The organism is Candidatus Methylomirabilota bacterium, from assembly GCA_003104975.1.
Taxonomy (GTDB): domain Bacteria; phylum Methylomirabilota; class Methylomirabilia; order Methylomirabilales; family Methylomirabilaceae; genus Methylomirabilis.
The window spans coordinates 1-230,686 of the sequence record PQAM01000004.1 but is presented as its reverse complement, the minus strand read 5'-3'; the positions used below and the strand labels follow the sequence as shown (position 1 = coordinate 230,686).

Sequence of the window (230,686 nt, the reverse complement as noted above, 5' to 3'; positions counted from 1 at the left end):
GGTGGGCTCGGAGGTCTCGGAGAAGGGGGGGAAGAGCGACGGGATGGTCGTGGTCTGGCCGTACGTGCCCCGATAGATGTCGCCCTGCACGGTGAGGCTGTCAGCGGCCGAGAGGTCCCAGTCGGTGCGGAAGCCGCCCCTATAGGCCTCCCAATCGTCGGCGCCGTCCCGACCGGCCGGGGTGATGAACCGGTCACGCCTGAAATACTTCGCGTAAGCCCGGTAGAAGCCCCCTTCCGCAAACTGACCGCCGTAGCGGAGGCTCCCGAATCCCCGCTCTTCTGTGCCGCCGCCGCCTTCGACGTATCCACCCTGTGTCACGCTGGCCTTCTTGGTGATGATATTGATCACGCCGTTGACCGCATTGGCGCCCCACAGGGTCCCGCCCGGACCGCGGATGACCTCGATGCGGTCGATATCTTCGAGCAGGGTATCCTGCACGTCCCAGAAGACCCCGGCGAAGAGGGGGGTGTAGACACTCCGGCCGTCGATGAGGACCAGCAGCTTGTTCGAGAAGCGGCCGTTGAACCCGCGGATCGAGATGGCCCACTTGTTGGCGTCGAGTTGCGCCACGTCAACCCCGGGCGCCATGCGCAACGCCTCGGGGATGCTCCGCACGCCTGCGCGGCGGATCTCTTCGCCCGTGATCACGTAGGTCGCCGCCGGCGTATTGAAGAGGATCTCCTCCCGCCTGGAGACGGTGGTCACCTTGATCTTCATCAGTTGCTCGAGGGTGAGCTCGGTGAGGTCCGGCGGCAGGGGTGACTGGGCCTGGGCGGGGATTGCCGCCCACCCGACGATGAGCAGCAACGGCAACAGCGCGGCCCGGATGCGCGTCTTCATGGTCCCTCCGTCCTGCACGAAGGTTTGAATGCGGAGCCGAATATGGCTGATAATAGGACAAACAGCGCAGGCCTTCAAGTGTAAACGGCGGGAGGCGGAAGGCGGGAGGCGGAAGGCGGGAGGCGGAAGGCGTGAGGCGGGAGGCGGGAGGCGGAAGCGCGGGGTAGGGGCGCGGTTTACCGCGCCCTAGTCGATCAGTCGATTCTGGAGCGCATATCGGGTCAGTTCAGCGTTGGTCTTCATCGACATCTTCTCGAGAATCCTGCCCCGATAGGTACTGACGGTCTTGACACTGAGCGAGAGTTCGGAGCCGATCTCCGTGAGTGTTTTCCCGGCTGCGATCCTGCACAGCACCTGATGCTCGCGGTCGGACAGCGCTTCATGCGGCGGCCTTTCGGTATCGGATGCCAGGTGAACGGCCAGTTTCTCGGCCAGACCCGGGCTCACGTACCGTCCTCCGCTCACGACCTTTCGGATCGCCTGGACCAGCTCCTCTCTGGCGCTGTCTTTGGTCATATAGGCCGAGGCCCCCTTTTTGAAGGCCCGAACCGCAAACTGATCCTCCGGATACATGCTCAATACCAGAACAGGCAGGCGCGGGTGTTCCTGTTTTATCTCCTGCAGGGCCTCCAGCCCACTCGTTCCCGGCATGGAGATGTCGACGATGACCGCATCGCACCGCCGGTTGCGAACCATTGAGAGCAGCTCCTGGCCGTTGCCGGCCTCGCCGACGACCGCCATATCGTGTTCCTCACTGAGGATGCGAACCAACCCGTGACGAACCACCGCGTGATCGTCCGCGATGACGACGCGTATCACGCCCCTCCCTCCGTCATGGCGTCAGCCGTGTATACGGGCAGTTCCACGCTACCGTCGACACGGCTGCGTGAGTGGGATGGTGACCCTGACGGCGGTGCCGCCTCCGGGACGACCGGTAATAGCGACCTCTCCCCCGAGGAGCAGTGCGCGTTCGCGCATGCCCAGCAGTCCAAGCGAGCGCCTGTCGGCAATCTCCGGTTCCGTAATACCCCGGCCGTTATCGACGACCGCCAGAACGAGACGGTCCTGGTCCAGGCCCAGGCTGATGTCGGCGACGGTTGCGTGGGCATGCCGGATGATATTGGTGAGGGTTTCCTGAAGGATCCGAAAGAGCGTCGTTGAGACCTCCGGATCCGGCTCGAACTCGGCCAGATCGGCGCTTACCCGGCACCCTATTCCGGTCCGGGTCTGAAACTCCCGGGCCTGCCATTCAACGGCGGCCACCAACCCCAGGTGATCCAGGATGCTTGGCCGCAACTCCGTCGAGATCCGCTGCGTCGATCGGATCGCCGTGTCGACAAGCCGCCCCATCACCTGCATCCGCTCCAACAGGGCTGCCTGGTCGGCAGAGAGCTTCGCGGCCATCCAGGACAGGTCGATCTTCAATGCGGTTAACATCTGTCCCAGTTCATCGTGAATCTGACGGGAGATTCGGGTCCGCTCTTCCTCTCGTACCGATTCCAGATACGCTGCAAGCGCGCGAAGCTGCTCCCGCGAGTCGCGAAGCTGCTCCTCTGCCTGGATGCGTTGGGTGACGTCGCGTCCGGCCGACACGAAATGCGTGATCTGACCTGCGTGGTCTTTGAGGGGGGTAATGGTCTTATCGTCGTAATACAGCGACCCATCCTTCTTCCGATTGATGAATACGGCGCGGAAGGGTTTGCCGGCAAGGATCGTCGCCCACAGCAGTTCATAGAACGATTGATCGTGCAGGCCCGATTTCACCTTTCTCGGCGTGTAGCCTTTGACCTCCTGCAGGGTATAGCCGGTGCAGGCTTCAAAGGCGGGATTGACGTACTCGATGGCGCCCTCGCGGTCGGTGATGACCACACTATCCGCCGCCTGGGTAATGACAGTCGGAAGCTCCAGTAGGGCCGTTCCTTCGCGTGCGACGACGTCGGCCTGCAACACACCGTCAACGGTCGCCCGATCAGCGGCGTGCGCTTCAGGCCGTTCCTGGCGCGTGTTATGCGCCGTATCCTGGTCTCGCTGGACTGTCATAGCCTTGTCGGTTTTGCTTGTGGAGACGACGTCGTCTCGCCGGTCATCGCAGCCGATTGAGGTCGCAACTCAGACGTGCCTTCTGCAACCGACTCCCGTACGGCCATTAGTGTAGGCACGAATCCGACGATTGTCAATTGCGATTGCGGCCTCTCGAATCGTCGATCGCCATACAGGTGTCGCGGTATTGGCGGTAGGAGCAGTTGGTGAGCATCAGCGCCACGGGAGCTGGTGTGGGGCTGGACCGGGCAATAACGACAGGAAAAAACTGCACACTTCAGAAACAGGAACGGCTGGGGCGGACCTGCGAACCCCAGCCGTTCTCTGCTTGCTGCGAGACGTCAACGACGCTTAATCGTGCTCGAATTCCTCCTCGTCCTCCAACTCAATCTTATGCACCTGCAACTCGCCATTCCGCAAGAGTGCATCGAACTCCACCCTGGCCCCTTCGGTCAGCAGGAAGGGGCCCTCCTTGACCTGAGTCTCCGGTGTGATGGTCATGGAAAAGGTCGTACCAGAGACGACGAGAGCGAACTGAACGGAGACGGCCGGAGACCCAGGGGCCAAGGGAAGTGCCAGGGTACCCCCAGGGATGCTTGTAATGAACGCATCGATTTCGACTTCGAGGAAGTCCTCCAGCTTGAGCTCATCCAGCAGGAGTTTTCCGTCGGGGTTGATCGAGCCCTTGACCTCTACCGCATCGCCATTGCTCAGCGTCGCGGAAAGGAGGCCTTCGTCGATCTCCACCAGGGTGGCCGAGGTGAGGATCACCGGAAACGCGATCGACGGGCTGCCGAAGGTGACCTGAAACTCTACCGGGTCCGCGTCCACTGCGAGGGGCACGCTAATGCCCCCATCGGGCAGGCCGGCCGCTACCCCCTTGATCTCGCCGTCATTGTCATGCCCTCCATGTGCTGCGACCCAGTCGGGGAGTGCGAATCCGCCCAGCCCCAGCACGACCAGCATCAATACCGTCTTCAACATCTGTTTCGACCTCATCTGCTTACCTCCTTCGTGCGCTGATTCGTCATTTCGTTTACCCGTTCCATTCACTCTGAGCCTGTCGAAGGGTGACGTATTGCAATGGGTTCCGTTCATGGTTCGACAGGCTCACCACGAACGGATGATCAAGGTATTTGTGGGACACTATCTGGAAAACCGGCCGGCGGAGCGCAGAAACTACCGGGCTTCTCCGCCGGCCGGGTGACCCGGGAGCCGGCGATCTTACCGGCTCCCGGGAACGACTGACTGCGAGGTGCCGGCTACTGCCTGATCAGCGTTGCCGTCGCCACGGTGCCGTTCGACGAGATGGCCCTGACCGTCAGAGGTCCGGCGGGCAGCGCCACGCCCAGCCGGTCGATCAGCCATTTACCGTCGGCACGTGGGATGATCGTGTCGGTGCGGACCACGGTGGCGCCGCTGAGGACCTGAAGCCTGATCGTCTGGCCCAGGAACGGGAGGATTTGGCCTTCTACGCGGTACCGTGTATTCGAAATATACAGGGCCCTGTTGATGCTGAGCGTCTCCGCCACCGTCGGGTTGACCGTGACCGTTACTGTGGCGGTGTTGGACAGCGCCCCAGCGGTATCCCGCGCCTGGTAGGTGAAGCTGTAGCTCCCCTCCGCAATCGAGGTAAAGCTCACCGTATTGCCCGAGACCGTCGCGGTCGCGAGGCCGGCAGGCGTCACCGCCGACAGATTGGCCACGGCGAGGGGATTCCCATCCGGGTCGGTGTCGTTGGCCAGGACGGAGAGCGTCGCCGCGATGTTCGCCGTCGCCGCAAAGCTATCGTTGACGGCCACGGGCGGATTGTTGGCCGGCGCGGTCACCGTCACTGTGACCGTGGCGGTGTTGGACAGCGCCCCAAAGGTATCCTGCGCCTGGTAGGTGAAGCTGTAGCTCCCGGCCGCCGTCGCGGTAAAGCTGACGGCAGTGCCTACGACCGTCGCGGTCGCCCCTGCAGGCGTCACCGCCGACAGATTGGCCACGGCGAGGGGATTCCCATCCGGGTCGGTGTCGTTGGCCAGGACGGGGAGCGTCGCCGCGATGTTCGCCGTCGCCGCAAAGCTATCGTTGACGGCCACGGGCGGATTGTTTGGCGCAGTGGCGCCCGTGCTTACCTGGAGCTGGTTCATGCCGCGGGCAGACGACAACACCGTCACCTTTTCCGGAGGCGCGGCCACCAGAGTGGCCAGGAGCTGGCCGCTCGCGGGATCGATGACGCCGAGACCATCCACGGTCAAGGTTTGCGCGACGACCTGATCGCTGGAGCTCGCCCTGACCGACAGGCTCTGGTTCGTCACATCATAGAGCGCCTCGGTGATGAAGACCTGGTCCCCAAGCGCCACCGGGGTGAAGGTCGGCGGCTGGAGGTCCATGCTCACCTGGAAGCAGATCTCTGCCGGGAGGGTCGGAGGTAGACTTTGGGCGAAGTAGTGACTGCCGCTGCGACTCATCGAATTGGCGACGCCGCCCACCGGCGCGCTGAAGGGCGGTCCGGAGTTGCCGTTCACATCCAGGGTGGGGGTGCAGGTCGTGTCAAAGTACGCGAGTGTCGGGAAGGACGGGGCCCCGGGCGGAGTTCCGGGCAACCGCCCCGGGAGGGTCGAGCTGCCGGTGGCGTAGACATCCACCTTGTTGCCGGTGGCGGCGGAGCGGGCGTAACTTGCCCGGTCTACAACGGCGCGACCGGCAATCGTCCCCTGGAAGATCCGGCCCATCAGGGCAAAGTCGGTGGTCTCGATGAAATCGGCCCCCGAGCCGCTAAGGTTCGAGCCGACCGGACCTTCGATCCGGTAGATATTGTGATTTTTCAACACCCCGCCCGTTGCCAGATCACAGGGCGCGCTGGAGGGACATGCAACGAAGTCAGGCAACGTGCTGCCGGTGACCGGCCCGAGGCGGCCGGGATCGGCGATGTAGAGCAAGCCTGGAGGAACCGGGCCTGTGACGGCGGCCAGTTCAGCGCCGCCCGGGGTGAGCGAGGGCAGGAGGAACGGACCCAGGCGTCCGGTCATGGCCTCCGTGAAGCTGCCCGGCGCGAGGCCCACGTCATCGGTGAAAAAGATCCGGTCACCCGCGGCCCCGACGATCAGCTCCTGGCCGTAGGGATGGATGAACCGGTAGGTCCCGTTCACGGGCACCGGGTCGAGCCTGACCCGGATGCGCGAGAAGGCTATCTGGCCTCCCGGCTCGACCGCTCCGGCAAAGGCCGCTTCCAGCGCCAGGACCAGAATGGCTCGTAACCCAGGATTACCAGGGGGTGCGATGATCGCATCGGCCGCGAACCAGAAGTGCTCGTCGGCGAAGTTGGCCGGGAACGCCTCAGGCGGGGCAGGAACGTCGGCGGGGAGCAGCAGGCACCAGCCGCCGGCCACCTCGTCCGCGTTCTTCGGGTCGCAGAACTCCAGCGTGAGGCCGGTCGTGTCCTGGTACCACGCCGGGTAGCTGCCCACCGACGGAGCGCTGTTTATGGGGCCGACCCGTTCAAGGACGGCGTGCGCCGATGGAACAGCGCCGGCGAATACGAACAAGACCGCCAGCGCCACGAACGTACTGAAACGATGTCTTTTCATCCTTATCATGATCATTTCTACTCCTTTTATTTACCTGGCTACTCTCGCATCATGTCTTCCCCCTTCGCGCTGCATTATCAATCTTCACCTCCTCTCCTGACGCGTCCCGGGGGGTCGTCAACCCTCTGGAGACAAGGTAACCCCTTACGGCGGCAGCGTATGTCGGCACCGGTCCGATTCTTGTGACAGATTTTGCCCTTGTCCGCTGTCGGTGGTTGTCTTACAGGCAGGAGGCAACCATGCGGCGTCTGCGAAACCTCTTGCCTTCAGTGCGGTCCTCTGATATAAGGCAAAGGCATTGCGCATTGATATCGGTAAGGTCTTTCGGCGCCCTCACGAGGTCTTTGTCGATGCCACGCTACCTCGCAGCTACGTTGTCAGTGCTCTTCGTCTTTGCCTCCCCTTTTCTCATGCCGGCGGCCCCTGCCCTGAGCCAAGCCGAAGGGTCGGCCCAGGAGTCAGGGTCCCGTGGCCTCCTCGATACCATCGATACGCTCAAATCGGCTGTCCGGATCGAGGCGAACGAGATCGAGCGCCGCGAGCGCGACAAGCTGACCATTGCAAGGGGTGACGTCCGCATCCTGATGGAGAATCGCATCCTCAATGCCGATGAGGTTGAGGCCGATGAGGCCCAACAGGTCATCCGGGCGAGGGGGAGGGTGCAACTCATCGATGGGAAAAGCCGTCTGGACGGCGATCGTCTCGAATACCACTATCGCACCAATACGGGTGTCATGTATCAGGCCAGGGGCGCGATCCCGCCCGCCACCACCTTTCAAGGGATCGAGGTCCACAAGGAGGGTGACCGCCGGTATCGGCTGGTTGACGGCAGTTTCACGACCTGCCGTATCTGTCAACCCGAGCCGGGCGGCGTCGATTGGGAGATCCACGCCAAAGAGGCGTTGCTCGAAGTGGATGAGTACCTGGAGGCGAAGTCGGCATCGTTCTGGGTTCGCGGTATCCCCTCTCTGTACGCCCCGTATATCCTGTACCCCGTAGGGCCGCGTCGCACCGGTTTCCTGATTCCCAGCATCGGCACCGGCGGTCGGTCAGGGTTTACGTTTAAGCAGCCGTTCTTCTGGGCCATCGATGAGTCCCAGGATCTCACCCTGACCGGCGCCTACAGGAGCAAGCGGGGCCCTGAAGGCCAGGCCAGCTATCGGTACGTGTTAGGGCCGGAAGCCAGCGGGTTTGTGGACGGTCGGATCATGAAGGATCGGGAGAGTGAAAGGCGAAATGAGGTGCGGGCGACCCTGACCGCCCGGCACGATCAGCAACTCGACCCACGGCTCAGCCTGAAGGCCGATATCAACTACGTCAGCGACCGGGTATTCCGCCGGGCATTTGCCGACTCCCCCCCGGAGACGAGGACGGCGAGCTTTACTGACGCGCGCGTCTTTCTCACCCAGATGTGGCAGCAGTACGGTCTTGAGCTTCGGTTGGACGACAGCCGTACCCTGAATCCTGATACCCGGGACAGTCGCCTGAGCCGCGCCCCTGAGGTTAACTTCTTTGCCTCTCCGCAGCGACTCTTCGGCTCGCCCATCCTGCTGGAGGGACGAGCCTCCGGGACCTATCTACAGCGGAAAGAGACGCCGGACAGCGGCCGGACCGATCTGTTTCCACGATTGTTGCTGCCGTGGCGGCTGGCGACCTTTGCCGCCATGACGCCGTCGATCGGCTTTCGCGAGACCGCCTACACGAAGCACCGCGGTGGAGGGGGCGGGACCAGCCGGGAGCTGTTTGAGGCTCGAAACGAGCTGACGGCCCGATTCTTCCGTAATTTCGATGTGGCGGGGGCGCGGGTCAATCGGCTGGTTCATCTGCTCGAGCCGCGACTCAGCTATTGGTACGTGACCGCCGGGAATCAGCGAAAGATCCCGCAGTTCGACAGCGTCGACTACATCAGCCCGCAGAACCGGATCACCTACTCCCTGACCAACCGCCTGCTGACCAAGTTCAAGGAGGCCGACGGCGCCATCCGCACCCACGAACTGGTCTCCTTTTCGATCGGTCAGAGCGTCAACCTCAATCCCCAGACGCGAACCTTCTCCGACCTCTTTTTGAATGCGCTGACACCGGAACGGATCGATCAGGCGGTCCGCGAGGCCAGCCGAGAGCCGGCCGGCCGTACGGGTTTCTCGCGGGTGCGTGAGCGGCGGTTCTCCAACCTGGTGGCCGACCTCCGCGCCTCTCCCTTGCAGCATCTGGGCTTCTATGGGGTGACCGCAATCAATACGGAGCGCAATCGGATTGATGCAATCGAGGCCGGCGTTCGACTCACCTACCCGGAGTATGGACGGTTGGAGTTGGCCCACTCCTTTATCCGCGGCGGCGATACGGCCGATCAGGAGGAGGGACCGTTTCGCGATCGAAAGACCTCGGGCATCATCGGCCGGTTGTTGCTCACGCCGATCAAGAACGTCGCCATCAACTACTACGGGCGCTACGATCCCCGCCGGGGTACCAGTCTGGAGAATAATGTGGTTCTCACCTACGCCACCTGCTGTTGGATGGCGGGCATTCATTTTGTTAATCGTCGCAATCGCGCGTTTGAGTCGGGGGTCGGCGGCTCGGAGGACAGCGTGGAATTCTTCTTCGATCTGCTGACCGGTGGCGCCCCGCCGCCTCCGGAGCGGGGCGCCAGGTATCTTCGGCGCTGAAGACAGTTGACCGGGACGGGTGGGACAGGTAGAATGACCGGCATGAGAGAGGGCATACTTGGTATCAGCAAAGGATAGTGTATCCAGGTTTCTTGACACGTTCCGTTCGCCCTGAGCCCTTCGACATGCCAACCGTTCGTCCTGAGCCTGTCGAAGGAGACGGTTGGCATGCTCAGGACAGGCTTGTCGAAGGGTGCATAAACTGGGCTTCGACGGGCTCAGCCCGAACGGGATTAAGGGTTAAGCGATTTCCGATACACTGCACTGGTGCGACCAGCCCTTTCGAGGAGGAATGATGTACTACCCGGTATTTCGGCCACGCCGCCTGCGTCAGAATGAGACCCTTCGCCGGCTGGTACGGGAAACCCACCTGCATCTTGACGACCTGATCCAGCCGCTTTTCGTCGTTCACGGTCGCGGCGTCCGCCAGGAGATCGGCCCCATGCCGGGCTGCTATCAACTGTCGGTGGATGAGCTGGCCAAAGAGGCAAAAGAGACGGCGGCGATGGGAATCCCCGGGATCATCCTGTTCGGGATTCCGGCCGCGAAGGATGCCGTCGGCTCGGAGGCCTACGCAGAGGATGGGATCGTTCAACAGGCCGTACGGGCAATCAAGGACACCGTCTCGGATCTGCTGGTGATCACCGATGTCTGTCTCTGTGAATATACCAGCCATGGTCACTGCGGGGTGGTCGAACGGGGCCAGGTCAAAAACGATCCCACCCTGGAACTGCTGGCCAGGGCGGCGCTCTCCCATGCTGAGGCGGGGGCCGACATCGTGGCGCCGTCGGACATGATGGATGGCCGGGTATCGGCCATCCGCGAGACGCTGGATGAAGAGGGTTTCGAGGATACGCCGATCATGGCCTATTCGGCCAAGTATGCGAGTGCCTTCTATGGGCCGTTTCGTGATGCGGCCGCCTCGGCGCCGCAATTTGGTGATCGCCGCACCTATCAGATGGATCCGGCGAACAGCGATGAGGCGCTGCGAGAGGTCGGACTCGACCTGGAGGAGGGGGCGGACATTGTGATGGTCAAGCCGGCCTTGCCGTATCTGGATATCCTCTGGCGGGTTAAGGAGGAGTTCGGCGGGCCGGTTGCGGCCTATCATGTCAGCGGCGAGTACGCCATGTTGAAGGCGGCCGGGCGACTGGGGTGGATCGACGAAGAGCGGGTGTTGCTGGAGACGCTGACGTCGATCAAGCGGGCCGGCGCCGACCTGATCCTGACCTATGCCGCCAAGGAGGCTGCGCGCTTGTTGGAGAGCAAGGCGTGATCGGCCCATCGATCGCTCGCATGCAGACCGGCCCACGTTCGAGGGCGTACTTTGAAGAGGCGGCGCGCCTGCTGCCTGGAGGGGTCAACAGCCCTGTTCGGGCGTTCCGAGCGGTAGGCGGGAACCCGGTGGTGGTCGAGCGGGCCCAGGGTTGTCGCCTGTATGACGTTGATGGCTCCAGCTATATCGACTACGTCGGCTCCTGGGGGCCGATGATTGTCGGCCATGCCCACCCTGCCGTCGTCAAGGCGATCCAGGAAGCGGCAGCCCAGGGCGTGAGCTACGGCGCGCCGACAGTCTGGGAGACCACGCTGGCCCGCATGGTGGTCGAGGCGATCCCCTCCATCGAGCTGGTTCGGTTTGTGAACTCCGGAACCGAGGCGACGATGAGCGCCATCCGACTGGCCCGCGGGGCGACAAAACGCAACCGGATCGTCAAGTTCGAGGGGTGCTACCACGGCCACGCCGACAGTCTGCTGGTCAAGGCCGGATCGGGCGCCATGACCTTCGGTGTGCCGGACAGCCTCGGCGTTCCGTCGGACCTTGCCCATCTGACGATGACGCTGCCGTATAATGATGTTGACGCCGTCCGGTCGGCGTTCGAGTCGGCGGGCCGAGAGATTGCCTGCGTCATTGTTGAGCCTGTCGTCGGCAATATGGGGGTTGTCCCGCCGCGGCCGGGATTTCTGACAGCGTTACGGGAGATCACCGCTGCGTCCGGCTCGCTGCTGATCTTTGACGAGGTGATGACCGGATTCCGGTTGGGCAAAGGGGGCGCCCAGGCGCGCTACGGCATACAGCCGGATTTGACCTGTCTCGGCAAGATTATCGGTGGCGGTCTGCCGGTGGGTGCCTACGGCGGTCCGCGCAGCATCATGGAGCAGGTCGCGCCGCTGGGGGCCGTATATCAGGCCGGGACCCTGTCCGGTAACCCCCTGGCAATGCGGGCCGGTATCGAGACCCTTCGCCTGCTCGACGAGCCCGGATTCTACGAGCGGCTTGAGGCAAGAGGCAACCAACTGGAGTCGGGACTGCAAGAGCTGGCAGCACAAGGGGGGATCGCGCTTCAGTGTCAACGGGTGGGTTCGATGTGTACCCCCTTCTTTGTCGACCGGCCTGTCGTCGATTATGCGACGGCCAAGGGTGCGGATACCGATCGATATGCCGCGTTCTTTTGGGCCATGCTTGAGCGGGGGGTCTATCTGCCGCCGTCGCAATTTGAGGCGGCCTTTCTGTCCGATGCGCATGCCGTCACCGATGTCGAGACGACCCTGCTGGCGGCACGGGATGCCTTGGCTGCACTTCGGGGTCGTTAACGTCTGATCACCAGAGTTATTCGTTCTTCACTCACATTAAAGGAGGGCTGTTGAGTTGCGTACTGATGTCCTGTTCCAATTCCGTTACCACTGGCTATTAGCGGTTCTGCTGTTGCTCGTTGTAGGGGTCTCGCCCGCCTTCAGCGCGGGGAACGAGGGTGCGGTGTCCAGCGCTCGGGCGACCTGGGAGGAGAAATGTGTCGCATGCCACGGTGCAAGCGGTAAAGGTGATGGCTGGCGGACAAAGCCGATGTTTTGGATGAAGACGCCGAACTTCACCGATGCGGCCTATATGCAGAAACGATCCGATGATGCCCTGTTGCAGGTACTGAAGGCGGGTGGCCCGACGGGCATGCCCGCGTATGGACTGAAGATGTCCGACCCGGAGCTGAAGGAGCTGGTGGCCTTCGTTAAAGGTTTTTACAGCGCGCCAGAGCCGGCCAAGCCGGCAGCCAAGGCGCCGGCAGCCCCGACCAAGTCCGCAGGTAAAGCGTCAGCAGAGCCGACCAAGCCCGCAGGTGCGGCCCGCAAATAGACGCTACCCCCGGGGGTGTACTTGCGTCGACGCAAAAAGCTCCAGGGTGGCGAGGGGTTGCGGCGTAAAAGATACAATAGTGTCCTGAGTCAGAAGTTCGATGAAGAAGTCGACGCCCCATGTGTCGTCATTCCCGCGAAAGCGGGAATCCAGAGCTCCGGTCATTTCCTGGATTCCGGCTCGCGCCCGCGATGCGGGCTTGGCCGGAATGACGTCCGCAAGTATGCAACGAATTTCAGAAACAGGGCAATAGCGCTGCGCATCAACGCTTTTCCCCTTGACAGGCTATAGGGCGTGTGCTAGTATGCGCGAAATTTCACGAAGTTAGTTGGGACATCCCGGAAGGCCCTGCAGCAACCAGTCGGCACACTCTACATAATGCCCTGCGCGGGGCAATTTTTTTTGTCGCCGGGATAGAATCAGAGACCCGGCGATCCCCTCTGTGAGGCCAGGCGGTAAGGCCTGCCTCGTCCACGTCGGACGCGCACATCGAAGGTAGAAGGTAGGTGGTGAGATGGCGGCGGATTATGCGGCGGTAGGCGTCTTTCTGGTGGTCGGACTGCTGTTTGTTGTGGTCAATGTCGATATCGTCTCCCGACTGCTGCGCCCGGTTAACCCCGAGCCGGAAAAGTTCACGACGTACGAGTGCGGCGAAGACCCCGTCGGGGCCTCGTGGATCCGCGTTCACGTCCGATACTATCTGTATGCCTTGGTCTATGTCGTCTTCGCCGTAGAGACGATCTATCTCCTGCCGTGGGCGGTCGTCTTCCGCAAGTTGGGCATGTTTGCCTTTGTGGAGATGATGCTCTTCATTGTCATCCTGCTGATCGGGTTCGCCTATGCCTGGCGTAAGGGCGCCCTGGAGTGGGTCTGATGACGCCGGACGAGCTGCTTGAAGCGATCAGGTCACAGTTCGGCGACGCGGTCAAGGCGTCGGAGGTCAAGGGTGTCGAGGCCCGGATGGATCTCCAGCGGGACAAAAGCTATGCGATCCTTGTCGCGCTCCTGGGGATGGGGTTCGATTACCTCAACTGCCTCAGCGCCGTCGATAGGATTGCGAGCGGCGAGTTTGAGGTGGTCTACAACATCTCCACTCTGTCGATGCCCACGAAGGTCCTGGTGCGGGTACGGATTCCGCGCGAGGACCCGATGATCAGAAGCGTCGCGGCGCTGTGGCGGACGGCCGACTGGCACGAGCGGGAGGCCTTCGATATGATGGGCATCCGCTTTGAGGGTCATCCCGACCTGCGACGGATCTTGCTGTCTGAGGATTGGGTCGGGTATCCGTTGCGCAAGGATTATCAGGACGAACGGCTGGTTCCGTACGAGCCGGTGTAGGGACGGTATCTGTTGAGGCAGGTCGAGATGGAATCGCATGAGATAGAGATCGCTGAACGCACCCGTGAGACGATGGAGGAGATGTACGTCAACATGGGGCCTCAGCATCCCAGCACCCACGGGGTGCTCCGTCTCCTGCTGAAGCTGGACGGCGAGATCGTCACCGAGGTCGTCCCGTACATCGGCTACCTGCACCGATGCCATGAAAAGATCGGCGAGAACCGGATCTTTACCCAGATTATTCCGTATACCGATCGACTGGACTATCTTGCCTCGATGTACAACAACTGGGGCTTCGTCTTGACAGTGGAGCGGCTGCTCGGGGTCGCGGTGCCGGAGCGGGCCGAATATATGCGGGTGATCCTGGGAGAGCTGCAGCGCATCGCCAGTCACCTGATCTGGTTGGGGACTTTCGGTCTCGATCTGGGCAACTTTACCATCTTCTTGTACTGCTTCCGGGAACGCGAAATGATCCTCGACCTGTTTGAATCGGTCTGCGGTCAGCGGCTGAACTACGCCTTCTACCGGGTCGGAGGGATGCCGATGGACCTGCCCGATTCCTTCGTCAGTAACTGTAAGGCGTTCCTGGAATGGTTCAAGCCGCGCCTGCCGGAGTACGATGCCCTGATGAGCGACAACATTATCTTTCAAAAGCGGGTGCAGGGTCTCGGGATCCTCGACCCCAAAACGGCTATCAACTATGCCATCAGCGGGCCGGTGCTCCGCGGCTCCGGGATCAAGTGGGATCTGCGCCGGAACGATCCGTACTCCATTTATGATCGCTTCGAATTCGAGATTCCGGTAGGGACCTCCGGCGACGTCTGGGACCGCTATATGGTCAGACGGATCGAGATGGACGAGAGTATGAAGATCATCGAACAGGCCCTCCAAGGGCTGCCGTCCGGCGAGGTCATGGCCAAGATGCCGAAAAAGCTGAAGCCGCCGGTCGGAGACATCTACAGCAGGGTTGAGACCCCCAGGGGCGAGCTGGGGTTCTATATCGTGTCAGACGGCTCGGAGAAGCCGTACCGGTACAAGGTCCGCTCTCCGACCTTTGTCAACCTGAGCGTCCTGCCGGAGATCGGCAGGGGCTATCTTGTCGCCGATCTCGTGGCCATCCTGGGAAGCATCGATATTGTGCTCGGCGAGGTGGACCGCTGAAAAACAGTGTTCAGTGTTCAGTGTTCAGTTTTCAGTTACAAGTTTTCACTACGAACCACTTAACACTGAACACTGAAAACTTGAAACTTGTATGAGCATGGAAGATTGATGGAACCTGTCTACGATATCTTGAGTGAGTGGGGGCTGCCCCTGGTCGTCTCCCAGTTGATCGTCTTGCTGGCGGTGGCCACGGCGGTGCTCATCTTTACCGCCGTCTCCGTCATGTTCATGGTCTGGTGGGAACGGAAGATCAGCGCCCATATCCAGGTCCGTTTCGGGCCGATGCGGGTCGGCGGCTGGCACGGTTGGGCCCAGAGCATCGCCGACGGAATCAAGCTCCTCCTGAAGGAGGATATCATCCCGGCAGGGGCCGACCGGGTGGTGTTCGCCCTGGCGCCGATGGTCGTCTTTGCGGCCTCACTCGCCGCATTTGTCATTATCCCGTTCGGTCCTGGTCTCATCGCGAGCGACCTGAACATCGGCGTCCTGTTCTACATCTCGATCTCGTCTCTAACCGTGGTGGGAATCATCATGGCCGGCTGGAGCTCCAATAATAAGTATTCGGTCCTGGGCGCCGTCCGTTCGGCGGCGCAGGCGGTCAGCTACGAGGTCCCCCTTGTGGTCTCGGTGATCGGGGTGATCATGACGGTCGGCTCGATGAGCATGACCCGGATTGTGGAGGCGCAGGAGGGGATGTGGTTTGTCGTCCCGCAACTGCTCGGCTTTCTGATCTATCTGACGGCGGCGATCGCCGAATGCAACCGGACGCCGTTCGACATCCCGGAGGCCGAGTCGGAGCTGGTGGCCGGCTTTCACGTCGAGTACAGCGGGATGCGATTTGCCATCTTCTTCCTGGCAGAGTACGCCAATATGTTTGTGGTCTCAGCCATCGCCACTACGCTGTTTCTGGGCGGATGGCACGGGCCGCTGTTACCGGGGTGGGTCTGGTTCCTGCTCAAGACTTATTTCATCATCTTTCTGATGATGTGGCTGCGTTGGACGCTGGCCAGGCTGCGGGTCGATCAACTGATGAATCTTGGATGGAAGTTCCTGTTGCCGCTGGCCTTTCTGAATATGGGGGTCACCGGATTGATTCTGGTGCTGAAAGGTCCGTAGGGTGGGGTTGCGCCGGTGACTGTGATACAAGGCATCTTCTTCTTGGTGGCGGCCTTTACGGTGGGCGCATCGCTTCTGGTGGTCTCGGCCAGAAACCTGGTGCATTGCGCCATCGCGTTGGTCTTTGCTTTCTTCGGCGTCGCCGCGCTGTTTATCCTGCTCGATGCCGAGTTCCTGGCGGCCGCGCAGGTGCTGCTGTACGTCGGCGGGATCACGATCCTCATGCTCTTCGCGATTATGTTAACCAGTCGAATCTCGGCTAAAGGGCTCAAGATCATGAATGAGCAGGTCGGGATTGCGGCGCTGGTCGTCCTGGCGATCTTCGGTCTGATGGCCTTCGCCAGCCTGAAGGGTTTTCCCGCGGCGGTCGCGCCCGCGGTGATGGCGGATAATACCGCCTCACTCGGGACGCTCCTGCTGACCACCTATGTGCTCCCGTTTGAGGTGGTCTCGCTTCTGCTGCTGGCAGCCATGGTGGGTGCGATTATCCTCGCTCGGCGCGAACGTGGAAAGGATTGACGCATGGTACCGCTGTCGTACTACCTGATTCTTAGCGCGATCCTGTTTGCCATCGGGATGTTCGGGGCCCTGACCCGCCGCAACGCCGTCGGCGTTCTGATGGCGCTCGAGTTGATGTTTAATGCGGTCAATCTGAATTTTGTCGCATTTTCCCGGTATCTCCCCCAGCCGCTGTTGCAGGGACAGGTCTTTGCCATCTTTGTCATCACCGTGGCGGCGGCCGAGGCGGCGGTGGGGCTTGCGATTGTTCTGGGCTTGTATCGGAACTTCCAGACCATCAACGTCGACGAAATCAACCTGATGAAATGGTAGGCATAGCGTTCATGTTCGTAACCCCCAACCCCCAACCCCCAACCCCCGGATTCGTATGAAACTGGTTGCGCTTGTGCCGTTGTTCCCGCTGATCGGGGTGCTGATCAACGGGCTGTTCGGATCCAAGATTAAGGATCGGGCCCACCTGATCGCCGTTCCGGCCGCAGGCCTGTCGTGTGTCGTCGCATTCATCCTCTTTTTCAGAGCGCTGGGCGGCGAGACACTCGATTGGGATGTCTATCCGTGGCTGGCGGTCGGGGACCTGAAGGTACCGGTCGGATTCCTGGTCGACCCGCTGTCGACCGTGATGATGCTGGTGGTCACCTTCGTCGGGTTCCTTATCCACGTCTATTCGATCGGCTACATGCACGGCGACCGTGGCTACGCCCGCTTCTTCACCTACCTCAACCTGTTTATGTTCTCCATGCTGATGCTGGTGCTGGCGAACAACTACCTGCTGATGTTTCTGGGGTGGGAGGGGGTCGGGCTCTGCTCGTATCTGCTGATCGGTTTCTGGTATGAGAAAACATCAGCCGGTGACGCCGGCAAGAAGGCGTTTGTCGTCAACCGGGTCGGCGATGCCGGATTTATCCTCGGACTCTTCCTTATCTGGACCACCTTCGGGTCGCTCAAGTACAGCGAGGTGTTTGCGGCCGTCGATCCCGCGCTGGGCGCCGGGATCTATACTACCATCACGCTGCTCCTGTTCGTCGGGGCAACCGGTAAGTCGGCCCAGCTTCCGCTCTACGTCTGGCTTCCTGATGCCATGGAGGGTCCCACTCCCGTCTCGGCCCTGATCCATGCGGCTACGATGGTGACCGCGGGGGTCTATATGGTGGCCCGGTCGAACGCCCTGTTCAACCTGGCCCCGTTCAGCCTCGAGGTGGTAGCCTGGGTCGGCGCGCTGACCGCGGTCTTCGCGGCCACTATCGCGCTGGTTCAGAACGATATCAAGAAGGTGGTGGCCTACTCCACCATCTCTCAGCTCGGCTACATGTTCCTCGGCGCCGGTGCGGCCGCCTACCCATCGGCCGTGTTTCACCTCGCCACCCACGCCTTCTTTAAGGCGCTCCTGTTCCTCGGTGCCGGATCGGTCATTCATTCGCTGCACGGCGAGCAGGATATCAGGAAGATGGGCGGCCTCTGGAAGGCGATGCCGATTACGACCTGGACCTTTCTGCTGGCGTCGTTGGCCAACGCCGGTATCTTCCCCCTGGCGGGCTTCTGGTCCAAGGACGAGATCCTGTTTAACGCCTTCGTGCGTGGGCTGACCATCCCCTATCTGCTGGGACTGATCGGTGCGTTTATGACGGCCTTTTATATGTTCAGGCTCTTCTTCCAGGTCTTCACCGGGCATTTTCGCGGTGATCACCACACGGCCCATCACCTGCACGAATCGCCGCCGAACATGGCCTATCCCTTGTTGGTGCTCGGCGTGCTGTCGGTGGTCGCCGGGGTGGTATTCGGGTTCCCGCCGGATCACGGGCTCTACCACAAATTCGTTGCGCCTATCTTTGAGGCTGCTCACGGATCAGAAGCGGTCGCCGGGCACGTTGTCGGTGAGGCTGTAGAGCATGCGGCGGAAGGGGGCGCCGGACATGCAGCGGCTGCTGCGGCGGCCGGGCATGCGGCGGGCGCGTCAGAGCTTGTGATGGCCGTGGTGTCGCTGGCCGTGGCGGCGGCCGGGATCGGTCTCGCCTATCTGTTCTACGTCAAACGGCCTGATATACCGGCGGCGCTGGCCGAGAGACTGCGGGGTCTCTACAACCTGCTCCTGAATAAGTATTGGGTGGACGAGCTGTATGAGGCCATCTTTATCGATTTCGGCAAGGCCTTCTGCCGTTTCCTGTGGGGGGTCGACGCGCGGGTTGTCGACGGCGCCGTCAACGGCAGCAGTTGGCTGACGATGCGGCTGAGCGTGGTCTCGTCCTGGAACGACATCAAGATTGTTGACGGTCTGGTTAACGCTATTGCGAACGTCATCCAAGGCGGAAGTTTCACCCTTCGGCGACTGCAGACCGGGGCGATTCAAAACTATATTCTAGCCATGACGGTCGGTATCCTTGGCATGGTAGTGTTCTATCTCTTTCTCTAAGAGGCGCTAGTGTCCTCAGTCAAAAGGTCGATGAAGAAGTCGGCGCTCTCTGTGTCGTCATTCCCGCGCAAGCGGGAATCCAGAACCCCCGGTATTTCCTGGATTCCGGCTCGCGCCCGCGATGCGGCCCCCGACCTGATCGGGGGCGGAATGACGTCCGCAAATACGCAACGAATTTCAGAAACGGGACACTAGTAAGAACCGAGACAGGAGGTTTGCGGTTTCCATGAATGCACTTCAGTTTCCGATCTTGTCCCTGTTGACGTACCTGCCCCTCGCCGGGATCGTCGTGATCGCGCTGCTCCCGAAGGAGTCGAAGGGCGCCATCCGCATGACCGCCCTGGCCTTCACGGTCGCCGACCTCTTGATATCGCTCTGGATTCCTGCCTACTTTGATTCGGCGACGGCCGACATGCAGTTCGTCGAGAAGGTCTCCTGGGTTCCCTCCATTGGTGTGACCTATTTCTTCGGCCTCGATGGGATCACCCTGTGGCTGGTCATGCTGACTACCTTCCTCTCCGTGATCACGGTCGTTTGTTCATGGGAATCGGTGAGCATGAGGTTGAAGGAGTATTATGCCTTTATGCTGATGCTGGAGACCGGCATGCTCGGCGTCTTCTTCTCTCTCGACTTCTTCCTCTTCTATATCTTCTGGGAGGTGATGCTGGTGCCGATGTACTTTCTCATCGGCATCTGGGGAAGCGATCGCCGTCTCTACTCGGCCATCAAGTTTTTCCTATATACGTTGTTTGGCGGCGTCATTATGTTGTTGGGGATCTTGGCCGTGTACTTCTACCATGGCGCCGAGACGGGGACCTACACCTTCAATATCTTCGAGTTGATGAAGGTGTCCTATCCCTCAACACCCGTCGTGACACTGTTGGGCCTGCCGCTGTCGTTTCAGGATCTGGTCTGGCTGGCCTTCTTCCTGGGCTTCGCTATCAAGGTGCCCCTGTTTCCCTTCCATACGTGGCTGCCTGACGCCCACACTGACGCCCCCACCGCCGGCAGCGTGATTCTGGCCGGTGTCCTGCTGAAGATGGGGACGTACGGCTTCATCCGGTTCAATCTGCCGATGCTGCCGGAGGCGACCCAGCACTTTGTCCCGATGATCATGTTCCTGTCGATCACCGCCATCATCTACGGGGCGCTGGTCTGCATGGTCCAGGTCGACATGAAGCGGTTGATCGCCTACAGTTCTGTCAGCCACATGGGATTCGTGATGTTGGGCATGTTCGCGCTGAATTTTCAGGGGGTTCAAGGCAGTATCATCCAGATGATCAATCACGGCCTGTCGACCGGCGCGCTCTTCCTGATCGTCGGCCTGATCTACGACCGCCGACATACCAGGCAGATTTCGGAGTTCGGCGGGCTGTCGAAGCAGATGCCGGTCTACTCTACCATGTTCGCGATCGTGATGTTCTCTTCCATGGGTCTCCCCGGATTGAATGGTTTCATTGGAGAGTTTTTAATTCTGGTCGGCGCCTTCAAGGCCAATTATGTCTGGGCCGTCTTTGCCGTGACCGGGATCATCCTTGGCGCTGCCTACATGCTCTGGCTGTTTCAGCGGACCATGTTCGGGGCCTTGGAGAACCCGAAGAATATGGCGCTAGCCGACCTGAGTGCCAGGGAGATCAGCACCCTTGTGCCGATTATCATTATGTGTTTCTGGATCGGCCTGTACCCGTCCCCCTTCCTGAGCCGGACAGAGGCATCCGTCAACTACGTCCTGGCGCGGGTCCATAAACAAGACGCCGTCGCTGAACCGTACCTGAGTCAGTCGACCGAACCCGCTACGGGCCAGGTCGAGGTCGCCGCCGACTCTGATCATGAGGGGCCTGTCCTTCCGATCAAGCGAGCTGTGGCCGGCCACATTGAAGGAACCCGATGACGCCAGTATTCAACATCGCCGATCTGTCGACGACCTCGCCGGAGGTGATCCTGAGCCTCGTGACCATGGTGATCCTGACGCTCGATTTTATCGCCCCTCCGGGCGGACGCGACTGGCTGGGGTATCTCAGCATCCTGGGCGTCGTCGCCACCTTCGCGACCCTCATGGGCCAATGGGGGGCCATGGAATCGGCCTTCAACGGCCAGTATATCAGCGATCCGTTCGCGTTCTTTTTTAAGATCGTGTTTCTGATCTCAGCCGCGTTGATCCTGATGATGTCGATCGGATACCTGAAGAGCGAGCGGATCGACAAGGGCGAGTTCTATCCGCTCATCCTCTTCGCCACACTGGGCATGATGTTGATGGTCAGCGCGGTGGACCTGTTGATCCTCTACATCGGCCTGGAGATGATGTCGATTTGCATTTACATCCTGGCCGGGTTTTTGAAGCGGGAACAGCGCAGCAGCGAGGCCGCCCTGAAATACCTGCTGATGGGGGGATTTTCGTCCGGGATCATGCTGTACGGCATCGTGATGCTGTACGGGCTGACCGGCACTATCGGCCTGCGAGAGATCGCCTCGATGATCTCGGCGGATACGATCTCGAACCCGGCGCTCATTCTGGGTATGGTGATGCTGGTGGCCGGCTTTGGATTCAAGATTGCCGCCGTTCCCTTCCACATGTATATCCCGGACGTGTACGAAGGCGCCCCGACCCCTGTGGCTGCGCTGCTGTCGGCCGCATCGGAGGTGGCCGGTCTCGCCATCCTCTTGCGGGTCTTTCTGGTCGCCATCCCGGATCTTCAGGAGCGCTGGACGCTGCTCTTTTACCTGTTGTCGCTCTTGACGATGACGGTGGGTAATGTGGTGGCGATCGCACAGAGCAATATCAAGCGGATGCTCGCCTACAGTTCCATCGCTCACATTGGTTACCTGTTGATCGGATTGGTGGCAGGGCGAGAGCTTGGGATCTCGGCCGTTCTGCTCTATACCTTGATCTACGCGCTGATGACGCTGGGCGCCTTTGCTATGGTGATCCTACTCTGTGTGGGGGAGGTGAAGGGGGAGCGTATCGACGATTTTACCGGTCTGGCGCAGCGCAGCCCCCTGGCGGCCGCCGTCATGTTGATCTTTCTCCTCTCCTTGGCGGGCGTCCCTCCGACGGCCGGCTTTGTCGGGAAGTTCTACCTGTTCGGCGCCGCCATCGAACGAGGCTATGTGTGGCTGGCGATCATCGCGGTCATCAACTCGGCCATCTCGCTCTTCTACTACATGAAGGTGACGGTGGCGATGTATATGCGCGATCTTCCGCCCCAAGGGTTGACCTTGAGCTCTTCCATGCCTCTGCGGCTGGCGCTGTTGGTCACACTGGTCGCGACCCTCGCGATCGGGATCTATCCGGGTCCCTTCCTGGAGTTGGCCAGGGCGTCGGTCGTAGGCCTATGGTAAGAGAGAGTGGCTGAGTGTTGAGTGTTAAGTGGCGAGGCGCAAAAAGTCAGCGCTACAACCAGCCGTCACCCCGGCGAAAGCCGGGGTCCAGAAGCTTCTAAACACTGGATTCCGGCTTCCGCCGGAATGACGATAGGGTTGTTGGAGTATGACGAGTACTTACGCAAGTAGACACTGGCCACTCAACACTAAACACTTAACACTGATACGGGCGAACCTTGACAGTGCGGAAGGGGGAGGACTAGAGTAAGATTGAACGCGGTAAAAGCAAATCCCCCCATTTCCCCTTTGATAAAGGGGGGTGAGGGAGGATGTTATCGGCAGGATCATGAAGGACAATCAGGTTCGACTGTGGCGGCAGCTCGCGGGACTGAGCTCACTCGGAATTACGTTTGCCGCCTCGATCGCCATCGGGGCCGCGATCGGCATCGCCCTGGATCGCTGGCTGGGTACGTCGCCGTGGCTGATGATTCTGTTCTTTATCTTCGGGGTTGCGGCGGGTTTTCTCAATCTTATGAAGGATCTCAAACATTGGGGAGGCTGATTTTTTTGCGGCCTGTATGTGATTTCCCGCACAAAAACGGGGAGGCGTGATGGAGCATCATCCGACAGTTTTCCAGATTCCGAATTTTCTCGGGGCAATCGGGATTCCCGGGGCCTGGATACCGGAACATATCGCTATGGCATGGCTGGTGATGGCCATCCTGATCGTCGTGTCGCATCTGGCGACGCGGCAGCTCCAGGCGGTACCGGGGCCGGTCCAGAACTTCATGGAGGTGGTGATCGAGACCTTTGTGGATCTGCTGACGCAGATGATCGGACACGACGGCAAACGCTACCTCCCCCTGATCGGCACGGCCGGCCTGTTCATTCTTGTCGGCAATCTCCTGGGCATGGTTCCCGGCCTCAAGCCCCCGACGGCGAATCTCAACACGACAGCCGCCCTCGCCATCACCATCTTCCTCTCATATAACTACTTCGGCATACGGGAACAGGGGATCGTGGCCTATTTGCGGCATTTCTGCGGACCGATCATATGGTTGGCGCCCATCATGTTTCCTATCGAGTTGATCGGTCACCTCGCCAGACCGATCTCGCTGTCGATCCGGTTGTTCGGCAACATCTTCGGGGAAGAGAGCGTCATCATTATCCTGCTGTCGTTGATCTGGTTGGGGATTCCGTACGTCATCTATCTGGGTATCATGATGCCCCTGAGCCTCTTTACCAGTTTTGTTCAGGCCTTTATCTTCGTTATGCTGTCCATGGTCTATATCGCCGGAGCCGTTCACGTCGAACACGAGGAGCACCACTAACCCCATCTAAATTCTGAAAGGAGTTGTGCCGATGAGTCGTATGCAAGGAGCGCTCGCGCTGCTGTTGGTCACGGTCATGTTAATATTTGGGTCCCAGATCGCTCTCGCCGTTGAAGGGGCCGCGCCTGAGTCATCCAGTGCGTCGGGCGCGTCGAATTTCTTTATCGTCTCGGTCCTCACGGGTGGATTTGCCATGGCGATTGCCTCCGGTGCGGCCGCCATCGGCCAGAGCCGGGCCATCGTCAGCGCACTGGAGGCGATGGGACGACAGCCGGCAGCCGCTCCGAAGATTCAGGTTGCGATGATCATCGGTCTCGCATTGATCGAGTCGCTGGCGATTTATGTGTTGCTTGTTGCGCTGATCATTTTCTTTGCGAATCCTTTCATCAAGTACGTGGTGCCGGGTGCATAGCCGACAGTGAGGTTGAGGGCGACAACCGATCGCCCAGGAGAAGGACACGGTGCTGCTGTCATATCTACCGATTATTATCCTGATCCTGTTGGCGACCGGTTTTGCCCTCGGCACGCTCTTTGTTTCGCATATGCTCGGGCCTCGGCGGCCCACTCCAGCGAAGGCTATTCCGTACGAGTGCGGGATTGATCCGGTTGGCTCCGCCCGGCAGCGATTTTCGGTGAAGTTTTACCTGGTCGCGATGTTGTTCATTGTCTTCGACATCGAGATCGTGTTCCTCTACCCGTGGGCGGTCACCCTGAATAGCCTCAAACTATTCGGGTTAGTGGAAATGGTTCTTTTTCTCGGTATCCTCCTGATCGGACTGGTGTATGTCTGGAAGAAGGGGGGCCTGGAATGGGTGACGTAAAGGGGACCGAGGAGAATCTCACCGTATCAAAACTGCGAGAACGATTCCCAGATGCAGCCTTCTCGACCAGAAGCTTTTGCAATGAAACGACCCTCCTTGTCGGGTCCGGCGACCTTATTCGTTTCTGCCGGTACCTAAGAGAGGATCCCGGTCTTCTCTACGATTTCCTTTCTGATCTCACCGCTGTCGATCGGTTCGGAGACCATCCACGTTTCGAGGTCGTCTACCATCTCTATTCTCTCCAATACAAATCGCGGATCCGGCTCAAGATACGGGTCGATGAGGGTGAGGCTGTACCCAGCGTCACGGCCGTCTGGGGCACCGCCAATTGGCATGAACGTGAAGTCTTCGATATGTTCGGCATATGCTTTGACACCCACCCCGACCTCCGGCGGATCCTTATGCCGGAGGGGTGGGAGGGATTCCCGCTCCGAAAGGATTATCCGGTGCAGGCCTCTCCACGGTGGTGGGAAGAGGGGACGGCGGGTGGCTGAACAGCGCACCATGACCATCAACATGGGGCCCCAACACCCCAGCACCCACGGTGTGCTGCGTCTGGTCCTGGAGCTGGACGGGGAGATCGTTATCCGATGCACGCCGCATATCGGCTATCTGCATACGGGCATGGAGAAGATCGCGGAGAGCAAACGGTACCAGCAGGTCATCCCCGTTACCGACCGGATGGACTATCTGGCCCCCCTCAGCAATAACCTGGCCTATGTCCTGGCCGTCGAAAAGCTGCTCGGTATCGAGGTTCCACCGCGAGCGCAGGTCATCCGCGTCATGCTGACGGAGTTGACCAGGATCGGCAGCCACCTGGTCTGGCTGGGAACCCATGCCATCGATATCGGGGCGATGAGCATGTTCCTCTACACCTTTCGGGAGCGCGAGGCGATCCTCGACATGTACGAACAGGTGTCAGGGGCCAGGATGATGTCCAGTTACTTTCGGATCGGCGGCCTGTTTGCCGATCTGCCCGAGGGGTTCGAGCGGACTGTTCAGTCGTTTATCACCAGTTTTCCCAACCGTCTGGCTGAGTATGAAGACCTGCTGACGAATAACCCGATCTGGATCGAGCGGACCAGAGGGGTGGGTGTGATCAAGCCGAACGAGGCTGTCGATCTCGGCCTGAGCGGCCCAAGTCTGCGGGCCTGTGGGGTCGCGTGGGATATCCGCAAGTCGAACCCTTATTCGGGGTATGAGCAATTTCACTTCGAGATGTCCCGAGGCAGTCATGGCGATGTCTACGACCGATACCTGTGTCGTCTCTTTGAGATGCGACAGAGCGTGGCGATCGTTCGCCAAGCGCTGGAAAATCTCCCTGACGGGCCGGTCGTCGTCGCCGATCCAAAGCTGATCCCGCCGCCCAAGCCGAGGGTCAAGCAAAGCATGGAGGCGCTCATTCACCATTTTCTGCTCTGGTCGCAGGGGTTTACGGTGCCGACAGGCGAGGTGTATCAGAGCGTTGAGTCGCCGAGGGGAGAGTATGGCGTCTATCTGGTCAGCGACGGCAGCAACCAACCGTACCGCGTCCATTTTCGCGCGCCCTCCTTCGTGAACCTGCAGTCGTTGCCGCGGATGGTGGAGGGGCGATTGGTGGCCGATCTGGTGGCGATCATCGGCAGCATCGACATTGTACTCGGCGAGGTCGATCGATAGAAAAGCAGGGTATAGGGTAAAGGGTATAGGGTTTAGACAGACAAAGGAAAATTCGCGGGGCGTTAGTTTTCTTCTATACCCTACACCCTATCCCCTAAACCCTGTACCTGGCTTTTGAGATGAGATGACGGAAGAGGCCATTCAAGCGATCTTGTCGCGATATCCTGATCGGCGTTCCGCGCTGATACCGCTTATGCACCTGTATCAGGAAGAGGCAGGGTATTTGACGGAGGACGCCATGCGTGCGCTGGCCGCCCGTCTTGACGTCCCCACGATCCAGGTCGCAGAGGTCGCCACTTTCTACGATATGTTCCGCCTGAAGCCTGGTGGGTGGCGCGAGATCTGGGTCTGTCACAACCTCAGTTGTGCGCTCTTGGGGGCCGAGCAGGTGATCCGGCGTCTTGAAGAGGTACTGGGGGTCAGCGCGGGCGAGACGACGGCCGATGGTCTGTTCACGCTCAAGCGGGTGGAGTGTCTTGGGGCGTGCGGGCACGCCCCCGTCATCCAGGTCGGGCCGGACTATTTCGGTTCGGTTTCGCCCAGCGATGTGGATGGATTGGTGGAGCAGTTGAAGCAGCAATCAGCCGACAGAGATCCGTAGGGGCAGGATTTATCCTGCCCAAGGAGGGCGCAGCAAGCAGCGCCCCTACATATCTATGATTGAGAAGATCCTCACAAAGCGGTTTGAGATCCCGGGGTATCGCGGGACCCTCGCGGAATACGAGGCGACCGGCGGCTACCAGGCCATTGCGAAGGCGCTCAAGGAGCATACGCCTGCCAACCTGATTGACGCGGTGAAACGCTCGGGGATCAGGGGGCGGGGAGGCGCGGGCTTCCCCACCGGTGTCAAATGGGGCTTTATTCCTAAGGATTCGGACCTTCCCAAGTATCTTGTCTGTAACGCCGACGAGAGCGAGCCGGGGACATTCAAGGATCGCGAGTTGATCATGCGGGACCCGCATCAACTCCTCGAAGGGATCATGCTGGCCGGTTATGCCATCGGGTGTCGGAACGCCTATATCTACATCAGGGGCGAGTTTGTCGCGGGCGCCCGCATTCTCGAACGGGCGATCGGCGAGGCGACCGCCCGTGGCTTGCTTGGGACAGACATCCTGGGAAGCGGCTTCAGCCTCGACATTCACGCGCACCGTGGGGCCGGCGCCTATATCTGCGGGGAAGAAACCGCCCTATTGGAATCGTTGGAGGGCAAAAGAGGGCTGCCGCGGCTGAAGCCACCGTTTCCCGCAACATCGGGGCTCTATCGCAAACCCACCGTCGTCAACAATGTGGAAACCCTCAGCAATATCCCGCATATCGTCATGCGAGGGGCCGAGTGGTTTGCGAGCATCGGCACCACCAAGAGCACAGGGACCCGGATCTTCGGTGTCAGCGGCCACGTTCGCCGGCCCGGCATCTACGAGTGCCCGATCGACGTGCCCATGCGGGAGCTGATCTTTGAGCATGCGGGCGGGCTGCGCGAGGGGCGTCGCCTGAAGGCGGTGATCCCGGGCGGCTCCTCGGTGCCGGTGCTGACCGAGCGGCACCTGGATACCCGGATGGACTTCGAATCGTTGGCCATGGCCGGCTCGATGGCCGGCTCGGGCGGCGTCATTGTGATGGACGAGACCACCTGCATGGTCCGGGTAGGGGAGATCGTGACTCGATTCTATCACCATGAATCGTGCGGACAGTGCACCCAATGCCGGGAGGGGACGGCGTGGCTTCACAAGACGCTGAGACGGATTGAAGAAGGCCGCGGGCGGCAGGCCGATCTCGATCTGCTCCTGGATATCTGCGATAACATGAAGGGGAAGACCATCTGCCCCTTAAGCGATGCCGCCGCCATGCCGATTGAAAGCTATCTGAAGTACTTTCGCGATGAATTCGAGCGGCACGTTGTCGAGCAACGCTGTCCGTTTGGAGCCCAGGTCGGGGCCTGGGCCAGGCCTGAGCACCAAACGTAGACAAGCGACAGGAGCACACAATGCCAGAGGGCGCCTTCTTCGTTATCATGGTGACGAAGATCGTTGTAGTCTTCGGCCTGATGTTGCTGAGCGTCAGCTACCTGACCTGGCTGGAACGGAAGGTCATCGGCGACATCCAGGTCCGGCTCGGTCCGATGCGGGTCGGTCCCCACGGGCTGCTGCAGCCGATTGCCGACGCGATCAAGCTCCTGTTCAAGGAGGAGATCGTCCCTCAGGCGGCCGACCGGACGCTCTACCTCCTCGCCCCTGCGATCGCCTTGATCCCCGCCCTCATCTCCTTTGCCGTCATCCCCTTTGGAGACCAGGTCCGGCTTTTCGGACAGACCATCGACCTGGTCATCACCGACGTCAATATCGGACTGCTGTACGTCTTTGGTGTGGCCTCGCTGGGCGTCTATGGGATCGTCCTGGGCGGGTGGGCATCGAACAACAAGTATGCGCTGTTAGGGGGGTTGCGTTCCTCGGCCCAGATGATCAGCTATGAACTCTCATTGGGTCTGTCGGTGATCGGGGTGGTGATGCTGTCGCAGTCGCTGAGCCTGGTAGAGATTGTGGGCGCCCAGGCCAGGACCTGGTTTATCCTCCTGCAGCCGATCGGATTCCTCATCTTCCTGATCTGTGCGGTCGCCGAGACCAACCGCGCGCCCTTCGACCTGCCGGAGGCCGAGACGGAGCTGGTCGCCGGCTTCCATGTCGAGTACGGTTCGATGAAGTTCGCCATGTACTTTATGGCGGAGTACGCCAACATGATTACGGTATCGGCCATGACGACAACGTTGTTCCTGGGCGGGTGGAGGGGGCCGTGGCTGCCGCCGGTGGTCTGGTTTCTCATCAAGCTCTATCTTGTAATCTTCCTCTTTATCTGGCTGCGAGGGACGCTGCCGCGCTTCCGATACGACCAACTGATGCGATTCGGATGGAAGGTGCTGCTGCCGGTCGCGCTGGCCAATGTCATAGTGACGGCCATCTTCGTGGCGTTGAGGTAGGGATGGAATGGGTGATGTTCGTTCCGCTGGCGGTCATAGCGCTTGTGACCGCAGTGATGGTCATCGTCCTGCGCAGTCCGGTCTACTGCGCCCTCTCGCTGGTCGGGACCTTCTTTGCGCTGTCGGGGCTCTACCTGTTGCTGCAGGCCCAGTTTATCGCCGTCGTCCAGGTGATCGTCTACGCCGGCGCGATCATGGTCCTGTTCCTGTTCGTGGTCATGTTGCTGGATCTGGGCCATGAACTGCCTGCCTGGTTGCAGCGGGATCGCCCCAGGCTTCTGTTTGGCGCTGGTGCGGCGCTGCTGTTATTGCTTGAACTGGCGATCCCTGTCGGCTCCTGGACCGTTCGTGCGCCCCAGGGCCCCCGAGCGTCCGAACCTGTCGGCGCCATCGGAACGACGCAAGTCGTCGGGCGCCTTTTATTCACCGATTTTCTGATCCCATTTGAGATTATGTCGGTCATCCTCCTCATTGCCATTATTGGCGCCATGGTCCTGGCCAGGAAGTAGCAAAGACAGGGTATAGGGTTTAGGGTATAGGGTTTGTAGGGGCGCTGCTTGCTGCGCCCCGTGCGAGGTGTGAAGTGCAATGACAGCGACTGTGCCGTTGAGCGCATACCTGATCCTGAGCGCCGCGCTGTTTGTCATCGGGGTGGCGGGGGTCCTGATCCGCCGTAATGCGCTGGTGATCTTCATGGCGATCGAGCTGATGCTGAATGCGGTCAATCTGACCTTTGTAGCATTCTCACGGTTCTTGCACTCGATGGATGGGCAGATCATTGTGTTGTTTGTGATGGCGGTGGCGGCGGCTGAGGTGGCTGTGGGATTGGCCATCATTATTGCGCTGTACAGAAACAAAGAGTCGGTGAATGTGGATGAGATTAATCTCCTTAAAGGCTAGTGCTTAATTGCGAAAGTTAGCGCACATACGCCGTCATACCCGCGAAAGCGGGTATCCAGTACAATCAATGGATTCCCGCTTAAGGACTGCGGGAATGACGTCAGGGATATTAATGCAATTAAGCGCTACACCCCACACCCCCTACCCTGACCTATGATTTGGCTGATTCCGGTTATCCCGCTGGTGGGGAGCCTCATCGTTGGCCTGGCAGGTCGTCGGATGTCGAGAGGCCTGATAGCGGCACTCGCCTGCGGGGCTGCGGCACTCTCGCTGATCCTCTCGGTACTCTCGCTTGCCGATCTCCTATCACTGCCGAGGGAGGCGCGTGTACTCCACGCCTCCCTCGGCTCCTGGATCGCCTCCGGCGACCTTTCGGTCTCCTTCGCGTTCCTGTTCGATCCTCTCTCTGCCGTCATGGCGTTGGTGGTGAGCGGCGTCGGCCTGCTGATCCACATCTACTCCATCGGTTATATGAAGGAGCATCGCGACTACCACCGCTTCTTTGCGCTGCTCAACCTCTTCCTGGCCGAGATGCTGATCCTCGTCCTGGCCGACAACTACCTCCTGCTCTTTGTGGGATGGGAGGGGGTCGGCCTCTGTTCGTACCTGTTGATCGGTTTCTGGTTTGAGCGGCCGGCGGCGGCGGCTGCCGGAACTAAGGCCTTCCTGGTCAACCGGATCGGCGACGCCGCCATGGTGGTCGGACTGATCTGGATGATCCTGTTGTTCGGATCGCTGGACTTTCGGATCGTCTCGGCCGATGCACCGAGCGTGCTGGCGTATGGTTCTATGACCGCGTCGCTGCTCACCCTTCTGCTCTTTATCGGGGCCACCGGCAAGTCGGCGCAACTGCCGTTGTATGTCTGGCTCCCCGATGCGATGGAGGGCCCGACCCCCGTCTCGGCGCTGATTCATGCGGCCACCATGGTGACGGCGGGCGTCTACCTGGTTGCGCGTTCCGCGCCGCTGTTTCAACTGGCCCCGGTCAGCCTCGAAATTGTGGCCTGGGTCGGTGGTCTCACGGCCCTGTATGCCGCCAGCATCGCCCTGGTGCAGACCGACATCAAGCGGGTGATCGCCTACTCGACCATCTCGCAGCTTGGCTATATGTTTTTGGGTCTGGGGGTTGGGGCATACGCCGCCGGGATCTTCCACCTGATGACCCACGCCTTTTTCAAGGCGCTCCTCTTTCTGTCGGCCGGTTCGGTGATTCATGCGCTGGCCGGCGAGCAGGATATTCGGAACATGGGCGCTCTTCGGCAGTCGCTTCGCGTTACGGCCGGGAGTTTTCTGGTCGGCGCGTTGGCGAATGCCGGGGTTGTCCCCTTCGCCGGCTTCTGGAGCAAGGATGAGATCCTTGCTGCCGTCTACACCTCGGGGCATATGCCGCTCTGGATCATCGGTGTGCTGACCGCCGCGGGTACCGGGCTCTACATGTTTCGTCTCTACTTTCTCGCCTTCGAGGGAAAGCCGAGACTTGACGTCCATACGATGAGCCACGTACATGAGGCGCCGTGGAGTATGCGCCTGCCGCTTCTGTTGTTGGCGTTCGGATCGGCCACCGTCGGCTTTGTCGGCGTCCCGTCGGGATCGGGTCTCTTTCAGCGATTTCTGAGTTCGGTCTTTCCCGCATCGGGGCATGAGGGCGCCGCCGACCTGGGTTCCGAGGTCGTGCTTGCGGTTGCGGCCCTTGTGATGGCTGTGGGCGGGATTGTCGTCGCCTATCGGTACTGCCTTCTGGATCCCAATAGGGCCGAACGACTGGCCCAGCGCCACCCGGCCCTCTACCGCATCCTCTTGCATAAATATTGGGTTGATGAGTTCTACGATGCGACCGTGATCAGGCCGACCGTCGGCTCTGCCCGGATGCTGTCGGAGGCGCTCGATGCGCGTGCCATCGACGGGTCGGTCAACGGTATTGCGGTGCTTACAGCTTGGGCCGGGAGCCTGTTGAGGCGACTACAGACCGGCGAGGTTCCGGCCTATGTCCTCTCAATCCTGGTGGGCGCCGTGGTCCTCCTGGGGTACCTGGCGTTTTCCGGATAGGATGCAACGGACACTATGCACCAGATAGATTGGCCGATCCTCTCAATACTGATTATCGTTCCGCTCTGTGGCGTCCTGGTGCTTGCATGTGTGGACGGGGCTCGTGAGCCGCTGATCAAGCGGCTTACACTGGCCGTCGCCGGACTCACCCTCCTGTTCTCGTTGATAGTGTATGCGCGCTTTGATCCGACCGAGGCCGGGATGCAATTCGTTGAGCGGGCGCCATGGATCGACGCGATCGGCAGCAGCTATCTGCTCGGCGTAGATGGGATCAGCCTGCCGATGCTGCTGCTGACGACGTTGCTTACGCCTATCGCGATCCTGGCCTCCTTCTCCGGGATCACGAACCGGATAAAGGCATACATGATCTGCATGCTGCTGCTTGAAGCCGGCATGATCGGTGTCTTTGTCGCCCTGGATCTGGTCCTGTTTTATGTCTTCTGGGAGGGGATGCTGATCCCGATGTATTTCCTGATCGGCGTATGGGGCGGGCGGCGGCGGGTCTATGCCACAGTGAAGTTTGTCCTCTATACGATGGCAGGAAGTGTCCTGATGCTGCTGGCGATGATCGCGGTAGCCTTTCAGTATCGCAGCAGTACAGGCTGGTTGACGTTTGATCTGCTGGAGTTGATCGGCGGGTCGATCCCCTATGACACCCAACTGTGGCTCTTTGCCGCCTTTGCGCTGGCCTTTGCCATCAAGGTGCCGATGTTTCCGTTTCATACATGGCTGCCGGATGCCCACGTGGAGGCGCCGACGGCTGGGAGCGTCCTGTTGGCCGGAGTCCTGTTGAAGATGGGGACGTACGGATTCCTTCGGTTCGCGCTCCCGCTCTTTCCGGAGGCTGCCGCTGCCTTTACCCCGCTGATCTCCGTGCTGGCCGTTATCGGCATCCTGTACGGTGCGCTGGTCTCCATGGTGCAGGATGATCTCAAGCGACTGGTCGCCTACAGCTCGGTCAGCCACCTGGGGTTCGTCATGCTCGGGATCTTTGCCATGAACCTGCAGGCCGTGGAGGGCTCTATCCTGCAAATGGTCAATCATGGCCTCTCGACCGGCGCCCTCTTCCTGCTGGTCGGGATGATCTATGAGCGACGCCACACCAGGATGATCGAGGAGTTCGGCGGGCTCTCGCGACCGCTCCCGCGCTTTGCGCTCTGTTTCCTGGTGGTGGTCATGTCGTCCATCGGTCTGCCTGGCCTGAACGGGTTTGTCGGGGAGTTCCTGATCCTGGCCGGAACGTTCCGCGTCCACAAGGGGTTGGCGGTGCTGGCCGCCATCGGCATCGTCCTGGCGGCGATCTATATGCTCTGGATGTGGCAACGGGTGATGTGGGGGCAAAGCCGTCGTGCCGACAACCTGACGCTTCGCGATATGAGCCGCCGTGAGATGGCGATGTTGGTCCCGATTATCCTGCTCATCGTATGGATCGGCCTGAATCCGAATCCCCTCCTCAGACGGATGGATGCGTCGGTGGGACAGCTCCTGGACGGAATGCGGAACGCGACGTCCGAGGCGCGGAGTGCGCGGCATGAAGTGCGAACGATAGGGTGTAGGGTAAGAGACGAGGGTATGGGGTATAGGGTATGGGGTAAGACCCCAACCCCCAACCCCCAAACCCCGCTTTTCACGTGCGAGATGTGAATTGACAGAGCTGGTGCTGCCTCAGATTGACTGGACTGTGTTTGCGCCGCTTATACCGGTGGCCGTTGGCGGTTTCGCGACGCTGATGATCGATCTCTTCCCTTCGTCGGGTCGGAAGCAGGTTGCTGCCATCCTGAGCGTGATTGCGCTGGCGGTATCCATTGTGCTGTCGATCCGTTCATGGGGGACGATTGGGTACGGGGTTCACGACGCGGTTGTCTTGGATCGGTTTACCCTCTTCTTTTACCTTGTGCTCGGCCTGATCGGGATCCTCACCATCCTGCTGTCAATGGGTCATCTTGGCACAGCTACCGCCGATCAGGGCGAGTATTACAGTCTGATCCTTTTCTCGGTCTTGGGGATGATGCTGATGGCCGCCGGGGGGGACCTGATCGTCATGTTTCTCGGGCTGGAAACCTTCTCGCTGGCCCTGTATATCCTCGCCGGGTTCTGGAAGACCGAACTGCGCTCGAACGAGTCGGCGCTCAAGTATCTGCTGCTGGGGGCCTTTGCCGGCGGCTTTTTCCTCTACGGCATCGCCCTGATCTATGGGGCGACCGGCACGACCGTCCTTCGACAGATCATGGCCTTTCTGGCTGATGGGGATCCTCCGTCGCCTCTGTTCTGGATCGGGGGAGGCCTGCTGCTGATTGGATTCGGCTTCAAGATCGCCTCCGTCCCGTTTCATATGTGGGTTCCTGACGTCTATGAGGGGGCGCCCACCTCGGTCACGGCCTTTATGATCGCGGGGACTAAGGCGGCGGCTTTTGCCGCCTTCCTGCGGGTATTCCTGCTGGCGCTCCCTGCTCTTCACGTTCGTTGGTCGGTCGTGATCTGGGTCCTGGCGGTCCTGACTATGACCATCGGCAATCTGGTAGCCCTGGCTCAAAGCAACATCAAGCGGATGCTCGCCTATAGCTCTATTGCGCACGCCGGATATCTGTTGGTGGCGTTGGTCGCCGGCGGATCATCGGGGGTCGCCGGTATCCTCTTCTACCTGGTTGTCTATGCCCTGATGAACCTGGGCGTCTTCGCCGTCATCATCGCGGTGCAACACCACAAGCGAGAGCGACTGTTGCTGAGCGACTATGCGGGTCTCGGATGGCAGCGGCCGTTCCTGGCGGCCTGCATGGCGGTCTTCATGTTCTCGTTGTCCGGGATCCCCCCCACGGCCGGTTTCATGGGCAAGCTGTATATTTTCAGCGCCGCCCTTGAAGGCCACTACCCCGGCCTGGCCGTGATCGGTGTACTGAACAGCGTCGTATCGGTTTACTACTATCTTCGCGTCGTCGTCATTATGTACATGAGTGAGACAGCATCCCCGTCACCGCTCGTCGCGGCGCCTGCCGCGGCCGTCCTGGCCGTACTGGTGTCCGTCCTGGGAACCCTTCACCTTGGTCTGTTCCCGGCGAGCCTGCTCGATCTGGCGCGGCAGTCGGTCTCCGCAATTGTAGGATGAGAGGAACTCTGGCCATGAAAGCGATCAAGATTCCCGAGAAGACGGTCACCCGGCTTTCGATCTACCTGCGCTGTGTGGAGGAGTTGGAGAATGAGGGAACGACGAGCATCTCGTCCAAGCAACTGGCCGATCGTTTCGGTTTGAACTCCGCCCAGGTACGGAAAGACCTGGCCTACTTCGGCCAGTTCGGCATCAGGGGTCTGGGATACTACGTCACCCCGCTGCGGCATAGCCTGGAGGAGATTCTCGGGCTGAAGCGGGGCTGGGAGGTGGCGCTGGTCGGATTAGGGAATCTGGGTTCGGCCTTGATCGCCTACAAGGGGTTTCAGGAGAAGGGCTTCAAAATCTCCGTCGTATTCGATCGTGACCCGGCCAAGGTCGGTCGCCAGATTGATGGCATCCCGGTCATGGATACCGGGTCGATCGCCTCGGTTGTCCGCAAGCGGAAGATCAAGATCGGGATCCTGGCCGTTCCGGCAGCCGGCGCTCAGGCGGTCCTCGATGCGTTGGTCAAGGGCGGGGTGACGGCGGTCCTCAATTTTGCCCCCGCCCAACTGGCCGCCCCCGATTCGGTTAAGGTCCAGAACGTCGACCTGTCGGCCCTCCTGAAGACGCTCAGTTATCACATCGCCCGCGCCGAGCAGCCGCGCCCCCGCACGCCTTGATACCCGACGCCTTCTGCTTGCAGCCAAGCGAGGACCGGTTATGGCGGGTGTACTCTGCATGACTACGAAGTCCTTGGATTTTTACATTGAATCAAGTAAGGTTAGAGTAACTCGCGAGAGGGGGGGCGTGATGAAGGTCACCCGCTACACTTACCTCCTTACTGTGAATGACAGAAAGCGGCATGAACACGTCACTGAACATGGGGCCGTGAAGCGGTTCGCGGTGCAGTATGAGACCTTCATCGACGGAAACTGGTACCCGGTCATTCGCTACGATACCGCCCATGGCTTTCCTCATATGGATAGGATTCGCCCCGATGGCACCCTAGAGAAGATTCCCCTACTCACCAAGGACCTAGGGGAGGCGTTGACATGTGCTGATCAGGACATCGACGAGAACTGGGCACGGTACAAAGAGGCGTATCTGAAAAGGAAGAGATGATGACGGAGCAAGAACTGTTCACGAAAAACCTGAAGCTGTCGACGGAGTTCGACCTCTACCTCGTTGAGCATCCCGACATGGCCGAGCAGATCCCGGAAAACGCCTTAGTCGTCCTCCTGCCAGAGGAGGACCAAGAACTATGCGCCAGGAACCTTGCGTTGGCGAACGCTCGCCGGGAGCCGGGGCAGTCAGTGGTGTACGTCAAGATCGAGAAGGTTGCCCCGCCCCGCTCACGACTGGTAAAGCCACGGGTAGAGGTGGCGGCTTAAGGCGTTCCGTTTGATGGAGATCCCGTAGGGTTCCACGAGCATTCTGCCCGACAGTCAGATTGAATCATCGGATTTACACACGATGCTACCGATTACACGGCGGCCGCTTCGGAATTTCCTTGAAGTCTTGCACTTCCCGCCGCGATACGGGAAACGTATAGGGCTGCTCGCGTGCCTTGAGGTAGGGTTGAGGGGATTCCAAATCGTCCTGCGGGACGTCCTGGCAAAAGACCGTGACGCTGATCTCTCCTTCTGGTAGATCCACGATCCGGTTGGCATTCAGGATTCGGCCACAGATATGCTTGTCCGGAAGATTTTCCAGCACATGCTTGTCCCGATCACGTGCGCGAAAGATAATCCCATTCGGCTGCTCGTCATAGCTCAACGTATTGAGACTGCATTGTGGCAAGATGCGGACACTTCCCTCCTGGGTGTCATACCAGAGCGGTCGTGCCGTCTTGTTCCAGTAGATGAGGTGCTGGGTCGCGCTTCCCACGGAATCCGGCGCCTCCAGAGTTCCGGAATACACATAGCGAGAGGCGCAACCTGACAGGATCAAAACCACCAGCAGCAACCCGCGCAGAGCAGATCTCATCCTCTGAATCCTCCGCAACCAAATTGGCGTAATCAACCCAAAAGACTTACGAGATCATCCCCAAGTCCTGGGTGGAACCAATAGCCGATATGGGCCGACAACCATGCCTTCCCGACATCCACGACCTTGTCATGAATAATCCAACCGCAGTCGTCACCGTCCGTCTTGAACCGCTCGGCGATGACATAGCCTTCATAGGGTTTTCCATAGAATGAACCACTCACGACAGGGTCGGTGCGATCCCAATAGTTGATCCAGCGGAGAAACTTGGTGCTGCCTCGCCCAAGTGGTTTCACTTGGTCGCGCTTGAACATCCGGAGACCGATCGGGGAGCCAAGGGTAATCAGGCCGAGTGCCGGCCACGACTTTCTATTGTCCCGCTCAAAGAGCCCTGGCGTACCAATCAACTGATTCACTGCATCAAAGGCATAGATCGTTCCCAAACTGTGGGCGACCAGATAGAGCGGGTTCCCTTCTTCATGGATTTCGAGGAGCCGATCCACAAGGCCCTGACGAATCTTCTGGGCCGTTGTGTCGCCTTTCAGGGCAATCAGAACATCCAAAACAGTATCCGCGGTGAGGTCCACGACCTTCTCTGCGATGATGTTCGTAAGAAACAGCTTCAGTAGTTGCCGAAGTTGCCGTTGAGCCTCATCATTAATGTTTTCGTACCGGTACATCTCGGTTTCGAAACGGAGCGGCGCGTTATTAAGACGGTTCTTGATCAGCTCTTTGACGAGTTGATGCTGGTTCTGGTCGGCGTCCGTTCCTGATTGGACCCCGTGAATCACGAGGACGCGCTTCGGTTTAGTCGGATCGATGGCCACGTTACTCTTCCTCCACGAGTCAGTTGATCATTCACCCGAGCATGGACCACGTTCAGCTCCATCGAACGGGGTTCTTAGCTGCTGCAAACAGCCTGGCGTCAAGAGGTGTACGATCGATTGTTACCTTCCCTTCTGATTGAGGAGAGTATCGATAGCTTTTTGAAACTCCTCCTCGGTCATCGCCCCCTTCGATCGTCCGAAGAGACTGCCGTCTTTATTGATCAGGAAGGTGGTCGGCGTTCCTTCGATCTGATAGCGCCTGCCGATCTCGCCGGTGGTATCGCGTCCTACAGAATAAGGGATCTTGTACGTCTCGATAAACCTCCGTGCGTCGGCCTCGTTATCCCAGAATACGTTAACGCCCAGCATCACAAGCCCCTTGCCCTTATACTGCTGGTAGATCTTTGCCAGAACGGGAGCCTCCCGTTGACAGTGGGGTCACTTCGAGTGAAAGAAGTTGATGAGTACCGGCTTGCCGCGAAAATCCTTCAGCGCGACCGACTTGCCGTCCAGCAGCGGCATCGTAAAGTCCGGGACAGGGGCCGCGTGAACGGCCTGGGCCACCAGCAGTATACTGATCATAAGTGTTGTGAACATTATTTTTCGCACGGGATTGTTCATATCTGGTTCCTCCAAACGTAGGGGCGCAGTTTACTGCGCCCTCTTTGGGCGTCGCATGCCACGCCCCTACAGTTGTGATTGATGGCTGCTCTTTAATCCAAACCGTACTCTTGCCAGCGCCGGTCCACGAGGGTCTTGGTCTCGCGATCCATCACCTGTTCCTCCGGCCAGTCGCGCGCGAACCCCTCCCCCTTCCACTTCCGCGTACCGTCGATCCCCATCTTGGAGCCGTATTTTGGCAGCCGGCTGGCATGATCCAGCGTTTCAACCGGACCCATGACAAATTCGATGTCGCGCTCCGGATCGATGTGATTCAGGACCTTCCAGACTACCTCGGCCGGATCGCGGACGTTCACCTCCTTATCCACGACCACGATCACCTTCGAGAACATCGCCTGGCCCATGCCCCAGATCGCGTGCATGATCTTGCGCGCGTGGCCCGGGTAGGTCTTGTCGATGCTGACGATGACCAAGTTGTGGAAGACCCCGGCGAACGGCATGTGAAAGTCCACGATCTCCGGCAACTGTTTTCGCAGGAGGGGGAGCGACATCCGTTCCACAGCCGTCCCCATGTGGCAATCCTCCATGGGCGGTCGGCCGACGATGGTGGTCTGGTAGATCGGGTTGCGACGGTGAGTGACGGCCGTCAGGTGAAAGACAGGGTAATAGTCGGGGAGGGAGTAAAAGCCGGTGTGGTCGCCGAACGGCCCCTCCAGGCGCAGCTCATCCGGCTCGACATACCCCTCCAGCACGATCTCGGCGTTGGCCGGGACCTCCAGGTCGACGCTCTCGCACGGCGTCATCTCGACCGCCCGCTTCCGCAGGAAGCCGGCGATCAGCATCTCGTCGACCCCGTCGGGCGCCGGAATGACCGCCGAGAGGGTCGTTGCCGGATCGGGTCCGATGGCCACGGCGACCTCGGTGCGGCGTCCCGATCGCCGGTTTTTCTCGTAGTGTCTGGCCCCGCCGTGGTGGATGTGCCAGTGCATGCCCGCGGTCCGTTCGTCGTAGATCTGCATCCGATACATGCCGCAGTTGCGCGTGCCGGTCTCCGGATCTTTTGTAAAGACCAGGGGGAACGTGATGAACCGGCCGCCATCCAGCGGCCAGCACTTGATGACCGGCAACAGGTCGAACGAGGGCTCTTTCGTGATGCGCACCTCCTTGCACGGGCCGTCCTTTACCCGCTTCGGGAGATAGCTCGCCATTTCCGTAAGCTTCGGCAGCATTTTGAGCTTTTCGAGCCACCCCTCCGGGCTCTTGATCTCGAAGATCCCCCCAAGTTCTTCTGCCAACTCGTCTAGTGACCCACGCTGCAACGCCAGGCAGAGGTGCGCCTCTGACCCAAAGGCGTTGATCAGGAGCGGCATAGAGGAACCCTTGACCCGCTCGAACAGCAGGGCAGGGCCGAGCCGCTTGCTGACCCGATCGGTGATCTCGGTGACCTCGAGAATCGGATCGACCTCGGTCTTGATCCGCTTCAGCAGCCCCCGCTGCTCCAGCGCCGCTATATAAGCCCGCAGATCGTCGTATGCCATATAACGACAGTGATGAGTGAGTAGTGGTTAGTACTTGGTTGCAAAAATACCCGTAACGTCATTCCCGCAGTCCTTAAGCGGGAATCCATTGATTTTACTGGATACCCGCTTTCGCGGGTATGACGGATTTCATACGCTAACTTTCCTAATTAAGTACTAGTGATTGATGTAGGGGCAGGGCTTGCCCGGCCCAAAGAGGGCGCAGCAAACAGCGCCCCTACGCGGCTGGTCGCTGCCTTATTGATCGCTGTCACTATAACGGAGGCAGGTGAGGTCGGCAAGCAAAAATGGGGTAGGCGGCAAGCCGCTCCGGTTTCCCCTCACGCCTTCTCCGTACCCTTTCTTCTTGACACCCACCATGACGGGATTACAATTCGCTGAGGTTGAAGTTGCTGATATTTTGAGAGACGGATTTCACCTCTCGGTTGGCAACGAGAGCTATTTAGACCATGTTGAGTATGGATCCCCTTTGCTTAGAGCCTCATACGAGGTTACGTTCGGAGGTTGTGTGCCATGACACACGTCGATCCTGAGCTGTTATCACGCATCACTATTGAACCTGGGAAATGTGGGGGACGACCGTGTATTCGAGGGAAGCGCCTGCGCGTGAGCGACGTATTGGAACTCTTGGGAGCAGGAGCCACTATTGAGGAGATCCTGGAAGATTACTCGTTTCTTGAACGGGAGGATGTCCTTGCCGCGTTGCAGTACGCCGCGCACCAGACCGACCACCTTATTCTTCATGTTGCATGAAGTTCCTCATCGATAACCAACTCCCCATTGCGTTAAGTCGCTTTTTGCAGACACAGGGGCTCGAATCCCGACATGTAATGGAGTTGGGACTCGATGAGGCCAGCGACCTGGAAATATGGCGGTATGCAGATGCAGAAGATTATGTGATCGTCAGCAAAGACGAGGATTTCCTGCACTTGGTTAATCTGGGCGCCGGCGGGCCATCAGTAGTCTGGGTGCGTCTGGGCAACTGTCGGAAGGGTCCACTGCTCGATGCCTTTGCCCGAGTCCTACCCGAAATCCTCAGTGCCTTGCAGGGCGGACAAAAGGTGGTAGAGATCCGCTAAGCATCCCGAACCCGTCTTATTTCGCCGTGAGGTGCAGGGCCTGGCGGATGCCCTCTGCGAGCCACTGGCGGATTAAGGTCTGGTAGGGAATCGATTGGATCGTCGCAATCTTTTTCAGCGCCTGGATCTGCGCCGGATCAAGCTTGATCGAGATATTCCGGAGTCGGCGCCCCCTTGCGACCTTGTAGGATCTACCGGCGCAACTCCTCGTCCAGGGCGAATTCAATCGGCGCTTCCTCGAGTTCGCTGAGGACGCCTCGACGGTCATAGTATCTGCGGGGGTTTCTTTCACCGTTCCGACAGCCTTTCCCATCTCTTTACCCTCTCCGATGTTGTTGGTAGTACCGCCGCTCGGCGATACCCATATCCCATCCGGTGATGACCAGGATGATACCCCCGGGTCTCTTTTCAAAGACGATCACAAGGAGTCTCCCGTGTCGCTGATACCTCGAGCTGTCACGTTTTATACCGCTGCGTCGATTACGTCATTCGGATTGATTCCGATCGTGGAGGGATCGAGGGTTGCCGCGATCGACCGGCGGTCCCCTGCCAGATCAAGCGGGTGCGGGCGCCCGTAGCGGGCGCCGGTCGTATCGGCGACCAGTAATAGTCCCGGCTGCGACGGCTGTTGCGGGTTCGGTCGGCTGACGACGCCGATCTCGCCGGAGGAAAGTCGCACGCAGGTCCCCACCGGGTAGATACTGAGGCTATGGGCAAGGGTCTGCACGAGCGAGAGCTCAAGACGCCGTTCGAGTCCCAGGCCGTGGAGGTGACGCAGCGCCTGGACAGCCGGCATACCCTTGTGGTAGACGCGATCGCTGGTCATGGCATCATAGATGTCCGCGACGCTGCTGATCAGGCCGAACCGGCTCACCTGGGCCCTCTTCCGGCCAAAGGGGTATCCGCTTCCGTCCAGTCGCTCGTGATGCTCCAGGGCCGGGTGAACGGCCTGCTCGGAAAAACCACTCGACTGGGACAACAGCTCTACCCCTCGCAAGACATGTTGCTTGATAATCTCGAACTCATGAGGCTCCAGGCGGGCCGGTTTATTCAGGATGTCGATGGGAACGAGCATCTTCCCGAGATCGTGCAGCAACATCCCCAATCCCAACTGAAACAGGGTGTCGCGAGACATCCCGACAGATCGGCCCATCGTCAACCCGAGGACAGCCACATTGACGGAGTGGAAGAAGGTATATTCATCAAAGCTCTTGAGGCGGGAGAGGCTGCTGAGTGCATGGGGATTGCGCAGTAGGCTGTCCACCATCTTGTTCACCACATTGCTGGTGGCCGTCAGATCAACCATCCGACCCATTCGGGCGTCCTGCATGGCCTGTTGAATCGTCCGCTTGGCTTCCGCATAGACCTGTTTGGCGTACGGCAACTCCTCTTCAAAGCTGGATGGAGTAACGTCTCCGGATGGCCTCTGGGCGATATCCATCGGATCAATGGCGTCGACTGGACAGGGGAGATCTGGCCCTTTTTCTGTATCGATTTCCACATAGCGGATCCCAGCCTTCCGTAACGCCCGGATCTGATCATCATTGCTGATCTGCATGTGGTGGCGCCAGAAAGGGGTGTTGAACCAGGATTTATCGAGACCGGTCACGTACATCCCGACTCTGAGTTGATCGATCGAAATCCGTCGCTGCATTGGGTATATCTCCCGTCGGCGGATTACCGGGCGCCGATGTGAATTCCTCAAGATCACAATCTCGATCCGGCGCTTGGTTTCCCACATCATCGAGTCACGCCGAATGCGAACCCAGCTTAACATCATGAGGTATTCCGCTCAAGTGAATGAACCTCAGGATACTGTCTACGATCTGTCGTCTCCTTTCGTCACGGCTGGGAAGCTTCTTGGGAGTTCCTTCCGGAACCTGTCGAAGCCCTCTTGCGACCGCTCACGCATTTCTTCCTTGACACCTCCCGGCGCTTTCCGATACAAACCAACGGTTACGCATGAAGGCACAGTTTGTGGAGAGCGCGATGAAGCTGATGATCAGCGTACGGGACGAGCACGAGGCGGCAGCCGCCTTGGCCGGTGGGGCGGATATCATTGATGTCAAGAACCCGGCCGAGGGATCGCTGGGGGCGGCGCGGCCGGAGACGATCACGGCAATCGTTCGAGCGGTCCGGGGCGCAACCCCTGTCAGCGCAGCGATCGGCGATGTTCCGAATCTGCCGGGAACTGTCGCCCTCGCCGGTCTGGGGGCGGCTACCTGCGGGGTCCGATACGTCAAGGTGGGACTGTTGGGCGCTCGGACAGGGGCGGAGGCCGCCTGCCTGCTTGGTGCCGTCAGCGGCGCGTTGCGGATGATGAACAGTACCGTGGGTCTGGTGGCCTGTGCGTACGCCGATGCCGCCCGCGTGGGCTCGCTTGATCCGTTTGAGCTGCCTGATGCTGCTGTCCCCTTTGTTGAGGGATGCCTCATCGATACCGCCATCAAAGACGGGCGTTCGCTCTTTCAGTGTCTTTCAGAAGACGCCATCGCCCGGTTCGTTCAGGCATGCCACGATCGAGGTCTCTTCTGCGGTCTGGCGGGCTCCCTACAGTTGGCGGATCTTCCCAGGGCGCTGGCGCTCGGCGCCGATATTGTCGGTGTGCGAGGTGCAGCATGTGCAGGGGGGGAGCGGCGTGGGGCGTTGTCTGCCGAACAGGTGAAGCTCCTGCGTTCGGTGCTCAGCTATCAGCCATTAGCGGTCAGCTAAGAGCTGTAAGCTGACGGCTGACAGCTTATTGCCGCATAACCACGCAGGTCCCGACTGTTCTCCTGCATTCCAGCCACTCTTTCACACGAGCGGGATGCGTCCCGTTGATGATCCAGCAGCACGCGATCCCGTTCAGCCATCCGCCAAACTCACGATCCACACCGCCGTAACGCTGGAGCTGTACACGCGTAATGCTCGGCAGCAGGGGCGCCGATAGGTTCGCCTTCGGATCCTGCGCGAAGAGTCCGTCTACAGACTTCAAGAGCAGTAGGGTATCGGCCTTTACGAGGCCGGCGATGTAGGCGGCGATCGAATCCGAGGTCACACCCCACGACGGCGTAAAGGGATCCCAACGTAAGAGGGATCGGGAGGGGAGGTAGACCGGAAGGCGACCGTCTCGGACAACCCTCGTGATCTGATGCAGACTGGAGACGGGCGTGGCCAGAGAGGCGAGATCGCACAGTTGAAGACCGTACTGATCCATCGCCAGGATGGCCATCCGATGCGCGGTGCGTTCGGTAAGCCGTGATCGGCGATACTCGGTCCGCACCAGATCGGCAAAGACGCCGCCGCCCGGAACGACCAATACGTTAGCGGAGCCTCTCCACTGCTCAATGGAATCGAGCAGCTTTCCGATCCCTCGCCACCGGCCGAGACTGCCGCCCACCTTGATGACAGTGTCGATTTTCATGAATCACCTATCGGCGCTCGGCTCTGTATGTGCAAGATCGGATCGCTATCGTAGGGGCAGGGCTTGCCCTGCCCATCCTGGGCGCAGCAAGCAGCGCCCCTACATTGCTATCGGGACAATTCGCGTCCCAACAGGTAGGCGGCTGCCGTGCAAGGACTCAATGACACCGCCCCGCTGTCGATGAGTGCCGGGGCGTCACACACTGTAAGGCCCAGTCGTCTTGCGCAGGTCTCCCCCAGGAAGGCGCCGATCCCCACCGGTACGACAGGGAAATGGAGACCGTTCTCGATCCTGGAGAGGACCTGAAACATCCCCTCCGTAATCTGTTGGATCTGCTGTTCGGCGATATAGGCGGCCATAGTGTGAAGCTCGCTCGCTGTGAGGTGCTTGCTGTCTTCGCAGACTACTCTGGCCAGCCGACGCAGCGCCCCCTCGCTCGTTTTCTCGCCCCCGTCTGGCGCTGCGCAGGTATAGTCGTCCGAGGTGAGCTGTCCCAACGCCAGATACACATCGGCAGAGATGGCGAAGTATTCGGCCGATATTCGACAGATCACACCTCGCACAGGGATGCCGGATGCGATGGCAGCGACCGGCGTGCGGAGTGCGCCGGTGTAGATCAGCTCTCCGTGCGCCAACCGCTCGATGTCCCGCTTGCCCCGTGCGATCGGCCTGCCGCCCATGATCGGAATCAGATCGGTCGTGGTGCTGCCGATATCCATCATCAGGCAGTCCGGTTGCCGGGTTGCCAGGACCATCGCCTCGGCGATCCAATTGGTCGGCGCGAGTGTGAGCAGCTCGACCTCCCCCGTGTCTAAACACATAAGCCGACCATCAAGATCGATCGCGTACAGCGGGATGTCGGGGACCGCCGCTCTCACCGCGTTGATGATGAACGCGACCCCTTCGGCCCTGTCGGCGAACGCATCACAGAGCTCTCCGGTCATCGTCACCACCATGGCATCCGTAGGTCCCAGCTCGGCATAGATCGTTTGCAGGAGTGAGTGGAGGCTATTGCTGTTATGCCACAGCTCGAAATGGCGGCGAACCGCGCGCCCGCTTTCCGCACGCCCGTCGGCACACAGCAGGCGGGCGGCCTTCACGTTCGCGCCGCCGATGTCCCATCCAATTATGCGAATCACCGTACGCCCTCTGAGACTGTTATCGTACCGTCCCGCGTGGTAAAGTGCGCCGACCCGATGATGTCGATGTCGGCAGGGTCCGGGAGCTTGCCTGCCGCTGCGTCGAGCATCAGGGCAGCCAAATTCTGTCGAAGGACCTTTCGAAGCCCGACGTACGAGGTTGTGAGGCGAGGATTCACCTCGATAACCACGGCGTCGTCATCAGTCAGGACCAGATCGATTCCCACATACCCTTTGAGGCCGGGGATCGCCTGGACGACCTCCGCCGCCCGATGAAACGCCAGGGTACGGAGCGGGTGCTCAAACGGGACGCACCCCCCGTAATACGTCAGTCGGCTTCGCCCTCTAATCTCCTGGTGGTTCAAGGTGAGCGGGACAGACCGGCTCCCGTCGGTCAAAAGGGAGACGCTGGCATGAACGCCGTCGATGTAGTGTTGCAACAGGAGGTCCTTACCCGGTGTCGTCTGCCTGGCGGTCGCGGCCGTCCGCTCCAATTCCGATGGTCTTTGCGCAATGAATACACCGTCACACCCGACCCCGTCTATCGGTTTTGCGACCACAGGATAGCTAAGCCGCCGATCTATAGACAGCGGGTCATCAACAGGGCGAAGATGAATCGTCTCGGGGGTGGAGATACCGTGCTCCTCCAGCCATCGATGGGTGAGCATCTTGTTGCCGGCAACCTTGACGCCGGCAGTGCCGGATCCTACGACCAACTTGCCGCAACGTTCGACTATTGCCGTGATCGCCTCGAGTCGGCCGTCTGTCTCCGGGGCGATCAGAAACGTGGCATCCGCCTCTACGACCATCTGTCGGAAGGTGTGATGGTAGCCGTCCCTGCTGTCAACGATCTGAAGACCGGGGTGAGGGCGCAGTTGCGGCAGATACCGCCGATCGACCTGCACGACCAGCCGATGCTCTTGAAGGTCAAGCAGATCGGCCAGCAGCGCCTGGAGCATCATGCGCCCCTCTGCCAGCAGCGTCGCCGGGACCGGGCCTTCACCCAACCCGCCGGCCGTGATACACTCATGCACGAATATCTTCATCGCTTAGAATGTCTCCCGTGTCATTGCGAGGCGCAGCCGAAGCAATCTCACAGTCGTTCGGGATAACTACGGTGAGATTGCCGTGCTCCCGTTGGTCGCTCGCAATGACGAGCCAGTGACGGGACGATCTCGCAACAGACTTTTAGCCCATGCGTAGGCCGCCGGCGCATGGGGTATTGTGGAGAAGCGACGATCGCTGCTGTGCAGATCATACCGGTCATCGATATCATGCGAGGGGTTGCGGTTCATGCGCGCAGAGGGGAGCGGTGGGCATACGAACCGATCCAGAGCGTTCTGTTGCAAGGGGCCGATCCCGTTATCCTCCTGCGGGCGTACTGTGAAACGCTTAAGAGCGCATCGGTCTATGTTGCCGATCTGGATGCGATCATGGGCGGCGGCGATAATCTGGCCCTGATCAAGAAGATGGCCGCTGCCGAGCCGCAGCTTCAGTTGCTGGTCGATGCCGGCATTCACGATATCCAGCAGGCGAGGCGGCTGTTGGATGCCGGCGTAAAGAAGGTCATTATCGCCTCTGAGTCACTGGCGGGTTGTGATGCAGCATCCGGGCTTCTCGCCGCGCTGGGTCCGGAGCGCGCGCTTTTCAGCCTCGATCTGAAAGCACAAGCCGTGGTTTGGCAAAGACCGTCCACCGAGTCGAACGACCCGGTCGCAGCAGCCTTACGCCTGCTGTCACTCGGATGTCGTGAGGCGATTCTCCTCGAGATGGACCGGATCGGTACGGGCGGCGGCCCCAATACAGCGTTACTCGGCAGGGTCACGGCGGCCGCCCCCGATATGCGATTCATTGTAGGCGGCGGCGTCGCATCGGTCGCGGACCTGACAGGCCTGCAGCGCGCCGGCGCGTCGGGGGCGCTGCTTGCCACTACGCTCCACAGCGGGGCGATCACGCGGACGGCCTTGGATCGCCTGGAGGCAGAGACCTAGAAGGCCTCTTCGTAGGAGGCTTCCTGCCCAAACGATTCCTGTACGCCGACCCTGATAGTGACGACCCCCTCGCCCCCGTATTGACGCTTGATCTCTTCCCGCAATAGTCCGCAGATATACCTGGCTAACAGCTCTGCGCTGGTGTTATGGATCGGCAGCAAGAGGACGTCTTCAATCGGAAAGCGGTACTGCTTCTTACCGTAGACCGCATCGACAATCATGTCGCCGCTTTCGATCCGCAGGCCCGCATTCTCGGTCGGCAGCATGACCTTGTGGTTGAGCTGCTCGCAGATCGCTTTCATAAGCGGCTTGACGGCGAGGAAATCGAGGACATAATCGTTCGGCTGAAGCGACCCTTCCAGTTCCACCCAGGCCCTGTAGTTATGCCCGTGCAGGCCCTCGCATTTGCCGTTGCCGAAAAGCACAAAATGGGCCGAGCTGAACTTCAGATTCTCGTGATCAATCCTAATGCGAAACGCAGCCATGATACCTCCTCACTAGCGCCCCCAAAGAGCGTAGGTGGAAGCTATCGCACCGATGTGTCGGCTGTCAAGACCGATTTGCTATCTGTTTCGAAACAACCGCTAGACAGATAATGGGGCAAGTGATAAAATCCCGTCCGCGCGAAATAGGGATGCGTGAACGTGATGACCATCGCCGTAAAAAGAAAGCCGATGCCGGCACTGCTCGGTGCGAGAGAGCGGCGAGATTGTTCTGAACCGACCTGGATCCTGGAATTCTGCGGCCAACAACATGGCCTTCATGAGCAAGCACGCCCGGCCGAATGACATCCGGAGGCACATCGAGCCCCAGAAAGTTCCACAGGAAGGATTCTGCAGCTATTGCTGAGGGATAACCGATGGTGAGAATCGCGATCAACGGTTTTGGACGAATCGGCCGGCTGGCGTTTCGCGCCGCGTGGGAACAGAAGCGGGCGCTTGATGTCGTGGCGATCAACGATCCGGCCGGGGCCCGCACCGACGCCCTGTTGCTGGAATTCGACTCAAACTACGGACCCTTCCCGGCAAAGGTCGAGAGTGACGAGGGCAGCATGCGGGTCGACGGGAAGCGGATTACGGTCTTCCGCGAGCGGGATTGGACCAAGCTGAACTGGTCGGATGCGGGGGTCGACATCGTCCTGGAGTGCAGCGGTCGGGGAACGAATCGTCCGGAGGCCGAAAAGCACCTCGCGGCAGGGGCAAAACGGGTGCTCATCTCTGCCCCGGGGAAGGGCGAGGATCTGACCGTCGTATTGGGGGTCAACGAAGAACGGTACGATCCGGGACAACACCGGATCATCTCGAACGGATCATGCACGACCAACTGCCTTGCGCCGGTTGCGAAGGTCCTCCTTGACGCCTTCGGGATCGAATGGGGATTCATGAGTACGGTCCACAGCTATACTAATTCGCAAGCCATCCATGATCGCGGGGCGGAGGATGTGCGGGAGTCGCGGGCCGCCGCCCTCAATATCATTCCGACCGATACCGGCGCTGCCAGAGCCTTGGTGAAGGTGATCCCGGAACTTGCCGGCCGCTTTAACGGCATGGCCTACCGGGTGCCGACACCCACGGTTTCCGTCGTCGATCTCGTCGCGGAGCTCGGTCGTGATGTGACCCCCGAGACGGTCAATGCCGCGTTCAGGGCCGCGACCACGGGACGTCTCCGGGGAATTCTGGAGGTGTGCGACCGGCCGCTGGTCTCCATGGACTTCAAGGGCAATCCGCACTCGTCCATTGTGGACGCCCTGATGACCCTGGTCCTGAAGGATCGGATCGTAAAGGTGGTGGCCTGGTACGACAATGAGTGGGGGTATTCGTGCCGGATGGCCGATCTGGCTGCGTATGTGGCCGATCAGGATCTCAAACGCGATCAGCAGCGGCTCTGGGGTGTTGCGAAGGGCGAACAGCCGGCATAGTAAGCGTGGAAGATTGAGGGGAGTGAGGAGAAGAGGGTAGGTAAATGGGGGGATCAGTGGAAAACATTCAGGAATCGCTCGACCAGTTGTGTATCAATACCATCCGTACGCTGGCTATGGATGGGGTTCAGAAGGCCAATTCCGGCCATCCGGGACTCCCGATGGGGGCAGCCGCCATGGCGTACACCCTTTGGACACGTGCGCTCAGGCACAATCCGGTCCATCCCTCCTGGCCCAACAGGGATCGGTTCATCCTGTCGCCCGGCCACGGCTGTATGCTGCTGTATTGCCTCCTGCATCTGACCGGTTATGATCTTACCCTGGATGAACTGAAGCAATTTCGGCAATGGGGAAGCCGCACACCGGGACATTCGGAACATGGCATGACGCCTGGCGTAGAGACGACGACGGGACCCCTTGGTCAGGGTTTCGGAAACGGTGTCGGGATGGCGATGGCCGAGCGATTTTTGGCCCATCACTTTAATCGACCGGGCTATCCGATTGTCGATCACTACACCTATGCCGTCGTGAGCGACGGCGACCTCATGGAGGGGGTGACCTCCGAGGCGGCCTCGCTGGCCGGGCATCTTGGACTGGGCAAACTGATCTACCTGTACGACGACAACCGGATCACAATCGACGGCAGCACCGACCTGGCCTTTACGGAGAACGTCGGACAGCGCTTCGAGGCCTACGGGTGGCATGTCCAACGGGTAGACGGCAACGACGTCAAGATGATCGAGGCTGCGCTGAGCACGGCCCAGGCCGAACATGATCGGCCATCGCTCATTATGGCCAGGACCCATATCGCTTACGGCAGCCCGAACAAGCAGGATACGGCGGAGGCGCATGGGTCGCCGTTGGGAGATGAGGAGATACGGCTGACCAAGGAGGCGTTGGGCTGGCCGCTCGAACCTGCATTTCATATCCCCGACGAGGCCTTGGCCCATTTTCGAGAGGCCCTGCAGCGGGGCCGGATCTGGGAGGCCGAGTGGCAGGCCGCATTCGATGCCTATGCGGCGGTATATCCTGAGCTGGCGGACGAGTGGAACCGGGTCATGAGTGGTGGGCTCCCGGAGGGTTGGGTTGAAAAGATTCCGACCTTCACCCCCGCCGGAGGGGGCCTGGCCACCCGTGAGGCCTCGGGCAAGGTGCTGAATGCGATTGCCTCAACCGTCCCGACCCTTATCGGGGGTTCAGCCGATCTGACCCCATCGAACAACACGTACCTGAAGGGCGACGGCGATTTCCAGAAATCGAACGCTGGAGGCCGAAATATTCATTTTGGGGTGCGAGAGCATGCGATGGGGTCGATCCTGAACGGGATGGCGTTGCATCAGGGGGTCATCCCGTATGCGGGGACCTTTTTGATCTTTTCCGATTATATGCGACCCGCCATTCGAGTGGCTGCGCTGTCGCACATCCACGTGATTTATGTATTTACCCATGACAGCATCGGCCTGGGGGAGGATGGTCCCACCCATCAGCCGATCGAGCACCTGTCTTCGCTCCGGGCCATGCCGAACCTCACCGTCATCCGTCCAGCCGATGCGACTGAAACGGCGGTCGCCTGGCGCGCCGCTCTCGAACATCGTGGCGGGCCCGTAGTGCTGGCGCTGACCAGACAGAAGCTTCCGACCCTTGACCGCACAAAATATCCGTCCGCCGACCTCCTTCTGAAGGGAGCGTATATCCTGGCTGATGCCGATCAGGGTCATCCGCGAATTATCCTTATTGCGACCGGGTCGGAGGTGCACCTGGCCCTGGAGGCGTGGGGACGGCTGGCCGACGAGGGGATTTCGGCTCGCGTCGTCAGCATGCCGAGTTGGGAGCTGTTTGATCGGCAATCTGAGGCATATCGGAACGAGGTGCTCCCCCCGGCGGTGACCGCTCGACTGGCCATCGAGACCGGCTCCCCGCATGGTTGGCACCGGTATGTCGGTCTGCACGGAGGTGTGGTCGGCATGACACGATTCGGCGCGTCAGCCCCCTATCAGGTCCTCATGAAGCAATTCGGCTTTACGGCTGAGCATGTCGTATCCCGAGCCATGGAGCTTCTGGCCTGAATCTCGAACTGAAAACTCGGGACTGCACCCTATCCTTCAACCGGGGTGATCCTTCGATCCTCTACACCAAGAGTAGACACCCACCCGGCAATGGGAGAGTGCGATGGCGGATCCACGGTGATCGGATTGACGTCAGGTGTCCGAATCCACTTGCCCGGCGGAAGACCATATCCTACATTCAAACAAGGGGTGGGAGGTCATCAGTTCAGCAAAAAGGAGGAGGCCATGTCACAAGAGAAGAAATATCCGGTGATTCCGGATGAGGATGTGGTCAAACGCCTGGCGCAGGAGCTGCCGGGATGGTACCTCGAGGGGCGATGGATTCGAAGAAAGTATAATACCGACGGCTGGCCGACGACCCTGATGCTGGTCAATACGATCGGCTATCTGGCCGAGGCCGCCTGGCATCACCCGGACCTGGAGGTCACGTGGGGGAAGGTCTGGGTGAAGCTCCGAACCCATGCCGCCGGGGGGATCACCGACAAGGACTTTGCCCTAGCCAAGCAGATCGAGCAGTCGGTTCTGTGGCGGCCGGGAGAAAGTTCCCCCCTTGACGGGACGCCTAACAAATGGGTCCGCGGCGGCAGTCAGGAAAAGAGCAGCGCTTAGAAGTAATACGAGACCCCCAGCAGACCCATCACCGAATTGACGCCGACGTTGGGGCTTTTGCGGCCGGCGTTCGAGATGTGGTGCAGACCCACTTGTGCCAGAATAGACAGGTTATCGGTCAAGAAGTAATTGATGCCCGGTCCCCCCAGGATGGTGAAGTTAAATTGGCTGTTGAGGTCCCGTGGGACATTCAGATCCACGTCGACGATGCCGACGCCGACCTCGAAGAACGGCACCCACCGGGTGCCCGTTACGAAATTATAACGGAAGAGAAGGTTTGCGCCCCCCCCGACCTCTGTTTCCGGGTTTGTTACGAAGAGTAAGGTCGGCTCAAAGATCACCTCCAGGCTCCCGCGGACCGGGAATGGGCCGTGGACATCGGTGACTGTGTAGCCGATCTGGAAGAACACCGGAACAAATTGAACATCGGGTGCTCTATTGGCAAAGATCTTGACGGTGTCGGCGCCGCCGGTCTTGACCCCGAGGTGCCATGTTCCAGCCTGGAACCCTTCTTCGGGGCGGATGGCGGATCGTGACCGCCCTTCACCTGATGCTGGGGGGCCGTCCTGGCCGGCAAAGGCGAGGGTCCGGATAGCGATCAGTTCAGTCTCTCGCCCGAGCTCAACGGCCTCTCGAGCGGTTTCAGCCCACGCGAGGGTAGGTGACAGGATTGCGAATACGGTCAGCCAGACATACATCGGTACACGCCTCAGTCCGTGGATCATAAGAGGTCTCCTCTTGGGTGTGGGTCTCTTGGGTTTTATCTCATGCATTCCGTTGATGTCCTGTTGGACGCCGCGAATCGTCTTTTTTCCGATAGGTTAATCGCACTCGATAATCGATCACACGAGTGCATGGTGTCGGTTCCGTCCGCCTCGCCCGTGTGCCTTCCCAACCGATGCAGACCAGCAGGCCGGCCTTCTCCTGCTGCCGGCTGCCGATCATCGACTCGACGACCTCCAGGATCTCGAATCCGCCATCCCGACAGTCGGGATTGGAACAGGGGAGCAAGGGGTCGAATGCTCCAGCCGCCGCTCGGATGGAATGTGAAAAAATTCCGTCTTCGGCAAGCGTTCCCTCTCCCGGTCGACGGTACGCCTTCCACTCGACGGTGACCGTGTCGACGGTCGGAAACCGCTTCCCGAGGTCATTGATTCGGGCCACGACCGTCAGTTGGCACCGGTTCTCACTCGGCGCGGTTTCTGTGGTCCAGGCGCCGGTAGAAATTCTTGATTGATCGGTATTCCCCTTCGACACATCGGGCAGTCCTTCGGGGTATATGTCGGGAATTCCCGATCGACCAGCGTGAAAAATGGGAACTTGAAGTTCACCTTTCGGATGCGCCGCCACAGCGTCCCGATCCCGACCACCGTACCGCCAAGCGATTTGACCAATTTAATCAGCCCCTTGACCGTCTCGCCGGTGGTCACGATGTCTTCGACGATCAGTACCCTGGGACCGCCGACAAAATACTGTCGGAACTCTCTCGGCAATACGACCTGGGTGCTGCCCGAGTCGGTCCGTTGCTTGTTGGCATAGATAAAGCGAGGTCGCAGCGGATGGGCGCGCGCGACGCAATGGCCCAGCAGGGCGGCTCCATAGCCGGTGGTCAGGACCAGATCGATCGGTTCGTCCGCAAAATGTTTTGCGATGACGTCTCCCAGCCCTTCCGTAAAGGCCGGTTCGGTCGTGGCCAATGCCTTCTCCACATACTCGTGGGCATGACGCCCTGAGGGTAACACGAAGTGATCGTTGGTCAGATACGCTCCGGTCCGGAGGATGATACCCCGGTTGATCCGTTCCAAGATCTCCGCGTCCATGACTACCCCTCACGCATGATCGCCGCTCGGCCCTCAGCAATAGGTTGTGTGCTGACGGCTCACTGCTGCAAGATCACGCCGCCGTGACCTTGCTGAAATTTGCGATCCCGCAAAACAGATCGGCAACCTCCTTCAGGATGGCCAGACGGTTGTCCTGTAGGTCTCGATCGTCCGCCATCACCAGGACCTCTTCAAAGAACATATCCACAATGGGACGAATCGCAGCGATGAGTTGCAGGGCCCGCACGTAGTCGCCGGCCTGTATCAGGTGCGCCGTCTCAGCCCGCAGCGTAGTCGCCTCACCATGCAGCGCCCGCTCTGCACTGCTTACGAACCGCTGCGGATCGACCGGCTTCGAGAAGCCCTTGGGCAGGATTCGGATCACCCGTTTGAAGGTGACGGCCAGTTCGGCAAAATCGGACTCCCGCCTGAAGGCGGCCAGGGCCTCGGCGCGTTTGCCGGCGTCGGCGACCCGCTCGGCATCAACAGAAAGGGCGGCCTCGACGAGATCACCGGGGACCCCCCGTTCCATCAGGACCGCCTGCAGTCTGGCCGACAGAAACTCCATGACCTCCCGGGCAACCCGTTCACGGGGTAGCGCCAATCGGTCGCCGAACAGTTCCAGGCTCTTACCGATCGGCTGCGAGAGCGGTAGATCGACGCCTGCATTGAGCAGGATCTGCACGATCCCCTGCCCGTGCCGGCGGAGGGCGTACGGATCCTCTGAGCCGCTCGGTATCAGACCGATCCCGAAACAGCCGCAGATGGTATCGAGCCGGTCCGCCAGCCCCACCAGTGCGCCCACCAGACTCTCCGGCAGCCTGTCGCCGGAAAAGCGAGGCAGGTAGTGCTCTTCGATCGCCTGAGCGACGATGGCAGACTCTCCGGAGAGCTGCGCGTATTCGCGTCCCATGACCCCTTGCAGGGTAGGAAACTCCTTGACCATCGTGGTGACGAGGTCGGCCTTGCAGAGCTGTGCCGCCCGACAGGCATCCCGGACCAGGTGCGGGGCGACCTGTTCGGCCAGGTGGGCGGTAAGCTGCGTAAGCCGCTCGACCTTATCGGACATCGTGCCGAGTCGCTCCTGAAACGTGATCCCTTTCAGGTGAGGAATCCGCTGGTGGAGTTGGAGCCTGCGATCCTCTTCGAAAAAGAAGGCGGCGTCCTTCAGCCGCGCCCGTAGGACCCGCTCATTGCCGGCGCGGATCAGGTCCATATCCTTCGCCTTCATGTTGGAGATCGCCACGAAATAGGGGAGGAGCGTGCCGGCCTCATCGGTCACCGGAAAATACCGTTGGTATTTTCGCATAGGGGTCATGATCACGTCGCGCGGCAGGCTGAGATACTCCCGCTCAAAACGCCCGCAGACGACGGTCGGATACTCGACCAGACCGGCTACCGTCTCCACCAGGTCGTCGTCGAAGACCGGTTTACCGCCGACCGTGGCGGCGGCATCGACCGCCAGCCGCATGACCAATTCCCGACGGTGGTGCTGGTTCACCACGACATACCGTTCCTCCAGTTTCTCGATATAATCCTGGAAGCTTCGAACGCGCACCTGGCCGCGGCTCAGGAACCGGTGACCGAACGTCTTATTGCCGCTTGTGATTCCGTCAATGTCGAAGGGGATCACCCGACCGCCGTGCAGCGCCACGAGCCACCGGATGGGACGGACAAACCGGAACGTACCCTGTCCCCATCGCATCGACTTGGGAAAGGAGAGGGACGTGATCAGGCGGGGGAGGGCAACCGGCAGCAACTCCTCCAGACGCATGCCCCGCTCCACAATCGTCGCAACGACATACTCGCCCCGGTCGAGGGTCTTCACGTAGAGGTTTTCGACCGGGACCCCCTGCGCCCTGGCGAAGCCGAGTGCCGCCTTGGTCGGACGGCCCTCCGGATCGAATGCCGCCGCCCTGGCCGGTCCGACGACCTCGCGCACCAGGTCACCCTGGTTCTGCTCCAGCCGCTCAACATATAAGACCAGGCGACGCGGCGTCCCGAACGTACGCACGTCCTTAAACGCGATACGCTGTTCTTCGAACAGACGACGCGCCTGCGCCTCCAGATCCTTCAGGGCCGGCATCAGGTAGCCGGAGGGGATCTCTTCGATGCCGATTTCAAACAACAGTTCTTGGGTCATGATAGATGCGTGCGTGCGATGCTGTTATGACGGCCATGCCTTGAGAAGCGGGTAACCCGCCTCTTCACGCTGCTTCACATAGGCCTCGGCGCAGCGGCGGGCGAGGTTACGGACGCGACCGATAAAGCCGGTTCGCTCGGTGACACCGATGGCCCCCCTGGCGTCCAACAGGTTGAACGTATGGGAGGACTTGAGACAGTAATCGTAGGCCGGCAGGATCAACCCCTTGTCGATCAGGCGGAGTCCCTCCTGCTCGTACTTGTCAAACAGTTCACACTGGAGCGCCACATCGGCCTCCTCGAAATTGTGGACCGACCATTCAACCTCGCCCTTGTGATGGATGTCACCGTAGGTGACGCCCTTGACCCACGTCAAATCGTAGACGTTGTCGACCCCCTGCAGGAACATGGCAATCCGTTCGATTCCGTAGGTCAGTTCCGCAGAGATCGGTTTCAGGTCGATACCCCCGGCTTGTTGGAAGTAGGTGAACTGCGTAATCTCCAGGCCGTCCAACCACACCTCCCAGCCCAGACCCCAGGCGCCGAGGGTCGGCGACTCCCAGTCATCCTCCACGAAACGGATGTCGTGTTTGAGCGGATCGATGCCCAGACTCCGGAGGCTCTCCAGGTAGATCTCCTGAACGTCGTCCGGAGACGGCTTCAGAATGACCTGGTATTGGTAGTAATGCTGGAGGCGATTCGGGTTTTCCCCGTATCGTCCGTCTGCCGGACGCCGGGTCGACTCGACATAGGCGACATTCCAGGGCTCAGGGCCCAGGACACGCAGGAAGGTCGCCGGATTCATCGTCCCTGCGCCCACCTCCACGTCATACGGCTGCTGAATGACGCAACCATGCTCTGCGTAGAATCGTTGCAGCGCGAGAATCAACTCCTGGAACGTCATGGCGTGTCCTGTCGAACTCTTCACGATCATGCGTGTACGTTTGAGAAAGTGAAAGGGAGAAGTGTATCACCTACAATACGGCGGATTCCTTGAAAAGCCCAACCCCGCTGAACAGTAGCAACATCGCCTCCCACCTGTCAAGGAAAAACCTAGGAAACATGGGCGTTTCCACCCGGATGCGACAGGCGATAGGCCGCGGACAGTGTTGACGGGTCCGCGAGAAAAGTGATCTCAACCTTGCCCCTCGCAGGTGTCGCCGGACCGGCGGTCGTAGCAGAGGGCGCCGCGCACGTAGGCCTGTTCGACGATGCGGTCATCTCCACGAAAGATCATGCGCGAAAGCAGCGTGTCAGGCGCGATGTTCAGTCCGGTTTCCGACGCCAAGGGGCTGAGTCTCTGCGGGTTCACGACGATGAAGTCCGCCTCTTTGCCATGCGCAAGGCTGCCGATCTTGTCGTCGAGTCCTAAGGCCCGGGCGCCTCCGAGCGTCGCCATGTACAAGACAGTTGAAGGGAAGATCTCTCCGCCGCCGGAGCCAGGGAAAAACCTGCGGGCGGTGTGCGTATATATCGTCGTACGCATGATTTCAAATGGTGCAAGGGTCGGCCCACCCCCTGCATCCGATCCTAAACCGATATGCAGCCCCATATCCAGCAGTTCGCGCAACGGCATGAGTCCGCTCTTGAGGAAGAGGTTTGAGGTAGGGCAGTGGGCCAAACGGCTCTGCGTCTGTGCAAGCAGGCGCCGCTCATCCCGGCCGACATAGATGGCGTGGGCCAGTAGAGTTTTCGGTCCCAGGAGGCCGGATCGGAGGTAGACATCGGTGTAGCTGTACGCCTCTGGGAACAGTTCCCTCACCCACTGTACCTCTGCAGGACTTTCGGCTAAATGGGTCTGAATGTACGCGCCGTACCGACCTGCGAGGTCGCTCACACCCTTCATGAGCGCCCGACTGCACATTGGCGCAAATCTTGGGGTGAAGGCATAGAGTAATCGTCCATCGGCCGCGCCGTGCCACCTTCGGCACAACTCCTCGCCGGCCTGAAGCGACTCCGAGGTATTTTCCAGGAGGTAGTCCGGGGCGTTCCGGTCCATCATCACCTTTCCGATGATCGCTCTGATGCCTGTCTGCTCCGCCCACCGAAAGGCCATGTCGACACCGGCCTTTTGGATTGAGCAATAGACGGCGGCGGTTGTCACGCCATGGGCGAGGAGCGAACGGAAGAAGATAGGGCACAGGATGTCGGCTGTCTCAGCGGTGAACCGGCTTTCGCAAGGAAAGATATAGGCGTTCAGCCACTCCAACAGGTCTTTACCGTACAGCGCGACGGCGGCATATTGCGGCAGATGGGTGTGGGTATCGATGAAGCCGGGCAGGATCAGGCGTCCTGAGCGGTCAACCAACACGGCGTGCGGGTAGTGATCTTGCAGTGCACGATATTCGCCAACCCCGAGGATACAGCCGCCCCCGTCTACGACGAGTCCTCCGTCGGTATGGACCGCGTACCGATCTTCCGCCATCGGATTGACGATGCACCCGCGGAACAGTCTTATCGGCTGCATCTGTACGCTCGTGTCAACCTTAACCGGCCGAAGGTCATGCTGATGACGGAGACAGGATGCTCCGGCACTTTCTATTGCGTGTGGGTTGACGCAAGATTGTGCCACAGATACGGTAAGGCGCCGTATCTGTAATGGGGAGCGACCAGCGACAGAGGAACATCGTCTCGGCACGGAGTACAGGTCGTTCCCGCGCCAAGAGCGCAATGAAGTGCTCGTGTACGACGTGGGTAGCCGGACGACTCCGGCCGTCCCTCAGGCCGCCTTCTTCTGCTTGCCGTTCCTGAAGAATATCAGGCCGCCGACAAGAACGGTCAGGCCAAACACGATACCGACCACCTGGAGCCCGACCTTGGACAAAAATGAAGAACCGGCCGCCTGTGTCTGAAGGCCGACCGTAAAGGGCATAGTGAACGTCGGATCAACAGCCTGAATTTCCGCTTGTGTCGGATCGCCGCCACTGCCGTGGCTGTGTTTGACCAGGTCCCACTCTCCCGGGTCAGAGGCGGTATGGGGCTTATGGGCAATTCCCGGCCCGACACCTTCCAGCTTCATAATGGCCTTATAATGACCGGATGTCGGAATATCGGCAACAACTCTGACCGATCCATCCCGGTACACCGCCGGCGGCAGCGAGATGATAGCGTGGGAATGGTCGCCGTGACCCTCGCCGTGAGTTTTACCCGGCTCTTCGTTGGCTTCTACGATCTGGACGGAGATCGGCAACTCCCGCATCTCCTCATTGAGCAGGTCAAAGGTAATCGCCATCTTACCCGTCTTCGGAACCGCTTCGCAATACGACTGGAATTCCCGCTTCAGTCCCTCGGACCCGACTTCCTGCAGCATGCCGAGCGCCGCTTCGCCGTACTGTTGCTGGTAGGCCGAAAAGTGCACCGTGTAGTGGCCCTTCTTTTGGACACACGCGTCCATTTTGTCCATGCCGCCCATCCCCTCACCGCCGTGGGCGCGAGCCTGAGACGTCCAGGCCACGAGCAAAAGCATCGCACAACATACCGACATCAGGTGTTTCACCATGCAACCCCTCCTTCAGCAATTACACAGATTGCTACTGCCAACAATTTCATTATGTGTATTCTACACCAAACCGCGTACTATTTTCTACTGTTCAGTTTAATGGGATTCCAATCGATCCTGGGGGCGTTGGGTGTCACGTTCCTGAAGGCGCTGTTCGAGCTCGGCGATCCGCTGCGCCTGGTGCCGTATCCGTATGCGTAGCCGGAGAGTCCCTGGGAGGTTCAGGATGAGTGCCATGATCGCGCCGAGGGCGGTTGAGATCAGGATTACGACCACCAACGAGCTCTGAAACTGCCACCAGCCGAATGTGACGATCGCCTCGCCGGAGTTTTGAATGGAAAAGATGGCGACGATCATCGCGAGCAAGAGGAAACCGATGAGAGAGAACTGATTCATGCGCCGCCCTCTGTATGATGTACGGCCGGCAGCTCTTCGATCTTGATTCGGGCGATCCGCCGGCCCTCCATATCGACGATCGTCAGTTTCTTGCCCTGATAGGTGATGTTGTCGCCGCCCTTCGGCACCCGCTGAAGTTGAGTCAGCATGAAGCCCGCCAGCGTCTCATACTCCGGTGATTCGGGGAACGGTAGTTCATGCTCGTCGCGCAGGTCTTTGATGCTGAGCGAGGCGTCGACGATGAGCGAGCCGTCCTTCAGCCGTTCCACAGACCTTTCGGCCGGTTCGTATTCATCATGAATCTCGCCCACGATCTCCTCGATCAGGTCTTCGATCGTCACCAATCCATCCACACCGCCATGCTCATCGACCACGATCGCCATCGACGTATGCCGCCGCTGAAGCTCCTTCAGAAGCTGACTGACCTGCATCGTTTCCGGAACAAAGAAGGCAGGGTGGATCATCGTCTGGAGCGGGGCCTGTCGATGCTCCAACTGCAGGCGCAGCAGGTCCTTGTAGTAGAGGACGCCGCAGATATCGTCGAGACTCTTGCGGTAGACCGGATACCGGGAGTAGCCGGTGTCGACGATGTGTTGCAGCGCCTCTTCCAGTGGGGTATCCAGTTCGATGGCATCGATCTGGGGGCGAGGGATCATGACCTCCTTGACCGAGGTTTCCGTAAATTCGAAGACGCTGTGGATCAACTCCTGCTCGGTCTGGTCGAAGATCCCCTTTTCCTTTCCCTCCTGAACCATCAGTTTGATCTCCTCCTCGCTGACAAACCCAGTCGTTCCCTGGGGGGCAGCGCGGAAGATCGACAGGATGAGTCGGCTGGATGCGGTGAGCGGACGGCCGATCAATGAGAACCAGCGGGCCAGGGTCTCATGGGGTCCGGCGAGCGCAAGGGCCACCTGTTCGGCATAACGCAGGCCGAGCGATTTAGGGACCAGTTCGCCGAAGACGATGGTGAGATAGGTGATGACGACAACGACGATCCCGAGCGCGACCAGCTCACCCGCCACCCCCAGGCCGTCGCCTGGCAGGCGATCGAGCAGGGGCCGAATGACGCGCACCGCCAGCGCCCCGCCGATAGCGGACGCGAGCGTGCTGACGAAATTGATCCCGATCTGGATCGTGGCCAGGAACCGATCCGGGTCATCCTTCAGCCGCTGAACCGCCGATGCCCGGCCGTCCCCCGCCTCTACAAGTTCCTGCACCCGGCTGCGACGCAGCGAGATCACCGCAACCTCAGAGCCGGCAAAGAACCCGTTAATCAGGATCAACACGAAGATGAACAGTGTCTCGAGTACGAGCGTGCCGCCGCCTAAGCCTTCTATCATACAACTCCTTTTTTAGCTGTTCGCGTTCACGGTAAACTGACCACTAAAAACTGACTACTGCCTTTACGGCCACAGGCCGGGATCGGCCGCCAGTCGTTCCTCAATCGGATGAAGGCGCTGTCGAAACCCTTCTGTCGATAATCCGAACCGGTCGCAGAGACGAAGGATGGCCGAGACCAGATCGCACTCCTCCGTAGACTCGGTTCGGACGACCCGCTCAACCAGCGGCGCCACATCGTGTATGAGGAGTTCGTGCATCAGGACGACAGATTCCGGTTGATCGATAGTGTAGCCCAGCCGGTCGGTGAGGTCGAGCACCTCCTGGACCTCCCGCAGGCTATCCGGGTCGGGATGTGTGCGGAGTCGATCCAGCCGTATCGTGAATGTCCTGGAGAGCAGATCCTGAACGCCCTGCTGCTGCGGCAGGTTCAGCCGCCTGGCATCGTCGGCCAGCAGCAGCAGACTGCGAAAGAGGCCGGCCCCGCCGTCGGAGAGCCATTGCTGTAGCGCCTCCTCCAGGTTGCGGGTTAGAGTGAACTCAGCCGGGGCCCTCAGCGCCTGGGGCGGAGCGAGTCCTGCATCGAAAAAGGCGCGGAGTAACCCTCGAGAGTGGGCCGCCAGCTCATCATAGCGTTTGCGGAGTGCCTCCCACTCGCGATAGAGCGTCATGAGGATCTCTTGACACTCGTCCGAGGAAAGCGCCTGCAACGTAATCGGCGTCGCCTGCGTGTCGCTCGACAACGACCCCCCATCGGTCTGACCCGCACATATCTCCTGCCATCGGTAAAGATCGTCCGGTCCCCTCCATGGAAACAGATAGCCGTCTATTCCATCGGCATCCGACCACTTCAGGACAAATCCGAACTCCTTCCGCTCGAGGGTAAGGGACGAAGAGACCGCGACGCCGCCGGCAACTGCCATCCCATTGATGGAGGGAAGGCGCTCAAGGACCAACCGATGTAGATCGAAGGTGTATATGCGGTAGGGGGCGGGCAGGTGTGCGGCCAGCGACCGGATGGCGTAGATCGCCGCCGGACGGGTCAGATCGACCCGCGTCGGGCGAACCCGGCTCTCCCAGATACGCCGGCCGTCGCGTTCGGCGGGGACGTTGCTCCTGGCGGCCTGCAGTCGGGCCAGGAACCGCGCCTCTATGTGCGCCGTCCGAAAGGCAGAGGCGAGGTCGAGGGCCCGCGCCGCGTGTTTGAGGTTTTGTGCGGCCTCGATATCGGAGATATCGCTGAAGAACCAGCCGTCACTGGACTGCATCAGCAGGGCATGCCGCTGCATCTCCAGCAGTTGCAGCGCCGTTGCTCTCTCCTGCTGTGAGAGCGGCCGTCGGGCATGTGTGCCGAAGAACGCCCCAATCGAAGCGTCGCTGCGATCAAGGAGTATGGTGATGTAATCGTTCCTTGCGGCCCAGACATCAATGAAGAATCGATCGGCCTGTTCCGCGAAGAGCCGGTGCAGATCGCCCCGAAGGCCATCGATGGCCTCTCGAAATGGGGCTCTCCAGCGCTGACGCCAGCCCGGTTGGCCGCCGGTGCTGCATCCGCAGTCCTCCTTCCACCGCCCCAGGCCATGGGCGCAGCTCCAGGCGCTCCCCTCCCGAATAACCACCTCATGTGTGGGGGGCGTATGTGCAAGGTAGGCCCCAAAGTTGGTGAGTGAAAATTCCTTCGACGTCGTGGCCTGCGCCACCACAACGGCCATCGCGCGCTCCCCGAATCTGGTGTGATGACCGTACGACTCGCCGTCGGTACAGAGGATATGCAAGCGTGATGGCGAGTTGCGGGCGACCTCGGTCAGCCGACCGGCCAGCCGACCGGGCTCCTGCAGCAGGTCCTCGAAGGCGATCGCGCGGGAGAGGCCCGCATCATAGAAGAACAGATCGATGGCGCCCTTGTGCGGGAGGCGACACCTGTACGGGTGCGAGGGATCGATCCAGTTCGAGCCCAGTTCGCGCCATCGCTCGCCCTCGAGGGGACGGACGCGGGTCGCCTGCCACGGCGCCAGGACGGCGTAACGGATCCCATACTCATGGAGCAACATGAGCGTCGATAGATCCACGCCCGTTTCCGGCAGCCACATCCCCTCCGGCGCCCGGCCGAAGCGGGCCTTGAACTCGGCAATCCCCCACGTGATCAGTGTCACGCGGTCTGTTGAGTGGGCCAGCGGCAAAATCGCATGGACGTAGGGATGGGCCAGCGCATTGCCGTGGCCGCCGCGCCGGACGACGCTGTCGCGATCGCCCTCGACAATGCGGCGAACGGTGCCGGGGGCTTTGCGATCAAGCCAGCGGAACAGCGTCGGTCCGATATCGAAGCTCATGCCGGCGTAGTTATTGATCAAACTTACGATCCGTCCTTCGCGGTCCAGACGTCGAGCCCATCCATTCGGGCAATAACACTCCGCCGTAATCCGCTCGTTCCAATCGTGGGCCGGGGCGGCGGACGGTTGCCGCTCAACCTCGTCGGTCCAGGGGTTTTCGCGCGGCGGCTGGTAGAAATGCCCGTGAACGATCACCGATGCGGTAGCTGGTGTGCTCATTGCGGCTCGCCGGCGGCGCCGGATCGCCGGGTAGATTGGATCAGGTTCCGAAGAATTCGGCTGCGATTCGCTCCGCGCAGAAGGGACGACAGGTCCTCGTACAACGTAGGGTCGTCGATCAGCGCACCGAGCGTTCCCTCTCCTTGAGCCAGCCGGTCGGAGACCGACCTCAAATTCCTGGAGGTGTGCTCGAGATCGGCCATGATCGATTCGGCACGCGGATCCGCAAAGAGGATGTGCGCCAACCCCTTTTGATGCTGAAATTGTTTCATCAGGTTCGCCAACTGCTCAAGGGCGGTTGTCGCCTCCGACAGCTCTTTCAGGATGTTGCCTGCGCGCTTTTCATAGACCAGCGCGTGGAGCAATCCGCTTCCCCCTTCGATCTCTCCCATAATCCGGTTAAAGGCGGCAATGCCATCGGCCAGATCCCGCCGTGCGTCGGCGCCCGCGCCGCCGCCCACAAGCCGGCTCAGGGCATCCGAGATCCGTACGACGTTGCTGACGATCTGGTCGCCTTTCTGGAGCAGCTTGGCATAGTCCGGTGGATCGACGCTGGTTACCGTCGACCATGGGGGGAGAACCGGCTCATCGGGACTGCCTACCGTCAACTCGAGCACCTTGTCGCCCACCAGACCGATGGTCCCGATGCTTGCGATCGAATCCTCCCGAATCCGGTCCTGAAGCCTGGCATCCAGGCTTATGGTGACCCGGATCTTCTTGCTGGCGAGGTCCTGACTGAAGGTGATATCGTCCACCGAGCCGATGGAGGTGCCGGCTAGACGGACCGGCGCACCGACATTGAGTCCCTCGATGTTGCTGAAGAAGGCGTGCAGCATGTAACGACGGCCGAAGATTGTGCTCTGACTTCCGATCGTCAGGACAAAGACCATGAACAGACCCAGGAGTCCCAGGACAAAGACGCCTACCCGCAACCGAATCCACTGCTCACCGTCCGTCATCTCTTTTTTCCTTGTATTCTCGGCAAACTTTCGGTGGGACCATGGAGGGGCGCTGCTTGCTGCGCCCTATTCGGGCAGGGCAAGCCCTGCCCCTACAACGATTCTCGAATGCATCAGCCGATACCGTCATGCCATCGTGCCGTTGATGAACTGGCGCACCAGTGGCAGATCGATACGTTGGATCTCCTGTGGCGTTCCGACAGCGACGATCTTGCCCTTGTCCAGCAGGCCGATCCGATCAGAGATTTTAAATGCGCTCCGCATATCGTGTGTGACCACCACCGATGTCACCCCAAGCTTGTGGTCCAGGTCCACAATCAGCTCGTTGATCTTTTCCGTGTTGGTAGGGTCCAGGCCGGTCGTCGGCTCGTCATACAGGATAATCTTTGGCGTCAGCGCGATCGCTCGGGCCAAGGCGACCCGCTTTCGCATTCCGCCAGACAGGTCGGCGGGCGCCCTCTCCCCGGTCCCCTCGAGTCCGACAAGGTGGAGCGTCGCCGCGATCCGTTCCCGGATCTCCCGTTCCGACATAGCGGTATGTTCCCGGAGGGGATAGGCGATGTTCTCAGCGACCGAAAGAGAATCAAAGAGTGCCGAACTCTGAAAGACCATTCCGATCTTCTTTCGGATCGTGATGAGTTGGTCCTCCCCCATCGGCACAATATCCTCCCCCTCAATCAGAATCTGACCCGCCTCCGGCTTGAGCAGGCCGACGATCAGCTTCAAGGTGACGCTTTTGCCGATTCCGCTTCCGCCGATAATGGTCACCGTCTCGCCGGACCGGATGGTGAAATCCATTCCGGCCAGAATCGGGATATGGTTGAACGACTTGTAGACCTGGCGGAACTGGATGGCCGGACTGCTCATCTTACCAGCCCTCCAGCCACCAGAAGAACTTCGTCAGAAAGAAATCCGAGATGATGACCGCGATAGCCGAGGTGACCACCGTCGCGGTTGTCGCCCTGCCCAGACCTTCTGTCCCGCCCACCGTCTCCAGCCCTTTGTAGCAGCCCACGATGGCGATGATGAAGCCGAAGACCACGGTCTTGCCAAGGCCGCTGAGGATATCGGCCGGCGTCAGGTTGCGTGTCACGGTATTGTAGTAGAGCTGATAATCGATCTGAAACTCATATCGAGAGATGACCATGCCCCCGAGAATGCCCAGGATATCCGCCATCACCGTCAGCAGCGGCAGGACCAGCATCGTGCTCAGTACCCGGGGCACTACCAGCTTTTTGACCGGATTCGCGCCCATGGCCCGCATGGCATCAATCTGCTCCGTAACCCGCATCGACCCGAGCTCGGCGGTGATCCCTGAGCCGACTCGCCCTCCGACCAACAGGGCCGTCAGCACCGGCCCCAACTCGCGGACCATCGACAGTGAGACGATAATCCCGACATACCCCTTCGCCCCGAATCGGCTCAGACCGTATGCGGTTTGCAGCGCCAGGACAAGGCCGGTAAAGACCGCGGCGACGCCGGCGATTGAGATAGATTGCACGCCGATATGATCGGCTTGCCGGACGAGTTCACGGAATGTAAACGGAGGCCTGAAGGCGCACGAGACGGTGTCATAGGTTAGCTGCGAGAGCCCTCCCAACAATTCGAGTAATCGAATCGATCGGCCCCCGACTGCGACAGCTACATTCCGCACTGTATGTCCCTACTACCGGTCTTTACCTTGACCTGGAGTCCTTTTGGGTCAACTCCCAGCCCCGGACAAACCGCTCAAACTCCGGCAGCCGGTCCTGAAAGGCCTCCGGCGAGGCGACGTACACAAGGTCATACGCACACCGGTCATCCCTGGCGACGTAACTGCTGACCATGACGTCGGTCTCGTGCAGTTGACCCCAGAGCACCGTATGAACCGCATTCGTACCGTTGAGCGTGATCATCTGCTGGGATACCACCCGTTTTAGGCTGATCCCGAAGAAGAGATGCCTGGCCAGTACGTGAAGCGGTGTCACCTGCCGCTCTTCACAACTGACAAACAGAGCAGCCACCTGTCCGTCCGGTTCGGCCTGGAAGGCCAGATCGGTCCCTTCCACCTCAAGCTGTCGCCAACCGTCGCGCAGTAACGGGATTCTGAACCCGCGCGCCTTATCGACCAGGAAGCCATCTACGATGTGGTGAGACGCGCAGGCCGTGAGCGCGAACAAGATCAGTACGAAGGCGCCATCAAAGCGCCGGGCGTATGGGAAGATGTGCCCCCTCCAGACGTATATGTTCTTCGGTGAGGCATAATCGCGGACAACCACACAGACAACTACACATAAAGCATACTGGATAAGGGGTTGAAGCGTCAAGCCACCGGCATACGCGGCGATATTCGGATGACGGATAAACGAACGACTCGGGAAGGAATCTGTGTGGGCAAGGGGGCTCGGGGAGCGTCCGGAAGAGAGGTCTACACGTGCGGGGTGAGGGACCATTCGTGGGATGGGTCCTGGCGGAGACCATGGTGTCTCCGCCAGGACCATTGCAGGCTTTCGCTCTTAAGGTACCGGTTATTCTTTCGGTTGTAACTCTACCCGCCGATTCTTCGCGCGACCCTCAGCCTCATCATTCGATGCAATCGGCTGTTCTTCCCCGAACCCCACGGCAGTGAGATTGGCTGCATTCACACCGCGCGAGATCAGATGGTTTCTGACGGACTCGGCCCGCCGCTGCGACAGCTTCTTATTGTATGGTGCCGTACCGACACTGTCCGTATGGCCGGCAATTGTGACCTGCACGTCCGGGTGCTTAGTGAGAATCTCGGCCACGCCGTCCAGAATCGTAAGCGATTGCGGGGTCAGCACCGCCGAATTAAACTCAAAGTTGACGCCCTTCAGAACAATGGGTTCCCGTTTCGGACAGCCAAGTTGATTTACCTGTACACTGGCTGGGGTACCGGGGCACTGATCTTTATAGTCCGGCACACCATCCCCGTCGCTGTCCAATGGACACCCGGTCGCATCGACCTTCATGCCGGCAGGGGTATTCGGACATTTATCCAAGTAGTCCGGCACACCATCCCCGTCGCTGTCCAATGGACACCCGGTCGCATCGACCTTCACGCCTGCCGGGGTGTTCGGGCACCGATCTTTGTAGTCCGGCACACCATCTTTGTCGCTGTCCAGCGGGCAGCCATCGGCGTCAACCTTTACACCGACCTGGGTATTCGGACACTTGTCGATGCTGTCCGGGACGCCGTCTCCATCCGAATCAGGGGCCGCCTTGGGGGTCAACGCTGCGCACAGCAGTCCGGCCGCCACCGCACCGGCAGCCGCCCCATATCCGGCCTCCTTTCCCCCCTCGGCGCCCGCCCCAATTCCGGCGCCGACGGCGGCGCCGGCGACCGAGCATATGGCCGCATTATACCATGGTCGGCCGGTGGCGCAGCCCGTCACAAACAGCACCGCAATAATCAGCACCGCCTGTAATTGCTTCATACGCTCTCCTCTCATCGCGTGCAAGCCGTTCACCGCAATGGCTGCGATCTCGATCATCCTAAGACGATCGACGCACCGAAATAGTCAACGTCTTGTATATCGGGACAGGGTCGTTGTCAATATAAAAGTTCGCCGATACCCCCAAGCATATCGGTCGCCGTCGCCAACCGACTCCGGCCCGCCGGCTGCTTGACTTTACGGAGAAAGATGCGATATAAACTAGACGGCTCATCACCGTTTCAAGGGCGTATGAATCGAAAGAGCTGAACATCTTTCGCGAAAGTACAGTCGTGTCGCGTTCGGTCGCCTGCGGCTATTCTTGCCCGCCTGGGCGGGAAGGGAATGCGCCTCGCTATGATGGTCACCACCCTCAACGCCGGCTGTGGCAGGGCGGGTGTCGCCGGTATGGGTCCTCCTTGGTTTCCCGCAAGCGTTGTTCAGGAGAGTGTGCCGTCTTGTACCGTTCACTTCACATCGGAGCGGGTGTGACCGATGCGAATCCGTAAGGCCGTCATTCCGGCTGCCGGTTTGGGGACACGGTTTCTGCCCGCGACGAAGGCGCAGCCAAAAGAGATGCTCCCGATCGTCGATAAGCCGACGATCCAGTACGTCGTGGAGGAAGCCGCCGCATCGGGGATCGAGGACATCATCATTGTGACCGGCCGGGGAAAGGATGCGATCGAAAACCACTTTGATCGATCGCTGGAGCTGCAAATTGCACTCGGGCGGCAGGGTAAGGAAGAGCAGTTGCGGGAGATCGAACGGATCTCCGAGTTGGCGTCGTTTTGCTACCTCCGCCAGGAGGAGCCCCTCGGCTTGGGGCATGCGATCCTGGTGGCAAAAGACTTTGTAGAAAATGAGCCCTTTGCGGTCTTGCTTGGCGACGACATTATCGATGCCGAGGTCCCCTGTCTGGCGCAGATGATCTCCGTATTTGAGCGGTATCGGGCCTCGATCATTGCTGTGCAGCAGGTCAGCAGGGAGGAAACCAGCAGCTACGGAATCATCGACCCCAAGATGACTGAGGATTCAATCTACGAGATCCTGGATCTGGTGGAGAAGCCATCCCCGGCCGCGGCTCCGTCCGACCTGGCCATTATCGGACGCTATATTCTGACACCCGAAATTTTTGATGCGCTCGAACAGACCCTCCCTGACGCAGGCGGGGAGGTTCAGCTTACGAACGGCTTGCGGGTATTGCTGGGTGCGCAAACCATGTATGGATTCGCATTTTCCGGGCGCCGGTATGATGCCGGGAGTAAGCTGGGATTTTTAAAGGCGACCGTGCAGTTTGCGCTCAAACGTCCGGACCTGGCGCCGGGATTGCGGGAATACCTGAGAACGCTCAGCCTGGATGAAACGCATGCCGATTCGGGACAGGGCAACAACTGATGCTGAGTCTGTCGAAAGCGGAGGAGAACTGCTGACCGTGACGGATAAGAAGACAATAGAACCTGCAGAGCAGACGTCGATACCTGACAGCGAACAGACCGAGACGAAAACCGACGCGCAGACGCGGAAGGTGCCTGACACGATCCCGCTCCTGCCGGTGCGGGACGTGGTGATCTATCCCTTCATGATCTTGCCTCTTTTTATAGGTCGGGAGAAATCGGTTCGGGCGGTGGACGAATCGCTTTCGAGGGATCGTCTGATCTTGCTGGTGGCGCAACGGGATGCCGAGAAGGAGGATCCCGAGGCCGATGAGATCCATGCGGTCGGCACCGTCGCCATGATCATGCGGATGCTCAAGATGCCGGACGGGCGGGTCAAGGTGCTGGTTCAAGGGCTCTCCCGCGCGCGGGTGGTCGGGATCGAGCGTCGTGAACCCTACTTTGAGGCGAGGATCGCCGAGGTCCCTGAACCCGATCTGGCGACGTCGGCCGTCGAGGTAGAGGCCCTGACCCGTTCGGTCAAGGAATTGGTGAGCAAAGGCGTGGCCTTGGGGAAGCAGATCTCATCGGATGTGGTGGTGATCATCAACAATCTTGAACACCCGGGCCGCCTGGCCGATCTGGTGGCCAGCCACCTGGATCTCAAGATGGAGCAGGCCCAAGAGGTCCTGGAGCTGTTCGACCCAACCCAGCGCCTGAAGCGGGTCAGCGAGCTGCTGAGCAAGGAACTCGAGGTGCTCGAGGTGCAGCATCGAATCCAGAGCCAGGCTCGGGAAGAGATGGACAAGACCCATCGGGAGTATTACCTGCGAGAGCAGTTAAAGGCTATTCAGAAAGAGCTGGGTGAGACCGACGACCGAGGCCAGGAACTACAGGAGTTGGAGCAGAGGATCCGTAAGGCGAAGATGCCCCATGGGGTAGAGTCCGAGGCAAAAACGCAACTCGGTCGGCTCGGCCGCATGCACCCCGACGCGGCGGAGGCGTCCGTAATCCGGACCTATCTGGACTGGCTGATCGAGCTGCCGTGGAGCCGGTCGACCAAGGACAAGCTGTCGATCAAGCAGGCATCGAAAATCCTCAATGAGGATCACTACGACCTGGAGAAGGTGAAGGAACGGATCCTCGAGTACCTGGCTGTCCGCAAGCTGAAAAAGCGGATGAAGGGGCCGATCCTCTGCTTTGTCGGCCCGCCCGGGGTGGGGAAGACCTCGCTCGGTCGTTCTATTGCCCGCGCCCTGGGGCGGAAGTTCATCCGGATCTCGTTGGGCGGCGTTCGCGATGAGGCGGAGATCCGCGGCCACCGGCGGACCTATATCGGGGCGCTTCCCGGTCGCGTCATCCAGGGGATTAAACAGGCCGGGTCCAACAATCCCGTCTTTATGATCGATGAGGTAGATAAGGTGGGTGCCGATTTTCGCGGCGATCCCTCCTCGGCACTGCTGGAGGTGCTGGACCCCGAACAGAACTACAGCTTCAGCGATCACTACCTGGGTGTCCCCTTCGATCTCTCCAACGTCATGTTCATCTGCACGGCCAACCTGGCCGACCCGATCATCTCGGCGCTGCGCGATCGGCTGGAAATCATCGACATCTCCGGGTACACCGAGGAGGAAAAGCTCTATATCGCGAAGCGCTATCTGATTCCGAGACAGTACCGGGAGCACGGGATCGACGGCACGCACCTGTTGATGAGCGATGAGGCGATCCTGAAGATCATCAACGAATACACCCGGGAGGCCGGACTGCGGAACCTGGAACGGGAGGTCGCCACCGTCTGCCGGAAGGTGGCCCGCCTTGTGGCGGAAGGCCACAAGGGGCAGATCAAGGCGACCGCATCGGCCCTGCAACGGTTTCTGGGCGCGCCCAAGTTTCTGGCCGATCCGGAGCAGGAGGCGGATGAGGTCGGTGTGGCCACCGGTCTTGCGTGGACGCAGACGGGCGGAGACATCATCTACATCGAGTGCAGCATCCTGCGCGGGAAAGGGACCCTCGTCCTGACGGGGCATCTGGGGGAGGTGATGAAGGAATCGGCCCAGGCGGCGCTCAGCTATGCGCGGTCGCGGTCCGCCGATCTGGGGATCAAGGATGATCTCTTCACCAAATACGATATCCATATCCACGTACCGGCCGGCGCCATCCCGAAGGACGGCCCCTCGGCCGGCATCACGATGGCCGTTGCGCTGTTGTCCGCCCTGACTAAGATCCCTGTGAGGCGGGACGTCGCGATGACCGGAGAGGTGACCCTTCGCGGTAAGGTCCTGCCGGTCGGGGGAATCAAGGAAAAAGCGCTGGCGGCGCGTAGAATGGGGATCCATACGGTGGTCATTCCGGCGAGGAACGATAAGGATGTGAAAGAGCTCGCGGCCAATGTGAAGCGGGGGATGGAGTTCGTGTTTGTGGACCATATGGACCAGGTGCTCGACATCGCCCTGACCAAACGGACACGGGCCAAGCGTCGCCTCGATGTCGCCCTCAGCGCCAGACGCGGGACAACTCCTGTGGCCGGGCTCAGGACAGGCCCGTCGACCGGACTTCGGGCCTCTCCGCCAAGGCGGTCGAACGCCGGGTCCCCCGCAGGGGAGACGCAGTCCGGTGTCTGAGACCCGAACTGTCCGCATCGTTCCCTTGGGAGGACTGGGGGAGATCGGGTTGAATATGATGGTCGTCGAGGCCGCGGACGATCTGCTGGTGATCGACGCCGGGTTGATGTTTCCGGACGAGGAGATGTTCGGCATCGACCACGTGATTCCGAACATGAGTTATCTGCTGGCCCGTCGGGAGCAGATCCGGGCCGTGCTGCTGACGCACGGCCATGAGGATCACACCGGCGCGCTCCCCTATCTGCTGCGGGAGATCAAGGCGCCGGTCTACGGTACGCGCCTTTCACTCGGGCTGGCGGCGGAAAAACTGAAGGAGGCGAATCTGCCGGCTGATGCCGACCTCAAGGCGGTTCGGCCACGCGACCGTATTCGGTTCGGTTGCTTCGAGGTTGAATTCCTTCAGATGTGCCACAGTATTCCCGACGGTGTCGCGCTGGCGATTGGGACGCCCGCCGGGATGATTGTGCACACCGGCGATTTTAAGTTCGATCAGAGCCCGGTTGACGGGCAACTGACCGATTACCGGCGACTGGGCGAGCTCGGGGACAGCGGTGTCCGCGCCCTGCTCTCAGACAGTACGAATGCGGGCCGGGATGGGTTCACGCCGTCGGAACAGGTGGTGGGGCGGGCCTTCGACGCCATCTTTCGAGAGGCGCAGGGGCGCATCATCGTCGCTTGCTTTGCCTCTAACATTCATCGAGTCCAACAGATCTTCGATACGGCAGCCGCCATGGGGAAGCAGGTGGCGGTGTGCGGCAAGAGCATGGTGGCGAATACCCGGATCGCTGCGGAGTTGGGGCGTCTCCGCATTCCAGAGGATGTGCTGGTGAGTCTGGATGAACTGGAGCGTCTGCCGGTCAGCCGGCAGGTCATCGTGACCACCGGGAGCCAGGGTGAACCGCTCTCCGCCATTGCCAGAATGGCCGTTGCGGAGCACAAACAGGTGCAGATCTCGCCCGGTGACACCGTGATCTTTTCGGCGCGCGTCATTCCCGGCAACGAGAAGTCGATCGCTCGGACGATTAACGGCCTGTACCGGCAGGGTGCCCGCGTCATTACCGAGGAGACGGCGGAGGTTCATGTGTCCGGGCATGCCAGTCGGGAAGAGCTGAAGCTGATGTTGAACCTGACCCGTCCCACCTGCTTTGTGCCGATTCATGGGGAGTACCGTCACCTGCGCCTGCACGCGCAGTTGGCACGGGAGGTCGGGGTATCGGAGGCTGGAACCCTCGTGATCGAGGACGGCGACATTCTGGAGTTCGATGATATCCATGCCCGGATTGTCGGCAGGGCGCCGGTCGGTCGGATCTTCGTCGATGGAAGGGGGATGGGCGACGTCGGCGACGCCGTTATTCGCGACCGGCAGCGGCTGGCGCAGGAGGGGGTTGTCGTCATCGTCCTTGCGGTCGATCATCAGGGTCATAAGTTGGTCACGGGACCGCAGATTATCTGTAGCGGGCTCGTCCATGCCCAGGATTCGAAGGCACTCACGGATGGTATCCAAACCCTGGTCTGTTCCGTCCTGGAGAGCACCCCTGACGCGGACCGGGCCGATCTGCGTCTGATGGAGCAGCGGATCAAGACGGCGATCAAGAAGCAGTTGCAGAAGGAGTTCGACCGGCGGCCGATGATTCTACCGATGATCATGGAGGTATAATGGATGGAGGCTGGTGATGGCGACTGACAGCATGCCGGAGTCGGTATCGATCCGACGGGAGTCGAACAGGGGCGATCGATCGCCGGAGACCCCCGTCCTTACACATCCGAAGTCCCATGAGGTATTGGGTATCCTTGGGATTGCCCTCGCCCTCTACCTGTTGGCGAGTCTGCTGTCGTACGATGCCCTCGACCCCTCGTTCTTCAGTTCCGGCGGCGGACCCGAGCATCAGGTGCGCAATTATGGGGGACGATGGGGGGCGGAACTTGCCGGCGATCTTCTGGAGTTGTTGGGCGTCGGCGCGCTGGCCTTACCCGTCTTTTGTGCCCTGCTCAGTTGGCGTTTTCTCAGCGCCAGGACCGCTCCAGGTACCGCGTGGAAGCTGGTCGGGTGCGCGTTACTCCTGGCAAGTCTCGCGTTGGTGGCCAAACTGTTCGTCGAGACCGGGTTGCTTGACGGCCGGACGTGGGAGCGTCCCGGCGGTTTTGTCGGCGAAGAGCTGCATCGGATCTTCAGCCCGCTGGTGGGCCGCGCGGGTCTGCCGTTATTGGGGTTGACGACCCTCCTGCTCGGCGTCGTGTGCCTGAGCAGCCGGCCGCTTGCGAGCCTCTCTGCGAGGTGCCGAACCGTCGTCGAGCGGGTGGCGGCTCGCGTCAAGGAACGGCGGGCGTCGCGGGCGCACCAGCCGGGCCGAATCCGGCCGCCCTACACCCCTCCCACCGAGGACGGGCCCGCGGTTGAAGCCAGACCGACGTCCGTTGTGGTCGTCGAACCTGTTGCGGTCTCGACGGTTCGCGAACCGATTCCGCGACAACTTGAGCCCACAACCACCGGCGACCTGCCTCCTCAAGGGTCCTTTCCGTTTGTGACTCCGGAAGCAGGCTTTCAGCCCCCCCCGTTGTCGTTGCTCGATCTGCCGACGACGGCGGAAAGCGAGCTTTCCGACGAAGAGCGGGGGGCCAATGCCGCGATCCTCGAACGCAAGCTGCTGGACTTCGGGGTCGAGGGACGGGTCACACAGGCCCAGCCTGGACCCGTCATTACCCGATATGAGATCGAACCCGGTCCCGGGATCAAGATCAACCGGATCGTTGCGCTGGCCGACGATCTGGCGTTGGCCCTACGCGCATTAAGTGTGCGGGTTGTGGCGCCGATTCCCGGGAAGGCGGTGGTCGGCGTGGAGATCCCGAATCGCCGCCGCGTCGTCGTGCACCTGCGCGAGGTGCTGGCATCCAGGGGCTTCGAGGGATCTGCGGCGCATCTTCCCCTCGCATTGGGAAAGGATATCGCCGGCGATCCCTATGTGGTCGATCTGGGGCAGATGCCGCATCTGCTTATCGCCGGGGCGACCGGTTCCGGCAAGAGTGTCTGTCTCAATGCGCTGATCGTGAGCCTCCTGTACAAGGCGACGGCCGACAGTATCCGTTTACTGCTGATCGATCCGAAACGGGTCGAACTCTCCATCTATGAGGGGATCCCGCATCTGGCCGAACGGGTCGTCTGCGATCCGAAAGAGGCGGCAAAGCGGCTTCAACGCCTGGTGATCCACATGGAGGGGCGCTATAAGCTGTTTGCTAGGCTGGGGGCCAGAAATATCGTCAGCTACAATCGGCTGGTTCGAATCGCCAGACGGGAAGGGGGCGGCGAGGTCTTTCAACCGCTTCCCTATCTGGTGGTGGTGATCGACGAACTGGCCGATCTGATGCTGACCGCGGCCGCCGATGTCGAGCGGGCCATTGCCAGACTGGCCCAGATGGCTCGCGCGGTCGGTATTCATCTGATTGTGGCGACGCAGCGCCCATCGGTCGATGTGATTACGGGGATCATCAAGGCCAATTTTCCGGCTCGGCTTGCATTCCAGGTCTCGTCGAAGGTCGATTCACGGACGATTCTCGATATGAACGGCGCCGAGCAGTTGTTGGGCGACGGCGATATGCTGTTTATCCCGCCAGGGAGTTCGAAACCGCACCGGATTCACGGATCGTTCGTCTCGGACATCGAGATCAAGCGTGTCGTCGATTTTCTGAAGGCGCAGGGGAAGGCCGAGGAGTTTCCGTGGTTGCTGACGCCGGCCGAGGAGGAGCCGGAGTCGTCAGGGGACGAAGACGATGAACTGTACCGGCAGGCGGTCGATCTGGTCGTGACGACCCGCCAGGCCTCGATTTCGCTGATTCAGCGGCGGCTGAGGATCGGCTTTAACCGGGCGGCACGATTGATCGAGCGGATGGAGCACGAACGGATTGTCGGTCGGATTGAAGGGGGCGGACCGCGGGAGGTTCTCATTGAGCCGCGTAATGCGGGTTCGTAATTCGATTCTGATCGTGGTGGGGACGGTGGCGTTGATCGGTTCACCCGTTTTTGCCCTTGACCCAACCCCCAACCCCCAACCCCCAACCCCCGGTGTCGTGTCCGCCCTCACGGCGGAAGAGTTGGCCGACAAGGTCCAGGTAACCTATCAGGGCTTTTCGGATCTCCGGAGCGCCTTCTTCCAACGCGCCACCAACCGGTTGAGCGGGATGACGCAGGAGGCCTCGGGTCGGCTCTTCCTGAAGTGGCCCGGGAGGATGCGTTGGGAGTATGAGAAGCCGGAATCGCGGCTGTTCCTGATCGATGGGAAGACCCTGTGGAGCTACAGCCCGTCCGAACGGCAGGCGATCGCGCAGGATGTGAGCGGCGTGCTGACGACGAGCCCGATCGGGATCTTATTCGGGATGAGCAGCCTTCGACGAGACTTTCAGGTCCGGCCGATCGTCCATGCCGGGACAAAGGAGAGCCCTGAGTCGCTCCTGGAGCTGACCCCTAAGAGGAAAGGCCTTGCGTTCAAACGGGTGATCCTGGGGGTGGACCGGGGCAGCTTTCTCATCCAACGGCTGACGGTCTTTGATCTGTACGACAATACCACGACGGTCGAGCTGTCCAGGCAGCAGGTCAACACCAATCTGAAAGACGATCTGTTTCGTTTCTCGCCACCGCCGGGGACGGAGGTGATCACCCCTCTCAAACCTACCGTACCGTAAGCCAAAAGGAGATCGTACGTGTCTAATGAGGCATCCTTCGATATCAGTTCGACAGTAGATCTGCAGGAGGTCGATAATGCGGTGCAGCAGGTCACGAAAGAGATTCAGCAGCGGTTCGATTTCAAGGGAAGTGCCAGTCGTGTGACACGGGACGAACAAGGCATCCTGCTGTACGCCGATGATGCCTACAAGCTCAAGGCCGTGGTAGAGCTGCTGGAATCCAAACTGGTGCGGCGAAAGGTGTCTCTGAGGGCGCTCACCTACAACACCCCGGAGCCCGCCGCGAAGGGGACCGTTCGGCAGCGGGTCACCCTGCAACAGGGGATCCCTGCCGAGAAGGCCAAAGAGATCACCAAGGTCGTCAGAGGGCTCGGAGTGAAGGTGACCACACAGATCCAGGGTGATCAGATACGGGTCTCGGCCAAGAGTAAAGACGATCTGCAGGCGGTGATTCAGACGCTACGAGGGCGCGATTTCGGCATCGACCTGCAGTTCGGCAACTATCGGTAACGGGGACAGTGTGTGACGGTCATGGACGCCAACGGCGCGACAAACCTGAAGGAACCGCATGTCTGAGTCTCGTCAAGATAAGCGCGCGACAGTATTCATTGTTACCGACGGCGCCGATTTGACCCTCCGGCTTCGTGAGCTGCTCACGCGTCAAGGATTCTCCGTCCTGCAGGCCGCATCCGAACAGGAGGCGCTGGCTGTCCTCAGTAACGGCGGCTCGCACCTGGTGATGGTGGATGCCGGCTCGTACGTTGCACTGCAGCAGCGGACCGATCGTCTGGCAGCCGTGCATCGATTGACCGGGATCATCGGCGCCTCCCTCGACCTCGGCGAGGTCTATCAGGCCTTCGCCGCGGAGGTCGGCCACCTCATCCATTACGATCGGATGGTCCTCGCGCTGCGGAACGATGCGGGCCCCGGGTTACGGGTGCTCCGGCTGATGGCCGATCGGCCTGCCACCGGGTGGCCTGACGGGGAGTGCGCCCTTGGGGAGGGGACCGGCATCGGATGGGTGATGTCGCAACGACGTCCTCATGTCGAGGCGGACCTGGCGGAATCGAAGCAGTTCACCGAGGATGAGGCGCTGTTCGAGTCGGGTATTCGATCCTGCATCCGCCTCCCCCTCATGGTGAAGGGGGAGTCGATCGGGGCTCTCTGTCTGGATAGTACGACGCCTCGCTGTTATGGGGAGCGGGAGATCGATCTGCTGCTGCCGCTGGCTGAGCAATTGGCGATTGCCATCGAAACCGGTCGCCTGTTTCAAGAGGTGCATCGGTTGGCGATCACGGACGAGTTGACGGATCTCTTCAATCATCGCCACTTCTATCGCCAGCTCGACCAGGAGTTGAGGCGCACCCGGCGCTACGGGCACCCGCTTTCACTGATCATGCTGGACATCGATTTTTTCAAGCAGTATAACGACCTCAAGGGTCACCTGGCCGGTGATGAGGCGTTGCGCCTGATTGCTGCCCGGTTGAAAAACAGCACACGAGGCACCGACATTGTTGCGCGATACGGGGGGGATGAGTTCGGCATTATTCTGCCGGAAACCGATCCGCGGCAGGCGTGGGCACAGGCGGAACGGATCCGCATCGTGATGGAGCGCGAGTCGCTGGGGGGAGAGGAAGCGGCCGATGGTCCCAGACTGACCGTCAGCCTTGGCGTCGCCTGTCTGGGACCGGATATGCACAAGACCGAGGATCTGGTCCGGGCTGCGGACCAGGCGCTGTATTGTGCCAAGGCCGCCGGGGGCAATCAAACCTCCGTGTCCGAATCGTGTGGTGGGTTCCACCCATCCGCAGGCCCACGACCGGGCTGTTGATGACGGTGGGATCGTGAGGTCGGACGGCGGTCGCTTGATCGATCGGCTCAGGGGGATCACGTCGTGAAGCGACAGGCGCAGGCCGAGATCCTCACGGTCGGGACGGAGCTGCTGCTGGGCCACACCATCGATACCAACTCAGCCTACATCGGTCAAGCGCTTGCGGCAGCGGGGATCGAGGTCCGCTGGAAGAGCACCGTCGGCGATCACGAGGCGCGGATCAGGGAGGCGCTGCGTACGGCGCTCACGCGGGCCGAGATCGTCATTGTAACGGGTGGGCTTGGTCCCACCGAGGACGATCTGACCTGTCGGGCTATCGCCGCCGAGTTGGGGCGACCGTTGAGCCTTGATCAGGCAATCCTGGATTCGATCCGTCGCCGGTTCGCGGAGCGCGGCCTTGTCATGTCCAGGAACAACGAGCGGCAGGCCATGATCCCGGAGGGCGCCGTCGTCTTGCCGAATGCGCGCGGGACGGCCCCCGGTTTTGCCATTCGCCTGGCGGATGGCAGGCTGGTGGCGGCGGTGCCGGGGGTGCCTTCAGAGATGCGGCCGATGCTCACGGAACACGTCATCCCGCGCCTGCGCGAGGCGTTCGGCGTACGGTCAAGAATTCATACCCGTATCCTGAAGGCGTGCGGCATTACGGAATCGGCCCTCGACGAGGCGATCAGCGATCTGATCCATCTCTCGGACAATCCGACCATCGGGGTGCTGGCCTACCCGGACGAGATTCATGTCCGGCTGACCGTCGCGGTTGAATCAGAGCCGGAGGGCGACCGGCTGCTCGATGATCTTGAAAATAGGATTCGGGAGCGGCTGGGGGAACGCATCTTTGGCCGGGATGACGAGCGGCTCGAGGAGGTCGTGGGGCGGCTGCTCCTCGACGCGCGGGCGACGATTGCCGTCGCCGAGTCGTGCACCGGGGGACTGGTCTGCCATCGGCTGACCAATCTCCCGGGAAGCTCCGCCTATTTTTTCCGCGGCGAGGTGGTCTACAGCAACGAGGCCAAGGAGCGCCTCTTGGGTGTACCGCATGAACTGATTGCCGAGCAGGGTGCCGTCAGCCGGCCCGTCGCCATCGCGATGGCGGTCGGGATACGGCACACCGCCGGTGCGGAACTGGCGTTGGGTATCACCGGTATTGCGGGACCGGGAGGGGCGACACCGACGAAACCGGTGGGTCTCACCTTCATTGCGCTGGCCTCGGATGAGGGCGTGGCCTGCCACGAGCACCGATTCCTGGCGGATCGGGAGACCAATAAGCTGCTTGCCTCCCAGAGGGCCCTCGACATGATCCGCCGACACCTGCTGTCACATCGATATGCCGGACAGAGCTGACCCCCAGTCCATCCCAACCATCCGCGCCTTTATCGCCGCCAACCTCGATCCGGGCCTCAAGGCGGCGCTGGCCGGTGTACAGGATCGGCTGAAGGCCACCAGGGCCGATGTCGGATGGGTGCGGCCGGAGAACCTGCACCTGACGCTCAAGTTTCTGGGGCAGGTCGAGGAGGATCGCTTCGGCGCCATCGGAGAGGCGGTTGCTGCGGCGGCCGCCGGGTGCGGTCCGGTTCATCTGGTCTTTCAGGGGCTTGGCGCCTTTCCGAGTCCTCGGTCGGCCCGGGTCGTCTGGATCGGGCTGTCCCACGGCGCGGAGACGCTGGCAGCGCTTCAGGCACGAATCGAGGCGGGGCTTGAGCCGCTCGGATATGCGCGGGAGGCGCGGCTGTTCACCGCGCATCTGACGCTGGGCCGGGTGCGGGGTCCCGGACATCGGGAGCAGTTGGCGCGCGCGCTCACCGAGGCGACCGCCGAGCCGCTGGGCGAGATGGTGCTTCACCGGATCGAGCTGATGAAAAGCGACCTGAGCCCGAGCGGCGCCCGCTACACCATCCTGCACAGCTTTCCGCTCGACTGACATTCCTGGCAGCGGTACAGCCCTGCGCAAAAGTGCTTTCCAGCTCTCATCCTGATGAAGTATAATTCGTTCTTTCTGCGTATTCTCGATGAGGTCTCAACTGATGAGAAATAAGAGGGGGAGGCGGCGATGGCGTTGGAGCCGATAACCATCCAGATCATCGATCGGATCAGGCCGATGATCCGCGATCTTGTGACCCGCTACCGGAGAAGTCTGCGCGGCTGCCGTTACGCCGATATTCGCGTGCAGATCGATGAGGGCCAATCGGCGGCGGCAGAGAACGGGGGGAGCAAACACAGCATTAGAGACTATGGCTTTGCGATCGGCATCCGCGCCCTGTCGGGCGACGGGATGGTGGCGCCGGGCTATTTCGGACAATCGCTCGGTGCGGCCGACCTGGATCGACTGGCGCAGGTCGTCAGGGAGGGGCTCCGCCACGCGCATCATCGGGCCATGGCCAATGCCGAGCGCAAGGCGGCGGCCCGGACCGAGTTTGGGCCCATCGCCGACACGTTGAGCAGCACCATCCTCGCCCCCATCGAGATCCATCAGGATACCGTCCCCGCTCAGTTCGAGATCGACCCGCGGACCGTCCCGCTGGAGGAACTCGTCGACCTGACGACCGAGATCTCCAGGGGCAGTCTCGCGCTCGACCCTCACGTCAAGTATACGTTCGTCTCTGCCTTCACCCTGCTGACCCGGGAGCTGTTCTGCAGCTCTGAGGGGGCCGACATCGATCAGACCTTCGCCATGACGCAGGGGACCTGCTTCATTGTCGCCCACGGCAAATCAGGGACCCAGGAGCTGTACGACTACATGGGCCACCAGCGCGGCTGGGAGACCTTAACCAGAGGCGTGCACGAGGAGGCCATTCGGTTCCCGGAGTTTCGGACATTCTGCGCAGGCCTCACGCAGGACGCCGTCAACCTGTGTAATGCCCGGCCGCTCAAGGCGACCGATCGCGAGGTCGTCGTCGTCACCGACCCGCACTACAACACCCTGACGGCCCACGAGATTGTCGGCCACCCGACCGAGCTGGATCGCGCGCTCAAACTGGAGACCTCCTATGCCGGCCGAAGCTGGCTGTTGCAGAATCTGCACGAGCACCAACTGGGTAAGCCGATTGCCTCGCCCCTCGTCTCGGCCTTCTCCGATCCCTCTCTCCCCGGGTACGGCCACTACAAGTACGATCACGAGGGGACGCCGGCCAGACGCGTGACACACATCGATCGCGGTATCTTTACAGGCTTCATGAATAGCCGGCAGACCGCCGCCGTGCTGGGTGTGCCGCCGAACGGGTCATACAAGGCGACCGACGCCTCGCTCGTTCCGTTAATCCGGATGTCGAATACGGTGTTCGGCCCCGGTGAACAGGACCCGCAGCAGATCATCCGAGAGATCCCCCACGGTTACTATCTGGTCGGGCACCGGACCCCCTCGATCGCCGAATCGCGTGAGAATTTTCGGATTACCGCCATGAAGGTCTACGAGATCAAGAACGGCCAGATCGGCGAGCTGTTCTGTAACGGCGGGATCATGGCCGATACCAAGGACTACCTGATGAAGGTCGATGCGGTCGGGAACGATTTCCGTCTCTATCCGATCCCGAATTGCGGCAAGGGCCAGCCGATGCAGACCAAGCGGCTCGGCAACGGCGGCCCCACCATCCGCAGCCGCGCCCGTCTGACAGGATCGTGAAAGGGTTTAGGGTGGAGGGTCTAAAGACAGGGTTTGGGGTTTTGGGTCTAGGTGCACACCCTAAACCCTATACCCCATACCCTATTTTTGCTGGAGGCTTACGATGATTTCAACCGCTGAACTTACAAAGGCCGTCGAACAGGCTCTGGGATATCTGGGGTCGGCCGATCAGGTGACCGAGGTCGAGGTGTTTGCGGCGAGTAACGGCAATCTCTTGACCCGGCTGAACTATACCTCGCACATCCCCTGTAACGGCGTCGAAGAGCCGAAGTCGAGCGAATCGTACGGTCTGGGTATCACGGCGGTGTTCAAGACAGAGGCCGGCGTCACGGTCGGGTTCGGGAGCGAACCGAGCGATCTGAGCCTCGACGGGGTCAAGAGGGCCCTCGAAAAGGCCCGGCGCGGCGCCGTTGCCGACCCCGAGTTCTCGTCGCTACCGAGACCGACGGGCGAGCGGCGGAGGCTCCGCCGCTACCACGATCCGAAACTGATGAAGATTCGGGACGAGGAGTTGGTCGAGGTTGGTTGGCGGGTGTTGCAGGGAAGCCTCAAGACCTTTCTCAACTCCCCACGGCTGCTGGAGCTGGCAGGCACGAGGGATCGAATCAAAGAGCTGGGTCTCATCGTGGGCGGCGACGTCACCATCCAGCAGGAGCGGATCGCCATCGCCTCGACCGCTATGCCGGAGGTCCAGACCGACGAATCGACGCTGATCATGGCCTTTATCACCGCCATGGTTGAGGCCAAGGCCTCCAAGGGGAGCGGCTGCTCTGCCGGGACCCACCTGGATCAGTTCACCGATGACGCCGGCGTCGAGGCCGCACAGAATGCCTTGGCGGCAATGGGCGGAGAGCGGATCAAGGGCGGGCGATATACGGTCATCTTCGGGCGTCAGCCGGTCGCCGACCTCCTGAACAATCTGATCCTGCCGTCGGTGAGCCTCAGTAACTTCTACAGCGACAGCTCGCCCTTCATGGGCCGGCTTGGCAAGCGCGTGGCATCGAGTCGATTGACCCTGTACGACCACGGCGCGCAGCGCGGCCTGATGGGGAGCAAGGGAATTACCTGCGAGGGACTGCCGACCGGGAAGACTTGGCTGATCCAGCGCGGCAAACTGGTCGGACTGCTCGCAAGTCATTATGAACAGCAGCGTATCCTCAAAGATCCCAGAGGGGCAGAGAAGCTGGGGGGAGACCCGAACGAACAGGGCCGCGCAATCGTCCCGCGGAACGGATTCCGGTTCTGGGCCGGCGGCGGCCGGCAGTTCGGTGTCCAACCCGGCATCGCGTCGACCAATGCCGTCGTGCAGGGCGGAGACCAGGGCCTTGAGGAACTGGTCGCCGGCGTCCAAGACGGCCTGCTGATCGGTCGGATCTGGTACACCTATCCGATCAACGGGCTGCGGGCGGGGGACTTCACCTGTACGGTTGTCGGCGACTCCTACATCATTAAGGACGGACGGATCGTCGCACCGCTCAAACCGAATACGGTACGCATCAACGACAATATCCGCTCGATGCTCTCCAATATCGTCGCGGTCGGCAAAGAGGTCAAGGGTACCCTGGTCTGGGCGGCCGACGAGGTGATCTATACGCCGGAGATCGTGGTGCAGAATGTTGCCGTCGACGAGATCGCCTCATTTATGGAACAGTTGTGAGCGACGCGCGCAGGAATAGTCTATCATCCTATCGCCTATGATATACGGGTGGTTCAAACGGTTCGGTTCCGTGGTGCGGCCCCTGCTCATGCTTGCGGGGTTGCTCGGGATCGTCTGGCTCTGCCAGAGGATCGGGTGGCCGGCCATTCGGCAGAATATTGCCGTCATCGGACAATGGTTCTTTCTGTTGGTCGTCCTCTACCTCTTTGCGCAGATGGCCTTTATGTCGGGGTGGTGGGTCCTGATCGGTTCCAGGGCGAGGCAGATCGGATACTGGCGGATGTTCGGCGTCTACCTGGTGGGCGATTCGGTCAACTATTTCGTGCCGCCCGCCAACCTGGCCGGAGAGCCGGTCAAGGCGCACCTGTTGAGCCGCTCGGTGGGATTCAGCCGCTCGGTGACCTCGATCATGGTCCACAAGCATGCCGAGATCGTGGCGCAGGTGCTGTTTCTGAGTTTCAGCCTGGGCGTTGCCGTCACCCAGTTCGCGCTCCCTGCGGCTCTGCAGGTTGCCGCGCTGATATTGGCCGCTGGTATGGGGGTGGCTGTCGTGGCGGCCTTCTGGGCGCTGAAGCGCGGGGCCTTTGGGGCGTTGATCCGCGGGCTGGTCAAGATCGGGTTGAAACCGGAGCAGATCAACCCGGAATGGCGCGCCACGGCATCGCTGGATCGATGGCTCGCGCTCTTCTACAAGACCCGTATGCCGGTCTTCTACTGGGCGACCTTTCTCTGTCTGCTCGGATGGTGCGGCGGGCTGCTGGAGACCTATATTGTGCTGCAGTGGCTGTCGGCGAAGCCGAGCCTGGCGATGGCGGTATCTGTTGAGAGCCTGGCGATGGTCCTGAATACCCTGATCTTTTTCATCCCTGGTCGGGTCGGGAGCGCGGAAACGGTGCGAGTCGCTGTCTTTTCGGTTCTCGGTTTGCCCGCTGCGGAGGGCGCCGTCTACAGTATTATTCGCCGGGGGAGAGAGGTCACCTGGGCGATCCCCGGTCTGCTCATCCTGCTGGCGATGAAGATGGGAATCGGTGGGGCGCCTCGTGAGGTCGCAGGCTGATGGGCATGAACGGCCGCGCACAGGCGATTCTGTTCGATTTCGGAGGTACGCTGGACGCCGACGGGATCCCCTGGAAAGATCGATTCCGTCGGCTCTGCCTCGCTGAACAGGTGGTACTGGATCAGGATCGGTACGATCGAGCCTTTTATGCGGCCGATGACGCGCTGGTGGCGCAGAGGCTTGCCGGTTGCTCGTTTCAGGAGAGCATCGTGCTGTTGGCGACCGGCGTATTGAAGGCGTTGAATATTGGCGATTCCGATCTGGCATCGCGTCTGGCCAACCGGTTTTGGCAGGACTCGGTGAATAAGATCCGTTCGAACATGGAGACCTTGCGCGGGCTGTCGGCGCGATACCGGCTCGGGATCGTCTCGAACTTTTACGGGAATCTTGAACAGGTCTGTCTCGAAACGGGGCTTGCGCCATTGATGAGCGTTATGGTTGACTCGGCCTGCGTCGGGTTTATCAAGCCGGATCCCCGTATCTTTCAGGCCGCGCTCACACCGTTACGACTCGGCCCACAAGAGGCGATCTTTGTCGGGGATTCGTTACCGCGAGACATGAAGGGCGCCAAGGCGCTCGGAATGCCCCATATCTGGCTGGCCTCGGATCGGTCAGGCGCCCTTGCGCCCTGTTGCCCGGATGATCCCGTGATCAAGTCCTTAGCGGATCTTCGGGAGGTGTTGCAGTGAGGCCATACCGCATGGGCTCGCGGCTGACCCATACGCATGAACGTCCCTTCGATTCTGTCATTGCGAGCGACCGACGGGAGCGTGGCAATCTCGCCGCCTTTGAGGGTGCGAACAACGATGAGATTGCTTCGGTCGCTGCGCTCCCTCGCAATGACGCGGGCAGGAGGCTATCGGGAGAAGGCCTCACGGGAGGTATTATTGCAGCCGGGGAGGGATCGCGATTAAAACGGGACGGCCTCACGATGCCGAAGCCGATGGTGCCCGTTGCCGGTCTCCCGCTGATCGAGCGGGTGGTGGACAACTTCGCGAACGCAGGCATCACGCGGCTACGGATCATTTTCAACGAGGATGATCGAGCGTGCGCCGCCTTCATCCGGGATCGGTTCCCGGAGCTCGACATAGACTGCATCATAAAAACGACCCGTTCATCGTATGAAAGCTTCTGGGAGGTGGGCACGCGATCCGGCCCGGGTGCGATCCTCATGTCCACCGTCGACTGGATCTGTCCGGAACCGGCATTTCGCCGGTTCGTTGAACAGGCCAGGGGCTGCCGTCAGGCCGCCGCGGTCCTGGCTGTGACGCCGTTCGTCGCCGACGAGAAGCCGCTGTGGGTGACTCTCGATCCATCCGGGCTGGTTACGGCCATCGGCGGCATCTCGGGTAATGCTGTAACGGCCGGACTCTACCTGATATCCGATTCGCTCTTTACTGATGCTCCACATCCGGACACACTGGGCCGGCTGCGGGACTTTCTGATATGGCTGGTCACCAGCGGGCAACCGGTCTATGGGGTGGTGATCGATCAGGTGATCGATGTCGATCGGGCCGAGGATCTTCAGTTGGCTGAAACCCTATTAGGGACAGGGGATAGGGGTTAGGGTATAGGGGTTAGGGGATGGGGACTAAGCAAAACTACCCGCGTATCCCTAACCCCTAACTCCTAACCCCCAACCCCTGGTTTACACGCGGAGGCAATAGCGGATGATGCCGTACCTGTTGGGGATATTTCGCGAACGCCAACACTCGCCGGGCCGGGAATTCGACGATACTGAGATCCTGCGGCTGGTCGCCAAACATGTTGAGGCGGCCGGTTACCAGGTACACCTCACAACACCGGAGGATCTGGGAGGAGGGGTCGACGATCCTATTCCCTCCCTCGTGTTTTTGATGTGTGAGCGAATGGCAGCCCTCGAGCGGCTTGAACCGTTGGAGAGAGCAGGTGTTCCGCATGTCAATGCTCTGCGGGGTGTGTTGAATACCTACCGGGATCGCATGATCCCGCTACTGGCCGCCTCAGGGATTCCGATTCCAAAGAGTCGGATCATTTCGAGCGATCCGTCCGGCCTCGGTGACCTTTCACTATCGCTCGAAGGGGCCGTTTTTCCGATCTGGATCAAGCGGGCGGATGTCCATAATACCCAATCCGGAGATGTTGAGATGATACCGTCTCCGGAGCAGTTCCAGATAGCCCTGGCCGCGCTTCACGACAGGGGGATCTCCCGTGTGGTGGCGCAGCAGCACATCCCCGGGGATCTGATCAAGTTCTACGGGATCGGTATGCCGCATGCGGGCGATGACAAGGACACGTGGTTCAGATGGTTCTATCACCGGGATCAGGAGCTGGCACGCTATCCCTTTTCGGAAGAGGCGCTGCGGGCCCTGACGCAGCAGGCGGCCGCCGCCATCGGCCTCGAGGTCTACGGGGGGGATGCCATCATCACGCCTACCGGCGGGATATTCCTCATCGATATTAACGCCTGGCCGTCGTTTGCACTGTTCCGCGAGGAGGCCGCCGCCCGGATCGCGGCATGGCTGCTGTATCGCGTGAGAAAGGGGACCGTCCAATGAAGCGTACTATTCCCGGCAAGCGGTCGAGGGCCATCGTCAAACGCGAGGCGCGTTACATGGCGCCGGGCCTGCAGTCGATCGCACTCTATTCCGGGTTGGCAATGGCGAGGGGGGAAGGGTGCACCCTGATTGATGAGGACGGTAATCGATATCTCGATTTCATGGCCGGAATCGGCGTCGGGAGCATCGGGCATGCGCACCCGCACTACGTTGAGGCGCTGAAGGCCCAGGTCGAACGACTGACGTTCGGCAGCTTTACCACCGAGAACCGCGCGCGGTTTCTCGCGCTGCTGGCTTCGATCACGCCGCGAGGGCTCAAGCGGATCCAGATGTTTTCCGGCGGCGCAGAGGCGGTTGAGGCCGCATTCCGACTGGCCAAGTCGGTCACGAAGCGATTTGAGTTTATCGGGTTTTGGGGCGGATTCCACGGCAAGACCGGCGGGGTCCTTGGACTGTTGGGGGATGACTTTAAGAAGCAGTTGGGGCCCTTTATGCCAGGTCTCTATAGCGCGCCATACGCCAACTGTTATCGCTGTCCCCTGAGGCTTCAGTATCCCGGTTGCGGGATCGCCTGCGCCGATTTCTTGCGGGATGTCATCCGATATCAGACCCAGGGTGAGATCGCCGCGATTATTGTGGAGCCGATCCAGGGGACCGCTGGGAACGTCATTCCGCCTCAAGGATTCTTGAGCGCTGTGCAGGCGGTCGCCAAAGAGCACGACGCCCTGCTGATCGCCGACGAGATGCTCACCGGATTCGGCCGTACCGGGTCGATGTGGGGGTGCGATCACGAGCCGATTGTGCCGGATGTCATGACGGTCGGCAAAGGAATAGGCGGGGGATTCCCGGTCAGCGGGGTGATCTCGACACAGGAACTGATGGCGCACGCACCCTTCAGCAACCCAAGCGGCAGCTCCTCCAGCTATGGAGGCAATCCGCTCGCCGCCACGGCCGGGCTGGCGACGCTTGAGGTGATTCTGAAGGATCAACTTGTGGCGAACGCCAGGCGCGTCGGCGTCGTCATGCTGAAGCAGTTGGAGGCGCTGAAGGAGAAATACCCCTTCATCGGCGACGTACGGGGGAGAGGGCTATTGTTGGGGATCGAGCTGGTCAAGGATCGGGAGACGAAGGAGCCGCTTGCGAAACATCACGCGCAGCGACTGTTTCAGGCCTGCCTCAAACGGGGACTCCTCGCCATGTGCTATTCCTACAATATTCGAATCAACCCGCCGCTCCTGATCACGGAGGCGCAGGCCCTGGACGGCCTGGCCATCCTCGATGAAGCCTTCGCCGAACTGCAAAAGACAGGGTGGAAAAAATAGGGTGTAGGGTATGGGGTATAGGGTTTTGGCAAACGCGGGACTTTCCCTTCAACCCTAGCCCCTAAACCCCAAACCCTGCTTTTAAATCATGTTGAAGGGTGCCATTGTCGGCCTGGGGAATGTGGCGGTGAACGGGCATCTGCCCGGATGGGCAGGGTGTGAGCGCGCCCGGATCGTGGCGGCCGTCGATGCCCTGCCGTCGAGGCTTGCGCAGGAGCAACGGCGACTGCCGGGAGCCCGCTTTTATCCGGATGTATCGGCGATGCTGGCCGGCGAGTCCCTCGATTTCCTGGATGTCTGTACGCCTCCAGGAACCCATGCCTCTCTCAGTCGGCTTGCGCTCCAGCACGGACTGCATGTGTTGTGTGAGAAGCCGCTCGTCCTCTCGCTCGATGAGTTGCAACTGGTGAGGCGCGCGCAGGCGGACAGCGGTCGCGTCCTGTACACCGTTCATAACTGGCGCTATGCGCCGATCATCGTCAAGGCATCCGATCTGATCCGGCAAGGGCGGATCGGAGCTGTGCGACGCGTGCGCTGGCAGGTGCGCCGCCGCGAACCGTCGGTGGTGGTCGCGCCTGTCGAGGGCGCTGCCGGAATGACGATGTCCGACAACTGGCGGCTCGATCCCGCGATGGCCGGCGGCGGTATCCTGCTGGATCACGGCTGGCATGCCCTGTACATCATCCTGCGCTGGCTGGCTCAGAAGCCGCGAACGGTCGCTGCCGTGCTGGAAAAGCGGGCGCATCCGGAATGGCCCGTTGAGGATACGGCGACTGTCCGGGTGGACTGCCGTGAGGCCACGGCGGAGATCTTTCTGACATGGGCCTCATCGTCACGGGACAACCGCGCCGTCATCGAGGGGACCCGCGGGACGATCGCCGTTGATGACGACATCCTGCGCCTGACGGGCGCCGGAGACGAGCAACACTGGACCTTTGAGTCCCCCCTTTCACAGGGTTCTCATCATCCGGATTGGTTCAGTCGCGTCCGGGACGATTTTCTCAGCGAGATCTCGGGCGAGGCGCCGCAGGGTACCAATCTGGCCGAGGCGTCGCTCTGCGCACAACTGCTGTCCCTTGCCAAGGCATCGCACGGCCAAGGAGGGGAGGCGTTAGCCGTGTAGGGGCAGGGCAAGCCCTGCCCATAGGGGCGCAGCATGCTGCGCCCCTACAGTGCGGTCTGAACTATATGGTCAGCAACGCAGTTACCATCATCATCGTCATCTCAAAGGGTTCGGGCGAGGTCGGTCCGGATACCGTTGTGCTGGGTGTCCCGTTGCTTCGACGGATTGTCATGGCGGCCTCTCGCGCCGGGTACGGGGATATCCTGGTTGCGGATGACGGGTCAGTCGGCTACGAAAGGCTGCTGGAGGGCACGAAGGCGGTATCGGCGCCTGCGGCCAGGCTCACCGATCATCCGTGCGCCGGTCGCATCCTGATACTCGCCTCACACGTCCTGCCGCACCCCGTGTTGCTGACGCGTCTGGCCGAGATGCCGCTGTGCGCTGAGACGATGGCGATCCCTGCAAGCGGGATCGCGGCCGTTGAGACGGCCGATCCTGCACTCCTCCTGTCGACGATCGGACGCGCCAACGATGAGCTGGACCTGTTTTCAGCGCTTGAGCAGGTCTACCGAAGGACGGATGTCTCGACGGATGATACGCGTTGGGTTCGAATCACAAACCGGGCGGATCTCGACAGCGCAGAGCGATGGTTATTGCACGGTCTGATTAAGGATACCGAGGGCTTCATGTCGAGGCATGTCGAGCGAAAGATCTCACTGGCGGTTACCCGGCGCCTCGTCCGTACGGACATGACCCCGAATCAGATGACGGGGGTGAGCGTCGGGATCGGCGTGCTGGGGGCCCTGTTCTTCCTCTCGTCCACGCCCGCGTCCCAATTGACCGGCGCGCTTTTGTTTCTGCTGCATTCGATCCTGGACGGTTGCGATGGAGAGATCGCCAGGCTCAAGTATCTGGAGTCGCGCCTTGGTGGTGTGCTGGATTTCTGGGGGGACAACGTCGTACATTCTGCCGTATTTGCGTGTATCGGCCTGGGATGGCAGGGGGCAACCGGGACCCTCTTCCCACTGGCCCTGACGGTGTCTGCGGTGATCGGTACCCTCCTGTCGGCCGGCTTCGTCTACGGGCAGACGATGTGGAACAAGAAATCCGAGGGGCCGCTGTTCACCTCGGTGACCCCTTCAGAGGCCCCATCCCGCCTCTCCATTCTGGCCGATTCCCTTGCCAGGCGGGATTTTATCTATCTTGTGGTCATCCTGTCGGCCTTTGGAAAGGCCCAATGGTTTCTCACGGCGGCGGCAATCGGCTCGCCGCTCTTTTTTTTCATGTTGCTGTGGAGTTCACACAGGGAAAGGGTCACGGTATGAGCGAAAAAAGTTCTTTCTACCCGGAACTGATCAGACCGATCCAACCGTCCGCCGGGAAGCTGGGGGTGCTGATTCCCGGGTTGGGGGCGGTCGCGACAACGCTGATCGCCGGAGTCCACCTGATCAACAAGGGAATTGCCCAACCGCACGGCTCCTTGACACAGATGCAGCGGATGCGCCTGGGCAAACGGACCAACCCGCGGTTTGCGCTGATCAAAGAGGTCGTCCCCCTCGCAGATCTGAACGATCTGGTGTTCGGGGGCTGGGATATCTTTCCCGAGAACGCCTATCAGACCGCATGCCATGCCGGGGTGCTGCCGAAGGAGATGCTGGATCAGGCCAAAGACCAGTTGGAGGCGGTCAGGCCGTGGCCGGCGGTCTTTGATCAGGCCTACGTGCGACGGCTCTCGGGGACGAACCTGAAGTCCGGCTTAACCAAGAAGCACCTGGCGGACATGCTGATCGAGGATATCGAGGCGTTCCGTCAAAGGGAGGGGATCCGGCGGGCCGTGATGATCTGGTGCGGGTCGACCGAGGTCTTCATGCAACCGGCTCCGGTCCACGAGACTATCGAGGCGTTTGAGGCGGGCCTGAAGGCGAACGCGCCGGAGATCTCATCGAGTATGATCTATGCCTATGCCGCCATCTCGGCCGGGGTACCCTTTGCGAACGGCTCACCCAATCTGGCGGTCGATGTGCCGGCGCTGGTCGAGTATGCCGGCCGGCGCCGCGTCCCGATTGCCGGAAAGGATTTCAAGACCGGCCAGACCTTCCTGAAAACCGTTGTCGCGCCCGGGCTGAAGGCGAAGATGTTGGGACTGACCGGCTGGTTTTCCACCAACATCCTGGGCAACCGGGACGGCGAGGTGCTGGACGATCGGGGATCGTTCAGGACCAAGGAGGTCAGCAAGGGCTCGGTGCTGGAGGCGATTCTGCAACCGGAGCTCTATCCCGAGCTGTACGGCCAGGTGTTCCACAAGATCCGGATCGAGTATTACCCGCCGCGCGGCGATGCCAAGGAGGGATGGGACAACATCGATATCTTCGGTTGGCTCGGCCAGCCGATGCAGATTAAGATCAACTTTCTCTGTCGGGACTCCATCCTGGCGGCGCCGGTCGCCCTCGACCTGACCCTGTTTCTCGACCTGGCCCAACGGGCCGGATTGTCGGGTATTCAGGAGTGGCTCTCGTTCTACTTCAAGTCTCCGATGGCCCGGGCCGACCTGAAGCCGGAGCACGACCTGTTTATCCAGCATCTGAAGCTGACCAACACCCTGCGTATCTTGGTCGGGGAGGAGGTGCTCGACCACTCGGGACTCGATTACTACGAATCCGGCGATGCCTATCGAGCCGGCATGGGCGGGGCGTGAGCCTGTCCCGCGCCGTGTCGAAGGGGCGGTGCGGCTACATCGACCCCTTCTTGGTCGCCGGTCCCAACCCCTCCGACTCACGCTTGAGCCGCATCTTTTTGGCGAGGGCCTCATACGACTGGTTCCGGATGACCTTATCGAACTGGATGCGGTAATTGCCGACGATACTGACCTCATCGATGACGACATCGTAGGGGATCCAGGCATTCCCGCGGCGCAGGAGGGCAAAGTCGACAAAGGTCGGCTCATTTCGTTTGGAGAGGAACTTGGTCTTGACGACGGCGTCCTGCGAATCGATCTGCTCCGAGAGGTAGGTCACCTGCTGGTCGCCCAGGTGATCGACGACCAGGGTGGTATAGGACTCAACGAACAGGTCGCCGAACAGCTCCACGAACTCCTTGCGTTCCTGGGCTGATCGCTTGGCCCAATGATTGGCCAGGGAGCGGCGCGCCATCTCGTGCAGATCGAACCAGCGTACGATCCGTTCTTTGACCATCGACTTGCGTGTTCCTTCCTGTGCTTTATCCTGTAAGGCGGGGTCCTTGACAAGCGCGGTAAGCTGATCCAGTTCGGTCTTCACCTGATCGGTCATATCACCTGCCAAGGCAAACACCGGAAAGACCGACAGCATCAGCGCGATGGTTCCGCTACACACACCGATCCGCACAATCGACCAGATGGCGCCTGTCATATCACTTCTCCTTTTGTTGAGTACGGTTGCCCGTTTTCTGTTCTATGTTTCCGGTTCGATATACCCTCGATCGGTCTCAACCTGGAACCCGGAACTCGGCGCGGCCTTTGACGGCTGTTTGGCCACAACGGTCAGCAGGGCCGGCAACACGGTAATCGAGACGAGCAGGATGGCCCCGACGCCCAGCGTGACCAGCAGACCGATGCTGGATGCGCCGCGGTGGTGGGCGATCAGGAGGCTGCCGAAGCCGATCATGGTTGTCAATGACGAGAGCACCACCCCCTTGCCGATGCTCTTCGGCAGTATAGCAGCCTCTCCCTCCTCCCGGAAGCGGTGGATGATCAGCAGGCCGTTCTCTACCCCAGGCGCCACGATCAGGGGAATGATAATCAGGTTGGCCAGATTGAACTTCAACTGAAAGAGCTCCATCAGCCCTGCGGTCCAGACGGCGCCGATCAGCAGCGGAACCTTGGCCAGTAGAAAGTAGCGCAGATCGCGCAGGCTCAGCAAGAACAGCACAGCCACACCGATCAGCGCGTAGATCCCGACCTGTTGGTAGCCCTGCTTCATCGCCGAGATGACCTCGTACCCTTTCACGGGGTCACCGACGGCGTCGGGATCCACCGACCGCAGGTCGCGTACGAACGCGCCTTGAGAGGCGAACTCCCACGGGTCGCCCCGCGGATAGACCCGGAGCAGATACGAGCCGTCCCGCCCCACAAACTGCCGTTTCAGATCGTAGGGGACTTCATCGAGCCCGACCGGACCGGAGGTCACCGCCTTCTGGAGGAGCGTCAGCTTATCGAAGAAATCGTCGAACAGTTTGTCCTGAAATATGGCGAGTCTTCGGCCGACCTCCGTGTAGCCGCGTTGTTGAAGCCGCCGCTCAAACTGATCGATCAGCCTTCGAACCCGCGTCATCTCTTTCAAGGGCGGCTTCTCCTTTCCGGTCCATCGCTCCGCATCCTCCTCCGTCAGCATTTTCGCCTTGATCCGGTGCAGCGTTGTCAGCAACTCGTCGAGATCGATCGGCGCCGGCTGGGGGAGTGTCGAGAGGTTCACCCCGGCCAGCACCGGTCCGAGCCCATGAGCCAACTGCAGCTTGCGCTCTTGATCCTCCGGGATCAGCATGGCGAGACTCTCAACCTTGCCCACCGAGGGCAGCGCTTCCAGGGCCTTTGTCTTGGCCCTGACCTCTTCGAGACTCTCAGCCAGGATCACCCCATAGATGGTCGAGCGTTCGGACTGTCGGATGATCTTGAGCTCCCAATTGACCGATTCGGTCCCTTCCGCCTGAAGGCGGAGGACGTTGCCGTCGAATTCGATACGGCTCATCGCATAGAGGCCTGCCAGTGTGCCGATGGCCGACAGTACCAGGACGGTGCGGGGATGGCGATACAGAAATTCCATGAAATCCGGCGGTTTCGGCAGATGGGGCAACGGGAAATGCACCTCACCGATCTTCACTTCAATCGCGGGACCGTCGAGCGGAACCGCGGTACGTCTCGCCGAACCGACCGGGACCGGTCGCTTGTCCCACAAGATGAGCAATGGCGGGAGGACAACGAAGGTCGAAACCAGCGTCAGGAGGAGCCCACAACCCGTGATCAGGCCAAGTTCCTGCAATATACTGACCCCCGTCAACACAAGGGTGAACAGGCCGACGGAGGTGGTCAGTGCGGCGTGCAGGATCCCGGGACCGGCCCCTTCAAAGGCCCGTTCCAACGCCTCACGGATGGGGTGGCCCGTCCCCCGTTCCTCTTCGTATCGCGCAACGAGATGGATCCCGTAATCTATCCCGATCCCGATCAGCATCGGCGCCAGGACCATCGACATCATGTTCAGATGGCCTACCGTCACCGCAGCAAATCCGAAGGCCCAGCAGACCCCCATGACCAGTGCAATCAGCCCCACGGCCGGTCTGAAGACGCTGCGAAATACCAGTACCACCAGCAGGCCCACCCCGCCGAATGAAATGGCGGTCATCAGGCCGGAATCCCGCTGCGCGGCGGTGACCTCGTCGTATTCAAGGGCCGGACCCCCCGTGACCCCGGCTTTGACCCCCGGGAATCGGGCTTGCAGCAGCCGAATCTCTTGACGGATCGCTTGAATCGGTCGTTCAAACTTGAGCAGGCTCCCGGGATCCGCCTTGACGGTCGCCAGAATGAACAGAAACTGTTTGTTGTCCGACCACAGGTAGCCTTCTCGCTCGTCGTCTCCGTTCGCCTCGACCATAAACTGCTCCCATGGCGAGGTATAGCTCCGTGGGGCGCTTGCCCAGGCTTCGAGCTGTGTCAGCAGCGCGATCAGCGGCTGAAGTTCGACGGGCCGCCTGACCTCCCCCTCTTCCTCTTCGCCCAGGAAGCCGGTGAACAGGTGGCCGACCAGCGCCGCACTGATCTCTCGATGAATCAGTTGGAAGAGATGGGTCAAACCGGGCCTGGCCGATAACTCCTCCAGTAATGAGACATGCTCCTGAAGCTTATCACGCAGATCGCTGATCTGCTCCGGGGTCAGGTACATCAGAAAATGATCTTCCAGCGATGTGAGGTCAAAGCGATAGATGACCTCCTCGATATCCGGCAGGGCCTCGAGCCGACCCGCGAGGACAGTAGCGTACCGCTTGGCCTGGTCCTGATCTGCGGCCTCTATGACGATGACCGCCCGGTCCGGGTCGCCGAATGCCTGGTTATAACGCTCCTGGACCTGGCCGACCCTGCCGCTTATAGGGGAGAGCGCCTGGTGCGTGGAGGTAAAACGCAAGCGTGCAATCGCCACCCAGACGGAGAGTAATGACAGCAGTCCCGCGATCACCAGGGTTGTCCTGGGGTAGGCGAGGACCGTATGGGACAGCAGCTTCCGAAGACTCATTCGTTGGGCCTCACGTCCAACGGGATACCCTATCGAAGGGCATTGTCGGGATCATCCGGCGATCGAAGAGGTCGAAGGCCGCTTCTCCAAGCGATTCGATCGACTCTCGGGCGCGCTCCACCTGCGCCAGAAACTGATCCAGCTCGAGCGCGGACCGATCTGACCCGTACCCCTTAACCTTTTCAATCCCTTCCTTCAGGAGCAAAAGAGAACCTCTGAGATTGTTATTCTCCAAGTGATGGAACCCGACCGCGATCTGGATGAGTCCTTGCAAGAGAGGACGCACCCGTTCGTGTTGCGTGAGCCACACCGCTTCGAGAACCTCGTGCACCTCGAAGAATAGTCCCTCATTAAAAAGATGTGCAGCCTTTTCTAGTGCTTCCTCCACCGAGGCGGCCGAGTGACGCCTCGGTTGTGACACTCGCTGTAACACCCGGCAATAGGCGTCAATCCTATCAGCTACAGCCGATAGCTCCGCGCGTAACTGCTCTACAAGAGCCGGCTGTCTCCGCCCGCTCACCATATCCTCGAACGAGCGGAGGAGATACGGGGATCCGGCCAGACTCTCCATTTGGAGCGCCTCCCTCAATAGCTCGCTCAGTTGGTCGCGAAGTTCGACGCTGCGGATCGGCGGCGGAATCGTTCGCATAACCCATCCGACGGACTGTTTGGACTAGCTTTCAACACCTAAGCCGTTTAAGGCATCGTGCGACCGCCGCTTGGCCATCTCCTCTTCGCGCAAGGTGCGCCGGAGCACCTTGCCTACGAGCGTTTTCGGCAACTCCTGCCTGAACTCAACCAGGGTGGGGACCTTGTGCTTTGCCATTCGCTCCTTGCAAAAGTCGATGATCTTCTGTTCGGTGGCGTGCGCGCCCTCTTTGAGGACGATATAGACCTTTACCGTTTCGCCACGGTACGAGTCCGGCAGGCCGACCGCTACCGCCTCTTTCACCCCCGGATGCTCATACAGCGGCTCTTCAACCTCCCGGGGGTAGACGTTAAAGCCGCCTGCAATGATCATCTCTTTTTTGCGGTCGACGATGGTAAAGTAGCCCTGCTCGTCCATATAGCCGATGTCGCCGGTGTACAGCCATCCGTTCCGCAGTACCATGGCGGTCTCGCCGGGCTGATTCCAGTAGCCCGCCATCACCTGCGGACCCTTGACCGCCACCTCGCCGATCTCGCGCGGCGGCAGTGTGCGATCGCCGGTCTCCAGATCGACGATCCTCGCGTCGGTGTCCGGGAGCGGTAAGCCGATCGTACCGACCTTCCTGGCGCCGTACAGGGGGTTCGCATGTGTAACCGGCGAGGCCTCGGTCAGACCGTACCCTTCCACTAGGCGGGCGCCGGTCAATGCCTCGAATTTACTGGCCACCTCAAGGGGCAATGGCGCAGCCCCGCTCAAGCAGGCCCTGACCGAATGAAGATCGTATTTGCCGATTTCGGGATAGTTATTGATGGCGACATACATCGTCGGGACGCCGGGAAAAAAGGTGGGCCGGTACTTGGTGATCGTCTTCAGGACGTCCTGGACCTTGAATTGCGGCAACAGTACCATCGTGTGGCCCAGCGAGATACAGAGATTCATCACGACAGTCATTCCATAGACGTGGAAGAACGGAATCGCCCCAAGGAAGACCTCCGCCTTGCCCGGTTGTCCTTCGACCGACTCCGGGTCGGGCTTCACCATCCACGCCGCAGCCTGTATCGTGTTGGCGACCAGATTCTTGTGCGTCAGCACGGCACCCTTGGCCAGGCCCGTCGTCCCCCCGGTATATTGCAGCAGCGCCGGATCGTCAGTGCCGACCGTGACGGCGGGGGGCGTCGCCGGCGTAGAGGTCAGCATCTCTGAAAACCATTCCGTTCCGGGTCTGGGCTCCACCGCCGGTCGGTGTCCCTGCGACTTTTCCTTAAAGAGGGTGAACAGCAGGCGGAGCATCGGTGGGAAATACTCCTTGATATTCGCAACGATGATCCGCTTCAGGCTGGTCCTTGGGGCGACCTCGCGGACAAGCGGGTAGAGTTTCGACAAGACCACGATGGTCTCGGCGCCGGAATCATTCAGTTGGTGCTCCAGCTCCCGCGTTGAGTAGAGCGGACTGGTCGAGACCGTGAGGCCCCCCGCCCGCAACGTCCCGTAGTAGGCGATGACCATCTGGGGGCAGTTCGGAAGAAAAAGCGAAACCCTATCGCCCTTAGCCAACCCGCGTTTTATGAGGGCGGCGGCAAATCGTGTCACCGCCTCGTCCAGGTCGCGATAGGTCAGTCTGGTGCCATAGAAGATGATCGCTGTTCGATCGGGATAGCTCTGGGCGGAACGTGACAGGAGAGTATGGAGTGGAATATCCGGATATTCAAGGCGCTTCGGAACCCACGGATCATAGTAGGCGAACCATGGCCGCTCCAGGTCTTGGTTCGAGGCAGCCTCTATATGCGCCATTTCACCCTTCTCTGACCTCCCACCACCTTGTTATTCAATGGCGGTCTGCACGTGCGCAGGTTACGAAACTATTCACGCCCCATGTGGATCACCGGAACCTTCAGGAAACGGCCGGCAGGTTCTGGGGCGATGTGATTCTCCCAACGGACTCGGATGGCAACGGACCTAAGGTCGGCGCGCGCTGTAACCGCTTCTATGCTTAAGATAGCGTAAGGCGAGGCGGCTCCGCAACCAGAAAACCCGCTGTTTCTGGGCGTGGAATCACAAAATCAATAGGAGAAGTGCGGCGATCAGAACAGTAATCATCGCTCCAATTAAGAGAACAAAAGGCCACCAGGTCCGGTTCGGATCGCTGGGCGTCGGACCAGAGGTCATGACTGTCCGTTTAGTGCGACCATTGAAGCCGGCCGACAATGACGGTTCACCGCCAGCCTGTAGGAACTGAATGCGACTGACCGCGTTCTGCCAGTACGTGACGCAAGATGTCGGGTCTGTCGGTGATCATTCCGTCGACTTCCAGGTCGACAAAGTGACGCATTCGGGCCGGCTCATTCACCACCCACACCACAAGCTGAACCCCGGCGGCGCGGCAGGCGTCGATCTCCGTGTGTGTGATCAGACTGTACTCCATCGCCATGGCGTCTGCTCGGCAGATCTTCGCGACAGCCGATATCGACACCGGTCGCCCTACGAGCAGGGCGGCAGTCCGAAGAGACGGCTCCAGCTCCTTCAGCCTGAGCAGTGCGTAGTGATCGAACGACGCGACGGCGACCTGGGGAATGACCTGGTATTTACGTAGGATCGCCACTACCCGCTCCTCGATACCCTCGAAGAAGTCCGACCCGGCCTTGATTTCAAGGGCAAGCGGGAGCGTCCCGGCGAAGCGCTCGAGGACCTCGGTAAGCGTCGGGATCCGCTGGCCGGCGAAGCGTTCATCGAACCAACGGCCCGCATCCAGTCGCTTGAGTTCCTCCAGGCTGCAGGCATGGACCGGACCGTGACCGTCGGTTGTCCGATCCAGCGTCGGATCGTGAATGATGACCAACTCGCCGTCCAGACTGACGTGCAGGTCCAACTCGATGGCGTCGGCACCCAGTTCGACCGCCATTTCGAAGGCGGCCATCGTATTCTCCGGCGCAAGCGCCGAGGCTCCTCGATGTGCGACGTTCAGTGTCATACGCTCCTCCGGCGACGTCATGTTTTGGCTGGCTACCGGTCCGCGACTTGATTAGTGCCTCACCGCACAAGTCATCGATACAACAAAAAGTCGTCACCACGGCGAAAGCCGGGGTCCAGGAGCTTATGGTACTGGATTCCGGCTTCCGCCGGAATGACGATAAGGTTGCTGGAATATGATAAGTACTCAGCCATTAGATGCTAGTGTAGTGTCCCAGACATACCTTTACAATCCGTTCGTGGTGAGCCCTTCGACAACGCAGCCGTGCGTCCTGAGCGTGTCGAAGGAGACGGCTGCGTTGCTCAGGACAGGCTTGTCGAACCCATGAACGGAACCTATTGCAATACTGCACCCTTCGACAGGCTCAGGGTGAACGGGATATGTAAGGAAGCGTTGGATACACTACACTAGATCACCAGAACCAGCTTACCGAACAATCGCCGATCCTCCATCGCGCGTTGCGCTGCGGCGGCCTCCTCAAGCGGAAAGACCCGATCCACGATCGGCGTGAGCGCTCCTCGTGCGATCTCCCGGATGATCGACAACAGATCCGCCTTTGGGCCCATGAAGCCACCCATGATTGACAACTGCCGCATGAAGAGATACCGAATGTCGGTCCGGGCCAGGTGGCCTGCTGTCGCGCCGCAGGTGACCAAGCGGCCTCCGGTGGCCAGAATCGGGATGAGCGTTTCAAATATCGCGCCCCCCACATGCTCGAAGATCACATCCGCCCCGCGTTTATCCGTAAGGCGCCGCACCTCGGCGGCCAGATCACGGCCCGCATAATTGATCCCCTCATCGGCGCCAATCGCTTTCGCCTTGTCAAGCTTCTCATCGCTGCCGGCGGCGGCGATGACCCGAGCGCCCAACAGCTTAGCGATCTGGATCGCGGCGGTACCTACCCCGCTTCCCGCCCCCATCACCAGTACGTCATCACCCCTTCTCACACGCGCGAGATTGACCAGCATATTCCAGGCGGTGAGAAACGTCAGCGGAAACGCCGCTGCGGCCTCGAAGCCTATTCCCTCCGGCATCGGCAGGACGTTGACCTCGGGAACCTTCACGTACTCTGCGTAGCCGCCGTCGATCCGATAGCCGCCTACGATCTCATACGAGCGGCAGGCGTTATCGCGACCGGAGAGACAGTGCGCGCACTGGCCGCAGCTCACGCCCGGTGAGACGATGACCCGTTGGCCGGATATGATGCGGGTGACGATGCTGCCGGCCGCCGCCACCTCACCGGCGATGTCCGAACCGGAGATGTGGGGCAGGGGGATCTGTATCCCCAGCATCCCTTTGCGACACCACAGATCCAGGTGATTCAGGGCGCATGCCTTGACCGTGACGAGGACCTCGTGTGGCGCGATGACGGGATCAGGGACCTCTTCGTACCCCAATACCTCGGGTCCACCATGCTCGTGAAATCGTACCGCCTTCATGCTGTACCCCCGTATTCCATGTTGTCAGCATTCAGTCGTCAGCAATCGGCGCGAAAAATAGGTATTCAGGTTGAAGACTGAAGCCTGGAGCATCCTCAACATCTTCAGTCTATCGTCCTTCAGCCTCTATCGCCTTGAGCTGATCGCTGAACCCTGACCCCGTTCACTCTTTTCAGTCGATACGGTAGTGGCAGCCGCGACTCTGGCGACATTCCATGGCTGCCAACAGAATAACCAGTGCCGTCTGAATGCCGTTTCGAAGGCCCACCATGGCGTCGCTGACCTCGGCCTTCTCGTAAAATCTCAGGATCTCCAGACTCAGCTCCCGCAGGATTTCATGGGCTCGATTCAGCCGTTTGGCGCTGCGTACGAGACCGACATAATTCCACATGGTCTGTTGGATGCTGAGCCAATCCTGGGCGATCAGTGCGGGATCCACCGGTTCCCGTTCATACCGCCAGAGGGCGATCTGGGGAAAATAATAGGCATCGCCCCGGGCGATGCCGGCGGCGGCCTGATCGCCCGCGCGGGTTCCCCACACCAGACATTCCAGTAGGGACGTACTGGCCAGACGATTGGCGCCGTGCAGCCCGGAGCAGGCCACCTCACCGACGGCGCGCAGGCGATGTACGTTTGAGCGTCCCCAGTCGTCGACCGCAATGCCGCCGCAACTGTAGTGCGCAGCCGGGACAACCGGGATAGGCTCTCTGGTCATGTCGATCCCGTATCTCAGGCAGTGCGTAGAGATCCCGGGGAACCGCTCGCGAACCTGATCGGCCGGTTTGTGAGAGATGTCGAGATAGGCGCACGGTTCGCCTGATTCCAACATCATCTGATGAATTCCTCGGGCAACAACGTCACGCGGGGCCAGCGATCCGTCGGGGTGATAATCGGTCATGAACTCGCGACCCTTGCCGTCCACGAGGCGCGCGCCTTCCCCTCGCATCGCCTCGGAGATGAGGAACCGGCCGCTGGGATGAAAGAGGGTGGTGGGGTGAAACTGAACATACTGCATGTTGATACACCGGGCGCCGGCGCGGTAGGCCATGGCGATTCCGTCGCCGCGGGCACCGGCGGGATTGCTCGTGTGCAGAAAGACGCGGCCCAGTCCGCCGGTTGCCAGAATCGTTTCTTTCGCGAGAATCGGGAAGATCTCGCCGCTCGTCTGATCCAGTACGTACGCCCCGATGCACGTTGGGGCCTTGTAGACGTCCAGCGGTTCGGTCGAATGGTGAGAAATCGTCAGCAGATCGACAGCGGTAGCCGCGCAGAGCAGCTTCACCCGTGGATAGGCAGCGATCCGTTCGATGAACGCACGCTGGATGGCCGACCCCGTCTGGTCCTTATGATGCAGAATACGGCGAAGCGAATGTGCCGCCTCGGCCGTCAGATCCCATCGGGTCGAACGATCCGCCGATTCATCGAACGGAACTCCCAACTCATCGATCAGGATCTGCTTCACCAGCCGTGGGCCCTCACGACTGACCAGTAATGCCGCCTCGGGCGAGCTGAGACCCGCGCCGGCGGCGAGAATATCGGCCACCAACTTTTGGGGAGAGTCGTCCGCCCCTTGGTAGATAATGCCGCCTTGGGCCCAGTAGGTGCTGCTTTCCTCCGGGTGGGGTGAACGGGTGAGCAGCGTCACCTCAACGTCCCGTTTGGCAGCCGCAAGCGCTGCAGCGTACCCTGCCAGGCCGCTACCGATAATAAGGATGTCGGTGTTCATACGGGGTAGATCTTGAAGCTCATATCAACGGCTGCGGCGGTATGGGTCAAGGCGCCGATAGAGATCCAGTCGACGCCGGCCTCGGCGAATGCCCGAACCGTATCGAGGGTCATGCCGCCCGACGCCTCGACAATGATCTTTCTGCCATGTTCGTGAGCCCGCACGCAGGCGACCGCCTGTCGAACCGTCTCCGGGTTCATATTATCGAGCAGCACCGCGTCAAGCTCATATCGAAGCGCCTCTTGCAACTCGTCGAGCGTGGTGACCTCCACCTCGAACCGGTGCGCGCGACTCTCATGTCGTCTGGCCGTTTCAATTGCGGCGCCGATCCCGCCCGCCAACCTGATGTGGTTATCCTTGATCAGGATGGCGTCGTCAAGTCCAAAGCGATGATTAACCCCGCCGCCCATGGTGACCGCATATTTCTCAAAGACCCGCAGCCCTGGCGTGGTTTTTCGTGTATCGAGAATTTTGGCCTGTGTTCCCGCAATAGTCTCGACGAACCGTCTGGTTATCGTGGCGATTCCGCACAGGCGCTGGAGCAGATTGGTCGCGACCCGTTCGCCGGTAAGCAAGGCCCTGGCATGACCACGGACGGACGCGACCTGGTCGCCTTCACCGAGCCGATCGCCGTCATGGCGCCGGCTCTCGACCCTGACATCTTCATCCAAGAGGGTCAGGGTCTCGATGACCAGATCGATGCCGGCCAGGACAAGGGGCGCCTTGGCCATGAAATGACCGATTGCCTGTTGATCGGGCGGCACAATGGCGAGGGTTGTCACATCGCCCCGACCGATGTCCTCTTCAAGAAATCTTCTGAGGGCCTCTTGACGGCTGAACCGAACGAGGGAGAGGGGCATGGGGGTACGGGGAGGAACGTCCTAACTCATATCCAGCATACGCTGGATCGGACGCAGGGCGCGAAGCCGCAGCTCTTCATTAAGTTGAATTTCCGGCGCACGGTGTTTCATACACAGGTACAGTTTGTCCAAACTGTTGAGTCGCATGTGGGGGCATTGGTTGCAGGCGCAATCCCCATCCGGAGGCGCGGGAATGAAGACCTTGTTCGGGCAGGCCTGCTCCATCTGATGAATGATGCCGGGTTCGGTGGCGATGATGAATTCGGTATCCGCGCTCTGCTTGACGTAATTCAGGATCCCGCTCGTTGAACCAATATAATCGGCATGTTGCAGCACGCCGGCTTCGCATTCGGGATGCGCCAGCACCTTTGCATGAGGGTGATGCAGCATAAGCTGTATCAGCTTCTTTTCAGAGAACATCTCGTGAACCACGCAGGTGCCGGGCCATAACGTCAGATCCCGTCCGGTCTTCTTGATGAGGTAGCGACCCAGGTTCTGATCTGGCGCAAAAAGAATCGGCTGCTCCTTCGGGATCTGGTTGATGATCTTTTCGGCATTGCTGGAGGTGCAGATGATATCGCTCATCGCCTTGACCTGGGCGCTGCAATTGATGTAGCTGATGACGATGTGGTCCGGGTATTTCTGCTTGAAACGTCCGAAGAGATCTGGCGGGCAGCCTTCCGCCAACGAACACCCCGCCTGTAAGTCTGGGAGGAGGACCTGCTTCGAGGGGTTCAGAATCTTTGCCGTCTCCGCCATAAAGTGGACGCCGGCGAAGACGATGACCTCGGCGTCGGTCTTGGCGGCCTGCTGGGACAGTTGCAGACTGTCGCCGATCACGTCGGCGACGTCCTGAATTTCAGAGTCTTGGTAGTAATGCGCCAAGACGACCGCACGTAGATCTTTCTTGAGCTGCTTGATCTCGGCTTCGAGATCAAGCAGGGCGCTCACCTCAGTTACGTCCACAAGGCCACCGACGTTCATCGCTCAGCTCTCAGAATTCACCTGTCCGCGCAAAAACAAAGTATAGCATAGCTGGAGACCGATGCGGTGGTGAAGTTCCGAGTTTCCGGCCGTACTAATTATGGGAACCGATCAGCTCCTGGTGATCGAAGCGAATCCCCTTTTTCGCAAATAATTGTGGAGTTCGGGCGGTCACGTGACGGACAGCAAATCCGCATTTCTTGCAGCGCTTGTAAATGAAGCTCCAACCTTCTTCGTGCTGTTCCGCGCCAACCTGTTCCATTTTTGAGTAACAGCACGGGCCCGGTACGAGGGGTGAGATGATCCGCTTCGGATAATTGTTCGTCGGTCTTTTTTGATCAGTATACTCGATTATCGTGGCCATGTTTGTACCCCTGTCACATCTGTTGTCGTCCATGATCTGTCCTCGCATCATCTGCGGGATGTCCCGCAACGTGTAGAATAAGACGTCGTCATCAACCTATTCGTTTAAACCGGACGTGAGTGAAACCCCGCGATTGACCGACATCCGGACACATCTTGTCAGTTCCTCATCGACACAGATCTTCTCGATATCCGTGGGAGAGCGCCCATCACAAGCACGAAACGAAATGCGGTCTCAAGAACATACTCGTATGCGCAGACATAATTTCTTTAATGAAACCGATAAGTTACCTTACAATAACTGTATCTGAACTACACCGCGTGAGTCAAGCAGAATGAAAGGCTGGTTCAGCAGCGCGAGGGCTCAGTAGTCGGCTGGATCTGGTGGAAAGCAACAGACAATTGAGAAGGTGGGGTAGGAGAGGAGAACCCTCCGGGGGGTAGCGGAGGGCTCTCCTCTTTAGCCCCTTGGACGCGATGTGGCTTTAAAACATGGCCGCCAGCTAAACGATCCTCTCGGGTTGCATCCCTTCGCCAAACGATCGTAGTGGTCGGCGCCAACGGCCATATTGCGTATGGCCGTAATATCAAGCAATAGACGTGCCAGACGATGATCCGATAGCCACACCCCCTTGCCGCAGGAAGGGGTAGGCGAAAACTCATTAATTTCTCAACGATAAATCAGGGTTTGATGAGATGCTGTAACTGGACGTCCTCAACGCATGCTCGACGATACTGTACCTGATTGAATACAGTACAGAATCGAATGAGATACATGAAACATGACGGATCGGGTCAAGAGCGCTCTTTTTCGGTGAGACTCGGATCTGCTTTAATCTGAAGCAGGCGAACCAGTTTAGCGAGGTAGGTGCGCTGCAGTCCAAGACGCTCGGCCGCTTTGGTCTGATTGCCTTGCGAGCGCTTGAGCGCGTCCTGAATCACCCACCGCTTGAACTCCTTGACCGTTTCGTGAAATCCCTTGTCTTTGAACGATTCGCGGTGCGGGCCCGCAGTGATTTGGAGTGGCAGGTCGTCCCGGCCGATCTGGTCGGCAACGCTCAATACCATAGCTCGCTCGATGACATTTTCCAGTTCACGTACATTGCCCGGCCAATGGTATGCGATCAAATCATTCATGGCGTCCGGGGTCGGTTGCTTGAGGGGCTTTTTCAACTCGCCGGCGTATTTTTTCAAAAAGTGATGTATAAGTGCGGGAATATCCTCTTTCCGTTCTCTGAGCGGCGGTAACTTCAAACTGACGACATTCAGTCGATAGTAGAGATCTTCACGAAACCGACCCTCCCGTACGGCCCGTTCAAGGTCGCTGTTCGTGGCGGCAATTACGCGAATATCGGCTTTAATCGCCCGAGTTCCCCCCACACGCTCAAATCCGTGGTCTTGTAAGACGCGGAGGAGCTTTGTCTGAATACCGGTCGGAACCTCACCGATTTCGTCGAGGAATATCGTCCCCTGATCCGCAACCTCAAACTTCCCCCTCTTGAGTTGGTGGGCGCCGGTAAAGGCCCCTCGTTCATGGCCGAAGAGCTCGCTTTCCAACAACTGCTCCGGGATGGCTACGCAATTGACGACAGTGAAGGGATAGTGCGCCCGCGGACTCCACTGGTGAATGCTTCTGGCCAGGACCTCTTTGCCGGTTCCGCTTTCGCCCAGGAGCAGAATAGTTGAATTGCTGCCGGCCGCGCGGCGGGCGAGCTGCAGCAGATGTTTCATAGCGGGATTTTCGGCGACGACCTGGACGAGACGACCCTCCATTTCCGTCTGCAAGGCACGGCTCTGCGCCCGCAAAGACTCCCGCTCGAGGGCCTTCCCTAAAACGATTCTCAGATGTTGTGAGTCGACGGGCTTGGTGATGAAGTCATAGGCGCCCTCCTTCATCGCCTCGACAGCCGTTTCAACGGTTGCGTGCGCAGTCACGACTATGACGGTCGTCTCGAGCCCTTCGCGCTTTACGGTCCTCAGGACGTCGATGCCTGACATCTTCGGCATCTGGAGGTCAAGCAGGACAACCCCAGGTCTCTCCCGGCGAATCTGTTCGAGGGCCTCAGGGCCGTTGGAGGCGGTAATGGCCTGCACGTTTATCATTCGCAACCGACCTTGGAGAATCTTTCTGGCCGACGGATCATCATCGACGATCAATACTTTGGTTCGATATGGTTCCATCCCTCCTCCGATAGATGGCATGTTGTCGACCTGACCGCAATGGTGTTCTGGTGATTCCTGCCGTCTCCTGCCGATATAGGCGGCTACGAATCCAAGAAGCGCCGAATGATCGCCATCAATTCCCGCGGCCTGAAGGGCTTTGAGATATAGGCATTGCAACCCGCCTCAAGGGCCAGTCGATCATCGCCGCTCAGGGCAAACGAGGTGATGGCGATCACCGGGATCTGGGCCAATGCAGGATCGGTCCTGATCCTGCGGGTGATCTCAAGTCCGGAGAGTTTAGGTAACTGAATATCCATCAGAATAAGATCGGGGCGCCGACGAGCCAGCAGATCGAGTGCCGCCTCCCCATTGTGAGCCTCCACGATCTCGTAACAATTCTTCGCCAGAAGGTCCCTGATGATCTTTCGATTATATTGGTTGTCCTCGACATGTAGGATCAGCTTCCCGTTCACAGGCCACCATCCCATCGGGTCCGAAGCGGGATTCTGACATGGAAGGTCGAGCCCTTTCCGAGCTGACTCTTCGCCCAGATAGACCCCTCATGCATCTCGACCAATCGCTTGGCGATGCTGAGTCCTAGACCGCTTCCGCCGTATTCCCTGGTGATCGAACTATCGACCTGGCGAAATTCGCTGAAAATATTGTTCAACTCTTCAGCGGGTATGCCGATTCCCGTATCGGCCACCGCAATTTCGACGAACTCATCCCGAGGGAAAGTGTTGAGTGTTGAGTGTTGAGTGTCTTGGACAGAGGGTGGGGGATCAGTACTTGACACTTCACGCTTCCCACTTGCCACGCGTCTCGCCGTCACCGTCACGCAGCCGCCCCCAGGGGTAAACTTAATGGCATTTCCGACCAGATTCATCAGGACCTGGGTCATGCGTTTGCTGTCGCCCCACACCACGGGTAGATCCGACTCAACCTGACCGGTCAACTCCAGTTGCTTTTCTGCCGCAAGCGACCGTGTTGCTGAGATCACCGAATCGATTAATGATTGAACGGAATATTCACCCAGATTCAGCCGCATTTGTCCAGCTTCAATTTTCGAAAGATCCAACACATCGTTAATGAGCCTGAGCAGATGCCGGCCGTTGATGTGGATGTCTTGGATCGATTCGCGCAACTCGTCCGGGACCTCGCCGTACACCCCATCGATGATCAGTTCGGTAAAGCCCAGGATCGCGTTCAAGGGGGTCCGCAACTCATGGCTCATATTGGCCAGAAACTCCGATTTGTGACGACTCGCCCGCGCAAGTTCACGGTTGGTCTCTTCCAGTTGGAAGGTCCGCTCGCGGATCCGATCCTCCAGATTCCGGTTCAGATCTCGAAGCTCCATGGCCACCCGTGCCCGTTCATCCAAGGTCCGTTTCAATGCCTTGGCCATCTCATTGTAACTCGTTGCCAATGTACCGAGCTCATCCCGAGAATCGACAGGGATCTCCTGTTCAATCTGCCCCTCGGCCATCCGTGTCGTCGATTCCGTCAGGCGGGTGATCGGCTGTGTGATCTTCCTGGATAGGACGTATGCGGCGAGCGCGCCGGCGGCCAGAAAGATCACGGAAAGAGCCGCCCAGAGTTTAATCAGGTACGCTGAGTGCGCGTCAATGTTGCGCATCGACAGGCCGACCTTTGCGATTCCAATGACGCGCGTCCGATTCTCACTCGAATCTCGAGTCGAATCGGGTATCCCAAAGTACTGTTCCTCAACCAGGCGGACTTCGGTGGAGAGGATCGGTGCGTAAAACTCCAAGAATGACCCCGCTTCGACCTCCGTCACGATTCTGCTGACAGGTTGGCGGTCGGCGAGTATCCGTGCGCGGATCTCGGGGCTCAAGGTTTCGACGGCCGCTGCGAAACCGGGTTGCGCGAGCGCCTTGCCGCCGCCGATCAGACGCGTCCCAACATCGCGATAGATAAAGACGTAGGCAACGTCCTCGTCGCCGGTCACCCCGCGCAACGCGGCATTGAGAAGCCGTTCATCCTCACTGAATACGCCCAGTTCTCCACTGGCGGCCAGATTGCCGGCAAGTGTCTTGCCTCGTTTTACAAACTCACTGTGCAACAATCTGTTGTGCTGGTACAGCGACATCCCCCCGAACAGGACGCAGAGCGCCAGGATCATCGGAATAATCGACAGAAGGACCTTCGTTCGAAATCTGGCCGGCTGTCTGATGATCATTCGCGTACCCGTATACCCTCGCCCGGTTCCGCCTACACTATCGGATAACCACGTCGGCTCGGTCAATGATCTCCTTTGGAAGGTGCACGCCGAGCTTGCCGGCGCTCTTCAAATTCACCGTCAGTCGCACCTTCCGCGCTGTGGTAAATGGGATCTCTTCGGTGCGTCTACCGGACAGAATGCTGCTCGCCAGCTCCGCGGCCTGACTTCCGATATCCCACCCGCTTTCAAAGGACACGCCGAGGAGCGCGCCCATGCGAGCCTGGTTTTCGGAGAGCCCCAACACAGGGATCTTGTGTCTGAACGAAAACAGCAACATATACTGAACCGATTCCGGCGCCAGAACGGTCAGATCCGGTAAGATCCACAGGGCATCGATCTCATCCTGCAGCGCATCGAGGACGGCGAACGACTCCTTCGGCGAGGTGATGGTCTTTGTGACGAGCTTGAGGCCTTGATCTTTGGCGATTCGCTCGGCCTGTCTTACCAACCAACCGGTTTTGGAAGGATCGTAGATTACACCGACCCTCTTAACCTGGGGTGAGACCTTTTTCAGCAGGGCGAGCTGTTGGTCTATCGGAACATTCATGCTGGCGCCGGTAATGTTGCGCGCCTCATGTCCGATCACAGTCGTTGGGTTCAACACCATGGCGAAGACAACCGGGATGTCTGGTATTTCTTCTGCCACAACCTGCAAGGCCCAGACCCCGACCGCAAGGATGAGGTCCGGTTTGGCGCCGGACTTCAGTCGCGCCAGAAACTTCTTGCCCTTCTGAAAGTCTCCCTCCATGTCATATTCGATGATGGCGGACCCCGGCGATGCGCTCTTGAACCCTTCCAGCGCCTCATTGTAGACATCGACATCGGCGCTCTTCAGCGCAACAATCCTTGCCGCCTCTGCCGGTGTCGACGAGTGAATCATCGCTCCAACGACGGCACAAGCCGCAACGATAAGGGAAACCGCACGACCCGTCAGGAGTGACATTTGGAAGACCCTGAGACCCTAGAAAAGATACTCGACCCCTATCGTAGGTATGATATTCGCACGGAGGCCGCTATTTTTGTCCAGTGGAATTTGGACGTTCGCTCGGACGATCCAGGCGTTGAGGGGATTCCATTTGACCCCGAGCGAGAGATCGTGAATATGCTCCCCGGTTTTGTCGACAGCCGGTTTCACGCGACCGATGACGTCGGCATCGACAGAAAGCCGTGGCAGGAGGCGCGCATCGAATCCGAGGGCATATCTGATGGTGTTCCGCTCGAGTTCCTCGGTGTCGATTTCATAGCCGACGTTGACGTGAGGGGTGAACCATCGCCCGAAGGTCTTGGATGCGATCAACAGACCGGCCAGGTTGGTGCTCCCGGTTCCAAGCAGTCGTCCCTCATCCCCTGTGGGGAGCTTCACCTCGAACAGAAAGGCCAGATCCGGAGTGATGACGCCGGCGTTACGCAGAAAATTATATTTTGTTCGAAGGATGATATCCCCGATGCCGGTTTCGTCCCCGCCTTTGCGGCGTTTACAGGAGGTCGGATCGACTGGTGAGCGACATTGGGAATTGGGCCCAAACCGGTGGATGGCGAGATCGCCGATCCTGGTCCCTCCGGGATTGCCGAACTGATCAAAGATCGTTGCGGAGGCTTTGGCATTGAGTCGGACATGGGTGATGGGGACGACGATCCCCGCATCCCACACCGAGGTGATCCCGTACGTTGCGATAAAGGCGATAATGTCCTGGTGCAGGTCGACCTTGAGCCTGGCACGGATAATATCGCTTTCGAAACTGAACGGGCCGCTGGTATCCCGGATCCCGTTTCCGTTGACATCATCCCGCACAAACGCCAGTTCCAACTCATGGAGACCTTTGCCCTCCAGTTTGGTAAAGTTCACCCGAGTATAGGTGAGGGTGATGTCGAGCTTGTGTGCGCCGAGGGTTGTGGCCCGCTCTGTCAGCAAGGGACCGAGGCTCTCGGTCGTTCGGATCGGAACCCCGCGCTCCAGATCGAAGGTAAAACCGGTAACCGACGAACTGAAGGAGGGGAGTCCTATTGCGGAGGTCAACTGGGTATTGAGCTGATCAAGTCCCTGCAGTGAAGAGGCCTGAAAACGCGACTCCTGCGTGAAAAACGGCAGCGGACTCGGCTCAAGCAGGATCCCATTGGGTCCATACAGATTCCTGATGGTATTTTTAAGGTCCGAAGCCTCGGCAACAGACGCGAAGGTTCCAATCCAGAGGATCAACAAGATGGTCGTGATGGCTCGGAGACAGACGGTCATCCACCATCTCCTCGAGTAACTATTCAATCAGGTCGCATCCTGGTTTTGGCCGTACGGTCATAATCATCAGGGTACTGGAACACGGACGGATCCTGAAAAGGATTGAATCGGCGCACGTTCTCGCCGGACGCCTCTCAATTCCCTCCGGCAGATCCCGGCACGGCGACTTTTGCGGCCGTCCCTGTATACGTTATTTTGGTGGCCGTGAACGTCACGGCGGGGAACACGACAAACTTCCTCGGATCGGTGTACTCATAACTCTCTGTGACCATCTCGACATTGAGGATCGCATTCGCGTTTATCTGAAGCGCTTGCTTAATAAGGCGGTGCATAGCCTCTCGCTCGGCCAACTGGCGCTCAGTGTCATTCGAAGCCGGTATGCGCGAGGTTCCTGTAATGGGACCCAGTATCTGCTCGGTTGCTCTGCCGACGACCGCGTCGGCAGTGGCGATCGCCACTCGATTCTGAAAGTACTGGATCTCCTTATCCAGGGCGATTCTCCTCCACTTGAGCCTGTAGGTGTAAAGAAAGGGCCAAGCCAAACCGAATAAGGCTATCACCACAAAGATGACGGCGGTGACCGCAGCCATGTTCACCTCCTCTGGTTCCTGCTCTTGACCGATCCGCAACGGTCCGGTCGTCAACAAAGAACTCCGTCCTCCTCACAGATCCTGACCTACACGTCAACGAAAATGTCCGACGTACAGAATTGGCTGCCTCTTCACTGTTCCGAACCCGCGTCATCGGATGACCCTCGTACGATAATTCTAGACACTCGCGACCGCCGTTGCAGCGCTGTTGTCGGCGCACCGCTGAGGGGGGGCCGTCAGTGGTTTGCGCCCTTTATACAACGACAAGGTCCCGTACAACGTCGCGAATCTGGCGAATTCCGATACCTCTTCAAACCCAGCGTTATGGAAAAGCGTCGGCAGTCGCCCATGTATATTGTCGGTGGTCCGGGCGAAACTATCGCCGAGGCGCACAGAGAACGCCAGCATACGCATCAACGGGTTGTGCGGTCGCCCCCAATCGGCAACGTGCAGTTCCCCCCCGGGGCGCAGGACACGATGGATCTCATTCAGCGTTCGAACCTTTTCGGATCGCGTCAGATGGTGCAACATCAGGCTCGAGAAGACCCGATCGAACGCCCCGTCGACGAAAGGGATGTCGAAGCAGAACGCCTGGACCAGCGAGATCTGCTCGGCATATCGGTAGGCCTTCGACCTCGCAATATCCAATACGTTCATATCACCATCAAGACCGAGCGCCAACAGAGATTGTGACCTGCGCCTTGCCAGCAGGAGCAGCGTTCCCGTACCGCATCCGACATCCAGGATCCGAGCGGCCCCTTTGATGTCGGCTTCATCCAGGAGGCGACCCTTGAAGTGCATTTCGCGTGTCGTCAGGCGGACCAGAGGATCATACAGCGGGGTGAGGATATCCCAGCCCAACGCCGGAACATATCGCGCCTTCTTATACCCCATTGGTTGACTGACCTCCTGACCGGTAAACGGTTCGGTTGCGCATGGCGTTGTGGCCTACGCCCGCAACGTGATGATGGGGCCATGACGACTTCACGCACCGGTCACGTGCAATATCAATGCGGAATGCTGGGGTTGTCAAGCGCTTTCTCCATCGGTTACTGTTCGCCAAACGACTATATCACGTAATATCGACGAAGCGACGATGTTCCACTTAGAATTGCGGATTTGATTGTAAAGAGGTGGGATTTCGTGTATTGTAAATAACGTGTGTCGCCGACATAATAGCAAGGGTGCGAGGACCAAAAGTTCTTGGGAGGAAGCAGGTTCCGATGACAAGTAGAATTCGTAGCATTACAGCCAAAATTTCGTCTCAGAATACGGGGCAGTTAAAGGACGCCTTGGCGGAGGTGTCGACACTGTCCAACCTCTCTTCGGAAGACAAGCGGGAGTTGGCGGCTGCCGTCTCCACCAGCTTTTATCGTGACCATGCCGGTGATGAGGAGCTGGCTCAACTCATCGATCAAAGCGAATCGGTCCTGGCCTCCCTGGGCCCGGAGATAGCCGAATGGATGATCGAGCAACTTGTTGAGGCTGATGCGGAATCGGCGGAGCATTTCGCCGGTGCCCTGGGACAGATCGGTGCGCCGGTCGTCGATCTGCTGCGTTCCTGGTTCGATATCAGCCGGAACGATGACTACGCCCAGATCAACCTCCTGTTGGCGGCGGGACGTTTCACCGATCCGGCCATCGCCAGGATCCTGCCGGAGGCCTTACGGTGTGCGGAATCTGCCAACAAACAGGTCAAGTCCGCCGCCTTTTACTGCATTGGCCGAATCTTCAAACGTATTCCCCCCGAGGCGATGGGCGATACGGATCGAACGACACTCTTCGACACGTTGTTCGCCGGCCTCTCGGATCCCTCGCCTCTGGTCCGCCGGCACGCGGTGCGCGCCATCGGTAAAGGGGTACGTAACTCCTATTTCGGTCCGGAGCAGGTGGAGAAGAGTCACAACGCCTTCCGAGCCATCCTCGGTATGGATCACTTCGATTGGGATAATGCCTTCATTGTCCGCAGCGAGGCCGAATATCAGCTTCACTTCTGCCAGCACGGTCAGGGTGAAAGCGAGACGCCGTCGAGGGGTAGGTATCACCAGGATTTTTCGATACTCGAAAAGCGGGAGCTGTGTCCCAACACCTTCTACTTCAAGGTGAATGCGCCGCTTTTGGCCAGAAAGATACAGGCCGGTCAGTTTATCATCATGCGGCCCAACTATGACAGCGAGCGCATCCCCCTCTCCATCGCCGGGTGGGACAGGGAGAAGGGGTATATCGAGATCGTCATCATGGCTGCGGGCCGGACCTCCACCGAGGCGACGCAGAAAAACGTCGGCGACCGCTTCCAGGATGTCGTGGGACCGCTGGGCCAACGTTCGCATGTCGCCAAATACGAGGGCGCCTGTGTGGTGCTGGGCGGCGGCTACGGGACCGGCGCCGTCATTCCGACGGCGCGGGATTTGCGGGCGCTCGGCAATAAGGTCTATGGCGTAGTGGGCGCCCGCACCAAGGACCTGTTGATTCTGGTAGACGAACTGAAGGCGGTGTGCGACGACGTGTTCGTGACGACCAATGACGGATCGATCGGCATTCAAGGTTTCGTCACCCACGCGCTGGACGCGATCATGGCGCGGGAAAAGGTCTCCATGGTGTTGGCGGTCGGGCCCGTACCGATGATGATGGCCGTCGCCAAGATGACCGAGGGGAAGGGGATCGAGGCGTGGGTGTCGCTGAACGCCATCATGGTGGACGGCACCGGTATGTGTGGCGCCTGCCGGGTGTCGGTGGGCGGCAAGACCCGATTCGCCTGCTACCACGGACCCGATTTCAACGCGCACCAGGTGAACTTTGACGAGCTGATGAAGCGCCAGCGAATGTTTGTCGAGCAGGAAAAGGTCGCCTTCGAGGCGATGCAGCGATAAGGGAGAGGCGTCGAGATGGCAGAGGCAAGCAAGGGACTCAGTTCAAAGGAGCGGATGAAAAAGCCGCGCAACCACATGCCGCTACATGAGGCAGGGCTGCGCATTCTTTCCTGGGAAGAGGTGCCCATCGGCTACTCGATGGAGCAGGCCCAGGACGAGGCGATACGGTGCATTCAGTGCAAGAAGCCGGAGTGCGTGCCCGCGTGTCCTGTGGGTATCAATATCCCCGCCTTCATCAAGCTGGTCGAGGAGGGGGACGTTGCCGGCGCCGCCAAGAAGATCCGTGAAACCAACTTTCTGCCGGCCGCTTGCGGCCGTGTCTGTCCGCAGGATAAGCAGTGCGAGGCGGTGTGCGTGGTAGGCAAGAAAAACGACCCGGTCGGCATCGGCAATCTGGAGCGGTTTGTGGCCGACTACGAGCGCGAACACAAGCTGGACCGGATTCCGGAGATGCCGCCCTCTACCGGTAAGCGGGTCGCCGTCATCGGCTCCGGTCCGGCAGGGATGACCGCCGCATACGAGCTTTGCTCCCGCGGCCATGCGGTCACGGTGTTCGAGGCCTTCCACCGGGGCGGGGGTGTCATGGTCTACGGCATCCCGCGGTTCCGCCTGCCATTAGAGGTCATCGACGAGGATCTCAAGCTACTCGAAGATATGGGGGTCGAGTTTGTCTACAATATGGTCATCGGCAAGATCCTCACCATCGACGATCTGCTGGAGAAGGAAGGGTTTGATGCGGTCTTCATCGGGACCGGCGCGGGCCTGCCGAAGATGCTGGGCATTCCCGGCGAGAACCTGAACGGCATCTATTCCGCCAACGAGTATCTCACCAGGATCTACCTGATGCATGCCAATGAGTTTCCGCAGTATCCGACACCCCTCTACCAGGGGAAGAAGATGGCGGTCATCGGTGCAGGCAACACCGCCATGGACGTGCTCCGAACCGGCAAACGGCTTGGGGCAGATGTGACCTGCTATTATCGTCGCTCTCGCGAGGAGGCCCCGGCCCGGACCGAGGAGCTGGAGCACGCCGAACAGGAGTTTGTCGACTTCAAGTGGCTCTCGAATCCCGTGGAGTTCATCGGTGACGAGCGCCACTTCGTTCGGGGCATCAGGTGCGAGGTGATGAAGCTGTCCGAACCGGATGAGTCCGGCAGAAGAAAGCCGCTCCCCACCGGCGAGTATTTCGTCGATGAGGTGGACACGGTGGTCTTTTCGCTGGGGTGCGACGTCAACCCCATCATCCCCGGCGTGACGCCCGATCTTCGCACCAATAAATGGGGTGTTGTGATGGTGGACCCCACCACATATCACACCAGTAAAAAGGGAGTGTTCGCCGGCGGCGACGTCATCACGGGCGGCTCGACGGTCATCCTGGCCATGGGGCAGGCGAAACACGCGGCCAGGCACGTCCATGAATACCTGGTGGGCCAGTTCAACTACGAGCTGAACATCCCGACCGATCCCAATGCCCCCGGCATACAGTGGGAAGGGCGGTTTGCCATGGCGAAGCGGTAGGTCCGGCTCGGAGGCGCGTCAGGCATACCCCCGATACGGCTCCACACGTAGCCTGATTCCGAGGGGCCGGTATCTCAGAACGTGCGTGATGATCACCTCTTGATCCGCTCGTTCCACCCTGGTCTCCATCAGCTCGAACTCCGTGGCGTTCCCAAGGCCAAGCGCATTGAGTCGCTCCGCCTCCATGCGGCAGACATCCCCTGGCGTGGGCCGACTCGCGGGATAGCCGTCCGTGTGGTGGGCGATCAACGCCTGCCAGTGCTCGTCTCCCGCGCGCTCCACCGCGTCCCGTATCGATTCACGCGTATAAGCCATCTTTGACCCCCCTTCACGTCAATTGTGCAATGGTATTGTAGCACCATCGGCTCGGAAGTTCTCCATCGTCAGTGATCAGTAAGTCTCCCGTGTCGGTCATTGCGAGGGAGCGTAGCGACCGAAGCAATCTCACCGTTCTTCGCCTCTGTCGCTACGGGATTGCTTCGGCTCCGCCTCGCAACGACACTACGTGTCGGATTGCCGCGCTCCCGAGTCGCTCGCAATGACAGAGCAGAAGGGCTTTCGAGCCCATGGGTGCGTCAAAGCCTATGATTACCGGCCTATATCGTTAGTTATTCATGGGCGACCTGTGATGTGCTATCACAGTTCGCAGACAAACTCCCGTAGTGTATCGAGAACGGTCGAACAGAAGTACAACCGGAGCACGCCAACAGAAGGGGAGGAGCCATGTGGAAACCTTCGATGTTGCATATGATCCCGTTGACCCTGGTTCTGGCCGCTATCACTTTTTCAGGGCCGGCTCACGCGCAGGCGCAGATGCCCGAGGAACCGATGCCGGGCATGGTCGGACCGCTGCCGGGCGTTAGCACAGGCCCACCGGATATGGCAGGGGAGTCGGCTCGGAACTACCGCGAGCGGGCCCGTTACCCCCAGGACTCCTACCCGCTCCCGGTCGGTTATCCGGACCCCGTCCGGTCCGATGCGATCCCGTGGCCCCGCAAGATACCAACTTTGGATCCCAACGCCCCAGTCATCACCGAATGGGGGGCCCAAGTCAGCTTCCAGTACCCGGCGCCGGTGGACCTCTTTCTCTCGTTGACGCCGGGCAAGGACGCCACACCTAGATCAGAAGTCGCCCGAGCTCGGTCGATCAAAGGCGAGATCGTGAACCAGACCGGGGAGGTGATTGGGATAATTGACTACCACGACGATGGTGTGACGCCCGACGAGCGCGCCGGCGACGGTGTCTACGCCGCCCGCTTCATCGTGCCGGAGGCACAGGTGCCGGACCTGGCCGACTCATTCAATGTCCGGATCGAGGTGGCGATGGCCGATGGAACGGTGGAGCGGTTCGGCAGCCACTTCACGTACAGCAACCCGCACGCGCGCGTGACCGGCCGTTACCGCGATGCGGTTCAGCAAGGAAGCCTGGTCATCTCGGCCGAGATCGAGGTGTGGCGGAAAGGACGGTTCCATCTGGCCGGAACCGTGGCGTCGAAGAAGGGCGAGCCGATCGGCTACGCCCAGACCGCGGCCGAACTCGAGCCAGGGCGGCACTGGCTCAACCTGCAGTTCTACGGGCTGATGTTCCACGACCGGAAGGTGGCAGGGCCTTATAAGCTGGCATCGGTGGTCCTCAGGACGACCACCCCGGTGCGCGACGCCATCGTCGGGCCAGATATCGGCGTGCCGGTATTAGACGCCCATGTCACGCATCCTTACCGGCTGGAGGAGATGACGACGGAGCCGTTCAACGAACCGGACCTGCTGGATGCCGCGCGGCGCCTGGAAGAGCCGGCGTCCGGGGCGGAGAGCCCGCCGCAGCCCTGATGGTCGGTCGTCGCGCGGTCCGGCCAGACTCAGCCGAAGTCACTGCGTCGAGTGCTCTGGCCTTTCGAAGCCAGCTCAGGCGCTGGCGGATGATCTGTTCTCCGATTTGGTGCAGTACGGGTAACCTCCCTCCTGGGTGCGTGAACGAGCTGGACTCCTGCCAAGGAGGGAGGTTACCTATGTCTGATAACTCTGCTCCCTCACGCTTTCGCCGCTTCTCAGGTGATCCCATCCTGACAATGTAGCGCTGTACGCTCACTGTGTCAGATAACCGCTTCAAGGAGGTCCCTTGTCATTCAGCTTGCGTTATCCCCGCATTCGGACTACGCTTTTTTAGAGTGGTTCTGAATGGAGGAGCGGTCATGACGTTAAACGATCGTGCTCGCCTGTTGATCTCATGTCCAGACCGTTCAGGCATCGTGGCGGCCGTCTCGCAGTGCCTGTTTGAACAGGGCGCCAATATTGTGCACTCGGATCAGCATACCACCGACCCGGAGGGAGGCGTCTTCTTCATGCGGATCGAGTTCGACCTCCCAGAACTGGACGGCCATCGCGCTGAGCTGGAAAGGGCCGTTGAGCCGGTCGCCAGCCGGTTCCGGATGGATTGGAGGCTGGAGCATGCCGCTCGCGTTAAGCCGATGGCCATCTTTGTGTCGAAGGAGGAACATTGCCTGTTGGAGCTACTTTGGCGGTGGAGGGCCGGCGATATGGCTGCAGACATCGCCATGGTGGTGAGCAATCACACCGACCTGCGCGGACTTGTCGAGGGCTACGGCATTCCTTTTCACCATATTGCGGTGACCCGTGAGCGCCAAAAGCAGGCCGAGGCCGCACAGATTCAACTGGTCGAAAGTAAGGTTGACCTGATCGTCATGGCCCGGTATATGCGGATCCTCTCGCCGACCTTCATTAGCCGGTTTCCCAACCGGATCATCAACATCCACCACAGCTTTTTACCGGCCTTTGTCGGGGCGGATCCCTATACGCAGGCCCATGCCCGCGGGGTCAAATTGATCGGCGCCACGGCGCATTACGCCACCGAGGCGTTGGATGCCGGGCCGATCATCGAGCAGGACGTGGAGCGGGTGGATCATCGTCACAGCGTGGAGGACCTCAAGCGGATCGGCCGACACGTGGAGCGGATGGTCCTGACGCGGGCCGTCACCTGGCACCTGGAGGATAAGGTGCTGGTGTACGGCAATAAGACCGTCGTATTTTCCTAGCGAGGCAACAGAATGCATGAACCACTTCTAACAGCGGTCGGCAAGGAATTATCCGTTCGCTCGGCGAAAGCGGCGGCGACAGGGGAAGGCGTCCTCGATGAGAGCACGTTTAATACCATCGAGGTGGATCGACTCTTTGACGCGGTCAATCACGCCAGCACCATTACCGGGCAGGCGACACTCTACCGCTCGCTGGCCCACCCGTTGAATTCGATCGAGACTATCAGGGCCAAGCAGGAGGCGCTTAAAGAGCTGGACTCCAACGCCGATCTGAGGGCACGCGTCGAAGCACTGGTGGAGCATGCGGCGAACCATGAAGCGGAATTTTATCGGCTCATGTTCGGGAACTTCGTCGGTACCTTCGGCGACCCTAAAGGTAAGATGGATACAGGTGGCTATGGGCATAAGACGTACCGGCAAGGGACGGAACTGATGCTCGGTCTCGTCAAGGGCGCTCACAGCCTGCCGACCCCGGAAAGCTCCTATCTGCGCGCCCGATTGGACACACTCAAGGCGTTTGGTTCCACACGATCGCATGCCTTGATGAAAGGTCCTGCCTACCTGACGGAGCGGGCCATTAAAACCAGGGCTGAAAAGTGGCTGCTGACCCCAGCCATCAAATTCCGACCAACCCTCTTCAAGCCACGATTGATCGTCCTGCTCGTGATAGCATTAGGCCTTTTCCTACATTATGCCCCTACTGCTCTCGGGATATCTCCAGCAGCGATGCCGGCCGTCCTAGTGTTCCTGCTCCCCTCGTTCATGCTGTATGGACCGATTGTTGGCGGTTTTGACCGGGACAGTATCATCTACCCCTTGCGAGATGGCTATCGAGACTCCCACGACGTACAGCAGGCGCTAGAGGCGTTGGGGCAGATCGATGAACTGCTATCCTTCAGCCGGTATGCCAACGCCTTTGGAAGCCCAATGGTACTACCAGAGCTGCTTGATTCGGATCGACACAGGCTGACTTTAAAGACCGTCAGGAATCCGATCCTGGGGAAGGGCAATACCGATTACGTGCCCAACGATATCAACCTGAACGACGTAAGGTTGACGTTTGTGACCGGCCCGAACGGCGGCGGTAAGACCGCATTCTGCAAGACGCTCGCCCAGATACAACTCCTGACGCAGATTGGGTGCTATGTGCCGGCTGAATCTGCGCAGCTCTCGGTGGCCGATCGGATCTTCTATCAGGCGCCAGAAAGCAATACACTGGCCGACCGGGAGGGGCGCTTCGGGACCGAGTTGCAGCGCACGAAGGCCATCTTTTTCGCCTCGTCACCCAAGAGCCTGGTCATTCTGGATGAGCTGGCGGAAGGCACGACCTATCAGGAGAAATTGGAAATCTCCCATACCATCCTCGGTGGATTTTATCAGGTCGGCAACAACACGATCCTGGTGACCCACAATTACGAGCTGGCGGACCAGTTTCGACAACGAGACGTCGGTCTGTATCGTCAGGCCGAGTTCGTCCATGGCGCCCCCACCCATCGACTGGTCGAGGGGATCTCTCGGATCAGCCACGCCCACAAGGTCGCGGAGCGCATCGGCTTTGCGAAAGAACATATCGAGAAGCACCTGGTCGAGCGCGGCTACGGCAGCGACCCCACTACCACGCCCGAAAAGGACGGCTCAATCGCGGATTGAGCACCCGGCGAGCGACCTTCCCCTCCATCCGCGTCCTGCGAAATGTCATTGACAAGTTCAAGAAATGGCAGGAGAATTCCGCCCAACATAAGGAATTCCGGGTTGATACTATCCGGAACAGTAGAATTGTAGCTAAACGCTTCTGAAACCGGCCTGCCGGGCTCGCAGGCGAACCCATAGACGTTGGCCTTGTGAGGGAGTCCTTGGCAAAACGAAGGAACAACGCGCCATTGCGCACATCCTCGGCACGCTGGAAGTCAAGATCGAGCTGAACCGGCGGATGAGCGAGACACTCGAGGCGATGGCGCGGGCGCTGTTCAAGTCGTGGTTCGTTGATTTCGACCTCGTCCGCGCCAAATGTAGGGGCGAGGTTACCTCGCCCCTACCGGCATTACGCCGGCCGTCGTTGGGGCGCGTGGTAGCCTATTTCAAATATCAATCGGCGAAACAGCTCAACGCTTTGAGCGGTATCCCCGGTACCCGTATTTGGCAGCGCAACTACTACGAACACGTGATCCGCGACGAAGAATCCCTTCATCGTATTCGGCAATATATTCTCGATAACCCGATGCGATGGGTGTTCGATCGCGAGAATCCCGGAGCCGTCACGCCCGAACCGGAGAACGTATGGATGGCATGACCGAATCTGAGGTCGAATCGGCCGCCCTCGCGTGGCTGGAGGCGATTGGCTGGCGGGTCGCGCACGGGCCGGACATATCGCCCAGCGAGACCCTCACCCTGCCCCTCTCCCAAAGGGAGAGGGAAAGCTATTCTCAGGTCATGCTGGCTCAACGGCTGCGCGATGCGCTGGCGCGGCTCAACCCGGAGTTGCCTACTGAGGCGCTTGAGGACGCCTTTCGCAAGGTCGCGCGGCTCGAAGGACCGACGCTCGAAGCGCGCAATCGCGCGCTTCACCGGCTGCTCGTCGATGGCGTGACCGTCGAGTACCGGCGGCCGGATGGGTCGATTGCCGGCGCGCAGGCGCGGCTGATCGATTTCGATGATCCGGATGGTAACGACTGGCTTGCGGTGAACCAGTTCACGATTAGCGAGAACCGGCATACCCGCCGGCCTGACATCGTGCTCTTTGTTAACGGACTCCCACTGGCCATCGTCGAGCTGAAGAATCCCGCCGACGAGGAGGCGACGATCTGGACGGCCTACCAGCAACTCCAGACCTATAAGTCGGAACTTCCCACCCTTTTTGCGTTCAACGAACTCCTGATCATCTCCGACGGCGTCGAAGGCCGGGTGGGGACGATCACGGCTGGACGGGAATGGTTTGCGCCCTGGCGAACGATCTCGGGCGAGGATTTGATTTGACAGAACTGCCGGTTATAGCTAAATTAGCAACATAGGAGACCCCCGTGCGGTTCTGCTTCGTGCCCACCCACCCTGGTTGTGGCAATCCTTATGCGTGTGTTACCGAGGCGATGACGAGATGCTGAACAGTATGACCGGGTTTGGGCAAGGGGAATGTGTCATTGCGTCCAAACGCGTCGTCTGCGAACTGCAGTCGGTCAATCATCGTTATCTGGAGGCCCGCACCCGGCTTCCGAAGCGACTTGGCGCCCTGGAGTTGCAGATTCTCAAGAGCCTCCAGGGGCGGTTTGCGCGAGGGCGGTTTGACGTCACGGTGCTTGAGGAGGCGACGGACGAGCAGCCCTGCGCTTTGCGCCTCAATCGCCCGCTGGCCCATGCCTACCTGGATGCCGTCAAGACGCTTCAGTCGGAGCTCGGTCTTGCGGGATCGGTGACGTTGGAACTGTTGCTGTCCCGATCCGACCTGTTTGAGACGGATGGGGAGGAGCCTGGGACGGCCGCCAGCGACTGGCCGACGGTGGCGACCGCGCTGGAGGGCGCGATGAACGCCCTTGCCGAGATGCGTCGGAAGGAGGGGGAGGCGCTCGAGGCCGCCCTGCTCGGTCACCTGGATCTGGTTGAAGCGACCGTGGGACCAATTGCGGCCCGCGCGCCGGAGGTGGTGCAGGGCTACAAGGCACGTCTGGAGCTTCGGCTCCAGCGCCTGCTGGATGGGAAACCGCTCGATCCGGGTCGACTTGAACAGGAGGTCGCCATCCTGGCCGAGCGTTCGGATATTGCGGAAGAGACGACGCGGGTCGCGAGCCATCTCCAGCAATGTCGGGAGCTCATTCGGCAACCGGGTCCACATGGCCGTCGGATGGAGTTTCTTTTGCAGGAAATGCAGCGGGAGGTCAATACCATCGGCGCCAAGGCGAACGATATCCAAATCTCGCATGATGTCGTTACCCTTAAAGGGATTCTGGAACAGCTTCGCGAGCAGGTCCAGAATGTGGAGTAGAAAGGGACACGCGCAGTGGTTGCACAACTGCTGAACGTCGGGTTCGGCAACATGGTAGCGATGGCGCGGGTCATTGCCATCGTTGATCCCGGCTCTGCCCCCATGAAGCGGCTGAAGGACGAGGCCAAGCAGGCCGGTAAGCTGGTCGACGCCACCAACGGCAGGCGGACCCGATCTATCATCGTCACCGACAGCGACCATGTCGTCCTGTCGGCCATCCAGACCGAAACGATTGCCCAGCGTTTCGGGGCCGATGCGCTGGCCGACCTGCCTGTGCGTGTCCGTACGCAGACGGGTCGGCAGGCGAGGGGTACGCAAGCGGAATGAATCGGCAGCGGGTGATGGTGGTCGTATCGGCCCCCTCGGGGGCGGGGAAGACCTCTCTGTGTCGTGAGGCGGCACGGCGGGTGTCCCGTCTGGTTCACTCCGTCTCGTATACGACCCGCGCGCCGCGGCCCGATGAGCAGGATGGGCGCGACTACCACTTTGTGGACGAACCGACCTTCCGCAGAATGATCGAGGCGGGCGAATTTGCGGAGTGGGCGTGCGTCCATAACCACCTGTATGGGACCAGTCGTTCGCTGTTGGAGAAGCAGTTCGCGGAAGGCCTTGACGTCATCCTGGACATCGATACGCAGGGGGCGGCGAAGCTCAGACAGGACTATCCGACGGGTGTGTTCGTGTTTGTCGTTCCCCCGGCCATGGATCTGCTGGAGACGAGGCTCCGACAACGTCGGACCGACTCGGAGGATGAGATCAGGCGGCGCCTGGCCATGGCCCGAGAGGAGCTGCATCACTACCGTGACTACAAGTATATTGTGGTGAACGATATTTTCGAACAGGCCGTCAAGCAGCTCTGCTGCATCATTACTGCCGAACGATCCCGACGAGACCGGGTGCATCTCGCCTTTTTGGATGCGGGAATCGACTGAGGCGGAGAGGAATTCAGACATGCCGCTCTTTCCATTGGAACAACTCCTGACACATGTAGACAGTAAATATCGTCTGGTGATCATCGCCGCTAAGCGCGCGAAGCAGTTGATGCGCGGCGGTGAGTACCTGATCGCGCCGAAGAGCATGAAGCCCACCTATATCGCCATGGAGGAGATCGGCGCTGGGAAGCTGGCTTACGAGATGAAGGCCGCAGAGGGAGCGGCGGCCGTGGAACTGGTCGGCCCGGAGGCTGGGGCGACCTGGTTCCGAAGTCTGTCGGTCGGGGATACCCTCGGCGAGGAGGAGCTCGTCGAAAAGGAAGAGGAGGAGAAGGAGGGGATCGAGTTGGAGGAGACCCCGGTGGAGTTGCTTGCAGAATCGGGCGACGAGATCGAAAAACTGGAGGTCACGGATCTCGATGCCCTGGAAGAGCCCGGGGACGATGTAGAGGATGAAGCCTGACGGTGACCGGTATCGTACTGGCGGGCGGTAAGTCCTCGCGGATGGGTGTCAACAAAGCCTTCATCGAATTCGGTGGCAAGCGACTGATCGAGGCGACCGTCGAGTGTCTCAGGTCGCTCTTCCCTGAGGTGCTGGTCATTGCCAATGACCCGCTGCGCTACGCCTATCTCGGTGTCAAGGTCGTCCCCGACCTGATTCCCGACTCCGGCTCGCTCGGCGGGATCTATACGGGGCTTGCGACCGCGAGCCATCCCGCCTGCTTTATTGTTGCCTGTGACATGCCGTTCCTGAATATCGACCTGATCAAGCTCCTGGTTCGCGAGGCCGAAGGATGGGATGTCGTGGTGCCGCGCGTGAAGGGCGAACTGCAGCCGCTGCACGCCGTCTACGCGAAGTCGTGTCTCCCGCTTATCAAAGAGTCCATCGACGCATCGGTACTGAAGATCGCCCGATTCTTTCCGAAGGCCAAAGTCAAGATCATCGACGAGCCTGCCCTGAGGGCGGTCGATCCCGATCTTCTCGGGTTTGTCAACGTCAACACCCCTCTTGAGCTTGAGCAGGCCGAGGCGGCCAGACGGCACCCGCACGGCGTTGCGCGGTTAACGGATCACTGATACCTGAAGGCGTAGCGTGATCCTCACCGCTCGTCTCCTGCTGCCGATCTCAAGCCCTCCCATTGTGGATGGCGGCCTCCTGATCCGTGATGGTGCGATCCGTGCGATAGGCCTGGCGTCCGCCCTCATCAGGGATTATCCGACGGAACCTCACGATGACCTGGGGAATGCGGTCCTCCTCCCCGGACTGGTCAATGCCCACACCCACCTGGAACTGACCGGGTTGCACGGCTGCCTGCCTTTCGGTCAATCGTTCACCGAGTGGGCGGTTGCCCTCCTCGGTCTTCGCGCCGAGTTGGATGATGCGTTCTTCACCGCATCGGCTGATCAGGGGACAACGGCCCTGCTGCAAACGGGTGTTACCTGCGTTGCCGATATTACGGCGTCCGGTCGCAGCGTCGCCCCCCTGAAGGCTGCCGGACTTCGTGGGATTGTGTATCAGGAGGTCCTGGGTCCCGATCCTGACCAGGCCACAGAGCGGCTCGATGCCGCCGAGAAGGCGATGCGGTCGCTTGAGCTCCGAGCGCGCGGTACGCAGTTATCGGTCGGCCTGTCGCCTCATGCCCCATACAGCCTCTCAGAGCCGCTTCTGCGGCGTTGTGCCGAACTGCTGCGGCAACAACACCTTCCGGCAACCATTCACGTAGCGGAATCGCCCGAGGAGGTGACCTACATCGGATTGGGGCTCGGACCGATCGCCACCACGCTGCTGCCCGCTGCAGGGCGGCATTCCCCGTCTCATCGAGTCTGCGGTGAAAGCCCGCTCGCGCTCCTCGACCGGGCCGGTCTGCTGTCGGACCGACTGCTGGCGGTGCACGGGGTTCATATGGGCATGTCCGATCTTCGGTTGCTGAAACAGCGGGACGTGGCGCTGGCTGTCTGCCCTCGGAGCAATGCCTACCTTATGGTCGGAACCGCACCGCTGCCGCGATGTCTTGGGGCATTATTGCGGGTCGGCCTGGGGACCGATTCACTGGCCAGCAACGAGACGCTGAGCCTTTGGGATGAGATGCGATTCGCGCACCGCTTGTATGGCGAGGCGGTCACGGCGCAGCAGCTTATCACCATGGCCACGTCAGGGGGGGCTGCCGCACTCGGGATGGCTGACGTCATTGGGTCGCTCGATCCAGGCAAGCGCGCGGACCTCACCGCCGTGGCCGTCGAACGCCTCGATGATGCCGACCCCTACGGCTCACTTCTGGATCAGGCATCGGATGATCTGGTCATGTTGAGTATGGTGGAGGGTAAGGTCTTGTACCAACGCGAAGGGGTCAGGCGGTGAAACCGTCAGTAGGTAAGGTGGCGTATATCAACTGTGAGCCGGTCTATTACGGCATTGAGCAGGGCGCTATTCCGGCCGCGTGTCGGATCGTTGACAGGACGCCCGCCGAGTTAAACCGCATGCTTCAGAGGGGAGACCTCGATCTGTCGGTCATCTCGGCCATCGAGTATGCGCACCATTCCAAGCAGTATCTGCTGCTTCCCGATCTGGCGATCGGCTCGGATGGTCCGGCTGAAAGCGTGCTGTTTCTGAGTCGGGTTGAGCTGTCTTGTCTGGATGGACGAGCGGTTTACCTGACGAGAGATTCCCTCACATCGGTCTACCTGGTGAAGCTGCTGCTGGCAAAGGTATTCGGGGTGAGACCGCACTTTCTGCCTGTCGAGGCGCAGACGATCGATTCGCTTCCGGGGGATGCTGCCGGGGTGTTGTTGATCGGTGATCCGGCGCTTCGGGCAAGAGACCAACTCCCCTTTACCCTTGATCTGGGCCAGGGGTGGAAGGAATTGACCGGTCTGCCGTTTGTCTTTGCCGTCTGGGCGGTTCGTCGAGACTTTTATTGCGATCATCGAGAGGAGACTCATCAGCTCCATCGCGCCCTGCTCAGCTCCAAGCGCTACAGCCTCGCCCGGCTTGACGAGATCTGCGCGACGGCCTCTGATCGGGTTGGACTCGATCGGGATACCTGCGCCACCTATCTGAAGGAGCGTCTCTCGTTCGACTTGACGCCCCGGCATCTCGAGGGGCTCCATCGTTTCTTTACGCTGTTGAAAGCGGAGGACGAACTCCCCTCAATGCCTGCGTTAGAGTTTATCGACACCGAGTAGGGGCGAATTGTTATTCGTTCCTACTGCTTGGATCCCTTGCTTTCGGTCTTTGTACTGCCGCTGTCAGTCGAGGCGGCTCGTTTCTCCGCCTCCATGGCCTTCTTCCGTTCGGGGTTGGCGTAATCGGTCACATACCAACCTGAGCCCTTAAAGAGCAGACCCGGGGCGGAGAGAAGCTTGTGAACCTTACCCTCGCATAGCACGCACTTTTTAATAGGTTTGTCTGAGATCTTTTGAATGGCCTCGAATCTGTGATGACACCGCTCACACTCGTACTCGTAAATCGGCACAGACGCCACCTCCTTTTCGACCGGCCTCGCCGGGAGGGGATCAACAACTGCGCGCTCCCGCTCTCGTGCGTATGTCGGCCTGAAGCCGCCTCGGCTCAGTTGCGTGTGTTAACATAAGCCGAAGAGTTCGTAATGTCAAGGTGGCTGACCCGTTCGTGCTGAGCCGAAAAGGCCGGTCTCGGTTCGCCGGCAGGCAGACGCGAGGATTTTTCTTGACAGTCACAGGGCTGAACAGGTAAGAAGGCTGCACGATATGATGACCATACACCCCGATCGCTCCACGTCAGGCTCCGTACCTTGCCGCCTTACGTTAGTACATCCGCCGGCCGGGCGCTGTGCCGGGCGAAACGTGCAGCCTGATCGGCTTGATGAGGCGAGGCGCGTGTGGACTCAGGCCGACCAGTCCGGACCGCTTCCTGTCGAACATCGAGACTAATCCCGTGTTGCCGACATTGCTCGATCAGCGTTCGCCGGTAAAGAAGACCGTATTAATCGCCGCGGTCGTGGTGGCCGTGGTTGGGGCGGCATTGGCGTATGTCCTCTCCGAAGAGTGGTTCGACCTGGGTGCCCTCTGGGAGTCGATTGAATCCTTCATCAGCGAACGGGAGTTGGCGCAGTACATCAAGCAGGCCGGACCATGGGCGCCTCTCGTATTCATTGGACTTCAAGCGCTGCAGATCGTTGTCGCGCCGATCCCCGGTGAGGTCACGGGTATTATCGGTGGATACCTCTTCGGGACCTTTCCCGGCCTCCTCTATTCTACGATCGGTCTGACCATCGGCTCCTGCGCTGCCTTCGGTCTGGGCCGCTGGCTGGGACACCATTTCGCCCGCCGGTTCGTCACGCCGGACACCTATGAGATGTTTTTCTTTCTTACCCGAACCCATGGCAAGTTCATCACCTTCCTCCTCTTCCTGATCCCAGGTTTTCCGAAGGATTTCCTCTGCTATATCCTTGGCGCCAGCCCGCTGTCGTTTGGTGCGTTCTTCCTGCTCAGCACTGTGGGCCGCATCCCCGGCACCTGGTTCCTATCGATGCAGGGACGGCAGGTGAGAACTGCGCACTACGGCAGCTTCTTCACCCTCGTATTCGTCATATCAGGCGCACTGCTGTTGCTGTACCTGTATCGTGAGCCGCTCTTCAGATGGATCAAGCTCGATCATTATCGGCGGCAGCGGCGCAAGCGGGATACGGCAAGGAACCCGGGGGTCGGATGAGTCTCTGCAAGGTGGCTTCTGGAGGTTCCGCAGGGCCTTCGCGATGAGCGTAACGCTGCGGTTGATCATTGCTCTCCTTTTGCCTTTGCAGTGGATCGGCATCCGGCTTGCCGGTATTCATCTGCCGCCTCAATGGGAGGCGATCGGCGCCGGGTTGTCGATCTTCGGGGCGGCATTTCTCCTGTCCTGGGCGGCCGAGGTTGCACAGGTCGATATCCCGCAGGCATTGGCGCTGGCCTTTCTGGCGCTGGTCGCCGTCCTTCCGGAATACGCGGTGGACATCTATTTCGCCTGGTCCGCCGGCAAGGATCCTGCGTACATCGCCTATGCCGCCGCCAACATGACCGGCGCGAACCGCCTGCTCATTGGCCTGGGATGGGCCTCGGTCGTCGCAACGTTCTGGCTGAAGAGCCGGCATCGGCAGGTCATCCTTGATCGGTCCCGCTCCATTGAACTCCTGCACCTCGCGCTCGCTACGATCTACAGCTTTATGATCCCGCTCAAGGGCACCCTTTCGACGCTCGACACGGTCGTACTGCTGGCGATCTTTGTGTCGTATATGACTGCGGCCTCGAAGGCGGCCATGGTCGAGCCGGAACTGGATGGGGGGGTCGGAGCGCTCTTGATGCGGTTGCGGCCGAACTCGCGTCGATCGGCGACGATCGCCATGTTCATTTATGCCGGGGTCGGCATCTTTCTGGCGGCCGAGCCCTTTGCCGAGGGATTGCTGGCCACCGGCCGGGCCTTTGCGATCGAGGAGTTCCTCTTGGTTCAGTGGCTGGCGCCGCTGGCCTCCGAATCGCCGGAGTTCATCGTGGCGATCGTCTTCGCCTTTCGCGGCAACCCCGGGGCCAGCATGGGTACCCTTGTCTCTTCCAAGGTCAACCAGTGGACCCTCCTGATCGGTATGCTTCCGCTGGCCTACGACCTTTCGGCCGGTCATCTTGAGGCGATGCACCTGGATGCCAGGCAGATAGAAGAAATATTCCTGACGGCGGCTCAATCCCTCTTTGCGGTCGCTGTGCTGGCCAACCTGTCGTTTTCTCTGATTGAGGCGGGTCTCATGTTTATCCTCTTTGCCTCTCAACTATTCTTTACGGATCCGGTCTCCCGCCACCTTTATGCCATTGCGTACATTATACTTGCGGTGATCTGGCTCATCGCCAGTCGCTCCAGTCGGCAAGGCCTGGCCGCCATGGTGACCGCCGGATGGACGAGGAAAGAATTGGCGTCTTCTCATCAGAAGTAAGATGGGGTTCTTCGACCGGAGCGGGCGTTTGGTGGAGAGTCGCATCGCGCCCGGGATCCCACATCAAACCTGTTGACAGTCCGGAGGCGGCATGGTTAGGCTTAGCGTGAACGGGTACGGCGCCGGTACCGTACATCAGCCGCGGCGTCATCGGCGCTATCCGAAAGGCATCCGGCAGAAAGGGGCTCAATGAACGAAGAGAAGCGGCTCGCCCTTTTCATCGACTTCGAGAATATCGCGATCGGGATCAAAGAGGCGAAGCATAAGCAGTTCGAGATCGGCCTCGTGCTCGAGCGCCTGGTGGAGAAGGGAAAGATTATGGTAAAGCGGGCCTATGCCGATTGGGGACGCTATGCCGAGCATAAACGGGCCCTTCACGAAGCGGCTATTGAGTTGATCGACATCCCGCAGAAACGGATCAGCGGCAAGAACAGCGCCGATATCCGGTTGGCGGTGGATGCGATGGACATGGCCTACTCCAAGGAGCATCTCGACACCTTCGTCATCGTTTCCGGTGACAGCGATTTTTCGCCGCTGGTGTCCAAGTTGCGGGAGAACAATAAGGAGGTCATCGGCCTCGGCGTTAAGAATTCGGTATCGGAGCTGTTGGTCGACAACTGCGACGAATTCATCTACTACGAAGACCTGATTCGCCACCCCAAGAAGCCGCCCGTCCTCTCCGGTCTGCCTGAAAAGAAGATGGAGGTATTTGAGTTGCTGGGCGACTCAATCCAGGCCCTCCTGCGCGAGAACAAGGAGGTGCTCTGGGGCTCGATGGTCAAACAGACGATGATCCGCAAGCGCCCCTCCTTTAATGAAGGATATTACGGCTACAGCACCTTTTCCAAACTGCTGGAGGATGCCGCAAAGCACAATATTATCGAATTGAAACGGGACCCGAAGAGCGGGACGTACATCATCACCAGTTTTGCGGAGGCCGCCTAGTATTGTTCCGGTATGCAGAGGGAGCATGTCTTACAAGGCGCTGATGTACACGGTTCAGGACTCAGTGGCCACCATTACCCTGAATCGCCCAGATTGTTACAATGCCTTGAACGGGCAGATGGTGGAGGAGTTGCTGGAGGCGGTTCTTACCTGCCATGAGGACCGCATGATTCGCGCAGTCGTGCTGACGGGTGCCGGCCGCGCCTTCTGCGCCGGCGGGGATGTCAGGGAGCTGGTGGACCGTGGGAGTACCCTTACGCCGCATCTCAAACGGCTGTTGGTAGCGCTCCACAGCGCGATTTCCTGCATCTGTCGGATGTCAAAGCCGGTTATTGCCGGGGTAGGCGGAGTAGCCGCGGGTGCGGGAATGGGCTTGGTCATGGCCTGCGATCTGGCGGTGGCGGTCGCATCCGCCCGGTTCACCATGGCCTATACAAAGATCGGACTCCCTCCAGATGCCGGCTCCAGTTATTTTCTCCCCAGACTTGTGGGATTACGTCGGGCGATGGAGTTAACTCTGACCAACCGGGTGCTGACGGCTGATGAGGCGAGAGAATGGGGGCTGGTGAATCGAGTGGTGCCGGACGCTGAACTTGCCGCTGCCGTACACACCTTAGCGCATGAGCTGGCCGACGGACCGACGCTCGCGTTCGGGCGAGCCAGACGGCTTTTGCGTATGAGCGATCACGCGAGCCTGGAAACCCAAATGGAGAATGAGGCCAAGCTCATTGCGCTGAGCAGTCCAACCGCCGAGTGTCGAGAAGGCATCCAGGCCTTCGTCGAAAAGCGTAGGCCGACATTCAATCTGCTCCCACCGCGTTGACAACCGGTCGTATATGGGGTAGGGTCACAATAAAGCAGTGTTCAGCATTCGGCGATCAGCAAAGCCCAGAAAGACCGTTGCGTCTTTGCTGAAAACTGACCGGTGATAGCCGGCACCGTGAGTCCAAAAGGACGCCACACAGTACGAAGGGGACGCCATGCGGCAGTACCCCGATCGTCCGATCCTCGCGGTCGGAGCGGTGGTCGTAAGGGACGGAAAGGTACTGCTGGTCCTGCGAGGTACGGAGCCCGGACGCGGCCTCTGGAGTCTGCCCGGCGGCGTGGTGCATCGCGGCGAGACGCTTCGGGCGGCGGTGGTTCGGGAACTCCGCGAGGAGTGCGGGATTGAGGTCGCCGTCTCGGAGAGTGCCGAGGTCGTCGAGCGGATGATTCCGGATGCTGAGGGTCGCCTGCAGTATCACTACGTTATCCTCGACTACCGTGCGAGATGGTTGCGAGGTGAACTCGCCGCCTCGGAAGAGGTGGAAGACGCGCGCTGGGTCGATCCCGGCGACCTGGATCGGTACCATCTGACCCGTGGGACGGCGGAGGTGATCCGGCGCCTGCTGGCTCGGCCGAGCGGCGACGTTCAGGACCTCGGTGGGTGAAGAAGGGGTTGTCCGGTATGGAGCTCACCGTCAACGGGAAAACGCGTACAGTAACAGACGGCGCCACAATCACCACACTTCTGGAGGAGCTACAGATCAATCCGCTCAGGGTGGCGGTCCAACTCAACCAGCGGATTATCAGGCGTGAGTTGTATGAACACACTCCATTGTCTACAGGAGACACGCTGGACATCATTACGTTTATGGCCGGCGGGTCCCTGTAAGGGGCCATGGCGCGTTGGAGTAGAGTGTGATGGACATGAATGAGACCCTGAAATTTGGCGGCCGAGAATTTCGGTCGCGATTGATTGTTGGGACAGGCAAGTTTCCGGACTATCGAACGATGCGGCAGGCGCACGAGGCTTCCGGCGCCGAGATCGTCACGGTGGCGGTCAGAAGGGTAAACCTGGACCGGGCTCAGGAGTCGCTCCTGGACTACATCGATACCACGCGATTCGCGCTGTTGCCCAACACGGCGGGCTGTTACACGGCGGATGAGGCGATCAAGACCGCGATGCTGGCGCGCGAGGTCGGTCTGTCGGATATGGTCAAGCTGGAGGTGATTGGCGATCAGCGAACCCTGTTCCCAGACAATGAGGAGCTGTTGAAGGCCACGAAGGTGTTGGTCAAGGAGGGTTTCGTGGTCTTACCCTACACCAACGACGACCCCATCATGGCGAAGAAACTGGAGGATGCGGGGGCCGCCGTCGTGATGCCCCTTGCCGCGCCGATCGGATCCGGCCTTGGGATACGCAATCCGCACAATATCAAGATTATTCTCGAAGTGGCGCGGGTACCGATCATTGTTGATGCCGGTGTCGGGACGGCCTCGGATGCCGCAATCGCCATGGAGTTGGGATGCGATGGCGTCCTCATGAATACGGCGATTGCATGTGCCAAGGATCCGGTGGCCATGGCGACCGCGATGCGGCAGGCCATAATCGCCGGGCGGCTGGCCTACCTGGCCGGACGGATTCCGAAGAAGCTTCATGCCAGCGCCTCAAGTCCGCTTGAGGGTATGATCGAGTAACACCAGTTCCTAGTTTCAAGTATTCAGTGTTAAGTTGCAAGGCGTCTTTCCGCCGGCTTCAGATAGGTGTGCAGTCGTGGACCCTCGGACATTCGCTTCAACCCAACCCCCAACCCCCAACCCCCAACACCCTTCCTCATGGGGTCTGTACGTCATCACTGACCGATTTCAGACGAGGGGTCGGTCCCTTGAGGCGGTGGTGGATACAGTGCTTGCCGGCGGGGCCAAGGCGGTCCAGCTTCGCGAGAAGGATCTTTCGGCGCGGGATCTCTACAAATTAGCGGAGCGTCTCCTCCCCATTGTTCACGGGCAAGGCGCCTGCCTTCTCATCAATGATCGGGTCGATCTGGCGTTGGCCCTGCCGATCGACGGCGTCCATCTCTCCAGAACAAGCCTGCCGCCCGATGCGGCGCGCGTCCTGCTGGGGCCGACGCGTCTGATCGGCGTCTCCTGCCATGCGCCTGAAGAGGCGATCGAGGCCGAGAAGGGGGGGGCCGACTTCATTGTATTCGGGCCGCTGTTTCCGACGCCGTCCAAGGCACCGTACGGAGCGCCCGTCGGCCCCGCGCGGCTGAGGGAGGTGAGGGCGCAGGCCCGATTGCCGATCTTTGGTATCGGGGGAATCACGGCTTCGAATGCCGCATCCGTCATGGCGGCAGGCGCCGACGGCGTCGCCGCCATCTCTGCTATCATATCGGCGGATGAGCCGGCCGATGCCGTATCGACGTTGCTTCACGTTGTTCGTGCTGCCCGGATAGGTACAGCAGAGCGCTAGGGTCCGTTAATGTGGATCGTGATTGACGGCTACAATGTGATTCGTCGTTCGCCTCGGCTTGCGCTTCTCGATCGTCGGGATCTGGAAGAGGGTCGGAATGCGCTCCTGACGTCATTGATTGCCTACCGACGGCTCAAGGGTCACCGAATTACCGTCGTGTTCGATGGCTGGGAACGGGGCGGGATGCGCGAGCAGATTACCGCGACCGGCGGACTGCAGGTCATCTTTACGCGCCGCGGCGAGCAGGCCGATCAGGCTATTTTACGTGTTGTCGGCAAGGCCCCGTCAGGGGCGGTCGTGGTGACCTCGGATCGGGCTTTAGCAGATGCGGCGGTGCGGAGCGGCGCGCTGACGCTCTCTGCCGAAGAGTTTCACGAGCGTGTGGATCACGCGCTGCGAGCGCGGGATGGGGGGGAATTCGAAAAAGAGGACGATGATGACCCAGACACCGACTACCCTGGAACACGAAGGCCGAAGGGCCCCGCTCGACGCCCGTCAAGGCAGGCCAAGCGCCGAATCACGACCCTCAAGCGCTTGTGAGGAGGAGTGTCGGTTGTAGATACGAAGAGGAGAGGTTTCTCCTCTCCTCTTCGTTGTATTCGCAATGCCTGAGGGAATAACCGATCGATCAGGCCGTCGACAAATCCTACCTGACGGCGTCCTTCAATGCCTTTCCCGCCCTGAATCGCGGGGTCTTCGCCGCCTTAATCTTGATGACGTCACCGGTTTGAGGATTCCGTCCGTTGCGAGCCGCTCGCCTGGCCACCGAGAACGTCCCGAAGCCAACCAGGGTGACCTTCTTCCCTTTCTTTAGAGAGTCCCGGATCCCTGATGTCACACAGGCCAGGGCGCATTCCGCCGCCTTCTTGGTAATGCATGCATCCTTGGCAATCTTGTCCACGAGCTCCGCCTTGGTCATGCCCCCTCCTTTCATGATAGGCCCACTAAGAATAACAATAAGTCGATCACCCTCCGCCCCTACCGATCCATCTTGGAAGCTCTTATCAAACTCTCCTATGATCTGTCAAGGGAAAAAAGGCCACAGTAGCTTAACATAGCTCAGACTAATCCAGGCGCATGTTCTCCAACTCCCACGTTGGTGAACCACTGGTCGAACTCGAACTTCGCGGGGAGAATCCGGATTTCTGCTTGTCGCACACTGCGGGGCTGGGCTATAGTCTGGCTCATGAGACGGCCACAGGACAAAAGAATCCTCTGCTCCAATCGGCGGGCGAGGTATGAGTATGAGATCGAAGAGGTCATGGAGGCCGGGATCGTGCTGACCGGAACCGAGGTGAAGTCGCTGCGGGAAGGAAAGGCCGACCTGAAAGACAGCTATGCCGCCATCGCGAAGGGGGAGGCGTATCTATGGGGCTGTCATATCAGTCCGTATGCCGCCGGCAATCGCTTCAATCCCGACCCAAATCGGACACGGAAACTCCTGTTGCATCATGAGGAGATCATGAAACTGATGGGAAAGGTACAGGAAAAGGGCCTGACCCTGATCCCCCTGAGCATCTATGTGGTTGGACGACACATCAAGATAGAACTCGCGCTGGCGCGCGGGAAAAAGCTGTACGACAAACGGGAAACCCTGAAGCAGCGCGCGATGACGAAAGAGATGGCCCAACTCACCCGTGGCCGCGCGGATCGGGGGTAGCCGTTGACTTTTTCAGGCGGATGACCTACAGTATGAGTGGTCTTGCACCTCTAAGCCCAACCAGGTGTGGCACTGGCTTTATTGCGGGGGCGCTCCGGTTTCGACGGGGACAAGGGGGTGAGGGCTGCGTGCCGAGGACCCATCGCCTCGTGAAAAGGTGGGAAGACAAGTAACTGCCAACCACGAATTGGCACTGGCCGCCTAAGGGTGGCCACGTCCACCCCGCTGCGCCCGACGGGCGGGATCTGGGCGCCGACTAGACGGGCTGGCTTGCCTCTTATGCTCTGGGGAGGCGGGCAAGATCACATGAGCTAGCCGTTCCTGGACCCCGCCTGTGGGAGCTGGGAGGGGCGAATATCAATACGCAGGCTACGCACGTAGATGCACTTTCCGACATGTTCTCGGACGCGGGTTCAATTCCCGCCGCCTCCACCATCATTCTATGCGTGAACCGCCCTTCGGGCCCTAGTTCGAAGGGCGGTTCTTTTTTGGACGGTGTTTCGGCTTGACACGCAGACTCCATAGGCTATACTGAGGGCCGGTCGCTTCCGCGAAGGATGCGGCGGGTCATGCCGTAGCCGGGCGAATAGCTCAGCGGGAGAGCACCTGCCTTACAAGCAGGGGGTCGGAGGTTCGACACCTCCTTCGCCCACCAGCAGTTTCAGCTTCGTTGAAATTGAGTGACGAGTAATCAGTGGCTAGTGATTGGTCAAAAAGGTACTTTGGCTCTTCACCCGTTACTATTCACTCGTAGTCACTATTTACTAGTCACTGCTTTTCCGGGGTCGTAGTTCAGTCGGTTAGAACGCCGGCCTGTCACGCCGGAGGTCGCGGGTTCGAGTCCCGTCGGCCCCGCCACTCACCGCGTCACGCCAAAACCGAAGGCGGCCCCGACCGCCATCGCCTCAAGGAACAGGCTTGCTGCCCAACCGACCCTGGCACGATATCGCTCGCCGCACCAGGCTGCCGTAAACCCGGCGATAATGTGGCCGAAATGCGAGAGGACGTGAGTTACCGGATGAGCGTTCATATAAGGGTAAAGGGTCGGTATCATCAATACCATACCGCCGAGAGGTCCAAGGATTGCGGGGAGGAGCCATTGCGGCTGTTCAGAATAGGGATTCCGCCGTGGATAGGCTGCGGCCAGTGCCAAGGCCGATACGGCGCCGCCGAGAATCAGCACTGCATGAGTCAGATGGTGGCTTCTGACGTCGATGGGCTCGGCATCTACCGCCAACGACCGAGCGGCAAGGACAAACGCGAGCGCACCGCTCGCCGCGGCGACGACCTGCAGGGTGCCTCGTCGGGTCACGCGGCCGATACTTCTCGACGGGCTGGTCGGCGGGCGAGTCGGATCGCTTCTATGGCGCACAGGATCAGACCGACGACCAGGATGATCCCGCCCAGCGATGCCCACCAGCCTATGTCCGTTCCCGGTGCCGGCTGTACCGCATAGCGACGCGGCACGCCCTGCGCGCCCGCAAGATACCATCCCAGCACCAGCCATGCGCCCCCGCCGAATATCCCGAGACCGACCAGCGTTCGAACTGCCGGCGATGAGACCGCGCCGCTGCGCTCCTCCAGGCAATGAAAGATCCAGCCCAGCACGAAGAGGAACGCGCCCTCCAGCAGGTAGGTATGGAAGTGAGCGACGACCCACAGTGTGTTATGGAAGAAGATATTGAAGGCAACGGTCGCGTCCAGAAGCGCGCCGACCCCTCCCACCATCCATCCGATCATGCCCACGTAGAGGAACATCGAGCCCAGCGTCCATCGGAACCCGGAGCGGTAGACGAGAAGCGCGCCGCCAAATATCGTGACGACTGCAGGCGGAAACGCCGCGAGGTACGAGGCGGCCTGCCCGATGTACTGAACGGGGCGCGGTTGAGCGAAGTCCATGTACAGGTGATGGAAATACGCAATGGCCACGAACGCCAGAGTAGCCCACCACGCGACCGCCAGCACCGCTGACGTATGCCAGTGTCGGTGGTGTGTGTATCGAGGCAAGGCGACGTACACGGCTGCCAACGGCATGTAGATTGTCAGGTTGGCCAACGTGTGGCCAAAGATATACGTCAGATTTTTTACCCAGAGCGGATCGAGTGCCAAGGTCGGGTCCAGCCAGCGTACGAAAAGCGCCACCCCGACCAGCATTCCGGCGGACCCCGCAAGGAGCCCGTCCACGGCCGCGACGATGACCGCAAAGGCCTGTGGGGGCGGGGGTGTCCGGCCGCTCTCGGCAAACTTGGAGGGCGACCACACCAGGTCCCAGGCCAACGCGCCACGAAGACCCCCATACCGTGTCAGCGCGCCTCCCAGCATCTGCAGACACCAAAGCGTCCAACCCAACACGACGCATGCGATCCCGGCCAGAAAGACGCCTGTCGCCCATGACGGCCAAAAGGTACCGACGAACGGCAACGGATAGAGGAAGGTCCAGGCTGCCGCGAAGCCACCAACCATGACACTGACGGCAACGAGCACGGCGCCGATCAGGATCAGCGCACACGCGATGATCGCGGTCGTCGGGCTCAATGACGCGTCCTGTGTAAACAGGTACCAGAGCAGTCCCATTCCGCACAGCGCCATCCCGACCATCATGGCGGCGCCGTGAAGGGTCATGAGCTTGTAGAACAGACCGGCATCGAACTGGTGGAACCCTCCCTGCGCCATGCGCATCCCCAATCCGACGACAATCATTACCCCCACAAGCGTCAGGCCGGAGCCGATATAGAGCCACATGACGCGCTTCGCGATCCGATCGGCTGCCGAATCGCGATGGGCCGGATGAGTGAGCTGCCCGGTTGTATCGGCCATCACCGCACCTCGAAGCTGCCGCGCATGATATGGTGGGCAATGCCGCAGTATTCCATGCAGAGCACCACATACTGCCCGGGTTTCTTGAAGACGACCGGAAGCGGGTTGGTATAGCCGGGCATCGCCTGGACCTGCGCAATGATCCGCCCGTCCGGATCATAGATGCCGATGCCGTGATTGACATCGGTAGCCGTCACATCGAGGACAATCGGGGTATCGAAGGGGAGTACCGGCGGCATCACGAAGGCAAACTGCAGGGCGGTCACCGGGTGATGCTGCGCCTCTGCCGCCTGTGAACGGTGTCGGTAGGGGAAGGCGGGCAGGGACAGCACAAACGCGACAATCGCGACTGCTCCCAATCCACGAAACCAGACGGTACGCAATCGGTATCCCGGCTTCTGGACGGCCGACTGTTCGACGGCCGGCCCACGTGCAGTGAGCGCCACAGCCACCAGCGCGCTCATTGCCACTACCGCCAGTATGAGGAAGACGACGAATATTGTCAGTTCTGGGGTCATACGCATATGTCAGTATGCTCCGTCGATCTGTGTCTTAAAAGATGCTGCGTTTCTTAAAAGATGCTGAACGTCTTATAACATGTCATGGGTTTCGGAGGATGTCAACGGGTTTTGTGGACCGTCTCAGAGTTCCTGCAATACCGGTACAGAAAAAGGGTTGCGGGCTTCAGGCGTTGCCTGGTAGCCCGAGTCTCGGGCTTTGAAAGGGTGATTGCGACGTTGCGATTTTGGTTGATAATTGTTAGGATGACGATCTGTTATTCGTAAGATAAGACCAACGCTCTCATGGCCATCGAAGCCGTCGGTCGGAACACGACCGACGGCCACGGGAAGAGGATGAGTGGTCATCGATGAAAATCCTTCTTGCTGCTTCTGAAGCGGCGCCGTTCGCCCACACCGGCGGGCTGGGTGATGTGGCCGGCGCTCTTCCCAAGGCGCTCGGTCGACTTGGCCACGATGTCCGCCTGATCATGCCGCTCTACAAGGCCGTGGATGCGCGGCTGCACCGGATGCGGGCCGTTGCAGACCGACTCAACGTTCCGACGGCCACCGGCCCGCAAGCAGTTGATGTACTTGAGGGAAATCTCTCCACCGGCGTACCGGTCTATTTTGTTCGCCATGATCCGTCCTTTCACCGCGCCGGTCTGTATCAGAGCCCATCTGCAGAGGATTACCCCGACAATGCGGAACGCTTCGCGCTGTTTTGCCGAGCCGTCCTGGAGGTATGCCGACGGGTCGATTTCCAGCCGGATGTCCTGCACGCCCACGACTGGCAGACGGCGCTGCTGCCTGTCTACCTGAAGACCATCCTCCGCGGCGATCCCTTTTTTCAACAGACGGCGACCGTTTTCACTATCCATAACCTGGGCTATCAGGGCTACTTTTCTCCCGAGGTACTGCCGAGGCTTATGCTGCCTCGCGAGCTGTTTACGCCGGCGGGGCTGGAGTTTTACGGGAAGGGCAATCTGCTGAAAGGCGGGCTGCTCTTTGCAGATCTGCTGACCACCGTCAGTCGCCGCTACAGCCAGGAGATTCAAACGCCGGAGCAGGGGTTCGGTCTGAACGGCGTCCTCAGGGAACGGCAGGGCGATCTATTCGGTGTCTTAAATGGGATCGATCCCGAGGAGTGGAACCCGACCGTCGATTCTCATACTGCTGCGCACTACACGGCGGATGATCTTTCCGGCAAGGCCAAGTGTAAGGCGGATCTGCAGCGGCGGCTCAAGCTTTCGGTCAGGGCGACCGTGCCGCTCCTGGCCGTCATCTCCAGGCTGGCCGGGCAGAAGGGACTCGACCTGCTATGCGATATCCTGGAGACGTTGATGGCGCTGAACGTACAGCTTGTCCTGTTAGGGAGCGGCGAGAAAGGGCTCGATGCGACCTTTCGTGAGGCGGCGGCGAAATATCCGTCCAAGCTGGCGGTTCGGATCGGCTTCGATCTTCCCCTGTCGCATCAGATCGAGGCGGGCGCCGACCTGTTCCTGATGCCCTCGCGGTACGAACCGTGCGGCCTGAATCAGATGTACAGCCTGGCCTACGGAACTATCCCGGTCGTCCGTGCGACGGGCGGACTGGACGACACCGTTGTTCGGTTTGATCCGGTGACGCGGCAGGGAAACGGATTCAAGTTCGAGGAGGCAACGGCCGCCGCCTTTCTCCAGACAATCTGGCAGGCACTCGCGTTGTATCGCGAGAGGGCGCTGTGGCCTGTCGCCATGACCAATGCCATGACGGCGGATTTCACCTGGGATCGCTCCGCTAGAGAGTATGAGCAGCTCTACCGGCAGGCGATCGAGAAGAAGGATGGACAGTAGGCGTATTCTGTTGTAGTGTGTGGCTGTTGGAAATGGCGCGAACGTAACCTAACAGAAAAGGGAGAGCTGCATGCACGTGTGGAAGCGATTGGGAATTGGATTACTGACGATCACGATGCTGATGGGAGGGGGGATCGCATCAGCCCAAAAGGAGCAGCCGAAGGAGGCGGATCCCTTCCAGAAGCTGGGACTTTCAGCCGATCAACGGACCAAGCTTGATGCGGCGAAGAACGAGCGAATGGCGGCCCTGAGCGCGACACAGCAGAAGGTCATGGGGATCCGGCAGAGACTGATGACCCTCATGACCGACAAGAAGGCCCCGGATCGGGAGATCGACAAGGTCGCCGATGAATGGGCCGCAGCCGACAGAGAGGCGCTCAAGACGGAAACAAAGTTCTACAAGACGATACGGCAGGTCCTCACCCAGGAGCAGTTGACAATGCTCAGCAAAGGGAATAACAGTAAGTAAGTAATCGGATGTCTGTCCCTTAGCGCGTACGGTTGTGTGATCGGCTGAGTCAGGGTCATTGCGTCATCTCCTTCGGTCCGGGAACGGGAGGCCGGGGAGTCGGCGCCTTGCGATAGGGTTCATGGAGATATTGCGTGGCGGTATCCTTGGCAATGCTGTCGGTCTTGATGGCCAACGCCATCCGATAGCTCCGTTGCGCCTCTGCCCGCTTTCCTAACAGGTCCTGAATCATGCCGGTTCGAGTCCAGGCCCACGCCGTCACCCAGGCGTACCGATCGGTTGGCTGCTCGACCGCCTGCCTGAAGAAGCCCAGGGCTGTCGGATAGTCGCCCCGATCCATGTAGATCTTCCCCATAAGCTGCAGATAGCGCGGTCGCATCTCGGATGTAAAATGGTCGCGACCCGAATCGAGGTTGGCGCGGATGCGATGGCCGATCTGCAGTGCCTCCGGGAACCGTCCCAACTCTGAATAGACCAGAGCGGCCACGAAGTAGAGTTCCGGGTTGCCTGGGAATCGTCGAAGCAATTCATCGGCCAGCGGCCGGGCCTTCTCAAACTCCCTTTCGATACCGGTGTAGGTCTGCAAGAGGGCGAGCTTGGCCAGCATCCTGGTCGTGGCGCCGCGCTCGCTTGCGGTCGTCAGCTCTTGCAGGCCTCGCTCGCGATCACCTGGCGGCAGCGCCAGGTGCATGAACGGCCGATAGTACCATGCGACCCTGGCGAGGATGTAGTCATATAGCCCCAGGCCATAGTAGGCATCGTACCTAGTCGGTTGACGCGCAAGGCAGCGATCGAGATACCATTTAGTCTGTCTGATCGCCTCGTAGGCGGCAAAATAGTTGCCCAGGGCGCTGTCAATCATGGCCTTTGAGCCCCAGGCCATTCCGAGGAGGAGCAGGAGGTCTGGCTCTTCCGGGGTCTGCTTCACACGTACCTCAGCCTTGGCAATAAGCGCCCGCATTGCGGCAAGGAATCCGTCCATCTCCTGGCGGGTCGGTTCCCGATCCTGCAGACGTGCGAGCGCCACGAAGGACCGATAGAACGGCGCCAGCAGCCCCGTCTCATCGACGTCGCCAAGACGGGCAAATGACTGCTCGGCCAGGTCGTAGTCGAGGTTCAGGAGGTGATCGGTTCCGGCTATTGCCAGTTCCAGGGATCTCGTATCGGTCCAGAGGTTGGCCCAACTCAGTTCGGGCGCCAACAACATCAGGAATCCGAGGGTCACGCTGCGGCAGGCGTGCCACCCGTCGGTCCTCAAGCGTATCCGATGTCCCATTCTTTATGTCCCCCTCATCCAACCCTTACCCCACCGTACCCCGCCTTGTCAATGCCCGGACTTCATGCTATCGTGACGCCATGCAGCTTACGATCCTCGGGTCCGGAACCGCCATCCCAAGTCTTACGCGTGGATCGCCCGGTCTCCTGATTGAGGTGGCCGGATCGTCGCTGTTATGCGACGGCGGTGCGGGCACGCGTCCCAGACCCCTCCGGGCGGGAATTGTGGCCACAGAACTGGACCGGGTTTTCTACACCCACCTGCATCCTGATCATACCGGTGATCTGGTTCCGCTCCTGTTTGCCCTGAGAAACCCGCTATGGCGGCGAGGTGATCCTTGCGGAGGATCTGATGCGCCTGGATGTGTAAGTCGGTAAGGCGTGATGCGCAAGGGCGAAGGGGTGAAAGGCGAGAAGCGGGAGGCCGACCGATAGCTGACGGTTGTTCAGAGAGACGCAAGAGTATGCAGAAGACGCCGGAAGTGATCGTGGCCCTGGATGTCGACAACCTGATGTTGGCCGCGTCGCTGGTTGAGCGACTCTACCCCACAGTGACGCTGTTTAAGGTCGGGTTACAGCTCTTTACCGCCGAGGGTCCCCGGGCAGTCGAGGTCGTGCACAAGCAAGGCGGTCGGGTGTTCCTGGACCTTAAACTCCACGATATTCCGAATACCGTGGCGGGGGCGGTTCGCGAGGCTGTACGGCTTGGGGTGGAGATGTGCACGCTCCACGCCTCAGGCGGGCGGTTGATGCTGCAGGCGGCGTCACAGGCTGTCGCGGCTGCCGGTTCATCCATGCGGCTACTGGCTGTCACGGTGCTGACCAGCCTGGACTCGCGGGCGCTTGAAGAGGTTGTCGGCAGCCGACTCGATGTGACGGCACAGGTTGTTCGTCTGGCCTCGCTGGCACGCGAGGCCGGGATCGATGGCGTCGTGGCATCGCCTCAGGAACTCGGCGTGCTGCGGACTGCCTTGGGATCATCGGTGTACCTTGTTATTCCGGGTATCCGACCGGCCTGGGCGTCGACCGATGACCAGCGTCGGATTATGACCCCGCACGAGGCGGCCGCCGCAGGTGCGGACTACCTGGTGATCGGCCGGCCGATTACGGGAGCAGTTGACCCCGCGCAGGCCACCCGCAGGATCCTGGATGAGCTTCAGGCATCGGCATAACGATGACGCCGGATCTGTTTGATCACATATCTGCTCCGCCCCAGAAGGTCCCCGGGCCGCTTGCCGACCGGATGCGTCCCAAGACGCTTCAGGAGTTTGTCGGGCAGGAGCACCTGCTCGGGGAAGGGAAACTTCTCCAGATGGCGATGGCGGCGGGGGAGCTGCCGTCGCTGATCCTGTGGGGACCGCCCGGTTCGGGTAAGACGACCCTTGCCTTCCTGTTGGCGGATCGGTACAAGGCCACCTTCGTACCGTTTTCGGCCGTTACCTCCGGGATCAAGGAGATCAAGGAGGTGATCGCCCGCGCTCAGCAGGAGCGCGCCTATGGCCGGCGGACGCTCCTGTTCATCGATGAGATTCACCGTTTCAATAAGGCCCAGCAGGACGCCTTCCTGCCGCATGTCGAGGGGGGCACGATCGTGCTGATCGGGGCGACCACCGAGAACCCCTCGTTCGAGGTCATTGCGCCGCTGCTGTCCCGGGCGAAGGTTGTCACATTGCGCCCGCTATCGGAGGAGGCGTTGCTGCTCATCCTTCGACGCGCGCTCAGCGATCCGGAGCGGGGGCTTGGCCGTCTGCGGATTGAGGCCGATGACGAGGCGCTGCGCCTCATCGCCGGCCTCGGGTCGGGAGACGCGCGCGTCTCGCTGAATACCCTGGAGCTGGCGGCGCAGATGGTGCAGGCACAGCCCGAAGGAAGCCGGCGGTTGACCGTAGAGATCGTTCGGGAGGCATCAGGCAGGCGGACGCTGCTGTACGACAAGGCCGGGGAGGAGCATTACAACCTGATCTCGGCCCTGCACAAGAGCCTGCGAGGCAGCGATCCGGATGCCTCTTTGTACTGGCTGGCCCGTATGCTGGCATCGGGTGAAGACCCGCTCTATATCGCCAGGCGACTGGTTCGGTTCGCGTCGGAAGATGTCGGCAATGCGGAACCGCAGGCACTACAGGTGGCGCTGGCGGCCAAGGAGGCGTACCATTTCCTCGGCTCGCCGGAGGGGGATCTGGCGTTGGCTCAGGCCGCCGTGTTTCTGGCGACCGCGCCCAAATCGAATGCCGTCTACCGGGCATTCGGCGAGGCGCGGCGGGATGTCGAGGAGGCGCCGCTCGAAGGGGTGCCGCTGCACCTGCGGAATGCCCCCACGACCCTCATGAAAGAGATGGGATATGGGGCAGGGTGCCAGTACCCGCACGATCTGCCCGAGGCCTTTGCCGATCAGGACTACCTGCCTGAACGGTTGAAGGGGCGCGTCTACTATCACCCGACCGACCGCGGGTTGGAAGCCGAGGTCGGAAGAAGGCTGGCCGAGTGGCGTCGCCGAAAGGCAGGGATACCGCCGGCCAGAAAGTCCCGCTCACCCACGCCCTCTCCGCACCCAGAGGGTACCCGGGGCGAGGGGGAATAAATAGACTCCTCTCCCCTGGCGGGGGAGAGGATGAAGGTGAGGGGGCGTGTAGGGGGAGCGGACTTTCATGACCATGTGCACGGTACCGACGCATGGGGTATTAGAAGAAAGGAGTGAATGAGATGCGAAAGGCTGCGATCGTGATGGCGTTCACTGTAGCTTCGGCATTGAGTCTCGGAACTCCAACCGCTTGGGCCTTTACCTGCCCGGTCCTGTACGAGCAGTGCCGGCAGGCGATCAAGCAATCCAAGGCGGATGATACGGTGAAGCAACAGGTCAGCCAGATGTGTGAAGAAGGCATCAAGCTTCACAATGATGGGAAGCACAAAGAGTCGGTAGATAAACTGAACGAAGCGCTCAGACGGCTGGGGAAGAGGTAGGGGGGCGCGAATGGCGGGTATTCACACGGTGGGGGTTGTCGGGGCCGGGATCATGGGGTCCGGCATTGCGCAGGTCGTTGCTCAAAGCGGCTATACCGTCGTCGTCAGAGAGGCGGAGCAGCGCCTGCTGGATAAGGGGAGGCAGACGATCGATCGCGGGCTGCAACGAGCGGTCGATAAGGGACGGGTGACCGTTGAGGAAAAGACGGGGGTGCTCGGACGGATCCGGTGGACCCTGGCCCTGGAGGATCTGAAGGCGGCCGATCTGGTCATCGAGGCGATCACCGAGGACCTCCCGCGCAAGCAGGAGCTGTTCCGCGCCATGGATAGCTTATGCCCGCCCAGTGCGATCTTTGTCAGCAACACCTCCTCCATCAGCATCATCTCGCTGGCCTCGGTGACGGCGCGGGCCGACCGGTTCGCCGGCCTGCATTTCTTTAATCCCGTTCCGCTGATGAAGCTGGTGGAGGTAGTCCGAAGTATCCGCACCAGCGAGGAGACCTTTCAGGCCGTCTCCGATTTCGCCGTATCGCTTGGAAAGGAGCCGGTCGCAGCCAAAGACCATTGCGGCTTCATCGTGAACCGCCTGTTAGTGCCGTACCTGCTGGATGCGATTCGGGCGTTAGAGGCGGGTGTCGCCTCCACGGTCGATATCGACAAGGCGATGCGGCTGGGCTGCAACCACCCGATGGGCCCCCTGGAACTGGCGGATTTTGTTGGCCTCGATACGACCTGCGCTATCGCGAATATTATGTTCGAGGAGTATCGGGAAGCGCGGTATGCGCCACCCCCACTGCTGAAGAAGATGGTAATGGCCGGCTACCATGGGCGAAAGTCGGACCGGGGTTTCTACGACTACTCCGGCCCGACGCCGCAGCCGACCGACCTGGGACTGTGATGTGGCTCCGGAAGGCTGGTGCCTGCACGTCTTGACAAACGGGCTGTGCGGTGCTACAAAGATCGAGCCTTTTGATGACCGGCTTATCCCCATGCGAGTTTTGGGCAGGTAGCTCAGTCGGTAGAGCACAGGACTGAAAATCCTGGTGTCGACGGTTCGATTCCGCCCCTGCCCACCATCTATCTTACGCATCAGCAAATCGCCATCCACTATATTCTGTTAGTCTCGATCATGTCCGACAACTATGTTCGCTCCTTCACTCCACGAGGCGGACATTTCGTGCGCCGCCAACAGGACTATGAAAATCGCTTGACACTCCCCAGATGCGGCGATAGGCTTTCGACACTGCGAAGATCCGTGTGGCTTGTCGAATGCGCGGGAGGCACGCTGAGAGCGCCCGTATCGCGCTCATCAGCATGAGGAGGAGAACAATGAGACCATATCGGGAATGTTGGCTCCAACAGGAACACGGTTGGGTCTCGGCTGCGCGATGGACGGTACACCACCGAATCGTTGCTTCTCTGCTCTTTTTGCTGACGCTGCTCCTCGTGCCGGAGGCCTGGGGCGCAGTCCGCTACGTCGCCATGTCCGGCAAGAACAATCCCACCTGCACGCAGGCGGTGCCGTGCCGCACGATCCAGTACGCGGTCGACATCGCCGGCCCCGGCGATACGATCAGTATCGGCAAGGGCAAGTTCCTAGAATCCTTCGGCGTGATCATCGACAAGGACCTGACTATTAACGGAGCGGGCATCTTTTCTACCCGCGTGTTCGGCGGCTGGCCCGGCTACAGCGTCTTCCACATCCAACAAGGGGCCACCGTCACCATCACCCGGTTGGATGTGATGTTTGGACACGCGGACAACGGCGGTGGGATCTCGAACCGTGGCCACCTGGCTATGGAGTATGTTCGGCTCTGGAGCAACAGCGCCAAGATCAATGGCGGAGGCATCTACAACGACGCCGACAGCATGCTCTCGATATCGAAGAGCGAGATCGCGCACAACTCCGCCGGCCGTGCCGGGGGCGGCCTCTACAACCTGGGGATCGTCTCGCTCAACGAGGTCAGGATCGTGAAGAACGACGCGAATATCGCGGGTGGCGGTATCCAGAATGGTGACCTGCTGATCGACGTAGGGGGCGCCTCCAACGCGACCATAGAGCGCTCGGAGATCTCCTACAACGAGCCCTTCGGTATTGACAATGCCGGCTGGATGTCGCTGATCAACACGACAGTGAGCTCGAACGCTGCCGTGGGGATCAATGATGAGGGGGGTCATACGGTTTTGACCCATGTCACGGTTGCCGAGAACGGCAAGGGTCCGACCGACGTCCCATCCGGCTTGCGCTCGGGCTTGGGCGGGACTTACACTTCTGCCGGCGAATTCGCTCTCTTCAACACGATCGTCGCGAACAACGCCACAAAGCAGTGCAACTTGGGTGCAGCTTCCCTCTCCGCCACCGGCAGCCTGATCAGCGACGGCACCTGCGGGTCGTTCTGGTCCGATACCCTGACTGGCGGTACCCTGGTTGGCGTCGATCCCAAGCTCGGGCCGCTCAAGCCGAATGGGGGGTCCACACACACCCACGCGCTTAAGTCCGGCAGCCCCGCCATCGATGCCGGCTTTCCTGGCGCATGCGCGTCAGTCGACCAGCGCGGTGTGTTGCGCTCGATCGACGGCAATGGTGATGGCCAGGTGAACTGCGATATCGGCGCCTTCGAGTACGTACCCCTAAAGCGGGGCTTGCCGACCGATCTCAACCAGTAGGGACATCGAAGCTCTGCCCGCTGCGTGACGCGCCCAGGCGAATTCCTTACTGCCAACTCACGGCTGATCGGTCTCCAATCCGAGTCATACTACCCGGAGGAGTCTAGGTAACTGGGAAAGAATGCTGGGTGAGTCTGGGACGGGCTATGAGGAACTGCCCGCAAGGGATGCAATATTTCTACCGCGGGCTGGCCGATTCAGAAGAGGGCGCCAAAGAACGCGAATTATCCGTAGGGGCGCAATTTATTGCGCCCAAGGCGGGCGTGATGAATCACGCCCCTACACACGGCATCAAACGCGGCTTTGTTTATAGGTCCGAACGTGTTGAGCGATACCGTTTGAGTGCTGGTGGCGGTCCTGGTAGTAGTTCGATGCCCGCCTTCCGGCTCGCTTTGGCGAGTCCGGTGTCCAGCGTGGCCAGCGGCGCGCCGTGACGGATTGCGACGTCCAGGTACGCGGTATCGTATGCGGACAGACCATATTGTCGCGCCAGCGGCAGAATATTACTGACGCTTCTGGCTACCGGTAGCGAGTCCTCATGGATCGTCAAGCCCTCCAGCAACTCAACGAAGCGCCTGATTTCCGATGGGCTGATCCGCTTGCGCCGCTCCGCCACGATCACTGCGTTCGTAATTTCCAGCGGCCACACTGCCGGGACCAGCATCCGCTGTCCTTCAAGCGCAACCAGCACCGCGTCCGCGTACTCGCTCGCCTCATCCGGAAAGCACCAGGCGAGCGCCACGGACGCATCGACGACGATCATCGTCAAAACCGCCTCCCTTCCTCCACCATCTCGCGCACACTCATCGTGTCAGGCTTGACCCGCTTGCGCAGCGCGCGCATCCCGTCGACGATCTCCTGATGTGTCGGCTTCTTCCCTGTTCGTCCAACAGGTACCAGCATTGCCGCCGGAACGCCATGCCGTGTAATGGTGATGGTCTCCCCCTTGCTGACCCGGTCCAACAACTCCGCCAGGTGTGTCTTGGCCTCGAATGCGCCTACGGTGCCCATAGTGTCCTCCGATCAGACTGGTTTAAACTGGTATAATTGTAGCCTGAACAGGCTGCCCGGTCAACCGGGTCAGCCGATAACTCACGATACCGCTTGACGCGCTCCGGCGAATCTCTTACTGTTAGCTCGCGGCTGATCGTTCCGTGGTGGCGCTGCCTAGCCTTTTGACGTATTTGGAGGCCAGTGCAGCAAAGGCGAAAGAGGACAGAGGAAATGCAGCAACATCAAGAGGACGCGGCGAGCTACCGTGGTGCGGGCGTTGACGTTGAGCGGGAAGAGCAGGTACTGTCCCGGGTCATCGAGACGGTGAGCCAGACGTTCGCCTTTGTGCGGGACGTCGGCAAGCCGGTCCTGCCCGTCGGCTTTTTTGCCAATGTTATCGATATCGGTCACGGAATGGGCCTGGCGCTCTCGACCGACGGGGTGGGTACAAAGCTGATGATCGCGCAGATGATGGACAAGTACGACACGGTCGGGATCGACTGCATGGCCATGAATGTGAACGATGTCCTCTGTGTGGGGGCGCGACCGATCGCCTTTCTGGATTATATCGCGGTGCAGCACGCGAACCCCGATCTGATTAACCCCCTGATGTTGGGACTCAAGGAAGGGGCGCGCCAGGCAGGGGTCGCGATCTGCGGCGGTGAGATTGCCCAGGTCCGGGAGATGCTCGCATCCGAGCGGGATGGGTGGGGCTGCGATCTGGTCGGGATGTGTGTCGGGCATGTCCCGCTCGACAAGGTGATCGTTGGAAAGTCGGTGGCGCCCGGCGATGTCATCATCGGCATTCGAAGCAGCGGGATCCACAGTAACGGTCTGACGCTGGCCCGGCAGGTCCTGTTTGCGCAGAACAGGTATACGGTAGACACGAAGTTCGAGGAGCTTGGGCGAACGCTCGGCGAGGAGTTGCTGGAGCCGACCATCATCTATGTGCCGGAGGTGGTTGAGGCGCTCGCGCGGTCGCTCAACATCAAAGGGCTGGCCCACATCACCAGCGATGGGTTGCTGAACCTTTTACGGCTGGACACCGCTTCTCATCCGGTCGGATATGAAATCGACCGGTTTCCGCCGATCCCGCCGATCTTCTCTCTGATCCAGCACGCGGGGGGTATCCCCGATCACGAGATGTTCCAGGTCTTCAACATGGGGGTCGGGTTCTGTGTTGTAATCGCTGAAGCTGATGCGGCGTCGTTTATGGACATCGTCAAGCAACACGGCCGAGAAGCCTTGCAGATCGGGCGCGTAGTGAGCGATCCGGAACATAAGGTTGTCATCCGACCCCGCGGTCTGGTTGGTCAGGGCAATCAATTCTTTCACGTGTAGCCGACGATTCCGAAGCCGTCATTGCCCAGAACGTCTCCTGGGTCATTGCGAGGCGCAGCCGAAGCAATCTCACAGTCGTTCGGGGCAACTACGGTGAGATTGCCGCGCTCCCGTTGGTCGCTCGCAATGACGAGCCAGTGACGGGACGGTCTCTCAACGAACTTTCATGCTCATGGGCGCACCAGCAGCGCATGCGGTATTCCCGCGAAAGTGGGAATCCGGAAGGTCCTGGATCCGGGTCGAGCCCGGAATGACAAGCACTGTGAAAGGACTTATGGGGTACCACAGCGAGCTGCCCTTGTCCCATGACTGGATCCCAGTACCACCGTGAGCGTTCTCGATTTGAAAGCGCAAACGGGTCGTGTTAGGATTGAGTTATCCTTGATAGCGAAAGGGATGGCTCAATGGGACGGGGATTCGGGTCGACAGCTCCGACCGTAGCCCTCATCGCGGCTATCTGCCTGTTGTGGGTCTATCCGTTTTGTTTGTTCCACCAGGCCGGCACCGTCGCGTATCGTTATGTCGCCTCGTCTGAATTCGATCATGGTTCATCCCCTCCGGCCCTGTGCGATGCTCACGTACTCCATGCGGTCGTCACCGGCCAAGAGGTGGGCGCCGATACGAAGGCCGGTCTCAGTCTCCAGAGTTTCCCCCCATCCACAACCCCTCGCGAACAGTTCTGGGTCGTCCGGCACTATGAACTGAGCGGCGCCTTACCGTCCGGCCTCTCATCCGTCTCACTCGCCTCTTCCGTCAGGTTGCACAGCCTGTACGCGGTCTATCAGATCTAATTGCTCTACACGTCTCGTGTAGTATCCCCAACGCTTCTTGACATCATGTCCGAAGCCGTCATTCCCGCGAAGCTTGTCCCCGCAGGCTCTAAGCGGGGAGCGGGAATCCAGGGCGTTCTGGATTCCGGAGCCTGCCCCGGATCCGATCCGGGGCAGGCTCCGGAATGACAAAGTGATCGATAGTGATATCGTCGAGTATGCATAACGTTGTTGATGGGCAATCTATGATGCAAGTAGGGCGACGTGTTGGTATCGCGTTGCTGGCATTCGTCGTTGTGGCGGGCGGATGCGGCAAGCAAGAGACCGCACCTGCGCCGCACGAGACGGGTAAGGCAGAACAGCGCGATGGCCGGGACGAACATCCGCATGGCCAGGCGCCACCTGACGGAGAACACAGGGAGACGGTTGGCGCCGGCGAGGCGTCGGTCGGCGTTCGACTCACCACGGAAGAACGTGAGAACATCGGTCTCAGGACGGAGGTGGCACAGCTCCGGCCGATTGAGGATGTTCGCAAGCTGAATGGGATTGTCAGGCCGCATCCCGACAGAGTGGCGCAGGTGACCAGCCGCGTGCCGGGTATCGTGCTCAGTGTCCATGCGCCGCTCGGCGCCTGGGTCAGGCGGGGCGATGATCTGCTGGATGTGAAAAGCGTCGAGCTGGAACGGTTGGAGTTGAGCCTGATTCAGGCAGAGAATCGGCTGGCGCTAACGAAGATGGATCTGGAGCGAACGCGAGCGCTCGTGGAACGGGAGATCGTGGCCAGAAAGGAGTTGCTGAAGATCGAACACCAGCACCGGGAGATCCTGAACGAGATCGAGAGCCTGACGCGCCAACTGAACTTTCTCGGTCTCCCTCAGCAGGCCATCGCGCGGATTCGTGGGGAGCAGATGATGGCGACGCTGCATCTGCCCGCCCCCATCAGCGGGACGATCGTCGAGCGTAGTGTCGTGATCGGCCAGGCGATTGAGCCTAACATCGCATTGATGAGAATTATTGATGCCTCCATCATGCTGGTCGAAGGGGAGGCCTTTGAAGACATGTTACCTATGTTGCAGCTCGGACAGAAGGTCCGAGTAACGATCGCCGCGTACCCCGATGAGGTCTTTGAGGGGAAAATCAGCTTTATTAGTCCGACGGTCAATCCGACGAAGCGGACTATTCCGGTATGGGCAGAGGTCGTCAATCGGCGGGGGTTGCTGAAACAGGATCTTTTTGCGCAAGTCTACGTGATCGTGGGAGGGCAGCGCGAGAGTCTCACGATTCCAGTTGAGACCCTTATCAGCGCCGAAGGATCAGAGTTTGCCTTTGTCGAACGGGGCGGCGTCTATCTCCGCGCAGACCTCGAACTGGGCAGCCGGAATGACCGCTTCGCTGAGGTCAAGCGAGGTCTCGTCGCCGGCGATCGGGTTGTCACGGACGGCAGCCGTCAACTCTATGCGAAATGGCTCGCCACCCAAGGCAGCGGACCGACGTTGGGCGGACACACACATTGAAATAGGGGATAGGTGTTGGGGGTTGGGTGTTGGGGAACAAGGTCTGGGGTTTTCCTTTGAATCCTACCCCCTATCCCCCAACCCCTAACCCCTGCTTGGAGTGATGATGTTTGCCTGGATTATTGAACGGTCATTGACCAATCGTATCCTCGTAGTGGTCGCCTTCGTGGTGGTGCTGATTGTCGGCCTGTTCACGCTACGCCGGATCACGCTCGACGTCTTCCCCGAGTTCGCTCCACCACAGGTCGTCATTCAGACCGAGGCCCCCAGCCTGCCACCCCAGGATGTGGAGTTGCTCATTACCTTTCCGATCGAGTCCGCTATTAATGGAACTCCGGGGGTGGAGGTGATCCGATCGAAATCGACCGCCGGCTTGTCGAGTGTCATTGTCGTCTTTGAGTGGGGAACGAACATCTACTCGGCGCGACAACTCGTCAATGAACGGCTCCAGGCGGTCAAGGATCGTCTCCCACCGGGAACCAAGAGCCCCATGATGCTCCCGATCACATCTGCGGTGGGCTGGCTGGTCAAATATGCGCTCACGAGCGATAGCGTCTCCCTGATGGACCTTCGAACGATCTCGGACTGGGTGATCCGTAATCGCCTGCTGGCGATTCCTGGGGTAGCGTCAGTGGTCTCCATCGGCGGGGAGGTCAAGCAGTATCAGGTGCTGCTGTCTTCAGACAAGCTGTTTCAATACGGTCTGACCACCAAGGAGATCCTTGATGCCGTCAGACAGGCGAACGTCAGTGTCCCTGGAGGCTTTCTGGTAACGCCGGGCCAGGAGTTCGTCATCACCGGCGCCGGTCGCATCTCGTCGCTTGACGAGCTTCGACAGACTAAGGTGGCAGAGCGGGGCGGGACGCCGATCCGATTGGATCAGGTGGCGACGGTCCGCTTCGGTCCGGAGTTCAAGCGCGGAGACGCCACATGGGAGGGTAAGCCTGCCGTGATCGGTACGGTCTCGAAGCTCTTCGGGGCCGATACCTTGACGGTTACGTACCAGGTGGAGCAGGCGCTGGAGGAGATTCGCAAGACACTGCCGCCGGGGGTCGAACTGAATACGCAGGTCTTCCGTCAGGCGAGCTTCATCGAGTCCTCGATTGCCAACCTGCGCCAGGCGATCCTGGAGGGGGTGGTGGTCGTCAGTATCGTCGTCATCTTGTTCCTCTTTAATGTCCGGGCATCGCTGATCACCTTGACGGCGCTTCCGACCTCGTTGATCTCCGGTGTACTGGTGCTCAAGGCGTTCGGAATCGGCATCAATGCCATGACCCTGGGAGGACTGGCTATTGCCATCGGTGAGGTCGTGGACGATGCGATTGTGGACGTCGAGAATATCGTCCGCCGGCTCAGGCTTAACCAGGAGAAGGTCTATCCCGATCCCCCCTTGAGGGTGATCTATGAGGCGTCGGTAGAGATCCGGCACGCCGTAGTCCATGCCACCTGGATCGTCCTGATCGTTTTTATGCCGATCTTTCTTTTGGGCGGGGTAGAAGGGCGAATCTTCACCCCGCTTGGGCTTGCCTACGTCTCTGCGATCCTCGCCTCGCTCGTAGTGGCAGTTACGTTGGTTCCGGCTTTGGCCGCCATGCTTCTGATCCGTCGCGGGGAGGCCCAACCGGAACAGGAGAGTCTGACCGTCCGGGCCATGAAGCGAGTCTATGAAGCGCTCCTGCGCCCGGCGCTCCACCGACCCTGGAAGGTGATAACTGTCTGTATGCTTCTGATCTCGGCCAGCCTGGCCGTTATCCCGTTCCTCGGCCGCTCCTTTCTCCCCGAGTTTCGTGAAGGGAATTTCATCCTGCAGGTGACGATGTTGCCGGGGATTTCCCTTGCGGAGTCGATGCGCGTGGGGGAGCGCATCGTCCGCATGCTGAAACAGCACCCCGAGGTTGTCTCCGTTTCTCAGCGGGCCGGCCGGGCGGAACTGGACGAGGAGGCGCTGCCGCCGAACGTGAGTGAATTCGATATGGCGATTCGATACAGCACGCGCGATCCGGAGCTGCTGCTCCATGCCATCCGCGAGCATCTCGAAAAGATTCCCGGTGTGGCCACCGTACTGGGCCAGTTCATCGCTCACCGGTTGGACGAGGTCCTCTCGGGTATCCGGGCCCAGATCGCCATCAAGATCTATGGCCCCGACCTGGTTGTCCTGCGAGAAAAGGGGCGGCAGGTCGAGCAGATCATGCGGGAGATCGATGGGGTCACGGACCTGCTCCTCGAACCCCTCATCAATGTTCCGGGGGTACGGATTACAGTCGATCGGGACGAGGCCTCCCGTCTCGGTCTGGACGTCGGCGCTATTCTGGAGATGACCGAAGTGGCCTTCGGTGGGAGATCGGTGTCCCGAGTTGTGGAAGGGCAGCGGGGTTTTGATCTCTTCGTCTGGTTTGACGAGACCTCCCGCAAGGACCGCGCCTCTATGCGCAACCTTTTGATCGATGCGCCGGAGGGACGAAAGGTTCCGCTCCGACTGGTGGCCGACCTCGAGATCGTGAACAGCCCCTTCATGATCAATCGGGAGCGGTTGCAGCGGCGGATTGTGGTTCAGGCGAATGTTGCGGACCGGGATCTGATCAGCGTGATTCATGAGGCCCAGCGTAGGCTCGCCGGAGAGGTTCAGCTTCCTGCCGGCTACTTCATCGAGTACGGCGGGCAGTTTGAAAGTGAACGGGAGGCGGCGAGGGTCCTGATGGTGTATGGCGGGCTTGCGGTGACCGGGATTTTTCTCATGCTGCACAAAGCGTTCGGCTCGTCCCGCGCTGCTCTCCTCGTCATGGTCAATCTCCCCTTGGCCCTGATCGGCGGTGTGGCGGCCATCTTGCTTACGGGGATGGTCACAAGCGTTCCGTCGTTGATAGGGTTCATCAGTGTTTTTGGGATTACCGCCCGCAATGGGATCATCCTGGTCAGCCACTATCGGCACCTTCGATCTGAGGGTGTTGCGAAGGAGGAAGCGATTATCCAGGGGTCGAAGGATCGGCTGGCGCCGATCCTGATGACGGCTGCCTCGACCGCGTTGGGCCTGCTCCCTCTGCTGTTCGGTGAGGCGACCGGAAAAGAGCTGGAGCGGCCGTTGGCTCAGGTCATTCTGGGAGGTCTCTTCACCTCCACCCTCTTGAACATGATCGTCGTGCCGACCCTGTTCATGCGGTTCGGCTGGGAGCGGGAGGAGACCTTCCGACAACAGTTGGCCCTGGAGCGCGGCGACCTGTTCCGACCGGCGGCCGTCGAATCGGATAAGCGATGAACAGATCAGCGCTATGGCCGGTCCTGCTGACAGCCGCCCCGCTGCTTCTTACGGCCGCCACGGCGTGGGGCCATGCCTTCCCCGATCACTCGGAGCCGCGGGTAGGGTGGGCGCTTCAGGCGTCGCCCCCGCGTGTGAGGTTGTGGTTCGACGGAAGGCTGGAACCCGCCTTCAGTCACATCAAAGTGGTCGATATAAACAACCGGCAGGTCGATAACGGGGACGGGGGCGTGAATCCTGCCGACCACACCGTCTTGGAGGCATCTCTTCCGTCCCTGCCCGCTGGGCGATACGGGATCGTGTGGAGCGTTGTCGATCACGACGGCCACCGCACCAAAGGCGATCTTTCGTTCAGCATCGGGCCTGGCTCTTACGAGCGACCACGAGCCACCAGCACGCCCGCCACGCTTCCGCAACTCTTTGTCCGCTGGATAAACTTCATTGGGCTCTCGATGCTGATCGGCGTGCTGGCCTTTCATCTGCTCATCATTCGGTCGGTTACGCTCCCGCGTCAGGAATTCGAGACGGTTGAGCAACCGTTCCGGCGCCTGGGGCTGAGTGCTATTATGCTGGTGGCGTTGGCGAGTGTCGGCGAACTCGTTTTAAGGACGCAGATGATGAGCGAGAGAGGGTTGGCCGAGATTCATGCTAGCCTCCCGGTGGTGCTCAGGCAGACCCATTTCGGTGCGGTATGGCTGGTCCGGATGGGCCTTATTGGGCTCCTGACCCTCGTGTGGGGACTCAGGCGGACGACTGCGCCGCAGAGCGAGCGAGCCATCATGTTCTCCCTTGTCGCAGCCGCGTTCATCGCCCTGACGACGACCCTGTTCGGGCATGCCGCACACTGGGGAGACCTGTCGATGCCGGTCCTTATCGACTGGATCCACCTGGTTGCGGTCTCCATCTGGACCGGCGGACTCTTTACGTTGGGATTTCTGTTCCAGCGTTTCGTCGCGCCTTCCGGGGCGGAGGAGGTGGCGCACGGCCTCGCGGCAGTAGGCCGTCCTTTCTCGAGGATGGCCGCCTACTGCGTGTTTACACTGTTCGTGGCGGGGCTCTTCAACGCTTGGCTGCAGGTGGCGTCGCTGCCGCCGCTCGTCACTACCCCTTATGGATTGACGCTCGTTGCGAAGATCTGCTTGATGGGGCTCATATTGGTCCTGGCGGCCGTAAACAGGTATTATTTCCTACCGCTTATGCGAGACCCTGGCGGCGTGGGGAGCCATCCACTGGCGAACATGATAGATCGTCTTGGTGGGGCCTGGCTTGTCGGAACGGGACGCGACCGAGCCGCCGCGGGCCGACGGCGCCTGCGCCAGTTCATGCGGTTGGAGTGGATCCTGGTGATCGCCGTCCTGGCCCTGGCGGCGCTTCTGACGCATCTGCCGCCGGCCCGCCACCTCCTTGCCCGGCAGCATCTTGAGCAGCACATTCCGCATTAGCCCGACCGATTCAAGAGACCAAAGGCGCTTTTGACGAAGACCGACAACATGTGATAAATTGAGTGAGTCCGACCAATCAGCAATCAGGCGTTGTGGTCTCTGCGAGACAGTCATCAGCTATCAGCGGATGTCAAAGGAGGGACGGAATGAGAATCGGCGGCAGGACTGCTCGGCGATCCCTTGCGCTGACCGTGATCGGTGGGGCAGTGGTGCTGTGGGGCTGCTCGGGTATACATCTCAGACCGGAATCTTACGATTGGGTTGTCGGTGAGCGGACGGCGCCCGCTGCGGTGAAGGCGGCCAGGGCGGCTATCGCTGAGGCTGAGGCGGTCGGCGCGACGCACCAAGCTGCGGCCCAGTACCCCATGGCGAAAGCGAGGGAGTACATCTTCCTGGCTGAGGATGAGTTATCGGATCGCGACTTTGCGGCGGCCGAGACGGCGGCCGGGATCGCGCTGGCGGCTGCCCAGGAAGCGAAGGCGATGGCGCAGCGCGGAAAATAGGCTGAGGGCCGGCAGCGATACACTGACACTGCCTCAAGGGGAGGGGGCTCGACCATGAACGGGAGTCGAAAGGGGGGCCGGGCAATCCGGTTGACGCTGCTGACGGTGTCCGTGGCTGTGATCATGGCGGGGTGTGCGACCACACAGTCGTACCAACCGGAGATCGACAGTATGAAGAGGGCGCTTGCCGAGGCAAAGGCGGCGGGCGCCGAGACGCGCGCGCCTCGGGAATACGCGGCGGCCGAGGCGTGTCTGGATTGGATGACTCACGAGGCGACGGAATTTCGTCCATTTGCGGATCCTGACGCCCGCATACACGGCAGGTGCCAGGCCGCCTTGACGGCGCTGGGGGATCGAATGGCTGCCCCGCCGGTGACGCCGCAGCCCAAGATCGCCCAGGCGGAAGGAGCAGCGGAGGCGATCTCGCCTCCGGTGACGCCGCAGCCGGAAACCGTTCAAGCGGCGGAAGAAAAGGCATCGCCTTTGCAGGATATCTTTTTCGACTACGACAAATCGTCGATTCGGGCGGACATGAAAAAGAGCCTCACTGAGAACGTTCGATGGTTAAAGGCCAATCCGTTGGCCTCGATTATTATCGAGGGCCACTGTGACGAACGCGGAACCGTAGAGTACAACCAGGCGCTTGGGCAGCGACGAGCGACGTCGGTCAAGAACCATCTGGTCGCCGCCGGGATCGACGTCAAACGGATCAAGATCGTCAGTTATGGGAAGGAGCGGCCCTTTGTGGAAGGCCACGACGAGTCGGCCTGGCAACAGAATCGGAGGGCCCATTTCGTCCTGCAGTAATCTATCCCTCTTCCAGACAACCGCTCCGCCTGCCGTCATTCGATCGGGTCACCACCAGTCTGCGATAGGTTGCCGATGCACGAACAGATGATCTATGCGACGTATGACGAGATGCAGGCGGAGCTTCTCCGCCTGCATCTGGAGTGCCATGGCGTTCCGTGCCGGCTCCGATCTATGCGGGTCGGCGGCTTTCATGGGATTACCTTCGGTCCGCTTGCGGAAATCTGGCTGATGACCTCGACTCCGTACGCCGTCAAAGGGAGGCGGCTGATCGAGCAGGCGACCATGCGCGGATCGCTCTCCCTCCTGCCTGGGGGCGTCGAACAATCGAAATGACGGTCGACGCTGGAAAGCTCAGGAGTCTGCCTGAACTGGCGGCCATTGTCACACGACGGCGAGCACTGGGGGAGCGGGTGGTCTTCACCAACGGCTGTTTTGATCTGCTCCACCGGGGACACACCCGTCTGTTGCAGCAGGCGAGGGCGCTGGGCGACCTGTTGATCGTTGGGCTGAACAGTGACGCGTCGGTTCGTCTGCTCAAGGGCCCGTCCAGGCCGGTGCTCTTGCAGGATGAGCGGGCTGAACTGCTCTCGGCCCTGTTCTCGGTCGACTACGTGGTGATCTTTGAAGAGGCCGACCCCGGCCGTATCATCGCCGCACTACAGCCCGATGTCCTGGTCAAGGGCGCCGACTGGACCATGGATAAGGTTGTCGGCCGAGAGACAGTGGAGCGAGGCGGCGGGCAGATCGTGACGATCCCGTTGGTAGAGGGCTGTTCGACAAGCCGTATCGTGCGTCGTATCATAGAGACGGCGCTTCCGCACCGGGCTGAGAGCTGACCGTATGGCCATACGATCGTTAGAGTCGTCGGAAGATCTGCTGATCCCTGAGATCGCTGAGATTGCGGATCGACTGGACAGCGGGGACGAGACGCTGTCGGTCACCGGTCTATTTGGGGCCTCAAAGGCGTTGATCCTTTCCCGGCTCGCCCGACGGGTGCGACGTCCGCTCGTCATCGTGGTCTCGTCATCTGCCGAGGCCGAGGTGTTGGCGAAGGATTTGCAGCTCTTCTGCCGCAGCTCGGTAGGCTTCTTGCCTGAACGTGATGAGGACCCGGAGACCAGGTATCAGCGGATCGCCTGCCTCGCGGGTCTTGCGACCAAGGCGCTGGATCTTACGGTGGTCTCTCTTCGCGCCGCACGCGAACGCCTGTCGTCCCCGTCGGACCTTCTGGGAACTGCCGTCACACTGTGCGTCGGACGTCTTATCGCACGGGAAGAACTGATTACCGCCTTCGAGGCGGGCGGGTACCGGCGAGTGCATCAGGTAACGGAGCGCGGTGAATACAGCCTGCGTGGGAACCTGCTCGATCTGTTCCCTCTGACACCCGATCTGAGTCGTGGCGAGGCATCGGACCTGCCCGTGCGCGCCGAATTCTTCGGTGACGAACTGCTTGAGCTCCGTGCATTCGATCCGGACACTCAGCGGTCGGTCCGCTCCGTCGAACAGGTGCCCGTCCTACCCGTAAGAGAAGCGCCATCGACCGGTGGCATGGGTCTGCAGGTCGTGGAGGCGACGGCCGATCTTCTGCAGTATGTGTCGCCTGATGCGCTATGGGTCCTGGTCGATCCGACCGGGCTTCGATCTGCAGCGGACGATGCCGCGTCGCCCACCTCCCTCCTCGACTGGCGCGACGTGGAGCAGAGGCTCGCCGTGAGACCGCGGATCTTTGTGGAAGAGCTGTTCCCGGCTCATCGGCTTGGAGAAGAGACGGTTGTGAGCGTTCAAGTGCGGACGATCTCGGCCTATCACGGACGCATGACAGAGGTCGTGCGGGACCTCAAGGAATGGCGTCGGCAGGGTCGACGAATTCATCTGGTGTGTCGGAGCGAGGCCCAGGGTCGGCGCCTGGCCGACGTCCTGAACGAACACGACGTCGCGGCCTCTGTGGGTGACGGAATGGCGTTGTCTGGCGAGATCATCATTCTGTCTCGCGGGCTCAGCGGCGGCTTCCACCTGGATGAGGCGTTGCTGACCTATGTGACCGAGGCCGAGATCTTCGGGACCCGCCACATCCCGCCCCGCCGCTCGCGACCCAAGGAGGTCTCCCCCCTTGCCTCCTACCAGGAGTTGACGTACGGCGATTTCGTTGTTCACGAGGATCACGGGATCGGCGTCTACAAAGGACTGCGGCAGCTTGCGGTGGGCGGGACCGAGGGGGACTACCTGCTCATCGTCTATGCCGATCACGCCAAGCTCTATGTGCCGACCGGCAAACTGCATCTGATCCATCGGTATGCGGGCGCCGACGGCAATCCACCCCCCCTCGACCGATTGGGGGGCACCTCGTGGGCCAAGGCGAAGGAGCGGGTGAAGGCGTCCGTCCGCGAGATGGCTCAGGAGTTGCTCGCGCTGTATGCGGCCAGACAGGTGATCAAGGGGCATGCGCTGTCGCCCGATACGCCGTGGCAACGGGAGTTCGAGGCCGGATTTCCATATGAGGAGACGCCTGATCAGCTCCAGGCGATCGCCGATGTCAAGGCCGATATGGAACGGGACCGGCCGATGGACCGCCTGATCTGCGGCGACGTGGGCTACGGGAAGACCGAGGTCGCGATGCGGGCCGCCTTTAAGACGGTCATCGCCGGGAAGCAGGTGGCGGTCCTGGTGCCGACCACGGTCCTCGCCCTCCAACATACGCAGACCTTTACCGAGCGGTTCGGCGGCTTCCCGGTCAAGGTCGAGATGTTATCGCGTTTCCGCAGCCGCAAGGAGCAGCGCGACATCCTGCGTGGCGTGGGCGAGGGAACCGTCGATATCGTGATCGGCACCCATCGTCTGCTGCAAAAAGATGTTCACTTTCGAGACTTGGGGCTGTTGGTGGTGGATGAAGAGCATCGCTTCGGCGTCGCGGCCAAGGAGCGCATGAAGCAACTGCGACGGCAGGTCGATGTCTTGACACTGACCGCCACCCCGATTCCGCGAACCCTCCACATGTCGATGCTGAGGGTTCGGGATATCAGTACCATCGAGACCCCGCCGGAGAACCGCCTGTCGATCAAGACGACGGTCGCCAGGTTCGACCCGGTTCTCATCAAAGAGGCGATCGAACACGAGCTGGACAGAGGGGGACAGGTCTTCTTTGTCCATAACCGCGTCGAAACTATCCAGCGCGTTGCGCGTCTGATTACGCGGTTGGTCCCAGAGGCGAAGCTTGCCGTGGCCCACGGCGAATTGCCGGAAGAGCGTCTGGAACGGATCATGTGCGACTTTTACGACGGCAAGTGCAATGTCCTGCTGTGCACCACGATTATTGAATCCGGCCTGGATGTGAGTACCGCCAACACCATCATCATCGATCGGGCCGATGCCATGGGGCTGGCGCAGCTCTATCAGCTTCGTGGACGGGTCGGTCGGGACAAACATCGTGCGTACGCCTATCTCCTGGTCCCGAAGGAGGCGGCGCTGTCCGAGGTGGCCAAGAAGCGGCTCCAGGTCATTGCGGAGCTGACCGAACTGGGCGCCGGATTCAAGGTAGCGGCGAGGGACCTGGAAATCAGGGGCGCGGGCAATCTGCTTGGACCGGAGCAGCATGGTCAGATCGCCGCCGTGGGCATCGATCTGTACTGCCGACTGATCGAATCGGCGGTCAAAGAGTTAAAGGGTGAAGCGGCGGTCGAACCGGTCGAACCCTCCATCAGGCTGGAGGCGGACGGCTACCTACCGGAGACCTATGTAGAGGATCCCAATGTTCGATTCCGGCTCTACAAACGGGTGGCGGCGCTCTCGGCGCCTCAGGAGATCTCGACCTTTCGGGAGGAGTTGGTCGATCGCTTTGGCGAGCCTCCCCGTGAGACCGAACGGCTGTTGACCGCTATGACGCTCAGGATCGCGGCTCGGACACTCCATATCCGAGAGGTTGACGCCGCGGGGAAGACGATTCGCATCGTATTTGACGAGGCGCCGCCCCTGGCTTCGGACAAGGTCGCCGCATTGCTGCGCGAAGAGCGCGGTCGGCTGCGCTACATCCCGAAATCCCCCCACCCCCCCTTTACCAAAGGAGGGCACGGGGGGATTTGCGGTGCGGGGTACGACACGCTGGAATACGCGGCAGACGACAACGATAAGGTTGCGACGGCGCAGATGCTGTTGTCGCGGCTTGAGGGGTGCCGATGAACAGCGTCAGGCGTCAGGCGTCAGGCGTCAGGCGTCAGGATGTGTTCGGGGCATTCCTACACCCTACACCCTACACCCTACACCCTACCTTTGTGATTGTTGTCGTCTTTCTGCTCAGTATCTTCGCAGCGTCGGGCGCCGAAGCGGTGATCCTTGATCGCGTCGTTGCCGTGGTGAACGATGACGTCATTACGTTGACCGAGGTGCAGGAGGAAGGACTTCAGGCGATCCGAAAAATCGTCGAGAATACGTTGGGGATGGAGCGGGAGCGACAGCTCCGCAGCACCGAACAACAGATTCTGGATGAGTTGATTCTCAGACGGCTGCAACTGCAGGAGGCCAAGAAGGAGAACATTGAGGTTACCCCAGCAGAGACTCAGACCGCTATTGAGGAGCTGAAGAAGCGTAACGGTTTGAGCGGCGACGAGGATCTCAGGGCCGCGCTGTCGAGAGAACTCCTGAGTGAAGAGCAGTTTCGGAGGGGAATTACTGAACAGGTGCTGCTGACGAAGCTGGTGTCCCGGCGGGTACGGTCCAAGGTTGTGGTGCTTGACGAGGAGGTCCAGCAATATTACGAGCAGCGGCAGGATCAATTCACGGAAATCCCACAATTCAAGATTCGCCATCTCCTTGTGACTGTCTCGCCTCAGGCGACACCTGCCGATCAATCGCGGGCCAGGAAACGGATCGAGGAGGCGCAGGCGCGTCTGAAGATGGGGACCGATTTTTCCACGGTTGCCAAACAATACTCGGAAGGTCCGCTGGCATCCTCGAGTGGCGAGGTCTGGACCATGAAGCGTGGAGAGCTTGCGCCGGAGCTGGAAGAGGCTGCGTTCGCCCTGCCGGTCGGCCAGCCCAGCGACATCATTACGACCTCGGCCGGTTTTCACCTTATTGTCGTCGAAGAACGCGTTCCCGGCCGAACCCTGTCATTCGACCAGGTGAAGGAGCGTCTGCGCGCCATTCTATTCGACCAGAAGACCGAGGCGAAATTCAAGGAGTGGATCGAAGGCCTGAGGACGAAGGCCAACGTCGAGGTAAAATTGTAGGGATGGGGCTTGCTCTATCCGAGGCGGGCGCAGCAAGCAGCGCCCCTACGTTCCATCCTTGGCGACCTTTCTGAGCCGTTGCTTGAGTAGAAGTCGCTTTGCCGTACTCAGATGGTCGATAAACAAGATGCCGTCCAGGTGATCGATCTCGTGCTGGAGGATCCGCGCCAGCAGGTCGGCCCCTTCCAGGACGAGTTCCCGTTCCTTCCGATCGTAACCCTTCACGATCACCTGTTTGAATCGTGAGACCGGCTCATTCAGGTCCGGGATACAGAGACACCCTTCTTCATCCACAATCTGTCCTTCGCCGGAGACCAGCACCGGATTGATCAGGACTGTGGGCCGATGGGACGTACGGTCGTCCGACGGATCCAGGACAATAACCCGCTGAAGTATGCCGACTTGCGGGGCAGCCAACCCCATTCCTGGAGCCGCATACATGGTCTCCACCATGTTATCGATGAAGCGCTGCAGTTCGCCATCGATCGACGTGATGGGCAACGACTTCTTTCGAATAACGGGGGAAGGATAAAGCAGGATCGGCAGCGTCGCCATATGTTTTTCCTTATGTCAAGCCGAGTGCAAGATCGGCATCGGCGTTTAACGCAAGCGAGGCGTGCTCGCCGTGCAAGAGGCGACGGTAACCGGCGGCCGCAATCATGGCGGCGTTGTCGGTGCAGAGAGACGGCCTGGGATAGTAGACCTCAATACCCTCCGCCGCCGCACACGCTAAGAGCTTCGATCGGAGCCTGCCGTTACAAGCCACCCCTCCGGCCAGGACAAGACGGCGAGACCCTGACGCCAGCGCCGCTGCCAGGCTGACGCGAGCCAGCACATCGACGACTGCCTCCTGAAATCCCGCGCAGATGTCCGCCACCAGACTAGGGTCTAGGGTCAAGGGTTTAGGGTTTAGGGAACGACTTTCTGAACCCTGAACCCTATACCCTATACCCTTCACGTAATTGACGACGGCGGTCTTAAGGCCGCTGAAACTGAAATCGTAGACGCCTTGCGAAGGAGCCGGCCTCGGGAATCGTATCGCATCAGGATCGCCCTTTCCGGCCCACTCTTCGATTCGCGGTCCGCCCGGGTAGCCGAGGCCGAGCAGCTTCGCCACCTTATCGAACGCCTCTCCGGCCGCATCGTCCCTGGTTCGACCGAGCAGCCGATACTCACCGGGGGCTGAGGCCAGATAGAGGTGGGTGTGGCCACCCGATGCGATGAGGCCGGTGAAGGGGAACGAGAGGCCCTCGTGATCCAACAGGGCGGCGTAGAGATGCCCTTCCAGGTGGTTGACGGCGACCAGCGGAAGACGACGGGCGAAGGCCAGCGCCTTTCCGAAACAGAGACCGACCAGCAGGGACCCGATCAGCCCCGGTCCGGCTGTCGCTGCCATCCCATCAAGATCGTCAAGACCGATCCGTGCCCTGGTCAGCGCCTCCTGGACGACCGGCCAGACAGCCTCTATGTGGCGACGAGAGGCCAACTCAGGGACGACCCCGCCGTAGGGGGCGTGGAGAAGATCCTGAGAGGCGACGACCGAAGAACGGATGCGCCGGCCGTCTTCAAGGACGGCGGCTGCCGTCTCGTCGCACGATGTTTCAATGCCAAGCGTCAGATGTGCCATTACCGTACGGATTCCGGTATCCGACTCCCTACACCCGCCATCTTACCCGGCGCTCCCCTTTACGAACCCCTTCTCAATGATCTGAGTGGCCTTGAGAATCTCCATTGCCCGCTTCAACTGGATGTCGGTGGCGGGATCGGGCCCCTCGCGCTTGCCGATCTGAAGCGTCACGTCCCCCTCCTCTTCCGAGATCTTCTTCTCCTCCCGCCGCTCGGGCCGCTCTCTGCTCATTTCACCCTCTTTGTCCTTATCGCCAGGCCCGCTTGGCGCCTTTGCCAGGGTGGGTCGCGGGACCTCTACAATAATGTCAGGGACGAGTCCGGTGCCATGGATTGATCGCCCATTCGGCGTAAAGTACTTTGCCGTGGTCAAACGCAGACCTGATCCATCGCTCAGCGGAACCACCGTTTGCACCGACCCCTTTCCAAAGGTCTTGGTTCCGAGGATGACTGCCCTCTTCCAGTCCTGAAGTGCGCCTGCAACGATCTCGGAGGCGCTGGCTGAGCCTCCATTTACCAACACGACGATGGGGATCTTGGGAATCTGAGCCTCACGTTCGGCCGAGAAACGGAGATCCTGATTCTTGAGCCGACCCTGGGTGTAGACGATGAGTTGCCCATGATCCAAAAACAGATCGGCCACCTGGACGGCCTGATTCAGGAGGCCGCCGGGGTTGTTGCGGAGATCCAGCACCATTGCAGACATGTTGTTCTGCCCTAACTGCTCGATCGCCTTCAGGAGGTCCTTGCCGGTCCGCTCCTGGAATGCGCTGATCCGGACATAGGCTATTCCATCGCCAAGGTCTTTGGTCTTGACACTTTTGACCTCGATAATCTCCCGAACCAGCGTCAGCTCGAACGGCCCCGGGGAATCCTCACGGAGAATGACCAGGGCGACGCTTGTGCCCTTTGGCCCTCGGAGCTTTTTGACCGCCTCCATGAGGGTCATATCTTTGGTTGGATTTCCGTCGATCTTTACGATCCGGTCGCCGGGGTGAATCCCGGCCCGATCGGCCGGCGTCCCTTCAATGGGCGCCACCACCGTCAGCATTCGATCCTTGACGGTGATTTCGATCCCCAGGCCTCCGAATGAGCCATGAGTTTCAACCTGCATCTCTTTGAAGATATCGGGAGCCATGAATGCGCTGTGGGGGTCGAGCGACTCCAGCATTCCTTTGATGCCGCTGTAGATCAGATCGCGGGGTTTCGTCTCATCGACGTAATTCGCCTGGATCAACGACAGAACCTCAGCGAAGACCTTGAGCCGTTCATAGCTGTCCTCGACCGCCGTGACCTCATGGTGGCCGCCGCCACCGATGACCAAGAGCACCAGGGTCAATACGATGACCACATACTTTCGTCCTCTCTGAAACCGACCTCTAAATCTCATTGATTCCTCCTCAAAGACTGGGTAGAGGGTATAGGGGATAGGGGATAGGGTGTAAGAACTCCTGCTGACGTCACACCTTTAACCCTGGACCCTCTATCACATGGGGGCAAGCCATGCGACGGGATCCTGAGGCCCGCCCCGATACCGAACTTCGAAATAGAGTTGTGATCCGTTCGCCGATCCCGTGTGACCCACCACTGCGATGCGCTGTCCCTTCGTCACCCGATCGCCGACCTTGACGAGGATCTCCGCAGCGTGCGCATAGACAGTATAATACCCATCGCTGTGGTCGATGACGATCATGCGGCCATATCCCCTGAACCAATCGGCGTATACGACAACGCCGTCGAAGACCGACACGATCCGTTGTCCCTCCGGCGCCGTGATCTCGATACCGCGGTTGAAGGTGACCGTCCTGTATCGTGCGTGCTCCTGACGGCCGAACGTCGAGGCAAGCGCGCCGGACGTCGGCCAGGGCAGACGACCCTTAAGCGATGCAAACGGCCCATTCGACTCGTCAGGCGGCCCGGGTGTCTGCGACGGCACGCGAAGCGGTGTCCGCCCGACCTGCGGCCGCTTCTGTCGCTGCAAGCGGGCGATGAGACGCTGAAGCTCGCCGGCTGCCGATTCCAGTTCCCGCACCGCTGCCAGATGACCTTGCTTCTCTTCTTGTACCTTGACCAACAATACGCGTCTGGCCTGCTGCTCACGCAGGATCTCTTGCCGTTTTTTCGCGACGGCCTGTTGACCCATCGTCAGCTCAGTCCGCGAACGTTCCAGTTCGGCTTGCTGACGCCCCAGCGTGTCGAGGGTCGCCGTATAGTTCGCCGCCATACGCTGGTCCTGATTCGCGATGGTTGCGAGGTATCGGATACGGCGTTCGGCACCCGATATATCCTCTGAGGATAGGAGGGCCTGAATATACCCGTGCTGTCCCTGCTTATAGATGGCGCGAACCCGTTTCCGGAACAGGTCCTGAATATAGTCGAGGTGAGCCCTCGTCAATCTGATGTCGCGCTCCGTCGTTTGTAGCCGTTCCGTACTCGCCTTCAGCTTCGTCTGGAGCGCCTTCAGCTCCCTTCCTTTCTGCTGAAGCTCCCGATCGATTCGGTCCAACTCATCGGACAGTGTCCGCTCTTTCCGCGCGACCTGCTGCGCGCGCTTACGCTCATGGTCCAGCTCTTTTTGCACCCGGCTCAGTTCTTCGCGCTTCTCCCGGAGGCGTGACGAGGGCTTGGACTTCGTGCCGGCCGCCAGACTACACGGAGGACCGACAAGCAGTGCGGCAACAACAGCGATCACCCGCAGGATACGAGGCGAACGAGCCATGGCTCTGTTCCAGTCGCTGCCCACTACATCTTCAGGAAGCGGCTGACGGCCATTGAGCTGCCGAGCGCGCCGGTCAGCGCACCACCACCGACCAACCCGATCATCATCGACGACTCCAAAAATCCCGGACCCGCCGCTCGCAAGAAGAGCGGAGAGGCGATATGAAAGGTCGGCGTGACGTATCGGTAGGCCGCAAACAGGATACCCAGCGCAAGTCCGGCGCCGAGGCCGCCCTGAAGCATCCCCTCCACCAGGAAGGGGGCGCGAACGAACGCCTTGGTGGCGCCGACAAGGCGCATGATCTCGATCTCCTGCGCGCGCGCGTAGACGGCAAGTCGAATGGTATTCGATACGATCATTGCCGACCCGAGCGTCAGCACCGCACCGATAATGGTGCCGAGCAGCTTGATGAGTTGCGCAGCCTGTGACATACGCTCGACCCACTCCTGCCCGTACTGAATCTCCTCCACGCCCTCGAGGCGGCCCAGATATGCGCTCAATCCTTTGAGGGCCTCCGGGCTTTGATACCCCTCATGAATCTTCAGTTGGAAGGACGCAGGCAGCGGATTATCCCCCAGACCCTCGAGGAGACTTTCCTGCCCTTTCAGCTCTCGACGGAAGTTTACGAGCGCCTCTTCCTTCGTCGTAAACGTAAAGGCCTTCACGGCCGCCTCGTTCTCGATCCTTCGCTTCAATATGTCCATCTGCAGAGGCGTAATCTGGTCGTCGAGAAAAACAGAGACCTGAAATTGTTCCTGCCACTGTGCAACCAGTGCGTTGACATGCTGGATCAACAGGACAAAAATGCCGATGATAACAAACGATACCGCGATGCTGGTGATCGACGCCAAGCCGCCCCACCCGGCCCGAACCAGGTTCGTGAGGGCATACGTCAACAGATATTTCAGCTTCTCACTCATCCGTTCGACATCCTATCCCAGACCATTACGTTGAATCGGATCCGTCGGCCGATTGACCTGCGGCCATTCCCCAACAATCCTGCCTTGTGTGAGGAACACCGTTCGGCAGCCCGCCTCCTCTGCCAGCGCGAGATTGTGGGTGGCTACCAGAACCGTCGTCCCCTGCGCATTGATCTCAAAGAGGAGTCGCAGGACGTCCGCAGTCAACTCGGCGTCCAGATTCCCCGTCGGCTCGTCGGCCAGAAGAATCAGCGGGTCGTTCATCAGTGCTCTGGCCATGGCCACCCGCTGCTGCTCGCCACTCGACAGCCTGTATGGCATCATCTGGGCCTTGTGAGACAGCCCCACCAGCTTCAGCAGTTGCGCAACCTTACTCCGGGCGTGCAGCGTTGTCATACCGACCACCTTGGCAACCAGGGTAAGGTTCTCCTCGACAGTTCGATCGCGAAGGAGTTTGAAATCCTGAAAGACGACCCCCAGGGTCCGCCTCAGTTCCGGAATACCCCTCGGTTTCATGCGGACAATATTGCGGCCGTTGACGAGGATCTGGCCGGAGGTGGGAGGCTCGTCGCAAAAGATCAAGCGGAGTAGCGTGCTTTTTCCGGCGCCATTCGGACCGGCCAGGAAGACCATCTCCCCTTTGTGAATATGCAGATCGATGTCGACCAGGGCCTCCAGATCTTTTCCAAACGTTTTGTACACATGGAACATCTGGATCATGGCGAAACGGCCCCAGACAACCTCCTTGCGTCTTCTGCCCCGCCGGCCCGCCGCCGAACCATACACGCGGGGCGCTTCTCACATCTCCTCGCGGATTCACGTTAACTCGTTTTTGTGGCAAATGCAATCACAAATCTCGGTCCTTTGACGGTCATTGCGAGCGACCACCGGGAGCGCGGCAATCTCAGCGTTTTTGAAGCCGTGAAGAACGGTGAGATTGCTTCGGTCGTTATGCTCCCTCGCAATGACCGATACGGGAGACTGTCGGAACAATACCGCGGGGGACTTTCACATCGACACGTTCAGCCGGTGGGTGATCCTGCAGCTCGCTGCTGTTTCGCAAGATCGCGGAGGGTCTGGAGATTTCGCCGATCCGCCGTGAGGAAATCGCCCTCCTTCGGGGTTTCGATAATCATCGGGATTCCGTGTAGACGGGGATCGGTGATCAGGGAACGGAATGCCTCGAGGCCGATCGCACCCTCTCCAATGTGTTCGTGGCGGTCCACACGGCACCCCAACCCCTTCTTCGAGTCGTTCACGTGAATGACCTTGAGCGATGAGAGACCGACGATCCGGTCGAACAGATTCAACGTATCGTGGTATTGGTGCGGCGTCCGGATATCATAACCGGCTGCAAACAGATGACAGGTATCCAGACAGACACCGGTCCGCTCCGGCAGACCGATCTGGTCGAGCAGTGCGGCGATCTGCTCGAAACGATACCCCAAGGTCGTGCCTTGACCGGCGGTAGTCTCGAGTACTACCCGTACCCGATAGCCCTCCGTCCGATTCAGCAGTTCCCGAACACTATCTACTGCCTGCCGTATGCCTGCCGCTTCGCCGGCCCCGATGTGGGCCCCCGGGTGAATGACCAGGTATGGGATGTCCAGCGCTTCAGCGCGCTCCAACTCTTCCAGGCAGGCCGTAATCGACTTCTGATGTAACGCAGAATCGGTGGAGGCCAGATTGATCAGGTATGCCGCGTGGGCGACGGCCGGCGCAATGGCAGCGGTCTGAAGGTTCGTACGAAATCGGTCGATTTCTTCAGGAGGTAAGGATCTCGCCCGCCACTGGTTACTGTTTTTTGTAAAGAGCTGGATCGTCCGACAGCCGACCTGCCGGCCTCTCAGGGGCGCCAGATCGACCCCTCCCGCGATCGACATATGCGCGCCGAGGATCAGGTCGTCGGGCTGGATACGCGGTCGCTGCTGTGGTGTCATCTATTCGGAGAGTCTGACTGCGGCGACGCGATGAGACCGCAGCGAGCAGGGTCAATGGAGGCGGAACCGTTCAGCCAGGAGTCTCCGGAAGCGGGGCTGATAGATCAGATCGAAGGCCAGCTCCTTCCCGGGAAAGAGGCGAAGCGCCAACTCCCTTGTTGCGACGACCATCTGCGAGGCCTCCTCCAACGACAGTGTCGTCTGGCTGATCGTACTCATAGTAAGGTTGATTACCAGCCGAAGCTGTCGCAGCTTTCTCTCCTCTTCCTTAAGCTCTTCCGGGGTCGGCATGACTGCTCCTGCATCGTTATCCTCCTGTTATCATAGCAAAGGGCGCGACCGATTCCAAGGATCGTGACGAACAGTACATTATCACCCACCTGCCGCCGCAGTTTGGGGTTGACGGCGTCATTGCGGCCGTCTTACCATGCGGCTGCTGACCGAACAAGCATACGGAAACGAAAGGAGGACGGATCGATGGAGATTCGGATCGAGCATCACCCTTCCCCGGACCGACTTGCCGCGCTTACGGTGCAGAGTTGGCCGACCTGGAGCAAAGAGGTCTCGATCTTCCCCTGGAGCTACGACAGCACCGAGACCTGCTACTTCCTGGAAGGGGATGTCATTGTGACACCAGATGGCGGAGAGCCGGTGCGGGTCGGCAAAGGCGATCTGGTCGCGTTCCCGGCTGGGATGACCTGCACCTGGGACATCCGCCGCCCCGTCCACAAGCATTATCGATTCGACTGAACCCGCCCGCGAGAGGGGACCGGCATGGCGCGCATCCTGGCGGTCGGTACTGCCACGCTCGACTACATCTTCACGCTTGCGCACTATCCTGATGAGGATGCCGAACTTCGCGCGAAGGGATTGCGCGTCAGCCCTGGCGGCAATGCCGCCAACACCCTGGTTGTCCTGAGTCAATTGGGTCATACGTGCGCTTTTGGGGGGGTGTTGGCGGATGGCCCGGAGGCCGCTCTAATTCTTGAGCGCCTGGTGCGCCATCGCATCAACCTGACCGCCTGCCGCTCTGTTCGAGGCCGACCGCCGATCTCCTGTGTTCTGCTGAGTGTCGAAGGCGGCTCGCGGACCATCGTGCACTATCGAGACCTGCCGGAGTATAGCGATGATGACTTCCGTCGGATTGATCGCGCGCCGTTTGACTGGGTCCATTTTGAGGCCCGCGACGGGCCGGAAACGGTTCGTATGGTCCGCAAAACCCGCGAGAACAGTCCGAACCTCCCGTGCTCGGTCGAGGTGGAGAAGCCGCGTCCCGGGATCGACGCGGTCTTCTCGGACGCAAACGTACTGATCTTTTCGCGCGCGTATGCCGCCCATTGCGGGTTCGATACACCCCATCCCTTCCTGCTGGCAATGCGGGAGCAGGCGCCGCAGGCTGACCTGGTCCTGCCATGGGGCAAGGAGGGCGCCTATGGTCTTGATCGGCGAGGAGCGATTCACCACGGTCCTGCGTCTCCTCCGATCGAGGTCAAAGATACGCTGGGCGCGGGGGATACCTTCAACGCGGGGCTGATCGATGCCTGTCTCAAAGGCCTTGGTATGGATGACGTGCTCTTACGCGCCTGCCGTCTGGCCGGCAACAAATGCGGCCAGATTGGTCTGGAGGGGTTGGTGGAAAAGGGGCGTCAGACGTCAGGCGGGACGCTGTGTTGACGGGCCGTCCGCGGGTGCTGGTCGCCTGGAGCAGCGGGAAGGACTCGGCCTGGGCACTTCAGGTCTTACGGCAGGCGGGTGAGGTGGCGGTCGTCGGCCTGCTCACCACCTTTAATGAGGCGTTCGACCGCGTGGCCATGCACGCCGTCCGGCGCGAGCTGGTCGAGGCGCAGGCGAGGGCTGCGGGCCTGCCGCTCATCGATGTATCGCTCCCATGGCCCTGCTCGAATACGGCCTACGAGGAGGCGATGGGCCGGGCTTTGGCCGAGGTCCGTGCAAGCCTTAACATTACGCATGTCGCCTTCGGCGACCTGTTCCTCGAGGATGTCCGGCAATATCGTGAGAGTCGGATGCAGGGTACCGGGATCACACCACTGTTTCCGCTGTGGGGGATACCGACGACTGCGCTCGCCCGCACCATGATTGCGTCAGGCCTCAAGGCCAGAATCACGTGCGTCGATCCGAACAAGCTGTCCCCCTCGTATGCGGGATGCCTGTTCGACGGCAATCTGTTGGATGAATTGTCCGACGGAGTCGATCCCTGCGGCGAACGGGGGGAGTTTCACACCTTTGCCTGCGCGGGGCCGATGTTTGCCCATCCGATCCCGGTGAGTATTGGGGAGGTTGTCACCCGCGACGGCTTCGTCTTCGCCGACCTGTTGCCAGGAACCGACGGCGACGGGACGAGCGGACGATAGTCCGCTCACTGCGTGTCTGACCGTATGGTCCGTTCTGAGGACTTGACATTGACCTGTCCCATCGCGGTACGGTAAAAGGTAAGGCATGGAGCTGTGTCGGTATCTGTTCGGACGATTTAGGGAAGCCGGGGTGCGGCATGTCTTCGGGCTGCCGGGTGATTTTTTCCTGCCGTTCTTCCGAGCCCTGGAAGAGGAGCCGGGGATCGAGCCGGTGATCCTTACCCATGAACCGTCCGTGGGGTACGCGGCGGACGCCTATGCGCGTGTCCAGGGGCTGGGCGTGGCGGCAGTCACCTGGGGCGCCGGCGCCCTCAATATGGTGAACGCTACCGCGCAGGCCTACGCCGAACGATCGCCGGTCCTTGTGCTGTCCGGCGCGCCTGAGATCGCCCATCGCGATCCCGATGCCCTCCTGCATCATCGGGTCAAGACCTTTGACAGCCAGCTTCGGGTCTACCGCGAGGTGACGGGTGCAACGGCGGCCCTCGATGACCCGGCTCATGCCATCGCCGAAGTGGATCGCGTGATCGACAGTGTGCTTCGGACCAAGCGTCCCGGCTATATCGAGATCCCGCGGGACATGATACGGGCGGACGTGCCCGTGCCTGTCAGACGTGAGCCGGAAGTCCGACCAAGAGATGAACGCGCCGCCAATGAGGCGCTGGCCGAGGTGATCGCTCGCCTGCGCGTCGCGGAGTTGCCGGCCATCTATGCGGGCGCTGAGATCCGTCGCTTTCGGCTCCACGACAAACTGGTGGCGCTCGCCGAAAAGTATGGACTGCCGGTGGCCACCTCCCTGGACGGCAAGGCGGTCTTTCCGGAGCGGCATCCTCTCTTTGCGGGGAACTACCTTGGCGAAATCGGGTCGCCCCGGGCCCGCAAGGTGCTGGAGACGGCCGACTGCGTTCTGATGCTTGGCGCCTTGATGACCGATGTGAATACCGGCATGTATACGGCCCGCTTTGATCGGCGTAAGGTCATCTCGGCCGTCCATGAGGGCGTGACCGTGAGCTACCACCGGTTCTCGGATGTCAGCCTGGAGGAGTTGATGGACGCGCTCCTTGCCCTGCCGGAGCCGCCGAAGCGTATGGAGTCGATTCCGCCGCCCATGACGCCTCAGCCCGCCACGTCTGAAACGCTCACGCCGGATGCTATTATTGCCGTACTCAATCGGGTCGCGGCCGGCCGACCGGTCCTGTACGCCGCCGATGTGGGCGATGCGCTCTTTGCCAGCGTGGAGTTGGAGACGGATATGTTTCTGGGACCGGGCTACTATTCCAGCATGGGCTTCGCAGTACCGGCGGCCATCGGTGCGGGATTGGCCGAACCGGGGCGGCGGCCCGTTGCCTTGGTGGGCGATGGCGCGTTCCTGATGACCGGCCTGGACCTGGTGACATGCGTGCGCCTGGGGCTGCACGCCGTTGTGATCCTCTTTAATAATCGGAGTCATGGGATGCTGGCCGCGATGGATGGACCGGCCCGATCCTACGAGTTGCCGGCTCCCGATTACGTGCAACTGGCCGAGAGTTTGGGGGCCCGCGCCTTCCGTGTCCGCACGTCGGAGGAACTCGATCGGGCTCTGACGGAGGCGTTCGAGGATGTTGGGGCTACCATCCTGATCGAGACGATTATCCCGACCGGGACCTACTCGGCCCCGATGCAGCGCCTGGGCGTCGTCGTTCATCGCTCGAGGGGCAGATAAGTGGTGGTTGAATACGGGCAGGATATCGACAAGAACCGCCTCAACGTAAAGGAGAAGCGATGCTGGTAAAACGGTACATGCAGACCAAGCTGGTGACCGTCGGCTCCGATGAACGGGCCAATGCGGCGCTGTACATGATGAAGAAAAAGGGGATTCGACATCTTCTGGTCACCGACAACAGCAAGCTGCTGGGGATCGTCACCGATCGGGACTTTCGTCTGGCGCGTCCGTCCCCTGCCACGAGTCTGTCTATCTACGAGGTTCACTACCTGCTTGAAAAATTGAAGGTAAAGGAGATCATGACCAAGAAGGTGGTGACGGTGACGCCGGAGACGCCCATCGCCGACGCGGCGCGACTGCTCCTCAACAGGAGGATCGGGGCGCTCCCGGTTGTGAAAGAGTCGAAATTAGTCGGTATTATCACCGAAACCGATATTATCCGGGCCCTGATAGACCTCGAGGAAGCTCGGGACTCGTGATCAGAGTACGACAGTTCCACATTTAATCGGCTTGTGGGACGCGTTACGCGGAGCTATATTGTGAATAGGAGCGTAGTTACGCGAAGTGTGGGGGGGTAGAGGACGTTATGCCGGCCACGATGACCCTTGCAGAGGTCTTGACCCAACTGACCAAAGAAGGGGAACTGTACGACAGGCTCCCCAACCAGCGGGTGCGGTGTTATGCCTGCGGTCACCGATGCCTGATCCCGGAGGGACGGCAAGGCGTCTGTCGGGTCCGGTACAACAAGGGGGGTGTCCTGCAGGTTCCCAGCGGCTACGTCGGGGCGTTGCAGATCGACCCGGTCGAGAAGAAGCCGTTCTTCCATGCCCTTCCGGGATCGCTGGCCCTGAGCTTCGGAATGCTCGGATGCGACTTTCATTGCGGTTACTGCCAGAATTGGATCACGTCGCAGGCGTTGCGCGATCCGGAGGCGGTGAGTCCTCCCGAGCTGGTGACGGCTGACGGCCTGGTCGGCATGGCCGAGCGGTACTGTGCGCCGATCGTTGCGAGTACCTACAATGAGCCTTTGATCACCAGCGAGTGGGCCGTCGAGATCTTCCGCGCAGCCAAAGCGCGCGGCCTGAAAACCGCCTACATCAGCAACGGTAACGGCACGCCCGAGGTGCTCGATTATCTGAAGCCCTGGGTGGACCTGTACAAGGTGGATCTGAAGGGGTTCAACGAGGCCAACTACCGAAAGCTGGGTGGGGTGCTGGAAAACGTCCTGGACACGATTAAGCTGCTTGTGGAAAAGCGGTTCTGGGTCGAGATCGTGACGCTCGTTGTGCCGGGATTCAACGATTCCGATAAGGAGCTGACTCAGATCGCCGAGTTTCTGGCGTCCGTCTCCGTCGATGTGCCCTGGCATGTTACGGCCTTTCACCAGGATTACAAGATGTTGGACCACGCCAACACCACAGCCGTCACCCTGTTTCGTGCGGCTGGGGTCGGAAAAAAGGCCGGTCTGCGTTATGTCTATGCCGGCAACCTGCCTGGTCGCGTCGGTCATCACGAAAACACCTACTGTCCCGCCTGTTGCGCCTTGCTGGTCCGGCGGCACGGCTACACTATTCTTAAGAACGCCCTCCAGGAGGGCGCCTGCCCGACCTGTCGGACCCCCATCCCCGGCGTCTGGAATTAGCCCAAAAACCTGTTAAGCATCTTGCTGTAAGGGGACACTCATGGTACATTTACACGTATCGTAGGAGGTAACACTAATGGGCAAAGTGCCGGATATCATTCCGATCACTGACCTGCGGCAGGACGCGGCGAGTGTGCTCAAGCGAGTAAAGGGCGCGAAGGAGCCGGTCATCATTACTCAACGCGGTCGGGCGGCTGCGGTGATGATGAGCACAGACGCCTACGAGAAGGCGGAGCGCGACCGGCAGCTCCTTCTCCTCCTTGCACGCGGGGACAAGGAGATCGCCTCCGGGAAGGGGTACGATCTGGACAGCGTAATGGCGGAGGCCGATCGGCTATTGGCAGAAGATTGACCGGTGAAAATCCTCTTCACCCCATCCGCCCTGGCTCAGTTCCTTTCTGCTCTCGCCGATATCCGCCGCGACAAACCTGAGGCCGCATTACGGTTCCGACGACGCGTGGAGACCGCCTTGAAAAGACTGGTCCAATTCCCGGAATCAGGCCGGGTAATTCCCGAGTTCCCCGAACTTCCTCAACGTGAAGTAGTGGTTGCGCCGTACCGCTTTTTCTATCGCGTCAAGGGAAAGGCTGTCTGGATCGTTGGCGTCTGGCATGGCGCACAACTTCCGACTGTTCCCGAGAATGTGGAAGGCGTCTAACCGATGACACAGAACAAGAAAACCAGAAATATGCGCCTGGTCATTCGTACGCTGAAGGCCGGGTGGCATGATAAGGATGAGGTGATGCTTCACGCGGCGTTCCAGTTATTGGTGGACTTCATGGAGCAAGAGCAGCCCGACAAGTACATCGACTGGAGCCACGACGACAATCATCGACGGGCGTGGAAGGAGATACGTGCCCTCTATCGATGGTGGACGACGACACGCCCAAGCCGACGCAGTCCGCTGGATGACAAGAAGATTGCCGTCCCACCGCTGCGGTTTGAGAAGATCGCCGGGACGACGCTCAGCGAGTTGGTGACGCCGGATAAGAAGAAGTATGCAGCCTATTATCGGGCGCTCAAACAGCATGCGCGATTAGAACAGAAGTGGCGCGAGGAGGATCAGCGCAATCTCCACCGCCTTGTCGAAATTCGAGAGTTCTTGTGGACCTGAACGAAGGTGTAGCTGGCTGGTGTTGCAAGTCAGAAGTACGGCGTAGAAGTAGATAGTCCATTGTCCTGGATTCCGGCTCGCGCCCGCTATACAGGCTTGGCCGGAATGACGTCGTAATGTATGTAACGAGTTTCAGAAACAGGTCACTAGTGTAGTGTCCCAGACATACCCCTACAATCCGTTCGTGGTGAGCCCTTCGATAACGCAGCCGTGCGTCCTGAGCGTGTCGAAGGAGACGGCTGCGTTGCTCAGGACAGGCTTGTCGAACCCATGAACGGAACCTATTGCAATACTGCACCCTTCGACAGGCTCAGGGTGAACGGGATATGTAAAGAAGCGCTGGATACACTACACTAGGCGAAAACCACAGTAACTGACCCACCAGTTCATCCCCGCAATATCCTTCTCTGGTTTTGAAACCCTACAATCGCTTTGCAAGGGGCGTGGAGTAACGTACAATTATTCCATTGACCGATCCCATTCTCTTTCATCCGAACGCGGAGGCGTAAGATTTTCACGAAGTTCGCCCGGATTCGACCATACCTACAGCGGCAGCAGCGGTTCGTCATTATCGGCCTTGCGGCGCTGCTGGTGACCGATGTGGGCGGGCTGGCCATCCCGTGGCTGACCAAGGATGCCCTGGATACCTATCTGGCCGGTCCGGAACGGACGGCGGTGCTCTGGAAGTATCCCGCCCTGATCGTGCTGGCCGCCGGCGTGCAGGTCGTGTTTCGCTACTACTGGCGGACTCATCTGTTCGGGTTCTCGCGGCACATCGAGTGGGATTTCAGAAACGCGATCGTCGCCCACCTGCAACGCCTGCCGCTCAGCTACTTCACCCACACCAAGACGGGCGACCTGATGTCACGGCTGACCAACGACATGGTCTCCTTCCGCGAGATGTTGGGGATGGGGGTCATGGCTGTTATCGACGCCGCCTTCGTGATTGTTACCAGCCTGGCGCTGATGGTGGTGATCGATCCGTGGCTGACGCTGTGGAGCCTGCTGCCGCTGCCCAGCATTACGATTCTCGTGCTGCTCATCGGCAACCGCATCTTCGACCGGTATCGAGACGTCCAGCGGCACCTCAGCACCCTCAGCACGTTTGTTCAGGAGAACCTGGCCGGTATCCGGGTGGTCCAGGCCTATGTACAGGAGGAAAACCAGCAGCGGCATTTCGACGGGTTAAGCCGGGAGTATCAGGATAAGAACCTCGATCTGGTCAAACGCTGGGGGTATGTGTCGCCGGTGATGACCGTCCTGTCCGGCCTGGCCGCGACGATCGTCTTATGGCTTGGGGGGCGACAGGTCGCTATGGGTACGATGTCACTCGGGGAACTGGTCGGCTTCTACGGCTATCTCGGCATGCTCACCTGGCCTATGCTGGCGGTCGGCTACGTGATCAATCTCTATCAGCGCGGCTCGGCGGCGCTGGCCCGCCTCCTGGAGATCCTGGATACGCCGGTGGCGGCAGGGTACCAGACGCCGGGGACCGCCGTAGTCACGACGGTGCGCGGCGAGATCGAGTTCCGCAACCTCTCCTTTCGCTATGGCCCCGAGGCGCCGTGTACGCTGCAAGACATTACACTGCGAATCCCGGCCGGCACCTGGTGCGGGGTCGTGGGGGAGACCGGCGCCGGTAAGAGTACGCTGGTGAGCCTGTTGCCTCGCCTGTATGAGTCGCCGCCGGGAACCATTTTTATCGACGGGATCGAACTGCGTGAGTTCCCCTTGCAGACCCTGAAGCAGGCCATCGGCTATGTCTCTCAGGATATCTTTCTGTTTTCGGAGACGATTCGGGACAACATCCTGTTCGGCAACGGGGGCGCCACCTCGGAGGATCTGGAGACGGCGGCCGATCTCGCCCAACTGACGTCCAGCATCCAGCAGTTTACGCAGCAGTTCGATACGGTACTCGGTGAGCGGGGGGTCAGGCTGTCCGGTGGACAGAAACAGCGGACCGCCCTGGCGCGCGCCATCATCAAGAATCCGCCCATCCTGATTCTCGACGATGCCTTCTCCAGTGTGGATGTTGAGACCGAGGAGCGGATCCTTGAGCAATTGAAAGGGTTCATGCGCGGCCGGACCGCCGTCCTGATCTCACATCGGATCTCGACCGTGATGGAGGCCGATCAGATCGTTTACCTGAAGGATGGTCGGATTGTCGAACGTGGCAGCCACGAAGAGCTGCTCACCCTGCGCGGCCACTACTACCGTCTGTATCGTCGACAGCTTCTGACCCGGGAGCTGGACGCCATGGGCGACAATGGGGGGGGCATGTTATGAGGGAGCCGCAGGGCCACCAGGAAGAGGAACTGCTGGGAAAGGCCTACGATGTCCGGCTGATACGGCAGTTGCTCAGGTATGTCGCGCCGTATCGGTGGTGGCTTATAGCCTCCCTGGTGCTGCTGTTCCTGACGACGGGGATGCAACTGCTCGGGCCGTATATCACCAAGGTCGCCATCGATACCCATATCGCGGCCCGCGATCTGCACGGTCTCAATCTCGCGGTGCTGGCCTATCTGATCACGGTCGTCGTCGGCTTTCTGTCCCAATACGCCCAGAGCTATACGATGCAGTATACCGGCCAGCGGGCCATGCACGATCTGAGAACTCGTCTCTTCACCCACCTGCAACGGCAGGATCTCGCCTTCTTCGACAAGAATCCGGTCGGCCGGCTGATGACCAGGGTCATCAACGATATAGAGACCCTGAACGAGATGTTCGGATCGGGGGTGATTGCGCTGCTTGGCGACCTGTTGACGCTGGTGGGCGTGGCGGCAGCGATGTTCGCGATGGATTGGCGCCTGGCGTTGATCTCGTTCGTCACGTTTCCGTTCATGCTGCGGGCGACAGCCGCCTATCGCACGCGGGCGCGCGACAACTATCGCGACAGTCGGCGGATTCTGGCCCGGATGAATGCCTACCTGCAGGAAAGCATCTCCGGAATGGCGACGGTCCAGGCCTTCGGCCAAGAGGCGCGTCACTTCAAGAAGTTCCAAGGGATTAACACCCAGCATCGGGACGCGCTGCTGAAGAGCATCCAGTACAACGCGGTCTTCTTTCCGTCGATCGAGCTGTTCAGCGCCATCTCGGTGGGTCTGGTACTGTGGGCGGGCGGCGCCATGATCCTCGACGATCGGGTCCTTCCCGGTGTCGTCGTCGCCTTTGTTCAGTATGTCCACCGCCTGTTTACGCCGATCCGGGATCTGGCGGAGAAGTACAACATCCTGCAGGCCGGGATGGCCTCCAGCGAACGGGTGTTCAAGCTGCTTGATGTGCAGGAATCGCTGGTGGAACCTGCCGTGCCCACCCATCCCGTTCGCGTGCGCGGCGAGATCGAGTTCAGGGATGCCTGGCTTTCCTATACGGCCGGCGAGCCGGTCCTCAAGGAGATCTCGTTTCGGGTGGACCCCGGTGAAAAGGTCGCGCTGGTGGGCGCAACGGGCGCCGGCAAGACCTCGATCATCTCGGCCCTCTGTCGCTTCTACGATGTCGAGCGCGGCAGCATCCGGATCGATGGGATTGATGTGCGGGAATGGGACAAGCGGACGTTACGTCGGCAGATCGGGCTGGTGCTGCAAGACGTTTTTCTCTTTTCCGGCGATATCGCCCACAATATCAACCTTGGCGATCCTGTTGTCTCCGAAGGGCGGGTTACCGAGGCGGCACAGCGCGTTCACGCCCACGGTTTCATCGAACGGTTGCCTGGGGGCTTCCACGCCGTTGTGGAGGAGCGCGGCTCGACGCTGTCTCAAGGCGAACGCCAGCTCCTCTCCTTTGCCAGGGCCCTGGCATTCGATCGACCGATCCTGATCCTGGATGAGGCGACCAGTTCGGTGGACACGGCGACAGAGCTGTTGATTCGGGACGCTCTGAAAACGCTGCTGCTCGGCCGGACCGCCCTGATTATCGCGCACCGGCTCTCGACCATCCGGTTTGTTGATCGGATCATCGTCCTGCACAAGGGGCGGATTCGGGAGGAGGGAACCCACCAGGAACTCCTGGCCCATGGTGGGATCTATAGCCGGCTCTACGAGATGCAGTACCAGCCGCTGGCCTAGCGCCGTGCCGTGAAACATCGCATCTCTTCGTTTTCGGTCGTCGGGCATCCTCAATGTACAACTGCGTACACCTCCGGTGCCCTCCTCCCTCGGGCCTCGATCTGCTCGCTTCACGGCACGGCGCGAGTAGACATGAGAAAAAGATTGACCGCAATTTGGCGGGAACAAAAAAGCATCCTCTCCCCCAAGTGGGGGAGAGGACGAAGGTGAGGGGGGGATTGGTACCGTTCTTATGGTTTCTTCTCCGAGACCAGGATGACCTCGTGGATCTCAAAGCCGTTGGGACCGGGGCACATCTCCTTCGGCGCCATGTTGGCATGGACCTGTTTGAACTCTTCGCTCTGGGTCCAGGCCTCGAAGTCCTCTCGGCTTTCCCAATGGGTCATGAGGATATAATAGTCGCCTACGATAGGCCGTAGGATTTCATTGCGGATGAAACCGGGCCTACTCTCGACAACCTTCAGGCGGTCGTCGAACCGCTTCTCAAACGCGCCTTCATACCCTTTTGTCACGGGCACCCTGTTCGCGACGACAATCATGATTCCCTCCAATGCTCGGCTGCGCTACGATCGTCGTAGCGGGCACGCAGAACGGTTCATGTTGTATTGAATTACGTAATCACCATCATAACTATGTGAATCCGGGTTGTCAACGTATGGTCCTGCCTGCATTTATTTCTTGACCAATCGGACGCTTTCTGCTTGACTGACAAGCAATTCGTGGCGACCGACCGGGCGCCAGAACGGCGCGGCGCGCAGCGCCGCTCATATGACAGCATGTAGGAGGTCACAGATGTCGACAGAAGACAACAAGCAACTGGTGCGTCGCCTCTATGCCGAGGGGTTCAAATTCTCGGCGATGGATGAGTTTTTCTCTCCGAACTTTGTGTATCACGATCCGCCGCCGATCCCCGGGCTTCAGCCGGGACTCGAGGCGATCAAGCAGACATTCAGGACCTTTGCGTCTGCGGCGCCGGAGGGTAACCCCGTCATCCACGAACTGATCGCCGAGGGGGACTTTGTAGTGGTCCGGATGACCGCGGCGGGACTGCATACCGGCGAGCTTTTTGGAGTCCCACCGACCGGAAAGCGGTTGGAGATGACCGGTATCGTGATCTACCGATTCGAGAATGGTAAGATTGTAGAGCGATGGGCACAGCATGACTTTCTTGGACTCATGCACCAGCTAGGCTTGATAGGTTCGAGTGGGCACGAGTCTTCACCCCGGCCTGACCAGCAGAAGTTCAGCGCGGCTGCGTAGAGGCGTACATGACCATACCATCACAGAGTTCGGAACTCCAGGGGTGGGCCCTGATCCTGGGGGCCTCCAGCGGTTTCGGTGAGGCCGCCTGCCTTGCGTTGGCCGACGCAGGGATGGACATCGTCGGCGTACATCTGGACCGCAAGGCCACCATGCCGAATGTCGAACGGATCGTCACCGGGATTCAACAGAAGGGGCGGGGGGCGATCTTCTTCAACGTCAATGCCTCCGATCCGGAGAAGCGGCGCGAGGTGCTGGATCAGATCGAGAAGATCCTGGCCGATCGCGGCGAGCCCTCCTCGGTGAAGGTCATCCTGCACTCCCTCGCCTTCGGGACCCTGAAGCCGTTCCTCGCGTCGTCGCCGAAGGGCGCCATTACACAGGCGCAGATGGATATGACCCTGGATGTGATGGCGCATAGCCTCGTCTATTGGGTTCAGGATCTGGTGATGCGACAGTTAATGATTCGCGGCGGTCGAGTCTACGCCATGACCAGTTCGGGGGGGACGCGGGTCTGGTCCGGCTATGGGGCTGTATCGGCGGCCAAGGCGGCCCTGGAGTCGCACATCCGGCAGCTCGCGATGGAGTTGGCCCCTCTGGGGATTACGGCGAACACTATCCGAGCCGGGGTCACCGACACGCCAGCGCTTCGGAAGATTCCGGGAAATGATGAGATTATTCGGACGGCGCAGGGACTCAACCCTTCCGGACGCCTCACCACGCCGGAAGATGTTGCGGCGGCGCTCGTCGTCTTGAGCCGCCCGGAGACCTACTGGATAACAGGGAACGTTATCGGGGTGGATGGGGGCGAGGATATTGTGGGATTCTGCATCTCACCTTTTGCGGCGGCAGGCACAGAGAAGTCACCGACCGCCTGATGAGGCCCGCGTCGGCTGCGATCTGCACAGCAAAGATTGTCAACGGCGGCCCGGTCGGTCAGGTGCCGCGAGAACGACTCGGTTGTCCCTCTTAGTTAATGGGGCTCTGGGCGACGCCGGTAATATCCCGCAGCGGCTTGTGCTTCGTAAGCATCGGCTTGATATAGGGCTGTTTCGGGTCGGTCTCACAGACGTGCTGTTCCTGGACTTCCCTCATTGGTCTCCCCCTTCCCAAAGTTGTTTTAGGCAGTGACGATTGCCGACGCGCATTGCATACGTGCCCCCTCCGCAGGCATAAAGATAACGGCACTCATAGCAGGCATCCGGGAGGACCGGCTGCCGATATCGCTGGAAGCCATCTCGCCAGATCTCCTTGAGGGTCTGCTCCTTGATGTTCCCTTCCGAATAGGCGACATCATGAAGCACCGCAGAGCCGATCACATCGCCCGTCGGCATAATGGCAAAGTGACTCAGCCCATCGCCGGAACTGAACGGTCTTGGTCGCACTTGAAGGGCCCACGGCCCCACGTAACCGACCTCTTCACTCAGATACACGGGGAATCGTGCGCATCGATCACGGATGAACCGCAGGACCGATCGAATCTGGTCGTCGGTGAGGCAGAAGCGATCCTGCCCCTTGGCTCTTCCTGACGGGAGCGCCAGGGCGATCCGCCAGCGCGTTGCAGCCGAATGCATGATCCGGTCGCCAAGTTCCTCGAGTTCGTCAAGATTGTCGGGGTGCAGCATTGTATTCACCACTCGGCCGCCGACACCTATCTGCTGAAACAGCTCAAGTGCTCGGAACGTCTGCTTGTACGCCCCAGGGTAGTGCCGGAACCGATCATTGGTCTCCTCCAGGCCATCGACGCTGGTCATAACACAATCCAGGTGGGCCCGCGCCAGCCGGTCCCGATGCCGCTCCACCAGACTGCCGTTCGTACACAACATCACGTTAAAACCATGTTGATTAACCAATTCGAGAATCTCAAACAGATCGGGCCTGACGAGCGGTTCACCGCCAGAGATGATCAGGGTCTTGACCCCCATCTCCTTTATCTCTCGAATCAGTCGGGCGATGGTCTCGAATGGAAGTCCCCACTCGGCTTTGGGGTCGGAGGTCGATTCGCAATGGTAGCAGCCAAAGTTACAGGTGTAGGTGATGAGGAGCGTAACCGAGGATGGGGGGGCAGGGAACCCCAAGTTGCGTCGGACCTGTTTCTCGAAACGCTTGATGCTGACGTAATGGTCCAGGTACCAGCGGCTGAGACCGGGTGTGACGCGACATCCTATTTCGATGAGATGTCCGATCATGGCTTCAGGCGACCACCACCAAGGCTTGCTGGGGGACGGCCTTGGCGGTAGCTGCAGGGTACGAATAGAAGTCCACGTATGGACACGGCCCTTCTTCCGACTCATCCAAGGGGGCGCCGTTAAGCGTTACCCAAGTCGCCCCAACCGCCGACAGAGCTCCACTATAGGCTCCTGGGCAAATGCACAAAAGACCGCAAACAAAAAGTCTGACTCTCCACTAGGAAGAATGACGTCTTCGATGAGATCAGATGTCTCGTCACATATGCGAATGGCGTGATGAGGGATGCCGGATTCCAACGCCGCCGTCTTCAGGATGGAAGAGATCGCTCCCGGAGCTTTCCCGTACCGGTATCGTGGTAGTGGTTCCCGAATGATGACCTCGTCGCACACAGTGGCGACAATCCCGACAAGATCACGGATGTAAGATGTTGACTGCATCCCGATGGCTGTGATGACCCCGACAATGCGTCCCACAGGAAAAGGCTGGCAGGCTCGTATTCGGGCAAGGGCCTGGGCGTCTCGCTGATAACTGTCCCTGTTGCTCCCTCCCAGGAGGAGCACTCTTCCCCGTGAACCCTCGAACAGATTGAAGTGCCCGGGATTATCGTCAGGGACCGCCCCGAAAGACAAGAGACTCTTGAGAAGCGACTCCCGTGAGACGGGCAGGAAGCGATCCAAAGCCTCCACGCAAGCGACGGCTGCCAGCAGGTTGTAGGCGTTGTATGAAGCAAAGCCCTTGCCAAGCAGGGGTGCGTCCGGGACCTCGGCAACAGTGGAGGAGAATCCGGCACATGCTTTCACCACCGTTCCATGGTCGGAGCATTGATAAAGAGGCGCCTCGATGTCGGCATTGCCCCGCGTAAGTCCTCCAGTGAGGCTGACATAGACCACCGCAACACCTTGCGGAGGACGCAACGCGGCCAGAAGGGGATCATCGGCATTCAGAATCACAGTCCCTCCCGGACGGATAGTGGACGCCAACCTCCATTTCAGCGCCAACATCTCCTCCAGGGTTTCGATCCCCAACTCGCCCAGGTGCCCATCGGTAATATTGGTGAAGATGGCGACGTCACAGCCGGAGAATCCGAACCCATACCGCTGTATCCCGCCATGGGCGGTCTCCAGCACGAGAAGATCGCGCCCTCCGGCTCGGCAGGCCCTGATGGGGCCGTCTGCACCTGAGAATGGCCCCCTCAGAACACAGCGACCGTTGACATAAACGCCTCCGCTGCAGGCCGTCCCCACCTGATAACCGGCATCCGCAAATATTCTGGAGATCAGGCGGGCAGTCGTGGTCTTCCCTTTGGTGCCGGTGATCGTGATAAGGCGCCCGTGGTATCCCTTCAGTCTCCAGCGGGACCAGATCGTGAGGGCGCGCCAACCTAAATCATGGAAGGAGTCCTGCAGCTTCTGTAGCTTGTGCGGCGATCGGAGAAACGCGCGCAGGCGCCTTCCCAGTGCAACTATTGTCACATCCACCCGGCTTCGCCTTGCAGGCGCCCAGGGGTCAGGCGGTTCAGTGAAGAGACAAGGGGCTACTGCGCCAGATCAGGACTTGCCTGAGCGGTCACATCCCGAAGCCACCCTATACGCCTGAGGATAGGCCGATGGTAGGGGGCCTTGCCTTCCTCGACCTCACCGTTAACAAGCCGACGAAGCTCTTCTGTCTCTCTCATTTCTCACTCCTGGACAATGGGTTATCGGGCTGCCTCGTAAGCGACACATACCCGAAAAAGATATCCTTGCTGGAGGATTCTGTCAACCCATATCAGCATGCAGTTCAAGCATTAAAGGCTACCGTGTGAAGTCAACGGCAATGTTTGGGTTAAGTCGTCCGGAGACCTACTGGACGACAGGGAATGTTATCGGGGTGGATGGGGGCGAAGATATTGTGGGGTTCTCCATCACTTCCAATGCAAGGGAGAGAACGGAACGGTCGACTCCCGCTTGGTCATCCACGGCTTACTCGACTGCCACCAACTCCGCGCCGCCCGCCAGCGGCCCGCCTCAGTGTCAATCAGCAGGAACTTGACAAACCGCTCCAGTATCTGCGGGACCGCCTTGTCACGCACGAGCAGTCTGTCCGTTGGCATCAGAAGCCGGACCTGAGCCGGCGGTCGCAAACGGTCCAAGACGAGTGTCGGGACCGGCGCATCCAGAAGCGCTTGAACGCAGCTCAGCGCGTAGTAGGCGGCCTGGCGGCACTGATGGCGGTGGGCCATCCGAAAAAAACGATCCCAGTCGGTGTGATTGCCGTCGCGTCTGAGGGTGAGAAACAGATCGCACAGGAGGATCAACCCATCAAACACATGATGAAACGCAAAGTGAACGCAGAGGTACAGTAAGAGAATCTCGCCACTGAGGACCGGTACGATTCGCCCGCCGACGTGAATCCGATCGACGCATTCCCACACGAGTGTCTCATGCAGAAGCGATGGCGGCCCCCAAGAGGCCATCAGGGTATCCCAATGGAGGTCTACCGTCAGCGTTCGTGGACCCTGCCGATCGAATTCTATCTCTCCGAACAGTTCGCGCTTCTCGGATTCGAGATGTGGGTATCTCGGTAGAAATCCGACCGCCGTCAGCGCGGCTTTCGCCGCCTCGTACGTGTCTTGTGTGATCAGGATATCGATGTCGTTATAGGGCCGCAGCCCTTCGACCGGATAGTATGTCTTCGAGAGCGCCTCGCCCTTGAGCAGGATGAACGGGATATCATGGGCCTCGAAAAGTATTGCCAACTCCTCCAGCGCCTGCACATGGTACAGGTCATTAGCGACCGCTTCGCGGCGCTGTGCGTCCCATTCCGAACGTACCCAATCGGGTACCCCGGCAAATCGGGTACGACGGAGACCGTACGCGAGGAGCGGCCCGACCCGGTGATGACGGACCAGTCGCTGAAGTGAGTACCAGTCAAAAGGGGGCAACGTCGGTGCGGTGACTATCGGCTCGTCATGAAGCGAGGCTCGGAGCATGTTCAGAAGAGTCTCTCGCTCCGGCGAACGGATCATTCCAGAAGCCGATCGACCAGGCGTGGGAGGTCTAAGACGTCGCGACCAAAATGAAGACGATAGCAGGTGGTCGTCTCGACAAGATGCGCAAGCAGTTCAAAATGACGTGCCGCGATCGTTCGGTCAAAGCAGAGCAGGCTATGCGGCAGGAGCATCTGGAGTGCCTGCACTCGCGACAGCGCCTCAACGCTGCTTGTCGATTTTTGAGTGATTTTCGGAAACAGGATAACACTGGGTCTCACGGCGTCGGCTGTAGAGCCGGGATACAGGGCCTCGGCGCAAAACCGCTTCTTTCGGAAGCCTGACTCGAGAGCTGTTGCCGCTTTGCTGAGTTCGGGAAAGAAGGCAACGGACTGATCGGTGACGTCGATCATCTCGGGAAAAGGAAGAAGTTCGATACCGCTTCCGTTCTCCCGTAGAAACGGTTTGTCGTCTGAGAGGCAGCGATACCCTGCCCGCATGAGGGAGACGCAACTCGTGCTCTTCCCGCTCCCGCTTACCCCGGGGATCAGCACACCGCGCCCGTTCCGCTCCAGAGCTGCCGCGTGTACGACATGGAGTCCGCGTCGGGCCAATAGCTGCGCGAACGGGAAGAAGAAAAATATGCTGGGGAGCAACGCCTGGTGCAGATCCAGCGGCTCAATCAGGGATCCATCCAGCCGTCCGCCGGATGTATCGAGCCATAACCGGCCCCGCCGATGGTAATCCAGCAGCAGACCGCCATCCCTGGCGTAGACGTCCCAGTCAATGCCCAGTCGACCGGCAAGATCGAAGGCATTCTCCCATGAGGTAGAGAAGAGCAGCGACTCGTCTCTTTCGACTGATCCGTTTGGAGAGTACTCCGGGATCTTTTTGCCCCTGGCGTAGGTAAACTGCAGCGGCTGATTGCCAGTAACGGACGCCTGAGCAAACTGACGCAGCAAATCGCCAATCCCGGCGGCGAGCAATGGAATATCGGTGTCTACTCGGATACCGACGCCGTATAGGTCAAATGTTTGCCTCATCAAACTGTTCTCACCCCACAAATGCCGCTACCGACAACCGGACCAACACGGCTATTGATTCAGACCGGCGACGCTGTCGGTCCTATCGTGTACGCTAACCCAAATCTGATTGGTTTTGCGCCGCAATATCCCGCAGCGGCTTGTGCTTCGTCAGCGTTGGTTCCACGCATGGCGCTTTCATGTCAGATGGAACGCTCTTCATCGGATTGTTCCTTGCCGTGCGCGCATACCATGCCAAAGACTGTATCATGTCGGGAAGTAGCCACCTACCTATTGCCTTACCCGCGAGTAGTCGAGAGATCTCCGGCCGTAATGTCCCGCAGCGGCTTGTGCTTCGTCAAGGCTGGCTTCGTGTAGGGCGTCTTCTGGCTTTCTATGGCGATATCTTTTTTCATGCAGTTCCTCCTCCGTCCCAGAGTCGTTTCAGGCAATGCCGGCTCCCCACGCGCACGCCGAATGTCCCGCCTCCACAGGCATGGAGATCGCCGATGATCAGGATTGTGACTCCCATTGCCTTCATCTCCCGAATCAGCCGGGCGATACTCTCAAATGAAAGCCCCCCACTCAGCCTGAGGATGGATGGCGCGGCATCCCGCTTCGACAAGTTGTCCGATCATGGTTGCCAGTCGGCTATTGCCAAGGCTTGCTGATGGAGGGTTTCAGCGAAATCCGGCGGGTAGGAATAAACAGCAACGTAGGGACGCAATGCCTCTTCCGATTCACCAACCGGCGTCCCGTCAAGTGTGACCCAGCTATGACCTTCCAACCCATCAGTGCCTGGTCTTACCCCAAAGTGTATCGCGACCGGCCTACCTCGTTTCCAACAGTATCGATACAGGACCATGGAACGCAGCAAGCACGGGCGCCGCGAACGGAGGAGGCATGTGATGATCGCATGGCTATATCGGCGGACCCGGTCTAACGAACGGGCATCACATCCCAGTCGCGCGTTGCCGCCGGTGCACGAATGAGACGGCCTGCTCAAATAGCAGAGCAATGCAGGCAACCTCCTGGTACGCAAGAGGACTGCCGCCAGGCAGATAGTCAGCATGGACCAACCAAAGAGCCGAAGCGACTCAGGATCGGTCAGTTCCCGAAGACGGCGGACGGTCTTCACGGATCTTCACCAGTCCTTCTTTCAGGAGCGTCTCCGTTAAATCACAGAGATCTTGGCGCACCTGTTCCGCCGAAACGTCAAATCGGCCGGAAAGGGCGTGGCCGACCGTTGCGAGCGAGGTTGAGCCGTCGAACTGTTCCCAGGCGAGCGTCCCGGTCTCATTCAGGCTGAAATAGACACCGGTTTTCAGATCGAGGAGGACGCTCTCACCCTCGATGACCTTCCAGGTCACATGCTCACTTCTGATTGGGTGGGTCGTCATGAGATCGTACATTGCCATTCGTCCCTTCGCAGTATCATGACTGAGGGTATTACCGTGGTCCATGCAGGCATCGCCACTTGGGACGTTCGTAGAGCTATTTCTTTATCAGGTAACCTGTCGAAATGTCAAGCGGATTCGATCTGCCGGAATAGGGATGGCGCCGCGTCATGACGAACGACTTCCGGACGTGCGGCGCGCTCACCGTTGTCGTCATCGAGGACTGTCACCCTCCTGGCTTTCTTGTCGCCTCGTCATGGGGGATGCCGGCGACTGTCGAGCTGATGATAAACCTGCGAATAGGGTAGATTGTCTATGTCTATTGTGGGGCAGCGTTAAGTCCTTGACACGTTCTTTCGGGCCGATCTATCATCTTACCGGTTCGATCGGTCGATAATCTCATGGGTTGGTGGGCCAGTTGAGCGGCGGAAGTCCTTACTATGTCAACAAGACGGATCGTACAATGAGCAGTGGGCAAGCCGGCGAGGGACGCGAACCCATCGGTGAAATCCTGATTCGTGACGGCTCCATCACACGAGAGCAACTCCAGCGGGGGCTTAGTCACCAACGGGAAATCGGCAAACGGCTGGGCGAGACCCTTGTAGAGATCGGATACACCTCGGAAGAGGACGTAGGTAAGGCCCTCGCCACACAATATTCGCTTCCCTACCTGCCGCTCGCCTCTCTCTCAATCACGCCTGTTCCAATCCGCGATCGCCTTTCGCCAAAATACCTGCGGGAACACAAGGTCTTTCCGATTGACGTGAAAGACGGTGTATTGACCGTGGCCATGAGCGATCTGACCGATCCGTATACACTGGATGATATTCGACTGAGCACAGGGCTTGCGGTCAGTGTCTGCATAGCGAATGAACGAGAGATTCTTGAGGCGATCGACCAACTGTATGGCGATGGCCAGACAACGATCGAGAAGATCGTCAAAGGGTACGGCGAGGAGGAGGGCGGAGGGGCCGGCGAGGATCGTGAGGATATCGACCACCTCCGCGACCTGGCCTCCGAGGCGCCGGTCATTCAGCTGGTGAACCTGCTCATCACCCGTGCCGTAGAGGCCCGAGCCAGCGATATTCATATTGAGCCCTTCGAGGATGCGCTTCGAATCCGCTATCGGGTGGATGGCGTGCTGCTGGATCAGGAGTCGCCTCCCAAGCGGCTGCAACGGGCGGTCATCTCCCGCGTGAAGATCATGGCTAAGATGAATATTGCGGAACGGCGGCTTCCGCAGGACGGCCGGATCAGACTGCAGATGCAGGGCAAGGACTTGGACCTCCGCGTGTCCACGGTTCCCACCTTGCACGGGGAAAGCGTGGTCATGCGAATCCTGGATCGCAGCAGCCTCCTGGTGAGTCTTGGGGATATGGGCATGCCGGAGGATGTTCGTGTACAGTTCCAGCGGCTGATCAGAAAGCCGCACGGCATGATCCTGGTAACCGGTCCGACCGGAAGCGGGAAGACCACCACCCTGTATACGGCGCTGAGCGAGATTAACTCGGCCGATAAAAAGATCATTACGATCGAAGACCCGGTAGAGTATCAGCTTCAAGGGGTTAATCAGATCCATGTCAAGTCGAAGATCGGCCTGACCTTCGCCAGCGGCCTGCGCTCGATTGTTCGTCAGGATCCCGATGTTATTATGGTCGGAGAGATTCGCGATGCGGAGACCGCAGACATTGCCATCCATTCGGCACTGACCGGGCATTTGGTGTTCAGTACACTGCACACCAACGATGCGCCAGGCGCTATCACGCGACTCCTGGATATGGGCATCGAAAACTACCTGGTGTCCAGTGTCCTGGTAGCCGTTCTCGCTCAACGTCTGGTTCGCGTCATCTGTCCCGAGTGCCGGGAGCCCTACTATTTGGATGCAGCAGCGGTCCGGAAAATGGGGATGAAGATCGAGGTCGACGGTTCGCTGCAGGTCTTTCGAGGGAAAGGATGTGCCGCCTGCAACTTTACCGGATACCATGGCCGTAGCGGCATCTATGAGTTCTTGGTGGTCAACGAAGAGATCCAGCGGTTGATCCTGACGAAGGCGGATTCGAACGCGATTCGGCAGACGGCGATAGCATTCGGCATGAACACCCTATGGGAAGACGGTTGGCTGAAGGTCCGGCAGGGGATTACCACCGTGGAAGACCTGCTTCGGGTCACCAAAGAGGAGGCGTAGGTCGAGTCGCGGTGTGATGCGAAATCGTGCATTCATTTCGGTTGCAGCACAGAACAGACAGGGTAACCCCAATCTGCTTTGTTTTTCGCTAAGTTCACGCAACAGCTAGAGCCTGATTTGTGTTGACAGCCCACCGCTAGTTGCTATAGTCCTAAACTTACCGTCCTGTTCCGTGTCAGTAACAACGGTACGTACATATGGGAACGTTCCAATATACTGCTACCGATCGCACTGCCAAACTCGTTCAGGGGACCATGGAGGCCTCTGATGAACGGGCCGTCGTCGCGTGGCTCCGATCCAACGGCTACTACCCGATCAAGATCGGACAGGCGGGTGCTGCCGCAGACACCGGACCCGGCGCCGCTCGGTTTCAGATCCGACTGACGAGAGGCCCATCGGCGCAAGATGTGTTGGCCTTTACGCAGCAACTCGCCACGTTGCTTGAGGCCGGAATGGAGTTGGACCGGAGCCTGGCGATTCTTGTGGACTTGACCGATAACCAACGGTTTCGGTCGATTCTTCGTGGTATCCTGACCGATATCCAGGCGGGCAATGCCTTTGCCGACGGTTTGGCCAAGTACCCTCGACTCTTCTCCCGACTGTATATCAATATGGTCAAGGCGGGGGAGGCGAGCGGTGTATTGGAGGTGATCCTCACTCGTCTGGCCGGGTTTCTTGAGCGTTCAAAGGCGGTGCGGGATGAGGTGACGTCGGCCCTGATCTACCCGATTTTGCTGCTTGGTGTGGGTGGCGGCGCCGTCATGGTCATGATGAACTTTGTGATTCCGCGATTTGCTCAGATATTTGCGGATACCAAGCAACTCATGCCGCTGCCGACCAGGATGCTGTTGGCGATCAGCGCGTTGACCACCAGCTACTGGTGGTTGTTTGCAGGGCTGATCATCCTCGGTTGGGTCGGTCTCCGGGCCTATTTACAGACGGAGCAGGGTAAGACGCAGTGGGATCAGTGGAAGTTAGCGCTACCGATACTCGGGCGCCTGATCCAGGAGATTGAGGTCTCTCGCTTCGCGCGAACGTTTGGGACGCTTCTCCAAAGCGGCGTCCCGGTGCTTGCCGCCGTTTCTATTGTCAAAGAGACGATTACCAATCGGGTGATTGCCGCCGCCATGTCCAGGTTGCAAGAGGGGGTGAAGCGGGGCGAGGGGATCAGCGGTCCGCTGCGAGCCGCGGCCGCCTTTCCATCCTTTGCCATCCATATGGCCAAGGTGGGGGAGGAGACCGGACGACTCGAGGAAATGCTGATACGGGTAGCCGACACGTACGACGAGCGCGTGCGACGGACCGTCAAGCGCCTGACCTCGTTGCTGGAGCCGGTCCTGATCCTCTCTCTTGGGCTTATCGTCGGGTTCATTGTGCTGTCGATGCTGCTTGCCATCTTCAGCATTAACGAGCTTCCACTATAATACAACAGTTGTCAGTTTCGAGTGTTGAGTTACTAGCGCACAGGAGGGATGACCTTTGGCCATTATGCAGTGTGACGAAACACAGGTGTCGCTGTACCAATCGACCTTAGCGGGGGTAGTGGATAAGCCTCCATTAGACGGCACGTCTCAACAGTCTGGAACTCAACACTCAACACTCAACACTCAACACTCAACATCCCGCCGTCAGGCCGGTTTTACCCTTATTGAGCTGCTGGTTGTCATCATTATCATCGGCCTGTTGGCAGCCCTGGTCGGTCCCCAGCTTTTTGGCAGGGTGGGAAAGGGTAAGCAGGCGGCGGCTCAGGCCCAAATTGAGTTGTTCGGCGCAGCCCTCGATAACTTTCGGTTGGATGTTGGCCGCTACCCGACCAGCGATGAAGGATTAAAGGCGCTCCTCACGAATCCCGGAGGGGTGGAAAACTGGGACGGGCCGTATCTGAAAAAGGAAGAGCTTCCTGTTGATCCGTGGACCCATTCATATGTTTACAAGGCGCCCGGAGAGCACGGAGACTACGATATTGTCTCATATGGCGGTGACGGTGTGGCGGGGGGCGAAGGGGAGAATCAGGACGTTGTAAGCTGGAAGAGCATCAGGCAAGGAGGGGGGAAGGTTGAACAATAGGGCGAGGCGAGAGGCGGGGGGATTCACACTCCTCGAGCTCACCGTCGTTCTCTTTATTCTCATGTTGGCAACAGTCCTGGTGGCGCCGGCCTTCAACCGATCATTCGGGCAGGCTCAGCTTAAGGCGACGACCAGGGATATCGCCGCGCTCTGTCGGTTGGCCAGGACCCAGGCCATTGCCAACCAGGACATCTTAGAGGTGGTCTTCGACCGGCAGACAAATCGTTACTGGCTCCGCGGACCGGACTGGATCGTCAGCCGACTCGGCGGGATCGACCGGGTAGAGACGGTCGAGGATCCCGAGCAGCCTTGGCTGGCTCAGATTCGGCAGGCGCGGGTCCGTTCGCTTCCGCCCGGTGTGAGTCTCAAGTCCGTTCTGCTTGCAACCGGCCCTCTTTTGCCGGATGAGCGCGGCGTCATCGTCTTCTTTCCGCAGGGGAGTTCGACGGGCGGATCGATCGACCTCGCCGACGAGAAGGGAAGAGGCTATCGAATTGTGGTGGATGCATCGGTAGGGTTGGTTCGCATCAGTACCGGAGAAGCCGCCTAGTACCATGAAGAAGTGCCACGTGTCGAGGGTTAAGTGTCACGTGCCAAGAGGAGAACGTTTCGAGTTGCCGACACAATACGCAACACGTCACGCTCAACACTCAACACCGTCCGGCAAAGCCGGCTTTACGTTGCTGGAGGTCATTATTGCTTTAGCGATTCTTGGTATCGGATTCGCCCTGGCGATGGAGTTGCTGGCGACGGGCGTTCGCTCGGCGAAGGCGTCTGAGGAGTACACCCAAGCGGTTCTGCTGGCCCAACATAAGATGGCCGAGGTATCCGTTGCGCGAGATCTGACGCGCGCGGCCGACGGAGGGGAACTGGGCGGCGGATTCCGTTGGGCATCGGAGATCCGGGCGCTCGAACAGGCGGAAGAGCTTCCCGGTCGACTCTATAGTGTGAGTGTTCGTATTTCATGGCCGAGTCGTCGCGGAGAGAAGTCTGTGAATCTGCAGACCTTGAGGATGGCGGTGGACGAGAAAAAATTGGGGCAAACGCGTGTCGTCCAGTAAGACAGTGTCCAGTGTCAAGTGTCCAGTATTAAGGGAGGTGCGTGTCGGGCTTCGCCCTCACCCCTCTGTGCCAGCCGGTGCGGGCGGCTTCACGTTGATGGAGTTGCTGATCTCCCTCACGATCGTAGCACTGATCTTCGCTGCTGTGTTGGGGGCGATCCAGATCGGTGTGAAGTCCTGGGAGAGCGGGGAGGCGCGGGCGGAGGAGAATCAGCGCAATCGCACCCTTATCGATACGCTCGCGCGGGATCTGGCGATGATCTATCCGTTGCGCGTGAAAGAGCAGGACAGGGATGTGGTTGTGTTTCATGGTAAGTCGGACTCTATTGAGTTTGCCGCCCTCCCGCAGATCTATGGAAGCGAACCGTTCAATCACATGATCAGAATGGTAGGCTATAGCATCGAGTCCGGAGGGGGACTGGTGGCCACGACAAGCTATCCCCTGACCGATTCGGCATCGACGCCATTTGAAGAGCGGACCAGATCCGTTGACGAGCGGGTTACGGAAGTGCGCTTTCGGTATCTGGTACCGGAGGGTAGACCGGACGAGAACCGCCCCCCCGTCTGGCGTGATATGTGGGACCCCTCGCTCGATGAAACCTCTCAGCCTCTGCCGCGCAGAGTCACCGCGTCGCCCGGTCAGCGGTCCCTCAAAGGCTCTGACCGCCTGCCGTCGGCCGTTGAACTCACCCTGACGATCAGGCAGACGAAGGCGCAGGGCATCCGCGAGTTGATTCTGCCGCCATTGGTCTTTCCGGTGCAAGTGGGGCGAACTTTATGAAAAAGTGTTCAGTGTTCAGTGTCCAGTGTTCAGTTTCGAGTCGGAAGGGATGGCGGGGTATTTGGGCTGTTCAGTATTCTACACCCTACACCCTACACCCTACACCCTCAGGTGATGAGCGCGGCCTGGCGCTCATCGTCGTCCTCTGGATCCTGACATTTCTGGGCGTCGTATTTACGACCTTTACCTTCTCGATGCGCACAGAGCTGGCTGCAGCCGGCAACTTCCGACAGGAGGCGGAGGCGTACTACCTGGCCGAGGCGGGTGTCTACAGGGCGGCGGCGGAGATCATCAATGCCGACCGCAACGTTGTCCCGGACTCTACGCTGTATGACGCGACAACCGAGCGCTGGCACACCAATCCGGCCGCCTATGAGAATGTTGCATTGGGCGGCGGGCATTACTGGGTCGCTGTGACGGACGAAGAGGGCAAGATCCCCCTGAACCCGCCACCCGCGCTCATCCCCCACTACGATGCGATACTCCGTCGGCTCTTCTCCAATGCCGGCGTCACGGACGAGAAAGTGGTCGCGACCATTGTCGATTCGATCCAGGACTGGCGCGATGCCGATACCCTCCATCGCGTCAATGGCGCTGAGGATGATTACTACCTGTCGCGACCTACTCCATATCGGTCGAAGAACGGCGACTTCACCGCTATTGACGAGTTGCTGTTGGTCAAGGGAATGACGCCGGAGATCCTCTACGGCAATGTGACCAATCAACAACGACGGACGGAGTTACAGGCGCAGCTTCCCTGGGAACGGGATATCAAAGCGGGGGAATATCTTGGAGTGGCCCGTTACCTGTCGGTCTTCAGTTCGGGCAGGATCAATGTCAATACGGCCAGCCCGGAAATAATGATGGCCCTTGGACTGACGGCTGTTGAGACGAAATCGGTCCTGGATCGGCGTACGGCGGCGGCGTTCAAGAGCCCCGGTGAATTTACCCTCCACCTCACCTCCATCTCAGGAGGGGGTCGGCAGGGGTTCCAGATGTTACCTGCGGGCCAAACCGGGGCAACGAGTCCGGGGCAGGTTCGCGCCATGCTGAATCAGATCGCTGACGTACGATCAAAGAGTTTTGCGGTCCGGTCGAGCGGACGAATGGAGGGATCGCGGTTGACGGTTCGCATAGGGGCCATTTTGCGAAACGACGGGCTGGCCGGGCGACCGAAGCTCTCGATCCAGCTCTGGAGTCTCGATCCGAGGCAGGCCGGCGTATGAAGCTCGGCGACCTGATCCCGGCACCAAAGGTCGGTCTGGGTATCGACATTCGAGGAGGGCTGTTGTGTCACGCCTTATTGAGTAAGGCATTTGGGCGAATTCAGCTCCTCGATTGGGGTATCGAATCGTTGCCGGCCGATGAGAAAGACAGGCCGGAAGCGCTCAAAGAGCGGCTGACCGGCCTGTTGTCTCGATTGCCCAAACGGCCCGCCTTCGTAACCCTCGGCCTGCCGCGGCGTCTTATCACCATGCGTTCAGTCGGTATCCCCGCAGTGGGCGACGAGGAGATGAAGGGGATTGTCGACTACGAGGTTGAACGCCATATTCCCTTTCCCCTGGAGGAGGCGCAGTACGATTTCCAGGTGCTGGCACGCGATGCCGAACAGGCCACGGTCCTGCTGGCGGCAACAAAAAAAGAGGAGATCGGTCGGTATCTTGCGCTGCTGCACGAGGCGGGGATCACGCCGACCGCTCTTGGCGTCTCGGCGTTTGCCTCGTTCAATGCGCTGTTCTATAACCAGGGATCTGGCGCAGAATCCCTGAGGGCCCTTATCGATCTTCGGGATGGTGAGGCGGAACTGGGCCTGGCCAAGCAGGGGATCCTTCGATATTCCAAGTGGCTGACCCTTGATCCGGCCGCGCCGCTTGATCGACTTGTCTCGGAGCTTTCTATGTTGGTCGGTCACCTTGACGCCAACGGCGACCGACGCACGGGGCGCATCTCTCTCTCGGGAACCGGTGCCGGTAAGGGGGATCTGCTGCACCACCTGGCCGAACGGACCGGTCTTGAGGTGGAGTTTTTTCAACCGTTTCAGAGGATTCAGGCAAAAGACGTGGATCCGCAGACGGCCCATTCGCTTGGAAGTGCCGTTGGACTCGCGTTGAACGGTCTTGTCACCCTACCGCTTGGCATCGACCTGCTCCCCAAGGAGCTCGCCCCGCCCCGCCGCGATCCGAGCCTTGCGACGACCATCCGCCTTGTGGCCCTCATCGTGGTATTGGGTCTGGTCTTTCTGGTGAACGGTGCGATTCGGGAGCGCCGAGCCCTTACCGATTTAAGCGCCACGCTCGATCAGGTGAAGACCGAAGCGGCCAGGGTCGAACAGCTCAAGGGCGAGGTCGGCGTCCTCGCCGGCCAGATTGCCGCCCTGCAGATGATCGATCAGGAGGAGACCAGGAAACTGGATGTTCTGCGTGAACTGGTCCAGATCTTACCTAAAGGCGTCGTGCTTACGCTCTTGGTGGTCGAGAAGCGGGAGGTCCGGATCGGCGGTACGATCCCCGGTTCCGCCTCGGATCTGATCTCGATCCTGGAACAGTCTCCGCTCTTCGAAAATGCCCAGTTCACGTCGCCGGTGGCCCAGCGAGGCGCCGAGGGTCAGGAGTTTCAGATGAAGGCGGTCCTTGAGATGAAGACTACGCCACGGCCTGAGGGCAGTCGCCGGATTGAGGAGAAGGAGAAGCGGCCGTGACCTTCTCGTCCCGTGAGCGTAGGTTTCTGGTTGTGGGTGGGGTCGCGGTGGCCCTGTTTCTCACCGGCAATTATCTTATCATGCCGGCCATTTCAAACCAGATGGAGGTTCGAAACGAGTACCGGGAAAAGCTCGATGCCCTCGAACGCTTCCAACTGGTTGTGGACGGCAAAAGGCGTTACGAAAAGAAGTACGCGGAGACCGAAGCGCTGTTCAAGCAGCTGCAGCAGCGACTGTTGACGGGCGAGAAGTTGACGCTGGCTGCGGCTGACCTTCAGGCGATGTTGCACAAGGCGGCCGGGGAGAGCGGGGTGACTATCGTCAGTGAGAGCATTCATGCGCCGAAGAAGGCCGAGGGATTCACGCAGGTTGCGGTGGAGCTCTCTTTAAACGCCGACCTGAAGAAACTTCGCGATTTCCTGTACAAGGTTGAGAGCGCTCCGAAGTTGTTGACCGTCCCGAAGCTTCAGGTAAACGCCTCGTTTCCCAGGATCGGCGCCGAACTGCAGGTCACGGTTGTCGTCAGCGGCTATACCCTTGGGTTGGAGGAAAAGAGCGCCGGTGCGTAGACCACTCAGGCTGGTCAACCTTCTGTTGGGTGTCGTGTTGGTGGCGATGACGGCCGCTCTGATAAAGAGCTGGGTGACGCCAGTCGCCTCGACGCCAAGCCGGCCGGTCAAGAGGTCCTCGCCGGAGGTAGAGGCGGTCGCCTATAATCCAACCGCTCGTCCTCCTCTCACGCAATTCGATGTCCTGCTGGAGAAGAATCCGTTCAAGCAGCCGCCTCCACAGGCTGTAAGGCCCGGTCCTCCGGCACCCCCTCCCATTCCAATGCCGACACTCGTCGGAACGATACTCGTCGATCATGAGCGTAAAGCGATCCTGAACGACCGGGGTAAAGCGAATATCTATGCAATCGGTCAAGAGGTGGCGGGAGGAACGATCTCGGAGATCAGGGAGGATCGGATCATCTACAAACGTGGTGATACGACGCGTGAGATCATCCTCAAGGCGGCGATCGAGCCTGCAGCGCCGGCTTCCCCCGCCGTGAAAGCGCCGGAGCCTGTCGTCAATCGGGTTGAGGGATCCGAGAGGCCCGATAGGGCAGAGATTCAACGACGCCGACAGGAGCGTCTGGAGCGGCGTCAGCGAAGATCGGTAGAGTAGCTGGTAGAAGAGCGGCCGTCGTCCGCCTGCTGTGGGGAAGCATTCAGACCTGAACTGGCAGGATAGGAGGAAGGAGAGAGGATTGATTACCCGAAGAGCACTTCTTGTGATCGTGACGATGGCGGCATTCCTTCCCGCTTGTACCGCGCTTCAGACGTTCGGACGTTCTACCGCCGAGGCTCAGCCGTCGCCCGCGAAGCCCGAAGTCATTACGCCGAGGCCGGTACCGGCGCCGATCCCGGCCGCCGCCACGTCACCTGCGCCTCCAGAGGAGGAAGCCGAAGACACGGAAGACACCGAAGAGGCTGAAGATACCGAAAACGCGGAAGAGACCGCTCCCCCCAAGGTGATAGAGCCTGCACCGGTTCCTTTACCATCGACGGGCGTCTTGGAAGGCGCACCGATCCCCCTGGGCGAACCGGGGGCTCGCCGCGGTGACGCGGCCAGGGGAGTACCGGTCCATCCCGAAGCTGTACAGTATGTCTCGTTAAACTTCGACAACGCCGATCTGGAACTGGTTCTGCGTTCCATTGCCGACATCACGAAAATCAATTTTATTATCGGTCCCGGCGTCAAGGCGAATGTCACGATGCGGACGACGACGAGGGTGCCGTCGACCGAGGTCTTCTCTATCCTGGAGTCGGTGCTGGAGGTCAATAATCTGGCGGCGGTGAAGGACGGCTTGTACTATAAGATCGTTCCGATCGCCGTCGCCCAGCAGGAGCCGCAAGACGTCCAGGTGGGGAAAGAGCGCACCGAGGAACGCGAGCGGTATGTGACGCAGATTGTCCGCCTCGACTACCTCTCGGCCGACGAGATGACGAAGCTGATGCAGCCGTTCCTGGCCAGGGGCGCCAAGATGCTGGTCCACAAAGAGACCAACAGTCTGATCATTGCCGGCTTCAGCTCCACCCTCCAACGGGTGCTCGAGACCATCAAGGCCCTCGATGTCCCAACCAAACGCGACAACATCCAGCGGATCTTTGTCTATTTTGTCGAGAATGCCAAGGCCGCCGAACTGGCGAATACCCTCAACACCCTGTACGGTCGGCGGGATCTGGTACGCGGCGCGGTACCTACAGCTCGGCCCGGCCAGCCCGGCGTGGGTCTGACGCCGGGAATGCCGCCGCCTCCAGCCCCGGGTACCGGTCAGCCTCCGCCGACCCCTGTTGCAGGCCAACCGTCGCCTCCGCCGGGGGCGCCGCTGCCGTCGGGCGCCGAGGCTGCGCCGGGAGAGGTGGTGGGGGAGGTGACCATCGTCTCGGACGAGACCACCAATTCGCTGATCGTCAAGACCTCGCCCCGCAACTACGAGATCATCGAGGCGACGATCAAGCAACTTGATATCATCCCGAAGCAGGTCCTGATCGAGTTGTTATTGGCCCAGATCCGGCTAACGGATGATTTTAACTTCAGTCTGGAGCAGGTGCTCAGGAGCGGGACCATCCTCTTGTCGAGCATTAACGGGGGTCCAGCCGCTGCGGCAGTCGCCGCTTTTAAGGATCCTGCCGGTGTCTTGCCGCCCTCCGGCTTAACGTTTACGACCTTTGTGGACAAGGAGCAGTTCCGCCTTGTGCTGAACAACCTGGCAGCCGTAACCAAGGTCGAGGTGCTGGCTAATCCCCATTTACTGACCGCGAACAACAAGGAGGCTAATATCCAGATTGGCAACGAAGTGCCGATCGTCACAAACGAACAGGCCAGCCTCACCACCTTGTCCAGCGGGGGAACGACGCCGAGTTCGGGGGTTTTTCGGTCCCTCCAGCAAAAGGATATCGGGATCATTCTCAAGATCAAACCGCACGTGAATGAGAAACGATTGGTAACCCTAGACGTGGAAGCGGAGAACACGGCTGTCGATCAAGCCTCCTTCGGAAGCACGGGCTCGCCGTCCTTCCTGAAGACGATTACGAAGACCGCCATTGTGGTCGAAGACGGCCAGTCGTTGGTAATTGGCGGTATCATTCGAACCGATAAGTCGAAGGGCTACTCCGGCATCCCGTTCCTCAGTGCGATCCCGCTGTTGGGCTATCTGTTTCGTAGCACATCCAGCAACCTGAATCGAAACGAACTAGTTATTCTGATTACGCCCCATGTTGTCGCTTCACCGGAGGAAGGCCGGGCACTTACTGAGCAATTTAGAGGGCGGGTCGAGACGCTGGAGTTGCTCATGAAATCGTCACCGACGACCTCGCCATCGGGGCTTGCGCCGCTGCTCAATGGTGACAAGAAGGACGACCCCGGACAGTAGATGTTAAACGACAGATCCAGACTGCGGACCCAAGATTTCATATTGGACAAAAGGAGGCTCTCATGATCCGAGTAGCCAGCGTCGTGTTGCTGGCAGTGATAGCAGGTGTAGCCGTTCCGGCCTTCGCGCAGCAGGCGCCGACGCAGGCGGCAGTCACGTCCACGCGCCAGACGTTTCAGGCGCTCATGCCGGGCATGATGCGGGACCAGGTAGCGAAGGTTGTCGGCTCTCAGGGACCGATGGACCTTAAACAGGAGGTTTGGGGACGCTGGATTCCAGGGGCAAAGCCGGGACATGTAGAGGTTCTGAGGGTCCATTTTTACGACAACCGAGTGTACTGGGTGGAATATGACACCTTTGCCGAGACTTGGAACCGTGAAGAGAAGGGCGGCTGCGGCGACTGGATGAAGGGGCCGGTGATGCGGCTGAAGGACAGCTTCGGCATCAATCTTATGAAATAAAAAGCCCCGAAGCGCTTCCTCGCAACGACGTTGCAGGGCCTGGCTGGACAGGGCCAGGGCTTCAGGGCTCGGTGACTGCTGGAATTCCGTAGGCGGAACCCATAGGCAGCCGATCCGGTGCGGAGGACACGCCTACGTTACAATCACCTCACATGTCCAGATGGTTAACGATAAGCCCACTGGATCACCTCCTTTCTTGTGTACGTCTACCGTATCGAAGGCAGGGGCGTAACGCAAGCAAAAAATGTAATCACGCTTCCCCATTGTCTCCTGCCCAGCAAATCTCCCTCGCGGGTCATTGCGAAGGAGCATAGCGACTGAAGCAATCTCACAGTCTTTGGAGTGCGTGGCTGCCGGAAAAAACGGTGAGATTGCCGCGCTCCCGTTGGTCGCTCGCAATGACGAGCCAGGGAGTGATGGCCTCGTGCCGCAGGGTTTGGACTGTTATACCTTGCTGCGACGAACGACCAGACCTCGCGTATTCACGATGCAGGGTAGGACCGTCGCGCCTGCGGTCTCGGCCAAGGCGTTGAGCGTCGCCCTGGCCTCCGGTCGGATGACGAGGGCAAGGCACCCTCCGCCGCCGGCGCCGCAAATCCTGGCCGCGATGGCGCCGGCTCGCCGCAGCGAATGAATCAATCGATCGATGGCCGGGCTGCTCATAGTGGGAAGCGCCCGCCGCCGGATCGTCCAATCCCGGTTCAGGAGCCTGGCAATGCCGGCCAGGTCTCGTTGAACGAAGGCGTCCCGCATAGCGAGGGCATTGTCTCGTAAGGCGTCAAAGAAGGCGAATGTCTTTCGGTCGCCGTCCATATGGCGCTTGAACAGGTCCCAGTTGTTGGCGCCTGAAAAGCGGGGCTTGCCGAGATACAGCAGCAGGAGATGTTGCTGAAGCTCGTCAAGAAACGCCCGGTCGGCAATGGCGGTCCTATGAATACCGATGAGTCCGAATTCGATGCTGCCGGCGCCGCCGTAGGCGGCGGCGTAGTAATCCTGATAGCCGGTCGGGACACGGATCGCCTGCGTCTCAACAGCCTTTGCATGTTCAATGAGCGTCCGACGGTCCAGAGCGCGGCCGCCGACCGCCGCTAAAGCGGCTGCCGCGGCGACCGCCAGCGCCGACGAGCCGCCGGTCCCGGCGCCGGCCGGCGCCTGGCAGTCGGTTCGGATCTCCAGGCCGGTATCGGGCGCGAGCGATCGGATCAGTCTGGCCAGCATCTCCAGAAACGGTTGGCGCGCCCAGGCGATCGTGTCGCGCGACGACCAGGTTAGTTGCCGCCCCTGGTCGGATGCCACCAATCGAATGGCGCGTCCCGGCCGTCGCGTCACCGTCACTTTGGCGACAAGGTTGATGGCGACGTTGACGGTCATGGCCGGTTGGTGGAAGAGGTACAGCGGTGGGATGTCGAGCGTGCCGCCTGCAAAGTCGAGGCGCGTCGGTGCCGTGGCGACAATCAGTTCGGTCATACGAGACATATCTCCTGTAGGCTCCGGCATCGCCGATGCGGCAAGCGGGATGGAATGGTGAGATACCTGGCAGCCTCACGAAAGCGGTCTCCCGCAATCGCGGATGGCTCGACGCGGCAGATCAGGTAGGTCCGCAGCCGAGGGATCACAGTCTTCATGGCATCGAGATCGGCCGGATTGTTGTCGATAGCGTACATCTTCACATAGTCAGACGTAAGCGTGTCGAGTCTTCCTGCCTTCCCTGATTCGTGCGGGGTATAGACGATCTGCGTGAAGTACGGGGTAAGCGCGCAGGCCTGCACCTTATAACCTTGCCAGGCCGGGTCGCCAAAAGAGAGCAGGATGAGATCGAACGTCCGACGGCGCGCTGTATTCAGGAACTCTACCACATCGGGAAACAGGTATGGACGCAGATCGGAAAAGGTCTGTTCGAGGATCGTATGCATGGCAGGCGCGACGAACGAGGATTCAACAGCGCCCAGACCGACAAGGGCATCAAGATGCTTCTGCAGCGAATAGCCGGTCGGCCAGATCGCTTCATAGCTTCGTTCCCAGGCGTCAGCGGAGATGCCGAATTGTGCGAAGGCAGCCTTAAGATCGACCCAGAAGAAGCGATCGGTGTCAAAGAGCGTATGATCGAAATCCAGCAGGATGCCGTGCCGAGCGCCTGATGCCGTCCCCGCGGTATTGTTATCCATGTGCTGATGTGCCTGAGGCGGCATCTCGTGCGATGTCAAAAATCTGCTGGAACATCGGCTCGGTCAGCCTGCCGGTCTGGGTATTCTGTTGACTGGGATGATAGGAGGCGACCAGCACGAGGCCATCAGGGAAGACCGTGACCTGTCCATGTCCGAAGCGCGGCCTGGGGGTCGGGAGTGTAGCGCCGCAGGTCTCCAGGGCATCCAGGCAGGCCCGGAAGGCGATCTGACCCAGGGCTATAATGACTCGAACCTGCCGGAGCAGCGACAGTTCCTCCACGAGGAAGGGGCGACAGCGCCTCAGTTCGACGGGGGTCGGTCGGTTATCCGGGGGCGCGCATCGAACGGCTGCCGCGATGTAGCAATCCGTGAGACGCAGACCGTCGTCGCGGTCGGTTGACGTCGGCTGATTGGCGAACCCCGCCCGGTAGAGTGCCCGATAGAGGAAGTCGCCGCTCCGATCCCCCGTGAAGACCCGGCCTGTCCGATTACCGCCGTGGGCCGCCGGCGCTAGGCCGACTACGAGCAGGCGCGCGGTCGGATCGCCAAAACCGGGAACCGGCCGCCCCCAGTAGGTCCAATCACGGTAACGGCGTACCTTCTCTCGGGCCGTCCGTTCCCGATGCCGCACCAGCCTCGGACAACGCCGGCAGGCGATGATCTGTCGACACAACGTCTCCAGATCTCCCGCCTCACGAGTGAGACGACGCTGGAGCGGTTTTCCGGCTACACGTGCGCTGATAGTGTGGTCACCTTTTTGTCTCACTCCCCCTACGGCAGCAGACTCGATAGAGAGAGGTTGAGTGTGTGGTCGGCATCCACCGTGAAGATATCCTGTGTGAGCGTGATGAGAGTCCCGTTCGAATCTCGGAGTATCAACTTGATCGTCTGGGAGCCTCCGCTGACATTCACCAGGGCCAGGGTCGTGTCCAGATCGCCGCCGCCAGGGCTGACCGTGTCCGTGTTCACAAAGACCGGAAACGCGAAGGGCGGAACCTGCAACGCGATGGTTTTTTCTAGCCCGGGGTTGGCGAGGAACACCACCCCATTGAACTCAGTGGTCAGCCCTGTTGTGTTTGTGCACGCTACGTCGGTGCACTTGGCAATCGTCAGGCTCCCGAAGATGAAGACGCGCTTGGCAAGGGCGCTGGCAGGAAAAAGCATCCCCCCCATCGTCAGGGCCAATACGACAGCAATGAGAGTTTTTCGCATGGGACCATCCTCCTTTCTTGTCTTGTAAAGGCAAACCTCGCACGCAGGCCTCGATGTCTGCCCACCACCCAGAGTCCTGTTGATGTCTTCCCAGAGGGCTCCGGCTGCCACACCACCTGCACCGCCGATGATTTATTACATCTATGGTAACCTCCCTTGGGTTAATACCATTCTCCGTTGAAAGTTGCAATGCCAATGAGATGTTTGCTCCATCCCTTTTTCTTATGACATAATGCCAGGTAAGCGAGAATCATATTCAGGGAAGGGGTCAGAAGATGTCGATGCCTGCGACAAGCGTGATGCTACGATTCGTTGTCCATGAGCATAACGCCACCCGCTTACATTACGACTTCCGGCTTGAGATGGGCGGGGTCCTCAAATCGTGGGCGGTTCCCAAGGGACCCTCCATGAATCCGGCCGACAAGCGCCTGGCCGTCATGGTCGCCGATCATCCGGTTGACTATATCGACTTCGAGGGAATCATCCCGGAAGGGCACTACGGCGCCGGTCCGGTTATCGTCTGGGATGAGGGGACGTATGAGATGGTCGAGTCCAGATCACCGGAGGTTCAACTCGACAGCGGGAAACTCACTATTCTCCTGAAAGGACGGAAGCTGAGGGGCATTTTTACGCTGGCCCGGTTTGCCGGAGGCGAGACCGGAAGGGAGTGGCTGCTGATGAAGAAGGGCGATCAGTATGCCGACCAGGCGTGGACGCTCAAGAGTGAGCTGACGGCTACTCGACTCAAGGCGTTGGCGATGAAGACGCCATCGTGTGAAACCTCATAGCCAGTGGGGAGAGGAGGATGGCGACGCGGATCGAAAAGGACGTATTGGGGCAAAAGGAGGTCCCGTCCGGGGCCTACTATGGCATTCAGACGGTCAGGGCGATGGAAAACTTTCCCATCAGCGGACTCAGACTGCATCCCCGGATGGTGGAGGCAATGGTCGGGGTGAAGAAGGTGGCCGCGCTGGTGAACACCGACCTGGGGCTCATGAAGCCGGAGATAGGGCGGGCAATCGCCGCGGCGGCCGACGAGGTCCTGGCCGGCCAACTCCGCGATCAGTTTGCGGTAGACGTCTACCAGATGGGGGCCGGGACATCGTGCAACATGAACGTGAATGAGGTCCTGGCCAACCGGGCCATCGAGCTGTTAGGCGGTCAGAAGGGCGAGTACACGGTTGTTCACCCCCATGACCATGTGAATATGGCCCAGTCTACCAACGACGTCTTTCCGACCGCCATGCGGATCGCGGCTCGCCTGCTTTTTGCGGAGCTACTGCCGATCCTCGATGATCTGAAGACCGCCTTGGCACAAAAGGCAACGGAGTTCGATGGTATCCTGAAGTCGGGGCGCACGCATCTGCAGGACGCGGTTCCGATACGGTTGGGGCAGGAGTTCGCGGCCTATGCGGCGACCGTCGGCAAATGTCGGGAGCGGATCGCCGGTGCCGTACGATCGCTGGAGGAGCTGGGGATCGGCGGGAGCGCCGCCGGTACCGGCCTGAATACCCACCCGGAGTATCGTAGCAGGCTGGTGGAGTACCTACATACCTGGACGGGAATCGAGTGGCGTACCGCGTCCGATATGCGCGAAGCGATGCAGTCGAATCTGCCAATCGCCGAAAGCTCGTCGGCCCTGCGGCTGCTCGCGCTTGAACTGATCAGGATCTGTAACGATCTTCGCCTGCTCGCCTCTGGGCCGACCACCGGGTTTGCCGAGATCGTCCTGCCTGCCGTCCAACCGGGCTCGTCAATCATGCCGGGCAAGGTTAACCCCTCCATGGCGGAGATGTTGAACATGGTCTGTTTTCAGGTGATTGGAAATGATCTAGCCATCTCGATGGCGGTTCAGGCCGGGCAGCTTGAACTGAATGTCATGATGCCGGTTATGGCCCACAACCTTCATCAGTCGATTGAAATCCTGAAAAACGCCGTACGGGTCTTTACGGACCGTTGCGTCCGGGGAATCATCGCCGATGTCGACCGATGCCGGCGATATGCCGAGGGGAGTATGGCGCTGGCGGCCGCCTTGAATATCTCCCTCGGCTATGCCAGGGCCGCCGAGGTGGTGAGGCGCGCTGTACGCGATCGAAAGAGCATCATCGACGTGGTCCGGGAGGAAAGCCTGCTGACCGAGGCCCAGATCGCCCAGATCCTTGAGCCGATGAACCTGACCGAACCCGGACTACCCGGCCGGCCGGATCAGTTCCGATGAGAGCCCGGTGAACATCGTGCTTGCCGGCAATATTGAAAGATTGAGCTTGACGATCGAGAATGGGCGCTCTACATTAAAAGGGAAAGGAGCGTTTGTAAGATGAAACGCGTGATGTTATTGGCGGTTAGCGCCCTCATTCCGATGTTTGTGGCGTCTCAGGCATTTGGCCACGGCGGCGGGGACGTGATGGGTGACTGGGACGCTGCGGACAAGTGCACCGCCGTAAAGGGTCATTATACCGTACATTTTACAGCCTATCAGGAGCTTATCGGCTCGGGAATGATCCCCTTGATGCACGAAGTGGGCTCGGAGCAGGTAAAGAAGGAGTTTCAGTCCTACTGCGAAGGCGTTCCGAAGATCGGTAAGTTCTCCATAGCCTTTGACCTGTACAATGAAGAGATGCGATCGCTGCCCATCTCGGTTCAGATTGTTGAGGCTGAGGCTCATGAGGACAAGGGTGGAGGTGAGCACTCGCACGTTGTGTTCTCTCGACCTCCAACCGTCTACGGCGACGGATCGATCAGGATCGATGCCGAGATCCCGAATCCTGGACACTATATTGCCATCATGAAGTTGGAAAAGGTGGGCCCTGGTATCGCGCACAAGCCGCATCGCGGATCCGAGATCGGGGAATGGCAGCGGGTCAGTCACACACACGGCCCAGGGACCGACCCCACCGAAGCTCAGATGCAGGCCGTTGACCCGATCTACAGCTTCCCCTTCACCGTAGGCCTGGAGGTGCGGGCGTACAGTCGTCTGCCGTGGTTCCTGTCCAATCTCGGGTTCCAGTTGGCCGTCTCGTTGCTGGTGCTTTGCGCCTTGGCATTCGGCGTACGATACCTGATGAACGGCCGTCGAAGCAAACCGGCCTGACCGGCGAGAAGGTCTGATCTGCCTGTTCTCTTCCACATCTGGCATATCCCAAGCTTTATTTCTATGAACGATTTTCGCGTGATACACGCCCCTTCCGGTTGACCGCACGCCCCCAAAAATCGCTTGACAGCATCCGAAGGATACGATAGATTTTCGCCGCTTCCGATGATAGATGCGGCTTATCGGGACGCTGAGGGACCGTCGATGTCGGCAACACGCGAGGCGACGGTTGTGTCTATGCGAAGACCCGGGGCCTGACGGAATGGAAGGAAGCGACTCGACGGCGAAGGAGCGTTGAGGGTCTACAGAGAGGAGGTGAAGACGTGCGAGGCACCGGGAAGGTCAAATGGTTTAATGAGGCGAAGGGATACGGCTTTATCGAGCGACCGGAGGGCGGCGATCTGTTCGTGCATTACTCCGCCATTCAGGGAAACGGCTTCAGGACGCTGACTGAGGGCCAGGAGGTAGAGTTTGATGTCGTGGAGGGGCCGAAGGGAAAGCAGGCTGCCAACGTCGTCAAGCTGTAACGCATAGCTGGTTGGTGTCAAGCCGGAGACCCCCCGTCGAGGTAACGGACTCACGGGGGGTCGGCTTTTGATGTCGTCAGTCGGTAAGACCGGACAGCAGGGTATGCGCCCTCGAGATCGCTTCAGAGACCGGGGTCCGTATCTCCTCGCCGGTCTTTCGTATCTTCAGGTCGATCATGCCGTCCTTCACGGTACGGGTCCCAACGGTCATTCGAAGGGGTAAGCCGAGCAGATCCGCATCCTTGAATTTCACGCCTGCCCGCTCGTCACGGTCGTCGTACAGGGTTTCGACCCCTTCGTGCTGAAGCTGGGTGTACAGCGCCTCGGCGACCTCGGCGATCCGCGGTTCGCGCACATTAACCGGCAGCAGATGAAGCTGAAAGGGTGCGAGGGCCGGCGGCCAGACGATCCCCAGATCGTCATGGCGCTGCTCAATCGCCGCTGCCGCAATACGCGCGACCCCGATCCCGTAGCTGCCCATCACAATCGGACATTCCGCTCCCGCTTCATTCAAATAGACCGCCTTCATCGGGCCGGAGTATTTCGTCCCGAGCCTGAAGATATTCCCTACCTCAATGACCCGCTCCACGCTCAGGCTGCCCTCGCAATGCGGACACCCATCCCCGCTCGACACCTGATGCATATCGGCCCACTGCGGCTGGAAGTGGACGCCAGGCTCGACGCCGCGCAGGTGGAATCCATCCTTATTGGCTCCAGCCACATACCGTCCGGTGCGCAACGACTCGTCGGCGAAAATCTCGAGCTTCACCCCGACAGGTCCGATGCTGCCGGCCCCGGCTCCGAGATGGATCAGCATTTCATCGCGATGCGCCTGGCGCGTCTCTCCGACCATCTTTGCAAGCTTCTTCTCATGAAGCCGCTGATCGCCTCTCAGAAGGGCCAGAAGCGGACCCTCCGGCGTTATGAGCAGCAACGATTTGATAGTCAACGCCGGGTCGATCTTCAGGAAGCGGCAGACCTCTTCAATGGTCCCGACGCCCGGTGTGGCGATCTCCTCCAGATCCCAGTTCGGGAATGCCGGCTGTCGGGGTCTGGAGACCGCCATCTCGACATTGGCCGAGTAGCGGCAACGATCGCAGAGGGCGATCTCGTCCTCACCGGCCGCGCTCGGGGCCATGAACTCGTGCGCAACCGCACCGCCCATCATTCCCGGATCGCTTTCGACGACGTGAAAGGCCAGCCCGCACCGCCTGAAGATCCGACAGTACGCCTCCTTATGGAGCTCGTAGTTCCGCTCCAGCCCCGCCTCGTCCCGATCCAATGTATAGGAATCCTTCATGACGAATTCCCGCGTCCGCAGCACACCGCTCTTCGGTCTCGCTTCGTCTCGAAGCTTGGTCTGAATCTGATACCAGATCTGCGGGAGATCCCGATAGGAGCGAATCTCGCGAGCCGCCAGCCACGCGACAACCTCTTCATGCGTCATTCCCAGACACATCTGCCGTTTGCCGCGATCGTGCAGCCGAAACATCTCCTCTCCGATCGTCGTCCATCGCCCCGTCTGCTGCCACAGCTCCGCCGGGTGTAGAACCGGCATAGTGATCTCCTGGCCGCCGATTCGGTTCATCTCCTCACGGATGACGGCAGTGATCTTGTCCATGACGCGCTGGCCCAGCGGGAGGGTGACATAGATCCCTGCCGCAAGTTGCCGGACCAGCCCGGCGCGGATCATCAGCGCGTGGCTGAGCGCCTCCGCCTCTGCCGGCTCTTCCTTCAGTGTCGGGATTAGTGATCGTGTCCAACGCATCTCATTCTCAATGAAGCAGCATGGAGCCGTCAGCAATCAGCAATCATACATGACGACATAAGTCTCAGACAGTTCGTCATTCCGGACTTGACCCGGAATCCAGTGCCCTTCTGGATTCCCGCTTTCGCGGGAATGACGGCTATTGTTGCGGTTTGTGACGCTACAAATAGCCAAGCACGAAAAACACTAAGTGGTGGACAGCCCCTCTCGCTTCATCCTTCTTGGTGTGTCCTACAAGCTGATGGCTGATAGCTGAACGCTGTAAGCTCAGTTGTAGCCGTCACCCTCCGCCACCATCTTGTTGACCTCCTCAATCAGGGCATCCACAATCTCGGACTCCTTCACTTTCCGGGGGGCCTCTCCCTTTTTGAAAATCCAACCGATCCCCTTACCGCCGGCTACCCCGATATCGGCCCCTCTGGCCTCCCCCGGTCCGTTCACCTCGCACCCCATCACGGCGACATGGATCTCCTTGGTGATCCCAGCCAGTCGCCGCTCCACCTCCTGGGCAAGCGGAACCAGATCAATATCGGCCCTTGCGCAGGACGGGCAGGCGACCAGCGTGAGCCCACCCCTTCGAAGTCCGAGCGATTTCAGGATTTCAACACCCGCCTTGATCTCCTTGACGGGGTCGGCCGAGAGCGACACCCGGATCGTGTCACCGATCCCCTCGGCCAGCAGCGTTCCGATTCCGACCGCCGATCTGATCGTTCCTACCCCCGGTGTCCCGGCCTCGGTCACACCCAGGTGGAGGGGGTACTCGATCTCATCCGCCAGCAGGCGGTAGGCCTCGATCATCATCAGGGGATCGGAGGCCTTCAGTGAGACCTTGATCTCCGGATAGTTCAGGTCTTCGAGGATCCGGATATGGCGCAGGGCGCTCTCCACCATCCCTCGTGGGGTCGGCCCGCCGTCCCTCGCCAGCAGATTCTTCTCCAGCGATCCGGCGTTGACCCCGATCCGGATCGGAATTCTTCGTGCGGCCGCCGCCTTGACGACCTCCTCGACGCGCGAACGATCGCCGATGTTGCCGGGGTTGAGACGCAGACCGTCGACGCCTTGCTGCAGGGCGATCAGGGCGAGCCGGTAGTCGAAGTGGATGTCGGCGATGAGAGGAATCCGGATCTGTTTGCGGATCTCCCACAGTTTTTCCGCCGCCTCTTTCCCCGGGATACCGACCCGAACGATGTCACACCCGGCGACCTCCAAGGCCCAGATCTGATCGACCGTGGCTCGGACATCGCGCGTATCGGTCTTCGTCATCGACTGGACCGAGACCGGCGCGTTGCCGCCGATCTTGACGGCCCCGACTCGAATCTGTCGCGTCTTGCGTCGTTCGATCATCATTCAGCCACCTAAGCGTTCAGCCATCAGCGCCAAGAGCAGGTATTTAGACTGAAGGCTGCAGACTCCTGAAAACCTTCAGCCCATCTACCTTCAGCCGCTTTCACTCGGTGCTGGTTGCTGACAGCTAAATGCTGCTGTTTCACTGTCTTCCAAGCAGTCGGAAGATATCGTTGTAGAAGGCAAATATCATGAGGGCCACCAACAGGGCCAGCCCGACCTGTTGGGCCATCTCTCGTTTCTGCAGGCTAACCGGCTTCCCGCGAACGGCTTCAATGAGCGAGAAGAACAGATGCCCGCCATCCAGGATAGGGATCGGAAGCAGGTTCAGGATTCCCAGGTTGATAGACAAGAGGGCGGTGAAGAACATGAGGTTCAGAACACCTTGGCGCGCCTGCTGACCGGCCATCTGCGCCACCAGAAGCGGTCCGCCGATGGTCTTGGCCGGGACGACACCCTGGATCAACTTGACAAACGTGAGCAGGATCAGGCGGCTGAGATCGTAGGTTTTATAGATCGCCCGTCCCAATGCGGTCATCGGATTCGTCCGCTCGGTCAGGAACTCTTCAGCCGGTGCAATGCCAAGCAGTCCGACCTCCTGTTCCTCACCGAAGACATTCTTTTGGCGGGTGGCCTTCGGAGCCACCACCAGGTCAAACCGGCGTTCCCCCCGTTCGAGGGTCAGGCGCACAGGACGTCCGGGACTCTTATGGATCTGGGCCGCCAACTCCTCCCACTTCTCGATAGGTTGTCCGTCGATCGCCGTAATTCGATCGCCGCTCTGCACCCCCGCCTCGTGAGCCGGGAAGCCCTCCATGACCTCCCCGACCTTGGTGGCGAGGGTCGGGACGCCGAACATGAAGACCACCCAGAAGATTACGATAGCCAGGAGAAAATTGGAACCCGGGCCGGCCAGGATGATCAGCGAGCGCCACCCGACCGGCTTCGTAGAGAATGATCCTTCCGGGTCGGCGACCTCTTCCTTGGGATCCTCGCCGTGCATTTTGACATACCCGCCCAGCGGGATGGCGGAGAGGAGATATTCGGTTTCGCCGCGCCTGAACCCGATGATCTTTGGACCGAAGCCGAGGGAAAACTTCAGGACCTTGACCCCAGCCCGTTTGGCGACCAAGAAGTGGCCCAGCTCGTGAACGAAGATGAGTGCGCCCAGGACGAGGACAGCCCAGAGCACGTAATCGAGGCGCGAGAGGAGCGGTCGGGGATCGACCGCTTCCAGCAGGCTGAAGGCAATCGCGGGGGTAAATGTTGTTATGCTGCCGGCGTCCAACATCTTCTCCTTGTCTTACGTGGGCAGCGTCGCCAACACCCGCTTCCTGGCCTCACGATCGGCGTCCAGGGCATCTTCAAGCGAATCGATCTTGCGACCCTGGTGGCTGTCCATCGCTCGAGCAATGAGGGTGGCAATGTCCGGGAAGGCCACGCGGCCTGAGAGAAACAGGTCGACCGCCACCTCGTTGGCGGCATTGAGAACGGCGGGGTAGGTTCCACCGGCTCGGAGTGCCTGATAGGCGAGGCCGAGACAGGGGAACCTCTCATGATCGACCGGTTCAAAGGTGAGCGCCGACAGGCTGTTCAGGTCGAGAGGCGGTAGCGGTGTCTGAAGGCGCTCAGGGTACGAGAGGGCGTACAGGATCGGCAGTCCCATGTCGGTGACGCCCATCTGAGCCAGGATCGCGCCATCCAGGAATTCCACCATCGAATGGATGATGCTCTGCGGGTGGATGATGACGTCGATCTGTTCCGGCGCGAGAGAGAAGAACCAACTGGCCTCGATGACCTCGAGGCCCTTGTTCATCAGGGTGGCCGAGTCGATGGTAATCTTCTTGCCCATCACCCATGTCGGGTGCTGTAACGCCTCTTGCGGCGTGATGGTTGCAAAGCTTTCTTTTGGGCGGCGGCGGAACGGTCCTCCCGAGGAGGTCAAGAGTACCCGCTTCAAATACGCACGACTTTGCTGTCCGTCCAGGCACTGGAAGATGGCCGAGTGTTCGCTATCGACGGGCAGCAGTCGAATCCCCCGCGATCGAGCCTCGGCGATGACCAGTTCGCCGGCCATGACCATGACCTCTTTTGTCGCGAGGGCAATGTCTTTTCCCGCCTTGATGGCGGCGAGACTCGGGAGCAGGCCCGCTGCGCCGACGATCGCCGTCAGGACAATGTCGGCTTCGGACGCCGTCGCCGCACCGAGTACGCCGTCGTCCCCCCACCCGATCTCGACGGGGAGATCGTTGACCCGTTCCTTCAGCGCTGTTGCGGCCCTGGACGTTCCGACGGCGACGATGCGGGGGGAGAACCGCCTGATCTGTTGCTCGAGAAGATCGATATTATCCCTGGCCGCAAGGGCGACCACCTCGAAGGCGTCGCGGTGCAGGTCGATCATCGCCAGGGCCTTGACCCCAATGGTTCCGGTTGAGCCAAGAATGCTGACGCGCTTCACTATGTGTCTCCCCTCGCTGCTACACCGCAACGATCATCGACGACAAGGCCATTGTCCACCGGCGGTTATGAACGTAGTATAGTCGGGTCGAGGGTCTTGAGCAAGCGCTTTCAGCTCATCAGATAGGCCGCTTATTCGACGCTCAGGCGATATACAGCGAGACTGGGAAGATCAAAGGCCCACCCCGGTAGGCCTTCGATCCTCTCGTGCGTACGGAAGGTATGCGGGCAGGGGGTAGAACGTCTTATGCCCCTATCAATTATTTCTGTGGCTCGCTGAAGACCCACTTGGCGAACAGACCAATCACGACGACTGCGACCAGCCCGGCAACCGCCCCCATTGGTGTGGTAAGGATATCAAGTACGACCTGCGACATTCCTGCCATGTGACGTCATCTCCTTTATACGATTGCTATAACGGTTAACCGGCCACCCCGGTGAGAACGCGCCTCCGTAGCCGAACGGATCGCTACCGTATCACGCTGCATATACTCATACCCGAAACCGGTCGACGCTGTCAAGCGCAAAAGGCGGACAGACCGACTCAATGGGCGGCACAACTCAACGGGAAGGGGACGGCGGCATAGCAGGGTGCCCGGACGGACGGAACTGATACACGATCTCACCCGGCTTGACCAGTCCGAGATCCTCCCGCGCAATCGCCTCGACCTGGCCGGGATTATCGGCAAGGGTCTGAACCTCGAGGGTCAGATTCTCGTTAACCTGCTTCAGTCGTATGATCTCCTGTTGCAGTTCGGATCTGGTACTGTTCATCTGAACGATCTTGACGAGACTTTTCTGTCCGACGACGGAGGCGACCCCGATCACGATGGCCAACCCGGCAATGAACAGCAGCCACCGTTTGCGCGCGCTCCGTCTCGCCTCGATATCATCCGTAACACCCTGCGGCGTCCGCATCGTCGCCCTCCGTGGCTGTCAGATCCCCAGAAGTTCCCGCGCCGCCGCCGTCAACTCCGCGATCTGCGACTCAGAATGCGCATCCAGATAGAGGCGGACGACCGGTTCGGTCCCCGAAGGCCGCACGAGGAACCAACTGCCGTCCTCGAGCAGCAGCTTTGTCCCGTCCAGTCGGTTCACCTCCACGACGGCCAGTCCGGCAATCCGGGTCGGCAGGTCATTCAGGCGATCCGCCAGGCGCCCCTGCTGTTCCGCCGTAAGCTGGAGGTTCAGGCGACGAGCGTACACCGCGCTCCCCGCCTCGGCATAAAGCGTATCGAGCAGACCCTGCACACTGCAACCCTCGGCCACAGCGATCATCTCCGCCACCAGGAGGGCAGCCAGAATACCGTCCTTTTCAGGGACATGCCCGAAAATCGACAGACCGGCGCTCTCCTCGCCGCAGAGTGCCACCTTGTCCTGCGCGATAAGCTCGCCAAGATATTTGAAGCCGACCTTGGTCTCGTACACCGGGACCGCCTGTTGTTGCGCCACCCTATCGACCAGATGACTGGTAGCGATAGAACGGGCCACCCCCATGCGCCACCCTCGAGTCGTGATCAGGTGTTTCAGCAGCAGGGCCAGGATGTAGTTGGGCTCGATGAAGCGGCCGTCTCGGTCAATGATCCCATAGCGGTCGCCATCACCGTCGGTCGCCAAGCCGAGATGACAGCCGTGGGCCCTGACGACCCTCGTCAGCTCCGTGAGGTTGGTCTCTGAGGGATCCGGGGCCGCACCGCCGAAGGCGGGATTTCGCCAACCGTGCAGCGTCTGGACGTCGCACCCGGCCTCACGCAGGATCTCGTCGAGGTAGCCGCCGGCGGTCCCATAGAGCAGGTCGACGGCGATCTTCATGCGAGCCGCCCCGATAGCGCGCAGATCCACCAACTCCCGCAGTCGGTTCAGATAGCGCGGACGCGGGTCGATCCGCACGACCAGACCTTTGGCCTCCAACTCTCCAAGTGGGGGGTACGGCGGCTCGGGCTGCGCTCGCAGCGCCTGAATCCGCTTCTCGATTCGGTCGGTCACTGTCGGAAGGACCGGCCCGCCGGACGGACCGGAAAATTTCAGCCCGTTGTATTCCGGCGGGTTATGGCTGGCTGTGATGTTCAGGCCGCCCGCTGCGCCGCGGCGAATCACCTCGTATGCGATGACGGGTGTCGGCGTATCGCGATCGGTCAGCCAGACCCGTACGCCGCAGGCCGCCAGAACTGCCGCCGCCTCGGCCGCGAAGGCCTCCGACAGAAAGCGCGTATCGTACCCCACGACGACCTGAGGGTGATCGGCGCCCTCAACCAGCAGGTCTTCCGCGATGGCCCGCGCGACAAGGCGAACATTAGCAAAGGTGAAGTTGTCGGCGATGATATCTCGCCAGCCGGAGGTACCGAATCTGATGGGCTTCATGCCGTTATCTCCGCCGGGCTGCCCTTCATGCACTGATCGAAGAGGCCCCGGTAGCGGGCTGCGTTGGCCTCTGCCTGCGCCAAGGTATCGGCCTCGGCGAGGATATGGAACAGTGGCCGGTCGTGATCCGGATACAAAATCACCCAGTCGCGACCAAGGTGGACCTTGACCCCGTCCACCAACTCGACCTGTTGATCGGCGGTCGCGGCGATGAGCGCCCGCATCGTCCCGCCCTTTCGCTCCCAGGAGCAGGGTACCTGTTCGCGGCATTTGAAGCGTTGAGGGACGGATGGGGCAAACTGACACAGGCGGAGATTCTGGGTTGCGAGCATCTCCAGGAGCCTCAAGATTGCCAGCATCCCGTCAAAGGCCGGTTGAAACTCAGGGAAGATAAAACCACCAAGACCGTCCCCTACGAACACGACACCGTCTCGTGCCGCCGCCTCCGTCAGCGCTCGCGGGGTCGTTCGTGTTCGCAGGACGTCGAAACCGAAATCGTGAGCCAACTCCTCGATGACCGAGCCGGCGGTGATCGGAATGCCGATGACGCCACGAGGGTGGGTCCGCATGACCAGCAGGGCCATGACCGCCAGCGCCAGGTCGTCGCTCAACAGGTTGCCGGCGTCATCCACAATGAAAATCTTTTCCCCCCCGGCATCCAGCATGACGCCCAGATCGGCCCGAAGGCCTTTAACGATTTCCGAGAGCTGGTGCAGTGAGCGACGGAACTCCTCCGCGCTCTTGGTGATTCGACTTTCATCCATGCAGCCGTTCAGCGCAATGACCTCACACCCCAGCGTCCCGAGGATCTGCGGGAAGACGGCCGACGCCGAGCCATAGGCGTAATCGACAACGATTCTGAAGCCGCAGCGGCGCAGCGCATCTTGATCGATAAAGCCCAAGATCCCGTCTCGGTAAAAGTCGGTCCCGTACGGGGGAGGGGAGAGACGACCGATTTCTTCAACCTTGGCTCGGCGGAAATCCTCCCGAAAAAAGAGCCGTTCAATACTCTTCTCCCGGCTGGATGAGATGTCCATACCGTACTCATCAAAGAACATAATGTCGATCAGCTCCGGATCGAAGGGGGATTTTCGGACGTGCACGCCGCCTACCACGTCGCGCGCACTCATCTTGTACCGGACCACTGGGATCGGGGCAATGCGGAAATCGCGCGCGTTGACGCCCGCAGACAGAAGGCCGCTGATCACGGCCCGTTTGACCATGTGGGAGGCCTGGTGATTGTCGCGGCTGGTGCGGACGAACGATCCCATCCGCATTGTCGCCCCGAAACAGGCGCCGAGCTTGGCTCCAAACTCCGGCGAGATCTCGAGATTCGCCAATCCGGTCACGCCGTAGGCCCCGAACAGCGAGCGTGACCACTTCTGGCCCCAGATCAGGCTCGTAGCCAGGACGGCTCCATCGTCGACGACCTTATGGGGCCACACCTTGACGTCGGCTTTCACCACCGATCCCTCGCCGACCTTGCACTGTTCGCTGATCAACGCGCCCTCGAAGACACGGGCGTCGGCCTTGATCTCGCTGGCCCGGCCGATGACGTTCTCCTTCAACACCGCCCGGGCGCCGACAAAGACATTATTCCAGAGGACCGATCCGATGATGACCGCGCCCTCCTCGATGACGCAGTTGTCGCCGATCACGCTCCGGGTGATGTGAGTGTTGGGCCCCACCTGCGTATGTCGGCCGATCAGGACCCCATCTCTCAACGACGCGGTGAAATCGACGCGGCTCCCTTCGCCGAGCCAGATCGGTTTGTCGAGTCCCTCCACCAGCTTGCCGGGGGGTGTGACCTTCACCAGTCCGGCCAGGATGTCGCGATGCGCGAGACGGTACTCGATCAGATCGCCCACATCCTTCCAGTACCCGGGTGCTACATAGCCGTACAGCGGACGTCCTTCACGCATCAGCCTCGGCAACAGATCGCGGCTGAAGTCACACTCTTTCCCGGTCGGGATCAGTTCGAGCACCTCCGGCTCGAGGATGTAGATGCCGGTGTTGACGGTGTCGCTGATGACCTCACCCCAGGTCGGTTTCTCCAGAAAGTGCGTCACGCGGCCGTCGGGAGCCGTGATAACCACGCCGTATTGAAGCGGGTTTTCGACCCTGGTCAACACCATCGTCGCTACGGCCCCGCGATCCTTGTGAAACTTGACCGCCTGTGAGAGGTCGAAATCGGTCAGGACATCGCCGCTGATGACCAGGAACGCCTCGTCGAGAAACGCGGCGGCGTTCTTGACCGCCCCGGCTGTTCCATAGTCTTCGGTGGCAGTGGCATAGACCATCTTGACGCCGAATTCGCTGCCGTCGCCGAAGTAGCGTTCGATGCTGTCCGGCTGGAAGTAGAGAAGGGTAATGAGGTGATCAAACCCATGATCCTTGAGCAGTGTGACCGTATGTTCCATCAACGGCTTGACCGCCATCGGGATCATCGGCTTGGGAATGTTGGTCGTCAACGGCCGCAGCCGCGTACCGAATCCGCCGGCCATGATAACAGCTTTCATCACGCGTCCTTAATCATTCCGGGCTGTTGTTGACACGACGTTGTACGCTGTGACACCGGACGTTATTTCTTTTGAAAATTCCGCTTACTGAAGCAGTATAGGGAGCCCAGATGAATACTGTCAAGACCATTATCGTCGGAGGCCCGCAGCGATTAAAGGCGATGATCACGATTTACACCACCACATGCACCTCGGTATCCTGCAGGCCAAACGTGACTGCGGAAAAACGACTTTCGCATAGCTCCCACGAGCATATGAGCGAAAAACGGTCTCATATACCAATAATATCTTGATATGTCAAATATCAGCGATAGTCTACCACTATATCCCGATAATCATCCTTGCGAATGATCGTCTTGTCTCTTATATTTATTAGCACTCTCAACAGTAGAGTGCTAACAGTGTTGTCGTCGGCGAGTTGTTCGTTGTGTAGTGCGTGAGGGTGGTCTACATCGGAGTTATGGGCGGGCGTGAAACCCGTCCCTGCAGAGAAAGGAGTGGGCGATCGTGAAGGTAAAACCACTGCACGACCGAATTCTGGTGAAGCGTCTGGAGGAGAAAGAGACCAGGAAGGGCGGGATCATCATCCCTGATACCGCCAAAGAGAAGCCTCAAGAGGGTGAAGTGATCGCTGTCGGACCCGGTAAGGTCGGTGATGACGGCAAGCGACAGCCGATGGATGTGAAGGTCGGCGATAAGATCCTCTTCGGCAAGTACTCCGGTTCGGAGGTGAAACTGGACGACGAGGAGTTCTTGATCATGCGGGAGGAAGATGTCCTGTGCATCCTGCAATAGCCGGTGTACGGGTATCGACCGGACGATCGTTATTTCAAAACACTGACGCAGGTTGAGGAGGAGAGCTGATATGCCAGCCAAACAACTACTGTTTGATGAGGAGGCAAGGCGAAAGATTCAGAAGGGTGTGGATGTCCTTGCCGCCGCCGTGAAGGTGACGTTAGGCCCTAAAGGGCGGAACGTAGTCATCGATAAAAAGTTCGGCGCCCCGAATATTACGAAGGACGGGGTCACGGTCGCCAAGGAGATCGAGCTGGAGGACCACTTTGAGAATATGGGCGCCCAGATGGTCAAGGAGGTCGCGAGCAAGACCTCCGATGTTGCCGGAGATGGCACCACAACCGCGACCGTACTGGCCCAGTCGATCTTCCGAGAGGGAATCCGGAACGTGACCGCCGGCGCGAACCCGATGGCGCTGAAGCGAGGCATCGAGAAGGCGGTCGACAACGTCATCGACGAGCTCAAGAAGATCTCCAAGCCGACCAAGGGGAAGCGGGAGATCTCGCAGGTCGCGACAATTTCGGCCAATAACGACAGGACGATCGGCGACCTGATCGCCGATGCCATGGAGAAGGTCGGCAAAGACGGGGTCATCACCGTCGAGGAAGCCAAGAGCATGGAGACAACCCTCGAGGTTGTTGAGGGAATGCAGTTTGACCGAGGGTACACCTCGCCCTACTTTGTGACCGATCCCGAGCGGATGGAGGCGGTCCTGGAGAACCCGCTGATCCTGATCCACGAGAAAAAGATCAGCAACCTGAAGGATCTTCTGCCCGTGCTTGAGCAGATCGCCAAGATGGGCAAGCCGCTGTTGGTGATTGCGGAAGAGGTTGAGGGCGAGGCGCTGGCCACCCTGGTGGTCAACAAACTGCGCGGGACCCTGAACTGCGCAGCGGTCAAGGCGCCGGGCTTCGGCGATCGACGCAAGGAGATGCTGAAGGACATCGCGGTGCTGACCGGCGGCGAGGTGATCTCTGAGGAACTGGGGATCAAACTGGAGAGTATCCGGCTGGACGATTTGGGCCGAGCGAAGAAGGTGGTGATCGATAAGGAGAATACCACCATCATCGAAGGGGCCGGCGCCCAGAAGGAGATCGAGGGTCGCATCAAGCAGATCCGGACCCAGATCGAAGAGACGACCTCGGACTACGACAGGGAGAAGCTGCAAGAGCGGCTGGCCAAGCTGGCCGGCGGCGTGGCGGTGATCAAGGTCGGCGCGGCCACCGAGATTGCCATGAAGGAGAAGAAGGCCCGGGTTGAGGACGCGCTGAACGCGACCCGCGCGGCCGTTGAAGAGGGGATCATTCCGGGCGGCGGCGTCGCCTTCCTTCGGGCGTCAAAGAACATTGAAAAGCTGAAGTTCGAAGGGGACGAGAAGGTGGGCGGCGACATTGTTCGGCGGGCACTGGAGGAGCCGATCCGCCAGATCGCGGAGAATGCCGGCGTCGAGGGCTCGATTGTCGTCCAGAAGGTTCGGGACAATAACGGCTCGTACGGTTTTAACGCCGAGACGGACGTCTACGAAGACATGCTGGCGGCCGGGATCATCGACCCGACCAAGGTCGCTCGGATCGCGCTGCAGAACGCGTCGAGCATCGCGTCGTTGATGATCACCACCGAGGCGCTGATTACCGAGGCGCCGGAAAAGGAAAAGGCCCCGCCGATGCCGCCGGGCGGTCACGGCGGGATGGGTGATATGTACTAAAGATAGGTCGATAGACTGAAGGCTGAAAGGAAGAATAAAAACCCCAGGGGGAAACACCCCCTGGGGTTTTTATTTCCAAGAAAGGCAGGTCAATAGGCTGAAGACCGCAGCTATACCTAATGGCCTTCAGTCTTGAGCCTTGAAGTTCTTACTAACCCTTTGTCGTTTCCTGATGTGGCCCCGGCTCGATCTTCTCGTCGAAGAGTGTCACCTTCCAGGCGCCGTCGACCAGATCGACGAAGAGGGAGACGGTCTTATAAACGGGTTCACCCTCCTTCTTCTTGATCGTCATTTGAAACAGGGCGTATGAATGCTTGCCCTCGTGGCTCTTCTCCTTCAAATGATACGAGATCTCCTGCTCTCCTGCGGGCTCCGTCGCGGCGGCTGCGGTCGCCTGGATCTTCTCGACCATTTCGGCGTTGGCCAACTTCTTTGCCTCGTCAACGTTGCCCTGCTTATAATAGAGATCCATGAACTGCTCGGCTATGGCCATCGGATCCCCTTTGCCTTCACTTCCCCCCCCTCCTCCGCAGCCAGCAAGAAACACCAGAGTGAGGACCACCATTCCTGTTACAACATTTCTCAGCTTCACTGTCACCTCCGTAACGTGTTAAAAGGTTGGGACGAACGTCTACTTCGATCAACACTCCTCGGATGGTGGACCATCGAGGGGGATCCACGGGCAGGCTCGGCAATTACCCTTCCGTATGATCTTTAAGACCACGTCCAGCGCTCGAAAAAACCGTGTATTTCTATCATAACGGATTTGCCTTGTCAATCCCCATTATTTGCTTACAAGTCGAGTCATCAAATCTGGATAACACCCCCGGCTGTGAGAGAAAAGCGGTGGTCATCCGCCTGATCCACCAAATCAGGGAACAGATCATTTGGCAATGCCTGGCCTGGTTGAGGAAGATCACCACAGAAGGCAGGAGGACGGACAGGGACGATTCGACGGGTGACCTCGGTGGTCGGCACATCTCGTGGGAATGAGTAGGTTGGGGAAACGACCAGGTCAGTTGTCGGGGATGGCTAGGGGAGCTGCCGGATGACCTCATGAACCATATCAAATTCCAGCGATTTGTCGAAGAAGTAATCGGCTCCGGTCTCCAGGCATTGCTTCCGATATTGGGGATAGGGGTAGTTGGTAAGGACTAAAACGATGGGACCCGGTGCGTCTTTTTTGATCTGTTGCAGTACCTGGATCCCGTTGCCTTCCAGCAGATGTAGGTCCAGAATCACCACATCAGGCCTCATTCTCCGGATGGCCTCCACGGCTTCAGCAGCCCCCACCGCCTGCCCGATTATCTGGCCGGTGGGCAGACCCGAAAGCACCTCGATGAGCCGTTCCCGCACGACGGCTGAATCATCCACGATAAAGATGCGCATCATACGTCCTCGAGTCCGAGGCGGGCGCCCATCCGTACTGGGTTCCGATTCACCTCCACTCTACGCAATAAGATAGCATCAGCGCTCGACGATGACCGTCGGTAAGACGCCGATCTTTCTGTCAGAATGTAGCGCATGCCGTCGCCCGATTTCATCCTACATTCGGGGGGCACCGGGTGAGGACTGACCGGGGGATACGACGATCCGGAGAGGTCACTCCACCAGGCGATTCTGGATCGCGTAGCGGATCAGTTCGACATTGCTCTCCATCGACATCTTCTCCAGGATGCGGGCACGATAGGTGCTGACGGTCTTGACGCTGAGCGACAGCTCGGTGGCGATGTCGGTGATCGATTTTCCGGATGCGAGCAGACAGAGTACCCGGAACTCCTGGTGCGAGAGTGCCTCATGCGGTGGGCGTGCGACGCCGCCGGCCACCTCCAAGGCCAATCGCTCGGCGAGCTCCAGGCTCATGTATCGGCCGCCGCCGATCACCTTCTTGATGGCCTTGAGCAACTCCTCCGCCGCACTGTCTTTCGTCAAATAGCCTGCCGCGCCGGACTTGAGCGCCCGTACGGCGTACTGCTCTTCCGCATGCATACTCAACACCAGTACCGGCAGGTTGCGGTACTCATGCTTTAACTCGCTGAGCACATCCAGGCCGCTTTTGCCGGGCATTGAGATGTCCAGGACCACCAGATCGCATGGTTGCCGTCGAAGTAGTGCGAACAACTCCTGCCCGTTCTTGGCTTCGCCCACCACCTGCATCCCGGGTTCTTCGCTCACAACCTGGATCAGTCCGCGCCGTGCCACCGTATGATCATCGGCGATGAGAATGCGGATCATTCCTCTCTACTCCGTTCATGGGATCGGCGAACCCAACCCCGTTTTGCCTCGAGGCAGCCCACTTCCAGGAAAAAGTATAGGGGGTCTCGCCGATAAATCAAAACAAAATCGAGAGGAGCGGCGCGTCAACGCCCACATCATGTCGACGATCTCGTGACGGACTTGGGCTAAGTAAAACCCCCTCTCCCGACATGTCGGGAGAGGGGGTGTGGAACAGAGGAGGGGGTTTAGAAGAGCGGATTTTGCTGGTCGGCGGTCAAACCCTGTTTCCAGGTTGGCGGGAGATTCTGGACCCACCCGTTATAGACTACCGGGATCGGGAGGATGCCCTGGCCCCCCATGCCGGGGTTGCCGGTGACTCGGTCGTCCGTTGCGGTGCCGGTCGACGCGGTCAGCGGCACCCGTCCCGCAATCGTCGCATCCGACGGATTACCGTCGTTGTTCGGGTCCGGATCGACGACGATCAGGTCGTTCGAGAACTTACTCGAGACATAGGCGTAATAGCCGCCGCCCTGCTTGGCGCCATACTGGACACCGTGACACCCCGGATCGCACGGTAACATCGCGACGACGGTATCGGTCATCGTATCCACCACGGTAATGGTTGCTGTCAAGGTGTTGGCGGTCACCATTGACCGGCCGTTCGGGCTGACCGGGGTCTGGATCGGCAGGGCACCGACTGGACCGGTGATTGTCCCGGACAGCGGATCGTAATGGGTCAGGAGATTGATTGTACCCCGAACACTCCCGGTCGCCATATCGACGACGGTGATGGTACTGTCCAGCAGGTTGGCGATGTAGTATTTGCTTGCATCCGGCATCATCCCGGTCGCGAGCGGATGGGACCCCGTCGGCACAATGCCGGCCAGCGATCGGCTGGGAAAGTCGTAAATGGAGGAGTCGTCGGTAAAGACGTTGGGTGTAACCATCATCTTGCCGTCGTGACTCATCCAGTGGGCGTGGGGGTTGGCCCGACCGATATTGATTGACCGTTGCACCTCCGTGGCCGACGGCGCCAACTCAATCACCGAATTTGGTGTGTCGCCGCCGTTGATGGTAACATGAAGCTGATCGGTATCGGTCCGGGTCATGACATGGGCCGGCGCCTCGCCCACATCGATGTTGCGGACCAATTGCCCGGTTGCCCGGTTGAAGACGGTCAATTTTCTGTCGAACCATTGGGTCTGATAGATCAGTGTCTGGCTCCTGTCGGTCCACATGTTGTGGGGATTGTTCATGTCGATCTTGGGGAGCGCGACCTTCCTGGCCACCTGCCAGGTGGTCGCATCGACCTTTGTCGCCGTCCCGGGCTTCGTTTTCCCGGCTGTCAGCTCGAACTGGGTATCTACCCATACCTCGCCGACGCCGGGGATGGTCGGATTGGCGAGCACCTGGAGGGTCGTATCGTTACCGTACCGGGCGTCAAGCACCGCCGGCAGGTTCACCACCCCGACATCGATCCGGACGTCCACGTTCGGGTAGGTGACATGCCAAGGCCGCGACGATCTATAGTCCTGCCAGTTGGCGGGATTGGTGGCAATAAAAAACGTTCTGAGCAGCCGTGTCGCCAGGTCGCTGCTGGTCGGGACGGTGATGCCGTTGACCAGAGTGATGGCATCGCCGAGGTCCAGGCCCGCCGTATTGGGATCGTCAACAATCACGGCGGCGAACATATAGGGGTGAACCTTGCACACAAACACGTAGAGGCCCGGCGTTCGGAGGACCAGATCGGCGCCGTTCTTTGTCGGCGGGGTGTCAAACGGCATGCCTGTTGCGCCGGTGGGGAAGATCAGGCCGGTTACTGTGTGGGTGGTCTTGGACTTATCGTACGAGAACTTCACTCTGGCGCCGGGTTGGACGACCGCCAGGGATTGCGTGCCCCCGATCGGTCCGGCAGTATTCTTGAACCAGCGTCCGGGCTCATCGGTAATCGCAAATTCCGCATCGGCATGCGCTTCCGCAATCATCGGTCCGGTCATGGTGGCCGCGATCAACAGAAGTGCGCCTGCGACTATAGAGACCACGCCATGTCCCAGCCTTCGAGCGTTCGGCCGGCTCAGTAACCCAGGATGACGTGCCTCATGTCGGTGTACGCCTGCAGGTGGTGCCTCTTGTAGTATCATGTTCATCGATTTGTATTCCTTCCTTTCCTTATTGTTTACGTGGAGTCCTCTTTCAAAAGACTCATAATGTCTTAGGCCCTGCTGTTCATAGCCTCCTGTAAATCCTGCGATTCAATCAACTGGAAATGCAGATGCCTCATGAATGCATCATGACCCATGATATGCCAAGATCATGCCAGGAGCCGTATATACGTATAACTAGCTGAAAACACGGTAGTAGTTGATGCTATCGCAATGATGGTAGGCTCACAGCAGGTGTGTAAAGGTTGGCGGATAACGGCTGGTATCCGGTGTAAAAAAGGGGGCTCTATTCGGTGGTGCGTCGATCCGGTAGGGGCTGAAACCGATTTGCCTTGTCAATTCCCGTGATGCGAGGCATAATAATGACACATATGTACACGCCTGCACGAGACAATCGACTGATTGGCGGGCGTCCTGCGGGACTGCGTGCCGAGTTGGTCCTACCGGGTAGCTGCCCATGACAAGCTTCGACGCCTTTGCACTTCCCGAGGCGATTCGCAAGGGGATAGAGGCGGCCGGCTTCAGCCAATGTACGCCGATTCAGGCTGAGACGCTGCCGCTTGCCATGACCGGGCGGGATATTGCCGGGCAGGCCCAGACCGGCAGCGGCAAGACCGCCGCCTTCCTCATCCCACTGTTCATTCGACTGCTCAGTTCAAAACGCCCCACACTCCCCGGTGCGCCTCGAGCCCTGATTCTGGCCCCGACGCGCGAACTGGCCGTCCAGATCCTGTGGGATGTGGAACTGCTGGGCGGGTTCACCGGCCTCGCGAGACTCGCCGTCTATGGAGGGGTGGACTATCAGAAGCAACGGAGTGCCCTCCAACAGCCTATTGACATTCTGATTGGGACACCGGGACGACTGATCGATTATTTCAAGCAGGGGGTCTACGAGCTGTCTCAGGTCGAGGTCCTGGTGGTCGATGAGGCCGACCGAATGTTCGATATGGGATTCATCAAAGACCTTCGCTTCCTGTTGCGGCGGTTGCCCCCGTACCACAAGCGTCAGTCATTCCTCTTCTCGGCGACCCTTTCATTTCGGGAGATGGAGTTATCATATGAGTTTATGAATAACCCGATCAGGATTGCCATCTCCCCAGAGCAGGTGACGGTGGACAAGGTGGAGCACCTGCTTTTCCATGTCGAGAAGCAGGAGAAATTCCGGTTGCTCCGCTGGCTGCTCCAGCATGAGCCATGGCAACGGATCCTCATCTTTTGCAATACCAGGCAGGGGGCTGAGCGGCTGACCCAGAAGTTGGTTCGATGCGACTACCGGGCGGGTCTGATCAGCGGCAGTATTGATCAACGCAAGCGCCTTCAGATCATTGCCAAGTTCAAGGCGGGTACGCTGCCGATCCTGGTGGCGACTGATGTTGCCTCGCGCGGGCTGCATGTCGAAGCGGTCAGTCACGTGATCAACTATGATCTTCCCCAGGATCCGGAAGACTATGTGCATCGAATCGGACGAACGGCGCGTGCCGGGGCGGCCGGCAAGGCGATCAGCCTGGCCGACGAGGAGTATGTGCTGTCGCTCGATGCGATCGAGCGGTATATTGGGTTCAAGCTCCCGGTGCAGTGGCCGGATGAATCGGTCTTTGCTCCACACGCAACCTCAGGAGCCACGGTGGGCAATAATAACCCCCGCCAGGGTCGAAAATCGATGGACGAGGAGGGGAGTGTGCGCCCCTCCTCTAGTCCAAGGCTTGCCAAAAGTCGTCAGGATTAGAGGATGAGCAAAGATAAGCGCCCGGATGTCTCAGACGCTCGGTCGGACAGCGGAGCCACCCCCCAGGAGCCCATGAGCATGAC

General features: G+C 60.0%; 219 protein-coding genes, 3 tRNA genes, 1 other RNA gene and 2 pseudogenes (1 of these 225 cut by a window edge). 137 read left to right on the top strand and 88 right to left on the bottom strand.

The window, feature by feature from the left end; translation table 11 throughout:
• The 5 genes from C3F12_02355 to C3F12_02335 all read right to left on the bottom strand — a co-directional run.
• Nucleotides 1-843 carry the 5' portion of a TonB-dependent receptor gene (locus C3F12_02355; GenBank protein ID PWB48619.1) on the bottom strand. 1,179 nt of this gene lie to the left of the window's left edge, so 843 of the gene's 2,022 nt are visible here — the first part of the coding sequence; it begins with the start codon at nt 841-843; its stop codon lies off the left edge, out of view.
• A 186-nt stretch (nt 844-1,029) separates the two neighbouring features.
• Nucleotides 1,030-1,662 carry a DNA-binding response regulator gene (locus tag C3F12_02350; protein PWB48618.1) on the bottom strand — a complete coding sequence of 211 codons (633 nt, stop codon included), beginning with the start codon at nt 1,660-1,662 and terminating at the stop codon, nt 1,030-1,032.
• A gap of 48 nt (nt 1,663-1,710) precedes the next feature.
• Entirely contained in the window at nt 1,711-2,883 is a 1,173-nt protein-coding gene (locus C3F12_02345) for a histidine kinase (GenBank protein ID PWB48617.1), read from the bottom strand.
• Nucleotides 2,884-3,234: 351 nt separating this feature from the next.
• Nucleotides 3,235-3,882: a hypothetical protein gene (locus tag C3F12_02340; protein ID PWB48616.1), complete on the bottom strand. Its 648-nt coding sequence runs from the start codon at nt 3,880-3,882 to the stop codon at nt 3,235-3,237.
• A gap of 263 nt (nt 3,883-4,145) precedes the next feature.
• Entirely contained in the window at nt 4,146-6,473 is a 2,328-nt protein-coding gene (locus C3F12_02335; protein ID PWB48615.1) for a hypothetical protein, read from the bottom strand.
• A 224-nt stretch (nt 6,474-6,697) separates the two neighbouring features.
• Between C3F12_02335 and C3F12_02330 the strand changes: the two genes are divergently transcribed.
• From C3F12_02330 to C3F12_02185, 30 genes are all read left to right on the top strand, one after another.
• The gene (locus C3F12_02330; protein PWB48614.1) at nt 6,698-9,121 is read left to right on the top strand and encodes a hypothetical protein; all 2,424 of its coding nucleotides are present in this window, start codon (nt 6,698-6,700) and stop codon (nt 9,119-9,121) included.
• A gap of 295 nt (nt 9,122-9,416) precedes the next feature.
• Entirely contained in the window at nt 9,417-10,397 is a 981-nt protein-coding gene (locus tag C3F12_02325) for a porphobilinogen synthase (GenBank protein ID PWB48613.1), read from the top strand.
• 20 nt (nt 10,398-10,417) lie between these two features.
• Nucleotides 10,418-11,713 carry a glutamate-1-semialdehyde-2,1-aminomutase gene (gene hemL / locus C3F12_02320; GenBank protein ID PWB48636.1) on the top strand — a complete coding sequence of 432 codons (1,296 nt, stop codon included), beginning with the start codon at nt 10,418-10,420 and terminating at the stop codon, nt 11,711-11,713.
• 109 nt (nt 11,714-11,822) lie between these two features.
• Nucleotides 11,823-12,248 (top strand): cytochrome C, encoded by a 426-nt coding sequence (locus C3F12_02315; GenBank protein ID PWB48635.1) that lies wholly within the window; start codon nt 11,823-11,825, stop codon nt 12,246-12,248.
• A gap of 514 nt (nt 12,249-12,762) precedes the next feature.
• Entirely contained in the window at nt 12,763-13,122 is a 360-nt protein-coding gene (locus tag C3F12_02310) for an NADH-quinone oxidoreductase subunit A (GenBank protein ID PWB48612.1), read from the top strand.
• Nucleotides 13,122-13,586, top strand: coding sequence for an NADH-quinone oxidoreductase subunit C (locus tag C3F12_02305; GenBank protein ID PWB48611.1), 465 nt, complete (start codon nt 13,122-13,124; stop codon nt 13,584-13,586). Before C3F12_02310 ends, C3F12_02305 begins: the two co-directional genes overlap by 1 nt.
• A 27-nt stretch (nt 13,587-13,613) precedes the next feature.
• Nucleotides 13,614-14,747 carry an NADH-quinone oxidoreductase subunit NuoD gene (locus C3F12_02300; GenBank protein ID PWB48610.1) on the top strand — a complete coding sequence of 378 codons (1,134 nt, stop codon included), beginning with the start codon at nt 13,614-13,616 and terminating at the stop codon, nt 14,745-14,747.
• A 108-nt stretch (nt 14,748-14,855) separates the two neighbouring features.
• Entirely contained in the window at nt 14,856-15,863 is a 1,008-nt protein-coding gene (locus tag C3F12_02295) for an NADH-quinone oxidoreductase subunit NuoH (GenBank protein ID PWB48609.1), read from the top strand.
• Between the two features lie 15 nt (nt 15,864-15,878).
• On the top strand, nt 15,879-16,382 hold the full coding sequence (locus C3F12_02290; GenBank protein PWB48608.1) for an NADH-quinone oxidoreductase subunit J: 504 nt from the start codon (nt 15,879-15,881) through the stop codon (nt 16,380-16,382).
• 3 nt (nt 16,383-16,385) lie between these two features.
• Nucleotides 16,386-16,694 carry an NADH-quinone oxidoreductase subunit NuoK gene (locus C3F12_02285; GenBank protein ID PWB48607.1) on the top strand — a complete coding sequence of 103 codons (309 nt, stop codon included), beginning with the start codon at nt 16,386-16,388 and terminating at the stop codon, nt 16,692-16,694.
• Between the two features lie 55 nt (nt 16,695-16,749).
• Nucleotides 16,750-18,789 (top strand): NADH-quinone oxidoreductase subunit L, encoded by a 2,040-nt coding sequence (locus C3F12_02280; GenBank protein ID PWB48606.1) that lies wholly within the window; start codon nt 16,750-16,752, stop codon nt 18,787-18,789.
• 226 nt (nt 18,790-19,015) lie between these two features.
• On the top strand, nt 19,016-20,680 hold the full coding sequence (locus C3F12_02275) for an NADH-quinone oxidoreductase subunit M (protein ID PWB48605.1): 1,665 nt from the start codon (nt 19,016-19,018) through the stop codon (nt 20,678-20,680).
• A complete protein-coding gene (locus tag C3F12_02270) occupies nt 20,677-22,128 on the top strand; it encodes an NADH-quinone oxidoreductase subunit N (GenBank protein ID PWB48604.1) in 1,452 nt (483 codons plus the stop codon). Before C3F12_02275 ends, C3F12_02270 begins: the two co-directional genes overlap by 4 nt.
• A 328-nt stretch (nt 22,129-22,456) precedes the next feature.
• On the top strand, nt 22,457-22,672 hold the full coding sequence (locus C3F12_02265) for a F0F1 ATP synthase assembly protein I (protein PWB48634.1): 216 nt from the start codon (nt 22,457-22,459) through the stop codon (nt 22,670-22,672).
• 49 nt (nt 22,673-22,721) lie between these two features.
• Nucleotides 22,722-23,441 (top strand): ATP synthase F0 subunit A, encoded by a 720-nt coding sequence (gene atpB, locus C3F12_02260; GenBank protein ID PWB48603.1) that lies wholly within the window; start codon nt 22,722-22,724, stop codon nt 23,439-23,441.
• Nucleotides 23,442-23,517: 76 nt separating this feature from the next.
• Entirely contained in the window at nt 23,518-23,853 is a 336-nt protein-coding gene (gene atpE / locus C3F12_02255) for an ATP synthase F0 subunit C (GenBank protein ID PWB48633.1), read from the top strand.
• 49 nt (nt 23,854-23,902) lie between these two features.
• Complete coding sequence (locus C3F12_02250) at nt 23,903-24,262, top strand: NADH-quinone oxidoreductase subunit A (GenBank protein ID PWB48602.1); 360 nt, start codon at nt 23,903-23,905, stop codon at nt 24,260-24,262.
• Nucleotides 24,250-24,756: an NADH-quinone oxidoreductase subunit C gene (locus C3F12_02245; GenBank protein ID PWB48601.1), complete on the top strand. Its 507-nt coding sequence runs from the start codon at nt 24,250-24,252 to the stop codon at nt 24,754-24,756. The genes C3F12_02250 and C3F12_02245 overlap by 13 nt, the downstream gene beginning before the upstream one ends.
• On the top strand, nt 24,749-25,921 hold the full coding sequence (locus C3F12_02240) for an NADH-quinone oxidoreductase subunit D (protein PWB48600.1): 1,173 nt from the start codon (nt 24,749-24,751) through the stop codon (nt 25,919-25,921). The genes C3F12_02245 and C3F12_02240 overlap by 8 nt, the downstream gene beginning before the upstream one ends.
• Before the next feature lie 124 nt (nt 25,922-26,045).
• Nucleotides 26,046-26,522: an NADH-quinone oxidoreductase subunit NuoE gene (locus C3F12_02235; GenBank protein ID PWB48599.1), complete on the top strand. Its 477-nt coding sequence runs from the start codon at nt 26,046-26,048 to the stop codon at nt 26,520-26,522.
• Nucleotides 26,523-26,577: 55 nt separating this feature from the next.
• Complete coding sequence (locus C3F12_02230) at nt 26,578-27,885, top strand: NADH-quinone oxidoreductase subunit F (protein PWB48598.1); 1,308 nt, start codon at nt 26,578-26,580, stop codon at nt 27,883-27,885.
• 20 nt (nt 27,886-27,905) lie between these two features.
• Nucleotides 27,906-28,892 (top strand): NADH-quinone oxidoreductase subunit NuoH, encoded by a 987-nt coding sequence (locus C3F12_02225; GenBank protein PWB48597.1) that lies wholly within the window; start codon nt 27,906-27,908, stop codon nt 28,890-28,892.
• On the top strand, nt 28,823-29,401 hold the full coding sequence (locus tag C3F12_02220; protein PWB48596.1) for an NADH-quinone oxidoreductase subunit J: 579 nt from the start codon (nt 28,823-28,825) through the stop codon (nt 29,399-29,401). Before C3F12_02225 ends, C3F12_02220 begins: the two co-directional genes overlap by 70 nt.
• Nucleotides 29,402-29,480: 79 nt before the next feature.
• Complete coding sequence (locus C3F12_02215; GenBank protein ID PWB48595.1) at nt 29,481-29,792, top strand: NADH-quinone oxidoreductase subunit NuoK; 312 nt, start codon at nt 29,481-29,483, stop codon at nt 29,790-29,792.
• A 153-nt stretch (nt 29,793-29,945) separates the two neighbouring features.
• Nucleotides 29,946-31,838 carry an NADH-quinone oxidoreductase subunit L gene (locus C3F12_02210; GenBank protein ID PWB48594.1) on the top strand — a complete coding sequence of 631 codons (1,893 nt, stop codon included), beginning with the start codon at nt 29,946-29,948 and terminating at the stop codon, nt 31,836-31,838.
• A 15-nt stretch (nt 31,839-31,853) separates the two neighbouring features.
• Nucleotides 31,854-33,482 (top strand): NADH-quinone oxidoreductase subunit M, encoded by a 1,629-nt coding sequence (locus tag C3F12_02205; GenBank protein ID PWB48593.1) that lies wholly within the window; start codon nt 31,854-31,856, stop codon nt 33,480-33,482.
• Between the two features lies 1 nt (nt 33,483).
• Nucleotides 33,484-34,941 carry an NADH-quinone oxidoreductase subunit N gene (locus C3F12_02200; protein PWB48592.1) on the top strand — a complete coding sequence of 486 codons (1,458 nt, stop codon included), beginning with the start codon at nt 33,484-33,486 and terminating at the stop codon, nt 34,939-34,941.
• Nucleotides 34,942-34,955: 14 nt separating this feature from the next.
• Nucleotides 34,956-35,606 carry a redox-sensing transcriptional repressor Rex gene (locus C3F12_02195; GenBank protein PWB48591.1) on the top strand — a complete coding sequence of 217 codons (651 nt, stop codon included), beginning with the start codon at nt 34,956-34,958 and terminating at the stop codon, nt 35,604-35,606.
• Between the two features lie 40 nt (nt 35,607-35,646).
• On the top strand, nt 35,647-36,048 hold the full coding sequence (locus tag C3F12_02190) for a hypothetical protein (GenBank protein ID PWB48590.1): 402 nt from the start codon (nt 35,647-35,649) through the stop codon (nt 36,046-36,048).
• A complete protein-coding gene (locus C3F12_02185) occupies nt 36,048-36,317 on the top strand; it encodes a hypothetical protein (GenBank protein PWB48589.1) in 270 nt (89 codons plus the stop codon). The genes C3F12_02190 and C3F12_02185 overlap by 1 nt, the downstream gene beginning before the upstream one ends.
• Nucleotides 36,318-36,402: 85 nt before the next feature.
• Here C3F12_02185 and C3F12_02180 read toward each other — a convergent pair whose 3' ends face one another.
• The 5 genes from C3F12_02180 to C3F12_02160 form a co-directional block, all read right to left on the bottom strand.
• Nucleotides 36,403-36,912 carry a hypothetical protein gene (locus tag C3F12_02180; GenBank protein ID PWB48588.1) on the bottom strand — a complete coding sequence of 170 codons (510 nt, stop codon included), beginning with the start codon at nt 36,910-36,912 and terminating at the stop codon, nt 36,403-36,405.
• Between the two features lie 32 nt (nt 36,913-36,944).
• Nucleotides 36,945-37,739, bottom strand: coding sequence for a hypothetical protein (locus C3F12_02175; GenBank protein ID PWB48587.1), 795 nt, complete (start codon nt 37,737-37,739; stop codon nt 36,945-36,947).
• A gap of 120 nt (nt 37,740-37,859) precedes the next feature.
• Nucleotides 37,860-38,150, bottom strand: a complete 291-nt coding sequence (locus C3F12_02170; GenBank protein PWB48586.1) for a hypothetical protein — start codon at nt 38,148-38,150, stop codon at nt 37,860-37,862.
• Between the two features lie 27 nt (nt 38,151-38,177).
• Nucleotides 38,178-38,360: a hypothetical protein gene (locus C3F12_02165; GenBank protein ID PWB48585.1), complete on the bottom strand. Its 183-nt coding sequence runs from the start codon at nt 38,358-38,360 to the stop codon at nt 38,178-38,180.
• A gap of 92 nt (nt 38,361-38,452) precedes the next feature.
• Complete coding sequence (locus C3F12_02160) at nt 38,453-39,898, bottom strand: menaquinone biosynthesis decarboxylase (protein PWB48584.1); 1,446 nt, start codon at nt 39,896-39,898, stop codon at nt 38,453-38,455.
• A 513-nt stretch (nt 39,899-40,411) separates the two neighbouring features.
• Here C3F12_02160 and C3F12_02155 point away from each other — a divergent pair.
• Nucleotides 40,412-40,651 (top strand): hypothetical protein, encoded by a 240-nt coding sequence (locus tag C3F12_02155; GenBank protein PWB48583.1) that lies wholly within the window; start codon nt 40,412-40,414, stop codon nt 40,649-40,651.
• Complete coding sequence (locus tag C3F12_02150; GenBank protein PWB48582.1) at nt 40,648-40,977, top strand: hypothetical protein; 330 nt, start codon at nt 40,648-40,650, stop codon at nt 40,975-40,977. The genes C3F12_02155 and C3F12_02150 overlap by 4 nt, the downstream gene beginning before the upstream one ends.
• 16 nt (nt 40,978-40,993) lie before the next feature.
• Here C3F12_02150 and C3F12_02145 read toward each other — a convergent pair whose 3' ends face one another.
• Nucleotides 40,994-41,290: a hypothetical protein gene (locus C3F12_02145; protein ID PWB48581.1), complete on the bottom strand. Its 297-nt coding sequence runs from the start codon at nt 41,288-41,290 to the stop codon at nt 40,994-40,996.
• 150 nt (nt 41,291-41,440) lie between these two features.
• Nucleotides 41,441-42,757 (bottom strand): hypothetical protein, encoded by a 1,317-nt coding sequence (locus tag C3F12_02140; protein ID PWB48580.1) that lies wholly within the window; start codon nt 42,755-42,757, stop codon nt 41,441-41,443.
• A 209-nt stretch (nt 42,758-42,966) separates the two neighbouring features.
• On the opposite strand from C3F12_02140, the gene C3F12_02135 reads away from it, so the two are divergent.
• The gene (locus tag C3F12_02135) at nt 42,967-43,689 is read left to right on the top strand and encodes a hypothetical protein (GenBank protein ID PWB48632.1); all 723 of its coding nucleotides are present in this window, start codon (nt 42,967-42,969) and stop codon (nt 43,687-43,689) included.
• 25 nt (nt 43,690-43,714) lie between these two features.
• On the opposite strand, the gene C3F12_02130 is transcribed toward C3F12_02135, so the two are convergent.
• The 3 genes from C3F12_02130 to C3F12_02120 all read right to left on the bottom strand — a co-directional run bounded on the left by C3F12_02130 (nt 43,715) and on the right by C3F12_02120 (nt 46,565).
• Nucleotides 43,715-44,380, bottom strand: coding sequence for a hypothetical protein (locus C3F12_02130; GenBank protein ID PWB48579.1), 666 nt, complete (start codon nt 44,378-44,380; stop codon nt 43,715-43,717).
• A gap of 107 nt (nt 44,381-44,487) precedes the next feature.
• Nucleotides 44,488-45,519, bottom strand: coding sequence for a hypothetical protein (locus C3F12_02125; protein PWB48578.1), 1,032 nt, complete (start codon nt 45,517-45,519; stop codon nt 44,488-44,490).
• Nucleotides 45,516-46,565 (bottom strand): hypothetical protein, encoded by a 1,050-nt coding sequence (locus C3F12_02120; protein PWB48577.1) that lies wholly within the window; start codon nt 46,563-46,565, stop codon nt 45,516-45,518. The genes C3F12_02125 and C3F12_02120 overlap by 4 nt, the downstream gene beginning before the upstream one ends.
• A gap of 168 nt (nt 46,566-46,733) precedes the next feature.
• Here C3F12_02120 and C3F12_02115 point away from each other — a divergent pair, with 168 nt between their 5' ends.
• Nucleotides 46,734-47,510: a hypothetical protein gene (locus C3F12_02115; protein PWB48576.1), complete on the top strand. Its 777-nt coding sequence runs from the start codon at nt 46,734-46,736 to the stop codon at nt 47,508-47,510.
• Here C3F12_02115 and C3F12_02110 read toward each other — a convergent pair.
• Nucleotides 47,507-47,995: a 6-pyruvoyl tetrahydrobiopterin synthase gene (locus C3F12_02110; GenBank protein PWB48575.1), complete on the bottom strand. Its 489-nt coding sequence runs from the start codon at nt 47,993-47,995 to the stop codon at nt 47,507-47,509. The genes C3F12_02115 and C3F12_02110 overlap by 4 nt on opposite strands.
• A 374-nt stretch (nt 47,996-48,369) precedes the next feature.
• Between C3F12_02110 and gap the strand changes: the two genes are divergently transcribed.
• The 3 genes from gap (at nt 48,370) to C3F12_02095 (ending at nt 52,103) form a co-directional block, all read left to right on the top strand.
• Nucleotides 48,370-49,428, top strand: a complete 1,059-nt coding sequence (gene gap / locus C3F12_02105; protein ID PWB48574.1) for a type I glyceraldehyde-3-phosphate dehydrogenase — start codon at nt 48,370-48,372, stop codon at nt 49,426-49,428.
• A gap of 44 nt (nt 49,429-49,472) precedes the next feature.
• Complete coding sequence (tkt, locus tag C3F12_02100) at nt 49,473-51,494, top strand: transketolase (protein PWB48573.1); 2,022 nt, start codon at nt 49,473-49,475, stop codon at nt 51,492-51,494.
• A 225-nt stretch (nt 51,495-51,719) separates the two neighbouring features.
• Nucleotides 51,720-52,103, top strand: coding sequence for a 4a-hydroxytetrahydrobiopterin dehydratase (locus C3F12_02095; GenBank protein ID PWB48572.1), 384 nt, complete (start codon nt 51,720-51,722; stop codon nt 52,101-52,103).
• Here the strand turns inward: C3F12_02095 and C3F12_02090 are convergent.
• The 15 genes from C3F12_02090 to C3F12_02020 all read right to left on the bottom strand — a co-directional run bounded on the left by C3F12_02090 (nt 52,100) and on the right by C3F12_02020 (nt 68,240).
• Nucleotides 52,100-52,876, bottom strand: a complete 777-nt coding sequence (locus tag C3F12_02090) for a hypothetical protein (GenBank protein PWB48571.1) — start codon at nt 52,874-52,876, stop codon at nt 52,100-52,102. The genes C3F12_02095 and C3F12_02090 overlap by 4 nt on opposite strands.
• Nucleotides 52,869-53,267, bottom strand: coding sequence for a hypothetical protein (locus tag C3F12_02085; protein ID PWB48570.1), 399 nt, complete (start codon nt 53,265-53,267; stop codon nt 52,869-52,871). Before C3F12_02085 ends, C3F12_02090 begins: the two co-directional genes overlap by 8 nt.
• Before the next feature lie 5 nt (nt 53,268-53,272).
• Nucleotides 53,273-53,923, bottom strand: a complete 651-nt coding sequence (locus tag C3F12_02080; GenBank protein ID PWB48569.1) for an orotate phosphoribosyltransferase — start codon at nt 53,921-53,923, stop codon at nt 53,273-53,275.
• A 73-nt stretch (nt 53,924-53,996) separates the two neighbouring features.
• Entirely contained in the window at nt 53,997-56,066 is a 2,070-nt protein-coding gene (locus C3F12_02075; protein PWB48568.1) for a glycine--tRNA ligase subunit beta, read from the bottom strand.
• 24 nt (nt 56,067-56,090) lie between these two features.
• Nucleotides 56,091-56,969: a glycine--tRNA ligase subunit alpha gene (gene glyQ / locus C3F12_02070; GenBank protein PWB48567.1), complete on the bottom strand. Its 879-nt coding sequence runs from the start codon at nt 56,967-56,969 to the stop codon at nt 56,091-56,093.
• A 231-nt stretch (nt 56,970-57,200) separates the two neighbouring features.
• Complete coding sequence (guaD, locus tag C3F12_02065; GenBank protein ID PWB48566.1) at nt 57,201-58,532, bottom strand: guanine deaminase; 1,332 nt, start codon at nt 58,530-58,532, stop codon at nt 57,201-57,203.
• 252 nt (nt 58,533-58,784) lie between these two features.
• Nucleotides 58,785-59,564 carry a hypothetical protein gene (locus tag C3F12_02060; protein PWB48565.1) on the bottom strand — a complete coding sequence of 260 codons (780 nt, stop codon included), beginning with the start codon at nt 59,562-59,564 and terminating at the stop codon, nt 58,785-58,787.
• A gap of 96 nt (nt 59,565-59,660) precedes the next feature.
• Nucleotides 59,661-59,960 (bottom strand): DUF1049 domain-containing protein, encoded by a 300-nt coding sequence (locus C3F12_02055; protein PWB48564.1) that lies wholly within the window; start codon nt 59,958-59,960, stop codon nt 59,661-59,663.
• Nucleotides 59,957-61,300, bottom strand: a complete 1,344-nt coding sequence (locus C3F12_02050; GenBank protein PWB48563.1) for an HlyC/CorC family transporter — start codon at nt 61,298-61,300, stop codon at nt 59,957-59,959. Before C3F12_02050 ends, C3F12_02055 begins: the two co-directional genes overlap by 4 nt.
• A 63-nt stretch (nt 61,301-61,363) precedes the next feature.
• The gene (locus C3F12_02045) at nt 61,364-63,847 is read right to left on the bottom strand and encodes a glycoside hydrolase (GenBank protein PWB48562.1); all 2,484 of its coding nucleotides are present in this window, start codon (nt 63,845-63,847) and stop codon (nt 61,364-61,366) included.
• The gene (locus tag C3F12_02040; protein PWB48561.1) at nt 63,844-64,806 is read right to left on the bottom strand and encodes a hypothetical protein; all 963 of its coding nucleotides are present in this window, start codon (nt 64,804-64,806) and stop codon (nt 63,844-63,846) included. Before C3F12_02040 ends, C3F12_02045 begins: the two co-directional genes overlap by 4 nt.
• Nucleotides 64,807-64,932: 126 nt before the next feature.
• A complete protein-coding gene (locus C3F12_02035) occupies nt 64,933-65,673 on the bottom strand; it encodes an ABC transporter ATP-binding protein (protein PWB48560.1) in 741 nt (246 codons plus the stop codon).
• Between the two features lies 1 nt (nt 65,674).
• Nucleotides 65,675-66,424: a transporter gene (locus C3F12_02030; protein ID PWB48631.1), complete on the bottom strand. Its 750-nt coding sequence runs from the start codon at nt 66,422-66,424 to the stop codon at nt 65,675-65,677.
• A 58-nt stretch (nt 66,425-66,482) separates the two neighbouring features.
• Nucleotides 66,483-67,064, bottom strand: coding sequence for a hypothetical protein (locus tag C3F12_02025; protein ID PWB48559.1), 582 nt, complete (start codon nt 67,062-67,064; stop codon nt 66,483-66,485).
• A gap of 249 nt (nt 67,065-67,313) precedes the next feature.
• The gene (locus tag C3F12_02020; protein ID PWB48558.1) at nt 67,314-68,240 is read right to left on the bottom strand and encodes a flagellar motor protein MotB; all 927 of its coding nucleotides are present in this window, start codon (nt 68,238-68,240) and stop codon (nt 67,314-67,316) included.
• 492 nt (nt 68,241-68,732) lie between these two features.
• Here C3F12_02020 and galU point away from each other — a divergent pair, with 492 nt between their 5' ends.
• The 19 genes from galU to C3F12_01925 all read left to right on the top strand — a co-directional run bounded on the left by galU (nt 68,733) and on the right by C3F12_01925 (nt 92,680).
• Nucleotides 68,733-69,632 (top strand): UTP--glucose-1-phosphate uridylyltransferase, encoded by a 900-nt coding sequence (galU, locus tag C3F12_02015; protein ID PWB48557.1) that lies wholly within the window; start codon nt 68,733-68,735, stop codon nt 69,630-69,632.
• 79 nt (nt 69,633-69,711) lie between these two features.
• On the top strand, nt 69,712-72,231 hold the full coding sequence (gene lon / locus C3F12_02010; protein ID PWB48630.1) for an endopeptidase La: 2,520 nt from the start codon (nt 69,712-69,714) through the stop codon (nt 72,229-72,231).
• Entirely contained in the window at nt 72,095-73,888 is a 1,794-nt protein-coding gene (locus C3F12_02005) for a ribonuclease J (GenBank protein PWB48556.1), read from the top strand. The genes lon and C3F12_02005 overlap by 137 nt, the downstream gene beginning before the upstream one ends.
• Before the next feature lie 31 nt (nt 73,889-73,919).
• Nucleotides 73,920-76,196: a cell division protein FtsK gene (locus tag C3F12_02000; GenBank protein ID PWB48629.1), complete on the top strand. Its 2,277-nt coding sequence runs from the start codon at nt 73,920-73,922 to the stop codon at nt 76,194-76,196.
• Nucleotides 76,183-76,905 carry an outer membrane lipoprotein carrier protein LolA gene (gene lolA / locus C3F12_01995; GenBank protein PWB48555.1) on the top strand — a complete coding sequence of 241 codons (723 nt, stop codon included), beginning with the start codon at nt 76,183-76,185 and terminating at the stop codon, nt 76,903-76,905. The genes C3F12_02000 and lolA overlap by 14 nt, the downstream gene beginning before the upstream one ends.
• Nucleotides 76,906-76,923: 18 nt before the next feature.
• Nucleotides 76,924-77,415, top strand: coding sequence for a YajQ family cyclic di-GMP-binding protein (locus C3F12_01990; GenBank protein PWB48554.1), 492 nt, complete (start codon nt 76,924-76,926; stop codon nt 77,413-77,415).
• A 58-nt stretch (nt 77,416-77,473) separates the two neighbouring features.
• Entirely contained in the window at nt 77,474-78,736 is a 1,263-nt protein-coding gene (locus tag C3F12_01985; protein ID PWB48553.1) for a hypothetical protein, read from the top strand.
• Between the two features lie 63 nt (nt 78,737-78,799).
• Complete coding sequence (locus tag C3F12_01980; GenBank protein PWB48552.1) at nt 78,800-80,074, top strand: competence/damage-inducible protein A; 1,275 nt, start codon at nt 78,800-78,802, stop codon at nt 80,072-80,074.
• Nucleotides 80,058-80,651, top strand: a complete 594-nt coding sequence (thpR, locus tag C3F12_01975) for an RNA 2',3'-cyclic phosphodiesterase (protein PWB48551.1) — start codon at nt 80,058-80,060, stop codon at nt 80,649-80,651. The genes C3F12_01980 and thpR overlap by 17 nt, the downstream gene beginning before the upstream one ends.
• A gap of 129 nt (nt 80,652-80,780) precedes the next feature.
• Nucleotides 80,781-82,349, top strand: coding sequence for a TldD/PmbA family protein (locus C3F12_01970; GenBank protein ID PWB48550.1), 1,569 nt, complete (start codon nt 80,781-80,783; stop codon nt 82,347-82,349).
• Nucleotides 82,350-82,452: 103 nt separating this feature from the next.
• Complete coding sequence (locus C3F12_01965; GenBank protein ID PWB48549.1) at nt 82,453-84,006, top strand: hypothetical protein; 1,554 nt, start codon at nt 82,453-82,455, stop codon at nt 84,004-84,006.
• A gap of 37 nt (nt 84,007-84,043) precedes the next feature.
• Nucleotides 84,044-85,063, top strand: coding sequence for a hypothetical protein (locus C3F12_01960; protein PWB48548.1), 1,020 nt, complete (start codon nt 84,044-84,046; stop codon nt 85,061-85,063).
• Complete coding sequence (locus C3F12_01955; GenBank protein ID PWB48547.1) at nt 85,063-85,752, top strand: hypothetical protein; 690 nt, start codon at nt 85,063-85,065, stop codon at nt 85,750-85,752. Before C3F12_01960 ends, C3F12_01955 begins: the two co-directional genes overlap by 1 nt.
• Nucleotides 85,753-85,763: 11 nt before the next feature.
• Complete coding sequence (locus C3F12_01950) at nt 85,764-86,630, top strand: hypothetical protein (protein ID PWB48546.1); 867 nt, start codon at nt 85,764-85,766, stop codon at nt 86,628-86,630.
• Nucleotides 86,631-86,733: 103 nt separating this feature from the next.
• Nucleotides 86,734-87,600, top strand: coding sequence for a hypothetical protein (locus tag C3F12_01945; protein ID PWB48545.1), 867 nt, complete (start codon nt 86,734-86,736; stop codon nt 87,598-87,600).
• The gene (locus C3F12_01940) at nt 87,561-88,922 is read left to right on the top strand and encodes an aspartate aminotransferase family protein (GenBank protein ID PWB48544.1); all 1,362 of its coding nucleotides are present in this window, start codon (nt 87,561-87,563) and stop codon (nt 88,920-88,922) included. Before C3F12_01945 ends, C3F12_01940 begins: the two co-directional genes overlap by 40 nt.
• A gap of 88 nt (nt 88,923-89,010) precedes the next feature.
• A complete protein-coding gene (locus C3F12_01935; GenBank protein ID PWB48543.1) occupies nt 89,011-90,045 on the top strand; it encodes a hypothetical protein in 1,035 nt (344 codons plus the stop codon).
• Between the two features lie 65 nt (nt 90,046-90,110).
• On the top strand, nt 90,111-91,310 hold the full coding sequence (locus C3F12_01930) for a hypothetical protein (protein PWB48542.1): 1,200 nt from the start codon (nt 90,111-90,113) through the stop codon (nt 91,308-91,310).
• Nucleotides 91,307-92,680, top strand: coding sequence for an inositol-3-phosphate synthase (locus C3F12_01925; protein ID PWB48541.1), 1,374 nt, complete (start codon nt 91,307-91,309; stop codon nt 92,678-92,680). The genes C3F12_01930 and C3F12_01925 overlap by 4 nt, the downstream gene beginning before the upstream one ends.
• Before the next feature lie 34 nt (nt 92,681-92,714).
• Here the strand turns inward: C3F12_01925 and C3F12_01920 are convergent, their stop codons facing one another.
• From C3F12_01920 to C3F12_01840, 17 genes are all read right to left on the bottom strand, one after another.
• Nucleotides 92,715-93,371, bottom strand: a complete 657-nt coding sequence (locus tag C3F12_01920; GenBank protein PWB48540.1) for a hypothetical protein — start codon at nt 93,369-93,371, stop codon at nt 92,715-92,717.
• A 42-nt stretch (nt 93,372-93,413) separates the two neighbouring features.
• Nucleotides 93,414-96,242 (bottom strand): hypothetical protein, encoded by a 2,829-nt coding sequence (locus tag C3F12_01915; protein PWB48539.1) that lies wholly within the window; start codon nt 96,240-96,242, stop codon nt 93,414-93,416.
• A gap of 10 nt (nt 96,243-96,252) precedes the next feature.
• On the bottom strand, nt 96,253-96,891 hold the full coding sequence (locus C3F12_01910) for a hypothetical protein (protein ID PWB48538.1): 639 nt from the start codon (nt 96,889-96,891) through the stop codon (nt 96,253-96,255).
• 24 nt (nt 96,892-96,915) lie between these two features.
• Nucleotides 96,916-98,682 (bottom strand): long-chain fatty acid--CoA ligase, encoded by a 1,767-nt coding sequence (locus tag C3F12_01905; protein PWB48537.1) that lies wholly within the window; start codon nt 98,680-98,682, stop codon nt 96,916-96,918.
• A 421-nt stretch (nt 98,683-99,103) separates the two neighbouring features.
• The gene (locus tag C3F12_01900; protein ID PWB48536.1) at nt 99,104-99,880 is read right to left on the bottom strand and encodes a hypothetical protein; all 777 of its coding nucleotides are present in this window, start codon (nt 99,878-99,880) and stop codon (nt 99,104-99,106) included.
• Nucleotides 99,881-100,266: 386 nt separating this feature from the next.
• A complete protein-coding gene (locus C3F12_01895) occupies nt 100,267-101,298 on the bottom strand; it encodes an alcohol dehydrogenase (GenBank protein PWB48535.1) in 1,032 nt (343 codons plus the stop codon).
• A gap of 172 nt (nt 101,299-101,470) precedes the next feature.
• Complete coding sequence (gene nadB, locus C3F12_01890; protein ID PWB48534.1) at nt 101,471-103,024, bottom strand: L-aspartate oxidase; 1,554 nt, start codon at nt 103,022-103,024, stop codon at nt 101,471-101,473.
• Complete coding sequence (nadC, locus tag C3F12_01885; protein PWB48533.1) at nt 103,021-103,884, bottom strand: nicotinate-nucleotide diphosphorylase (carboxylating); 864 nt, start codon at nt 103,882-103,884, stop codon at nt 103,021-103,023. Before nadC ends, nadB begins: the two co-directional genes overlap by 4 nt.
• Before the next feature lie 21 nt (nt 103,885-103,905).
• On the bottom strand, nt 103,906-104,868 hold the full coding sequence (locus C3F12_01880; GenBank protein PWB48532.1) for a quinolinate synthase: 963 nt from the start codon (nt 104,866-104,868) through the stop codon (nt 103,906-103,908).
• A gap of 94 nt (nt 104,869-104,962) precedes the next feature.
• Nucleotides 104,963-105,232, bottom strand: coding sequence for a hypothetical protein (locus C3F12_01875; GenBank protein PWB48531.1), 270 nt, complete (start codon nt 105,230-105,232; stop codon nt 104,963-104,965).
• Nucleotides 105,233-106,026: 794 nt separating this feature from the next.
• Nucleotides 106,027-107,412 (bottom strand): Fis family transcriptional regulator, encoded by a 1,386-nt coding sequence (locus C3F12_01870; protein ID PWB48530.1) that lies wholly within the window; start codon nt 107,410-107,412, stop codon nt 106,027-106,029.
• Nucleotides 107,413-107,495: 83 nt separating this feature from the next.
• Nucleotides 107,496-107,867 carry a response regulator gene (locus C3F12_01865; GenBank protein ID PWB48529.1) on the bottom strand — a complete coding sequence of 124 codons (372 nt, stop codon included), beginning with the start codon at nt 107,865-107,867 and terminating at the stop codon, nt 107,496-107,498.
• On the bottom strand, nt 107,864-109,594 hold the full coding sequence (locus C3F12_01860) for a hypothetical protein (GenBank protein ID PWB48528.1): 1,731 nt from the start codon (nt 109,592-109,594) through the stop codon (nt 107,864-107,866). The genes C3F12_01865 and C3F12_01860 overlap by 4 nt, the downstream gene beginning before the upstream one ends.
• A 37-nt stretch (nt 109,595-109,631) precedes the next feature.
• Nucleotides 109,632-110,579 carry a hypothetical protein gene (locus C3F12_01855; GenBank protein PWB48527.1) on the bottom strand — a complete coding sequence of 316 codons (948 nt, stop codon included), beginning with the start codon at nt 110,577-110,579 and terminating at the stop codon, nt 109,632-109,634.
• Between the two features lie 18 nt (nt 110,580-110,597).
• The gene (locus C3F12_01850; GenBank protein ID PWB48526.1) at nt 110,598-111,869 is read right to left on the bottom strand and encodes a hypothetical protein; all 1,272 of its coding nucleotides are present in this window, start codon (nt 111,867-111,869) and stop codon (nt 110,598-110,600) included.
• Nucleotides 111,870-112,003: 134 nt separating this feature from the next.
• Nucleotides 112,004-112,459 (bottom strand): hypothetical protein, encoded by a 456-nt coding sequence (locus C3F12_01845; GenBank protein PWB48525.1) that lies wholly within the window; start codon nt 112,457-112,459, stop codon nt 112,004-112,006.
• A 177-nt stretch (nt 112,460-112,636) separates the two neighbouring features.
• A complete protein-coding gene (locus tag C3F12_01840; protein PWB48524.1) occupies nt 112,637-113,353 on the bottom strand; it encodes a methyltransferase type 11 in 717 nt (238 codons plus the stop codon).
• A 1,034-nt stretch (nt 113,354-114,387) separates the two neighbouring features.
• Here C3F12_01840 and C3F12_01835 point away from each other — a divergent pair.
• Together C3F12_01835 and gltA are read left to right on the top strand one after the other, a co-directional pair.
• Entirely contained in the window at nt 114,388-115,329 is a 942-nt protein-coding gene (locus C3F12_01835) for a sulfide/dihydroorotate dehydrogenase-like FAD/NAD-binding protein (GenBank protein PWB48628.1), read from the top strand.
• A gap of 15 nt (nt 115,330-115,344) precedes the next feature.
• Complete coding sequence (gene gltA / locus C3F12_01830; GenBank protein PWB48523.1) at nt 115,345-116,847, top strand: glutamate synthase (NADPH), homotetrameric; 1,503 nt, start codon at nt 115,345-115,347, stop codon at nt 116,845-116,847.
• Between the two features lie 18 nt (nt 116,848-116,865).
• Here the strand turns inward: gltA and C3F12_01825 are convergent, their stop codons facing one another.
• The gene (locus tag C3F12_01825; GenBank protein PWB48522.1) at nt 116,866-117,162 is read right to left on the bottom strand and encodes a hypothetical protein; all 297 of its coding nucleotides are present in this window, start codon (nt 117,160-117,162) and stop codon (nt 116,866-116,868) included.
• 423 nt (nt 117,163-117,585) lie between these two features.
• On the opposite strand from C3F12_01825, the gene C3F12_01820 reads away from it, so the two are divergent.
• The 12 genes and pseudogenes from C3F12_01820 (at nt 117,586) to C3F12_01765 (ending at nt 127,985) form a co-directional block, all read left to right on the top strand.
• Entirely contained in the window at nt 117,586-118,674 is a 1,089-nt protein-coding gene (locus tag C3F12_01820; GenBank protein ID PWB48521.1) for a hypothetical protein, read from the top strand.
• Between the two features lie 362 nt (nt 118,675-119,036).
• On the top strand, nt 119,037-119,897 hold the full coding sequence (gene purU, locus C3F12_01815; protein ID PWB48520.1) for a formyltetrahydrofolate deformylase: 861 nt from the start codon (nt 119,037-119,039) through the stop codon (nt 119,895-119,897).
• Between the two features lie 12 nt (nt 119,898-119,909).
• Nucleotides 119,910-121,547: a DNA mismatch repair protein MutS gene (locus C3F12_01810; GenBank protein PWB48519.1), complete on the top strand. Its 1,638-nt coding sequence runs from the start codon at nt 119,910-119,912 to the stop codon at nt 121,545-121,547.
• A 217-nt stretch (nt 121,548-121,764) separates the two neighbouring features.
• Nucleotides 121,765-121,911 (top strand): annotated as a pseudogene (locus C3F12_01805) (restriction endonuclease subunit S).
• A gap of 263 nt (nt 121,912-122,174) precedes the next feature.
• The gene (locus C3F12_01800) at nt 122,175-122,870 is read left to right on the top strand and encodes a hypothetical protein (protein PWB48518.1); all 696 of its coding nucleotides are present in this window, start codon (nt 122,175-122,177) and stop codon (nt 122,868-122,870) included.
• A 118-nt stretch (nt 122,871-122,988) separates the two neighbouring features.
• Nucleotides 122,989-123,870: a YicC family protein gene (locus C3F12_01795; protein PWB48517.1), complete on the top strand. Its 882-nt coding sequence runs from the start codon at nt 122,989-122,991 to the stop codon at nt 123,868-123,870.
• A gap of 51 nt (nt 123,871-123,921) precedes the next feature.
• Nucleotides 123,922-124,197 carry a DUF370 domain-containing protein gene (locus C3F12_01790; GenBank protein PWB48627.1) on the top strand — a complete coding sequence of 92 codons (276 nt, stop codon included), beginning with the start codon at nt 123,922-123,924 and terminating at the stop codon, nt 124,195-124,197.
• Nucleotides 124,194-124,802: a guanylate kinase gene (locus tag C3F12_01785; GenBank protein ID PWB48516.1), complete on the top strand. Its 609-nt coding sequence runs from the start codon at nt 124,194-124,196 to the stop codon at nt 124,800-124,802. The genes C3F12_01790 and C3F12_01785 overlap by 4 nt, the downstream gene beginning before the upstream one ends.
• Nucleotides 124,803-124,821: 19 nt before the next feature.
• Nucleotides 124,822-125,265, top strand: a complete 444-nt coding sequence (rpoZ, locus tag C3F12_01780; protein ID PWB48515.1) for a DNA-directed RNA polymerase subunit omega — start codon at nt 124,822-124,824, stop codon at nt 125,263-125,265.
• A 2-nt stretch (nt 125,266-125,267) separates the two neighbouring features.
• Nucleotides 125,268-125,879, top strand: a complete 612-nt coding sequence (locus C3F12_01775; GenBank protein PWB48514.1) for a molybdenum cofactor guanylyltransferase — start codon at nt 125,268-125,270, stop codon at nt 125,877-125,879.
• Nucleotides 125,880-125,895: 16 nt separating this feature from the next.
• Entirely contained in the window at nt 125,896-127,161 is a 1,266-nt protein-coding gene (locus C3F12_01770) for a hypothetical protein (GenBank protein PWB48513.1), read from the top strand.
• Complete coding sequence (locus C3F12_01765; GenBank protein ID PWB48512.1) at nt 127,158-127,985, top strand: hypothetical protein; 828 nt, start codon at nt 127,158-127,160, stop codon at nt 127,983-127,985. The genes C3F12_01770 and C3F12_01765 overlap by 4 nt, the downstream gene beginning before the upstream one ends.
• Nucleotides 127,986-128,005: 20 nt before the next feature.
• On the opposite strand, the gene C3F12_01760 is transcribed toward C3F12_01765, so the two are convergent.
• Complete coding sequence (locus C3F12_01760; GenBank protein PWB48511.1) at nt 128,006-128,275, bottom strand: transcriptional regulator; 270 nt, start codon at nt 128,273-128,275, stop codon at nt 128,006-128,008.
• Between the two features lie 368 nt (nt 128,276-128,643).
• Between C3F12_01760 and C3F12_01755 the strand changes: the two genes are divergently transcribed.
• From C3F12_01755 to C3F12_01715, 9 genes are all read left to right on the top strand, one after another.
• Complete coding sequence (locus C3F12_01755) at nt 128,644-129,492, top strand: TVP38/TMEM64 family protein (protein PWB48510.1); 849 nt, start codon at nt 128,644-128,646, stop codon at nt 129,490-129,492.
• 43 nt (nt 129,493-129,535) lie between these two features.
• Nucleotides 129,536-130,741: a sodium:proton exchanger gene (locus C3F12_01750; protein ID PWB48509.1), complete on the top strand. Its 1,206-nt coding sequence runs from the start codon at nt 129,536-129,538 to the stop codon at nt 130,739-130,741.
• A gap of 189 nt (nt 130,742-130,930) precedes the next feature.
• Entirely contained in the window at nt 130,931-131,686 is a 756-nt protein-coding gene (locus C3F12_01745) for a hypothetical protein (protein ID PWB48508.1), read from the top strand.
• A 25-nt stretch (nt 131,687-131,711) separates the two neighbouring features.
• Complete coding sequence (locus C3F12_01740; GenBank protein ID PWB48507.1) at nt 131,712-132,509, top strand: enoyl-CoA hydratase; 798 nt, start codon at nt 131,712-131,714, stop codon at nt 132,507-132,509.
• 157 nt (nt 132,510-132,666) lie between these two features.
• Nucleotides 132,667-133,116 carry an NUDIX hydrolase gene (locus C3F12_01735; protein ID PWB48506.1) on the top strand — a complete coding sequence of 150 codons (450 nt, stop codon included), beginning with the start codon at nt 132,667-132,669 and terminating at the stop codon, nt 133,114-133,116.
• A complete protein-coding gene (gene thiS / locus C3F12_01730) occupies nt 133,113-133,340 on the top strand; it encodes a thiamine biosynthesis protein ThiS (GenBank protein PWB48505.1) in 228 nt (75 codons plus the stop codon). Before C3F12_01735 ends, thiS begins: the two co-directional genes overlap by 4 nt.
• Nucleotides 133,341-133,369: 29 nt before the next feature.
• Nucleotides 133,370-134,146, top strand: coding sequence for a thiazole synthase (locus C3F12_01725; GenBank protein PWB48504.1), 777 nt, complete (start codon nt 133,370-133,372; stop codon nt 134,144-134,146).
• A 154-nt stretch (nt 134,147-134,300) separates the two neighbouring features.
• Complete coding sequence (gene thiE, locus C3F12_01720) at nt 134,301-134,921, top strand: thiamine phosphate synthase (protein ID PWB48626.1); 621 nt, start codon at nt 134,301-134,303, stop codon at nt 134,919-134,921.
• Between the two features lie 9 nt (nt 134,922-134,930).
• Nucleotides 134,931-135,461 (top strand): hypothetical protein, encoded by a 531-nt coding sequence (locus tag C3F12_01715; protein ID PWB48503.1) that lies wholly within the window; start codon nt 134,931-134,933, stop codon nt 135,459-135,461.
• A gap of 106 nt (nt 135,462-135,567) precedes the next feature.
• Here the strand turns inward: C3F12_01715 and C3F12_01710 are convergent, their stop codons facing one another.
• Nucleotides 135,568-135,840: a DNA-binding protein HU gene (locus C3F12_01710; GenBank protein PWB48502.1), complete on the bottom strand. Its 273-nt coding sequence runs from the start codon at nt 135,838-135,840 to the stop codon at nt 135,568-135,570.
• Between the two features lie 267 nt (nt 135,841-136,107).
• Here C3F12_01710 and C3F12_01705 point away from each other — a divergent pair, with 267 nt between their 5' ends.
• The 4 genes from C3F12_01705 (at nt 136,108) to C3F12_01690 (ending at nt 137,439) form a co-directional block, all read left to right on the top strand.
• Nucleotides 136,108-136,581, top strand: coding sequence for an SsrA-binding protein (locus tag C3F12_01705; protein ID PWB48501.1), 474 nt, complete (start codon nt 136,108-136,110; stop codon nt 136,579-136,581).
• Nucleotides 136,582-136,666: 85 nt separating this feature from the next.
• Nucleotides 136,667-137,016, top strand: a transfer-messenger RNA (tmRNA) gene (gene ssrA / locus C3F12_01700).
• A 145-nt stretch (nt 137,017-137,161) separates the two neighbouring features.
• A tRNA-Val gene (locus C3F12_01695) sits at nt 137,162-137,236 on the top strand.
• A gap of 126 nt (nt 137,237-137,362) precedes the next feature.
• Nucleotides 137,363-137,439 (top strand) — tRNA-Asp (locus C3F12_01690).
• 1 nt (nt 137,440) lies between these two features.
• Here C3F12_01690 and C3F12_01685 read toward each other — a convergent pair.
• The 3 genes from C3F12_01685 to C3F12_01675 are packed head-to-tail and all read right to left on the bottom strand — an operon-like array spanning nt 137,441 to nt 139,862.
• On the bottom strand, nt 137,441-137,893 hold the full coding sequence (locus tag C3F12_01685; GenBank protein PWB48500.1) for a hypothetical protein: 453 nt from the start codon (nt 137,891-137,893) through the stop codon (nt 137,441-137,443).
• Complete coding sequence (locus tag C3F12_01680) at nt 137,890-139,398, bottom strand: hypothetical protein (GenBank protein PWB48499.1); 1,509 nt, start codon at nt 139,396-139,398, stop codon at nt 137,890-137,892. The genes C3F12_01685 and C3F12_01680 overlap by 4 nt, the downstream gene beginning before the upstream one ends.
• A complete protein-coding gene (locus tag C3F12_01675; protein ID PWB48625.1) occupies nt 139,398-139,862 on the bottom strand; it encodes a cytochrome C oxidase subunit II in 465 nt (154 codons plus the stop codon). Before C3F12_01675 ends, C3F12_01680 begins: the two co-directional genes overlap by 1 nt.
• Before the next feature lie 404 nt (nt 139,863-140,266).
• Between C3F12_01675 and C3F12_01670 the strand changes: the two genes are divergently transcribed.
• Complete coding sequence (locus C3F12_01670) at nt 140,267-141,730, top strand: glycogen synthase GlgA (protein ID PWB48498.1); 1,464 nt, start codon at nt 140,267-140,269, stop codon at nt 141,728-141,730.
• Between the two features lie 70 nt (nt 141,731-141,800).
• Nucleotides 141,801-142,199: a hypothetical protein gene (locus C3F12_01665; GenBank protein PWB48497.1), complete on the top strand. Its 399-nt coding sequence runs from the start codon at nt 141,801-141,803 to the stop codon at nt 142,197-142,199.
• Nucleotides 142,200-142,254: 55 nt separating this feature from the next.
• On the opposite strand, the gene C3F12_01660 is transcribed toward C3F12_01665, so the two are convergent.
• Nucleotides 142,255-143,475: a hypothetical protein gene (locus tag C3F12_01660; protein ID PWB48496.1), complete on the bottom strand. Its 1,221-nt coding sequence runs from the start codon at nt 143,473-143,475 to the stop codon at nt 142,255-142,257.
• 463 nt (nt 143,476-143,938) lie between these two features.
• Here C3F12_01660 and C3F12_01655 point away from each other — a divergent pair, with 463 nt between their 5' ends.
• The 6 genes from C3F12_01655 to C3F12_01630 all read left to right on the top strand — a co-directional run bounded on the left by C3F12_01655 (nt 143,939) and on the right by C3F12_01630 (nt 149,099).
• The gene (locus C3F12_01655) at nt 143,939-144,646 is read left to right on the top strand and encodes an orotidine-5'-phosphate decarboxylase (protein PWB48495.1); all 708 of its coding nucleotides are present in this window, start codon (nt 143,939-143,941) and stop codon (nt 144,644-144,646) included.
• Nucleotides 144,647-144,648: 2 nt separating this feature from the next.
• A complete protein-coding gene (locus tag C3F12_01650) occupies nt 144,649-146,052 on the top strand; it encodes an AAA family ATPase (GenBank protein PWB48494.1) in 1,404 nt (467 codons plus the stop codon).
• 122 nt (nt 146,053-146,174) lie between these two features.
• Entirely contained in the window at nt 146,175-146,432 is a 258-nt protein-coding gene (locus tag C3F12_01645; GenBank protein ID PWB48493.1) for a hypothetical protein, read from the top strand.
• Nucleotides 146,433-146,442: 10 nt separating this feature from the next.
• The gene (locus tag C3F12_01640) at nt 146,443-147,330 is read left to right on the top strand and encodes a 3-hydroxybutyryl-CoA dehydrogenase (protein PWB48492.1); all 888 of its coding nucleotides are present in this window, start codon (nt 146,443-146,445) and stop codon (nt 147,328-147,330) included.
• 102 nt (nt 147,331-147,432) lie between these two features.
• Nucleotides 147,433-147,508: transfer RNA gene (locus C3F12_01635), tRNA-Phe, on the top strand.
• A 253-nt stretch (nt 147,509-147,761) separates the two neighbouring features.
• Complete coding sequence (locus C3F12_01630) at nt 147,762-149,099, top strand: hypothetical protein (GenBank protein ID PWB48491.1); 1,338 nt, start codon at nt 147,762-147,764, stop codon at nt 149,097-149,099.
• A gap of 307 nt (nt 149,100-149,406) precedes the next feature.
• On the opposite strand, the gene C3F12_01625 is transcribed toward C3F12_01630, so the two are convergent.
• Together C3F12_01625 and C3F12_01620 are read right to left on the bottom strand one after the other, a co-directional pair.
• The gene (locus tag C3F12_01625) at nt 149,407-149,862 is read right to left on the bottom strand and encodes a VapC toxin family PIN domain ribonuclease (GenBank protein PWB48490.1); all 456 of its coding nucleotides are present in this window, start codon (nt 149,860-149,862) and stop codon (nt 149,407-149,409) included.
• A 2-nt stretch (nt 149,863-149,864) separates the two neighbouring features.
• Entirely contained in the window at nt 149,865-150,110 is a 246-nt protein-coding gene (locus C3F12_01620; protein ID PWB48489.1) for a type II toxin-antitoxin system prevent-host-death family antitoxin, read from the bottom strand.
• 213 nt (nt 150,111-150,323) lie between these two features.
• On the opposite strand from C3F12_01620, the gene purM reads away from it, so the two are divergent.
• From purM to C3F12_01565, 11 genes are all read left to right on the top strand, one after another.
• Nucleotides 150,324-151,433: a phosphoribosylformylglycinamidine cyclo-ligase gene (purM, locus tag C3F12_01615; protein PWB48488.1), complete on the top strand. Its 1,110-nt coding sequence runs from the start codon at nt 150,324-150,326 to the stop codon at nt 151,431-151,433.
• A 404-nt stretch (nt 151,434-151,837) separates the two neighbouring features.
• Entirely contained in the window at nt 151,838-152,224 is a 387-nt protein-coding gene (locus C3F12_01610; GenBank protein ID PWB48487.1) for a hypothetical protein, read from the top strand.
• A 197-nt stretch (nt 152,225-152,421) separates the two neighbouring features.
• Nucleotides 152,422-153,717 (top strand): hypothetical protein, encoded by a 1,296-nt coding sequence (locus tag C3F12_01605; GenBank protein ID PWB48486.1) that lies wholly within the window; start codon nt 152,422-152,424, stop codon nt 153,715-153,717.
• 106 nt (nt 153,718-153,823) lie between these two features.
• Nucleotides 153,824-156,970: a CusA/CzcA family heavy metal efflux RND transporter gene (locus C3F12_01600; protein PWB48485.1), complete on the top strand. Its 3,147-nt coding sequence runs from the start codon at nt 153,824-153,826 to the stop codon at nt 156,968-156,970.
• Entirely contained in the window at nt 156,967-158,412 is a 1,446-nt protein-coding gene (locus tag C3F12_01595; protein ID PWB48484.1) for a hypothetical protein, read from the top strand. The genes C3F12_01600 and C3F12_01595 overlap by 4 nt, the downstream gene beginning before the upstream one ends.
• A gap of 146 nt (nt 158,413-158,558) precedes the next feature.
• Nucleotides 158,559-158,915, top strand: a complete 357-nt coding sequence (locus C3F12_01590) for a hypothetical protein (GenBank protein ID PWB48483.1) — start codon at nt 158,559-158,561, stop codon at nt 158,913-158,915.
• Nucleotides 158,916-159,272: 357 nt separating this feature from the next.
• Nucleotides 159,273-159,722, top strand: a complete 450-nt coding sequence (pal, locus tag C3F12_01585; protein ID PWB48624.1) for a peptidoglycan-associated lipoprotein Pal — start codon at nt 159,273-159,275, stop codon at nt 159,720-159,722.
• 75 nt (nt 159,723-159,797) lie between these two features.
• Complete coding sequence (locus C3F12_01580; GenBank protein PWB48482.1) at nt 159,798-160,058, top strand: hypothetical protein; 261 nt, start codon at nt 159,798-159,800, stop codon at nt 160,056-160,058.
• A complete protein-coding gene (gene rfaE2 / locus C3F12_01575) occupies nt 160,055-160,561 on the top strand; it encodes a D-glycero-beta-D-manno-heptose 1-phosphate adenylyltransferase (protein PWB48481.1) in 507 nt (168 codons plus the stop codon). The genes C3F12_01580 and rfaE2 overlap by 4 nt, the downstream gene beginning before the upstream one ends.
• Nucleotides 160,562-160,565: 4 nt before the next feature.
• Nucleotides 160,566-163,898: a transcription-repair coupling factor gene (gene mfd, locus C3F12_01570; protein PWB48480.1), complete on the top strand. Its 3,333-nt coding sequence runs from the start codon at nt 160,566-160,568 to the stop codon at nt 163,896-163,898.
• Nucleotides 163,895-164,947 (top strand): hypothetical protein, encoded by a 1,053-nt coding sequence (locus tag C3F12_01565; GenBank protein PWB48479.1) that lies wholly within the window; start codon nt 163,895-163,897, stop codon nt 164,945-164,947. The genes mfd and C3F12_01565 overlap by 4 nt, the downstream gene beginning before the upstream one ends.
• Nucleotides 164,948-164,992: 45 nt before the next feature.
• On the opposite strand, the gene def is transcribed toward C3F12_01565, so the two are convergent.
• From def to C3F12_01525, 8 genes are all read right to left on the bottom strand, one after another.
• Nucleotides 164,993-165,502: a peptide deformylase gene (gene def, locus C3F12_01560; GenBank protein PWB48478.1), complete on the bottom strand. Its 510-nt coding sequence runs from the start codon at nt 165,500-165,502 to the stop codon at nt 164,993-164,995.
• Nucleotides 165,503-165,512: 10 nt separating this feature from the next.
• Nucleotides 165,513-166,574, bottom strand: coding sequence for a tRNA (adenosine(37)-N6)-threonylcarbamoyltransferase complex transferase subunit TsaD (gene tsaD / locus C3F12_01555; protein PWB48477.1), 1,062 nt, complete (start codon nt 166,572-166,574; stop codon nt 165,513-165,515).
• Between the two features lie 42 nt (nt 166,575-166,616).
• Nucleotides 166,617-167,963, bottom strand: a complete 1,347-nt coding sequence (locus C3F12_01550; protein PWB48476.1) for a peptidase S41 — start codon at nt 167,961-167,963, stop codon at nt 166,617-166,619.
• A 96-nt stretch (nt 167,964-168,059) separates the two neighbouring features.
• Nucleotides 168,060-169,292: a hypothetical protein gene (locus C3F12_01545; GenBank protein ID PWB48475.1), complete on the bottom strand. Its 1,233-nt coding sequence runs from the start codon at nt 169,290-169,292 to the stop codon at nt 168,060-168,062.
• A gap of 23 nt (nt 169,293-169,315) precedes the next feature.
• Nucleotides 169,316-170,212: a hypothetical protein gene (locus C3F12_01540; GenBank protein ID PWB48474.1), complete on the bottom strand. Its 897-nt coding sequence runs from the start codon at nt 170,210-170,212 to the stop codon at nt 169,316-169,318.
• Between the two features lie 12 nt (nt 170,213-170,224).
• Nucleotides 170,225-170,932, bottom strand: coding sequence for a cell division ATP-binding protein FtsE (gene ftsE, locus C3F12_01535; GenBank protein PWB48473.1), 708 nt, complete (start codon nt 170,930-170,932; stop codon nt 170,225-170,227).
• Between the two features lie 302 nt (nt 170,933-171,234).
• A complete protein-coding gene (locus C3F12_01530; protein PWB48472.1) occupies nt 171,235-172,152 on the bottom strand; it encodes a deoxyribonuclease IV in 918 nt (305 codons plus the stop codon).
• Nucleotides 172,153-172,203: 51 nt separating this feature from the next.
• Nucleotides 172,204-172,443 carry a hypothetical protein gene (locus tag C3F12_01525; protein ID PWB48471.1) on the bottom strand — a complete coding sequence of 80 codons (240 nt, stop codon included), beginning with the start codon at nt 172,441-172,443 and terminating at the stop codon, nt 172,204-172,206.
• A gap of 186 nt (nt 172,444-172,629) precedes the next feature.
• On the opposite strand from C3F12_01525, the gene C3F12_01520 reads away from it, so the two are divergent.
• The 11 genes from C3F12_01520 (at nt 172,630) to C3F12_01470 (ending at nt 183,046) form a co-directional block, all read left to right on the top strand.
• Nucleotides 172,630-172,902, top strand: coding sequence for a cupin (locus C3F12_01520; GenBank protein PWB48470.1), 273 nt, complete (start codon nt 172,630-172,632; stop codon nt 172,900-172,902).
• Between the two features lie 24 nt (nt 172,903-172,926).
• Nucleotides 172,927-173,826 (top strand): ketohexokinase, encoded by a 900-nt coding sequence (locus C3F12_01515; protein PWB48469.1) that lies wholly within the window; start codon nt 172,927-172,929, stop codon nt 173,824-173,826.
• Entirely contained in the window at nt 173,757-174,524 is a 768-nt protein-coding gene (locus C3F12_01510) for an ATP-binding protein (GenBank protein PWB48468.1), read from the top strand. Before C3F12_01515 ends, C3F12_01510 begins: the two co-directional genes overlap by 70 nt.
• Nucleotides 174,525-174,609: 85 nt before the next feature.
• Nucleotides 174,610-176,226: a thiamine pyrophosphate-binding protein gene (locus C3F12_01505; GenBank protein PWB48467.1), complete on the top strand. Its 1,617-nt coding sequence runs from the start codon at nt 174,610-174,612 to the stop codon at nt 176,224-176,226.
• Nucleotides 176,227-176,285: 59 nt separating this feature from the next.
• Entirely contained in the window at nt 176,286-176,705 is a 420-nt protein-coding gene (locus C3F12_01500) for a hypothetical protein (protein ID PWB48466.1), read from the top strand.
• 107 nt (nt 176,706-176,812) lie between these two features.
• Nucleotides 176,813-177,868: an AmmeMemoRadiSam system radical SAM enzyme gene (gene amrS, locus C3F12_01495; GenBank protein ID PWB48465.1), complete on the top strand. Its 1,056-nt coding sequence runs from the start codon at nt 176,813-176,815 to the stop codon at nt 177,866-177,868.
• Between the two features lie 76 nt (nt 177,869-177,944).
• The gene (locus C3F12_01490; GenBank protein ID PWB48464.1) at nt 177,945-178,220 is read left to right on the top strand and encodes a prevent-host-death family protein; all 276 of its coding nucleotides are present in this window, start codon (nt 177,945-177,947) and stop codon (nt 178,218-178,220) included.
• A 3-nt stretch (nt 178,221-178,223) separates the two neighbouring features.
• Nucleotides 178,224-178,526, top strand: coding sequence for a type II toxin-antitoxin system RelE/ParE family toxin (locus C3F12_01485; protein ID PWB48463.1), 303 nt, complete (start codon nt 178,224-178,226; stop codon nt 178,524-178,526).
• A gap of 3 nt (nt 178,527-178,529) precedes the next feature.
• Nucleotides 178,530-178,982 (top strand): hypothetical protein, encoded by a 453-nt coding sequence (locus C3F12_01480; protein ID PWB48462.1) that lies wholly within the window; start codon nt 178,530-178,532, stop codon nt 178,980-178,982.
• Nucleotides 178,983-179,573: 591 nt separating this feature from the next.
• Nucleotides 179,574-181,268, top strand: a complete 1,695-nt coding sequence (locus C3F12_01475) for an ABC transporter ATP-binding protein (protein ID PWB48461.1) — start codon at nt 179,574-179,576, stop codon at nt 181,266-181,268.
• Nucleotides 181,265-183,046 (top strand): antibiotic ABC transporter ATP-binding protein, encoded by a 1,782-nt coding sequence (locus tag C3F12_01470; protein PWB48460.1) that lies wholly within the window; start codon nt 181,265-181,267, stop codon nt 183,044-183,046. Before C3F12_01475 ends, C3F12_01470 begins: the two co-directional genes overlap by 4 nt.
• 230 nt (nt 183,047-183,276) lie before the next feature.
• Here C3F12_01470 and C3F12_01465 read toward each other — a convergent pair whose 3' ends face one another.
• Entirely contained in the window at nt 183,277-183,585 is a 309-nt protein-coding gene (locus tag C3F12_01465; protein PWB48459.1) for an antibiotic biosynthesis monooxygenase, read from the bottom strand.
• 253 nt (nt 183,586-183,838) lie between these two features.
• Here C3F12_01465 and C3F12_01460 point away from each other — a divergent pair, with 253 nt between their 5' ends.
• Together C3F12_01460 and C3F12_01455 are read left to right on the top strand one after the other, a co-directional pair.
• Nucleotides 183,839-184,306: an ester cyclase gene (locus C3F12_01460; GenBank protein PWB48458.1), complete on the top strand. Its 468-nt coding sequence runs from the start codon at nt 183,839-183,841 to the stop codon at nt 184,304-184,306.
• An 8-nt stretch (nt 184,307-184,314) separates the two neighbouring features.
• Nucleotides 184,315-185,184 carry a 3-oxoacyl-ACP reductase gene (locus C3F12_01455; GenBank protein PWB48457.1) on the top strand — a complete coding sequence of 290 codons (870 nt, stop codon included), beginning with the start codon at nt 184,315-184,317 and terminating at the stop codon, nt 185,182-185,184.
• A 213-nt stretch (nt 185,185-185,397) separates the two neighbouring features.
• On the opposite strand, the gene C3F12_01450 is transcribed toward C3F12_01455, so the two are convergent.
• Together C3F12_01450 and C3F12_01445 are read right to left on the bottom strand one after the other, a co-directional pair.
• Nucleotides 185,398-186,600: a hypothetical protein gene (locus C3F12_01450; GenBank protein ID PWB48456.1), complete on the bottom strand. Its 1,203-nt coding sequence runs from the start codon at nt 186,598-186,600 to the stop codon at nt 185,398-185,400.
• A 21-nt stretch (nt 186,601-186,621) separates the two neighbouring features.
• Entirely contained in the window at nt 186,622-187,974 is a 1,353-nt protein-coding gene (locus C3F12_01445) for a hypothetical protein (GenBank protein PWB48455.1), read from the bottom strand.
• A 128-nt stretch (nt 187,975-188,102) separates the two neighbouring features.
• Here C3F12_01445 and C3F12_01440 point away from each other — a divergent pair, with 128 nt between their 5' ends.
• Nucleotides 188,103-188,300: a hypothetical protein gene (locus C3F12_01440; protein ID PWB48454.1), complete on the top strand. Its 198-nt coding sequence runs from the start codon at nt 188,103-188,105 to the stop codon at nt 188,298-188,300.
• Nucleotides 188,301-188,302: 2 nt separating this feature from the next.
• Nucleotides 188,303-188,404, top strand: a pseudogene (locus tag C3F12_01435) (3-oxoacyl-ACP reductase).
• Here the strand turns inward: C3F12_01435 and C3F12_01430 are convergent.
• The 5 genes from C3F12_01430 to C3F12_01410 all read right to left on the bottom strand — a co-directional run bounded on the left by C3F12_01430 (nt 188,400) and on the right by C3F12_01410 (nt 191,949).
• Nucleotides 188,400-189,503 (bottom strand): hypothetical protein, encoded by a 1,104-nt coding sequence (locus tag C3F12_01430; GenBank protein ID PWB48453.1) that lies wholly within the window; start codon nt 189,501-189,503, stop codon nt 188,400-188,402. The pseudogene C3F12_01435 and the gene C3F12_01430 overlap by 5 nt on opposite strands.
• Nucleotides 189,500-190,507, bottom strand: a complete 1,008-nt coding sequence (locus C3F12_01425; GenBank protein ID PWB48452.1) for a hypothetical protein — start codon at nt 190,505-190,507, stop codon at nt 189,500-189,502. The genes C3F12_01430 and C3F12_01425 overlap by 4 nt, the downstream gene beginning before the upstream one ends.
• Nucleotides 190,508-190,898: 391 nt before the next feature.
• Nucleotides 190,899-191,111 (bottom strand): hypothetical protein, encoded by a 213-nt coding sequence (locus C3F12_01420; protein ID PWB48451.1) that lies wholly within the window; start codon nt 191,109-191,111, stop codon nt 190,899-190,901.
• A 9-nt stretch (nt 191,112-191,120) separates the two neighbouring features.
• Complete coding sequence (locus C3F12_01415) at nt 191,121-191,558, bottom strand: hypothetical protein (GenBank protein ID PWB48450.1); 438 nt, start codon at nt 191,556-191,558, stop codon at nt 191,121-191,123.
• Nucleotides 191,559-191,583: 25 nt separating this feature from the next.
• Nucleotides 191,584-191,949, bottom strand: a complete 366-nt coding sequence (locus C3F12_01410; GenBank protein PWB48449.1) for a hypothetical protein — start codon at nt 191,947-191,949, stop codon at nt 191,584-191,586.
• A gap of 397 nt (nt 191,950-192,346) precedes the next feature.
• Between C3F12_01410 and gspE the strand changes: the two genes are divergently transcribed.
• From gspE to C3F12_01350, 12 genes are all read left to right on the top strand, one after another.
• Nucleotides 192,347-194,068 (top strand): type II secretion system protein GspE, encoded by a 1,722-nt coding sequence (gene gspE, locus C3F12_01405; GenBank protein ID PWB48448.1) that lies wholly within the window; start codon nt 192,347-192,349, stop codon nt 194,066-194,068.
• Between the two features lie 197 nt (nt 194,069-194,265).
• A complete protein-coding gene (locus C3F12_01400) occupies nt 194,266-195,492 on the top strand; it encodes a type II secretion system protein GspF (protein ID PWB48447.1) in 1,227 nt (408 codons plus the stop codon).
• Between the two features lie 118 nt (nt 195,493-195,610).
• Complete coding sequence (gspG, locus tag C3F12_01395; GenBank protein ID PWB48623.1) at nt 195,611-196,135, top strand: type II secretion system protein GspG; 525 nt, start codon at nt 195,611-195,613, stop codon at nt 196,133-196,135.
• Nucleotides 196,125-196,685: a hypothetical protein gene (locus C3F12_01390; GenBank protein PWB48446.1), complete on the top strand. Its 561-nt coding sequence runs from the start codon at nt 196,125-196,127 to the stop codon at nt 196,683-196,685. The genes gspG and C3F12_01390 overlap by 11 nt, the downstream gene beginning before the upstream one ends.
• 4 nt (nt 196,686-196,689) lie before the next feature.
• On the top strand, nt 196,690-197,196 hold the full coding sequence (locus tag C3F12_01385) for a hypothetical protein (GenBank protein ID PWB48445.1): 507 nt from the start codon (nt 196,690-196,692) through the stop codon (nt 197,194-197,196).
• A gap of 67 nt (nt 197,197-197,263) precedes the next feature.
• Nucleotides 197,264-197,977, top strand: coding sequence for a hypothetical protein (locus tag C3F12_01380; GenBank protein PWB48444.1), 714 nt, complete (start codon nt 197,264-197,266; stop codon nt 197,975-197,977).
• A complete protein-coding gene (locus C3F12_01375) occupies nt 197,974-199,203 on the top strand; it encodes a hypothetical protein (GenBank protein ID PWB48443.1) in 1,230 nt (409 codons plus the stop codon). The genes C3F12_01380 and C3F12_01375 overlap by 4 nt, the downstream gene beginning before the upstream one ends.
• Nucleotides 199,200-200,675, top strand: coding sequence for a hypothetical protein (locus C3F12_01370; protein PWB48442.1), 1,476 nt, complete (start codon nt 199,200-199,202; stop codon nt 200,673-200,675). The genes C3F12_01375 and C3F12_01370 overlap by 4 nt, the downstream gene beginning before the upstream one ends.
• Nucleotides 200,672-201,244, top strand: a complete 573-nt coding sequence (locus C3F12_01365) for a hypothetical protein (protein PWB48441.1) — start codon at nt 200,672-200,674, stop codon at nt 201,242-201,244. Before C3F12_01370 ends, C3F12_01365 begins: the two co-directional genes overlap by 4 nt.
• On the top strand, nt 201,237-201,842 hold the full coding sequence (locus C3F12_01360; GenBank protein PWB48440.1) for a hypothetical protein: 606 nt from the start codon (nt 201,237-201,239) through the stop codon (nt 201,840-201,842). The genes C3F12_01365 and C3F12_01360 overlap by 8 nt, the downstream gene beginning before the upstream one ends.
• A 106-nt stretch (nt 201,843-201,948) precedes the next feature.
• Entirely contained in the window at nt 201,949-204,093 is a 2,145-nt protein-coding gene (locus C3F12_01355) for a hypothetical protein (GenBank protein PWB48439.1), read from the top strand.
• Between the two features lie 62 nt (nt 204,094-204,155).
• A complete protein-coding gene (locus C3F12_01350; protein ID PWB48438.1) occupies nt 204,156-204,554 on the top strand; it encodes a hypothetical protein in 399 nt (132 codons plus the stop codon).
• Nucleotides 204,555-204,998: 444 nt separating this feature from the next.
• On the opposite strand, the gene C3F12_01345 is transcribed toward C3F12_01350, so the two are convergent.
• The 4 genes from C3F12_01345 to C3F12_01330 form a co-directional block, all read right to left on the bottom strand.
• The gene (locus tag C3F12_01345; protein PWB48437.1) at nt 204,999-206,051 is read right to left on the bottom strand and encodes a hypothetical protein; all 1,053 of its coding nucleotides are present in this window, start codon (nt 206,049-206,051) and stop codon (nt 204,999-205,001) included.
• Nucleotides 206,018-206,719 carry a hypothetical protein gene (locus C3F12_01340; GenBank protein PWB48436.1) on the bottom strand — a complete coding sequence of 234 codons (702 nt, stop codon included), beginning with the start codon at nt 206,717-206,719 and terminating at the stop codon, nt 206,018-206,020. Before C3F12_01340 ends, C3F12_01345 begins: the two co-directional genes overlap by 34 nt.
• Entirely contained in the window at nt 206,712-207,401 is a 690-nt protein-coding gene (locus C3F12_01335) for a uracil-DNA glycosylase (protein ID PWB48622.1), read from the bottom strand. The genes C3F12_01340 and C3F12_01335 overlap by 8 nt, the downstream gene beginning before the upstream one ends.
• Nucleotides 207,402-207,490: 89 nt before the next feature.
• On the bottom strand, nt 207,491-207,931 hold the full coding sequence (locus C3F12_01330) for a hypothetical protein (protein ID PWB48435.1): 441 nt from the start codon (nt 207,929-207,931) through the stop codon (nt 207,491-207,493).
• Nucleotides 207,932-208,206: 275 nt separating this feature from the next.
• Between C3F12_01330 and C3F12_01325 the strand changes: the two genes are divergently transcribed.
• From C3F12_01325 to C3F12_01310, 4 genes are all read left to right on the top strand, one after another.
• The gene (locus C3F12_01325; protein ID PWB48434.1) at nt 208,207-208,719 is read left to right on the top strand and encodes a 3'-phosphoesterase; all 513 of its coding nucleotides are present in this window, start codon (nt 208,207-208,209) and stop codon (nt 208,717-208,719) included.
• Between the two features lie 17 nt (nt 208,720-208,736).
• Entirely contained in the window at nt 208,737-210,149 is a 1,413-nt protein-coding gene (gene aspA, locus C3F12_01320) for an aspartate ammonia-lyase (GenBank protein PWB48433.1), read from the top strand.
• A gap of 99 nt (nt 210,150-210,248) precedes the next feature.
• Nucleotides 210,249-211,022 carry a hypothetical protein gene (locus tag C3F12_01315; GenBank protein PWB48432.1) on the top strand — a complete coding sequence of 258 codons (774 nt, stop codon included), beginning with the start codon at nt 210,249-210,251 and terminating at the stop codon, nt 211,020-211,022.
• A gap of 323 nt (nt 211,023-211,345) precedes the next feature.
• Nucleotides 211,346-211,549 (top strand): cold-shock protein, encoded by a 204-nt coding sequence (locus C3F12_01310; protein PWB48431.1) that lies wholly within the window; start codon nt 211,346-211,348, stop codon nt 211,547-211,549.
• 76 nt (nt 211,550-211,625) lie between these two features.
• Here the strand turns inward: C3F12_01310 and C3F12_01305 are convergent, their stop codons facing one another.
• The 7 genes from C3F12_01305 to C3F12_01275 all read right to left on the bottom strand — a co-directional run bounded on the left by C3F12_01305 (nt 211,626) and on the right by C3F12_01275 (nt 221,998).
• Nucleotides 211,626-213,317, bottom strand: a complete 1,692-nt coding sequence (locus C3F12_01305) for a proline--tRNA ligase (GenBank protein PWB48430.1) — start codon at nt 213,315-213,317, stop codon at nt 211,626-211,628.
• A gap of 267 nt (nt 213,318-213,584) precedes the next feature.
• Entirely contained in the window at nt 213,585-214,661 is a 1,077-nt protein-coding gene (locus C3F12_01300; protein PWB48621.1) for a 4-hydroxy-3-methylbut-2-en-1-yl diphosphate synthase, read from the bottom strand.
• Nucleotides 214,662-214,803: 142 nt separating this feature from the next.
• Nucleotides 214,804-215,952: an RIP metalloprotease RseP gene (gene rseP / locus C3F12_01295; protein ID PWB48429.1), complete on the bottom strand. Its 1,149-nt coding sequence runs from the start codon at nt 215,950-215,952 to the stop codon at nt 214,804-214,806.
• 12 nt (nt 215,953-215,964) lie between these two features.
• A complete protein-coding gene (locus tag C3F12_01290) occupies nt 215,965-217,119 on the bottom strand; it encodes a 1-deoxy-D-xylulose-5-phosphate reductoisomerase (protein PWB48428.1) in 1,155 nt (384 codons plus the stop codon).
• A gap of 560 nt (nt 217,120-217,679) precedes the next feature.
• A complete protein-coding gene (locus C3F12_01285) occupies nt 217,680-218,036 on the bottom strand; it encodes a cell division protein FtsB (protein PWB48427.1) in 357 nt (118 codons plus the stop codon).
• Between the two features lie 18 nt (nt 218,037-218,054).
• Complete coding sequence (locus C3F12_01280; protein ID PWB48426.1) at nt 218,055-219,479, bottom strand: phosphoglucomutase; 1,425 nt, start codon at nt 219,477-219,479, stop codon at nt 218,055-218,057.
• Nucleotides 219,476-221,998, bottom strand: coding sequence for a nucleotidyltransferase (locus C3F12_01275; GenBank protein PWB48425.1), 2,523 nt, complete (start codon nt 221,996-221,998; stop codon nt 219,476-219,478). The genes C3F12_01280 and C3F12_01275 overlap by 4 nt, the downstream gene beginning before the upstream one ends.
• Nucleotides 221,999-222,505: 507 nt before the next feature.
• On the opposite strand from C3F12_01275, the gene C3F12_01270 reads away from it, so the two are divergent.
• Both C3F12_01270 and groL read left to right on the top strand, forming a co-directional pair.
• Nucleotides 222,506-222,793, top strand: a complete 288-nt coding sequence (locus tag C3F12_01270) for a co-chaperone GroES (GenBank protein ID PWB48424.1) — start codon at nt 222,506-222,508, stop codon at nt 222,791-222,793.
• Between the two features lie 70 nt (nt 222,794-222,863).
• Entirely contained in the window at nt 222,864-224,498 is a 1,635-nt protein-coding gene (gene groL, locus C3F12_01265; protein ID PWB48423.1) for a chaperonin GroEL, read from the top strand.
• Nucleotides 224,499-224,649: 151 nt separating this feature from the next.
• Here the strand turns inward: groL and C3F12_01260 are convergent, their stop codons facing one another.
• On the bottom strand, nt 224,650-225,090 hold the full coding sequence (locus tag C3F12_01260) for a hypothetical protein (GenBank protein PWB48422.1): 441 nt from the start codon (nt 225,088-225,090) through the stop codon (nt 224,650-224,652).
• Nucleotides 225,091-225,242: 152 nt separating this feature from the next.
• Between C3F12_01260 and C3F12_01255 the strand changes: the two genes are divergently transcribed.
• The gene (locus tag C3F12_01255) at nt 225,243-225,491 is read left to right on the top strand and encodes a hypothetical protein (GenBank protein PWB48421.1); all 249 of its coding nucleotides are present in this window, start codon (nt 225,243-225,245) and stop codon (nt 225,489-225,491) included.
• A gap of 39 nt (nt 225,492-225,530) precedes the next feature.
• Here C3F12_01255 and C3F12_01250 read toward each other — a convergent pair whose 3' ends face one another.
• The 3 genes from C3F12_01250 to C3F12_01240 all read right to left on the bottom strand — a co-directional run bounded on the left by C3F12_01250 (nt 225,531) and on the right by C3F12_01240 (nt 228,712).
• Nucleotides 225,531-225,890, bottom strand: coding sequence for a response regulator (locus C3F12_01250; GenBank protein PWB48420.1), 360 nt, complete (start codon nt 225,888-225,890; stop codon nt 225,531-225,533).
• Nucleotides 225,891-226,100: 210 nt separating this feature from the next.
• Nucleotides 226,101-226,733, bottom strand: a complete 633-nt coding sequence (locus C3F12_01245; GenBank protein PWB48419.1) for a DNA-binding response regulator — start codon at nt 226,731-226,733, stop codon at nt 226,101-226,103.
• A 227-nt stretch (nt 226,734-226,960) separates the two neighbouring features.
• A complete protein-coding gene (locus tag C3F12_01240; GenBank protein ID PWB48620.1) occupies nt 226,961-228,712 on the bottom strand; it encodes a copper oxidase in 1,752 nt (583 codons plus the stop codon).
• 622 nt (nt 228,713-229,334) lie between these two features.
• Here C3F12_01240 and C3F12_01235 point away from each other — a divergent pair.
• Nucleotides 229,335-230,603 (top strand): RNA helicase, encoded by a 1,269-nt coding sequence (locus C3F12_01235; GenBank protein PWB48418.1) that lies wholly within the window; start codon nt 229,335-229,337, stop codon nt 230,601-230,603.
• The last annotated feature ends 83 nt before the right edge of the window (nt 230,604-230,686 follow it).

Coding starts and splice junctions, on each gene's coding strand:
- C3F12_01375 (PWB48443.1), top strand. CDS start 197,974: ATGAAAAAGTGTTCAGTGTTCAGTGTCCAGTGTTCAGTTTCGAGTCGG.
- C3F12_02335 (PWB48615.1), bottom strand. CDS start 6,473: ATGATCATGATAAGGATGAAAAGACATCGTTTCAGTACGTTCGTGGCG.
- C3F12_02230 (PWB48598.1), top strand. CDS start 26,578: ATGATTGAGAAGATCCTCACAAAGCGGTTTGAGATCCCGGGGTATCGC.
- C3F12_01640 (PWB48492.1), top strand. CDS start 146,443: ATGGCGGGTATTCACACGGTGGGGGTTGTCGGGGCCGGGATCATGGGG.
- C3F12_01900 (PWB48536.1), bottom strand. CDS start 99,880: ATGACGTCGCCGGAGGAGCGTATGACACTGAACGTCGCACATCGAGGA.
- C3F12_01915 (PWB48539.1), bottom strand. CDS start 96,242: ATGAGTCTTCGGAAGCTGCTGTCCCATACGGTCCTCGCCTACCCCAGG.
- C3F12_01580 (PWB48482.1), top strand. CDS start 159,798: ATGCACGAACAGATGATCTATGCGACGTATGACGAGATGCAGGCGGAG.
- C3F12_02080 (PWB48569.1), bottom strand. CDS start 53,923: ATGGACGCGGAGATCTTGGAACGGATCAACCGGGGTATCATCCTCCGG.
- C3F12_02020 (PWB48558.1), bottom strand. CDS start 68,240: ATGAAGCAATTACAGGCGGTGCTGATTATTGCGGTGCTGTTTGTGACG.
- C3F12_01750 (PWB48509.1), top strand. CDS start 129,536: ATGAGCGTAACGCTGCGGTTGATCATTGCTCTCCTTTTGCCTTTGCAG.
- purU (PWB48520.1), top strand. CDS start 119,037: ATGACGTTAAACGATCGTGCTCGCCTGTTGATCTCATGTCCAGACCGT.
- rseP (PWB48429.1), bottom strand. CDS start 215,952: ATGTTGGACGCCGGCAGCATAACAACATTTACCCCCGCGATTGCCTTC.
- nadC (PWB48533.1), bottom strand. CDS start 103,884: ATGCCCCTCTCCCTCGTTCGGTTCAGCCGTCAAGAGGCCCTCAGAAGA.
- C3F12_01300 (PWB48621.1), bottom strand. CDS start 214,661: ATGATCGAACGACGCAAGACGCGACAGATTCGAGTCGGGGCCGTCAAG.
- C3F12_01740 (PWB48507.1), top strand. CDS start 131,712: ATGTCTTACAAGGCGCTGATGTACACGGTTCAGGACTCAGTGGCCACC.
- C3F12_01940 (PWB48544.1), top strand. CDS start 87,561: ATGGCTGCTGTATCGCGTGAGAAAGGGGACCGTCCAATGAAGCGTACT.
- pal (PWB48624.1), top strand. CDS start 159,273: ATGGCTGCCCCGCCGGTGACGCCGCAGCCCAAGATCGCCCAGGCGGAA.
- C3F12_01415 (PWB48450.1), bottom strand. CDS start 191,558: ATGCTGACTATCTGCCTGGCGGCAGTCCTCTTGCGTACCAGGAGGTTG.
- C3F12_01545 (PWB48475.1), bottom strand. CDS start 169,292: ATGGCTCGTTCGCCTCGTATCCTGCGGGTGATCGCTGTTGTTGCCGCA.
- C3F12_02310 (PWB48612.1), top strand. CDS start 12,763: ATGGCGGCGGATTATGCGGCGGTAGGCGTCTTTCTGGTGGTCGGACTG.
- C3F12_01850 (PWB48526.1), bottom strand. CDS start 111,869: ATGACCGTCTGTCTCCGAGCCATCACGACCATCTTGTTGATCCTCTGG.
- ftsE (PWB48473.1), bottom strand. CDS start 170,932: ATGATCCAGATGTTCCATGTGTACAAAACGTTTGGAAAAGATCTGGAG.
- C3F12_02075 (PWB48568.1), bottom strand. CDS start 56,066: ATGACCCAAGAACTGTTGTTTGAAATCGGCATCGAAGAGATCCCCTCC.
- C3F12_02325 (PWB48613.1), top strand. CDS start 9,417: ATGTACTACCCGGTATTTCGGCCACGCCGCCTGCGTCAGAATGAGACC.
- C3F12_01715 (PWB48503.1), top strand. CDS start 134,931: ATGTGGATCGTGATTGACGGCTACAATGTGATTCGTCGTTCGCCTCGG.
- C3F12_01540 (PWB48474.1), bottom strand. CDS start 170,212: ATGAGTGAGAAGCTGAAATATCTGTTGACGTATGCCCTCACGAACCTG.
- C3F12_01515 (PWB48469.1), top strand. CDS start 172,927: ATGGCGCGCATCCTGGCGGTCGGTACTGCCACGCTCGACTACATCTTC.
- C3F12_02275 (PWB48605.1), top strand. CDS start 19,016: ATGAATGCACTTCAGTTTCCGATCTTGTCCCTGTTGACGTACCTGCCC.
- C3F12_01520 (PWB48470.1), top strand. CDS start 172,630: ATGGAGATTCGGATCGAGCATCACCCTTCCCCGGACCGACTTGCCGCG.
- C3F12_01385 (PWB48445.1), top strand. CDS start 196,690: ATGAAGAAGTGCCACGTGTCGAGGGTTAAGTGTCACGTGCCAAGAGGA.
- C3F12_01305 (PWB48430.1), bottom strand. CDS start 213,317: ATGCGTTGGACACGATCACTAATCCCGACACTGAAGGAAGAGCCGGCA.
- glyQ (PWB48567.1), bottom strand. CDS start 56,969: ATGACGTTCCAGGAGTTGATTCTCGCGCTGCAACGATTCTACGCAGAG.
- C3F12_02235 (PWB48599.1), top strand. CDS start 26,046: ATGACGGAAGAGGCCATTCAAGCGATCTTGTCGCGATATCCTGATCGG.
- C3F12_02300 (PWB48610.1), top strand. CDS start 13,614: ATGGAATCGCATGAGATAGAGATCGCTGAACGCACCCGTGAGACGATG.
- C3F12_01650 (PWB48494.1), top strand. CDS start 144,649: ATGACGCCGGATCTGTTTGATCACATATCTGCTCCGCCCCAGAAGGTC.
- C3F12_02160 (PWB48584.1), bottom strand. CDS start 39,898: ATGGCATACGACGATCTGCGGGCTTATATAGCGGCGCTGGAGCAGCGG.
- C3F12_01665 (PWB48497.1), top strand. CDS start 141,801: ATGCACGTGTGGAAGCGATTGGGAATTGGATTACTGACGATCACGATG.
- C3F12_02205 (PWB48593.1), top strand. CDS start 31,854: ATGCACCAGATAGATTGGCCGATCCTCTCAATACTGATTATCGTTCCG.
- C3F12_02340 (PWB48616.1), bottom strand. CDS start 3,882: ATGAGGTCGAAACAGATGTTGAAGACGGTATTGATGCTGGTCGTGCTG.
- C3F12_01820 (PWB48521.1), top strand. CDS start 117,586: ATGTTGCATATGATCCCGTTGACCCTGGTTCTGGCCGCTATCACTTTT.
- galU (PWB48557.1), top strand. CDS start 68,733: ATGCGAATCCGTAAGGCCGTCATTCCGGCTGCCGGTTTGGGGACACGG.
- C3F12_01670 (PWB48498.1), top strand. CDS start 140,267: ATGAAAATCCTTCTTGCTGCTTCTGAAGCGGCGCCGTTCGCCCACACC.
- C3F12_01565 (PWB48479.1), top strand. CDS start 163,895: ATGAACAGCGTCAGGCGTCAGGCGTCAGGCGTCAGGCGTCAGGATGTG.
- C3F12_01810 (PWB48519.1), top strand. CDS start 119,910: ATGCATGAACCACTTCTAACAGCGGTCGGCAAGGAATTATCCGTTCGC.
- gltA (PWB48523.1), top strand. CDS start 115,345: ATGGCAGAGGCAAGCAAGGGACTCAGTTCAAAGGAGCGGATGAAAAAG.
- C3F12_02120 (PWB48577.1), bottom strand. CDS start 46,565: ATGAAGATATTCGTGCATGAGTGTATCACGGCCGGCGGGTTGGGTGAA.
- C3F12_01600 (PWB48485.1), top strand. CDS start 153,824: ATGTTTGCCTGGATTATTGAACGGTCATTGACCAATCGTATCCTCGTA.
- tsaD (PWB48477.1), bottom strand. CDS start 166,574: ATGGCACATCTGACGCTTGGCATTGAAACATCGTGCGACGAGACGGCA.
- C3F12_01340 (PWB48436.1), bottom strand. CDS start 206,719: ATGGATAACAATACCGCGGGGACGGCATCAGGCGCTCGGCACGGCATC.
- C3F12_01950 (PWB48546.1), top strand. CDS start 85,764: ATGGGCTCGCGGCTGACCCATACGCATGAACGTCCCTTCGATTCTGTC.
- C3F12_01920 (PWB48540.1), bottom strand. CDS start 93,371: ATGACAGGCGCCATCTGGTCGATTGTGCGGATCGGTGTGTGTAGCGGA.
- C3F12_02330 (PWB48614.1), top strand. CDS start 6,698: ATGCGGCGTCTGCGAAACCTCTTGCCTTCAGTGCGGTCCTCTGATATA.
- C3F12_01875 (PWB48531.1), bottom strand. CDS start 105,232: ATGGCCACGATAATCGAGTATACTGATCAAAAAAGACCGACGAACAAT.
- C3F12_01510 (PWB48468.1), top strand. CDS start 173,757: ATGCGGCCAGATTGGTCTGGAGGGGTTGGTGGAAAAGGGGCGTCAGAC.
- C3F12_01985 (PWB48553.1), top strand. CDS start 77,474: ATGTCTGAGTCTCGTCAAGATAAGCGCGCGACAGTATTCATTGTTACC.
- C3F12_02220 (PWB48596.1), top strand. CDS start 28,823: ATGGAAGGTGCTGCTGCCGGTCGCGCTGGCCAATGTCATAGTGACGGC.
- C3F12_01235 (PWB48418.1), top strand. CDS start 229,335: ATGACAAGCTTCGACGCCTTTGCACTTCCCGAGGCGATTCGCAAGGGG.
- C3F12_01925 (PWB48541.1), top strand. CDS start 91,307: ATGAGCGAAAAAAGTTCTTTCTACCCGGAACTGATCAGACCGATCCAA.
- nadB (PWB48534.1), bottom strand. CDS start 103,024: ATGAACACCGACATCCTTATTATCGGTAGCGGCCTGGCAGGGTACGCT.
- C3F12_01285 (PWB48427.1), bottom strand. CDS start 218,036: ATGCGGACGCCGCAGGGTGTTACGGATGATATCGAGGCGAGACGGAGC.
- C3F12_01755 (PWB48510.1), top strand. CDS start 128,644: ATGAGGCGAGGCGCGTGTGGACTCAGGCCGACCAGTCCGGACCGCTTC.
- amrS (PWB48465.1), top strand. CDS start 176,813: ATGCCGGCCACGATGACCCTTGCAGAGGTCTTGACCCAACTGACCAAA.
- C3F12_02210 (PWB48594.1), top strand. CDS start 29,946: ATGATTTGGCTGATTCCGGTTATCCCGCTGGTGGGGAGCCTCATCGTT.
- rpoZ (PWB48515.1), top strand. CDS start 124,822: ATGCCGCTCTTTCCATTGGAACAACTCCTGACACATGTAGACAGTAAA.
- C3F12_01460 (PWB48458.1), top strand. CDS start 183,839: ATGTCGACAGAAGACAACAAGCAACTGGTGCGTCGCCTCTATGCCGAG.
- C3F12_01480 (PWB48462.1), top strand. CDS start 178,530: ATGACACAGAACAAGAAAACCAGAAATATGCGCCTGGTCATTCGTACG.
- C3F12_02190 (PWB48590.1), top strand. CDS start 35,647: ATGGCGGGTGTACTCTGCATGACTACGAAGTCCTTGGATTTTTACATT.
- C3F12_01845 (PWB48525.1), bottom strand. CDS start 112,459: ATGGCTGCGGTCACCGCCGTCATCTTTGTGGTGATAGCCTTATTCGGT.
- C3F12_02285 (PWB48607.1), top strand. CDS start 16,386: ATGGTACCGCTGTCGTACTACCTGATTCTTAGCGCGATCCTGTTTGCC.
- C3F12_02345 (PWB48617.1), bottom strand. CDS start 2,883: ATGACAGTCCAGCGAGACCAGGATACGGCGCATAACACGCGCCAGGAA.
- C3F12_01605 (PWB48486.1), top strand. CDS start 152,422: ATGCATAACGTTGTTGATGGGCAATCTATGATGCAAGTAGGGCGACGT.
- C3F12_01795 (PWB48517.1), top strand. CDS start 122,989: ATGCTGAACAGTATGACCGGGTTTGGGCAAGGGGAATGTGTCATTGCG.
- aspA (PWB48433.1), top strand. CDS start 208,737: ATGGCGACGCGGATCGAAAAGGACGTATTGGGGCAAAAGGAGGTCCCG.
- thpR (PWB48551.1), top strand. CDS start 80,058: ATGCCGGACAGAGCTGACCCCCAGTCCATCCCAACCATCCGCGCCTTT.
- C3F12_01470 (PWB48460.1), top strand. CDS start 181,265: ATGAGGGAGCCGCAGGGCCACCAGGAAGAGGAACTGCTGGGAAAGGCC.
- C3F12_01500 (PWB48466.1), top strand. CDS start 176,286: ATGCTGGTAAAACGGTACATGCAGACCAAGCTGGTGACCGTCGGCTCC.
- C3F12_02060 (PWB48565.1), bottom strand. CDS start 59,564: ATGGTGAAACACCTGATGTCGGTATGTTGTGCGATGCTTTTGCTCGTG.
- atpE (PWB48633.1), top strand. CDS start 23,518: ATGTTAATATTTGGGTCCCAGATCGCTCTCGCCGTTGAAGGGGCCGCG.
- C3F12_02005 (PWB48556.1), top strand. CDS start 72,095: ATGTCGCCCTCAGCGCCAGACGCGGGACAACTCCTGTGGCCGGGCTCA.
- C3F12_02135 (PWB48632.1), top strand. CDS start 42,967: ATGAAGCTGATGATCAGCGTACGGGACGAGCACGAGGCGGCAGCCGCC.
- C3F12_01705 (PWB48501.1), top strand. CDS start 136,108: ATGAGACGGCCACAGGACAAAAGAATCCTCTGCTCCAATCGGCGGGCG.
- hemL (PWB48636.1), top strand. CDS start 10,418: ATGCAGACCGGCCCACGTTCGAGGGCGTACTTTGAAGAGGCGGCGCGC.
- C3F12_01895 (PWB48535.1), bottom strand. CDS start 101,298: ATGAAGGCGGTACGATTTCACGAGCATGGTGGACCCGAGGTATTGGGG.
- C3F12_01645 (PWB48493.1), top strand. CDS start 146,175: ATGCGAAAGGCTGCGATCGTGATGGCGTTCACTGTAGCTTCGGCATTG.
- C3F12_02195 (PWB48591.1), top strand. CDS start 34,956: ATGAAAGCGATCAAGATTCCCGAGAAGACGGTCACCCGGCTTTCGATC.
- C3F12_02145 (PWB48581.1), bottom strand. CDS start 41,290: ATGGGAAAGGCTGTCGGAACGGTGAAAGAAACCCCCGCAGATACTATG.
- C3F12_02090 (PWB48571.1), bottom strand. CDS start 52,876: ATGCATGAGATAAAACCCAAGAGACCCACACCCAAGAGGAGACCTCTT.
- C3F12_01455 (PWB48457.1), top strand. CDS start 184,315: ATGACCATACCATCACAGAGTTCGGAACTCCAGGGGTGGGCCCTGATC.
- C3F12_01835 (PWB48628.1), top strand. CDS start 114,388: ATGGATCACTTCGATTGGGATAATGCCTTCATTGTCCGCAGCGAGGCC.
- C3F12_01465 (PWB48459.1), bottom strand. CDS start 183,585: ATGATTGTCGTCGCGAACAGGGTGCCCGTGACAAAAGGGTATGAAGGC.
- C3F12_01625 (PWB48490.1), bottom strand. CDS start 149,862: ATGATCGTCGTCGATGCGTCCGTGGCGCTCGCCTGGTGCTTTCCGGAT.
- C3F12_01935 (PWB48543.1), top strand. CDS start 89,011: ATGTTGAAGGGTGCCATTGTCGGCCTGGGGAATGTGGCGGTGAACGGG.
- C3F12_02295 (PWB48609.1), top strand. CDS start 14,856: ATGGAACCTGTCTACGATATCTTGAGTGAGTGGGGGCTGCCCCTGGTC.
- C3F12_01450 (PWB48456.1), bottom strand. CDS start 186,600: ATGAGTCGGAAGAAGGGCCGTGTCCATACGTGGACTTCTATTCGTACC.
- C3F12_02040 (PWB48561.1), bottom strand. CDS start 64,806: ATGACGGACGGTGAGCAGTGGATTCGGTTGCGGGTAGGCGTCTTTGTC.
- C3F12_02215 (PWB48595.1), top strand. CDS start 29,481: ATGACAGCGACTGTGCCGTTGAGCGCATACCTGATCCTGAGCGCCGCG.
- C3F12_01860 (PWB48528.1), bottom strand. CDS start 109,594: ATGATCATCAGACAGCCGGCCAGATTTCGAACGAAGGTCCTTCTGTCG.
- C3F12_02045 (PWB48562.1), bottom strand. CDS start 63,847: ATGAGCACACCAGCTACCGCATCGGTGATCGTTCACGGGCATTTCTAC.
- C3F12_02140 (PWB48580.1), bottom strand. CDS start 42,757: ATGATGTTAAGCTGGGTTCGCATTCGGCGTGACTCGATGATGTGGGAA.
- C3F12_02050 (PWB48563.1), bottom strand. CDS start 61,300: ATGATAGAAGGCTTAGGCGGCGGCACGCTCGTACTCGAGACACTGTTC.
- C3F12_01595 (PWB48484.1), top strand. CDS start 156,967: ATGAACAGATCAGCGCTATGGCCGGTCCTGCTGACAGCCGCCCCGCTG.
- C3F12_01655 (PWB48495.1), top strand. CDS start 143,939: ATGCAGAAGACGCCGGAAGTGATCGTGGCCCTGGATGTCGACAACCTG.
- C3F12_01240 (PWB48620.1), bottom strand. CDS start 228,712: ATGACCGGACCGATGATTGCGGAAGCGCATGCCGATGCGGAATTTGCG.
- C3F12_01630 (PWB48491.1), top strand. CDS start 147,762: ATGAGACCATATCGGGAATGTTGGCTCCAACAGGAACACGGTTGGGTC.
- C3F12_01905 (PWB48537.1), bottom strand. CDS start 98,682: ATGGCGCATATAGAGGCTGCCTCGAACCAAGACCTGGAGCGGCCATGG.
- C3F12_01430 (PWB48453.1), bottom strand. CDS start 189,503: ATGATCCGTTCGCCGGAGCGAGAGACTCTTCTGAACATGCTCCGAGCC.
- C3F12_01350 (PWB48438.1), top strand. CDS start 204,156: ATGATCCGAGTAGCCAGCGTCGTGTTGCTGGCAGTGATAGCAGGTGTA.
- C3F12_02165 (PWB48585.1), bottom strand. CDS start 38,360: ATGAACAATCCCGTGCGAAAAATAATGTTCACAACACTTATGATCAGT.
- C3F12_01425 (PWB48452.1), bottom strand. CDS start 190,507: ATGAGGCAAACATTTGACCTATACGGCGTCGGTATCCGAGTAGACACC.
- C3F12_02000 (PWB48629.1), top strand. CDS start 73,920: ATGCCGGAGTCGGTATCGATCCGACGGGAGTCGAACAGGGGCGATCGA.
- C3F12_01735 (PWB48506.1), top strand. CDS start 132,667: ATGCGGCAGTACCCCGATCGTCCGATCCTCGCGGTCGGAGCGGTGGTC.
- C3F12_01275 (PWB48425.1), bottom strand. CDS start 221,998: ATGAAAGCTGTTATCATGGCCGGCGGATTCGGTACGCGGCTGCGGCCG.
- C3F12_01325 (PWB48434.1), top strand. CDS start 208,207: ATGTCGATGCCTGCGACAAGCGTGATGCTACGATTCGTTGTCCATGAG.
- C3F12_02035 (PWB48560.1), bottom strand. CDS start 65,673: ATGAGCAGTCCGGCCATCCAGTTCCGCCAGGTCTACAAGTCGTTCAAC.
- C3F12_01675 (PWB48625.1), bottom strand. CDS start 139,862: ATGAGCGCGCTGGTGGCTGTGGCGCTCACTGCACGTGGGCCGGCCGTC.
- C3F12_02265 (PWB48634.1), top strand. CDS start 22,457: ATGAAGGACAATCAGGTTCGACTGTGGCGGCAGCTCGCGGGACTGAGC.
- guaD (PWB48566.1), bottom strand. CDS start 58,532: ATGCAGCCGATAAGACTGTTCCGCGGGTGCATCGTCAATCCGATGGCG.
- C3F12_01960 (PWB48548.1), top strand. CDS start 84,044: ATGATATACGGGTGGTTCAAACGGTTCGGTTCCGTGGTGCGGCCCCTG.
- C3F12_01840 (PWB48524.1), bottom strand. CDS start 113,353: ATGGGGTATAAGAAGGCGCGATATGTTCCGGCGTTGGGCTGGGATATC.
- C3F12_01910 (PWB48538.1), bottom strand. CDS start 96,891: ATGCGAACGATTCCGCCGCCGATCCGCAGCGTCGAACTTCGCGACCAA.
- C3F12_02095 (PWB48572.1), top strand. CDS start 51,720: ATGTCACAAGAGAAGAAATATCCGGTGATTCCGGATGAGGATGTGGTC.
- atpB (PWB48603.1), top strand. CDS start 22,722: ATGGAGCATCATCCGACAGTTTTCCAGATTCCGAATTTTCTCGGGGCA.
- C3F12_02150 (PWB48582.1), top strand. CDS start 40,648: ATGAAGTTCCTCATCGATAACCAACTCCCCATTGCGTTAAGTCGCTTT.
- C3F12_02225 (PWB48597.1), top strand. CDS start 27,906: ATGCCAGAGGGCGCCTTCTTCGTTATCATGGTGACGAAGATCGTTGTA.
- C3F12_01550 (PWB48476.1), bottom strand. CDS start 167,963: ATGAGATTTAGAGGTCGGTTTCAGAGAGGACGAAAGTATGTGGTCATC.
- C3F12_01710 (PWB48502.1), bottom strand. CDS start 135,840: ATGACCAAGGCGGAGCTCGTGGACAAGATTGCCAAGGATGCATGCATT.
- C3F12_02280 (PWB48606.1), top strand. CDS start 16,750: ATGAAACTGGTTGCGCTTGTGCCGTTGTTCCCGCTGATCGGGGTGCTG.
- C3F12_02270 (PWB48604.1), top strand. CDS start 20,677: ATGACGCCAGTATTCAACATCGCCGATCTGTCGACGACCTCGCCGGAG.
- C3F12_01245 (PWB48419.1), bottom strand. CDS start 226,733: ATGATCCGCATTCTCATCGCCGATGATCATACGGTGGCACGGCGCGGA.
- mfd (PWB48480.1), top strand. CDS start 160,566: ATGGCCATACGATCGTTAGAGTCGTCGGAAGATCTGCTGATCCCTGAG.
- C3F12_02055 (PWB48564.1), bottom strand. CDS start 59,960: ATGAATCAGTTCTCTCTCATCGGTTTCCTCTTGCTCGCGATGATCGTC.
- C3F12_01870 (PWB48530.1), bottom strand. CDS start 107,412: ATGGAACCATATCGAACCAAAGTATTGATCGTCGATGATGATCCGTCG.
- C3F12_01790 (PWB48627.1), top strand. CDS start 123,922: ATGGTAGCGATGGCGCGGGTCATTGCCATCGTTGATCCCGGCTCTGCC.
- C3F12_01970 (PWB48550.1), top strand. CDS start 80,781: ATGGCGTTGGAGCCGATAACCATCCAGATCATCGATCGGATCAGGCCG.
- C3F12_02305 (PWB48611.1), top strand. CDS start 13,122: ATGACGCCGGACGAGCTGCTTGAAGCGATCAGGTCACAGTTCGGCGAC.
- C3F12_02180 (PWB48588.1), bottom strand. CDS start 36,912: ATGAGATCTGCTCTGCGCGGGTTGCTGCTGGTGGTTTTGATCCTGTCA.
- C3F12_01345 (PWB48437.1), bottom strand. CDS start 206,051: ATGCCGGAGCCTACAGGAGATATGTCTCGTATGACCGAACTGATTGTC.
- gspE (PWB48448.1), top strand. CDS start 192,347: ATGAGCAGTGGGCAAGCCGGCGAGGGACGCGAACCCATCGGTGAAATC.
- C3F12_01410 (PWB48449.1), bottom strand. CDS start 191,949: ATGGACCACGGTAATACCCTCAGTCATGATACTGCGAAGGGACGAATG.
- C3F12_02185 (PWB48589.1), top strand. CDS start 36,048: ATGACGGAGCAAGAACTGTTCACGAAAAACCTGAAGCTGTCGACGGAG.
- C3F12_01965 (PWB48549.1), top strand. CDS start 82,453: ATGATTTCAACCGCTGAACTTACAAAGGCCGTCGAACAGGCTCTGGGA.
- C3F12_01400 (PWB48447.1), top strand. CDS start 194,266: ATGGGAACGTTCCAATATACTGCTACCGATCGCACTGCCAAACTCGTT.
- C3F12_01800 (PWB48518.1), top strand. CDS start 122,175: ATGGATGGCATGACCGAATCTGAGGTCGAATCGGCCGCCCTCGCGTGG.
- def (PWB48478.1), bottom strand. CDS start 165,502: ATGGCGACGCTGCCGATCCTGCTTTATCCTTCCCCCGTTATTCGAAAG.
- groL (PWB48423.1), top strand. CDS start 222,864: ATGCCAGCCAAACAACTACTGTTTGATGAGGAGGCAAGGCGAAAGATT.
- gap (PWB48574.1), top strand. CDS start 48,370: ATGGTGAGAATCGCGATCAACGGTTTTGGACGAATCGGCCGGCTGGCG.
- purM (PWB48488.1), top strand. CDS start 150,324: ATGCAGCAACATCAAGAGGACGCGGCGAGCTACCGTGGTGCGGGCGTT.
- C3F12_02155 (PWB48583.1), top strand. CDS start 40,412: ATGACACACGTCGATCCTGAGCTGTTATCACGCATCACTATTGAACCT.
- C3F12_02130 (PWB48579.1), bottom strand. CDS start 44,380: ATGAAAATCGACACTGTCATCAAGGTGGGCGGCAGTCTCGGCCGGTGG.
- C3F12_02110 (PWB48575.1), bottom strand. CDS start 47,995: ATGGCTGCGTTTCGCATTAGGATTGATCACGAGAATCTGAAGTTCAGC.
- C3F12_01745 (PWB48508.1), top strand. CDS start 130,931: ATGAACGAAGAGAAGCGGCTCGCCCTTTTCATCGACTTCGAGAATATC.
- C3F12_01250 (PWB48420.1), bottom strand. CDS start 225,890: ATGATGCGCATCTTTATCGTGGATGATTCAGCCGTCGTGCGGGAACGG.
- C3F12_01855 (PWB48527.1), bottom strand. CDS start 110,579: ATGTCACTCCTGACGGGTCGTGCGGTTTCCCTTATCGTTGCGGCTTGT.
- C3F12_02115 (PWB48576.1), top strand. CDS start 46,734: ATGGGGTATTGTGGAGAAGCGACGATCGCTGCTGTGCAGATCATACCG.
- tkt (PWB48573.1), top strand. CDS start 49,473: ATGGGGGGATCAGTGGAAAACATTCAGGAATCGCTCGACCAGTTGTGT.
- C3F12_02245 (PWB48601.1), top strand. CDS start 24,250: ATGGGTGACGTAAAGGGGACCGAGGAGAATCTCACCGTATCAAAACTG.
- C3F12_01725 (PWB48504.1), top strand. CDS start 133,370: ATGGACATGAATGAGACCCTGAAATTTGGCGGCCGAGAATTTCGGTCG.
- C3F12_01610 (PWB48487.1), top strand. CDS start 151,838: ATGGGACGGGGATTCGGGTCGACAGCTCCGACCGTAGCCCTCATCGCG.
- C3F12_01955 (PWB48547.1), top strand. CDS start 85,063: ATGGGCATGAACGGCCGCGCACAGGCGATTCTGTTCGATTTCGGAGGT.
- C3F12_01620 (PWB48489.1), bottom strand. CDS start 150,110: ATGGGCACCGTAGGCGCATTCGAGGCCAAGACACACCTGGCGGAGTTG.
- C3F12_01825 (PWB48522.1), bottom strand. CDS start 117,162: ATGGCTTATACGCGTGAATCGATACGGGACGCGGTGGAGCGCGCGGGA.
- C3F12_01530 (PWB48472.1), bottom strand. CDS start 172,152: ATGACACCACAGCAGCGACCGCGTATCCAGCCCGACGACCTGATCCTC.
- C3F12_01680 (PWB48499.1), bottom strand. CDS start 139,398: ATGGCCGATACAACCGGGCAGCTCACTCATCCGGCCCATCGCGATTCG.
- C3F12_01330 (PWB48435.1), bottom strand. CDS start 207,931: ATGCGAAAAACTCTCATTGCTGTCGTATTGGCCCTGACGATGGGGGGG.
- rfaE2 (PWB48481.1), top strand. CDS start 160,055: ATGACGGTCGACGCTGGAAAGCTCAGGAGTCTGCCTGAACTGGCGGCC.
- C3F12_01660 (PWB48496.1), bottom strand. CDS start 143,475: ATGGGACATCGGATACGCTTGAGGACCGACGGGTGGCACGCCTGCCGC.
- C3F12_01785 (PWB48516.1), top strand. CDS start 124,194: ATGAATCGGCAGCGGGTGATGGTGGTCGTATCGGCCCCCTCGGGGGCG.
- C3F12_01315 (PWB48432.1), top strand. CDS start 210,249: ATGAAACGCGTGATGTTATTGGCGGTTAGCGCCCTCATTCCGATGTTT.
- C3F12_01370 (PWB48442.1), top strand. CDS start 199,200: ATGAAGCTCGGCGACCTGATCCCGGCACCAAAGGTCGGTCTGGGTATC.
- C3F12_01440 (PWB48454.1), top strand. CDS start 188,103: ATGGTAGGGGGCCTTGCCTTCCTCGACCTCACCGTTAACAAGCCGACG.
- C3F12_01930 (PWB48542.1), top strand. CDS start 90,111: ATGGTCAGCAACGCAGTTACCATCATCATCGTCATCTCAAAGGGTTCG.
- lolA (PWB48555.1), top strand. CDS start 76,183: ATGCGGGTTCGTAATTCGATTCTGATCGTGGTGGGGACGGTGGCGTTG.
- C3F12_01280 (PWB48426.1), bottom strand. CDS start 219,479: ATGAAGCCCATCAGATTCGGTACCTCCGGCTGGCGAGATATCATCGCC.
- C3F12_01525 (PWB48471.1), bottom strand. CDS start 172,443: ATGCCGACCCCGGAAGAGCTTAAGGAAGAGGAGAGAAAGCTGCGACAG.
- C3F12_01880 (PWB48532.1), bottom strand. CDS start 104,868: ATGAACGTCGGTGGCCTTGTGGACGTAACTGAGGTGAGCGCCCTGCTT.
- C3F12_01590 (PWB48483.1), top strand. CDS start 158,559: ATGAGAATCGGCGGCAGGACTGCTCGGCGATCCCTTGCGCTGACCGTG.
- C3F12_01505 (PWB48467.1), top strand. CDS start 174,610: ATGGAGCTGTGTCGGTATCTGTTCGGACGATTTAGGGAAGCCGGGGTG.
- C3F12_01490 (PWB48464.1), top strand. CDS start 177,945: ATGGGCAAAGTGCCGGATATCATTCCGATCACTGACCTGCGGCAGGAC.
- C3F12_01945 (PWB48545.1), top strand. CDS start 86,734: ATGATGCCGTACCTGTTGGGGATATTTCGCGAACGCCAACACTCGCCG.